Annotated in this window: 236 protein-coding genes and 1 rRNA gene; 146 read left to right on the forward strand and 91 right to left on the reverse strand. The window is 51.7% G+C overall.

The features are described 5' to 3' along the window. Window positions 1-272: 272 nt before the first annotated feature. The 3 genes from C9J01_RS14520 to C9J01_RS14530 all read right to left on the reverse strand — a co-directional run bounded on the left by C9J01_RS14520 (window position 273) and on the right by C9J01_RS14530 (window position 4353). The gene (locus C9J01_RS14520; protein ID WP_107298885.1) at window positions 273-1637 is read right to left on the reverse strand and encodes a YjiH family protein; all 1365 of its coding nucleotides are present in this window, start codon (window positions 1635-1637) and stop codon (window positions 273-275) included. A 316-nt stretch (window positions 1638-1953) separates the two neighbouring features. Further along, window positions 1954-3309, reverse strand: a complete 1356-nt coding sequence (gene gorA, locus C9J01_RS14525) for a glutathione-disulfide reductase (protein WP_107298886.1) — start codon at window positions 3307-3309, stop codon at window positions 1954-1956. Between the two features lie 204 nt (window positions 3310-3513). Then, entirely contained in the window at window positions 3514-4353 is an 840-nt protein-coding gene (locus C9J01_RS14530) for a 23S rRNA (adenine(2030)-N(6))-methyltransferase RlmJ (protein ID WP_107298887.1), read from the reverse strand. Window positions 4354-4564: 211 nt separating this feature from the next. Here C9J01_RS14530 and prlC point away from each other — a divergent pair, with 211 nt between their 5' ends. Further along, window positions 4565-6607 carry an oligopeptidase A gene (gene prlC, locus C9J01_RS14535; RefSeq protein WP_107298888.1) on the forward strand — a complete coding sequence of 681 codons (2043 nt, stop codon included), beginning with the start codon at window positions 4565-4567 and terminating at the stop codon, window positions 6605-6607. 64 nt (window positions 6608-6671) lie between these two features. On the opposite strand, the gene gppA is transcribed toward prlC, so the two are convergent. Beyond that, window positions 6672-8162 (reverse strand): guanosine-5'-triphosphate,3'-diphosphate diphosphatase, encoded by a 1491-nt coding sequence (gene gppA, locus C9J01_RS14540; protein ID WP_107298889.1) that lies wholly within the window; start codon window positions 8160-8162, stop codon window positions 6672-6674. Window positions 8163-8178: 16 nt separating this feature from the next. After that, the gene (gene rhlB / locus C9J01_RS14545) at window positions 8179-9483 is read right to left on the reverse strand and encodes an ATP-dependent RNA helicase RhlB (protein ID WP_107298890.1); all 1305 of its coding nucleotides are present in this window, start codon (window positions 9481-9483) and stop codon (window positions 8179-8181) included. A gap of 113 nt (window positions 9484-9596) precedes the next feature. Here rhlB and trxA point away from each other — a divergent pair, with 113 nt between their 5' ends. The 6 genes from trxA (at window position 9597) to fre (ending at window position 15747) form a co-directional block, all read left to right on the forward strand. Further along, window positions 9597-9923, forward strand: coding sequence for a thioredoxin TrxA (trxA, locus tag C9J01_RS14550; protein ID WP_107298891.1), 327 nt, complete (start codon window positions 9597-9599; stop codon window positions 9921-9923). A gap of 196 nt (window positions 9924-10119) precedes the next feature. Next, the gene (gene rho / locus C9J01_RS14555) at window positions 10120-11385 is read left to right on the forward strand and encodes a transcription termination factor Rho (protein WP_107298892.1); all 1266 of its coding nucleotides are present in this window, start codon (window positions 10120-10122) and stop codon (window positions 11383-11385) included. 223 nt (window positions 11386-11608) lie between these two features. Next, window positions 11609-12640, forward strand: coding sequence for a hypothetical protein (locus C9J01_RS14560; RefSeq protein ID WP_237156978.1), 1032 nt, complete (start codon window positions 11609-11611; stop codon window positions 12638-12640). 162 nt (window positions 12641-12802) lie between these two features. Then, a complete protein-coding gene (ubiD, locus tag C9J01_RS14565) occupies window positions 12803-14659 on the forward strand; it encodes a 4-hydroxy-3-polyprenylbenzoate decarboxylase (RefSeq protein WP_107298893.1) in 1857 nt (618 codons plus the stop codon). A 104-nt stretch (window positions 14660-14763) separates the two neighbouring features. Further along, on the forward strand, window positions 14764-15027 hold the full coding sequence (locus C9J01_RS14570; protein ID WP_107298894.1) for a 2Fe-2S iron-sulfur cluster-binding protein: 264 nt from the start codon (window positions 14764-14766) through the stop codon (window positions 15025-15027). Window positions 15028-15036: 9 nt separating this feature from the next. After that, window positions 15037-15747 (forward strand): NAD(P)H-flavin reductase, encoded by a 711-nt coding sequence (gene fre / locus C9J01_RS14575; protein ID WP_107298895.1) that lies wholly within the window; start codon window positions 15037-15039, stop codon window positions 15745-15747. Between the two features lie 251 nt (window positions 15748-15998). Here fre and C9J01_RS14580 read toward each other — a convergent pair whose 3' ends face one another. Both C9J01_RS14580 and C9J01_RS14585 read right to left on the reverse strand, forming a co-directional pair. Beyond that, window positions 15999-16874, reverse strand: a complete 876-nt coding sequence (locus C9J01_RS14580; protein WP_107298896.1) for a carboxylate/amino acid/amine transporter — start codon at window positions 16872-16874, stop codon at window positions 15999-16001. A 172-nt stretch (window positions 16875-17046) separates the two neighbouring features. Continuing rightward, window positions 17047-17469, reverse strand: coding sequence for a universal stress protein (locus tag C9J01_RS14585; RefSeq protein WP_107298897.1), 423 nt, complete (start codon window positions 17467-17469; stop codon window positions 17047-17049). Window positions 17470-17766: 297 nt separating this feature from the next. Between C9J01_RS14585 and ftnA the strand changes: the two genes are divergently transcribed. The 4 genes from ftnA (at window position 17767) to C9J01_RS14605 (ending at window position 20874) form a co-directional block, all read left to right on the forward strand. Continuing rightward, window positions 17767-18294, forward strand: coding sequence for a non-heme ferritin (gene ftnA / locus C9J01_RS14590; protein ID WP_107298898.1), 528 nt, complete (start codon window positions 17767-17769; stop codon window positions 18292-18294). An 81-nt stretch (window positions 18295-18375) separates the two neighbouring features. Then, window positions 18376-18711 carry a universal stress protein UspB gene (gene uspB / locus C9J01_RS14595; protein ID WP_107298899.1) on the forward strand — a complete coding sequence of 112 codons (336 nt, stop codon included), beginning with the start codon at window positions 18376-18378 and terminating at the stop codon, window positions 18709-18711. 165 nt (window positions 18712-18876) lie between these two features. Beyond that, on the forward strand, window positions 18877-20064 hold the full coding sequence (locus C9J01_RS14600; RefSeq protein ID WP_107299083.1) for a BaiN/RdsA family NAD(P)/FAD-dependent oxidoreductase: 1188 nt from the start codon (window positions 18877-18879) through the stop codon (window positions 20062-20064). A gap of 270 nt (window positions 20065-20334) precedes the next feature. Beyond that, complete coding sequence (locus tag C9J01_RS14605; protein ID WP_107298900.1) at window positions 20335-20874, forward strand: DUF3332 domain-containing protein; 540 nt, start codon at window positions 20335-20337, stop codon at window positions 20872-20874. 69 nt (window positions 20875-20943) lie between these two features. Here C9J01_RS14605 and C9J01_RS14610 read toward each other — a convergent pair whose 3' ends face one another. The 4 genes from C9J01_RS14610 to C9J01_RS14625 form a co-directional block, all read right to left on the reverse strand. Then, window positions 20944-21513 (reverse strand): TetR/AcrR family transcriptional regulator, encoded by a 570-nt coding sequence (locus tag C9J01_RS14610; protein ID WP_107298901.1) that lies wholly within the window; start codon window positions 21511-21513, stop codon window positions 20944-20946. Between the two features lie 18 nt (window positions 21514-21531). After that, window positions 21532-22962 carry a coniferyl aldehyde dehydrogenase gene (locus C9J01_RS14615; protein WP_201797831.1) on the reverse strand — a complete coding sequence of 477 codons (1431 nt, stop codon included), beginning with the start codon at window positions 22960-22962 and terminating at the stop codon, window positions 21532-21534. Window positions 22963-23056: 94 nt separating this feature from the next. Next, window positions 23057-23638, reverse strand: a complete 582-nt coding sequence (locus C9J01_RS14620; protein WP_107298903.1) for a tRNA-uridine aminocarboxypropyltransferase — start codon at window positions 23636-23638, stop codon at window positions 23057-23059. Between the two features lie 83 nt (window positions 23639-23721). Continuing rightward, entirely contained in the window at window positions 23722-24765 is a 1044-nt protein-coding gene (locus tag C9J01_RS14625; protein ID WP_107298904.1) for a COG3650 family protein, read from the reverse strand. A gap of 68 nt (window positions 24766-24833) precedes the next feature. Here C9J01_RS14625 and C9J01_RS14630 point away from each other — a divergent pair, with 68 nt between their 5' ends. Next, window positions 24834-25295 (forward strand): EVE domain-containing protein, encoded by a 462-nt coding sequence (locus C9J01_RS14630; protein ID WP_107298905.1) that lies wholly within the window; start codon window positions 24834-24836, stop codon window positions 25293-25295. Between the two features lie 58 nt (window positions 25296-25353). Here C9J01_RS14630 and C9J01_RS14635 read toward each other — a convergent pair whose 3' ends face one another. Both C9J01_RS14635 and C9J01_RS14640 read right to left on the reverse strand, forming a co-directional pair. After that, window positions 25354-26154, reverse strand: coding sequence for a Cof-type HAD-IIB family hydrolase (locus C9J01_RS14635; RefSeq protein ID WP_107298906.1), 801 nt, complete (start codon window positions 26152-26154; stop codon window positions 25354-25356). Between the two features lie 95 nt (window positions 26155-26249). After that, entirely contained in the window at window positions 26250-27251 is a 1002-nt protein-coding gene (locus tag C9J01_RS14640; protein WP_107298907.1) for an alpha/beta fold hydrolase, read from the reverse strand. Between the two features lie 147 nt (window positions 27252-27398). Here C9J01_RS14640 and rhtB point away from each other — a divergent pair, with 147 nt between their 5' ends. Next, a complete protein-coding gene (gene rhtB / locus C9J01_RS14645) occupies window positions 27399-28016 on the forward strand; it encodes a homoserine/homoserine lactone efflux protein (protein WP_107298908.1) in 618 nt (205 codons plus the stop codon). Between the two features lie 77 nt (window positions 28017-28093). Then, on the forward strand, window positions 28094-29344 hold the full coding sequence (locus C9J01_RS14650) for an EAL and HDOD domain-containing protein (protein ID WP_107298909.1): 1251 nt from the start codon (window positions 28094-28096) through the stop codon (window positions 29342-29344). Here the strand turns inward: C9J01_RS14650 and C9J01_RS14655 are convergent. Beyond that, a complete protein-coding gene (locus C9J01_RS14655) occupies window positions 29322-30161 on the reverse strand; it encodes a LysR family transcriptional regulator (protein WP_107298910.1) in 840 nt (279 codons plus the stop codon). The genes C9J01_RS14650 and C9J01_RS14655 overlap by 23 nt on opposite strands. 132 nt (window positions 30162-30293) lie before the next feature. Continuing rightward, entirely contained in the window at window positions 30294-31889 is a 1596-nt protein-coding gene (locus C9J01_RS14660; RefSeq protein WP_107298911.1) for an AbgT family transporter, read from the reverse strand. A gap of 553 nt (window positions 31890-32442) precedes the next feature. Between C9J01_RS14660 and C9J01_RS14665 the strand changes: the two genes are divergently transcribed. Further along, entirely contained in the window at window positions 32443-33165 is a 723-nt protein-coding gene (locus tag C9J01_RS14665) for an SDR family oxidoreductase (protein WP_107298912.1), read from the forward strand. Window positions 33166-33320: 155 nt separating this feature from the next. Continuing rightward, window positions 33321-34325, forward strand: coding sequence for an acyltransferase (locus tag C9J01_RS14670; protein ID WP_107298913.1), 1005 nt, complete (start codon window positions 33321-33323; stop codon window positions 34323-34325). 9 nt (window positions 34326-34334) lie between these two features. On the opposite strand, the gene C9J01_RS14675 is transcribed toward C9J01_RS14670, so the two are convergent. Next, window positions 34335-34667, reverse strand: a complete 333-nt coding sequence (locus C9J01_RS14675; RefSeq protein WP_107298914.1) for a DUF2500 domain-containing protein — start codon at window positions 34665-34667, stop codon at window positions 34335-34337. Between the two features lie 226 nt (window positions 34668-34893). On the opposite strand from C9J01_RS14675, the gene C9J01_RS14680 reads away from it, so the two are divergent. From C9J01_RS14680 to C9J01_RS14705, 5 genes are all read left to right on the forward strand, one after another. Next, entirely contained in the window at window positions 34894-35259 is a 366-nt protein-coding gene (locus C9J01_RS14680; RefSeq protein WP_107298915.1) for a DUF4145 domain-containing protein, read from the forward strand. Between the two features lie 948 nt (window positions 35260-36207). Continuing rightward, a complete protein-coding gene (locus C9J01_RS14690) occupies window positions 36208-36834 on the forward strand; it encodes a lysoplasmalogenase (protein ID WP_107298916.1) in 627 nt (208 codons plus the stop codon). Window positions 36835-36902: 68 nt separating this feature from the next. Further along, on the forward strand, window positions 36903-37235 hold the full coding sequence (locus C9J01_RS14695) for a putative signal transducing protein (protein WP_237156979.1): 333 nt from the start codon (window positions 36903-36905) through the stop codon (window positions 37233-37235). A 98-nt stretch (window positions 37236-37333) separates the two neighbouring features. Then, entirely contained in the window at window positions 37334-37579 is a 246-nt protein-coding gene (locus C9J01_RS14700; RefSeq protein ID WP_107298917.1) for a YecH family metal-binding protein, read from the forward strand. A gap of 170 nt (window positions 37580-37749) precedes the next feature. After that, window positions 37750-38340: a YhgN family NAAT transporter gene (locus C9J01_RS14705; RefSeq protein ID WP_107298918.1), complete on the forward strand. Its 591-nt coding sequence runs from the start codon at window positions 37750-37752 to the stop codon at window positions 38338-38340. Window positions 38341-38383: 43 nt separating this feature from the next. Here the strand turns inward: C9J01_RS14705 and C9J01_RS14710 are convergent, their stop codons facing one another. Next, window positions 38384-38650 carry a DUF1145 domain-containing protein gene (locus C9J01_RS14710; RefSeq protein ID WP_107298919.1) on the reverse strand — a complete coding sequence of 89 codons (267 nt, stop codon included), beginning with the start codon at window positions 38648-38650 and terminating at the stop codon, window positions 38384-38386. Continuing rightward, window positions 38647-39252, reverse strand: a complete 606-nt coding sequence (gene rsmD / locus C9J01_RS14715) for a 16S rRNA (guanine(966)-N(2))-methyltransferase RsmD (protein WP_107298920.1) — start codon at window positions 39250-39252, stop codon at window positions 38647-38649. The genes C9J01_RS14710 and rsmD overlap by 4 nt, the downstream gene beginning before the upstream one ends. Window positions 39253-39395: 143 nt before the next feature. Here rsmD and ftsY point away from each other — a divergent pair, with 143 nt between their 5' ends. The 9 genes from ftsY to glpD all read left to right on the forward strand — a co-directional run bounded on the left by ftsY (window position 39396) and on the right by glpD (window position 49210). Next, on the forward strand, window positions 39396-40610 hold the full coding sequence (gene ftsY, locus C9J01_RS14720; protein ID WP_107298921.1) for a signal recognition particle-docking protein FtsY: 1215 nt from the start codon (window positions 39396-39398) through the stop codon (window positions 40608-40610). 3 nt (window positions 40611-40613) lie between these two features. Beyond that, a complete protein-coding gene (gene ftsE / locus C9J01_RS14725) occupies window positions 40614-41285 on the forward strand; it encodes a cell division ATP-binding protein FtsE (RefSeq protein WP_107298922.1) in 672 nt (223 codons plus the stop codon). Next, on the forward strand, window positions 41272-42198 hold the full coding sequence (ftsX, locus tag C9J01_RS14730; RefSeq protein WP_107298923.1) for a permease-like cell division protein FtsX: 927 nt from the start codon (window positions 41272-41274) through the stop codon (window positions 42196-42198). Before ftsE ends, ftsX begins: the two co-directional genes overlap by 14 nt. Window positions 42199-42320: 122 nt before the next feature. Continuing rightward, entirely contained in the window at window positions 42321-43181 is an 861-nt protein-coding gene (gene rpoH / locus C9J01_RS14735) for an RNA polymerase sigma factor RpoH (protein WP_107298924.1), read from the forward strand. Window positions 43182-43653: 472 nt separating this feature from the next. Next, entirely contained in the window at window positions 43654-43983 is a 330-nt protein-coding gene (glpE, locus tag C9J01_RS14740) for a thiosulfate sulfurtransferase GlpE (RefSeq protein ID WP_107298925.1), read from the forward strand. Between the two features lie 85 nt (window positions 43984-44068). Further along, window positions 44069-44899: a rhomboid family intramembrane serine protease GlpG gene (gene glpG / locus C9J01_RS14745; protein WP_107298926.1), complete on the forward strand. Its 831-nt coding sequence runs from the start codon at window positions 44069-44071 to the stop codon at window positions 44897-44899. A 269-nt stretch (window positions 44900-45168) separates the two neighbouring features. Next, a complete protein-coding gene (glpT, locus tag C9J01_RS14750) occupies window positions 45169-46539 on the forward strand; it encodes a glycerol-3-phosphate transporter (protein WP_107298927.1) in 1371 nt (456 codons plus the stop codon). Between the two features lie 167 nt (window positions 46540-46706). Beyond that, on the forward strand, window positions 46707-47468 hold the full coding sequence (locus tag C9J01_RS14755; RefSeq protein WP_107298928.1) for a DeoR/GlpR family transcriptional regulator: 762 nt from the start codon (window positions 46707-46709) through the stop codon (window positions 47466-47468). Window positions 47469-47695: 227 nt separating this feature from the next. Continuing rightward, on the forward strand, window positions 47696-49210 hold the full coding sequence (glpD, locus tag C9J01_RS14760) for a glycerol-3-phosphate dehydrogenase (RefSeq protein ID WP_107298929.1): 1515 nt from the start codon (window positions 47696-47698) through the stop codon (window positions 49208-49210). 77 nt (window positions 49211-49287) lie between these two features. Here glpD and C9J01_RS14765 read toward each other — a convergent pair whose 3' ends face one another. Continuing rightward, on the reverse strand, window positions 49288-49701 hold the full coding sequence (locus C9J01_RS14765; protein ID WP_107298930.1) for a flagellar basal body-associated protein FliL: 414 nt from the start codon (window positions 49699-49701) through the stop codon (window positions 49288-49290). A gap of 169 nt (window positions 49702-49870) precedes the next feature. On the opposite strand from C9J01_RS14765, the gene C9J01_RS14770 reads away from it, so the two are divergent. Both C9J01_RS14770 and ubiA read left to right on the forward strand, forming a co-directional pair. Beyond that, window positions 49871-50416 (forward strand): chorismate lyase, encoded by a 546-nt coding sequence (locus tag C9J01_RS14770; protein WP_107298931.1) that lies wholly within the window; start codon window positions 49871-49873, stop codon window positions 50414-50416. Then, on the forward strand, window positions 50413-51267 hold the full coding sequence (gene ubiA / locus C9J01_RS14775) for a 4-hydroxybenzoate octaprenyltransferase (RefSeq protein WP_107298932.1): 855 nt from the start codon (window positions 50413-50415) through the stop codon (window positions 51265-51267). The genes C9J01_RS14770 and ubiA overlap by 4 nt, the downstream gene beginning before the upstream one ends. 236 nt (window positions 51268-51503) lie before the next feature. Here the strand turns inward: ubiA and plsB are convergent, their stop codons facing one another. After that, window positions 51504-53954 (reverse strand): glycerol-3-phosphate 1-O-acyltransferase PlsB, encoded by a 2451-nt coding sequence (gene plsB / locus C9J01_RS14780; protein WP_107298933.1) that lies wholly within the window; start codon window positions 53952-53954, stop codon window positions 51504-51506. Between the two features lie 279 nt (window positions 53955-54233). Between plsB and lexA the strand changes: the two genes are divergently transcribed. The 6 genes from lexA to C9J01_RS14810 all read left to right on the forward strand — a co-directional run bounded on the left by lexA (window position 54234) and on the right by C9J01_RS14810 (window position 60316). Next, window positions 54234-54851 carry a transcriptional repressor LexA gene (gene lexA, locus C9J01_RS14785; protein WP_107298934.1) on the forward strand — a complete coding sequence of 206 codons (618 nt, stop codon included), beginning with the start codon at window positions 54234-54236 and terminating at the stop codon, window positions 54849-54851. Between the two features lie 83 nt (window positions 54852-54934). Then, window positions 54935-55735 carry a class I SAM-dependent methyltransferase gene (locus tag C9J01_RS14790; protein WP_107298935.1) on the forward strand — a complete coding sequence of 267 codons (801 nt, stop codon included), beginning with the start codon at window positions 54935-54937 and terminating at the stop codon, window positions 55733-55735. A gap of 283 nt (window positions 55736-56018) precedes the next feature. Then, on the forward strand, window positions 56019-57164 hold the full coding sequence (gene coxB, locus C9J01_RS14795; RefSeq protein ID WP_107298936.1) for a cytochrome c oxidase subunit II: 1146 nt from the start codon (window positions 56019-56021) through the stop codon (window positions 57162-57164). A gap of 14 nt (window positions 57165-57178) precedes the next feature. Continuing rightward, complete coding sequence (ctaD, locus tag C9J01_RS14800) at window positions 57179-58789, forward strand: cytochrome c oxidase subunit I (protein ID WP_107298937.1); 1611 nt, start codon at window positions 57179-57181, stop codon at window positions 58787-58789. 72 nt (window positions 58790-58861) lie between these two features. After that, complete coding sequence (locus tag C9J01_RS14805) at window positions 58862-59404, forward strand: cytochrome c oxidase assembly protein (protein WP_107299085.1); 543 nt, start codon at window positions 58862-58864, stop codon at window positions 59402-59404. Between the two features lie 9 nt (window positions 59405-59413). Next, window positions 59414-60316: a cytochrome c oxidase subunit 3 gene (locus tag C9J01_RS14810; protein ID WP_107299086.1), complete on the forward strand. Its 903-nt coding sequence runs from the start codon at window positions 59414-59416 to the stop codon at window positions 60314-60316. A gap of 58 nt (window positions 60317-60374) precedes the next feature. Here the strand turns inward: C9J01_RS14810 and C9J01_RS14815 are convergent, their stop codons facing one another. Further along, window positions 60375-60581, reverse strand: coding sequence for a DUF2909 domain-containing protein (locus C9J01_RS14815; protein ID WP_039457142.1), 207 nt, complete (start codon window positions 60579-60581; stop codon window positions 60375-60377). A 29-nt stretch (window positions 60582-60610) separates the two neighbouring features. Between C9J01_RS14815 and C9J01_RS14820 the strand changes: the two genes are divergently transcribed. The 6 genes from C9J01_RS14820 (at window position 60611) to C9J01_RS14845 (ending at window position 65851) form a co-directional block, all read left to right on the forward strand. Then, complete coding sequence (locus C9J01_RS14820) at window positions 60611-61288, forward strand: SURF1 family protein (protein WP_107298938.1); 678 nt, start codon at window positions 60611-60613, stop codon at window positions 61286-61288. Then, the gene (locus tag C9J01_RS14825; protein WP_107298939.1) at window positions 61285-61833 is read left to right on the forward strand and encodes a cytochrome oxidase; all 549 of its coding nucleotides are present in this window, start codon (window positions 61285-61287) and stop codon (window positions 61831-61833) included. Before C9J01_RS14820 ends, C9J01_RS14825 begins: the two co-directional genes overlap by 4 nt. 12 nt (window positions 61834-61845) lie before the next feature. After that, a complete protein-coding gene (locus C9J01_RS14830; RefSeq protein ID WP_107298940.1) occupies window positions 61846-62874 on the forward strand; it encodes a COX15/CtaA family protein in 1029 nt (342 codons plus the stop codon). 50 nt (window positions 62875-62924) lie between these two features. Further along, window positions 62925-63845 carry a heme o synthase gene (gene cyoE / locus C9J01_RS14835; protein WP_107298941.1) on the forward strand — a complete coding sequence of 307 codons (921 nt, stop codon included), beginning with the start codon at window positions 62925-62927 and terminating at the stop codon, window positions 63843-63845. A 158-nt stretch (window positions 63846-64003) separates the two neighbouring features. Further along, a complete protein-coding gene (dinF, locus tag C9J01_RS14840) occupies window positions 64004-65353 on the forward strand; it encodes an MATE family efflux transporter DinF (protein ID WP_107298942.1) in 1350 nt (449 codons plus the stop codon). A 105-nt stretch (window positions 65354-65458) separates the two neighbouring features. Continuing rightward, complete coding sequence (locus C9J01_RS14845; protein ID WP_107298943.1) at window positions 65459-65851, forward strand: 3D domain-containing protein; 393 nt, start codon at window positions 65459-65461, stop codon at window positions 65849-65851. 178 nt (window positions 65852-66029) lie between these two features. Here C9J01_RS14845 and nfuA read toward each other — a convergent pair whose 3' ends face one another. Both nfuA and C9J01_RS14855 read right to left on the reverse strand, forming a co-directional pair. Then, window positions 66030-66608, reverse strand: a complete 579-nt coding sequence (gene nfuA / locus C9J01_RS14850; RefSeq protein WP_107298944.1) for a Fe-S biogenesis protein NfuA — start codon at window positions 66606-66608, stop codon at window positions 66030-66032. Between the two features lie 87 nt (window positions 66609-66695). Next, window positions 66696-67427 carry a ComF family protein gene (locus C9J01_RS14855; RefSeq protein ID WP_107298945.1) on the reverse strand — a complete coding sequence of 244 codons (732 nt, stop codon included), beginning with the start codon at window positions 67425-67427 and terminating at the stop codon, window positions 66696-66698. 36 nt (window positions 67428-67463) lie between these two features. Here C9J01_RS14855 and bioH point away from each other — a divergent pair, with 36 nt between their 5' ends. The 3 genes from bioH to C9J01_RS14870 all read left to right on the forward strand — a co-directional run bounded on the left by bioH (window position 67464) and on the right by C9J01_RS14870 (window position 69247). Continuing rightward, window positions 67464-68228 (forward strand): pimeloyl-ACP methyl ester esterase BioH, encoded by a 765-nt coding sequence (gene bioH / locus C9J01_RS14860; protein ID WP_107298946.1) that lies wholly within the window; start codon window positions 67464-67466, stop codon window positions 68226-68228. A gap of 151 nt (window positions 68229-68379) precedes the next feature. Continuing rightward, entirely contained in the window at window positions 68380-68757 is a 378-nt protein-coding gene (locus C9J01_RS14865; RefSeq protein WP_107298947.1) for a hypothetical protein, read from the forward strand. A gap of 31 nt (window positions 68758-68788) precedes the next feature. Then, entirely contained in the window at window positions 68789-69247 is a 459-nt protein-coding gene (locus C9J01_RS14870; protein ID WP_107298948.1) for an ATP-dependent Lon protease, read from the forward strand. A gap of 213 nt (window positions 69248-69460) precedes the next feature. Here the strand turns inward: C9J01_RS14870 and C9J01_RS14875 are convergent, their stop codons facing one another. Together C9J01_RS14875 and greB are read right to left on the reverse strand one after the other, a co-directional pair. Beyond that, window positions 69461-71797: a Tex family protein gene (locus C9J01_RS14875; protein WP_107298949.1), complete on the reverse strand. Its 2337-nt coding sequence runs from the start codon at window positions 71795-71797 to the stop codon at window positions 69461-69463. A 134-nt stretch (window positions 71798-71931) separates the two neighbouring features. Continuing rightward, on the reverse strand, window positions 71932-72402 hold the full coding sequence (gene greB, locus C9J01_RS14880) for a transcription elongation factor GreB (RefSeq protein WP_107298950.1): 471 nt from the start codon (window positions 72400-72402) through the stop codon (window positions 71932-71934). Between the two features lie 328 nt (window positions 72403-72730). Between greB and ompR the strand changes: the two genes are divergently transcribed. Together ompR and envZ are read left to right on the forward strand one after the other, a co-directional pair. After that, window positions 72731-73450, forward strand: a complete 720-nt coding sequence (gene ompR, locus C9J01_RS14885; RefSeq protein ID WP_039457175.1) for an osmolarity response regulator transcription factor OmpR — start codon at window positions 72731-72733, stop codon at window positions 73448-73450. Window positions 73451-73453: 3 nt separating this feature from the next. Beyond that, window positions 73454-74803 (forward strand): two-component system sensor histidine kinase EnvZ, encoded by a 1350-nt coding sequence (gene envZ / locus C9J01_RS14890; protein ID WP_107298951.1) that lies wholly within the window; start codon window positions 73454-73456, stop codon window positions 74801-74803. A 103-nt stretch (window positions 74804-74906) separates the two neighbouring features. On the opposite strand, the gene recG is transcribed toward envZ, so the two are convergent. From recG to C9J01_RS14920, 6 genes are all read right to left on the reverse strand, one after another. Beyond that, the gene (gene recG / locus C9J01_RS14895) at window positions 74907-76988 is read right to left on the reverse strand and encodes an ATP-dependent DNA helicase RecG (RefSeq protein ID WP_107298952.1); all 2082 of its coding nucleotides are present in this window, start codon (window positions 76986-76988) and stop codon (window positions 74907-74909) included. Window positions 76989-77029: 41 nt separating this feature from the next. Continuing rightward, the gene (gene trmH, locus C9J01_RS14900) at window positions 77030-77743 is read right to left on the reverse strand and encodes a tRNA (guanosine(18)-2'-O)-methyltransferase TrmH (RefSeq protein WP_107298953.1); all 714 of its coding nucleotides are present in this window, start codon (window positions 77741-77743) and stop codon (window positions 77030-77032) included. 76 nt (window positions 77744-77819) lie between these two features. Further along, a complete protein-coding gene (gene spoT, locus C9J01_RS14905) occupies window positions 77820-79922 on the reverse strand; it encodes a bifunctional GTP diphosphokinase/guanosine-3',5'-bis pyrophosphate 3'-pyrophosphohydrolase (RefSeq protein WP_107298954.1) in 2103 nt (700 codons plus the stop codon). A gap of 18 nt (window positions 79923-79940) precedes the next feature. Beyond that, window positions 79941-80216 (reverse strand): DNA-directed RNA polymerase subunit omega, encoded by a 276-nt coding sequence (gene rpoZ, locus C9J01_RS14910; protein ID WP_039457192.1) that lies wholly within the window; start codon window positions 80214-80216, stop codon window positions 79941-79943. Between the two features lie 51 nt (window positions 80217-80267). Continuing rightward, the gene (gene gmk / locus C9J01_RS14915; protein ID WP_107298955.1) at window positions 80268-80894 is read right to left on the reverse strand and encodes a guanylate kinase; all 627 of its coding nucleotides are present in this window, start codon (window positions 80892-80894) and stop codon (window positions 80268-80270) included. Window positions 80895-81084: 190 nt separating this feature from the next. Further along, window positions 81085-81948: a YicC/YloC family endoribonuclease gene (locus C9J01_RS14920; protein ID WP_107298956.1), complete on the reverse strand. Its 864-nt coding sequence runs from the start codon at window positions 81946-81948 to the stop codon at window positions 81085-81087. A gap of 300 nt (window positions 81949-82248) precedes the next feature. Here C9J01_RS14920 and rph point away from each other — a divergent pair, with 300 nt between their 5' ends. Continuing rightward, window positions 82249-82965 carry a ribonuclease PH gene (gene rph / locus C9J01_RS14925; RefSeq protein ID WP_107298957.1) on the forward strand — a complete coding sequence of 239 codons (717 nt, stop codon included), beginning with the start codon at window positions 82249-82251 and terminating at the stop codon, window positions 82963-82965. 123 nt (window positions 82966-83088) lie between these two features. Beyond that, window positions 83089-83730: an orotate phosphoribosyltransferase gene (gene pyrE / locus C9J01_RS14930; RefSeq protein ID WP_107298958.1), complete on the forward strand. Its 642-nt coding sequence runs from the start codon at window positions 83089-83091 to the stop codon at window positions 83728-83730. A 272-nt stretch (window positions 83731-84002) separates the two neighbouring features. Here the strand turns inward: pyrE and slmA are convergent, their stop codons facing one another. Both slmA and coaBC read right to left on the reverse strand, forming a co-directional pair. Continuing rightward, a complete protein-coding gene (gene slmA, locus C9J01_RS14935; RefSeq protein WP_044622315.1) occupies window positions 84003-84593 on the reverse strand; it encodes a nucleoid occlusion factor SlmA in 591 nt (196 codons plus the stop codon). A gap of 199 nt (window positions 84594-84792) precedes the next feature. Next, window positions 84793-86004: a bifunctional phosphopantothenoylcysteine decarboxylase/phosphopantothenate--cysteine ligase CoaBC gene (gene coaBC, locus C9J01_RS14940; protein WP_107298959.1), complete on the reverse strand. Its 1212-nt coding sequence runs from the start codon at window positions 86002-86004 to the stop codon at window positions 84793-84795. Between the two features lie 263 nt (window positions 86005-86267). Between coaBC and radC the strand changes: the two genes are divergently transcribed. From radC to C9J01_RS14975, 6 genes are all read left to right on the forward strand, one after another. Continuing rightward, window positions 86268-86942, forward strand: a complete 675-nt coding sequence (gene radC / locus C9J01_RS14950) for a RadC family protein (protein WP_107298961.1) — start codon at window positions 86268-86270, stop codon at window positions 86940-86942. Between the two features lie 174 nt (window positions 86943-87116). Continuing rightward, window positions 87117-87353, forward strand: coding sequence for a 50S ribosomal protein L28 (rpmB, locus tag C9J01_RS14955; protein ID WP_036818767.1), 237 nt, complete (start codon window positions 87117-87119; stop codon window positions 87351-87353). 13 nt (window positions 87354-87366) lie between these two features. Further along, window positions 87367-87534 carry a 50S ribosomal protein L33 gene (gene rpmG, locus C9J01_RS14960; protein WP_004405486.1) on the forward strand — a complete coding sequence of 56 codons (168 nt, stop codon included), beginning with the start codon at window positions 87367-87369 and terminating at the stop codon, window positions 87532-87534. Between the two features lie 192 nt (window positions 87535-87726). Next, window positions 87727-88212 (forward strand): hypothetical protein, encoded by a 486-nt coding sequence (locus tag C9J01_RS14965; RefSeq protein ID WP_107298962.1) that lies wholly within the window; start codon window positions 87727-87729, stop codon window positions 88210-88212. Between the two features lie 34 nt (window positions 88213-88246). Continuing rightward, complete coding sequence (mutM, locus tag C9J01_RS14970; protein ID WP_107298963.1) at window positions 88247-89056, forward strand: bifunctional DNA-formamidopyrimidine glycosylase/DNA-(apurinic or apyrimidinic site) lyase; 810 nt, start codon at window positions 88247-88249, stop codon at window positions 89054-89056. Between the two features lie 166 nt (window positions 89057-89222). Next, window positions 89223-90230: an NAD-dependent epimerase gene (locus C9J01_RS14975; protein ID WP_107298964.1), complete on the forward strand. Its 1008-nt coding sequence runs from the start codon at window positions 89223-89225 to the stop codon at window positions 90228-90230. Window positions 90231-90305: 75 nt separating this feature from the next. Here the strand turns inward: C9J01_RS14975 and coaD are convergent, their stop codons facing one another. Both coaD and C9J01_RS14985 read right to left on the reverse strand, forming a co-directional pair. Beyond that, window positions 90306-90791, reverse strand: a complete 486-nt coding sequence (coaD, locus tag C9J01_RS14980; RefSeq protein ID WP_107298965.1) for a pantetheine-phosphate adenylyltransferase — start codon at window positions 90789-90791, stop codon at window positions 90306-90308. 27 nt (window positions 90792-90818) lie between these two features. Then, window positions 90819-91856, reverse strand: coding sequence for a glycosyltransferase family 9 protein (locus C9J01_RS14985; protein ID WP_107298966.1), 1038 nt, complete (start codon window positions 91854-91856; stop codon window positions 90819-90821). 91 nt (window positions 91857-91947) lie between these two features. On the opposite strand from C9J01_RS14985, the gene C9J01_RS14990 reads away from it, so the two are divergent. Then, on the forward strand, window positions 91948-92652 hold the full coding sequence (locus tag C9J01_RS14990) for a 3-deoxy-D-manno-octulosonic acid kinase (protein ID WP_107298967.1): 705 nt from the start codon (window positions 91948-91950) through the stop codon (window positions 92650-92652). An 8-nt stretch (window positions 92653-92660) separates the two neighbouring features. Here C9J01_RS14990 and waaA read toward each other — a convergent pair whose 3' ends face one another. After that, complete coding sequence (gene waaA / locus C9J01_RS14995) at window positions 92661-93971, reverse strand: lipid IV(A) 3-deoxy-D-manno-octulosonic acid transferase (protein ID WP_107298968.1); 1311 nt, start codon at window positions 93969-93971, stop codon at window positions 92661-92663. A 140-nt stretch (window positions 93972-94111) separates the two neighbouring features. Here waaA and C9J01_RS15000 point away from each other — a divergent pair, with 140 nt between their 5' ends. The 5 genes from C9J01_RS15000 (at window position 94112) to C9J01_RS15020 (ending at window position 99118) form a co-directional block, all read left to right on the forward strand. After that, window positions 94112-95176, forward strand: a complete 1065-nt coding sequence (locus C9J01_RS15000) for a CDP-glycerol--glycerophosphate glycerophosphotransferase (protein WP_237156980.1) — start codon at window positions 94112-94114, stop codon at window positions 95174-95176. A gap of 70 nt (window positions 95177-95246) precedes the next feature. Further along, a complete protein-coding gene (locus C9J01_RS15005; RefSeq protein ID WP_107298970.1) occupies window positions 95247-96191 on the forward strand; it encodes a capsular polysaccharide synthesis protein in 945 nt (314 codons plus the stop codon). 39 nt (window positions 96192-96230) lie between these two features. After that, window positions 96231-97007: a glycosyltransferase family 2 protein gene (locus tag C9J01_RS15010; protein ID WP_107298971.1), complete on the forward strand. Its 777-nt coding sequence runs from the start codon at window positions 96231-96233 to the stop codon at window positions 97005-97007. Next, on the forward strand, window positions 97004-97915 hold the full coding sequence (locus C9J01_RS15015; RefSeq protein WP_107298972.1) for a polysaccharide pyruvyl transferase family protein: 912 nt from the start codon (window positions 97004-97006) through the stop codon (window positions 97913-97915). The genes C9J01_RS15010 and C9J01_RS15015 overlap by 4 nt, the downstream gene beginning before the upstream one ends. Window positions 97916-97963: 48 nt before the next feature. Beyond that, window positions 97964-99118, forward strand: coding sequence for a glycosyltransferase (locus C9J01_RS15020; protein ID WP_107298973.1), 1155 nt, complete (start codon window positions 97964-97966; stop codon window positions 99116-99118). 66 nt (window positions 99119-99184) lie between these two features. On the opposite strand, the gene C9J01_RS15025 is transcribed toward C9J01_RS15020, so the two are convergent. The 5 genes from C9J01_RS15025 to rfaD form a co-directional block, all read right to left on the reverse strand. Further along, a complete protein-coding gene (locus C9J01_RS15025; protein WP_107298974.1) occupies window positions 99185-100261 on the reverse strand; it encodes a glycosyltransferase family 4 protein in 1077 nt (358 codons plus the stop codon). Window positions 100262-100266: 5 nt separating this feature from the next. Then, the gene (locus tag C9J01_RS15030; RefSeq protein ID WP_107298975.1) at window positions 100267-101013 is read right to left on the reverse strand and encodes a glycosyltransferase family 25 protein; all 747 of its coding nucleotides are present in this window, start codon (window positions 101011-101013) and stop codon (window positions 100267-100269) included. Next, window positions 101006-102091: an O-antigen ligase family protein gene (locus tag C9J01_RS15035; RefSeq protein ID WP_158264551.1), complete on the reverse strand. Its 1086-nt coding sequence runs from the start codon at window positions 102089-102091 to the stop codon at window positions 101006-101008. The genes C9J01_RS15030 and C9J01_RS15035 overlap by 8 nt, the downstream gene beginning before the upstream one ends. Before the next feature lie 94 nt (window positions 102092-102185). Continuing rightward, complete coding sequence (lpxM, locus tag C9J01_RS15040; RefSeq protein WP_107298977.1) at window positions 102186-103139, reverse strand: lauroyl-Kdo(2)-lipid IV(A) myristoyltransferase; 954 nt, start codon at window positions 103137-103139, stop codon at window positions 102186-102188. 3 nt (window positions 103140-103142) lie between these two features. Then, window positions 103143-104093, reverse strand: a complete 951-nt coding sequence (gene rfaD, locus C9J01_RS15045; protein ID WP_107298978.1) for an ADP-glyceromanno-heptose 6-epimerase — start codon at window positions 104091-104093, stop codon at window positions 103143-103145. 112 nt (window positions 104094-104205) lie between these two features. Between rfaD and C9J01_RS15050 the strand changes: the two genes are divergently transcribed. After that, a complete protein-coding gene (locus tag C9J01_RS15050; protein WP_107298979.1) occupies window positions 104206-104850 on the forward strand; it encodes a TetR/AcrR family transcriptional regulator in 645 nt (214 codons plus the stop codon). A gap of 18 nt (window positions 104851-104868) precedes the next feature. Here C9J01_RS15050 and C9J01_RS15055 read toward each other — a convergent pair whose 3' ends face one another. From C9J01_RS15055 to gpmM, 3 genes are all read right to left on the reverse strand, one after another. Further along, window positions 104869-105609 (reverse strand): divergent polysaccharide deacetylase family protein, encoded by a 741-nt coding sequence (locus tag C9J01_RS15055; RefSeq protein ID WP_107298980.1) that lies wholly within the window; start codon window positions 105607-105609, stop codon window positions 104869-104871. Window positions 105610-105679: 70 nt separating this feature from the next. Beyond that, window positions 105680-106837 (reverse strand): peptidoglycan DD-metalloendopeptidase family protein, encoded by a 1158-nt coding sequence (locus C9J01_RS15060; RefSeq protein WP_107298981.1) that lies wholly within the window; start codon window positions 106835-106837, stop codon window positions 105680-105682. An 8-nt stretch (window positions 106838-106845) separates the two neighbouring features. Continuing rightward, window positions 106846-108387, reverse strand: a complete 1542-nt coding sequence (gpmM, locus tag C9J01_RS15065) for a 2,3-bisphosphoglycerate-independent phosphoglycerate mutase (protein ID WP_107298982.1) — start codon at window positions 108385-108387, stop codon at window positions 106846-106848. A 424-nt stretch (window positions 108388-108811) separates the two neighbouring features. On the opposite strand from gpmM, the gene C9J01_RS15070 reads away from it, so the two are divergent. The 4 genes from C9J01_RS15070 (at window position 108812) to cysE (ending at window position 111850) form a co-directional block, all read left to right on the forward strand. Then, entirely contained in the window at window positions 108812-109261 is a 450-nt protein-coding gene (locus tag C9J01_RS15070) for a rhodanese-like domain-containing protein (protein WP_107298983.1), read from the forward strand. A gap of 127 nt (window positions 109262-109388) precedes the next feature. After that, complete coding sequence (gene secB, locus C9J01_RS15075) at window positions 109389-109859, forward strand: protein-export chaperone SecB (RefSeq protein WP_107298984.1); 471 nt, start codon at window positions 109389-109391, stop codon at window positions 109857-109859. A gap of 17 nt (window positions 109860-109876) precedes the next feature. Next, the gene (gene gpsA / locus C9J01_RS15080; protein WP_107298985.1) at window positions 109877-110893 is read left to right on the forward strand and encodes an NAD(P)H-dependent glycerol-3-phosphate dehydrogenase; all 1017 of its coding nucleotides are present in this window, start codon (window positions 109877-109879) and stop codon (window positions 110891-110893) included. 135 nt (window positions 110894-111028) lie between these two features. Continuing rightward, a complete protein-coding gene (cysE, locus tag C9J01_RS15085; protein WP_107299087.1) occupies window positions 111029-111850 on the forward strand; it encodes a serine O-acetyltransferase in 822 nt (273 codons plus the stop codon). A gap of 273 nt (window positions 111851-112123) precedes the next feature. Here the strand turns inward: cysE and trmL are convergent, their stop codons facing one another. The 3 genes from trmL to C9J01_RS15100 all read right to left on the reverse strand — a co-directional run bounded on the left by trmL (window position 112124) and on the right by C9J01_RS15100 (window position 114773). Continuing rightward, window positions 112124-112588: a tRNA (uridine(34)/cytosine(34)/5-carboxymethylaminomethyluridine(34)-2'-O)-methyltransferase TrmL gene (gene trmL / locus C9J01_RS15090; RefSeq protein ID WP_107298986.1), complete on the reverse strand. Its 465-nt coding sequence runs from the start codon at window positions 112586-112588 to the stop codon at window positions 112124-112126. Window positions 112589-112719: 131 nt separating this feature from the next. Beyond that, window positions 112720-114081, reverse strand: a complete 1362-nt coding sequence (gene cpxA, locus C9J01_RS15095) for an envelope stress sensor histidine kinase CpxA (RefSeq protein WP_107298987.1) — start codon at window positions 114079-114081, stop codon at window positions 112720-112722. Then, a complete protein-coding gene (locus C9J01_RS15100) occupies window positions 114081-114773 on the reverse strand; it encodes a response regulator (RefSeq protein WP_107298988.1) in 693 nt (230 codons plus the stop codon). The genes cpxA and C9J01_RS15100 overlap by 1 nt, the downstream gene beginning before the upstream one ends. Window positions 114774-114963: 190 nt before the next feature. Here C9J01_RS15100 and C9J01_RS15105 point away from each other — a divergent pair, with 190 nt between their 5' ends. Both C9J01_RS15105 and pfkA read left to right on the forward strand, forming a co-directional pair. Further along, window positions 114964-115467, forward strand: coding sequence for a CpxP family protein (locus C9J01_RS15105; protein ID WP_107298989.1), 504 nt, complete (start codon window positions 114964-114966; stop codon window positions 115465-115467). Between the two features lie 550 nt (window positions 115468-116017). Then, window positions 116018-116980 carry a 6-phosphofructokinase gene (gene pfkA, locus C9J01_RS15110; protein ID WP_107298990.1) on the forward strand — a complete coding sequence of 321 codons (963 nt, stop codon included), beginning with the start codon at window positions 116018-116020 and terminating at the stop codon, window positions 116978-116980. A gap of 153 nt (window positions 116981-117133) precedes the next feature. On the opposite strand, the gene tpiA is transcribed toward pfkA, so the two are convergent. Beyond that, window positions 117134-117904, reverse strand: coding sequence for a triose-phosphate isomerase (gene tpiA / locus C9J01_RS15115; protein WP_107298991.1), 771 nt, complete (start codon window positions 117902-117904; stop codon window positions 117134-117136). Window positions 117905-118351: 447 nt separating this feature from the next. Between tpiA and C9J01_RS15120 the strand changes: the two genes are divergently transcribed. Continuing rightward, window positions 118352-118699 (forward strand): 5-carboxymethyl-2-hydroxymuconate Delta-isomerase, encoded by a 348-nt coding sequence (locus tag C9J01_RS15120; RefSeq protein WP_107298992.1) that lies wholly within the window; start codon window positions 118352-118354, stop codon window positions 118697-118699. Here the strand turns inward: C9J01_RS15120 and C9J01_RS15125 are convergent. From C9J01_RS15125 to C9J01_RS15150, 6 genes are all read right to left on the reverse strand, one after another. Beyond that, window positions 118696-119025, reverse strand: coding sequence for a DUF3135 domain-containing protein (locus tag C9J01_RS15125; protein WP_107298993.1), 330 nt, complete (start codon window positions 119023-119025; stop codon window positions 118696-118698). The genes C9J01_RS15120 and C9J01_RS15125 overlap by 4 nt on opposite strands. A 198-nt stretch (window positions 119026-119223) precedes the next feature. Next, complete coding sequence (locus C9J01_RS15130) at window positions 119224-119967, reverse strand: ferredoxin--NADP reductase (protein WP_107298994.1); 744 nt, start codon at window positions 119965-119967, stop codon at window positions 119224-119226. A 13-nt stretch (window positions 119968-119980) separates the two neighbouring features. After that, window positions 119981-120598, reverse strand: a complete 618-nt coding sequence (locus C9J01_RS15135) for a helix-turn-helix transcriptional regulator (RefSeq protein WP_107298995.1) — start codon at window positions 120596-120598, stop codon at window positions 119981-119983. Window positions 120599-120789: 191 nt separating this feature from the next. Further along, entirely contained in the window at window positions 120790-121797 is a 1008-nt protein-coding gene (gene glpX, locus C9J01_RS15140; RefSeq protein ID WP_107298996.1) for a class II fructose-bisphosphatase, read from the reverse strand. A gap of 206 nt (window positions 121798-122003) precedes the next feature. Beyond that, a complete protein-coding gene (glpK, locus tag C9J01_RS15145) occupies window positions 122004-123518 on the reverse strand; it encodes a glycerol kinase GlpK (protein WP_107298997.1) in 1515 nt (504 codons plus the stop codon). A 103-nt stretch (window positions 123519-123621) separates the two neighbouring features. After that, window positions 123622-124470, reverse strand: coding sequence for an MIP/aquaporin family protein (locus C9J01_RS15150; protein WP_107298998.1), 849 nt, complete (start codon window positions 124468-124470; stop codon window positions 123622-123624). 657 nt (window positions 124471-125127) lie between these two features. On the opposite strand from C9J01_RS15150, the gene zapB reads away from it, so the two are divergent. Further along, window positions 125128-125370 (forward strand): cell division protein ZapB, encoded by a 243-nt coding sequence (gene zapB / locus C9J01_RS15155; protein ID WP_039458641.1) that lies wholly within the window; start codon window positions 125128-125130, stop codon window positions 125368-125370. Between the two features lie 104 nt (window positions 125371-125474). Here the strand turns inward: zapB and rraA are convergent, their stop codons facing one another. The 7 genes from rraA to priA all read right to left on the reverse strand — a co-directional run bounded on the left by rraA (window position 125475) and on the right by priA (window position 133430). After that, window positions 125475-125960 (reverse strand): ribonuclease E activity regulator RraA, encoded by a 486-nt coding sequence (gene rraA, locus C9J01_RS15160; protein WP_107298999.1) that lies wholly within the window; start codon window positions 125958-125960, stop codon window positions 125475-125477. A 134-nt stretch (window positions 125961-126094) separates the two neighbouring features. Beyond that, window positions 126095-127006 carry a 1,4-dihydroxy-2-naphthoate polyprenyltransferase gene (locus C9J01_RS15165; RefSeq protein ID WP_107299000.1) on the reverse strand — a complete coding sequence of 304 codons (912 nt, stop codon included), beginning with the start codon at window positions 127004-127006 and terminating at the stop codon, window positions 126095-126097. A gap of 143 nt (window positions 127007-127149) precedes the next feature. Further along, a complete protein-coding gene (gene hslU / locus C9J01_RS15170) occupies window positions 127150-128481 on the reverse strand; it encodes an HslU--HslV peptidase ATPase subunit (RefSeq protein ID WP_107299001.1) in 1332 nt (443 codons plus the stop codon). 12 nt (window positions 128482-128493) lie between these two features. Next, the gene (gene hslV, locus C9J01_RS15175) at window positions 128494-129018 is read right to left on the reverse strand and encodes an ATP-dependent protease subunit HslV (RefSeq protein ID WP_107299002.1); all 525 of its coding nucleotides are present in this window, start codon (window positions 129016-129018) and stop codon (window positions 128494-128496) included. Window positions 129019-129297: 279 nt separating this feature from the next. After that, a complete protein-coding gene (locus C9J01_RS15180) occupies window positions 129298-129894 on the reverse strand; it encodes an SPOR domain-containing protein (RefSeq protein ID WP_107299003.1) in 597 nt (198 codons plus the stop codon). A gap of 157 nt (window positions 129895-130051) precedes the next feature. Then, entirely contained in the window at window positions 130052-131056 is a 1005-nt protein-coding gene (gene cytR, locus C9J01_RS15185; RefSeq protein ID WP_107299004.1) for a DNA-binding transcriptional regulator CytR, read from the reverse strand. Window positions 131057-131228: 172 nt separating this feature from the next. After that, window positions 131229-133430 carry a primosomal protein N' gene (gene priA, locus C9J01_RS15190; protein WP_107299005.1) on the reverse strand — a complete coding sequence of 734 codons (2202 nt, stop codon included), beginning with the start codon at window positions 133428-133430 and terminating at the stop codon, window positions 131229-131231. Between the two features lie 234 nt (window positions 133431-133664). On the opposite strand from priA, the gene rpmE reads away from it, so the two are divergent. After that, on the forward strand, window positions 133665-133877 hold the full coding sequence (gene rpmE, locus C9J01_RS15195) for a 50S ribosomal protein L31 (protein WP_008988141.1): 213 nt from the start codon (window positions 133665-133667) through the stop codon (window positions 133875-133877). A 305-nt stretch (window positions 133878-134182) separates the two neighbouring features. After that, window positions 134183-135433 (forward strand): malic enzyme-like NAD(P)-binding protein, encoded by a 1251-nt coding sequence (locus tag C9J01_RS15200; RefSeq protein WP_107299006.1) that lies wholly within the window; start codon window positions 134183-134185, stop codon window positions 135431-135433. Between the two features lie 95 nt (window positions 135434-135528). On the opposite strand, the gene metJ is transcribed toward C9J01_RS15200, so the two are convergent. After that, window positions 135529-135846: a met regulon transcriptional regulator MetJ gene (metJ, locus tag C9J01_RS15205; protein WP_068330548.1), complete on the reverse strand. Its 318-nt coding sequence runs from the start codon at window positions 135844-135846 to the stop codon at window positions 135529-135531. A 177-nt stretch (window positions 135847-136023) separates the two neighbouring features. Between metJ and C9J01_RS15210 the strand changes: the two genes are divergently transcribed. The 3 genes from C9J01_RS15210 to metF all read left to right on the forward strand — a co-directional run bounded on the left by C9J01_RS15210 (window position 136024) and on the right by metF (window position 140829). Next, window positions 136024-137190 carry an O-succinylhomoserine (thiol)-lyase gene (locus tag C9J01_RS15210; protein WP_107299007.1) on the forward strand — a complete coding sequence of 389 codons (1167 nt, stop codon included), beginning with the start codon at window positions 136024-136026 and terminating at the stop codon, window positions 137188-137190. Continuing rightward, window positions 137191-139608: a bifunctional aspartate kinase/homoserine dehydrogenase II gene (locus C9J01_RS15215; RefSeq protein WP_107299008.1), complete on the forward strand. Its 2418-nt coding sequence runs from the start codon at window positions 137191-137193 to the stop codon at window positions 139606-139608. A 330-nt stretch (window positions 139609-139938) separates the two neighbouring features. Then, window positions 139939-140829 (forward strand): methylenetetrahydrofolate reductase, encoded by an 891-nt coding sequence (gene metF, locus C9J01_RS15220; RefSeq protein WP_107299009.1) that lies wholly within the window; start codon window positions 139939-139941, stop codon window positions 140827-140829. 59 nt (window positions 140830-140888) lie between these two features. On the opposite strand, the gene C9J01_RS15225 is transcribed toward metF, so the two are convergent. Then, window positions 140889-141452: a PadR family transcriptional regulator gene (locus C9J01_RS15225; protein WP_107299010.1), complete on the reverse strand. Its 564-nt coding sequence runs from the start codon at window positions 141450-141452 to the stop codon at window positions 140889-140891. Window positions 141453-141866: 414 nt separating this feature from the next. Further along, complete coding sequence (ppc, locus tag C9J01_RS15230; RefSeq protein ID WP_107299011.1) at window positions 141867-144497, reverse strand: phosphoenolpyruvate carboxylase; 2631 nt, start codon at window positions 144495-144497, stop codon at window positions 141867-141869. Between the two features lie 619 nt (window positions 144498-145116). Between ppc and argC the strand changes: the two genes are divergently transcribed. The 4 genes from argC (at window position 145117) to argH (ending at window position 150178) form a co-directional block, all read left to right on the forward strand. Beyond that, window positions 145117-146130, forward strand: coding sequence for an N-acetyl-gamma-glutamyl-phosphate reductase (gene argC, locus C9J01_RS15235; protein WP_107299012.1), 1014 nt, complete (start codon window positions 145117-145119; stop codon window positions 146128-146130). Window positions 146131-146141: 11 nt separating this feature from the next. Continuing rightward, window positions 146142-146933, forward strand: a complete 792-nt coding sequence (gene argB / locus C9J01_RS15240) for an acetylglutamate kinase (RefSeq protein WP_272898723.1) — start codon at window positions 146142-146144, stop codon at window positions 146931-146933. A 99-nt stretch (window positions 146934-147032) separates the two neighbouring features. Next, window positions 147033-148241, forward strand: a complete 1209-nt coding sequence (locus C9J01_RS15245; RefSeq protein ID WP_107299014.1) for an argininosuccinate synthase — start codon at window positions 147033-147035, stop codon at window positions 148239-148241. A 59-nt stretch (window positions 148242-148300) separates the two neighbouring features. Next, a complete protein-coding gene (gene argH, locus C9J01_RS15250) occupies window positions 148301-150178 on the forward strand; it encodes an argininosuccinate lyase (protein WP_107299015.1) in 1878 nt (625 codons plus the stop codon). 129 nt (window positions 150179-150307) lie between these two features. Here argH and C9J01_RS15255 read toward each other — a convergent pair whose 3' ends face one another. Then, window positions 150308-150538 (reverse strand): DUF3624 domain-containing protein, encoded by a 231-nt coding sequence (locus C9J01_RS15255; protein ID WP_107299016.1) that lies wholly within the window; start codon window positions 150536-150538, stop codon window positions 150308-150310. A 128-nt stretch (window positions 150539-150666) separates the two neighbouring features. Then, complete coding sequence (locus C9J01_RS15260; protein WP_107299017.1) at window positions 150667-151368, reverse strand: glutathione peroxidase; 702 nt, start codon at window positions 151366-151368, stop codon at window positions 150667-150669. Window positions 151369-151546: 178 nt separating this feature from the next. Between C9J01_RS15260 and oxyR the strand changes: the two genes are divergently transcribed. Continuing rightward, window positions 151547-152449, forward strand: a complete 903-nt coding sequence (gene oxyR / locus C9J01_RS15265; protein ID WP_107299018.1) for a DNA-binding transcriptional regulator OxyR — start codon at window positions 151547-151549, stop codon at window positions 152447-152449. Between the two features lie 82 nt (window positions 152450-152531). Here oxyR and C9J01_RS15270 read toward each other — a convergent pair whose 3' ends face one another. Next, window positions 152532-155060 carry a penicillin-binding protein 1A gene (locus C9J01_RS15270; RefSeq protein WP_107299019.1) on the reverse strand — a complete coding sequence of 843 codons (2529 nt, stop codon included), beginning with the start codon at window positions 155058-155060 and terminating at the stop codon, window positions 152532-152534. 150 nt (window positions 155061-155210) lie between these two features. Here C9J01_RS15270 and pilM point away from each other — a divergent pair, with 150 nt between their 5' ends. The 9 genes from pilM (at window position 155211) to dam (ending at window position 164058) form a co-directional block, all read left to right on the forward strand. Beyond that, window positions 155211-156233, forward strand: a complete 1023-nt coding sequence (gene pilM / locus C9J01_RS15275; protein WP_107299020.1) for a type IV pilus biogenesis protein PilM — start codon at window positions 155211-155213, stop codon at window positions 156231-156233. Beyond that, a complete protein-coding gene (locus C9J01_RS15280) occupies window positions 156230-156799 on the forward strand; it encodes a PilN domain-containing protein (RefSeq protein WP_107299021.1) in 570 nt (189 codons plus the stop codon). Before pilM ends, C9J01_RS15280 begins: the two co-directional genes overlap by 4 nt. After that, window positions 156796-157386, forward strand: coding sequence for a type IV pilus inner membrane component PilO (locus C9J01_RS15285; RefSeq protein ID WP_107299022.1), 591 nt, complete (start codon window positions 156796-156798; stop codon window positions 157384-157386). Before C9J01_RS15280 ends, C9J01_RS15285 begins: the two co-directional genes overlap by 4 nt. Then, window positions 157383-157913: a pilus assembly protein PilP gene (locus tag C9J01_RS15290; RefSeq protein WP_107299023.1), complete on the forward strand. Its 531-nt coding sequence runs from the start codon at window positions 157383-157385 to the stop codon at window positions 157911-157913. The genes C9J01_RS15285 and C9J01_RS15290 overlap by 4 nt, the downstream gene beginning before the upstream one ends. A gap of 19 nt (window positions 157914-157932) precedes the next feature. Continuing rightward, on the forward strand, window positions 157933-159684 hold the full coding sequence (locus tag C9J01_RS15295) for a type IV pilus secretin PilQ (protein WP_107299088.1): 1752 nt from the start codon (window positions 157933-157935) through the stop codon (window positions 159682-159684). A gap of 212 nt (window positions 159685-159896) precedes the next feature. Then, window positions 159897-160415: a shikimate kinase AroK gene (gene aroK, locus C9J01_RS15300; protein ID WP_107299024.1), complete on the forward strand. Its 519-nt coding sequence runs from the start codon at window positions 159897-159899 to the stop codon at window positions 160413-160415. Between the two features lie 20 nt (window positions 160416-160435). Continuing rightward, window positions 160436-161515 (forward strand): 3-dehydroquinate synthase, encoded by a 1080-nt coding sequence (gene aroB / locus C9J01_RS15305; RefSeq protein ID WP_107299025.1) that lies wholly within the window; start codon window positions 160436-160438, stop codon window positions 161513-161515. A gap of 15 nt (window positions 161516-161530) precedes the next feature. Continuing rightward, window positions 161531-163129, forward strand: coding sequence for an SPOR domain-containing protein (locus C9J01_RS15310; protein ID WP_107299026.1), 1599 nt, complete (start codon window positions 161531-161533; stop codon window positions 163127-163129). Between the two features lie 104 nt (window positions 163130-163233). Continuing rightward, entirely contained in the window at window positions 163234-164058 is an 825-nt protein-coding gene (dam, locus tag C9J01_RS15315; RefSeq protein ID WP_107299027.1) for an adenine-specific DNA-methyltransferase, read from the forward strand. A 7-nt stretch (window positions 164059-164065) separates the two neighbouring features. Here the strand turns inward: dam and C9J01_RS29910 are convergent, their stop codons facing one another. Then, window positions 164066-164467, reverse strand: coding sequence for a DUF2970 domain-containing protein (locus C9J01_RS29910; RefSeq protein WP_237156981.1), 402 nt, complete (start codon window positions 164465-164467; stop codon window positions 164066-164068). Between C9J01_RS29910 and rpe the strand changes: the two genes are divergently transcribed. From rpe to C9J01_RS15360, 8 genes are all read left to right on the forward strand, one after another. Next, window positions 164466-165140, forward strand: a complete 675-nt coding sequence (gene rpe, locus C9J01_RS15325; protein WP_039469006.1) for a ribulose-phosphate 3-epimerase — start codon at window positions 164466-164468, stop codon at window positions 165138-165140. The genes C9J01_RS29910 and rpe overlap by 2 nt on opposite strands. Further along, window positions 165140-165829 carry a phosphoglycolate phosphatase gene (locus C9J01_RS15330; protein WP_107299028.1) on the forward strand — a complete coding sequence of 230 codons (690 nt, stop codon included), beginning with the start codon at window positions 165140-165142 and terminating at the stop codon, window positions 165827-165829. Before rpe ends, C9J01_RS15330 begins: the two co-directional genes overlap by 1 nt. Before the next feature lie 85 nt (window positions 165830-165914). Then, complete coding sequence (gene trpS, locus C9J01_RS15335) at window positions 165915-166931, forward strand: tryptophan--tRNA ligase (RefSeq protein WP_107299029.1); 1017 nt, start codon at window positions 165915-165917, stop codon at window positions 166929-166931. A gap of 121 nt (window positions 166932-167052) precedes the next feature. Continuing rightward, complete coding sequence (locus C9J01_RS15340; protein ID WP_107299030.1) at window positions 167053-167628, forward strand: aminodeoxychorismate/anthranilate synthase component II; 576 nt, start codon at window positions 167053-167055, stop codon at window positions 167626-167628. Window positions 167629-168034: 406 nt separating this feature from the next. Continuing rightward, a complete protein-coding gene (locus tag C9J01_RS15345; RefSeq protein ID WP_107299031.1) occupies window positions 168035-169249 on the forward strand; it encodes an aspartate aminotransferase family protein in 1215 nt (404 codons plus the stop codon). A 110-nt stretch (window positions 169250-169359) separates the two neighbouring features. Then, entirely contained in the window at window positions 169360-170370 is a 1011-nt protein-coding gene (astA, locus tag C9J01_RS15350; RefSeq protein WP_107299032.1) for an arginine N-succinyltransferase, read from the forward strand. 11 nt (window positions 170371-170381) lie between these two features. Then, window positions 170382-171839 carry a succinylglutamate-semialdehyde dehydrogenase gene (astD, locus tag C9J01_RS15355; RefSeq protein ID WP_107299033.1) on the forward strand — a complete coding sequence of 486 codons (1458 nt, stop codon included), beginning with the start codon at window positions 170382-170384 and terminating at the stop codon, window positions 171837-171839. Between the two features lie 41 nt (window positions 171840-171880). Then, window positions 171881-172678 (forward strand): DUF1338 domain-containing protein, encoded by a 798-nt coding sequence (locus tag C9J01_RS15360; RefSeq protein ID WP_107299090.1) that lies wholly within the window; start codon window positions 171881-171883, stop codon window positions 172676-172678. A gap of 107 nt (window positions 172679-172785) precedes the next feature. On the opposite strand, the gene C9J01_RS15365 is transcribed toward C9J01_RS15360, so the two are convergent. After that, the gene (locus tag C9J01_RS15365) at window positions 172786-172974 is read right to left on the reverse strand and encodes a hypothetical protein (protein ID WP_107299034.1); all 189 of its coding nucleotides are present in this window, start codon (window positions 172972-172974) and stop codon (window positions 172786-172788) included. Between the two features lie 191 nt (window positions 172975-173165). Next, on the reverse strand, window positions 173166-173798 hold the full coding sequence (gene crp, locus C9J01_RS15370; RefSeq protein ID WP_036801200.1) for a cAMP-activated global transcriptional regulator CRP: 633 nt from the start codon (window positions 173796-173798) through the stop codon (window positions 173166-173168). A gap of 270 nt (window positions 173799-174068) precedes the next feature. Between crp and C9J01_RS15375 the strand changes: the two genes are divergently transcribed. Continuing rightward, window positions 174069-174473: an OsmC family protein gene (locus tag C9J01_RS15375; protein ID WP_107299035.1), complete on the forward strand. Its 405-nt coding sequence runs from the start codon at window positions 174069-174071 to the stop codon at window positions 174471-174473. A 106-nt stretch (window positions 174474-174579) separates the two neighbouring features. Here C9J01_RS15375 and C9J01_RS15380 read toward each other — a convergent pair whose 3' ends face one another. The 5 genes from C9J01_RS15380 to C9J01_RS15400 form a co-directional block, all read right to left on the reverse strand. Beyond that, a complete protein-coding gene (locus C9J01_RS15380; RefSeq protein ID WP_107299036.1) occupies window positions 174580-175449 on the reverse strand; it encodes a phosphoribulokinase in 870 nt (289 codons plus the stop codon). A 106-nt stretch (window positions 175450-175555) separates the two neighbouring features. Continuing rightward, window positions 175556-175777, reverse strand: a complete 222-nt coding sequence (locus C9J01_RS15385; protein ID WP_107299037.1) for a YheU family protein — start codon at window positions 175775-175777, stop codon at window positions 175556-175558. 152 nt (window positions 175778-175929) lie between these two features. Next, complete coding sequence (locus tag C9J01_RS15390) at window positions 175930-176904, reverse strand: hydrolase (RefSeq protein WP_419687099.1); 975 nt, start codon at window positions 176902-176904, stop codon at window positions 175930-175932. A 26-nt stretch (window positions 176905-176930) separates the two neighbouring features. Then, the gene (locus C9J01_RS15395) at window positions 176931-177419 is read right to left on the reverse strand and encodes a TIGR02444 family protein (protein WP_107299039.1); all 489 of its coding nucleotides are present in this window, start codon (window positions 177417-177419) and stop codon (window positions 176931-176933) included. Further along, a complete protein-coding gene (locus C9J01_RS15400) occupies window positions 177406-179328 on the reverse strand; it encodes an ABC transporter ATP-binding protein (RefSeq protein ID WP_107299040.1) in 1923 nt (640 codons plus the stop codon). The genes C9J01_RS15395 and C9J01_RS15400 overlap by 14 nt, the downstream gene beginning before the upstream one ends. Window positions 179329-179571: 243 nt before the next feature. On the opposite strand from C9J01_RS15400, the gene kefG reads away from it, so the two are divergent. From kefG to slyD, 4 genes are all read left to right on the forward strand, one after another. After that, complete coding sequence (gene kefG, locus C9J01_RS15405) at window positions 179572-180141, forward strand: glutathione-regulated potassium-efflux system ancillary protein KefG (protein ID WP_107299041.1); 570 nt, start codon at window positions 179572-179574, stop codon at window positions 180139-180141. After that, a complete protein-coding gene (kefB, locus tag C9J01_RS15410) occupies window positions 180131-181942 on the forward strand; it encodes a glutathione-regulated potassium-efflux system protein KefB (RefSeq protein WP_107299042.1) in 1812 nt (603 codons plus the stop codon). Before kefG ends, kefB begins: the two co-directional genes overlap by 11 nt. 53 nt (window positions 181943-181995) lie before the next feature. Next, the gene (locus C9J01_RS15415) at window positions 181996-182208 is read left to right on the forward strand and encodes a YheV family putative zinc ribbon protein (protein ID WP_107299043.1); all 213 of its coding nucleotides are present in this window, start codon (window positions 181996-181998) and stop codon (window positions 182206-182208) included. 102 nt (window positions 182209-182310) lie between these two features. Continuing rightward, a complete protein-coding gene (gene slyD / locus C9J01_RS15420) occupies window positions 182311-182880 on the forward strand; it encodes a peptidylprolyl isomerase (RefSeq protein ID WP_107299044.1) in 570 nt (189 codons plus the stop codon). A gap of 268 nt (window positions 182881-183148) precedes the next feature. Here the strand turns inward: slyD and C9J01_RS15425 are convergent, their stop codons facing one another. Both C9J01_RS15425 and C9J01_RS15430 read right to left on the reverse strand, forming a co-directional pair. Beyond that, the gene (locus tag C9J01_RS15425) at window positions 183149-183370 is read right to left on the reverse strand and encodes a SlyX family protein (protein WP_039468948.1); all 222 of its coding nucleotides are present in this window, start codon (window positions 183368-183370) and stop codon (window positions 183149-183151) included. A gap of 4 nt (window positions 183371-183374) precedes the next feature. Further along, window positions 183375-184352: a WD40 repeat domain-containing protein gene (locus C9J01_RS15430; protein WP_107299091.1), complete on the reverse strand. Its 978-nt coding sequence runs from the start codon at window positions 184350-184352 to the stop codon at window positions 183375-183377. A 177-nt stretch (window positions 184353-184529) separates the two neighbouring features. Here C9J01_RS15430 and fkpA point away from each other — a divergent pair, with 177 nt between their 5' ends. The 40 genes from fkpA (at window position 184530) to C9J01_RS15635 (ending at window position 208203) form a co-directional block, all read left to right on the forward strand. Continuing rightward, window positions 184530-185336 carry an FKBP-type peptidyl-prolyl cis-trans isomerase gene (gene fkpA / locus C9J01_RS15435; protein ID WP_107299045.1) on the forward strand — a complete coding sequence of 269 codons (807 nt, stop codon included), beginning with the start codon at window positions 184530-184532 and terminating at the stop codon, window positions 185334-185336. A 262-nt stretch (window positions 185337-185598) separates the two neighbouring features. Further along, window positions 185599-186321: a helix-turn-helix transcriptional regulator gene (locus C9J01_RS15440; protein WP_107299092.1), complete on the forward strand. Its 723-nt coding sequence runs from the start codon at window positions 185599-185601 to the stop codon at window positions 186319-186321. After that, complete coding sequence (tusD, locus tag C9J01_RS15445) at window positions 186318-186710, forward strand: sulfurtransferase complex subunit TusD (protein ID WP_107299046.1); 393 nt, start codon at window positions 186318-186320, stop codon at window positions 186708-186710. The genes C9J01_RS15440 and tusD overlap by 4 nt, the downstream gene beginning before the upstream one ends. 10 nt (window positions 186711-186720) lie before the next feature. Next, a complete protein-coding gene (gene tusC, locus C9J01_RS15450; protein WP_107299047.1) occupies window positions 186721-187077 on the forward strand; it encodes a sulfurtransferase complex subunit TusC in 357 nt (118 codons plus the stop codon). Between the two features lie 23 nt (window positions 187078-187100). Further along, window positions 187101-187394: a sulfurtransferase complex subunit TusB gene (tusB, locus tag C9J01_RS15455; protein ID WP_107299048.1), complete on the forward strand. Its 294-nt coding sequence runs from the start codon at window positions 187101-187103 to the stop codon at window positions 187392-187394. 178 nt (window positions 187395-187572) lie between these two features. Beyond that, complete coding sequence (gene rpsL, locus C9J01_RS15460; RefSeq protein WP_004399892.1) at window positions 187573-187947, forward strand: 30S ribosomal protein S12; 375 nt, start codon at window positions 187573-187575, stop codon at window positions 187945-187947. 96 nt (window positions 187948-188043) lie between these two features. Further along, window positions 188044-188514, forward strand: a complete 471-nt coding sequence (gene rpsG / locus C9J01_RS15465) for a 30S ribosomal protein S7 (RefSeq protein ID WP_036818327.1) — start codon at window positions 188044-188046, stop codon at window positions 188512-188514. Between the two features lie 90 nt (window positions 188515-188604). After that, window positions 188605-190701, forward strand: a complete 2097-nt coding sequence (fusA, locus tag C9J01_RS15470) for an elongation factor G (RefSeq protein ID WP_107299049.1) — start codon at window positions 188605-188607, stop codon at window positions 190699-190701. Between the two features lie 109 nt (window positions 190702-190810). Further along, entirely contained in the window at window positions 190811-191995 is a 1185-nt protein-coding gene (tuf, locus tag C9J01_RS15475) for an elongation factor Tu (RefSeq protein WP_107299050.1), read from the forward strand. Between the two features lie 231 nt (window positions 191996-192226). Then, a complete protein-coding gene (gene bfd, locus C9J01_RS15480; protein ID WP_107299051.1) occupies window positions 192227-192415 on the forward strand; it encodes a bacterioferritin-associated ferredoxin in 189 nt (62 codons plus the stop codon). A gap of 81 nt (window positions 192416-192496) precedes the next feature. Next, complete coding sequence (gene bfr, locus C9J01_RS15485) at window positions 192497-192979, forward strand: bacterioferritin (RefSeq protein ID WP_107299052.1); 483 nt, start codon at window positions 192497-192499, stop codon at window positions 192977-192979. 524 nt (window positions 192980-193503) lie between these two features. Next, window positions 193504-193815: a 30S ribosomal protein S10 gene (gene rpsJ, locus C9J01_RS15495; RefSeq protein ID WP_107299054.1), complete on the forward strand. Its 312-nt coding sequence runs from the start codon at window positions 193504-193506 to the stop codon at window positions 193813-193815. 14 nt (window positions 193816-193829) lie between these two features. Beyond that, window positions 193830-194459 carry a 50S ribosomal protein L3 gene (gene rplC / locus C9J01_RS15500; protein ID WP_107299055.1) on the forward strand — a complete coding sequence of 210 codons (630 nt, stop codon included), beginning with the start codon at window positions 193830-193832 and terminating at the stop codon, window positions 194457-194459. Window positions 194460-194475: 16 nt separating this feature from the next. Further along, window positions 194476-195078, forward strand: a complete 603-nt coding sequence (gene rplD / locus C9J01_RS15505) for a 50S ribosomal protein L4 (RefSeq protein WP_107299056.1) — start codon at window positions 194476-194478, stop codon at window positions 195076-195078. Further along, window positions 195075-195377, forward strand: a complete 303-nt coding sequence (gene rplW, locus C9J01_RS15510) for a 50S ribosomal protein L23 (RefSeq protein WP_039465430.1) — start codon at window positions 195075-195077, stop codon at window positions 195375-195377. Before rplD ends, rplW begins: the two co-directional genes overlap by 4 nt. A gap of 18 nt (window positions 195378-195395) precedes the next feature. Then, entirely contained in the window at window positions 195396-196220 is an 825-nt protein-coding gene (gene rplB / locus C9J01_RS15515; protein ID WP_107299057.1) for a 50S ribosomal protein L2, read from the forward strand. An 18-nt stretch (window positions 196221-196238) separates the two neighbouring features. Next, window positions 196239-196517: a 30S ribosomal protein S19 gene (gene rpsS / locus C9J01_RS15520; RefSeq protein WP_005302795.1), complete on the forward strand. Its 279-nt coding sequence runs from the start codon at window positions 196239-196241 to the stop codon at window positions 196515-196517. Window positions 196518-196527: 10 nt separating this feature from the next. Beyond that, entirely contained in the window at window positions 196528-196860 is a 333-nt protein-coding gene (gene rplV / locus C9J01_RS15525) for a 50S ribosomal protein L22 (protein ID WP_007469139.1), read from the forward strand. A 19-nt stretch (window positions 196861-196879) separates the two neighbouring features. After that, the gene (rpsC, locus tag C9J01_RS15530) at window positions 196880-197569 is read left to right on the forward strand and encodes a 30S ribosomal protein S3 (protein ID WP_107299058.1); all 690 of its coding nucleotides are present in this window, start codon (window positions 196880-196882) and stop codon (window positions 197567-197569) included. Window positions 197570-197580: 11 nt separating this feature from the next. After that, the gene (gene rplP / locus C9J01_RS15535) at window positions 197581-197991 is read left to right on the forward strand and encodes a 50S ribosomal protein L16 (RefSeq protein ID WP_107299059.1); all 411 of its coding nucleotides are present in this window, start codon (window positions 197581-197583) and stop codon (window positions 197989-197991) included. Next, window positions 197991-198182 carry a 50S ribosomal protein L29 gene (gene rpmC / locus C9J01_RS15540; protein WP_007469134.1) on the forward strand — a complete coding sequence of 64 codons (192 nt, stop codon included), beginning with the start codon at window positions 197991-197993 and terminating at the stop codon, window positions 198180-198182. The genes rplP and rpmC overlap by 1 nt, the downstream gene beginning before the upstream one ends. Continuing rightward, on the forward strand, window positions 198182-198436 hold the full coding sequence (gene rpsQ / locus C9J01_RS15545; RefSeq protein ID WP_039465415.1) for a 30S ribosomal protein S17: 255 nt from the start codon (window positions 198182-198184) through the stop codon (window positions 198434-198436). The genes rpmC and rpsQ overlap by 1 nt, the downstream gene beginning before the upstream one ends. Window positions 198437-198600: 164 nt before the next feature. Then, the gene (rplN, locus tag C9J01_RS15550) at window positions 198601-198972 is read left to right on the forward strand and encodes a 50S ribosomal protein L14 (protein WP_004410450.1); all 372 of its coding nucleotides are present in this window, start codon (window positions 198601-198603) and stop codon (window positions 198970-198972) included. 12 nt (window positions 198973-198984) lie between these two features. Beyond that, window positions 198985-199296, forward strand: a complete 312-nt coding sequence (gene rplX, locus C9J01_RS15555; RefSeq protein ID WP_047876497.1) for a 50S ribosomal protein L24 — start codon at window positions 198985-198987, stop codon at window positions 199294-199296. Between the two features lie 16 nt (window positions 199297-199312). Next, a complete protein-coding gene (rplE, locus tag C9J01_RS15560) occupies window positions 199313-199852 on the forward strand; it encodes a 50S ribosomal protein L5 (RefSeq protein ID WP_107299060.1) in 540 nt (179 codons plus the stop codon). A 15-nt stretch (window positions 199853-199867) separates the two neighbouring features. Continuing rightward, window positions 199868-200173, forward strand: a complete 306-nt coding sequence (rpsN, locus tag C9J01_RS15565; protein ID WP_107299061.1) for a 30S ribosomal protein S14 — start codon at window positions 199868-199870, stop codon at window positions 200171-200173. Between the two features lie 38 nt (window positions 200174-200211). Then, window positions 200212-200604: a 30S ribosomal protein S8 gene (gene rpsH, locus C9J01_RS15570; RefSeq protein ID WP_107299062.1), complete on the forward strand. Its 393-nt coding sequence runs from the start codon at window positions 200212-200214 to the stop codon at window positions 200602-200604. Window positions 200605-200616: 12 nt separating this feature from the next. Further along, window positions 200617-201150 carry a 50S ribosomal protein L6 gene (gene rplF / locus C9J01_RS15575; RefSeq protein ID WP_107299063.1) on the forward strand — a complete coding sequence of 178 codons (534 nt, stop codon included), beginning with the start codon at window positions 200617-200619 and terminating at the stop codon, window positions 201148-201150. Window positions 201151-201159: 9 nt separating this feature from the next. Beyond that, the gene (rplR, locus tag C9J01_RS15580; protein WP_039465396.1) at window positions 201160-201513 is read left to right on the forward strand and encodes a 50S ribosomal protein L18; all 354 of its coding nucleotides are present in this window, start codon (window positions 201160-201162) and stop codon (window positions 201511-201513) included. 12 nt (window positions 201514-201525) lie between these two features. Continuing rightward, window positions 201526-202023 carry a 30S ribosomal protein S5 gene (gene rpsE, locus C9J01_RS15585; protein ID WP_036817708.1) on the forward strand — a complete coding sequence of 166 codons (498 nt, stop codon included), beginning with the start codon at window positions 201526-201528 and terminating at the stop codon, window positions 202021-202023. A gap of 5 nt (window positions 202024-202028) precedes the next feature. Continuing rightward, a complete protein-coding gene (rpmD, locus tag C9J01_RS15590; protein WP_107299064.1) occupies window positions 202029-202208 on the forward strand; it encodes a 50S ribosomal protein L30 in 180 nt (59 codons plus the stop codon). A 5-nt stretch (window positions 202209-202213) separates the two neighbouring features. Continuing rightward, a complete protein-coding gene (rplO, locus tag C9J01_RS15595; protein WP_107299065.1) occupies window positions 202214-202648 on the forward strand; it encodes a 50S ribosomal protein L15 in 435 nt (144 codons plus the stop codon). 23 nt (window positions 202649-202671) lie between these two features. Continuing rightward, on the forward strand, window positions 202672-203997 hold the full coding sequence (gene secY / locus C9J01_RS15600) for a preprotein translocase subunit SecY (protein WP_107299066.1): 1326 nt from the start codon (window positions 202672-202674) through the stop codon (window positions 203995-203997). A gap of 23 nt (window positions 203998-204020) precedes the next feature. Further along, window positions 204021-204134: a 50S ribosomal protein L36 gene (gene rpmJ / locus C9J01_RS15605; RefSeq protein ID WP_000868186.1), complete on the forward strand. Its 114-nt coding sequence runs from the start codon at window positions 204021-204023 to the stop codon at window positions 204132-204134. Window positions 204135-204279: 145 nt separating this feature from the next. Continuing rightward, window positions 204280-204636 (forward strand): 30S ribosomal protein S13, encoded by a 357-nt coding sequence (gene rpsM, locus C9J01_RS15610; protein ID WP_036817714.1) that lies wholly within the window; start codon window positions 204280-204282, stop codon window positions 204634-204636. A 17-nt stretch (window positions 204637-204653) separates the two neighbouring features. Next, window positions 204654-205043, forward strand: coding sequence for a 30S ribosomal protein S11 (gene rpsK, locus C9J01_RS15615; RefSeq protein ID WP_036817716.1), 390 nt, complete (start codon window positions 204654-204656; stop codon window positions 205041-205043). A gap of 32 nt (window positions 205044-205075) precedes the next feature. After that, window positions 205076-205696: a 30S ribosomal protein S4 gene (gene rpsD, locus C9J01_RS15620; RefSeq protein ID WP_039465382.1), complete on the forward strand. Its 621-nt coding sequence runs from the start codon at window positions 205076-205078 to the stop codon at window positions 205694-205696. 23 nt (window positions 205697-205719) lie between these two features. Continuing rightward, a complete protein-coding gene (locus tag C9J01_RS15625) occupies window positions 205720-206709 on the forward strand; it encodes a DNA-directed RNA polymerase subunit alpha (protein WP_039465380.1) in 990 nt (329 codons plus the stop codon). A gap of 33 nt (window positions 206710-206742) precedes the next feature. After that, complete coding sequence (rplQ, locus tag C9J01_RS15630) at window positions 206743-207129, forward strand: 50S ribosomal protein L17 (protein WP_007468807.1); 387 nt, start codon at window positions 206743-206745, stop codon at window positions 207127-207129. A gap of 93 nt (window positions 207130-207222) precedes the next feature. Beyond that, on the forward strand, window positions 207223-208203 hold the full coding sequence (locus C9J01_RS15635; RefSeq protein ID WP_107299067.1) for a glycosyltransferase family 4 protein: 981 nt from the start codon (window positions 207223-207225) through the stop codon (window positions 208201-208203). 22 nt (window positions 208204-208225) lie between these two features. On the opposite strand, the gene C9J01_RS15640 is transcribed toward C9J01_RS15635, so the two are convergent. From C9J01_RS15640 to C9J01_RS15705, 14 genes are all read right to left on the reverse strand, one after another. Further along, window positions 208226-209698 (reverse strand): response regulator, encoded by a 1473-nt coding sequence (locus C9J01_RS15640; protein WP_107299068.1) that lies wholly within the window; start codon window positions 209696-209698, stop codon window positions 208226-208228. Window positions 209699-209720: 22 nt separating this feature from the next. Beyond that, window positions 209721-210413: a P-loop NTPase family protein gene (locus tag C9J01_RS15645; RefSeq protein WP_107299069.1), complete on the reverse strand. Its 693-nt coding sequence runs from the start codon at window positions 210411-210413 to the stop codon at window positions 209721-209723. Then, complete coding sequence (locus C9J01_RS15650; RefSeq protein ID WP_170114913.1) at window positions 210410-213085, reverse strand: SLBB domain-containing protein; 2676 nt, start codon at window positions 213083-213085, stop codon at window positions 210410-210412. The genes C9J01_RS15645 and C9J01_RS15650 overlap by 4 nt, the downstream gene beginning before the upstream one ends. Then, complete coding sequence (locus tag C9J01_RS15655) at window positions 213082-213876, reverse strand: OmpA family protein (RefSeq protein ID WP_107299070.1); 795 nt, start codon at window positions 213874-213876, stop codon at window positions 213082-213084. The genes C9J01_RS15650 and C9J01_RS15655 overlap by 4 nt, the downstream gene beginning before the upstream one ends. A 1-nt stretch (window position 213877) precedes the next feature. Continuing rightward, window positions 213878-214192 carry an STAS domain-containing protein gene (locus tag C9J01_RS15660; protein ID WP_107299071.1) on the reverse strand — a complete coding sequence of 105 codons (315 nt, stop codon included), beginning with the start codon at window positions 214190-214192 and terminating at the stop codon, window positions 213878-213880. 58 nt (window positions 214193-214250) lie between these two features. Continuing rightward, window positions 214251-216077, reverse strand: coding sequence for a sugar transferase (locus C9J01_RS15665; protein ID WP_107299072.1), 1827 nt, complete (start codon window positions 216075-216077; stop codon window positions 214251-214253). Between the two features lie 12 nt (window positions 216078-216089). After that, on the reverse strand, window positions 216090-217166 hold the full coding sequence (locus C9J01_RS15670) for a glycosyltransferase (RefSeq protein WP_107299073.1): 1077 nt from the start codon (window positions 217164-217166) through the stop codon (window positions 216090-216092). Then, window positions 217163-218605 carry a sugar transporter gene (locus C9J01_RS15675; protein ID WP_107299074.1) on the reverse strand — a complete coding sequence of 481 codons (1443 nt, stop codon included), beginning with the start codon at window positions 218603-218605 and terminating at the stop codon, window positions 217163-217165. Before C9J01_RS15675 ends, C9J01_RS15670 begins: the two co-directional genes overlap by 4 nt. Continuing rightward, window positions 218602-218943 (reverse strand): putative periplasmic lipoprotein, encoded by a 342-nt coding sequence (locus tag C9J01_RS15680; RefSeq protein ID WP_107299075.1) that lies wholly within the window; start codon window positions 218941-218943, stop codon window positions 218602-218604. Before C9J01_RS15680 ends, C9J01_RS15675 begins: the two co-directional genes overlap by 4 nt. A 104-nt stretch (window positions 218944-219047) precedes the next feature. Beyond that, on the reverse strand, window positions 219048-220196 hold the full coding sequence (locus C9J01_RS15685) for a glycosyltransferase (protein WP_107299076.1): 1149 nt from the start codon (window positions 220194-220196) through the stop codon (window positions 219048-219050). Window position 220197: 1 nt separating this feature from the next. Further along, on the reverse strand, window positions 220198-220893 hold the full coding sequence (locus C9J01_RS15690; protein WP_107299077.1) for an acyltransferase: 696 nt from the start codon (window positions 220891-220893) through the stop codon (window positions 220198-220200). After that, a complete protein-coding gene (locus C9J01_RS15695) occupies window positions 220877-222208 on the reverse strand; it encodes an O-antigen ligase family protein (RefSeq protein ID WP_107299078.1) in 1332 nt (443 codons plus the stop codon). The genes C9J01_RS15690 and C9J01_RS15695 overlap by 17 nt, the downstream gene beginning before the upstream one ends. Continuing rightward, window positions 222205-223578: a lipopolysaccharide biosynthesis protein gene (locus tag C9J01_RS15700; protein WP_107299079.1), complete on the reverse strand. Its 1374-nt coding sequence runs from the start codon at window positions 223576-223578 to the stop codon at window positions 222205-222207. Before C9J01_RS15700 ends, C9J01_RS15695 begins: the two co-directional genes overlap by 4 nt. Then, the gene (locus C9J01_RS15705; RefSeq protein WP_107299080.1) at window positions 223575-224726 is read right to left on the reverse strand and encodes a glycosyltransferase; all 1152 of its coding nucleotides are present in this window, start codon (window positions 224724-224726) and stop codon (window positions 223575-223577) included. Before C9J01_RS15705 ends, C9J01_RS15700 begins: the two co-directional genes overlap by 4 nt. Before the next feature lie 136 nt (window positions 224727-224862). On the opposite strand from C9J01_RS15705, the gene C9J01_RS15710 reads away from it, so the two are divergent. Further along, window positions 224863-225777, forward strand: a complete 915-nt coding sequence (locus C9J01_RS15710) for a glycosyltransferase (protein WP_158264552.1) — start codon at window positions 224863-224865, stop codon at window positions 225775-225777. Between the two features lie 430 nt (window positions 225778-226207). Continuing rightward, window positions 226208-226804, forward strand: a 16S ribosomal RNA gene (locus C9J01_RS15715); the annotation flags it as partial.

Here is a 226804-nt window from a genome sequence, read left to right on the forward strand (position 1 = left end):
GGGAATCGATAGATTCTTGAACTGCAGCAAGCTTGAATTCGTCGGTAAAGCTTCGTCTAGTAACAACTTTCATATAATCACCTCTTATTCCTAATAAAGAGGTGTCTACTTTTAGGGGGTCACTTCAGAGGCTAGAGGCTAGAGGCTAGAGGCTAGAGTGATATGACCCCCGTAAAGTCCAGCCAATGCGCCGTTCTTTTGCGACGGGATTTGGGATACAAAAAAGCCAGCGACGGTGCGCTGGCTTTAGTTGTATTTGGTAGCGTTTGCTATCAGAAGAAGATGTGCGCCATCATTGCGATGACTGGCAGGGTCACCAGGGTACGCAGGATGAAGATCATGAACAGCTCCCACGGCTTGACCGGGATTTTGCTGCCGATCAGCAGGGCGCCTATTTCCGACATGTAGATCAGCTGGGTCACCGACATTGCTGCAATCACAAAGCGGGTTAGGTCGCTCTCGATACCCGATGCCAGGATAGACGGCAGGAACATATCGGCAAAGCCAACCACGATAGTCTCGGAAGCTGCTGCTGCCTCTGGGATGCGCAGCAACTCGAGGAACGGGATAAACGGTTGGCCAAGTAGGCTAAATACCGGTGTGTTCTCGGCAATCACTAGGGCAATGGTACCAATCGCCATCACGACAGGCAGTACGCCGAAAATCATATCAATCGCGTTCTTCACCCCTTCGACGACCATGCTACGCAGGCTTTTCACCTGTGAGGCTTTCTCCAGCGCTTGCTCAAGGCCAAAACCGATTACGGTCTTGCCTTCCGGTAGGGCTTCGATATCGCCCTCAAGCTGTTGGCCATCGATGTAGCGGTCTTTCTTCCACGATAGTGGTGGTAGGCGAGGGACAATCACCGCCGCTGCCAAGCCTGCAAGGCACACTGTTAGGTAGAACGGGGCAAACATATGCTCAAGGTTTACTTGGGCAATGACGACTAGGGTAAACGTAATAGATACCGCGGTGAAAGTGGTACCAATAACAGCAGCTTCACGCTCGGTATAGATTTTGCTCTCGTACTGCTTGCTGGTCATCAGCACGCCAACACTGCCGTCACCCAGCCAAGAGGCGATACAGTTTACTGCCGAACGGCCCGGAAGGTTGAATAGCGGGCGCATTACGCGGGTGAACAGGGCACCAACGAACTCCAGTAGGCCAAAGTTCAGTAGCAGTGGCAGTAGCAAACCGGCAAAAAGGAAGACAGAAAAGAGTACCGGTAATAGATCATTTAGAACCAAGCCGCCGGTATCACCATGGTGGATCATCTCAGGGCCGATGCCAAAATAGGTCATCACGACAAAAATCGCGCCCAGCTGCTGGACCACGAACCAAGGCAGTGACGGGTTGAGTAAGCCGCTCAGAAAGCCACTCTCTAGTACAGCTTTTGGTTTCAAAAGCTTGGTAGCGATCGATGCGACACCGGTTAGGGCGATCACGAAGGTCACCATGGCTGGCAGCATGCCATCAAACAATGCCTGAACCGATTTGGCCAGAATAGCGATAGGGATTGTCAGAGAATCCTGATAACTGATAGGTGCCATGAAAAGGAAGACACCGAGGAGCGACGGTAGGAGGAACATGAGCCATGGGCTCTTTTTACCGTTTTGGGAAATAACCTGATCCTGCATATTTGGCCTTTAACTGATTGATAAGCTAAGAGTAAATAAATGCTCTATTCTCTGTGGAATAAATATTCACTGATCTTCCATAATCAGGTCGGGCAAGATTACAGTTTTTCACCTTGAAATGGAATTATTTTCGCCGATATCTGCGCTTTTATTCATTATTATCCGCTATAGGACGATATTTATGGTTTAGGATCCTGTCGGTGCTTGAGAGGCCGCTGCATGTTCTGCAATCCAAGTCACAGCAAAGAGGCAATAAAAAAGGAGCGAAGATCGCTCCTTTTCTCGGTTAATTGATGTGCTCGCAGCACAACCATGATTAACGCATGGTAACAAACTCTTCAGAGCCAGTAGGGTGGATAGCCACAACAGAGTCGAAGTCTGCTTTGGTTGCGCCCATCTTCATTGCAACGCCGAAGCCCTGGATCATTTCATCCACGGTGTAGCCGATGCCGTGTAGGCCAACGACTTTCTCGTCAGGGCCTGCACAAACCAGTTTCATCTTACATGGCTGGCGGTGTGAAGTGACGGCTGTGTACATCGCGGTAAAGCCAGATTGGTAGACCTTAACGTTCTCTTCGCCGTACTGGGCAATTGCTTCAGGCTCAGTCACGCCGATAGTGCCGATTGGTGGGTGGCTGAACACCACGGTTGGAACCAGCTTGTAATCCATCTTGGCGTCTGGCTTGTTGTTGAACAGGCGCTCGGATAGCTGGCGGCCAGCTTTGACGGCTACAGGTGTTAGCTCGATACCACCTTCCATGATGTCACCGACACAGTAGATGCCGTCAACATTGGTTTGCTGGTACTCGTCAACCTTGATGTAGCCACGGTCGTTGGTTTCAACGCCCGTGGCTGCAAGGTTGATCTTGTCGGTGGTTGGCTTACGGCCAATCGCCCAGATCAGTACGTCAGTGTTGTGTGATTCACCGTTTTCGAAGTGCAGGGTGATAGTACCGTCAGCTTCCTTGACCACTTCTTTTGGTACACTATGGGTGTGCAGTGTCGGGCCTTCTTTGTCCATCACCTCAACCAAGGTGTCGATGATCATCGGGTCAAAGCTGCGCAGTGGTGATTCTTTACGGACAAACAGGTGGGTGTCGGTGCCTAGCGCGCTGAGTACGCCTGCAATCTCAACCGCAATGTAGCCTGCACCAACAACGGCGGTGCGTTTTGGCTGTTCGTTTAGTTCGAAGAAACCATTAGAGTCGATACCGTGCTCGGCACCCGGTACGTTCGGGATGGTTGGCTCGCCGCCAACAGCGATCAGGATATGGTCAGCAGTGTAGTGCTCGCCATTAACTTCGATAGTTTTGGCGTCAACAAACTTAGCAAAGCCGTTGATCACTTCGATTTTGTTGTTGCCAAGGACATTGTCGTAGGCGGTGTGGATACGGCTGATGTAGGCTTCGCGGCTCTCAACCAGTTTGCCCCAGTCAAGGCCTTTGACATCGACATCAAAACCGTAGTCTTTAGCGTACAGGTGCATTGCTTCTGCAATTTGGGCACCGTGCCACATTACCTTTTTCGGCACACAACCCACGTTGACACAGGTACCGCCCAGCGCTTTGGCTTCAACCAATGCGACTTTGGCGCCGTACATTGCCGCACGGTTGGCTGATGCAATACCGCCGCTACCACCACCGATACAGATGTAATCAAAATGCTTTGCCATGACTTTACTCCAATTCATTATCTTATTTTATGGCTGAGCCTAGTGTAATCAAGAAAAGCGGTAGTTACGAGAGGGGGTGGTCGATAAACACACAGCATTTATTGCGTGATATCAAAGGAAAGGGAAATTGGCTAGGCCATAGCAAAAAGGTGGCTGACGCCACCTTTTGTTATTTATTAATGAGTTAGCGCTGGATTGCTGTGCTTACTCCGGTACCACCCATTCCACTTTATAGTGGCCGTGGTTGGGGGCGATGGCGTCTTTTAGCCAAGGCAGGATTGCCTGCATTTGGCCTTCTAGCTTCCACGGCGGGTTGATCACTATCATGCCCGATGCTGTCATGCCGCGCTCTTCAGTATCCGGCTCGACGCCGAGTTCGATTTGCAAAATCTTACGGATGCCGAGATCTTCCAGCCCCTTGAGCATCTTGTCGATGTTCTCGCGGTAAACCACCGGGTACCAGATAGCGTAAGTGCCGGTTGCCCAGCGCTTGTAGCTTTCTTTAATGGCCTTAACCACATCCATATACTCGTGCTTTAGCTCGTACGGTGGGTCGATTAATACTACACCACGGCGCTCTTTAGGCGGCAGGCTCCCCTTGAGGCGGGCGAAGGCATCCTCTTTGTAGATCCTGACCTGGCGGTCACCACGGAACTCCTGCAGCAGAAGCGGGAAGTCACTTGGATGCAGCTCGGTCAGTACCATGCGGTCCTGCTCGCGGATCTGGGCGCGGGCAACTTTGGGAGAGCCCGGGTAATAGCGCAGCTCATCACTGTCATTGAGTACCTTGATGGCATCGATATAGCTGGCGATCTCTGCTGGGATATCGTCACGCTGCCAGATCCGGGCAATGCCTTGCTTGAACTCGCCAGTTTTTTCACTGCGCTCATCCTGAAGGTCGTAACGGCCGACACCTGAGTGGGTATCGTGGTAAACGAAGGGTTTTTCCTTTTGTTTCAGGGCATCCAGGATCAGGCTCTGGACAATGTGCTTGACCACATCGGCATGGTTGCCGGCGTGGAAACTATGGCGGTAGCTCAGCATGGCTGGGATCTCGACAGAATAGGAATAAATAAGGGCCAGTATTATCGCCAATTGGCTGCGAATAGCCAGTAGGCGTGATGACTTTCCCGCTTCGGCACTGAGATCTAGTTTACTATTAGACTGTACAATGACGATTTAGCGTAATGAAAGGATTGAAATTAGCCTCCCAAAGACGCATTTATTAATGGATAACCAATTTAAGGAATTGCGCATGACCAACCCACTACTTTCGATGACGGGCCTGCCTCCGTTCTCGCTTATCCAACCTGAGCATGTCAAACCTGCTGTTGAGCAGGCAATTGATGACTGCCGGGCTGCCGTGGAGCAAGTGCTGGCGTCTGATACACCGCCAAGCTGGGAATCAATTTGTGTTCCGTTGGCTGAAACTGACGATCGCCTGAGCCGCATCTGGTCGCCGGTAGGCCACCTCAACGCCGTGAAAAACAGCAACGAGTTGCGTGAAGCTTACGAGAGTTGCCTGCCGATGTTATCGGACTATGGTACCTGGGTGGGTCAGCACAAAGGCCTTTACGAAGCATTCAAAGCGATCAAAGCCGATGATAGCTTTGCCGGGTTGAGCCAAGCCCAGCAAAAGTCGATCACTGATGCGCTGAAAGATTTTGAGCTGTCGGGTATTGGCTTGCCAGCCAAAGAGCAGCACCGCTATGGTGAGATCAGCAAGCGCTTGTCTGAGCTGTCTTCTTCATTTAGCAATAATGTGCTTGATGCCACTATGGGCTGGAGCAAGTTGGTCACCGATGAGTCTGAGCTTGGCGGTTTGCCGGAGTCTGCCCTACAGGCTGCAAAGGCAACAGCCGAGGCCAAGGAGCAAGAAGGCTACCTGTTCACCTTAGATATCCCGTCTTACCTGCCGGTGATGACTTACTGTGAAAACCGTGAACTGCGCCAGGAGATGTATGAAGCGTTTGTGACCCGCGCTTCAGACCGCGGACCAAATGCCGGCAAGTGGGATAACAGCGAAATCATTGCCGAGAAGCTTAAGCTAACCCACGAAATCGCCCGCCTGCTGGGTTTTAATACCTACAGTGAAAAATCCCTGGCGACCAAGATGGCAGAGTCGACTGATCAGGTATTGGGCTTCTTGAACGATCTGGCTAGCCGCGCCAAGCCGCAGGGTGAGCGTGAAGTTGCCGAGTTGCGTGAATATGCCCGTGCCGAGTTTGGTGCTGAAGCGCTGGAACCATGGGATTTCGCCTTCTATGCCGAGAAGCTCAAGCAGCACCGCTACAGCATTTCTGACGAGCAGTTGCGTCCTTATTTCCCTGAGCAGAAAGTTGTTGCTGGCCTGTTCGAGGTACTAAAGCGCGTCTTCGGTATGGACGTCAAAGAGCGCACAGGCGTTGATACCTGGCACGAGTCGGTGAAGTTTTACGATATCTTCGATGCCCAAGGCGAACTGCGTGGCAGTTTCTACCTCGACCTGTATGCCCGCGAACACAAACGAGGCGGGGCATGGATGGATGAGTGTATGGTCCGCCGTAACCGCCAGGACGGTAGTCTGCAGGCGCCGGTCGCTTACCTGACCTGTAACTTCAACAAACCTGTGGGTGGCAAGCCAGCACTGTTTACCCATGACGAGGTGGTCACCCTGTTCCATGAAACCGGCCACGGTATCCATCATATGCTGACCCAGATTGAAGTTCCGGCGGTCTCGGGTATCAACGGTGTGCCTTGGGATGCGGTTGAGCTACCAAGCCAGTTCCTGGAAAACTGGTGCTGGGAAGAAGAGGCATTGGCTTTCATTTCTGGCCATTACGAGACCGGCGAACCACTGCCAAAAGAAATGCTGGATAAGATGCTGGCTGCCAAGAACTTCCAGTCGGCGATGGGGATCCTGCGCCAGTTGGAGTTCGGCCTATTCGACTTTACCCTGTACACCGAGTACGACCCTGAAGTGGGTGCCAAGGTGCTAGATACGCTGGCGGATATCAAATCCCGCGTGTCAGTGGTTCCAAGCCCAGAATTCGGTCGTTTCCCACATAGCTTCAGCCATATCTTCGCGGGTGGATATAGCGCGGGTTATTACAGCTACCTGTGGGCCGAGGTCCTGTCGTCGGATGCGTACTCGCGTTTCGAGGAAGAGGGGATCTTCAACACCCAGACCGGTGCCGATTTCCTAGACTGTATCCTCGAGCGCGGCGGCAGCGAGGAGCCGATGGACTTGTTCAAGCGCTTCCGTGGCCGTGAGCCGCAGATCGATGCATTGCTGCGCCATAGCGGTATCACCGGCTAATTGTGGTCTTTGACTGGCAATAAAAAAGCACCCCGAGGGGTGCTTTTTTTATACGTGGTGCAGGTTACTCGCTGGCGATGATGCTCAGTGGCCAGCCCATGTCGCTTTGGCGGGTGGCTTCCTGCTGCAGTTCGGCATTGGTCAACGGGTTGGCCGCCAGCCAACTGGCAGGCAGTGATAGGCTCAAGGCGTTGTCTTCGGCCTGCAGAGTGAATGGCGGCTGGTGGCTACTGTCCCGGCGGTGGCAGAGGATCACGGCCAGGCGCAACAAGCGTAGCAGTCGGGTCGCACTTTGCGCCGACAGGGCATGTTGCTCCGGCAGGCTGGTCAAGTTCTCGCGGTAGCGGCGTAGCAACTCACCGATGAGGTGCTTCTGGGCACGGGTGAAGCCGGGTAGATCGCTATGGTGGATCAGGTAGGCCGCATGTTCGCCACTCTTCTTGAACTCGATCATGGTGCCGATTTCATGCAGGGCAGTACTGGCATCAAGCAGGTAGTGTGCTTGTGGCTCTGGCTTCCATTCTGACAGGCAGCTGGCCAGCAGGGCACGGGCAGTGTCACCGACATTGCCGGCATGGATACTGTCGAGCTGGAAGCGGGTTTGCAGGCTCTGTAAGGTACGCTCACGGACATCGTTGTGGCGCATCTGGCTCATCATCTCGTACACCATGCCTTCGCGCAGGGCGCCACCGGCAAGGGTCATAGACTCGATACCCAGTGATTCGAAAATCGCGATCAGGATAGACAGGCCGCTCGGGAACACCAGGGCACGCTCTAGGGTCAACCCTTCGATATCGAGATCCTCAAGGCGCTCGTACTGCATGGCCTGGCGCTGCATCCGCTTGAGCTTTTGCAGGGTAATGATTTCATCCATCCCCTGCGCCAGCATGATTTCCTGCAAGGCCTGAACTGTGCCACTGGCACCGACACAGGTCTGCCAGCCCAATGTCTGGTATTGCTCGACAATGGGGGCAATGGCTGCCTTGGCAGCGGCGATCGCGGCATCGAAGTTGGCTTCGGTGAGGTAGCGGTCTTTGAAATAGCGCTCAAGCCAGGTGACACAACCGATTTTGAGGCTGGTCAGGGCACTGGCATCAAACCCCTCACCAATGATGACCTCGGTGCTAGCCCCGCCGATATCGACAACCAAGCGCTTGCCACAACCGCCTGAGGTATGGGCAACCCCTTGGTAGATGATCCGGGCTTCTTCTTCGCCAGGAATGATATCGACCGGGTAGCCGAGAATGGTCTCGGCTTTGGAAAGAAAGGCCTCGGCATTGACGGCGGTACGCAGTGCTGCGGTACCGACAATGCGGATATTGCTTGCCGGAATATCCTGCAGGCGTTCGGCAAATAGGCTGAGGCAGTCCCACCCCCGTTGCATTGCCTCAATACTCAGCTCGTTTTCGCTGTTGAGGCCGGCAGCCAGGCGGACTTTACGCTTGATCTTGGCCAGGGTCTGGACGGTGCCTGCGACCTCCCTGACAATCCACATGTGGAAACTGTTGGAGCCAAGGTCAATGGCGGCGTACAAGGGTGATACTGTTCTTTCCATAGGCATATCTTTCTTTTTACTGCTGTTTGTTCTGCTGCGGACGGCGACGGTTACGCTGGCGCGACTGTCCCTGGCGCTGTGAACCACCACTGCGGCGGTTGCCACCTTGGCGTGGTGAGCGTGGTACGCTGATTGGCGGCGGCAGATCATCTAGCAGGGCTTCCGGATCGTACTTCGACAGCGGAATGGCGTGCTCGATGTAGGTTTCGATAGCCGGCAGGTTGATAGCGTACTCTTCACAGGCAAAGCTGATCGAATGGCCGCTGGCACCAGCACGACCGGTACGGCCGATACGGTGGACGTAGTCTTCGGCATCGTCAGGTAGGTCGTAGTTGAATACGTGGGTTACCTGAGGGATGTGCAGGCCACGGGCTGCAACATCGGTTGCCACCAGGATATCAACTTCACCTTGGGTGAATTGCTCCAGAATGCGGACACGCTTCTTCTGCGGTACATCACCGGTTAGCAAGCCAACGCGGTGTTTGTCTGCGGCCAGGTGGGCCCAGATATCTTCACAGCGGTGCTTGGTGTTGGCAAACACGATAGCGCGGTCTGGCCATTCTTCTTCCAGCAAGCTTTGCAGCAGGCGCATCTTGTCTTGGTTCGATGGGTAGAACAGCTCTTCCTGGATACGGTGGCCAGTCTTCTGCTCAGGCTCGACGACAACGCTTTCAGGCGAGTTCATGTGCTCGAACGCCAACTCTTTCACGCGGTAAGACAGGGTTGCCGAGAACAGCATGTTCAGGCGGTCCTGCGGTGCCGGCATACGGCGGAACAAGAAACGGATATCCTTGATAAAGCCAAGGTCGAACATACGGTCGGCTTCGTCGAGTACCACAGCCTGGATAGAGCGTAGGTCAATCACGCGCTGCTTGTAGAAATCAATGATACGGCCACAGGTACCAATCAGGATATCTACGCCAGCTTCAAGCTTCTTCTGCTGTTTCTCGTAGGCTTCGCCACCGTAGGCTAGGCCCGCGGTTAGGCCGGTGCTTTCGATCAACGGCTTGGCATCGTTGTAAATCTGGATCGCTAGCTCACGAGTTGGTGCCATAATAATGGCACGAGGATGGTTTTGCTTACGCTCCTCTTTTGCCGGGGTTAGCAGCAAGTGGTTGAAAGTCGCGGTCAGGAAAGCCAGGGTTTTCCCTGTGCCTGTTTGAGCCTGACCAGCAATGTCACGGCCGGAGAGCACTACCGGCAATGCCAGCGCCTGGATCGGCGTACAATTATGGAAACCTTTGGCTTCCAATCCTTGTAAAACCCGAGGTTCTAAACCCAGGTCGGCAAATTTTTGCTCTGTGATGTGAGTCGTCTTCATTCGTATAGAATATCAGCTTAGGGTTGCAATACGAAACGGATTCCATTCAAATAGGGCATCGATTTGCTGGTTAAAATCAAATCAGCTAACAAAATCAACCATTGGAGTGGAAGATGAGCGACAAGATTGTGCAGCTGACAGACGCAAGTTTCGAAAGCGATGTAATTACTGCTGCAGGCCCGGTACTAGTCGATTTTTGGGCTGAATGGTGTGGTCCTTGCAAAATGATTGCCCCAATTCTTGATGAAATCGCGGACGAGTACGAAGGCAAGCTGACTATCGGTAAATTGAATATCGACCAGAATGCAGCGACACCACCAAAATTCGGTATCCGTGGTATCCCAACACTGTTGCTGTTCAAAGACGGCGGCGTAGCGGCAACCAAAGTGGGTGCCCTGTCAAAGAGCCAGCTTAAAGAGTTCCTAGACGCGAACCTATAAGCAACTCTGCTTCGAACCGTGCACAATTTCTCGTTGTGCATGGTTTGACTTGCGTCTATGCTAGACGGATGAGATCTTTAGTGCTAACTTATTGCACGTAAATTGTAATTCTGTTCATTCCTTGACCAGCCCCATTGGTCAGCTTTATCTCAATTAACATAGAACCCCAATTTTGACTGACAAGAAACCCACCACTATGAATCTAACTGAACTGAAGAACCAACCTATTTCTAAGTTGGTTGCGCTTGGCGAAAGCTTAGGACTGGAAAACCTGGCGCGTTTGAGAAAACAAGACATCATCTTTGCAATTCTCAAACAGCATGCGAAAAGTGGTGAGGACATTTTTGGCGATGGTGTTCTAGAAATCCTTCAAGATGGCTTCGGCTTCCTCCGCTCTGCAGACAGTTCTTACCTCGCCGGTCCAGATGATATCTACGTTTCTCCTAGCCAAATCCGCCGTTTCAACCTTCGCACTGGTGACACAATTGCCGGCAAGATCCGCCCACCGAAAGACGGTGAGCGCTACTTTGCCCTGCTGAAGGTTAACGAGGTTAACTACGACAAGCCTGATAACGCGCGTAATAAGATCTTGTTTGAAAACTTGACGCCGCTGCATGCCAACGAGCGTATGCGCATGGAGCGCGGTAACGGTTCGACTGAAGACATCACGGCCCGTGTACTGGATCTGGCTTCGCCAATCGGTAAAGGCCAGCGTGGTTTGATTGTTGCTCCGCCGAAAGCGGGTAAAACCATGTTGCTGCAGAACATTGCCCAGAGCATTGCCTACAACCACCCTGAGTGTGAGTTGATGGTATTGCTGATCGACGAACGTCCGGAAGAAGTGACCGAGATGCAGCGCCTGGTTAAGGGTGAAGTTGTTGCATCGACTTTCGATGAGCCAGCATCGCGCCACGTACAGGTTGCTGAGATGGTGATCGAGAAGGCTAAGCGCCTAGTTGAGCACAAGAAAGACGTTGTGATCCTGCTTGACTCTATCACTCGTCTGGCTCGTGCCTACAACACCGTGATCCCGTCATCAGGCAAAGTCCTGACCGGTGGTGTGGATGCTAACGCCCTGCACCGTCCGAAGCGTTTCTTCGGTGCGGCACGTAACGTAGAAGAGGGCGGCAGCCTGACTATCATCGCAACGGCACTGGTTGATACCGGCTCTAAGATGGATGAAGTTATCTACGAAGAATTCAAGGGTACAGGTAACATGGAACTGCACCTATCCCGTAAGATCGCTGAAAAGCGTGTCTTCCCGGCAATTGACTTCAACCGCTCTGGTACCCGTCGTGAAGAGCTACTGGCGAAATCTGACGAACTGCAGAAGATGTGGATCCTGCGTAAGATTGTTCACCCAATGGGTGAGACCGATAGCATGGAATTCCTGATCGACAAGCTATCGATGACCAAGACCAACGACGAGTTCTTTGACGCGATGCGTCGCCAGAAGTCGTAGTCTGTAGCAGTTATTGCTGCTTGACTCACAGTTTTGAAAAACGCCGCAACTTGTGGCGTTTTTTATTTTTGGTACACTGGCATTCTTAATTGATCGTTGTTCAATTGTGGCTTTGCTGGTAATTGACCCCGATAGATCGATATACTGTGTTTGTTATCAACATGTGATTTTGGATTGGGATGATCCTGATAACCGACATATCTTTTTTCACCAAGGAGGTGACATGCGACTAGGAAAGTGCATGCAGATAGGTTTACTGGCTGCAGGAATGATGGCCGCCCAGGCCACCGCTCAGGTAGCCATCAAGCCAACTGAAATTTCTCAACAGGATGTTGAGCAAGTCCAGTCTTCCCTACAGGTCAAAAACCGGGTGTCGGCCCTACACCAATACTATGACAGCAGTGAGTTTGCCCTGTTGGAAACCCACCTGTCCTCATTGCCCCCCTTGCAGCAAGAAGCGGTGCGTAGCCAGCTGATTGACCATGCTATCGACTATGCGGATAACCCTGATGGCCTAGATCAAGCCAAAGCCGATTGGCTCGAGGCTCAATCTGGCCGCATGCCGGTGTTCAATGTGGTCGAGCAAGGTGATGGCTACCTGGTGACCAAGTCGGCTTTTCATTATGGTGCCAAGGCCCGCAGTTTGGTGATCCGCTGGCAGCAGCAGTTGTTGGCCCAGCAGATGGTCGACCAAGCGGAGGACGGGGCACTGCAACTCTCACAGTGGCTGACCGGGGATATTCAGACACAGGCGACCCGCCGCGATATCTTCCTTGCCCAGTTGCCACAGTTGTCACAGACAGCCGTCGATGCATTGGCTGAGCAATTTACCTCGGATAACAAGTTGCTATGGTTGCCGGACAATGCGGTGATTGCGGCTGTTGCCGCGGCGTCGGATGATGAAGGTGTCTATCATTTGCTGTGGCGCCGCCGCAGCGACCAATATAGCTTGGCGGAGCTTAATCGCTTGGCTGCCTTGGCACCCCAGACGCATGCGACTAAGCAGTTGATGGCGGCGACAATAAACCCGACATTGAAACTCCAGGCCTATCGTGCGCTCATTACCCTCAAACCGTTACCAGTGGCTGCCAGGGATTTTCTCAGCGACAAGCTGAGTGAAGTCGATGATGGCGAACTGGTGGCTACCGAACTCGCCCGCAGCGGCTATCTTGACTGGCTCGAGCAACTGGCTTCGGTCAGCCGCAGCCAGGTGTTGCAGAAGAACTTCCGCTCGGCGGTTGCCAAGCTGCCTTAAGCTAGCCCTGATATTCAGGCAAGGGCTGGATCGCAGTGGCCGGATTTTCCGCTGTCCTACCGTTAACAAGTCGTTATAATGTTTTGATAATGATTATTTGTACCCGGTGACTGAAACCAGCGCCGGGTGCTGGTGTATTTAGGATAGGTAACCGCGAAACCGATGAAGTTCAAGGATCTGCGAGAATTCATAGACTATCTGGAACAACAGGGTGAGCTCAAGCGCATTACCCAGCCTGTCGACCCGGATCAGGAGATCACCGAGATTTGTGATCGTACCCTGCGTGCCGGCGGACCGGCGCTGTTGTTTGAAAACCCGGTTGGCTACGATGTGCCGGTACTGGCCAACTTGTTTGGTACCCCTGGCCGTGTTGCGATGGGAATGGGGCGTACCGAAGTGCGCGAATTGCGGGAAGTCGGCAAGTTGCTGGCCTACCTCAAAGAGCCCGAGCCGCCCAAAGGTTTCCGCGAAGCGCTGGATAAGCTGCCGGTGTTCAAGCAGGTGCTGAATATGCCTGTCAAGCGACTACGCAGCGCCCCGTGTCAAGACATAGTCTGGCAGGGCGATGACGTCGACTTGGATAAAATTCCGGTAATGAGCTGCTGGCCTGATGATGTGGCACCGCTGCTGACTTGGGGCCTGACAATCACCAAGGGGCCAAACAAAAAGCGCCAGAACCTTGGGATATACCGCCAGCAGAAAATTGCCAAGAACAAGATCATCATGCGTTGGTTGGCCCACCGCGGCGGCGCCCTTGATCTGCGTGACTGGATGGAAGCCCATCCCGGTAAGCCTTTCCCGGTCAGTGTGGCGTTTGGTGCCGATCCGGCGACAATTTTAGGTGCCGTCACACCGATCCCTGATACTTTGTCGGAGTATGCCTTCGCCGGCTTGTTGCGTGGCCGCAAGAGTGAAGTGGTCAAGAGCCTGACCAATGACCTTGAAGTGCCGGCCAGTGCCGAGATTGTACTTGAAGGTTATATTGACCCGAACGAGTTTGCCGACGAAGGGCCATATGGTGACCATACTGGTTACTATAACGAGGTCGAGCGCCACCATGTGTTCACGATTACCCATGTAACCATGCGTAAGGACCCTATCTACCACAGTACTTATACCGGCCGTCCGCCTGATGAACCGGCTGTGCTTGGGGTCGCGCTGAATGAAGTCTTCGTGCCTATTTTGCAAAAGCAGTTCCCGGAGATTGTTGATTTCTACCTGCCACCGGAGGGGTGTTCCTACCGCATGGCAGTGGTATCGATGAAGAAACAGTACCCGGGCCATGCCAAGCGGGTGATGATGGGCGTCTGGTCCTTCCTGCGCCAGTTCATGTACACCAAGTTTGTCATCGTGGTGGATGAAGATGTCGATACCCGTGATTGGGGGAGTGTGATTGCTGCGATGGGTCGCAATATGGACCCGGTACGTGACACCCTGTTTATCGACCAGACCCCGATAGACTCCTTGGACTTTGCCTCACCGGTGGTGGGTCTGGGGTCCAAGATGGGGCTCGATGCAACGGCCAAGTGGGAAGCGGAAACCGCCAATGCGGTGGCTTACCCCCGCCCACAAGCCGAGCCGGACCATCATGCTCTGGAGCAAGAAATCAAGCAGCTCCCGGCAGTCATTGATTGCTACCTACCCCCAACAGCAGAGCTTGCTGGCGTGGTGATAGTGACCATCGAGAAAGACCGAGAGGGTCAGGCCCTGCAGGTCATGGATAGTATCTGGGCAATGTTGGCTACAAAGACCGATACCAAGTTTATTATTGCTTGTGATGGTGATGTCGATGCCCGTGATTGGAATGATGTGATCTGGGCGGTAACCACCCGGATGGATCCAAGTCGCGATACCCTGATAGTCAACCAAGCTGCAGAGCATGGTGCCAGGATTGGCCTCGATGCGACCAACAAGTTGCCGGGTGAAGCAAGCCGCGAATGGGGGACGCCGATCGTCAAGTCAGCGGAGGTGGTTGCCAAAGTGGATGCTATCTGGGATGAACTGGGGATTCTGGGTTAACCTTGCTAGTAAGCTAAACCGAGACGTCGAATTTGCTAGCCAAATTCGAAAGCTAGAACCATAAACCAATGCCCGGTTTGAACACCGGGCGTGAGAACATAAGTATGTACCAAGTCCGCCTGCTGCCCCATGATGTGACGTTTGCTACCGATGGTGAACAAACGCTGCTTGAGGCTGCGCTCAACGCAGGCATTGCCTTTCCCAACCGCTGTCAGGTCGGTGCCTGTGCCATGTGCATGTGCCGTAAGCAGCAAGGGGAGATCCGCTATCAGCTCGAGCCTATGCTCACCGAGAAGGAGCAGGCCGAAGGTTGGATTTTTGCGTGTCAGGCAATGGCAAACAGTGATTTGGTACTCCAGCTAGATTAGAGGAAGAGAATGTCCATCAAATGCGAAGTAACATCCGTCGAGCCGTTGGCCTGTAATACGTTTCGTATCCTGCTGCGTCCAGAACAACACATTGAATTCAAAGCTGGCCAGTACCTACTGGCGGTGATGGGCGAGAAGGACAAGCGTCCGTTTTCTATTGCCAGCAGCCCGTGTCGCGAAGGGGAGTTGGAACTGCATATCGGGGCGGCCGAGCATAACCCGTATGCTATCGAGGTGGTCGAGCACATGAAGGCGGCACTCGAAGGCGGTACTGCAGTTGAAATCGAAGCGCCGCACGGTGAAGCCTGGGTGCGTGAAGATAGCGACAAGCCACTGCTGTTGATCGCCGGTGGCACTGGGTTCTCTTATGTCCGCAGTATTTTGGATAACTGCCTGGGCCGCGGTATCAGCCAGCCAATTTTTGTCTACTGGGGCGGCCGTGATGAATGCCAGCTCTATGCCAATGACGAACTCAAGGCGCTGGCGGATAAGCATAGCAACTTGACTTATGTCCCTGTGGTCGAGAGTGCACCAGAAGGCTGGCAAGGTAAAACGGGCAATGTGCTGGAAGCGGTAAGTGATGACTTTGTCTGCCTATCTGCCTATGACATCTACATCTGTGGCCGTTTTGAAATGGCCGGTGCGGCGCGTGAGCAGTTCTCGGCCGAGAAGGGTGCCGAGCGCGAGCGTATGTTCGCCGATGCGTTTTCGTTTATATAACGAGAAGCGGTCCGATGGTTTGAGAGCGGTACTATGGTCCTAAGGGGTAAGAGTGTGAGGTTAAAGTGAGCTATATCGGTAAATAACCGAATTATCCGGTTTGACAGTATCCTTTTGTCCATCGAGCTTTCTTACAGAACCACAGAACCACAGAACCACAGAACCACAGAACCACAGAACCACAGAACCACAGAACCAAACGTCAAAAGGCGAACCCACCGGGTTCGCCTTTGTTGTTTTTGCAGGTCGTGTTATGCCGCGTTTGCCAGTGCGACCTTGCGCTTGACCCAGGTTTCGTTGAACCACAACGAGGCGATGATTATTACCCCGCCGATGGATAACCGAACGAGATCGACATCGCGGTTCCAGATCAGGATATTGACGATAAGGCCCGCCGGTACCAGCGCATTGTTCATGATTGCCAGCGCGCCAGCATTGACTAGGGTTGCCCCCTTGTTCCAAAGGAAGTAGCCAAGGCCAGAGGCGATGGTACCTAGGTAGATCAGGATACCCCACTGAGTGCTGGTGGTCGGTAGCTGCTCGGTGTTACCGAACAGTAGGAACATGGGTAGCGCGACACACACTGCCCCGAGGTAGAACAGGCCAAATACCGTATGCTGGGGGATATCCTGCAGCTCTTGCTCCATGATTCGCTTGTAGCCGACTTGGCCGATGGCAAAGCTCAGGTTGGCCCCCTGGACGATGAGGAAGCCAGTAATGAAGTCTTCGTTGATCCCCTCGAACTTGATCACCGCCGCGCCCAAAACCGCGATAGCTGCGGTTGCTAGGTACCAAGCCGAGAAGCGGCGGTGCAGCATGTCATAGATTAAGGTGACATAGATTGGGGTGAAGATGGTGAACAGCAGGACTTCCGGTACGCTCAAATAGAGGAAAGACTGGTAGTAAAAGCAGTACATAATGCCGAGCTGGAATGCGCCAACCATCATTATCTTGAGCGCCAGCGAGCGGTGCAGGTACTGGCGGCGCAAAAATGGCAGGAAGACCAGGGCAGCTAGGCTGACGCGGGTCAGGACCGAGAACCAGGCATCGACCTGGCCGGCTAGGTAAACCCCGATCAGGCTAAAGGAAAAAGCCCAGAGCAAGGTAACAGCGGATAAATATCCCATAGTGGTTGTTCAGGGTAGTGATTTGAATGATGGGGCAAGTGTAGCGAAAAAAGAGCAGGGTAAATACAGCCAATTGGTGTGGATACCGACATCGGATCTGTGGCCGGAATAGAATCAGGCACGGTGATCGGACCGTGCCTGCCAGGCGTAACTAGGAAGGTTTACGCTTGAATTACTTGAGTGGGATCATCAGCATATCGACCGGTGAGCGGTTGATGAGCTGTTTAGCTGAGCTGAGGATCTTGCTCCAGAAGTCTTGGTGATGGCCGCAAACCACCAGTTCGATGTCCATATCATCGATAGCATGGCAGATCTCTTCGCTGAGATCGCCGCTTCCCACCAGGGTGTGGGAGACTGGGTAGTTGGCCTTGTCGGCCAGTGACTGAAGTTGTTTCTGGGCCTCGTCGGCCATTCTGTTCTGGGCATCGGATAGATTGATATCAATCAGGCCGGTATACAGTTCTGCATAATTGACGTCGATGTGGATGAGCGACAATTTGGCGTCCAATGCCTTGGCGAGCTCAGCAGCTTTGCCGACGATAACATGGCTGTCATCGGATAGGTCGATAGCAACCAGAATATGTTTGTAAGCCATAGTTTTCACTCCTTGACTTAGGGGCTTTGCTTCATGCTAACACCTAATTTTAGGAAAAAATATTACCGCGATCGCAACTTGTTCCGCTGTTTTACGAAATAATTTTAGCAGTGGAATTCGTTGAATTATTGAAACTTTTTAATGTTATTCGCTGGACATAAGAAAACATGTCATAGATTGTTTGCCGCTGGGCACGATGAGTTGCATTCTCACTTTTGCATTGTGACAATGGTAACAACAGCGTTTTCATACCACCCGATGAGATTGGTATACACTAGAATAGAAAGGAGTAGTGCGATGTTAGCTCAAGCAATGGTTGATAAACTCAACGAGCAAATCAACTTAGAGTTCTTCTCTTCCAACTTGTACCTGCAGATGAGTGCTTGGTGCGAAGACAAGGGCTTTGAAGGTGCGGCAGAGTTCCTGCGCAAACATGCCGTTGAAGAGATGGAGCATATGCAGCGACTTTTCACTTACGTTAGTGAAACCGGTGCACTGCCAATCCTTGGCGCCATTGAAGCACCAAAGCACGAGTTCGCATCACTGGGTGACGTGTTCCGCGAAACTTACGAACACGAGCAGCTGATCACCGATAAGATCAACAAGCTGGCACATGTTGCATTTACTACCCAGGACTACTCAACGTTTAACTTCTTGCAGTGGTATGTGGCAGAGCAGCACGAAGAAGAAAAACTGTTCAAAGGCATTCTTGACAAGATCGAGCTGGTTGGCGAAGACGGCAAGGCCCTGTTCTTCATCGACAAAGACCTCTCTGCGATGGCAAAAGCTGGATCGACATCAATTATGGATACACCAGCTGGCTAACTAGCCTAGGGGCATCTCGCCATGCCCCTTTTTCACCAGAGCATGGCCAGCTGATAAGTCACGTTGTTCGGGGGCTATACTATGAGTGGTGACGCAATCTTACTCGCACTTTTTTTGGTCGCTGTGGTGAATGTTTCCCGCTATGTCAGTACTTTGCGTACTTTACTAGCGGTCATGCGCGAATGCGATCCTCTTCTCTATCAACAGGTCGACGGCCGAGGGTTTTTCTCATCCCAGGGTAATGTCACCAAGCAAATCCGGCTTTTCCACTATATCCGAAGCCATCAGTACCACAATCACCATGATCCGATATTTATGGAAAAATGCTCCAAGGTCCGGCGATTGTTTATCCTTGCCAGTACCTACCTGATGGTGTTTTTTGTCGCTATTTTTGTCATTGCGTACATGGGTATTTAAGCCAAGGTGCTCACACTGTGGTATTCGGCCTGCAGGGCAGGTAGAATTGCGGCACTGTGGCGATGGTAAGCCAACTGTATAAATTAGGGATGCAGGCCAACTGGCCCCTGCGTCCCTTTTTTGTTGGGTGAGCCCTTTTTGATTTTGACCGATAGCGGTGGCGTAATGGCTGAAAAATTTGATGTAGTGGTAATTGGTGCTGGGGCGGCAGGCTTGATGTGTGCAGCTGAGGCGGGCAAGCGCGGACGCTCTGTGCTGGTGGTTGACCATGGCAAGAAACCGGGACGTAAAATCCTGATCTCCGGTGGTGGCCGTTGTAACTTTACCAACTACGACGTGGCTGCTAGTAACTATGTCTGCCGTAACCCGCATTTCGTCAAATCAGCCTTGTCGCAATACACCAACTGGGATTTCATCTCGATGATCGCCAAGCACGGCATCGCCTTCGAAGAGCGTGACCATGGCCAGTTGTTCTGTGAAGACTCAGCCAAAGAGATCGTAGCTATGCTATTGGCCGAGTGCGATCTGCCGACGGTACAGCAGCGCTACCAGATCGATGTCCATGATATTACCAAGACTGAGAGCGGTTTTAGCCTCAAGCTCAATACCGAACTGGTCGAGTGTGAGTCGCTGGTGGTGGCGACCGGTGGCTTGTCGATGCCTAAACTCGGCGCTACGCCGTTTGGATACCAAATTGCCGAGCAGTTTGGCCTGAAGATGGTACCAACGACAGCGGGTTTGGTGCCGTTCACCTTGCACAAGGAAGACAAAGAAGCCTTCGCCGAGCTGTCGGGCATCGCTATCCCTGCCGTAGTCGAAGCCGAAGATGGCACTGTTTTCCGCGAAAACCTGCTGTTTACCCACCGTGGCCTGTCTGGTCCGGTGATTTTGCAGATCTCTTCCTACTGGACGCCGGGCCAGAAGGTGACTGTTGATTTGCTGCCGGATTTGGACTTGGAAGAGACCCTCAATGCGATGCGCGACAAGCATCCGAACCAGAGCCTGAAAAACTCGCTCTCTCGCCTGTTGCCGAAGCGATTGATTGAAGTGCTTATCGAGCGGGGGGATTTGGTCGATAAGCCGCTCAAGCAGTTCAACCCGAAAGACATCACGGCTATGGCCAACTATTTCCATAAGTGGAGCATTGCGCCCAACGGCACAGAAGGCTACCGCACCGCCGAGGTAACCCTTGGCGGGGTCGATACCGATGGCCTGTCGTCGAAAACTATGGAAGCGAAGCAGGTTCCTGGGCTGTACTTTGTCGGTGAGGTGATGGATGTCAGCGGCTGGTTGGGCGGATATAACTTCCAGTGGGCATGGAGCTCTGGCTTTGTTGCCGGGCAGTACGCCTGATCTAAAGATGCCTCTATAACGGCTAAAACACAGTGGTGCATTGCACCGCTGTGTTGTTTCTGGATTGATTGCCCTATTGGTTATTTCCAGTTTTTATAATTCCGTAGCCTGCTGATGGTTAACCATTTATTTACCCAACTCTTACCCTGATTTTACGTCTGTAAATTAGCGACAAGTTTTTGCTTTTTTTGCTAGCAACTCGCCTAAAAATGCCTATAATCCGCGCACTTTTTTATGATTATCATCATCTCTTAGCGGAGTAGAGCTTAAATGAAAAAAATCGCATCAAAAGCGATCGTAATGACCCTTCTTGCGACGTCACTTTCTGGTTGTATTGGTCAAATGGGCACCTCTCAGTTGGTAACAAAAGCCAACCTGAGTGCGGTAGACAACCGTTATGGCCGTGCTGGCCTGTTTGTCCTGTTGGGCCCTGTTTACGGTATTGCGGCGACGGCGGATCTGTTCATCTTTAACACCATTGAGTTCTGGACCGGTAAGAACCCGATCACCGGCAAATCTCCGGCAGTGGCAGACACCCCTGTCGATGCGATTTTCAAAGTAAATGGTCAGCTTGACCCATCTCTGACGACGGTACCTTTGGCAAGTGTACAGAACAGCGACATCTTTGCTGCTAGCTTCCGCCAGGTTGATGAGCGTACGTTGGAGATGAACGTGGTTTACCAGAGTGGTAAGCAGGCAGTGCTGCGCGGTGAGCGTGCTGGCGATGAGGTGAACTTCTACCTTGACGGTGAGTTTGTTGCTGTCGTGGGTATTGATGAACTGAGTCAGTACGCTAATAACCAAGCGTAACAGCGTCTCAGGACGACACATAATAAAACGGGAGCCAGTTGTCTCCCGTTTTTTTGTGCTGCTTCGTACTTAGTTTGGCTTGGTTGGCTGCAGGCCCTGCCAGAGGATATGGAAGGCCCCTTGTTGGTAGTGTGGTTGTTGGGCGAGCTCCGGCTGCTCGATAAGCAACTGTGCGGTACTGAGAAAGTGCTGGCGGAAAAAACTCAGTACCAGCGGCATCGGTAGCGGGGCCAGCAGGCCTTGTTGCTGGGCTTGCTCAACCCTGTCGCCAATGAACCCCATAGTGGTCAGCATCAGATCCTGATGGCGGCTAATGGTATAGGCCGGATCGTGGTTGAGCTGTAGCATCAACTTCAGCTGGTTAGGGTGGTCCATGGCCCATGCCAATGCCTTATCCCAGAGTAACTTTAATTGCTCCTTCAAAGGGCCGGTGTCCGGCGGCGTGCCGAGGGCGTCGGCCAGATCCTGTTTGGCTTCGAGATAAAGTGTATCGACCAGATCCTGCTTGCTGGGAAAATGGTGGAACAGGGTGCCGGTCGCCACCCCGGCCTCACGGGCAATGCTGGCCGTTGATGTGGCCTGTACCCCGTTGGTTACGAACAGGGCCAGGGCGGTATCAAGTAATTGTTTTCTTTTCATGGTTTCCCTTCAACTGGCTCAGCGCATGAAGAAGCCGAGCATCAGTTTCTGCCACCAGCGGTTATATGGCGGCTTGATCAGCCCGGTGGTGGCGTATTTGTGCTGGGTCAGGACGGTTTTGGCCTTGGAGAAGGTTAGGAATCCTTCCTTGCCATGGTAGTGGCCCATCCCCGATGGACCGATACCGCCAAACGGCGCATCATCGGCCGCCACATGGAGTAGGGTCTCATTGATGGCCATGCCGCCCGAAATGGTGCTATCCCGGACTTGTTGCTGGACAGCTGGATCTTGGCTCATCAGGTATAGTGCCAGCGGGCGCGGGCGTTGCTGGATGAAGTGGATGGCATCAGCCATCTGGTCATATTCGACAACCGGTAGCAGCGGGCCAAAAATTTCCTCATTCATTACCGTAGCATGCTCAGGGACGTTGCTGAGTAGGTGGGGGATCAGGCGGTGGCGGTCATCACTACGGGCATTGTCATGGCATGGGAAGACTTCGGCACCAAGCTCTTTGGCTTCGTCCAACCACTGGCACAGGCGCTGGTACTGACGCGGGTTGATCACCGAGGCAAAGTCCGTATTGTCCACACCATTTGGGTAATGGTGGTTGAACTGCCCGATAAAGCTGTCGATAAAGGCTTTAGTCTGCCCCCGTGGCACCAGGATGTAGTCGGGTGCGACACAGATCTGGCCTGCATTCATGCATTTGCCAAACAGTGTCCGCTCAACGGCCAGGCTGATTGGCATATCGTCAGCAATAATGACCGGTGACTTGCCGCCAAGCTCAAGAGTGACTGGGGTCAGGTTATTGGCCGCTGCCCGCATAACATGGTGGCCGATAGCTGTTGAGCCGGTAAACAGCAGGTGATCGAATGGCAACTGGGTAAAATGGGCGGCGGCGTCGGCTTCACCTTCAAATACAGCGACCTGATCCGGCTTGAAGGTCCCTTCTATCAGGGTGCGTAGCACCTTGTTGGTGGCTGGGGTGAACTCGCTGAGTTTTATCATCGCCCGGTTACCTGCTGCAAGGGCTGAAACTAGCGGCCCAAGGCTGAGCATGACCGGGAAGTTCCACGGCACCACGATACCGACCACGCCGACGGGTTGGTAGTGGACAGTGACCTTCGCTGGGGTAAGCATCAAACCGGCATGGCGGCGTGAGGGCCTCATCCAGCGTTTGAGCCTTTTCAGCGTGTAGTTGATGTTATTGATACAGGGAACAATATCGGCCACGAGAGAGTCTTGGCGATGACGTTGGCCATAATCTTCGGCAAGGGCTTGGCACAGGGCCTCACGATGCTGCTTGATGGCCTGTTTCAAGGCGGTTAGCTGATGCTTGCGCTCATCAAGTGAAGGCATCGGTGCCTCCCTGAAGGCCGCCTGCTGGGTGTGAAGCGTGCGGTCCATGTTGGTGCAGTACTCCGGCTGGAGCTGGATATTTTCGGCCACGGTCATCGGTTGGTCTCCCTATCAGTAAAACCGACTAGTCAGTCGGTTTTTAGTATAGAGGACTTTAGCTGTCTGTGAGCTGGTATTTTGCGCTTTATTTCTTGTGGCCACTTTTATCGGCGTGGAACACACCGGTAAAGTGGTCGAAATACTGTTGCAATTGGCGGGCATCTTGATGGAAACCGGCGGTTTCTAGCAAGGCGATCCCGGCTTCGCAGGTACACAGGTTACCCGGTTGCTGGTTGCGCCGCAGGGCGTAAGACGAGCCCGTGCCCGGGCTGAGCTCCAGACGTGGAAGTGAAGCGAGCCAAGGACTGCGCCTGATCATCTTGCGGGCTTCTTGCCAGGTGGCATCGAGCAGGATGAATAATGGGGTTTTGTCCTGTGGGGTTTGGAAGGGCTGGGCAGGCACCTTGTCATCGCCGGGAAACAGCAGCCATGGTTGGTAGTGCGGATCGTCCAGCATCTCCAGCAGCGCCTGGGGAGGATTGACCCGATCCCAAATCTGGCGCTGGCAGTGCGGCAGGCTACGCTCCATCAATTGCCCGGTATTGGTATCTTTGCCCATTTCCTTGGGATGGGTAAGCAGAACATAAACGTGCGGGCAGCTCAGTGTCGGCTCGGCATGGCAGATACAATTGTGCTGGAAGCCGCAGCGCGGGCAGGGTGTCGTCATGGTGCTGGGTATGGGCTTGTGGGTTATGCCACGCAGTGTGGCATAACCCAGATAGGAAAGGGAATGGTTTTGTACAGTGATCCCTAATCCTGGATAGGGCTTTGCTTATCCAGTATCAGGCCACTGTCCCCTAGCTCATAGGTTTCGCCATTGATGACTTCCTGGCGGGTGGTGAGTTGGCCATCCTCACGGGTAAAGAGCCTCTCGCTGATCAGCCTCCGGCCTTGGTACTGGGCCATGGTCACTTTCACCTTGCCATCCCCGGCTTGCTGCCAGAAGCCTTTTTCTTTGAGGCCTGGTTGACCGTCGCTGTAGCTGTATTCGGTCACGGCCGAGTGATCCGGTAGCAGGTTCAGGGTCGTTGTCAGGACGGTTGCACCCAGCTCGCTATGGCCTTGGTAGCTGCCCACCCAATGCTGGGTAACATCCGTTGCCCCTAGGGTCGCACAGCCGGTGTACTCGATACCCTGCCAAGTGAGGGTCGACTGCCAGCCGAACAGGGCATCGCTCATGGTGTCGTTGCACTGGGCCTGGGTCATTGTCAGGGTGAAATCACGCCCTTTGTAGATCTGTTGGCCGGAGCGGATATCTCGGCTGGTAATGGTCTGCTGCTCGGTAGGGTAGCTGATCCGGTTGAGGGAGGCGGTATCCCCAGCCACTTCGATACTCCAGCCGGGTTCATTGCCGAAAGCGCGGGTCTTGCGTGGGGGTTGTTGGCAACCTTGGCGCATTTCGGCAGACAGCAGGTTGATCTGTTTGACGTTGAAACGGGCATCATAATCAGCGGCAAAGCCTTCTTCCGGGGCCGGCTCGAGGTAGCCGATAAACTCGCCGTACATGGGTTCGTATCCCGGTGGCGTAACCGCATTGGCCGCTGGGAGATCGCCGGCCGGCAGATGTAGCCAGTACTGCTGATTGCTGCCACAGGGTTGGATGCTGCGGCTCTCGTGGCCGAGGATCACCTGGCCACGGAGCATAAAGGCTTGCATCTTGCCGCTGCTGGTGGTCACTACGGGTGTTGTGAGAGCTTCTTCTTCGGGCGTTGGGGCTGAGGATGGGTCACTGGCGCAGCCAGCCAGCAACAGCAAGACGGCAATAGGAGCAAGAGGAAGTTGTCGGCGTATCATCGGGATCCCTCGTTGTGATAGGCTGGGGTATAAAGTCAGTTATACCAGATAAATAAAAGAGTATCAGAATGGCGTATTGGTTATTCAAGACAGAGCCGGACACCTTTTCGATAGACACGCTCAAGCAGCAAAAAGTTTCCTGCTGGGAAGGCGTCAGGAATTATCAGGCACGAAATATGATGCGTGATGACATAAAGCTAGGGGATCAGGTGTTGATTTACCACTCTTCTTGCAAGGATGTCGGTGTGGTCGGTATCGCAGAGGTGGTGCGCGAAGCGTATCCGGATCATTTCCAGTTTGATCCGGAGGGGCCTTATTTCGACCCGAAATCCGACCCGGACAACCCGCGCTGGATCATGGTCGATATCGAGTACCGTCGCCACTTGCGCCTGGTGTCATTGAAGCGGATGAAAGCGAATCCGGCCTTGGCTGAAATGCCACTGGTCAAGCGCGGCAGTCGGCTCAGTATTATGCCGGTCACTGACGGGCAGTGGCAGGAAATCCTACAGATGACCGGGCAGTTTAAATAGCCGTTGGTAACAACAAAAAAAGGAAGCGTCAGCTTCCTTTTTTGTACCGATAAATTGCTTATTTCAGCAGTTGGTCGCTCAGGTAGTGCGCCACAGCCTCATCGCTGCAATTGCCGATCACTTCGTTCTCGGGCAGAGCTGCCTTGACCTTGGCATGAGACGTGCCCATCACCAGCCCCTTGCCTGCCATCGTTAGCATTTCAACATCATTCATCCCGTCACCGAAGGCAATGCAGTCAGACAGGGCATAGCCTTTTTCTTTGGCAACCGCTTCCAGCGCATGGCCTTTGGAGACATTGGCATCCATCACTTCCAGGCACCATGGGGTTGAGAAAGCCACATTGGCTTTCTCGCCGAACTGGGCGTTAATTTTGTCTTCCCATTCAACCAACTTGTCGTGGTCGTGGTCATCGCGGGTGAAGAAGATCTTGGCAACGCCTTCGAGCGGCGGGTTGTCAACGTCAAACAGTTGGTAGCTGAAGGTATCATGGAATTCACGCAAGCTTGGGTCTTCCTGGTTCAACAGCCAGTCATCGTTGCGGTAGATATGGATTTTCAGCTCAGGATCTTGTTTGGTCATCGCAATAATGCCAGAAATCACCTCGGGGGCGACATCTTGCTTGTAGATCACTTCGTTCTTGCAGTTGTGCACCCGTGCGCCATTGGAGGTGATCATGTAAGCCGGGATCCCCAGTTGCTCGCGCAGCCCTGCCACATCAATATGGTGGCGACCGGTGGCGAAGATAAAGTCTTTGCCCTGGTGGTGGAGCTGGTTGAGGGTATCTTTAGTAAATGGGGCAATTTTATGGTCTGGGGTCAGCAGGGTGCCGTCCAGATCCGATGCAATAATTTTGTACATGAAACCTCTCGCGGTAGGAACAGAGGCCCAATACTTTTGGTATTGGGGAAACAGTGCAATTTTAAACCAGTTCCCCCAATAGAAAAGAGGCTATTTTATGCGTTGGGTATTTCCGCTTTCCGGAAATGCTCAAGTGCAGAAGCCAAAGCAGGGGTACGGAAGGTATCTGATTCGAAGAATAGCTCGTGGCGGGCCCCTTCAATGACTTTGAATTGGCAGTCGCGGTTGGCTTGCTGCATCGCCTGGTGAAACTGCTGCTGGGCAGCGTTATCTATGATGGTATCTTCGCTGGCCTGCAGCAGCAGGACTGGGGTGGTGATATTACCCGCTTCGCTGATACAGCTTTTGGCAGCCGCAAGCCCCTGCCATACCCAGCGGGCACTGGGGCCACCGATCTTAAGCTCCGGCTTATGCTCGTAGAGATCCCTGAACCACTGGTAGCGCACTTTGCTCTGGGTCAGTGGGTTGTTGCTGAAAGGCTTGGGGTAGTAAGGGACTTGTCCCGGCGCATAGCTAGGCTGGCGTTGGAGTTGCTCCATGACCCGGGCAAGGGGAGAAGCAATTGGCCGCATCCACTTGCTGATATTGATACCGTGCATTGGCGCACTGAGTACAGCCCGCTCAATGGTGCCCGGATGGCGGGCCAGGTATAGGCTAGAAATAGTGCCGCCCATGGAATGGCCGAGCATAAAGAGTTGCTGGTAGCCTTTGGGCTTGACCACCGATTCGATAAACGTATCTAAATCGCTGACATAGTCGTTGAAGTGGCCGACATGACCAAGCTCGGTATCTTCAGCGAGGCGATCAGAAATCCCCTGTCCACGGTGGTCGAGGGAGTAGACATCATAGCCTTGGCGTACCAGATCATAGAACAGCTCCTGGTATTTCCAATAGCTCTCGACCCGGCCGTTGACTACAATAATGGCCCTGTCCGGGTTGTTGCCGGTGAATGAGACCCAGCCAATATTGGTGTTGTTGACGCCCTGGAACATCCCTTCTTGGCGTTGGTGCCAAAGTGCGGCAGCAGGGCCGGCCATGGTTTCATCAAAGTGGTTTTCCTGGGACAGGTCAAAATAAGGTGGGGGCTGGACAGTCATTCATCATCTCGGTTAACAGTATCTGGGGCAAGTATAACCCAATGTAATCCTACCTGTTGCCAGAAGGTGTGAACAGCTGTTAACGTTTGGCATTTTTATGCTGCTAATGCCAAGCCTTTGGTAGAATAGCGAAAAGGAAGTAAGTCTGTGGAGCTTGAAATTTGGTTGGCTTACCTGGCGACAGCGATTGTGTTTAGCATCGCGCCGGGTTCGGGAACGGTGAATTCCATTAGCAATGGCATGACCTATGGCTGGCGCAAATCCCTAGCATCGATTGCAGGGCTGCAAATCGGCCTGGGAGTTTATATTGTGCTGGTGGGGGTGGGTCTTGGCGCTCTGATCGCCCAGTCAGCAACGGCGTTTACGGTGATCAAATGGGTCGGTGTCGGCTACCTAATTTGGCTTGGGGTACAGAAGTGGCGTGATCGGGGGCAGTTCCAGATCGCCGGTGATAGCCCGCAAGTGCCCGCCCGCCAATTGTGCCGCCAGGCCGTGCTGGTCAACCTGACTAACCCTAAAACAGTAGTTTTTCTGGTGGCGTTATTTCCTCAATTTATCGACCCTTCCCAACCGCAAATGGCCCAGCTATTGGTACTTGGGCTCACCACGATTGCGGTTGATACATTGGTAATGCTGGGATATGTGGTACTGGCCTCCCAGTTGGCGGGTTATATCCGCTCGGCAAGAATAATGGCTGCCCTAAACCGCGTGTTCGGCTCGATGTTTATCGGGTGTGGGGCACTGCTGGCGGGCGCCAAGGCCTAAGATTACGGCTGCCTGTATGGGGCAGCCACTGAGGCAATGCGGTATTTGTCCTCTGTTGTGGAGAGTCTTTCAGTTTTATGTATTCCTACGTTGCGCGTCAGCCCATCTTCAATCGCCACCAGAAAACAGCCGGCTATGAACTGCTGTTCCGTGACGGTGAGAGTAATGCCTTTCCTGCCGATATTGACGAGAACAAGGCGACTTGCCGCTTGATGGTCAACAGTTTTATGGCCGATCGTGATGGCATGGCCCAGCCAGGTAAGCGCTGCTTCATCAACTTCCCCCAAAAAAGCCTGATCCGGCTATTGCCGACCTTGCTACCCCAAAAACAGGTAGTGATTGAAGTGTTGGAGACGTGTGAGCCGAATGACGATTTGTTTTTGGCTATTCGGCACCTCAATCGGCTGGGATATATGATTGCCCTCGATGATTTCAATATGGATCCCCGCTGGGAGCGGTTCCTGCCGCTTGTCCATATCATCAAGCTTGACCTGCTCAAGATAGGTATCGAGGCGGCGTGCGAGTTTATCGCTCACAACCGTGACAAGAAGCTGATGTTTCTGGCTGAGAAAGTTGAGACCCACTCTGATTACACCCGGGCCTATGAGGCCGGATTCCATTTTTTCCAGGGGTATTATTTCAGCCGTCCCGAGTTGCTCAAAAACCGCAACCTTAAACCTGAACGGCTATCGACCTTGCGCCTGTTGCAGGAAGTGTGCCGCGAGCAAGTTGACTTCGAGCGGGTGGAGCAGATCATCGCTTCTGATTTGTCTCTCTCTTTCCTGTTGCTGCGCTACGTCAACACGGCCGTTGATAGGCTCAAGGTGCCGATCAGTGAATTCAAGCAGGCACTGGTTTACCTCGGCGAAGAAAAGCTCAAGGTGTTTGTCAGTGCGGTCGCCACGGCACAGGCTTCGTTGGATAAGCCCCATGAGTTGTATGCCTTGTCGCTTCAGCGTGGCAGGATGTGCGAAATCCTTGCCACAGCCAGTGGTAAGGGGATAGAAGGCAAGCCTGCGTTTATGGCTGGGTTACTGTCTTTGATTGATGCCTTGCTCGACCAACCCTTGGATGAACTTCTCAACCAATTGCCGTTGCAGGCAGAGATCCGTCAGGCCCTGCTGCACAGGCAAGGGCCTCTGGGGCAACTGTTAGACCTATCTGTGGCTTATGAGCAGGCGCAGTGGCGTCAGGTCAGCCTATTGGGGCAGGCGTTGGCGATTGATGCACCGCGTATCGGTCAGAGTTATCAGCTTGCCATGCAGTGGTCATCCAAATACGACCTCCAAGCCCCGCCACGTCCTCTTACTGTCGCAAAAACTGGCTAAGGGCTTTCACCGTTTCGGTTAGGGCCGGATTGAGCGTTTTGTTGGCCGGGTAGCAAAGGCCCAGCCGGCGGAACATTCTTGGCCCATCAAGCGGAACGGTCACCAATTCCTTGGCTGTTTCCAGCACACCGGTTGGCAGGAAAGAGATCCCAAGTCCAGCCTGGACCAGATGCATCACTTGGGTTTTATGCTCGGCCTTGGCCACCAGGTTAACCGCGAGTCCATCACAGGCTAACAAACCAATCGTCTGCTGGTGGGCTTCGCAGGGTGGGCACTCGATAAAATCATGCTGGTGGAGCTGCTCTGGCTTGACCTTATCCAGCTTGGCCAGCGGGTGGGAAGGTAGCATACACAGCACATAGTCCTCCTCCCAGAGCGGCAGGAATATCTCATCATCTTGCTTGAACATATCCAGGGTCAGTCGTGCATCGGCTGGCCCATCATGATCGACTAATTCCAGTAACAAGTTGGGAATATGCTCGCGTAGGCAACTAAATACCTTGGCCAGGGCAGCCTGACTCAGGTCGGGGAAGTTACCTAGCTTAAGCGGCAAGCACTCGGTACGTTGCTGGAACAGCGATGGCAGGTGGTTGACATCCCCCAGAAGGCGGACAGCCAGCGGGTAGAGGTAGTGCGCCTCGTCGGTCAGGTTGACCCCTTTCTTGTGGCGCTCGAACAAGGTGGTGTTGAGCTCATCTTCCAGCTGCTTGATGGCATTAGAGATTGAAGGCTGGGAGACAAAGCAGCGTTCAGCGGCGAGGGTGATGTTCTTTTCTTCGTAGACCGCAACAAAAAAACGCAGCAGGCGTAGATCCATGGTTTTACTCTGGCAGGCAAGTGATGTGGCTATGATAGCAAAGAAGCCTTGCCAGCATAGTGTTTAGGAAAACGATACAGTCAGAAAACACAAAGCCGGGCAAGAGCCCGGCTTTGGTGACAGAGAGTAGGATTAGCCTACGCTGTAGTATGTGGCTGCGCCAGGACCTACAGGGATACCGAATACGAATACCCATAGGTAGAACATCAGGCTCCAGCCAACGATGAATACCAGCGAGTATGGCAGCATAGTCGAAATAAGCGTACCTAGGCCTAGGTTCTTCTTATAGCGAGTTGCAACCGCCAGGATCATACCGAAGTAGCTCATCATCGGGGTGATGATATTGGTCACTGAGTCACCGATACGGTAAGCCGCCTGGATAGTTTCCGGTGCGTAGCCAACCAGCATTAGCATCGGAACGAAGATAGGTGCTGTTACTGCCCACTGCGCCGACGCCGAACCTAGCATTAGGTTGATGAAGCCACACATCAGGATGAAGGCGAAGAACAGTGCAGGGCCTGTTAGACCAATAGACTGTAGGAAGTCCGCACCAGCAACCGCAAATACCTGACCGAAGTTGGTCCAGCTAAAGAAAGCAACGAACTGTGCAGCGAAGAAAACCAGCACGATATACATACCCATTGAAGACATGGATTTTGACATCGCATCGATAACATCGCGGTCGTTCTTCATGGTGCCAACCACTTTACCGTAGACAAAGCCTGGGATAGCGAAGAATACGAAGATGAAGGCAACAATACCTTTCAGGAACGGAGAGCCTGCAACCAAGCCCGTCTCAGGGTGGCGTAGGATGCCGTTTTCCGGAACGATGGTTAGTGCCAGTAGCGCCGCAACAACTAGTGCTGCAAGGCCAGCCATTTTCAGGCCTTTCTTCTCAAGGGCAGTGATCTTGCCAAGCTTGTCTCCGCCCAGGTCTTCGCTGGCTTCTTCCGGGTTGTATTTACCCAGTTTCGGCTCAACAATCTTCTCGGTAACGAATGCACCCATGATGGTGATGGCAAACGTCGAAGCGAACATGAAGTACCAGTTAACCTCAGGGCCAACAGCGTAGTTCGGGTCGATCATTTGTGCCGCTGTCTGGGTAATGCCCGACAATAGCGGGTCAACGGTACCTAGCAGAAGGTTGGCACTGTAACCACCGGATACACCGGCAAACGCTGCAGCCAGACCGGCTAGCGGGTGACGGCCCAGTGAGTGGAATAGCATTGCCGCTAGTGGAACAAGTACCACGTAGCCAAGCTCAGATGCCGTGTTAGAAATGATACCTGCGAAGACGACAACCAGTGTCACCATGCGCTTAGAGGCACCCATAACTAGGCCACGCATTGCTGAAGACAGCATGCCTGAGTGTTCGGCAATTGCCACACCCAGCATGGCAACCAGTACGGTACCTAGAGGGGCAAAGCCGGTGAAGTTAGTCACCAAGTTGGCAACGATTTTTTGTAGGCCTTCTGCATTGAACAGGCTGACCACGTGGATCATACCGTCAGCAGCTCGGCCTGCGGCGCCTTCAGGGCGCGGGTCGACGACAGACACGCCGAAGTAGCCGGCAATACCAGAAGCGACCAGGATTGCCACACAGAAAAGGGCAAAAAGGGTGATTGGGTGTGGTAGCAGGTTACCCAGCCACTCGACGGTATCTAGAAAACGGGTAAATAACGTTTTCTTCGGTTGTTGTTGTGTTTGCGGTGAAGCAGATGAATGCATCACGACCTCCATTTATCGTTTTAATCCCATCAATGGGTACATCTCTTGTCGCGGGGAAGGTTACGTCATTGTTAACGTCACAAACAAGATATAATTGTGTCAAAATGTGTCAGTTGCTTATTTTTTGTCTGTTTGTTGTTAATTTTTAGTGGTTACATGCTGATTTCGTGATGGTTGTTCCGCTTGCTATTGTTGATCTTTATGAAATTGGTTGTTCATTTTCGGTTTGTTAACCTTTGTTCAATAACCGGATATCAATTAATTAGAAAAAGCAGCCCGAAAAAAGCGTGCTTAAACTCACAAAAAGGGCAAATTATCGCCTACCCAACGTGGCCTGATAGCATTTTATTAACGGATTTTTATCAATTGATTGGTGGATATGTCAGGTGGATCTTGTATCCATAGCTAAAATTTATGATAAACAGAGGTAATCGATATTTTTCACTAAGGGATTAGGCCGATATAGTAGCGCCCATCTGCTGGTGGCCACTGGTATGGACCTGGCGGGCAAGAGCCCGGGGTGATGTTCTCTTTCTATATATAAGGTGAAACTATGTCTAAGTCTCTCGTTGTGATCACAGGTGCAAGCTCGGGTATTGGTGAAGCGACGGCCAAAACGTTATCAGCGCAAGGCCACCCATTGCTTTTGCTGGCTCGCCGTATCGACCGATTGACCGCTTTGGGCCTACCGAATACCCTATGCCGCCAAGTGGATGTGACCGATGGCCCGGCATTTGCTGCCGCCATTGAAGAAGCGGAAGCCCAGTACGGTCCGGTTGACTGTTTGGTCAATAATGCCGGTGTCATGCTGCTTGGACTAGCCCATGAGCAAGATCCGGCAGAGTGGAAAACCATGTTCGATGTCAATGTGATGGGCCTGCTTAACGGTATCCATGCTGTACTGGCCAAGATGAAAGCCCGTCAGGGTGGTACCGTGATCAATATCAGCTCGATCGCTGGCCGCAAGACCTTCCCAAACCACGCGGCTTACTGCGGCACAAAGTTTGCCGTGCATGCGATCACTGAAAATATCCGTGAGGAAGTGGCTGACGACAATGTCCGTTTCATTACCATTGCCCCGGGAGCGGTGGAAACTGAGCTGCTGAGCCATACCACCAGTGATGATATCAAAGCGGGCTACGAAGAATGGAAAGACGGCATGGGCGGGGTGATTGCACCGCAGGATATTGCTAATGCCATCAATTATGCTTACCAGCAGCCGCAGCACCTGTGTATTCGCGAGATTGTGCTTGCAGCGACACGCCAGCAGCCTTAAGCCGTACTGGGTTGCACGCGGGACTGAATGTCAGCGGTCAGTGAATTTATCGGTAAATCTGCGCTGATTCAGTTATTTAATAAATACAGCCTGCTATATTCAAAAGGGTATCCCACGAGGATACCTTTTTTTGTTTGTGCTTTTAGGGGGCTGAAGTGAGGGAGAAGGTTCGCTTTTTTGATGTGCTGCGCTGTGTGGCAGCTGTGGCCGTAGTGGTGATCCACGTGCTCGGCCCTTACCGCGATCAGTTTGGGATTATGCCCGACAGCGGCTGGATCACCGCGACGACCTTCAATAGCTTCAGCCGCTGGGCGGTGCCGGTTTTTATCATGATCACCGGTGCCCTGATGTTGACCGATACCCGCCCGTTCGAACTGGGCTACTATGTCCGCCGCCGGCTCGGTAAGGTGTTGGTACCTTTCCTGGTGTGGTCGGTTTTCTATGCCTGGCTATCTGGTGTTTCTCCTGCCGGCTTCGATGGTGGCCTTGCCCTCGATACGTTAAAAGCCTTACCGGTTCATGAAACCTACTATCACCTTGGCTTTTTCTACTATTTCATCCCGCTTTATTTTGTTGTCCCTTTCCTGCGCTATTTTGTCCAGCATTATGATAGGCAGGCGACGCTGGCGCTGGCGCTGGTATGGTTGGCCCTGACGACATTGTTCTTGTTTAAAATCGATGGGCCATGGAGCCACGAGCTGGTTTTATATAGTGGGTACTTACTGTTTGGTTACTGTGTTTTCCAGATGCGCTGGCCGAGCCTAAAGTGGTTGCTGCCATTGGGCATTGTGGCCCTGCTGCTCACCGATGCCATGGTGCTCAGCAATAGTTTTGCCGCTGGGGAATATAAGGTTGGGCGCTGGATGTCTTACAAGACACTCAACACCGCTTTGATTGCCGCCATGATTTTTGCGCTTGGCAGGTATGTGGCAGATAAGCTGAGCGAGGGGACCCTTGATAAACTGGCCTTTATGAGCCGCTATAGCCTTGGCATCTACCTGCTGCACCCGATCTTCCTATGGCCGGTAAGGGCCTATGATTGGTACTTCCTGCCACCAGTATTGATGATCCCGTTCTGGACCGTGATCATTACAGGCCTAGCCCTGGCAGCCAGTTGGCTGTTAGCGAAGAGCCCGAAAACAGCCTGGTTGGTCCCCTAGGCGGCAGCGTTAATCCCGTTTGAGTGCAAAGTGGCGGAAAGTGGTGCCCTGATAGGTCATCACCCCTTTATCTCCCGGGTTCAGAGCGTGGTAGTAATGGATACCCACCATAAATTCCCGCTTTGGCCCGCCTTTGGTCGGTTGGACATAAATCCAATACTCTTCGTCATCTTCTCCGGGGCGCGCACCTATGACCGGGGTACTCTGTTTGTCGAGGATTTCGACTTCGATTTGCCGCTCAGGGGCGTTTTCGCCCAAAGTGTGTTTGCGGTAAATGTGGACAAAGCAATAAAGGGCAACAGCCAGTAAGGCAATAATGGTGGCTGGGATAGCAATGGGCATGGGATCTCCTTGTTGCAAACAACTGGCAATCATTATTGTGCAACTCAATGGGGCTGGATATGTCTGGCGGTGAAAAGCGTGATCGCGGCTGGGTTGTTGGGGGGGAATATGTTTCCCACAAAACAGCGATTCCCTGCAGGTATCTGCGGGTAGGGGAAACGCGGTACTTTGCTTTAGGGCAAAGTCGAGGTAAGTTAGTAAAAAGAAACAGCAAGGAAGAGAGTAGATGGCAAACATTGAGTTAGTGGTAACGCGTTCAAGGCGGATAGAAAGCCTATTGCGCGAACATTACCATGCTGAGGGCAAAGGCTTGCACCAGCTGATCACTAGCTGTGAAGAACGCCTGCCTCATGAAATTATCCCCAAGTTACGTTTTATTGCCTCGGTCCGAAATAAAACCGTTCATGAAGAAGGTTACAAGCTCGATGATAAAAAAGGGTTTATTGCGGCTTGTAATGCCTGTGAGAAAGAGCTGACCCCGCGCAGTGGACGTTTTGTCTGGACGGCTGCTGCCCTGTTGGTGGTGGGTGTTACGGCATTGGCGATCTGGTTTTACTCCATTCACTGGCACCGTATTGATTTGACCCCTTAAGCCGTGCTGGCGATAAAACCCTGAAAACAAAAAAGGTGCCTGATAGGCACCTTTTTTTGAATTTTTTTTGCTTAATAAATCACAGGCAGCGTCATTAGTCCGACAACCACTGCGATCATCATAAGGCCTTGTTTTTGAGAAGAAGTGAACATGGTAAGGCTCCTTTTTTGCTGCTGGATTGATGTTGTAAATAAGAATAGCATTAATTTTATGCATTTCTCAAGTTAAATTGTCATATTGTTGTCATAAAAATAGTTTATGGACTTTGTCTTGGCCTATTTTAGGTAAGTGAATTGTGTTTTTTGGCTTGGATAAAAAGTGTCTCAATTGCTGCATCATCTTGCTTTTTGGTTTTAAGCTATTGTTTTTATTTGTTTATTTTTGGTTGTATTGTGAGCTGTTTTGGGTTCTTTAATCTTTGTATATAAAAATAAGCCTAGGGTGGTCTAGGGATCTAAAATGGTTTCAAATGACATTTTTCCCTTTCTTGGTTAGCTTGAGCTTAAGATTACCTATGGAGGTTATGCATATTTGGCAATCATTTATGTATTGGATAACACTGTGATACTGTTGTTGAGAGTTTGATAGTAAGCAGCTGGTTTAACTGATATTAAAAGATTGATTTGTGTTTAAGTTGTTGTTTTATATATGGTGCTAGATAAGCTAAAGCAGGTTTAAATGGATGCTTTAGCGATAATACAATGCCTCATGATTTGTTCTAGGGTAAGGGGGGATACTGGCAACGATGCCAAACGTTTGCTTTTTTGTTTTTCTTTTGGGTGATAATGGTTGGCTCACAGAACAGCCGCCGATAGGCTCATTAATATGATTCTCCGCTAGTTATTGACTTTCCTTGCTAGACAATCGCCTACCAGATCCTAAACTGTGCTTGCCGCTGATAAGCCGAGTTATTGTCAGTGACATATTCAAAATAATAACGGTGAAACTATGTGGGTTTGGTTAGCCATTGCTCTTTCTGCTCTTCTACATATAACGGCGGCCTATCACGGCCCCCGTTGGCAATTCTATATTTTCAAGCCTTTTACCATGCTGCTGTTAATCAGTGTGGCTTGGCAGGCTGGTGATGGTGGCTTTTATCACATGGCTATCATGCTAGGCCTTGTGCTGTCAGTGGCTGGCGATGTTTTCTTAATGTGGCCTAAAGATCGGTTCATCATGGGGTTAAGTGCGTTTGCCCTGGCGCATGTTGCCTATTCTGTGGCTTTTTGGTCACAGCTCGGTAGCCAGATAGTCTGGTGGTTACCCGCGATGCTCGCGGCGGTAGGTGTAATAGTGTTCCTGCTGCTGTTGCCTTCATTGGGCAAGATGGTGATCCCTGTCGCTATATATATTGCCGTGATAGCCCAGATGGCTTGGGCGGCCGGTGAATTTTGGCTGACGACTTCGACAACCATGGCGCTGCTGGCTTTTGCTGGTGCGGCGGTGTTTATGTTTTCCGATCTCTGTTTAGCCATTGACCGTTTCCGTGGGCCCTTCAAGTCGGCGACCACCATGGTGATGACCAGCTATTTCCTTGCCCAATCGTTGATTGTTGCCACTTTACTGGCTGTTTAGTTACTGATTAATGAAACTTTTTCATCTAAAAGCCTGTCTTTGGATCATACTGAAGAGAGGTTATATCAATGGGGAAGGTGATGTCGGATAACTGGTGCAAAATATATGATGCCGCTAATTCGCTTGAAGCGCATAGCCTCAAAGGGATGCTAGAAGCCCAGCATATTGCCGTGCAGCTGAGCGGGGAAGGCCTTGGATCCGCAGTCGGGGAGTTGCCGGCTAATGCGGTAGAAGTGGGCCTTTGGGTGAGGGACTTCCAGCAATCGAGTGCCCAAAGGTTGCTTGCCGAATATGAGCAGGCCGATCAGACCGCTTGGGTGTGTACAGGTTGTGGCGAGCAAAATGGTAGCCAGTTTGAATTGTGCTGGCAGTGCGGACGGGACAGGGCGGCAGGATCCTAAAACATACATACAAAATGCACTAATTTGTTTCTGGTCAAACTTTCCCCAACGGCATAGCGCTACAATGCGGTTATTAATTCGTGAAGAGAATGCCTACCATGAGTGATAATCAAGTCCACGCCCATAACCTGTTGAATATGTTGTTGGCAGCGGAAACACCCTATACCTTTGCCAGCCTGAAGCAGGCTATTGTGGCGGAGTACGGTGAAGATGTACGTTTCTATACCTGTAGCCAGCAAGATCTGACTTTTGATGCCCTGATGACGTTCTTGCTAGATCGCCGCAAAGTGGTACAAGACGGTGAATATGTGGCGGCCAACCGTGAGCGTATGTGCAATCACTAATGCTGCTGTGAAGCGGTTGGCGCCAGCTGGCCGCTGAGAAATGCGGGTGGTAAAAATATCGCCACCCCGCTGATGGTTTGTTATACTCTCCCGCCTCCGGTTAGCATTCTGGCTGATCGTTCTTATTTCTTGAAACTTCTTTTATTTATTCACTATCTGAGGTCTGCTCTGTGGAAATTATTTCTGCGGCGGTCATGCTATTTCTGATCATGGATCCGCTCGGCAACTTGCCGGTTATGTTGTCTATCCTGCGGCACATTGAGCCAAAGCGCCGCCGTTTTATCATGATCCGTGAATTGTTGATTGCCTTGGTGATCTTGCTGTTGTTCTTGTTCGGCGGCCAGAAGATGCTGAACTTCCTGCATGTTTCGACCGAGACCGTGAGTATTTCCGGCGGTATTATCCTATTCCTTATCGCAATCAGGATGATCTTCCCCCAACCGGGTGGCGTGACCGGCCTTGCTGCCGGTGAAGAGCCGTTTATCGTACCGATGGCAATCCCGATGATTGCCGGGCCTTCGGTGCTGGCCTCATTACTGTTGTTGTCCAATCAGGAGCCGGGCCGTACTGGGGACTGGGTGATAGCCGTCTTGCTGGCGTGGGGCGCGTCGTTTGTGATCCTGATGTTCTACGAGGTGTTCAACCGCCTGTTGGGTGAGAAAGGGCTCAAGGCCGTCGAGCGTTTGATGGGCTTGTTGTTGATCATGATATCGACCCAGATGTTCCTGGACGGGATCCGCAAGTTCTTCATGATTGGCTAGCTGCCGGTGTGATAAAAAAACGAGGCCAACGGGCCTCGTTTTTTTACATCATATGTTTGCGCCTGATATCAAGCAGGGCAAAGATACCGAAGATAAGGATTGACCACTTTTCCCACCGGGTCATGGTGATCTTGTCGCCGAAGGCGCCGATGAAAATCAGCATTTGCAGGCCATGCATCATAAACAGGAAGGCTGTCATGATGTAGAGCGCCATGGCCGCGACGCCCGGGAACGGGTGGAAAATGTTGATGAGCAAAACTAGCCAGACAAAGCCGATGGCTGCCTTGGCAAGTAAAATTAGTGCTTTCATGCTTCCTCTCTTTCGAATAAGCGGTAACAGACTTGTCCCGCTGTTTTTTCCCTGTGGAGATGCCAGTGTGCTGGTGTCACTAGCTCCCCGAGTTCTTTCTCGGCCTCAATGTAAATAACCGCATGGGGTGATAGCCAGTTATTCTGCTCAAGCAGGGCGATCGCCTCGTCGATGAGATCTTTGCGGAACGGTGGGTCGATAAACACCACGTCATGCGGGGTACCGACTTGCTTGAGGAAAGCCAGGCTGTCGGTGTTGAGGACCTTGGCATTGTCGGCGCCGATGGTGGCGCGGTTTTTTTCTAGCTGATCAGCGGCCTTTTTGTCGAGCTCGAGCATGGTGACATGTCTGGCACCGCGCGACAGGGCTTCGAAGCTCAGGCTACCGCTGCCGGTGAACAGGTCAAGGCAGCGTGCTTCGATAATATCTTGTGCCAACCAGTTGAAAACGGTCTCTTTGACGCGGTCTGTGGTTGGGCGGAGGCCTTCAACGTCGTGGACAGGAAGTTTGCGCCCACGCCAGCGTCCGCTGATGATCCGAACGAATCCGTCACGGCGGCTGTTTGGCATATTTCGCCCTGATTGTTGTCTGCGTCTTGTCATAGATTTCTTCGACCGTTTAGAAAATGATAGTATACCTAAACCCCTTGGCTGTAGGCGAAAACATGATGCCGAAATCATGCCGCTGGGGGTATACACCTGTGTTTAGGCCGCAAATTGTACCAATCAAGCTCTAGGATTTGCCAATGGCAGAAAAAAAGAAACGCGGATTATTTTCGTGGTTGGGTTTTGGCTCTGAGGAGCAGACCGAGCAAACCGAACAAAATCAAGAACAATCAACGGTTTCAGCTGAGGCTGAAGCAGTAAAAGAACAAGCGACAGAACAACAAGAAGCCGAAGCTGCCGCCAAGGCAGCAGCGGAAGCGGAAGCTGAGGCAGCCGCCCAGGTCGTTGCGGAAGAAGAAGCCAAGGCCCAAGCGGCACAGCTGCAAGAAGAGCAGCTACAGCAAGCGGAGGCGCTGCAGGAAAAACCAAAGAGCGAAGGTTTCTTTGCCCGCCTAATGCGTGGTTTGAAGAAGACCAAGACCAACTTTGGCTCCGGGTTTGCTAGCCTATTCCGTGGCAAGAAAATCGATGACGACCTGTTCGAGGAGTTGGAAGAGCAACTGCTGGTGGCCGATGTCGGTATGGATACCACCCTCAAGATCATTGAGAACCTGACCGATAAGGCGGATCGCAAGTCCCTGAAAGACGGTGATGCCCTATACGGCCTGCTAAAAGAAGAACTGTCTGGCATGCTAGCCAAGGTTGAACAACCATTGGTGATTGATGAAGCCAAAAAGCCTTACGTCATTTTGATGGTTGGTGTTAACGGTGTCGGTAAGACCACAACCATCGGTAAGCTGGCCAAGCAGTTCCAGAGCCAGGGTAAATCTGTGATGCTGGCAGCCGGTGATACCTTCCGTGCGGCAGCTGTTGAACAGCTGCAGGTCTGGGGTGAGCGTAACAACGTGCCGGTTGTTGCCCAGCATACCGGTGCGGACAGTGCCTCGGTGATCTTCGATGCTATCGAGTCAGCCAAAGCGAAGAATGTTGATGTGGTGATTGCCGATACCGCAGGCCGCCTGCAGAACAAGGGCAACCTGATGGAAGAGCTGCGCAAGATTGTCCGTGTGATGAAGAAGGTCGATCCGCATGCGCCGCATGAAATTATGCTGACGGTCGATGCAGGTACTGGCCAGAATGCGATCAGCCAGGCCAAATTGTTCAGTGAGGTTGCCCCGGTAACCGGTATTACCCTGACCAAGTTGGATGGTACCGCCAAGGGTGGTGTGATCTTTGCCATTGCTGATCAGTTCAATATCCCAATCCGCTACATCGGTATCGGTGAAGGGATTGAAGACTTGCGCCCATTTGCGGCAGATGAGTTTATCGAAGCGCTATTTAGTGACGAGGATTAAGGTGTGATTCGGTTTCAGCAGGTAAGTAAGGCTTATCGGGGCGGACGCCAGGCCCTGCAAAAGGTCGATTTCCATCTGCAGCCTGCAGATATGGCGTTCCTGACTGGGCACTCAGGTGCAGGTAAGAGTACCCTGCTGAAACTGATATGCGCCATCGAACGGCCAAGTGACGGCAAAATCATGTTCAATGGCCATGATATTACCCGTATCGGCAGCAAGCAGATCCCGTTTTTGCGCCGCAATATCGGTATTATTTTCCAGGACCATAAGTTGCTGATGGATAGGACTATCTACGACAACGTGGCCCTGCCGTTGCGGGTTGAGCAAGCTACCGAGAACGAGATCAAGCGCCGGGTATCCGCGGCGCTTGATAAGGTGGGGCTGCTTGATAAAGCGCGTTACTTGCCCATCCAGCTATCTGGTGGTGAGCAGCAGCGGGTCGGTATTGCCCGGGCGATTGTCAACAAGCCGATGCTACTTTTGGCCGACGAGCCAACCGGTAACCTTGATGCGGCATTGTCGCAGCAGATCATGTCCCTGTTCGAGGAGTTCAACCGGGTCGGGGTCACTGTGCTGATGGCGACCCACGATACCTCGCTGTTGACCACTCACAATTACCGCCGTTTGGATCTGTACCAGGGACAATTAAGGGAGCTCGCCAGTGGCGCAAAATAAAACCGGTTTTTTTGCCTTGCACAAGCAGCAATGTAAGCAGTCACTCGCAGACATGATGCGTCGTCCGCTCGGCAATATCCTGACCTTGGCAGTGTTGGCTTTTGCCTTGACCCTACCTGCGAGTTTCTACCTGTTTGCCAAAAACGTCACCGTGGTGGCACAGGTATGGCAGAACCCGACCCAGATGACCATCTATTTGGAGCCGGGTACATCTACTGGGCAGGCAGAGCTATTGCATGACGAGTTGGCCCAGTGGCCGGAAATCGACAGCTTGGAGGCCATTTCTCCACAGCAAGGCTTGGTTGAGTTTCGTCAGCAGGCAGGCTTTGAACAAGCTCTGAGTTTACTCGATGATAATCCGTTGCCAGCCGTGTTGGTTGTTAAACCAACCGAGGCGTGGCAGCTCGATGCCAAGGCTACCGAGCTTGCGTCGCGTTTGCGGATGCAAAACCGGGTCGATGAGGTGCGCCTCGACAGTGATTGGCTCCAGCGTTTGGCTGCGATTAAGCAACTTGTCATTATTCTGGCTATGATTATGTCCGGGCTGATGCTGTTTGCGGTCTTCTTGATTGTGGGTAATACCCTACGCCTGCAGGTACTCAACCAGCGCGATGAAATCCAGGTGATGAAGCTGGTCGGGGCGACCGACAGCTTTATCCTACGTCCATATCTCTATACCGGGGTTTGGTATGGTTTGATTGGCGGGATAGCTGCCTGGGTGCTGACATTTATCGTGTCAATATTGCTCGATGGTGCGGTAGCGCATTTGGCGGATTTGTACGATAGCCCGTTCAGGATGATTGGATTAGGTTGGGATGAGTCGTTGATCTTGTTGATGATCTCGGCATTTCTTGGGCTGCTGGCAGCGCGTTTGTCCGCTGGGCGCCATTTGAAAGAAATTGAACCTATCTGACATTTTTAACTCTACAAATAGGGTAAATTACGCGGCTTGCTTGCAATGAGGCCTATTTTACAGGCATCATTGTCGGTTCATGCAATTTCGCATTGGTACAAAAAATAAACGAGGTTTGTTGAATGGCACAAGAGATGACTTCAATGGCTCTAGTCACTGCAGATAGTCTGGATAGCTATGTCCAGAGCGTCAACAGCTATCCTATGCTGTCGGCGGAGCAGGAGCGCGAGTTAGCTGAGCGTCTTCATTTTGATGGTGATCTCAATGCGGCAAAGGCATTGGTCATGTCCCATCTGCGCTTTGTTGTTCACATTGCTCGTGGCTATTCAGGCTACGGCTTGCCAATGGCTGATCTGGTTCAGGAAGGTAACATTGGCTTGATGAAAGCGGTCAAGCGCTTCAACCCTGAAGTAGGCGTCCGTTTGGTTTCTTTCGCTGTCCATTGGATCAAAGCTGAGATCCATGAGTACGTCCTGCGTAACTGGCGTATCGTCAAAGTGGCGACGACCAAGGCCCAGCGCAAACTGTTCTTCAACCTGCGTAAGGCGAAAAAACGCCTTGGCTGGTTCAATAATGACGAAGTGCAGATGGTCGCTGATCAGTTGGGTGTAGAGGCAAATGAAGTCCGCGAGATGGAATCCCGCCTAGCTGCACAGGATCCGGCATTCGAAATGCCGACAGAAGACGATGATCGCGAAGCCAGTTACAGCGCACCTGCGTATTACCTTGAGGATAAATCGTCAGACGTTGCTCTGAGCGTTGAGGAAAACAATTGGGAAACCCACGCCAACAACCGCCTGTCGAATGCCCTGTCTAGCCTCGATGACCGAAGCCAGCACATTGTGCGTTCGCGCTGGCTGGAAGACAACAAGGCGACCTTGCAAGAGCTAGCTGAGCACTATCAGGTATCTGCCGAGCGGATCCGTCAGCTAGAGAAAAATGCGATGAAAAAGCTTAAAGAAGCGGTGGGTGATTTTGCCTGAGGATCCTCGGTAAACTATCCACAAATCGCATAACGAGAAAACCAGCCAAAGGCTGGTTTTTTTGTGCTTAAAATCTGAGGGATAGATCACAAAACAAAGTAAAAGTGTGAAGTTGAAACAGATTTATCCACAGGTTTTTACATGATCCGATCTACATATAGTGGATCCAAATTTCATGAAACACATTATCAACGCAATTCACAGTTTTTTCCACAGCTGGTGGTGTTTTGATCAGAAGAGGCCTTGGGGATTTTAAAGGTAAGTTGCCAGCCCTTGCGTGACGCGGCTTAGCTTGATTTTTGGCCTTGGCGGTTAACCTTATTTTTTCGATGGGGTTGTGAGTAACTTGATCGGTTACAATGTCGAGACAAGACGGCGCGTGATGGTTTTGACCAAAACGGACGATCGTCACGTTTTATCGGGTAGGGCGATCCTGCCTGTTGATCAATCATTATAAGAGTCGGCGTAATTTATGGATCAATTTGAACATATTTCGGCTGAGCAGGCTTATACCATGCTCACCCAAGAGGACAGCGAGGCGGTACTTGTTGATATCCGCGATCCCCAGTCATATGCCTTGAGTCATCCTGAAGGCGCGTTTCACCTAACTAATGATACAATGGTGGCGTTTATGGATGAGGTTGATTTCGAGCAACCTGTGATTGTGATGTGCTATCACGGTATCAGTAGCCAAGGGGCTGCCCAATATCTTATCCACCAAGGCTTCGACTGTGTCTACAGCCTCGATGGTGGGTTTGAAGCCTGGAAGCGCAACGCATACCCTTGCGTCCAGATGGCCTGATTTAGGTCAATCCTGGCGGGGAGGGCAGGACATGCTTGGTATATCGACCTGATATTGCCGCCAAGCCCTTCATGTGGAGACCGATATGCACCGCTTAGCCGGATTGAACAACCCTCGCCAGGCGCAGGCGTTTATTGACTACATGGCCTCGCGAGGTATTTCGCTGGTGATGGCCCCTGAGCCGGAAGGCCTGTTTGCCTTATGGCTCGAAGACGGGCAGCATTTGGTGGAGGCAGAGGCTGAGCTCAACCAGTTCCTGTCCAATCCGTCTGACCTCAAGTACCAGGCAGCCTCATGGGAGGTTGCGGAGACCCGGACCGCCAAGTTTAATTACCGCAGCCCGAGCTTGCTGGGCTTGGTTCGCGCTCAGGCTGGGCCATTCACCCTGCTGGTGATGGTGGTATCTATCGTGATCTACCTGTTGTGGTTACTGGGGATGCAGCAGCCTGTCTTTAGCCTGATGCACTTCCCCCTGATGGATGGCGATGAGTGGCAACTGTGGCGTTTCTTCTCCCATGCGCTGATCCATTTCTCGACCCTGCATGTGGTGTTCAACTGCCTGTGGTGGTGGATCCTCGGCGGGCAGTTGGAAAGGCACAGTGGCAGTGCCAAGCTGTTGCAGGTGTTCCTCATCTCGGCGCTGGTTTCCGGTTTTGCCCAGTTTTGGTTCCACGGCCCGAATTTCGGCGGCTTGTCCGGTGTCGTCTATGCCTTGCTGGGGTACATCTGGTGGATGGGTTGGCTGGCACCTAACCGCGGATTGTCGATCCCCAAGCCTTATGTCGTGTTCATGCTGGTGTGGCTGGTATTGGGTTTTGCCGATGTACTGGGCATGTCGGTAGCCAATATGGCGCATCTTTTTGGCCTGCTCAGTGGCTGTGCCCTTGGTTGGGTGGACGCCAAACTGCGCCGATAGGCCGAATTTGACTCGAAAAAGAGGTGAACATCCCAATTCGGATGTTCACCTTTTTTGTTGATATATCAGTTTGGCTCGTAGTTCCGCTAAAATCCCCTGCTTTTTATTGCCCATCCAGCGATTTAATCTACCTATTTGACACTATTCACATTTTCTTACCTTCATTAGAGCAATAATTTGCATACCTTGAGCGTTATTGATTACTTTCGCTCGTCTTGTACTCGTTTGTACCCATACCATCGCAAAAACACTATAAAAAGGAACATTCTATGTTTGGTATTTTCAAACCGGCTATGCATCGGGAGCGTCTGCCCGATGGCAAGGTTGACTCCACCTACCAGCGCCTGCGTTGGCAGCTGTTTGCCGGTATTTTCATTGGCTACGCTGGCTACTACCTTGTGCGAAAAAATTTCAGCCTGGCAATGCCTTATCTTATCGAGGAATACGGCTACAGCCGCGGTGACCTGGGTGTTGCCCTTGCTGCAGTCTCTATCGCCTATGGCCTATCTAAATTCCTGATGGGCAGCGTGTCTGACCGCTCTAACCCGCGCTATTTCCTCGCGGCAGGTTTGAGTATGTCGGCCATTGTCATGCTGTGCTTTGGCTTTATGCCATGGGCAACGGGCAGTATTGCAGCCATGTTTATCCTATTGTTCCTGAACGGTTGGTTCCAGGGTATGGGCTGGCCTGCCTGTGGCCGGACCATGGTGCACTGGTGGTCGCGCAAGGAAAGGGGTGAGGTTGTATCGGTCTGGAACGTTGCCCATAACGTTGGTGGCGGCCTGATCGGCCCGATGTTCCTGCTTGGCTTGTGGGCATTCAACGATGACTGGAGGGCAGCGTTCTACGTGCCGGCATTCTTTGCCTTGCTGGTAGCGGCATTCACTTTGCTGGTAATGCGTGATACGCCTCAGTCGTGTGGCCTGCCTTCTATCGAAGAGCACAAGGATGACTATCCGGATAGCTATGATGCCTCTCATGAAAAAGAGATGACGGCGAAAGAAATCTTCTTCAAGTACGTCTTCAACAACAAACTATTGTGGTTCATCGCTGTGGCGAATGCCTTTGTTTACCTGATCCGCTACGGGGTACTGGACTGGGCACCGGTTTACCTAAGCGAAGTGAAAGACTTCACCGTTGATAAGTCGTCTTGGGCTTACTTCCTGTATGAGTGGGCCGGTATCCCGGGTACCCTGCTGTGTGGCTGGATGTCGGATAAATTCTTCAAAGGCCGCCGTGCGCCGGCAGGTATCTTGTTCATGGCGTTGGTAACGGTTGCGGTATTGGTTTACTGGTTCAACCCTGCCGGTAACCCGGCAGTTGATATGGCAGCACTGGTTGCTATCGGCTTCCTGATCTATGGCCCGGTAATGCTAATCGGCCTTTACGCGCTTGAACTGGCACCTAAGAAAGCGGCTGGTACAGCGGCTGGCCTGACTGGCCTGTTTGGTTACTTAGGTGGTGCGGTCGCGGCCAATGCTATCCTAGGCTACACCGTTGACCACTTCGGCTGGGATGGTGGCTTTATGGTGCTGACTGCATCATGTGGCCTATCAATCTTCTTCCTGACGTTGGCATTGATTGGTGAAAGCCGTCTGCACCGTGAGAAAGAAGCGGGTCAGCAAGCACAAAATGCATGATTGGGAGCGCCATCATTGGCATCTTGATTAGACCCTAGGTAATATGACAAGGCTTCGCATTGGGCGGAGCCTTGTTGTTTTACAAGCTATTCTTGCCTTAATGATATCGATTTCATAAGAGTGCTTGTTAGGGTACCAGGCCACAGCGAAAGGGAGCCGCGTCAGTCGTGAAGCAGAGTAAACGTCACCAGGAAATTATTGATCTCGTCAAAACCCAGGGCTATGTCAGCACTGATGACTTGGTTGAACGGTTCAATGTCAGCCCGCAGACAATCCGACGGGATCTCAATGAACTGGCGGAAGACAACAAAATTCGTCGTCATCACGGTGGGGCGACTATCCCATCGAGCTCGGTCAACACTTCCTACAGCACCCGTAAGGTGATGCAACTGGCCGAGAAAGATAACATTGCCCAGGCCATGGTTGCCCATATCCCGGATGGGGCAACGTTGTTCATTGATATCGGTACCACTCCTGAAGCCGTCGCCCGGGCGCTGCTTGACCATAATGACTTGCGTATCGTGACCAATAACCTCAATGTCGCGAGCATCTTGACCGGTAAAGATGACTTTCGGGTGATTTTGGCTGGCGGCGAAGTCCGTAACCGCGATGGCGGGATTGTGGGTGAAGCGACCCTGGACTTTATTTCCCAGTTCCGCCTCGATTTTGGCATCTTGGGGATCAGCGGCATTGATCTTGACGGCTCATTGCTTGATTTTGACTACCATGAAGTACGGGTCAAGCAGGCTATCATCGAGAACAGCCGTTGTGTCATGCTTGGTGTCGACCATACCAAGTTCGGCCGCAATGCCATGGTTAATCTAGGTGACATCAGCCAGATCGACATGCTATTTACTGACCAGACGCCACCGGAAGAGCTAGGCAAGCGGCTGGCTGAGCATGAAACACATATTGAAATTATTCAGTAATCCTTCAATGTCATAGGCTTACAGGCCATTTCCCCTGTTCAAACGAGCGGGCTGCTACATTAGCAGCCCGCTTTTTTTTCGCAAAAATGCCAGTTCGATCATAATTACTTAAACATTCGAGCATAATAATGATGATCTCAATCAATTTATTGTCTACTATGCGCGTAAGCGAACATTTATGCGCGAATTGGAACATTAAAACGAAAGTCGGTAGCAGAGGTGGTGATATGGCAGCAAATAACGAAGTATTGGATCTAATCGTCGTCGGAGGCGGAATCAACGGGGCAGGTATTGCTGCCGATGCGGCTGGACGAGGTTTGAAGGTGGGGTTGTATGAGGCTCAGGACTTTGCCTCGGCGACATCATCGGCCAGTTCGAAGCTGATCCACGGCGGCCTGCGCTACCTCGAGCACTATGAGTTTCGTTTGGTTGGTGAAGCGCTGGCTGAGCGGGAAGTGCTGCTGAAAAAAATCCCTCATATTGCTCGTCCAATGCGCTTTCGCCTGCCGCACCGCCCACATTTGCGCCCGGCATGGATGATCCGCGCCGGCTTGTTCTTATATGACCACCTTGGCAAGCGCACCACACTACCAGCAAGTTGCGGCCTGAAATTTGGTACTGACTCGGTATTGGTACCGGAAATTACCAAGGGTTTTGAATACTCCGATTGCTGGGTCGATGATGCACGTTTGGTGATCCTCAATGCGATGGAAGTGGCCCAGCGTGGTGGTGAAGTGCGTAACCGCTGTTCGGTCGAAGCTGCCGAGCGTGACGGTGACCTATGGCGGGTGACGGTTCGCAATACCGTGACCGGCGAGGTATTTGAGCGCCGCTGCCATGCATTGGTCAATGCGGCGGGGCCGTGGGTTAAAGCCTTCTACGATAAGAGCCTGGCGCTGCCGTCACCACGCAATATCCGCTTGATTAAAGGCTCGCACATAGTGGTACCACGGGTCCATGGTGAGGAGCAGGCGTACATCCTGCAAAATGAAGACAACCGTATTGTGTTTGTGATCCCTTACCTTGACCGTTTTTCGATTATTGGTACGACAGATGTTGAATACAATGGCGATCCGCGTGAAGTGGCGATTGATGACAATGAGATCGGCTACCTGCTGGATGTCTACAACAACCATTTCGTCAATAAGCTAAACCGTGACGATGTGGTATGGACCTACAGTGGTGTCCGCCCACTGTGTGATGATGAGTCTGACTCACCGCAAGCTATCACCCGTGATTACACGTTGGAGCTGGAGCAGGAAGGCAACCAAGCCCCGCTATTGTCTATCTTTGGCGGCAAGCTGACGACCTACCGCAAGCTGGCCGAGACAGCGATGGCCAAGCTGGCACCGTTTTTCCCACAAATGGCCCAGCCTTGGACGGCGGACGCCTACCTACCAGGTGGCGAAGCCGGTTTTGATGCCAAGGTACACGCGGCGAAATTGCAGCAGCGGTTCCCATGGTTGGAAGCGGTCGCGGCAGAGCGTATGGCGACCAACTATGGTAACCGCAGCGAAGATATTTGGGCTGGTATTAGTTGCGAGGCCGACATGGGGCAGCATTTTGGTGCTGGCTTCTATGCTAAGGAACTGGAATACCTGCTGCGCTACGAGTTTGTCCAGCAGGCTGAAGATGTACTGTGGCGCCGCAGCAAGCTGGGTTTGTACCTTAACCAGGAACAACAGCAGCAAGTGGCTGAGTACATCACCAACTGGCAAGCAGGCCATGAGAGTGCGGCTTGATTGGGAAAGTTAGTTAACACCCGTTGATGAATACAAAGGCGCCTAGGGCGCCTTTGTTGTATCTGGAAGGTAGCAGTTTATTGATAGAGGTACTTGGTAAACAATAGCTCGGTGAGCAGTCGCTTGTTGGTCTCGATCAGCAGCAATTCGTTCACTTTGTTGAGGCAGGCCTGGCGGATTTCCTCGCGCCCAGCCAGGGATTTGACCCGGGCTTCGGGCTGCTGGCCGATAATGCTGATGATGGCATCGCGGATCAGCGGGGCATGGTGTTCGACTTCCGGGATGAGGGAAGGGTCTGCCACCATGAGATCAACCTGCAGGCGGAGGTAACCGATTTTCTTGCCCTGGGTGACATAGTTGGTGGTGATATCTGGAGCCAGGGTGTAATAGGTATATTGCGGGTTGGCCGGTGCGCCGTCATTGGCTTGGGCTGACATTGGCACTAAAAAGCTCGCCAACAGGAAAAGTAATCCAGGTAAAGTCAATTTCATTATGATGCTCATAGAGTTATTGGTTTTTATGGCTGCAAATGAGTTTCTTTCGATCGTAACGATATTCGTACTGGTTACAGCTTGCTACAATAGTGTTTCTTCATGGTAATAAATTAACCTTGATCTACCAAGCCCTAGCTGGCGATTGGGTAGAGATTTTGTTGGAAAGATGTCGAAATTCAAACAGTTGTACAAGCCCTTGCTAGATAGTGCCCATTGGCTGGCACCGGAACAAACAGTCATTGAAGGGACTGAGTTTGGGCATTGGTTGTTGGAGTTGGACTCCTTGTCGCGTCGGTTCGAGCGCCATTGCCGGGCATTTACCGTGTCCCTGGAAGAGCAGGGGCAGATCAGCCGTGAGCGGTTGACTGACGATGAGCGAGCCTTGATCGGTGATGTCGACTGCCTGCTGCGCAAGGTGGTACTGAAGGGAGATGGGGTACCATGGGTATTTGCTAGGACCCTGATCCCGATGACCACCCTGACAGGCCAAGAGCAGGATTTGGCACAACTGGGGGAAATGCCACTTGGGTTCCGGGTGTTTACCGATCGCAGTGCGCGCCGTGATGCGCTGGTGGTCGCGAATGTCGGAACCGAACACCAACCGATCTGGGCTAGGCGCTCGCGGTTGTGGCTTAATGACAAACCGCTGTTAGTAGCAGAGTTGTTTTTGCAGGAAGCACCGATTTATAAGGAGACCCTAAGTTGGAAATGACCAAGATGAAAGCGTTCTGGCAACTGGCGCGCTTCGATCGCCCTATTGGTAGCCTGTTGCTGTTGTGGCCAACGCTGTGGGCGTTGTTTTTGGCCGCCGAAGGGATGCCCAACCCCCATGTGATGCTGGTATTTGTCCTCGGTGTGATTTTCATGCGGGCGGCAGGTTGTGTGATTAATGATTTTGCCGACCGTAATTTCGATGGCCATGTCAAACGTACCGCCCAACGGCCTATGCCTTCGGGGAAGGTCTCGGAGCGCGAGGCGCTGGCCTTGTTTGGGTTGTTGGTGCTGGTGTCATTTCTGCTTGTGCTGACGATGAACACCCTGACCATCATGCTGTCGGTGGTGGCGGTGATTTTGGCTGCGGCTTACCCTTTTATGAAACGTTATACCCACCTGCCGCAGTTGGTATTGGGGATGGCGTTTGGCTGGTCGATCCCGATGGCCTATGCGGCCCAGGCGGGTGAACTGCCTACGGTGGCATGGCTACTGTTTGTCGCCAATATCCTGTGGACTATCGCCTATGACACCCAGTACGCCATGGTAGACCGTGACGATGACGTCAAGGTGGGGATTAAGTCGACGGCGATTCTGTTTGGCCGTTTCGACAAGATGATCATTGGCCTACTTCAGCTCGGCACTCTGATCTTGCTGATAGCGGTCGGGGCGATTGAGGGGATGTCGCAGGTTTATTACTGGTGCCTGCTGTTGGCTTCGTCGCTGTTTGTTTACCAGCAAATGCTGATCCGAGGCCGCGAGCGTGAACCTTGCTTCAAGGCTTTCTTGAACAATAACTACGTCGGTATGTTGATCTGCGTTGGTATCGCAATCAGTACCTATCTGGCTTAGGTTGATGGCTGAAGCCATATCTATCTGGTTATCGAAAAGCGCCGCAAACGGCGCTTTTTTTGTACCTGCGGTGCAGAAAAACATGAGGAGAAAGCTTTGGGGTTACCGTAGGCCAATAGCTACAAAAGCTGCCCAGTCTTTGCCATCGCGATTGGTAAGAAAGGGTTAGCAATACACAAACAGGCAAAAAAAGGGCTGCCAAATGGCAGCCCTTTTCAGTGAGGTCACTAGTGCGATTAGGCCTCGGTTTCTGTTTCTTCGCCCCGGTCTTCGCGGTTCATTACCGCTTGGATGGTCAGCTTCACTTCTGGCGATACCAAGGCTGCAAGCTGCTCGGCAAGTTGCTCGACTGGCTGCGATACCGCGTGGCACTCCTCGTTGAGGTAGCCTTCGCTGCGCAGGGTTTTCACAAGTGTTGCAAACACCCCTTTGTCGAAGAACTCAGGTGCATTGATACCGTGTAGGCGGCTTAAGCGCTGGGCCATCATCTGGCTTTGCTGCTCGAGATCGCTCTTCATCAGCTGCGGCTCGGAGTTGAGCAGGGTCAGGGCAATGGCATAACGCTGCAGGGTTTCCGAGATGGTGCGGGCCAATAGGTGGAGCGGGCCGATACGGGCGCTGTTGAGCGTAATCGTATCGCCGTCGCGTAGTACCAAGCGCTGGCGAACAAGCTCGTCGACCTGGGCTTCAATCACCGATTCCAGCTCTTCTTTGCTAAAGCGCAGGAAGAGTTCGGCCTGTAGGAATGGGTACAGGCGGCTGACTTGCTCAACAATCTCAGCCACAGTCAGGGTCTGGTGGTGGATGACGATATTGGCGATCAGCGATGGCATCGCGAACAGGTGGATGATGTTGTTGCGGTAGTAGGTCATCAGGATCGCCTGCTGGCGGTTCAATGACACCATTTCACCTAGGCTATCACGCTCGACCACGAACTTGTCCATTTCAAGGGCATGTTTGACCATGGCCTTGGCATCTTCGTCCGGCACGGTGAACTGCTGCGAGTAAGGCACATTGCGTAGCAACTGCAGGTAGCAGTCGATCTGCTGCTCCAGATCCTCGCGGCTCAGTGCACGTTGGCGGGCTGCAAGCAGCGCCACACCACAAAGGGTCAGGGCATTGGTTGCCGCCGCGTCGTTGATGTGGGTCATCATCTTCACGGCCAGATCGTTAACAACCGGGTTCAGCCATTGTGGGCGCTGGGGCTCGATAGGGTCGATATCTTTGTGCCACTCAGGAACATGTTCGTTAAGGTAGTGGTTGAGTGGGATCGGTTCGCCGAAGTTGACGTAGCCCTGGCCGAGGTTGCGCAGTTTACGCAGGGTACGGATCACCTGGCCGACGTTCTCTTTCTCTTTGCGTTTCCCGCGTAGCTCTTTGGCGTAGGTTGCCACTTCCATAACGTGCTCGTAGCCAATATAAACCGGGACCAGGGTGACTGGGCGGTTGAGTCCGCGCAGCATGGCCTGGATGGTCATCGACAGCATACCGGTCTTGGCCGGTAACAAACGGCCAGTACGTGAGCGGCCACCTTCACTGAAGTATTCCACCGAGTAGCCTTTGGCAAACAACTCGGCCAGGTATTCACGGAATACGGTCGAGTACAGGCGGTTGCCCTTGAAGCTACGGCGGATAAAGAACGCGCCCCCACGGCGGAAGATAGGCCCGGCCGGGAAGAAGTTCAGGTTGATACCAGCAGCAATATGCGGTGGTACCAAGCCTTCCTGGTAAAGCACGTATGACAGCAGTAGGTAGTCCATGTGGCTACGGTGACATGGTACGTAGACAATCTCATGGCCATCTTGGGCCAGTTTACGTACCTGCTTGGCATTGTGGATATTCAACCCTTGGTAGAGCTTGTTCCACAGCCAGCCAAGGAAGCGGTCACCACGCTTGATCAGCGAGTAGGAGAAATCGGCAGCAATTTCTTCCATCATATCGACAGCTTCTTTGCGCACTTTCTCGATCGGTACATCACGGCTTGCTGCTTCTTCAGCCACCACTTTCTCAATCGCTTTGGAGTTTAAAAGGCGGTTGAACAGTACCTGGCGGTCCGGCAGTTTGGGGCCGGATGCAGCCAGTTGCTGGCGTGAGAAGTGGATACGCGCCACCCTTGCCAGTTTGTTGGCAATAGAGTCGTCAGTACCGTGGTGATCCGCCATGTAGCGCAGGGATACTGCCGGGCTTAGGCGCACCATACAGTCACGGCCATGGCCGAGAATGGTAAAGAACTTCTCTGGCCCATTGAGCGGACGCAGTACCGGTCTGTGGTTCTCTTCCTTGCCAGGTTTGCGACCCCACAGGATAGACGCTGGGACAACTTGGATATCCAGTTCGCTGTCTTGCTTGTGGTGTTCAAGCAGGGCGGTGAACAAATCAATCGATTCTTGCGGTAGCTTGGTCTTGTCACCGAAGACACTTGGGCCATCGGAAATGTAGACATAGCGGACAAACTGTTGCCCGTTGAGCTCTAGCGGCGACAGCGGATCTGGCAGCCCAAGTTTCTGGGTGCTGCTGCGCAGCGTCATCAAATCTGTGTTTGAGCGGAACGGCAGGATGTAAACAATCGGGCGTTCCAAATCCAGTTCCAGGTCCGCAACGGGATCGGAGGGGATAGAGTGGGTTTTAACCAGCAGAGAAAGCGGCAAATCCAGTATTTTTTGATAGATTTTCTGCCAACTTGACATATCTTTTACTAGCCTCGAATTCTTAATGCGTGGCAAGGATAGCAGAAAAAAACCAGTTATAAGCAGCGAAATAGCACAGACTTGCCGTTATATGACATTTTTATTGATTTACATACCGTCTTTGCTATCCCTTTTAGGTATTAGAAATGGGGGCTTACAGGAAAGAAGCCCGGTTGGTGAATTTACGCCAAAATTGTTGTTTTCCTAAACAATAACCTTTTCAAGCGGCAGAACACTGGATATACTCACAGTGAACTGTATAAAAAGACAGGGTGAGTTATGAAGCCGTTAACGCCGCGCCAACAAGAAGTCTTTGATTTGATCAAAGCAAAAATTGAAGATACTGGAATGCCGCCAACACGTGCTGAAATAGCCCGTGAACTCGGCTTCCGCTCAGCCAATGCTGCCGAAGAGCACCTCAAGGCACTGGCCCGTAAAGAAGTGATTGAAATTATTCCTGGCGCCTCGCGTGGGATCCGCCTTATTGCCAGCAATGATGGTGAAGAAAGCGGCTTGCCATTGATCGGTCAGGTTGCTGCCGGTGAGCCAATTCTGGCCCAGGAGCATGTTGAAACCCACTATGAAGTGGATCCGGCGCTGTTCAAGCCGCGTGCTGACTTCCTGCTGCGGGTCAACGGAATGAGTATGAAGGATATCGGGATCATGGACGGCGATTTGCTCGCTGTGCACAAAACCCAAGATGTCCGTAACGGCCAGGTGGTCGTGGCCCGGGTTGAAGACGATGTGACAGTCAAACGTCTCGAGCGTAAAGGCGCGCAAGTCCTGCTGCATGCTGAGAACGAGGAGTTTGCCCCTATCGTGGTCGACCTCAACACCCAGCACCTGTCGATTGAAGGTATCGCCGTTGGGGTGATCCGCAATACTGACTGGATGTAACCGCACCGCTTAAAATATCTTCATTACCACTTTACAAGTGGTAATGATAGTCATTATCATCCTCTTGTCAGAAGGAGATGATAATGACAGAGTCCGTCCGCCATGATATTCCCGCCGAATTGCTCCAGCCGCTGTGGCTTCGTAGCCGTGAAAGCCTGGCTGATGATCGCATAATTTATGATCCTGTCGCCGCTGCCGCCTGTACCCAGTGCAGCCTCAAACCAGAATGCCTCAAAGGCAATGTCTCCCAGCAGCAATTGCTACATGCCAGCCTCACACTCATCTGTGACCGCCAAATCCAGCATTTCCTCCGACGTCACCCCGATGGACGGATCGTCAACCTAGGGAGTGGGCTAGATACCCGTTTTTACCGGGTCGATAATGGCCGTTGCCGTTGGTTTGATATCGATGTGGGTGAGAACCTGCTGTGGCGCCAACGTCTATTCCATCGCAGCGAGCGCTACCGAATGTTGCCAGGCTCCACGTCAGATTTGTCCTGGTTGCAAGCCTTGCCTCCGATGTCGGGTGCACCGGTGATGGTGTTGTGCGATGGCGCGTTGTTGGCTTCGAATGAGGTGGAGTTGGCCCATGTTGTCCAGTCTTTGGCTTGTCACTTTGGCCGCTTTGAGCTGTGCTTGGTGGTCGCCGGTGATTTGTGCCAGTCGCCACTGGCGAGCAAAATGGGGGTCGGAAAACCCTTTGGTCATGCTTTGCGTGACCCGCAGCGAAAGTTGTTGCAATGGTTGCCTTGGGCAACGGCAGTTGGGCGTTATAGCCCGATGGACAGCGCCTGCTCGCGGTGGCAAAAATGGCAACGCTGGTTAGCCCGTATCCCCGGATTGAAATTCCGTATGTTGCCGGTACTACTGCATATTCATCTGTAAATCCCACCGCTGGCATAGGTTTGCTGCTACGCACTTCCTATTTCTACCTAGCATGCAATATGCCAGCTTGGATTTTTTCTCTACTTTTCCTTTCTATTTTTTTGCGTAATCTCACGATCCTGTCCTAAGTTAAAATGTAAACAAACTGTTAACCGTGTAACTGTGGATGACAAATCATCTACAGCGTCTGCAGGGAAGACTCTAATCATTTTGCGCTGTCCCCATGAACTACTTTGTGTTCGCGGGGGTATTTGATAGGAAAAGGATAGGAGGGAGCCGGGTGATGATTCGCCGTCTGATGTGCTGTCTGTTTGTTTTGCTGGCTGTGCCAGCACAGGCAGAAGTCCAACCCATGCCACTGAATATGACCCAGGGAGTGACCGAGGTCAGTCAGCGGGTGTTTGATCTCCACATGACGATTTTCTACATATGCGTAGTGATCGGGCTGGTAGTTTTCGGGGTGATGTTCTGGTCTATCATCCATCACCGCAAGTCTAAAGGGGCCGTTGCAGCTTCCTTCCATGAAAGTACCAAAGTGGAAATCCTCTGGACGGTGATCCCGTTCGTTATCCTCATTATCATGGCTGTCCCTGCCACCAAGACCTTGTTGGCAATGGAAGATACCTCTCAGGCCGACATGACGATTCAGGTAACCGGTTCGCAATGGAAATGGCACTACAGCTATTTCGGCGAGGATGTCGAATTCTTTTCTTTGCTGGCAACCAGCCCAGCACAAATTGCCAATGAACGTGAGAAGCGCAGTAACTACCTGCTAGAAGTGGATAGGCCGCTTGTGTTGCCTATCGGCAAAAAAGTTCGCTTCCTGATCACATCTCAGGATGTCATCCACTCTTGGTGGGTGCCGGATTTTGCCGTGAAAAAAGATGCCAACCCTGGGTTTATCAACGAAGCCTGGACCCGTATAGACGAGCCGGGTATCTACCGTGGCCAATGTGCCGAACTGTGTGGCAAGGACCACGGCTTTATGCCCGTGGTGGTGATTGCCAAACCGCAGGCGGAATATGAAGAGTGGCTGCAGGCCACCAAAGTCGCCCAGCAGCAGGCACTTGAAGAAGAGCAACGCCTGCTTTCCATGCAGATGGATATGGATGAGTTGATGACTTTGGGTGAGCAGGTCTACAACACCCGCTGTGCTATGTGTCATCAGGCCAATGGCCAGGGGATCCCGGGTGCTTTCCCTGGACTCGCCGGCCAGGGGCTGTCGGTTGACCCAAACGCCAAGCTTGAACACATCAGTATTGTTGTTCATGGCAAACAGGGAACGGCAATGCAGGCCTTTGGTCCGCAGCTGAGCCTCAAGGAGCTGGCGGCAGTGATCACTTATGAACGCAACGCTTGGGATAACAATACCGGAGACACCGTGCAGGCTGCTGAAGTGCAGGCTGTGATGGACGGTCAGGAGCTATAGGGGAGAGAGTGACGATGACGGATATGTTGCGTGAGCAGACCGAGGTCGAGGAAACCCAGACCGAGCAGCATGAGCATCACGAGCACCACCAGACCGGTCTCAAACGCTGGTTGTTCACGACCAACCACAAGGATATTGGCTCACTGTACCTGATGTTCAGCTTTGCCATGTTCTTGATTGGTGGGGCGATGGCGATGGTGATACGGGCCGAGTTGTTCCAGCCTGGCCTGCAATTGGTCGAGCCGAATTTCTTCAACCAGATGACCACGGTTCATGGGCTTATCATGGTGTTCGGGGCGGTTATGCCAGCTTTTACTGGCCTCGCCAACTGGATGGTACCTTTGATGATCGGCGCGCCGGATATGGCGCTGCCGCGGATGAACAACTGGAGTTTCTGGATCCTGCCTTTTGCCTTTGCCATGTTGTTGGCTTCATTGTTCATGGAAGGCGGTGGCCCTAACTTCGGCTGGACTTTCTATGCGCCTCTATCGACGACGTACAGCCCGGAAAGTACTGGCCTGTTTGTCTTCGCCATCCATATCATGGGGATCAGCTCGATAATGGGGGCGATTAACGTCATCGTCACCATCGTCAATATGCGTGCACCCGGTATGACCTACATGAAGATGCCGCTATTCGTCTGGACTTGGCTGATCACTGCCTTCCTACTGATCGCTGTGATGCCGGTATTGGCCGGGGCGGTGACCATGGTGTTGACTGACAAGTACTTCGGCACCAGCTTCTTCGATGCTGCCGGCGGGGGCGATCCTGTGATGTTCCAGCACATCTTCTGGTTCTTTGGCCACCCCGAAGTGTACATCATGATTTTACCGAGTTTCGGTATCATTTCGGCGATTGTCCCAGCCTTTTCGCGCAAGAAGCTGTTCGGCTACAGCTCAATGGTGTATGCCACCGCCTCGATTGCCGGCTTGAGCTTCTTGGTATGGGCCCACCATATGTTCACCACCGGGATGCCGGTCGCCGCAGAGCTGTTCTTTATGTATTGCACCATGCTGATCTCAGTGCCGACTGGGGTTAAGGTGTTTAACTGGGTGGCGACAATGTGGCGCGGCTCACTGACTTTCGAAGTGCCGATGCTGTTCGCGATTGCCTTTATCGTCTTGTTTACCATTGGTGGTTTTTCCGGGCTGATGCTGGCCATCACACCGGCGGACTTCCAATACCATGACACTTACTTTGTGGTCGCACACTTCCACTATGTCCTGGTGTCTGGGGCTATCTTCTCTATCATGGCAGCCGCCTATTACTGGTTGCCGAAATGGACCGGCCATATGTTCGACGAGAAGTTGGCTAAGTGGCATTTCTGGTGCTCGATCATTTCAGTCAATATCCTATTTTTCCCGATGCACTTCCTTGGCCTGGCGGGGATGCCACGCCGGATCCCCGATTATGCGCTGCAGTTTGCCGACATCAATGCGGTGGTGAGTATCGGTGGGTTCCTGTTTGGGTTGTCCCAGTTGATTTTCCTTGCGGTGGTAGTGAAGTGTGTTCGTGGTGGCGAGAAAGCGGCAGCCAAGCCTTGGGATGGTGCCGAAGGCTTGGAGTGGACGGTGGCCTCACCTGCGCCTCACCACACATTCTCGACCCCGCCTAAAGTGGATTAAAGTGGAGGGATGGCGATGGACAAGCCCCAGTTTGACCAAGAACCTGACAAGCGACCTGAAGTGCCGGGAACCATGGAGCCTGGCAAGAAAAAACAGCGCTCTATCTGGTCCCTGACCCTGATGGCGGTGGCGATGTTCGGCTTCGCGTTTGCTTTGGTACCTTTGTACGATGTGTTCTGCGATATCACCGGTATCAATGGTAAAACTTCCGATACCCAGGCTGCAGCCAGCGAGCGGGTGGATACCAGCCGTGAAGTGACGGTGGAGTTTGTCTCGTATATCAACCCTGGTGTGCAGTGGACGTTTGAGCCGGAGGTCAAAACCTTGGTGGTCAACCCCGGCCAGACCCACACCATTACTTATAAGGCCAAAAACCTGACCGGGAATGAGACCGTCGGCCAAGCTGTGCCTTCGGTCAGCCCGGGCCAAGGGGCCCGTTACCTCAACAAAATCGAATGCTTCTGTTTCAACCGCCAGCCATTGGCAGCGGGTGAAACAGCCAGTTTGCCTCTGATTTTCTATGTCGACCCGGAATTACCAGAGGACATCAACACCCTGACCCTAGCCTATACCCTTTACAACGCCCAGCCGGATGCGCCGGCTCAAACGCAATGAGGTTGAATGATGGCGAATCCTTACTCTGAACATGATCAGTCTGTGACACCTCCACACGAGAATTATTATGTGCCTGAAGCCAGTGCCTGGCCGATTGTAGGTGCGATTGCCTTGTTCCTCATCGCGATGGGGGCAGGGGCAACAGTCGGGGATCTTTTTGGTGGTCAGGGGCCTTGGATTTTGCTGTCCGGGGTTGGCTTGCTGCTGATCATGTTGGTGGGTTGGTTCCGTGATGTGATCAGCGAGTCGATGGCTGGGCTGTATAGCCGCCAGATGGATCGCTCGTTCCGTCAGGGGATGAGTTGGTTCATCTTCTCCGAGGTGATGTTCTTTGTGGCCTTCTTCGGCGCACTTTTCTATGCCCGGATGATTGCGGTGCCATGGCTTGGCGGGGCTGGTAACAATGCCATGACCCATGAAGTGCTGTGGCCGGATTTTGTCGCCCAGTGGCCTTTGGTCATGACGCCCGGCGGGGCAGAAACCACTGCTATGGGGCCGATTGGGTTGCCGCTTTACAACACATTGATCCTGCTGGCTTCTTCGGTCACTGTCCATATTGCCCACACGGCATTGGAGCAGGATAACCGACCTAAGCTCAAACTGTTTTTGCTATTGACGGTGCTGCTTGGTTCGCTGTTTATCTACCTACAGGGTGTCGAGTATGTCCATGCTTATGAAGATATGGGGCTGACCCTTGATGCCGGTATTTACGGCAACACCTTCTTTATGCTGACTGGGTTCCACGGCCTGCATGTCACCCTGGGAACCATCATTCTGTTCATCGTCTGGTTGCGTGTTTTGCGGGGCCATTTTACCCCCGAGAAGCATTTTGCCTTCCAGGCCGGCGCTTGGTATTGGCACTTTGTTGATGTGGTGTGGCTGGGGCTATTTGTGTTCGTGTATATCCTGTAAGGCTAGAGGCTAGAGGCTAGAGGCTAGAGGCTAGAGGCTAGGGGGCTAAACAAGGCCCCTAGTATGGCCTTGGGTTCGGTGTGATGTAGCCGCTCGCTAGCGCAATTAATAGCAGGGCGAATAGGAAGACGGAGAATAATACCCGGCGCCCAAGATGGCGTGACATAGGTTGGTCCTGCTTGCCTTTTAGCATAACGGGTAGGGCTCGGAACAGGTTCAGCACGATAAAGATCAACAGGCAAACAATCAGGGCTTTCAGCAACATAGAGGTCTCCGGTCAGGACTGGGTGAATCATGCGTCGGATAGGTTTTATTCTTTTTACTGTGGCGGTACTGGCGACATTGGTCAAGTTGGGTTTTTGGCAAATGACCCGTGCCCAGGAAAAAGAAAGCCTCGGCCATGCCCTCAAATTTCGCAGCGAGCAGATGTACTACAGCTTGGCGAGCCTACCCTCCGATCCACGCTGGTACAGCCTGACTCTGCGAGGGGAGTTTGACCACAGCAAGGCGATATTGCTGGATAACCAACTTTACCAGGGCCGGCCGGGTTACCACGTGCTGTATCCCTTTGCGGTTGATGAAGGTTGGGTCTTAGTGAATTTGGGTTGGATAGCGGCCCCAACTTACCGGGATCAAATTCCTGTTCTACCGGAGCACCATGGTGAGGTACTGGTGAGCGGTATTATTGCTCCACCCTCGGCATTGCTGGAATTGGCGCCGGAGGTGATGGGCCAAGGGTATCCTCTCAGGGTGCAGAATATCAGCATGGTGGATTTGGCCAACCACATGGATTTAACCCTGCCTTCTTGGGTATTGCAGATTGACCCAGATAGTCCGCTGGCGCTAAATCAGACTTGGATCCCGGTGGTAATGGGGCCGCAAAAACATTATGCCTACGCCCTGCAGTGGTTTTTGATGGCGCTGGCAGTATCAGGACTTGCCTTTTGGTGGTTGAGACGGAGTAAACCATGAAGAAACAGGGAACGTTAATACTACTTTTCGGTGCTTTCGCCTTGCCGGTAATTCTGGCCAAGCTGATGCTTGATCTTAACTGGTACCAAGGCGGAGTGACTAACCGAGGTGAACTGTTGGAGTCACCGCTTGCGTCGGAGTGGCTGGGTGAAAGCCGCCAGTGGCAATTGATCTATTTGCTACCAGAACAGTGTGATGAGTTGTGCCAGGGAGCCTTGTTCAATCTCCGCCAGGTACCCCAGGCAGTCGGTGCCGAGCAAGATAGGCTAGGCAGTGTTCTGCTCATCGATGGTGATACGCTCGATGAGCAACCTGGTGAAGTGAAAAAGCAGGTATCCGGTATCGAGCAGCGTCAGGTGCCAGATTATGTTGTCAGTCAGCTCAAAACCTTGGAGTACGGTGCCAAGGCTATCTACATTGCCGATCCCCTCGGCAACGTGATGATGGCCTACCCCTTGGTCAAAGGAAAGGTCGCAGTGCTGGCGCAGGGTAAGGATGTGCTAAGGGATCTCAAGCGGTTGCTGAAGATTTCGAAGATCGGCTAGGGAGAGCGTGTGATGAAAAAAGATAATTTCCGTCTCTGGGTGGCTGTGACGTTTGCCCTTTCACTGTGCGTGATTGCCCTCGGGGCCTATACCCGGCTGACCGAAGCCGGTTTAGGGTGCCCGGATTGGCCGGGGTGTTATGGTTTTGCCGGGGTGCCGAAAGGGGTAACCCAGCAGGCGCTGGCGGCCTCCCGCTTTCCTGATGCGCCGTTCGAAGCCGACAAGGCTTGGAATGAGATGCTGCACCGCTACGTTGCCGGTACGTTGGGCTTGATGATTTTGGCACTCAACATCATGGCGTGGTGTAAACCCTCCCGCCCTAAAGGGTTACCAACCTTGTTGCTCGCGACGGTTATCTTCCAGGCATTGCTTGGTATGTGGACGGTGACGATGGTGCTGATGCCCGTCGTGGTGATGGGCCATTTGCTGGGCGGGTTTACTACGGCATCGCTATTGTTTCTGCTTTGGCTGAGGTTAGGCAGGGAGCCTGCCCATCCATCTGCCATAGGTACCAGTACTGGGCTGCAGGCATTTGCGTTGTTCGGGTTGCTGGTTGTTGTTGGGCAAATCGCATTAGGCGGCTGGACCGCAGCAAATTATGCGGCGGTGGTCTGTACCCAACTGCCGTTGTGCGAAGTGGATTGGAGGCAGAGTTTCGATACCTCGGCTTTTGCCCTGATCCAGCCAGAGCACGATACCTACCAGTACGGGGTGCTGGATTACCAGCAACGGGTCACGATTCATGTTACCCATAGGATCGGGGCAGTCATCACGGCGTTGGTACTGGTTATGCTGGCCTGCCTATTGTGGCGGCAAAGGGCACTGCGGGGCGTTACGGTATTGATGGTAGCGCTGCTGGCCGGGCAGATCAGCCTCGGCATTACCAATGTCGTCGCCAGCCTGCCGTTATCTGTGGCGGTGGCGCATAACGTGACAGGGGTTCTATTGCTGTTATCGCTGGTGGCGGTGAACATGCAGGTATACCGGATGCGGCAGTCAGGTCGCTATCCCAATCGAATCGCCTCCCGGACGGGAAGTTGATAGGCAAGCGGATGAAAAGGCGTGTGGATTAGCCAAAGGAGGGCCTGGGTATGGCAAAGAGTCAGGTTGTAGCAAAAGGGGGTTACAAGCCCCTGTCATCAGGAAGGGTGTGGCAGGACTATTTGACCATGACCAAGCCCAAAGTGGTTGCGATGCTGTTGCTAACGGCATTGGTTGGGATGTGTTTGGCGGTCCCTGGGATCCCGCCGCTCAAGGCCGTTGTGTTTGGTTTGGTTGGGATCGGCTTGCAATCAGCAGCGGCAGCAGCATTCAACCATGTGTTGGACCGCCGCTTTGATGCCAAGATGGCGAGGACCTACCATCGCCCGTTGGCCAAAGGACGGGTCGAAACCCACAAGGCGGTAATTTTTGCCTGTGTGCTAATGGTTGCGGGGTTTGTGGTGCTGTGGCAACTCAATGCCCTGACCGCATGGCTGACGTTTGCCAGTCTGATTGGCTATGCCCTGGTGTACACCGTATGGCTCAAGCATGCCACACCGCAAAATATTGTGATCGGTGGCCTTGCCGGGGCGGCGCCACCCCTGCTAGGCTGGACAGCAGTGACAGGTGAACTTCACTCCCATGCCTTGTTGTTGGTGATGTTGGTCTTTACCTGGACGCCACCCCATTTCTGGGCACTGGCTATCCATCGCCGTGATGATTATGCCAAGGCGGGGATCCCAATGCTGCCTGTAACCCACGGCATTGGCTATACCAAGACCATGGTGCTGCTTTATACCCTGATGCTGGCACTGGTGGGTCTGCTCCCTTGGTTAACCGGAATGAGCGGTTGGTTGTATCTTGCCGGAAGCAGCGTGCTCAACCTTGGTTTTATCGGATACGCGGTGAAGCTCAAGTTTGCCGATGAACCGGGCCATGCTTGGGCCACCTTCAAGTATTCGATCTGGCATTTGCTGGCGCTGTTTGTGGTGTTGCTGGCCGATCACTGGTTGGCAGCCTTGCTGGTATAAGACGAAATCACTCCCCCGGGTATAGTGCCGGGCGGTGTAGAAGAATATTCCCATTCTGCAGACTGGGGATGGCCCCTGTGGATTCTGTCCACGGGGGCTTTTTATTTGCGGCTAGAGCAATGATAATCGCGGGTCGGATATTAAGGATTGAGGTTGTTGTGCTGCAAGCGTTGCGAGATAGAAACTTACACCGCCAGGTGTTTGCCCTGGCCCTACCTATGGTGCTGTCGAATATTACGGTTCCCTTGTTGGGCTTGGTGGATGCAGCTGTTATAGGGCACCTCGAACACGCTTGGTATCTAGGAGGGGTTGCGGTAGGCGGGACCATGATCAATGTGACCTTCTGGCTACTGGGCTTCTTGCGGATGGCAACAACCGGCCTTAGCGCTCAGGCCTATGGGGCATCGGATCGCGACGCGCAGGCGACCGTCTTTATCCAAGGGTTAGCATTGGCTTGGCTGATGGCCCTGGTACTGGTTGTATTCCACCAACCGGTTGCCGATCTGATCTTCCATTTCAGCTCTGCGAGCGATGAAGTAAAAACCTATGCCGAGCAGTATTTTTCTATCCGGATCTGGGGCGCACCGGCCGCCTTGGCGAACTTCGTCATCATGGGGTGGCTGCTTGGTACCCAGAATGCCAAGTTGCCGATGTGGCTGTTGATTGTCACCAATATCGTCAACATTAGCTTGGATGTATTGTTTGTCCTTGGTTTTGGCTGGAAAGTGCAGGGGGCGGCTGCGGCATCGGTGCTGGCTGAATACAGTGGCTTGGCACTCGGATTGTGGTTTGTGTCCCGCCAGTGGCGCGGCCATGCCCTGCCGGCCTTGCGCAGCAAGCTAGGCAGTGTTCGCCAGGGGATAGGCCGTCTGCTCAAGCTCAACCGGGATATCTTCCTGCGTAGCCTATGCCTGCAATTAACTTTTACATTCATGACATTCCAGGGCGCGACATTGGGCGATAATGTGGTCGCTGCCAATGCGGTGCTGATGAGCTTTCTTATGTTGGTCTCCTACGCAATGGATGGGTTTGCCTATGCCATGGAAGCGATGGTCGGCAAGGCCATTGGTGCCCGCAACCGCGACGAGCTTGGCCGTAGCCTGGTAGGTACCACGTTCTGGAGCTTGGTGATTTCCTTGATTCTGACGCTGGCGTTCGCCTTTTTCGGACGGGATATCATTGCCCTGATTTCTGATATCCCGGCTGTGCATCAAGAGGCTGCCCAGTACCTGCCATGGTTGGCAGCAGTGCCGCTGGTGGCTATGTGGTGCTTTTTGCTAGATGGTATCTTCATCGGGGCAACCCGGGGGCGCGAGATGCGCAACAGTATGTTTGTCGCAACCTGCTGTTATTTCATTATTTGGTGGTTGCTATCAGGTTTTGGTAACCATGCGCTATGGGGAGCGATGCTCGGGTTCATGGCAATGCGCGGGGTAGGGTTGGCGGTAATTTTTGCTTATCAATGGCAAAAAAATATTTTCCTGCAACCAGCTAGTACAAACAAATAGTTAGGATTAATTGACTTGATTTGTTCAGTTTTGCGGCAAAAAAAGCTATCCAGGTAAGGCATGATCTGTTTAAAATGCGAGCAATTCTGTCACCTGGAGGAATAAATGAAAAAAGCAGTACTGGCACTTTTTTTAGCGGTAATCACGATGAGCTGGGTAGCGCCGGCAACGGCCGCTATCCAGGGAAAGTCATATAAGGTAAGTGCAACGGCATATAATTCGGTTCGGGCCCAGACCAACTCCAATCCCACGATTGCAGCATGGGGAGATAGGCTCAAACCGGGAATGAAAGCCATTGCGGTTTCCCGCGATCTACTCAACCGAGGGTTCAAGCGCGGTACGATAGTGAAAATCTCCGGACTACCGGGTGAGTATGTGGTACTGGATAAGATGAACAAACGATGGCGCAACAAGATAGATATCTATATGGGCCAAGATGTTCAAGCCGCAAGGAACTGGGGTCGCCGTAACGTGACCATTACCGTTGTGAAGTCATAACACGGTATCAAAAACCTGAAAACATAACTGTTCTAGCACTTTGATAGAATCGCTATCTTTTCAGATTCGAGATAATACCAAGCGGGTTAACAGTTTATTTAACAGCACTATTTGTTTGGTATACAAAAAAGCGAGAGCCAAGGCCCTCGCTTTTTTATGTGCTTTGCAGCAGTGAGTCTTAGTAGTAAGAGTGCTCACCACGGGCGTGTTCAGTCACATCACGAACGCCAGTTAGCTCGCCGGCAAATTGAGCTAGCAGTTCTTTTTCGATACCTTCTTTCAAAGTCACATCAACCATTGAACAGCCGTTACAACCACCGCCGAACTGTAGGATAGCTACGCCATCTTCAGTGATTTCAGCCAGTGAAACATGACCACCATGGCCAGCAAGTTGAGGGTTGACCTGAGTTTGAATTACGTAATCGACACGCTCCATTAGCGGTGCGTCATCGGATACTTTGCGTACCTTTGCGTTTGGCGCTTTCAGCGTTAGCTGCGAGCCCATTTTGTCGGTAACAAAGTCAATCTCAGCATCTTCAAGGAAAGGTAGGCTTAGCTCATCAATGAAAGCAGAAAACAGTTCGAGTTTGATTTCGGTGTCGCTGGCTTCCACGGCTTCCGGTGGACAGTAGGACACGCCGCACTCTGCATTTTGCGTACCTGGGTTTACCACGAATACACGGATGTTTGTCCCTTCTGGCTGCTGGGCCAGAAGCTTGCCGAAGTGCTGTTGAGCATTCTCAGAAATAGTAATCATAGACACGACGTAATACCTGACTTATTTAGTAAGATTAATTCTATTCTACTCTTTGCTGTCCTTTCTATCACCCATTAATCGCTGCAACTATGATTTCGGCACAGATCTTGGCGATTTTTCTACAGTTTTTTCTGTCGGGGTAAAGCTAAGACAGTAGATATCTACCCGTTTTACGCCCTGTTGGCGTAAAAGCAAAGTGGCTTCAGCGACGGTACTGCCGGTGGTGACAACATCATCGACAAGGGCAACATGGCATGGCAGCGACTTCCCTTTAAGTATAAAAGCTCGGTCGAGATTATGCTGGCGCTGTGCCTTGCTGAGCTTGTGCTGAGACGGGGTATAGCGCCGGCGCTTTAGTCGCTGGGTGTCTAACTGACCTCCCGTTTGCCGGGCAACAGCTTGGGCTATAAGGCTACTTTGGTTGAAGCCCCTGTGCAGTTGGCGTAGGGGATGCAAGGGGATGGGTAGGAGTAATGGGGCGGGCTCATCGATTTGCAGTGCCAGCAATTCGCCAAGCGGTTGGGCGAGCCAGAACTTGCGCTGGAACTTGAGTTGGTGGATCAGGTGACGTAAGGGGAATTGGTGTTCTCCGATACGATAGAAGCGCTGCCAGAGCCTGGGAGTTGTCAGGCATTGGCCGCAATAGTCAGTATCAGTGGTCTTTGTATTACCACAATGATGGCAATAAGGCCGGTAGGGGAAACGGGCAAGACAATGGCTGCACCAGACTGGATGGGGGCCATCGACAGGTAGGTGGCATAATGGGCAGCGGTGGTAGCGGCGCAGAAAGTTGGTGAATTGGTCAAATAACGATACCATCCGTGTCATCCCTGGGGGCAAATATAGGAAATATAAATGACAGCTGAGCTTCATTGGCAAACCGAAGGACAAGGTTCCGATCTACTTCTCATTCATGGCTGGGGAATGAATGGTGCCGTGTGGCAGCAGATATTACCTGTCCTAGCCCAGCACTACCGGGTGCATGTGGTGGATCTGCCAGGTTATGGCCACAGTCAGCACCATCCAGCAGCTAATGTCGACGAGATGGCACAAAAGCTACTCGAGCAAGCCCCGGATCAGGCAACCTGGCTCGGCTGGTCGTTAGGCGGGTTGGTTGCGACTACCGCGGCATTGCAACAGCCTCAAAGGGTGAAGCAACTTGTTACTGTCGCGAGCTCACCGCGCTTTGCGGCTGAAAAGACGTGGCGTGGTATCAAGCCGGAGGTATTGGATGATTTTCGCAGCCAGCTTGATTCAGATTTCAGGGCGACCATCGAGCGCTTCATGGCGTTGCAGGCAATGGGAAGCAAATCTGCACGGCAGGATATCCGCCAACTCAAAGAAGCGGTGCTGTCCCGTCCCGAGCCAAATCCGCAAGCGTTGGCTAGTGGCCTAGATATGTTGGCGCAAGTCGATCTACGCTCACAACTAGCCTCCATTTCACAACCTTGGCTGCGGCTCTACGGTCGTCTGGATGGTTTGGTGCCAGCCAAAGTAGCCCGTGAGTTGGATAAGCTCGCCCCTCAGTCCCAGCACCATGTGTTTACGGGGGCGTCCCACGCACCGTTTATCTCCCATCCTGAAGAATTTATCGATACGCTAAAAGCGTTTACGGGTTAATATGAGCATATCTCAGTGATTGAATGACTAGAGATGAATAGGTCTAAACTTTTTCTTGGCTGGGCCGATAGCAAAATTAAGACGTTAAAATCACAGCTGTTTTGAGTCCGCACTGATGCAGTCGGTGCTAGGCAGGAGAGGGATGACCTAGATGACAATTGGCACTATCAATAATTCGGCAACGTATACACCGGCGAGCCTGCAGGCTGCAGCCCAATCAAATGTAGCGGCAGCAGATAAAGCCGTCGCCAAGGTGACCCAACAACCCGGTGACACGTCGGCTAGTCAGACCAAGGTATCCATTTCTGATGAGGCACGCCAGCTTCAGGCTGATGATAGTGCAGCACAGAAAGCCAAACCGGAAGCCGCAGACAAAGACATGGGTGATAAAGCCGAGTCCTTTGCCTACGGGGCGCTGGGCATGGATCATCCGGAAGATGTCAAAGCCAACAGCGATGGCTACTATAATGCTGGCCAGTGGCTGGCAGCTGCAGGAACGGTTGCGACTGTACTGCTGGCCATTGCCTAGATAACACATCCCTTAGGAGAGAGGCTCCTATATGCTAGTCACTCCCGTACAGGTGGGCGCGCCAGCCGTAGCCCCAACAATTAATCCGCCTACCGAGCAAACCGCGCGGGATAATCGTGTACGGGAGAAAATTGTCCCCACTACCGAAATGCAATCGCCTGCCCAGGAGCGCGCCCTGAGCAGTGAAGAGAAGCAGCTCAAGAAACCCTCTTGGGACCCATCTGAACATCCCGATTACCAGCAAGCACTGGAAGAGAAGCATTACGGCTATCAAGAGTCGATGGAAATGCTGGTCAAGGCATTGTCAGCCGAAAACTACATGGCTGACTCTAGCGATCTGGGCTACTCAATGCACATCAAACTACCCCGCGAGTTGCTCGAGGCACTGGAGCAGATCAGCCAGTCAGAGCGGACAAAAGGTGTCGTTGCACACAAGTATGCCCAGGCCACCGTACCCAACCCGCCAACGGAGTATTTGGTGGTGTTGTAAACGGGCTGAAAGCCCTTAGGCCCTGGGAAAAGCGGGTGCTGGGCTCTTGGAAAAACAAGAAATGGACAAATACTTGTCTCTAGAGAGCAATGACTGAAACGGTCTTGCAGAACCTAGAACCTAGAACCTAGAACCTAGAACCTAGAACCTAGAACCTAAAAAAAGAGCCGACACGAATGCCGGCTCTTTTTTGATTATTGGCCCAACGGCGTTTTACTTCTTCTTCGCGTTGGCAAATGCGGCGGCAAAGGCGCCACCCATTGCGCTGTTACCGTTGCCTGACTGGCGGTCTTGGCGCTGGCGGGGCTGTTGGTTGCGCTGGTTACCTTGAGGGCGGTTTTGCTGCGGCTTGCGGGCAGGCTTATTGTCTTGGCCCGGCTCGTCGTTAAGGCGCATTGACATGCCGATACGGTTACGCTGCAGATCCACTTCCATCACCTTGACCTTGACGATATCACCGGCCTTGACCACTTCACGCGGGTCAGACACGAACTTGTCCGATAGAGCTGAGATATGGACCAAGCCATCCTGGTGGACGCCGACATCGACGAAAGCACCGAAGTTGGTGACGTTGGTGATCACCCCTTCGAGCACCATGCCCGGGATCAGGTCTTTGACCTCATTGACCCCTTCGGCGAACGTGGCGGTCTTGAATTCCGGGCGCGGGTCGCGGCCGGGCTTATCAAGCTCGCTGATGATATCGGTGACCGTCGGCAGGCCGAATTTTTCGTCGGTATAGTCGGCAGCTTTGATACTGCGAAGGAAATCGGTGTTGCCGATGATGGCGTCGAGCGCCTTGTCATTGGCAGCGGCGATGTTCTTGACCACGGCATAGGACTCCGGGTGGACTGCCGAACTATCAAGCGGGTTCTTGCCGCCCATGATACGTAGGAAACCGGCACACTGCTCGAAAGCCTTTGGCCCGAGGCGTGCGACTTTCTTCAGGGTGGTGCGGCTGTCGAAGCGGCCGTTCTCATCGCGGTAGTTCACGATGTTCTGGGCAATCGTCCCGTTCAGGCCAGCCACGCGGGTCAGCAGGGCTGGAGAGGCAGTATTCACGTCGACACCGACGGCGTTTACACAGTCCTCAACCACGGCATCCAGACGCTTGGCGAGCATGCTCTGGCTGACATCATGCTGGTACTGGCCGACACCGATAGATTTCGGGTCGATTTTCACCAACTCAGCCAGTGGGTCCTGCAAGCGGCGGCCGATAGAAACGGCACCACGCAACGATACATCCAACTGCGGGAACTCATTAGCTGCTAGTTCGGATGCCGAGTATACCGACGCGCCAGCTTCGCTAACCATCACACTCTGGATCTTGAGGTTGTTGTCCTTGAGCAAACTAGCCACAAAGCTGTCTGTTTCACGTGAAGCAGTGCCGTTACCGATCGCAATCAGGTCAACACTGTGCTTGTTCAGCAATGCCAGCAAGGTGGCTTCGGCTTCTGCCACGCGGGCACGGGCGGTGTGCGGGTAGATTGTCGCAGTATCCAGTAATTTGCCGGTCGCATCGACAACCGCCACTTTACAGCCGGTACGCAGGCCTGGATCCAATGCCAAGGTGACACGCGGGCCGGCAGGGGCAGCCATTAGCAAGTCTTTCAGGTTGTCGGCAAACACCTGCATGGCACCCTCTTCGGCCTTTTCCTTCAGCGCGGCCATTAGCTCGGTTTCCAGATGCATGGCTATCTTGATGCGCCATGCCCAGCTGATCACCTGCTTGCGCCAGGTATCAGCGGCTTGGGTACCCAGTTTCACACCAAGGTGGTCGGCAATCATGACTTCGCAGTAGGAGCCGCGCACGCCTTCTTCTTGGTTAGGATCGGCGTTGAGGCTGATCTGCAAAAAGCCTTCGTTGCGGCCACGGAACAGGGCCAAAGCGCGGTGCGAAGGAATATTCTTGAAGACTTCGTTGTACTCGAAGTAGTCCTTGAATTTGGCGCCTTCCTGCTCTTTACCTTCAACCACACGCGAGGTCAACTCGGCCTGGGAGAGTAAATGGCGGCGGATTTTCTCCAGCAGCGCAGCATCTTCGGCAAAACGCTCCATCAAGATGGCACGGGCACCGTCGAGCACGGCCTTGGTGTCGGCAAAACCCTTGTCGGCATCGACGTAAGCGGCGGCACTGTCTTCCGGCGTTTGGCCAGGATCGCTCCACAGTGAATCGGCCAATGGCTCAATACCGGCTTCAATCGCGATTTGGCCTTTTGTTCGGCGCTTGGGCTTGTAAGGCAGGTAGAGATCTTCAAGGCGGGTTTTGCTGTCGGCATCTTTGATGGCCGCTTCGAGCTCGGCAGTTAACTTGCTCTGCTCGGTAATGGATTTGATGATCACCTGGCGGCGGTCCTCGAGCTCGCGCAGGTAGCCGAGGCGAGATTCCAGGTTGCGGAGCTGGGTATCATCCAGCCCACCAGTGACTTCCTTACGGTAACGGGCCACGAAAGGCACGGTGTTACCGTCATCGAGCAAAGTGATTGCGGCTGTGACTTGTTCCTGGCGAACATTCAGCTCATTGGCAATCATCTGGTTGATCGTATTGCTCATCCGTTCATTTCTCTTGTTGTCTGGTATAGGCCCATTCTACGGGCGATTGGATTGCAGGCAAGGCATCGCGTGTTAGCGAACTGTCAGTAACGGCGGTGCCTTCACATTTTTGCTTCTGTGATTTGGGCTTTCGTTTATTTGTAGCGGATACTATTGACGAACCACTCTTTCTTGCCCGCAGGGGTATTAACCTCGACGTCATCGTCGACTTCTTTTTTCAGCAGTGCCCGGGCCATGGGGGAGTCGATAGAGATGTAGTCGTTGCGGCCATAGATTTCATCCGGGCCGACGATACGGAAGGCTTTGGTTTCGCCGTCGTCATTTTCGATTTCGACCCAGGCGCCGAAGAACACTTTGCCATCTTGCTGCGGGGAGTAATCGACGACCTGCACCTGCTCGAGGCGTTTGCGCAGGTAGCGGACTCGGCGGTCTATCTCGCGCAGGCGTTTTTTGTTGTACTGGTAATCGGCGTTCTCGGAACGATCACCGAGGCTGGCTGCCCAGGTCACTTTTTTGGTGACTTCGGGACGCTCTTCTTTCCACAGGAAATCGAGCTCATTTTTTAGCTTGTCATAGCCCTCGCGGGTAATGAGGTTGGTTTTCATCGCAGGTACCGGTATCTATCGGGTTGCTGGAAGCTGAATCACTCTGGTGTCGCCCATAGTCGTCCGGCATGGGTTACAGATCAAGCCTCAGCCTCCCAGAATGCGTATTGTTTTGGATAGTTCCTTGAATTTAGGTTAGTTTAAAGGGTAGGTAAACAGCGTTTGTGGCTATAAAAGCAAACAGTTGTCCGCAGAAAATGGACGAATCTGACATAAACGGTAACAATTTAGTGGTTATTTTAGCGGCAAATTTCAGCTAACCGCTGGGAACGTCGAGTAAAATACGCCCAAAGCACGATAACCTCAGTCGATGCAAGTAAGGTGAGATATGCAGGAAAATTATAAGATTCTAGTTGTTGATGATGACATGCGCCTGCGTGCGCTGCTGGAGCGTTACCTGTCTGAGCAGGGTTTCCAGGTACGTAGTGTGGCTAACGGTGAGCAAATGGACCGCTTATTGTCCCGTGAAACCTTCCACCTGATGGTATTGGATTTGATGCTGCCGGGCGAAGATGGCTTGTCGATTTGCCGCCGTTTGCGTAATGCCAACAACATGCTGCCAATCCTGATGCTGACCGCCAAGGGTGATGAAGTGGATCGTATTGTCGGCTTGGAAGTCGGTGCTGACGACTACCTGCCGAAGCCATTCAACCCGCGCGAGTTGCTGGCACGAATCCGTGCCGTATTGCGTCGCCAGACTGTTGAAGCGCCGGGTGCACCGAGTGTCGATAGCAAAATCATTGAGTTCGGCGAATTCCGCCTGAACCTGGGTACCCGCGAAATGTTCCGCGGCGAAGAGTCGATGCCACTGACGTCGGGTGAATTTGCGGTATTGAAGGCACTAGTGACCAATGCCCGCGAGCCAATGTCCCGCGACAAGCTGATGAATATGGCCCGTGGCCGTGAATACTCGGCGATGGAGCGTTCGATTGATGTTCAGATCTCCCGTCTGCGCCGTATGATCGAAGAAGACCCAAGCCGCCCACGTTACATCCAGACCGTATGGGGACTGGGCTACGTATTCGTACCGGACGGCAGCGAGGCGTAAGCCATGCGACTGTCGCCACGCAGTACCTTTACCCGGACACTGATCCTTCTGGCTGGCTTGCTGATAGCCAGCCAGATTTTCTCCTATCTGGCCGTCCTCAACTATGCCTTGCTGCCGAGCCTGCAGCAGTTCAACCGGATCCTCGCCTACGAGGTGCGTTTGATGCTCAAGGAAGATGTTGAGCTTGCCGACGGTAATACTTTCCATCTCGATACCCCGCTTAGGCGCCAGTTGCTCGAACAACTCGGGGTGACCCTGCATGCCGAGGACGGGAGCGATCCTGACCATGATGAAGAGCTGCAGGAGTTCGCCAAAGCCACGGTCATTGAATACCTCAGCGAAGAGATGACCCAGGAACTGGAGTCACCGACCGAGGTGCGGTTGGTGCTGGGGGCTGACAGCTATGTGCTATGGCTCAGGAGCGAATCAATACCCGGCTTTTTGATGCGGATACCGCTGTCTGAACTGCAGGAAGATGATTTCTCGCCGCTGTTCCATTACAGCCTGATTATCGCCTTTATGGTGATAGCCGGAGGCTGGTTGTTTATCCGGATCCAGAACCGCCCGCTGGTGGCACTGGAGCAAGCTGCCTTGCAGGTGGCGAAAGGGGAAACACCACCGGTACTGCCGGAGCGGGGGGCGTCGGAAATCCGCGCTGTGACCAAGGCGTTCAACCGGATGTCGGCGGGGATCAAGCAGCTTGAAGATGACCGTGCCCTTTTGATGGCCGGTGTCAGCCATGACCTGCGTACACCGCTGACCCGTATTCGCCTGGCAACCGAGATGATGTCGCCGGAAGACAGTTACTTGGCCGAGAGTATGATCAACGATACCGAAGAGTGTAACGAGATCATCAGCCAGTTTATGGACTACCTCAAGTCGACCAAGAAGCAGGCGGAAGAAGATCTCGAGCTTAACTACCTGCTTGAAGAAGTGGCGGAAGCCGAGGCCGGCTATGATCGCCAAATCGAGTTGGAGCTAACGGATATTCCCGGGGTCATTACCGGTAACGGGGTCTCCATCAAGCGCTCTATCGCCAACTTGGTGGTCAACGCCCAGCGTTACGGTAATGGTTGGGTTAAGATCTCCAGCGGGACCGCTGCTGACCGCAAGAGTGCGTGGTTCTGTGTCGAGGACGATGGCCCGGGTATCGACCCTGATCAGGTGGCGAAGATGTTCCAGCCACTGACCAGGGGGGATTCTGCCCGTGGTACGGACAATGAGGGGACGGGTTTGGGGCTGGCAATCGTCAAACGGATTATCGACCAGCACGAAGGGGTGATTCAGGTCTCCAACCGTCGTGAAGGCGGTCTTCGAGTCCAGATCAGCTTGCCGATGCATGCCAAAAAGTAACAGCTAAACAAGTTTCTTCCATGACAAAAAAAGCGAGGGTGACCTCGCTTTTTTTATTGCCAGCTTTATGCGTTGGGCCTGTTTTTAAGCATTCGACCTGCTTTTATGCATTCGAATAGTTCTCCCGCTGGCCGAGCCAGCGGTCGATGATGGCCTTGGCGTTGTCCGGGTAGTTGTCGTGCAGGTAGCGGGCTAGCTTCTGGACCTGTGGGATCAAGTGCTGGTCGCGGACTAAGTCGGCGACCTTGAACTCGGCAATACCGGTCTGCTTGGTACCCAGCAGCTCGCCGGGGCCGCGGATTTCCAAATCGCGTTGGGCGATGACAAAGCCATCGCTGCTTTCGCGAAGGACACCAAGGCGCTTCTGCGCCGTTTTCGACAGCGGCGCATGGTAGAGCAGTACACAGTGGCTGGCGACACTGCCCCGGCCAACACGGCCACGTAACTGGTGTAGCTGGGCCAGACCGAGACGTTCCGGGTTCTCGATTACCATCAGGCTAGAGTTGGGGACGTCTACGCCGACTTCAATAACCGTGGTGGCAACCAGTAGGTGCAACTCGCCATCCTTGAAGCGCTTCATCACTTCCTGTTTCTCTGCTGGCTTCATCCGGCCATGGACCAGTCCGATATTGAGCTCCGGTAGTTGTGCGGTCAGCTCGTCGGCGGTATCGGAAGCAGCCTGGGCTTCCAAGACTTCCGATTCATCGATCAGGGTACAGACCCAGTAGGCCTGGCGGCCCTCGTTGAGGCAGGCCGAGCGGATGCGCTCGATAATTTCCTGCCGCCGTGAGTCGGGCAGGGCCACGGTTTGGATCGGGGTACGGCCCGGAGGCAACTCGTCGATGACCGATGTCTCCAAGTCGGCATAGGCGGTCATCGCCAGGGTACGCGGAATTGGGGTGGCGGTCATGATAAGCTGGTGCGGGTAGCAGCCGTCATTGGCCCCTTTCTCACGTAGCTCAAGGCGCTGGTGGACCCCGAAGCGGTGCTGCTCGTCGATAATGACCAGAGCAAGGTTGTCGAATACTACCTGCTCCTGGAATAGGGCATGGGTGCCGACGACCATTTTGGCCTCGCCGCTCTCGATACGGGCCAACTCTTTGTCGCGGGCCTTGCCCTTGAGTTTGCCGGCAAGCCAACCTACCTCAATCCCCAGCGGGTTTAGCCAGGCAGCAAAGTTGATGGCGTGCTGCTCGGCCAACAGCTCTGTCGGGGCCATCAAGGCAACCTGGTAACCATGCTCTATGGCTCGCAAGGCAGCCAGAGCAGCGACCAATGTTTTGCCTGAGCCGACATCGCCTTGTACTAAGCGCATCATCGGGTGGGGCACGGCAAGATCGCGTTCGATATCAGCGACCACCCGCTGCTGGGCACCGGTTGGGCTAAATGGCAGGCTTGCCAGTAGTTTGTCTTTGAGTGTATTGCTTTGGGCTAGCGGCCATGCGGCATGGCGCTGGCTTTTGTGGCGTACAGCTAGCATGGATAGGTTTTGTGCCAGTAATTCTTCGAGGATCAGGCGCTGCTGGGCAGGGTGCTTACCTTCCTCGAGCTGGTCGAGGGAGACATCCGGTGTAGGCCGGTGCATGACATGCAATGCTTGTGCAAGCGTCATCTGGCGGTCATACAAGCCTTCTGGTAGCAGTTCGCGCACTGCCGATTTGTCGAGCAGCCGCATGGCCTGATCGGTCAGGTTGCGCAGGGTCAACTGGCGCAAGCCATCGGTAGTCGGGTAGACCGGGGTCAGGGTTTCCTCTGTGCTGAGTTCGGTCGACTCGGAGAAAACCTTGTAGTCGGGGTGGATGATCTCAAGCCCATACTTACCGCGCTTGATCTCGCCATAGGCTTTGACCTGCTTGCCTTCACTGAGGCTGTTCTTCATTGCCGCATTGAAGTTGAAAAAGCGCAGGGTAGCACTGCCGGTCTGGTCACTGATTTTGACGGTGAGCATCCGGCGTTTGCCGAAGGTAATGTTGCTGCTCAGTACCTCACCCTGAACGGTGAGGTGCTGTCCGGCCATGGCGCTGGCAATCGGCCAGATCCGGGTACGGTCTTCGTAGCGGAGCGGAAGGTGGAAAAGGAGGTCCTGTACGGTATGCAGGCCAATTTTTTCCAGCTTTTCTGCCATTTTGGCACCGACACCTGACAGTTCGGTCAGGGCTATAGTATCGAGAAGTTGTCCGCTCATTACTACTCCATTATGGCCACATCCGTTATGGCTATATCCGTTTAAGGTAAGGTCTTTTTCTTTTTCGGCTCGGTCGCCTGCATGATGCTCCACCACTGCTCATCGGCAGCGATTTGGCCATGCTCATCCAGTGGCGGGTAAGGTAGTCCTTTGCGGCGGGCAACTTTGGCTAATACCGGATGGCCGCGCTCAAATAGGATACGGTGAACCACTTCGTCAGGCAGCAGGGTTTTTTCCCTGTTATACATACCTGCGTTCTGGCGTTGGCGCTGTGCCTCATAAAGGATCAAGGCACTGGCAACCGAGACATTCAATGACTGTACCATACCTACCATAGGGATGATGATATCCTGATCGGCCATCGACAGCGCTTCAGCAGTGATCCCATTTTTTTCGCCACCGAGAATAACGGCGGTTGGTTTGGTGTAATCCACCTCACGGAAATCAATCGCGGTATCGGACAGGTTAGTGGCCAGTACCTGCATGCCCTGTGCCTTGAGGGTGCTGACCGCATTGACCATTGAGTCGTGGGTTTCCAGTTCAACCCAGTTGCGGGCGCCAGCCGAGGTATTCCCCAGCATACGCATGCCGCTGCTTGGCCATACGGCATGGACTTTGTGGATCCCTACGGCATCGGCAGTGCGGACAATTGCCGAGACATTGTTGGGCTTGTGGACTTCTTCCATGCACACCGTCAAATCTGGTTGGCGGGTGGCAAGGACCTCATGGATACGTTGGAAGCGTTCTGGGCTCATGTTCTGTTACCTAAAGAAAACGCCCGCGAGCGGGCGTTTTTTATTCTGTTACGGACCAGCCTGCGGCTGGTGCGGTTTAGTTTTTCTGGCGTGAGACACGCACCACGTTAGGCATTACCCGGATCCGGCGCATGATATTGGCCAGGTGGATACGTCCTTTGGTGGTCAGGCGCACCGTAATGGTATACAGGCGACCGTCTTTTTCTTCCGTTGCCAGCCCCTGGATATTCGATCCGGTGGCTGCAATGGTGTTGGTCAGGTCGGCTAGCGCACCTTGGTGGTTCTGCATATCGACTTTGAGTGAGGTGACGAACTCTTGTTCGAAGTCCTCGCTCCACTCAACCGCCATGTATTTGTCCGGCTCCCGCTGGTAGCCGCGGATGTTGGCACATTCTTCGCGGTGGATAACCAGGCCTTTACCCGGGCTGACATGGGCCATGATTGGGTCACCGTGGATAGGGTGACAGCAGTTGGCGAAGGTCAGCAGAATACCGTCGGCACCGCGGATAGGCAGGCGCTGGTCGGATTCTTTCGGTGTTAGCTCATCGGAACTGCCCAGCAGGCGGCGGGCAATGACTACGCTCATCAACTCGCCAAGGCCAATCTCGGCCAGCAGATCTTCGAGGCTGGTCAGGCGCAGGTCAGTCAATACCTGGTGCAGGTTGTCTTCATCGATCTGGTCGATGTTGATCGCTCCCAACGCATGGTTGAGCAGGCGTCGGCCAAGGGTAATCGATTCTTCGCGGCGCATGGTCTTGAGCACCTGCCGGATCTTGGTGCGGGCGCGGGAAGTGACCACGTAGTTGAGCCATGCTGCGTTCGGGCGGGCACCCGGCGCACTGATGATCTCAATGGTCTGGCCGTTTTTCAGCGGCTTGCTCAGCGGGTAAGGCTGGCGCTCGACACGGGCACCGACACAGGCATTACCGACATCGGTGTGTACTGCGTAGGCAAAATCGACCGCCGTCGCCCCGACAGGGAGCTCGACAATCCGGCCTTTCGGCGTGAAGACGTAAAGCTCATCCGGGAACAGATCGGATTTAACGTTCTCGATAAACTCGAACGAGCTACCGGCGCTCTGCTGCAGTTCCAGCAGGCTCTGCATCCAGCGCTGGGCTTTGACCTGCGCGGTAGTGCCGGAGCTTTCACCATCTTTGTAGGCCCAGTGGGCCGCAACCCCTTTGTCGGCCATCTGATCCATATCTTCGGTACGGATCTGGACTTCGACAGGGACGCCGTGCGGGCCAACCAGCGAGGTATGCAGCGACTGGTAGCCATTGGCTTTCGGGATGGCGATATAGTCTTTCATCCGGCTCGGACGCGGCTTGTACAGGTTGTGGACCTGTCCCAGAACGCGGTAGCAGGTATCCAGATCCTTGACCAGTACGCGGAAGGCGTAAATGTCCATGATCGAGTGGAATCGCTGCTCCTTGTTCTTCATCTTGTTGTAGATGGAGTACAGGTTCTTCTCGCGGCCTTGAACCGTGCCTTCAATCCCCGCGTCCTTGAGGCGGCCCTCAATCTCAGCGTGGATCTTGTTAATCATTTCTTTGCGGTTACCCCTCGCAGCAGCCACCACTTCCTTCAAAACACGGTAACGGTTCGGGTACAGGGCTTCGAAACCCAGCTCTTCCAGTTCGGTCTTGATGTTGTGGATACCCAGGCGGTGCGCCAATGGAGAGAAAATCTCTAGCGTTTCGCGGGCAATACGGCGGCGTTTGTCCGGACGCAGGGCACCTAAGGTGCGCATGTTGTGCGTGCGGTCGGCCAGCTTGATGAGGATAACGCGGATGTCATGGGCCATGGCCATGATCATCTTGCGGAAGTTCTCGGCTTGCGCTTCTTTGCGGTCGCGGAACTTCAGTTTGTCCAGCTTGGAGACACCATCTACCAGCTCGGCCACGGTGGAGCCAAAGCGACTGTCGAGATCGTCTTTGGTGACATCGGTATCTTCGATGACATCGTGGAGGAGGGCAGCCATCAAGGTTTCGTAATCAAGGCGCATTTCGGCCAGGATACGGGCAACGGCTATAGGGTGGATGATATAAGGTTCGCCACTGGAGCGAGTCTGCCCTTCGTGGGCATCGCGCGCAACGAGATAGGCCTGCCTGAGTGCCTCGATTTGAGACTCAGGCAGGTATTCGATCGCGACTTCTTTCAGGCTATCAAAAAGATACAATTCGCCCGGTTCCCTGAATTAACGGTTGTCGCCGGCAATAGCGCTAACAGCTGCTAGCTCTGCTGCTTCTTGCTCTTGAAGTTCCTGACGCTCGCGAGCATCTAGGATATCTTTCGTGATCAAACCTTCTTCGATTTCGCGAAGGGCGATAACGGTGTACTTGTCGTTTTCTTCCGGAACCAGTGGATCCTTACCGCCGGTTTGCATCTGACGAGCGCGGCGAGCAGCAATTTGGATTAGATCGAAACGGTTGCCAATTTTATCAACAGCGTCTTGAACGGTTACGCGTGCCATGGAGGACTCCAGTGGTTATATAAATAAAGATGGAAAATTGTACAAAAATACTTACTGTTCTGCCAGTAGGGCATTGAGCATGCTGTTATATTTAGCAGCTTGCTTGTCTTGCTTCAATCGTTCTGCACGGATAATGGCTTTGAAATCCATTAGCGCGACATCGAAATCATCATTGACGATCACATAATCGTATTCGTTGTAATGGGAGATTTCCGAACGGGCTTCCTCCATGCGGCGGGCGATAACAGCATCGCTGTCCTGGCCACGGGCATTGAGGCGGCGCTCCAGCTCTTCTTTCGAAGGCGGCAGGATGAACAGGCTTTTTGCTTGTGGCATCTGCTTGCGGATCTGGCGGGCACCCTGCCAATCGATATCGAGGAATACATCGATACCTTTGTTCAGCTGCTGCTCGATCCACGGGCGAGATGTGCCGTAGTAGTTGCCGAAAACTTCAGCGTGCTCAAGGAATGCACCTTGCTCTACTAGTTCTTGGAACTCTTCTACGCTAACGAAATTGTAATGAACACCGTGCTCTTCGCCCGGACGCATGCCACGGGTGGTGTGAGAGACGGATACTTTCATGTCATAGACCGGGTTGGTTTCCAACAGGGCGTTAATCAGACTGGATTTGCCTGCGCCGCTCGGGGCCGACACAATGTATAGAGTACCTTTGCTCATTGCCTATTTTCACTCAGTGATAGAAGGGCGCGCAGATTATCATGATCCGCGCGCAAAAGAAATTAGCTGGTTGCTTGAAAATTCAACTTTTTGCTCGAGTTAAAGTTAAGCCTAGTTGGAATTTATGATCATTTCATGCCAGCACAATGATCATCCCGGGCTTAGGTGCTGCCCGGGGCGCAATGGGTGGTTATTCGATATTCTGGATCTGCTCGCGCATCTGCTCGATAAGCACTTTGAGTTCGACGGCAGCGGCTGTGATCTCAGTATTGATCGATTTCGAGGCCAGGGTGTTCGACTCGCGGTTGAATTCCTGCATCATGAAGTCGAGGCGGCGGCCACAGGCACCACCTTTTTTCATGATTTTTTGGGTTTCCTTGACGTGCGAGTCAAGGCGGTCAAGCTCTTCGGCAACATCGCTCTTCTGCGCCAGCATGATTAACTCTTGCTCGACACGGTTGGCATCCAATTCGACTTTAGCTTCTTCCAAACGGGTCATGATGCGCTCGCGCTGCCAGTTCAGTACTTCCGGCATCATGCTGCGAACCTTGGTTGCTTCTACAGAAATCGCTTCAAGGCGCTGTTCGATAAGCGCTTTCATGTTCTCGCCCTCGCTGGCGCGGGCGGCAATGAAGTCATCGACCGTGTTATCGAATGCAGCTAACAAATCTTTGTTGATAGCGTCAAGGTCTTGCTCCGGCGCTTCCATCACGCCAGGCCAGTTCAGTACCTGGAATGGGCCGACACTGCCTTCGCCAGCGGTTTCTTTTACCCACTTGGCAGCATTGATCACCTGCTTGGCTAGCTCCTCGTTGATTTTCAACTCGGTATTGGCCGCTGGGTTCACTTCAAAACGCAGGTTACACTCTACCTTGCCCCGGGCCAGGCGTTTGCGGAAACGCTCGCGTAGGACAGGCTCCAGGCTGCGGAATTGCTCAGGCATACGCAGGTAGGTTTCAAGGTAGCGTTGGTTTACCGAGCGGATTTCCCAAACGGCTGTGCCCCAGTCGGCTTTGACTTCGCGACGGGCGTAGGCGGTCATGCTATGGATCATTGGCTAGTGGCCTCTAATAGTGGTGGTTGATAACTGCTTAGGGTGGGGTGCATTGGCAATCCACCGTCATTGATGTGCAAGTGGTGCGCAGTTATCCGAATGTCACGATTATACTTAGCCTTAAGCATATACCCAAGTAACTTCAAATGGCTTGGCTTAACGGGGGTTACGTAACGGTGATATGGTGATTCTGCCAGCAGTCAGTACCGGAAATACCATACCGGTTGGGTTTCACGTGCACAACCGGGAGGTTGTGGCTATAATCGCCGGTTAATGTCATCCAGCCAGAGGGAGCCACCGATGCGTCCAAGCGGAAGAAGCAACAACCAAGTTCGTCCAATTACTATTACCCGTAACTTTACTGCCCATGCCGAAGGTTCGGTGCTGGTTGAGTTTGGTGATACCAAGGTAATTTGTACCGCAAGTGTGGAAGAAAATGTGCCACGCTGGCTAAAAGGTAAAGGACAAGGTTGGGTGACGGCGGAATATGGCATGCTGCCGCGTGCAACTCACTCGCGTAACCGCCGTGAAGCTGCCGGTGGCAAGCAGGGTGGCCGTACGATGGAAATCCAGCGCCTGATTGCCCGTAGCCTACGTGCTGCGGTTGACCTAGAAGCGTTGGGCGAGCAGATGATCACGGTTGACTGTGATGTTATCCAAGCGGACGGCGGTACCCGTACAGCATCTATTACCGGTGCGATGGTTGCCTTGGTCGATGCTATCAATTACATGCTGGAAAAAGGCATGCTTAAGGCCAGCCCACTGAAAGGCATGGTGGCTGCAGTGTCGGTAGGCATCTATAACGGTGAAGCTATTTGCGATCTGGAGTATGTTGAAGACTCGGCTGCAGAAACAGACATGAATGTGGTCATGACCGAAGAAGGTAAAATGATCGAAATCCAGGGCACTGCAGAAGGTGAAGCCTTTAGCCACGAAGAGTTGCTGGCGATGCTGGCCCTGGCGAAAGACGGCATTGCCGACATTGTTAGTGTTCAGAAGCAAGCGCTGGAAAGTTAGTTTTTGAAGCGGTTCCTATTGGAGCCGCTTTTTTTTGGCCTGGGCTTCGCGTTACCGGTTAATGCGGCCCAGCGTTTAGATTTGAATCGTGTAATCACAAGTTGCATCTATTAAGGAGAAAACATGAAAGCATATCAGCGTCAGTTCATCGAATTTGCCTTGGAAAAGGGCGTACTGAAGTTTGGTGAGTTCACTCTGAAATCTGGCCGTAAGAGCCCGTACTTCTTCAACGCGGGTTTGTTCAACACAGGTCGTGACCTTGCACGCCTAGGCCGTTTTTACGCTGAGGCTTTGGTAGATGCCGGTATCGAATACGATGTGTTGTTTGGCCCTGCGTACAAGGGGATCCCAATTGCCACCACAACAGCGGTTGCACTGGCAGATCACCATGATGTAGATACCCCATACTGTTTTAACCGTAAGGAAGCCAAAGCTCACGGCGAAGGCGGCAATCTGGTAGGTAGCGCGCTAGAAGGCCGCATCATGCTGGTTGACGACGTGATCACTGCCGGGACGGCGATTCGTGAGTCGATGGAAATCATCAAGGCCAATGGTGCTGACTTGGCTGGTGTGCTTGTAGCAATCGACCGCCAGGAGAAAGGCAAGGGTGAGCTGTCAGCTATCCAAGAAGTTGAGCGTGACTTTGGCTGTGCGGTAGTCTCTATCGTATCGCTAGGTGATGTAGTGAGCTACCTGGAAGAGCAGGACGGCATGGAGCAGCACCTGGAAGCGGTGAAAGCGTACCGTGCAGAGTACGGGGTATAAGGTTCAAGAACCTAGATCCTTGGAAAAACGGGAACGGGGTCCTTGGAAAGAGCAAAAAAAAGAGCTAAGTGCTTTACATCGTATCGCTATTAGAAAACGCTTTTAGGACCCAGGACCCAGGACCCAGGACCCAGGACCCAGGACCCAGGACCCAGGACCCAGGACCCAGGACCCAGGACCCAGGACCCAAATAAAAAGCGAGAGGTGAAAACCTCTCGCTTTTTTATGTGCGTTATTTTTAAGATTCAGGAACTCGCCCCTCGAACCTGCTTTTACCCTAGCTCTGCACTTAGCAGGTGCCAGTAATCGTCGAAGTTGGCGGTCGGCTTGTACTTGAAGTTCGAGCGGACAAAGCGGTTCAGGCTGCCTTCTACCTGGCCTAATAACTGGGCGGCAAGGATAGACTCGTCAACCGGGAAGCCTTTGCCTTCGCGTAACTTGCGCTCGCGTAGGATTTGGCGCAGCTGGGTTTCGATACGCTCGAATAGCTGGTTGATACGGGCTTGCAGGCGGTCTTGCTCAAACATCAGGGCGTGGCCGGTCATGATGCGGGTCAGGCCCGGGTTGCGCTCGGCGAAGCCAAGGATCAGCTGCAGCACCATGCGCAGGCGTTGCAGGGTGTCTTTTTCGTCATCGAGGATGCGGTTGATACGGGTAGTGATGGCGTCCTCGATAAACTCGATCAGGCCCTCGAACATTCTCGCCTTGCTTGGGAAATGGCGGTAGAGGGCGGCTTCCGAGACACCAACCTGGGCTGCCAGCTTAGCGGTAGTAATACGTTGGCTGCCTTGGGCAGATTCCAGCATTTGCGCCAGCGCTTGCAAAATTTCTTCGCGGCGGTTGTTTTTCTTGTTGCCAGCCATGAATAACCGTTCCTTTTCAAAATAAGACTGTCAATGGACAGGATGAAACCCGCCTATCTTAGCGGCGTAACCCTGCCGTGAAAAGCACTGCCCGCCGATACTGATCTCTTTATCGACAAAAAAAGCCCAACCTGAAGTGATGGGCTTTATATTTGATCTTATTCGGTTAATTCATCAGCAACTGCGGTGAGGAGCAGAACTATTGCCCGGCTTTGAACAGTGCGACGATTTCGCTGACCAATTGGGCACCCAGTTCGGCCTTGCTGGTCAAAGGCAAGGCCTTGTCGCCTTGTGGCCAGTATAGGTGCAGGGCATTTTGGTCGCTGTTGAAGCCTTGCCCTTCGCCTGAAACATCGTTGGCACAGATAAGGTCGAGGTTTTTGCGCGCCAGTTTGCCACGGGCGTACTGTTCGACATCCTGAGTCTCGGCAGCAAAGCCGACCGTAAATGGGCGCTGTGCAGCAAGCGCAGCGACGCTGGCGATAATATCTGGGTTTTTCACCAAGCGGATCACCATGTCATCTTCGCCGTCTTTCTTCTTCATCTTCTGCTCACTGATGTCTGCCGGTCGGAAGTCGGCTACAGCGGCGCAGCCGATGAAGATATCGCTACTCGTTGCGTGCTCTATTGCTACTTGGTGCATCTGCTCAGCACTGCTGATGTCGATGCGTTCAACACCCGCAGGAGTAGCCAGGTTGGTAGGGCCGCTGATCAAGGTGACGTTGGCACCGCGTTTGGCTGCCGCTTCGGCAATGGCGTAACCCATCTTGCCGGAACTGTGGTTGGTCAGGTAACGGACCGGGTCGATCGCTTCTCGGGTCGGCCCGGCAGTAATGGTCAGGTTGAGGCCATCAAGATCGCTCGGTTTGAAGAAGTCCTCTGCCATGTGTACGAGTTGCATCGGTTCTAGCATCCGGCCCGGGCCCACATCGCCACATGCTTGTTCACCGCTGGCCGGACCCCAGATATGGCAACCACGGCGGGCGAGGGTGGCAATATTTTCTTGAGTGGCAACATGGCGGTACATCTGCTGGTTCATCGCTGGCGCGACAGCAACCGGTGCGTCCGTTGCAAGGCAAAGGGTGGTTAGAAGGTCATTACCCATTCCCGCAGCCATACGGGCAATCAAATCGGCGGTGGCGGGTGCTAACAGGACCAAATCAGCCCACTTAGCCAATTCAATATGGCCCATCGAGGCTTCTGCTGCTGGGTCGAGCAAGCTATCGGAAACCGGCCTGCCGGATACCGCCTGCATGGTCAAAGGGGTAATGAACTCCTTGGCGGCCTTGGTCATAACGACTTGGACTTGCGCGCCGCGTTCAATCAGTCGGCGTGTTAACTCCGCACATTTGTATGCCGCGATGCCGCCGCTGATCCCAAGGAGAATTTTTTTTCCTGCCAAAGTTTGCATCTTATTGCCTGCTCTCGATATCCGGAATGTCAATGCGCCACACCTTACCACCAAAAATTGCCAGCCACCAAAAAAAGCCTGCTTCCTTGCCTGTGATCAAATTTGCGATGGGGGATTGCTGGGAAAACACTGCGAGTGAGTTGGCATTTCAATGTTGCCTGCAATGGCCTTGTCGATGGTTTTTGTGCCGTAGTTGGGATAATGAGGATCTGGCCTTGGCATAGTGGTGGCAGCCTCTTAGTTTGGCGGGAGGAGGAAAAGCTATGTCGTTAAAGCTATTACCGGCCCAGTCCCGGCCAAGGGAAAAACTGTTGGAACGCGGACCCGGTGCTTTGTCGGATGCTGAACTGCTGGCTATTTTTCTGCGGACCGGGATTGCCGGGATGAATGCGATAGAGCTGGCGACAGATCTGTTGGATCAATTTGGATCATTGCGTGCTTTACTGGCGGCAGATAGATCAACCTTCTGTCAGTATAAGGGGTTGGGGCCAGCCAAATATGCCCAGTTGCAGGCTGTGCTGGAGATGAACCAGCGTTATCTGGAGGAAAAGTTAAAGAAGGAAGGTGCGCTGACAAGTCCCGCCCATACAAGACGTTATCTCAGCCATGTACTGCGTGACCGTCACCGGGAAGCCTTTTATATTCTATTTCTCGACAACCAGCATAGGGTGCTTAGCGGTGAGGTACTTTTCGAGGGAACAATCGATGCTGCAAGCGTTTATCCACGGGAAGTTGTAAAAAGATCGCTAGAACTTAATGCAGCCGCGCTCATTTTAGCGCATAATCACCCGTCAGGCGTGGCAGAGCCGAGTCAAGCAGATCGCCGAATTACCCGCCGGATCAGTGATGCACTGTCGTTGGTGGATATTCGGGTTCTGGATCACTTTGTTGTCGGTGACGGAGACATCACTTCTTTTGCAGAGCGAGGATGGCTATAAAATAACCATTTTTTGCTTAAAAAGTTGAGAAAGGACTGCTCGGGACTTGAGCAACTGGTTTTGACTTAGTATAATGCGCGACCTTTGATAGCTGTGGTTGTATGTGAGAATGAATTTTCCGCATTGAAATAGCCACGGTAGATATCGAGCTGAAACGATTTGGAGAAGACAGTAATGTCCCGAGTATGCCAAGTAACTGGTAAGCGTCCTGTAACGGGTAACAACCGTTCACACGCACGTAATGCCACCAAGCGTCGTTTTCTGCCGAACCTGCAAACTCATCGTTTCTGGGTAGAAAGCGAAAAACGCTTCGTTAAACTACGCCTTTCTGCGAAAGGTATGCGTATCATTGATAAGAAAGGTATCGACGCCGTTCTTACTGATATGCGTGCTCGCGGCGAGAACGTTTAAGAGGATTTGAACAATGGCTAAAGGCATTCGTGAGAAGATCCGTCTAGTATCATCTGCTGGTACAGGCCACTTCTACACTACCGACAAAAACAAGCGTAACATGCCAGGCAAATTCGAGATCAAAAAATTTGATCCTGTAGTTCGCAAGCACGTTATGTACAAAGAAGCTAAAATCAAGTAATTGGTTTTTCGCTTTTTTGATAAAAACCCAGTTTTCTAACTGGGTTTTTTTATACCTGAAATCCACCCTCCCATACTCAAATTATCTCAATATCACTCTTTTTACCTTGTGACATGAACGACCTGCATTATGGGGACCTTAGCGGTATAGTTTGACTATTATCCGTTTTAAGGGCTTTCAAGGAGTACCGTTATGAGGCTATCTCGCCGCGGCTGGAACAATGTCATTATCATCGCTGTGATCTGTTTTATCGCTGTGGTCCAGTTGCCAGAACTGGTCAAACATCGGTTTGGCCATGAAGGGGAAACGCAAGTCCAACCTGATATGACGGCGTTATTGCCGACCCAAGCTGAAATCGATCAGCTTCATTTACCCCTCACAAGCGTCAATCGTGAAGATGGCAGTTGGCAGGCCAGTCCACGTGTCGCCCTACCTGCAGATCAGCTTATCAGCCACTGGCAGTCTTTGGCTGGTACTGCTGTTAGTAATGAAATGGTCGGTAAACTCAAACCAACCTTGCCGCCGCCAAGCAGTGTCGAGATCTGGCTGGCAGGTTGGGAAGAACCCGTTCGGGTGACGGTATACCAGCAGCCCCAGTTTTGGTTGCTGAAAAATTGGCAAGGTGAGTGGCTGGCGATATCGGTAGAAGAAGCCTATCTGTTCCCACCGGTGTTATAGTGGGTCTATAAATCGAAATATTAATGAGAAAGCCATGCCTGAATTACCTGAAGTTGAAGTCAGCCGGATGGGGATTTCTCCCCATGTGACCAACCAGACCGTGACCAAGATTATTGTCCGCAACCCCAAGCTGCGCTGGCCGGTACCGGAAGAAATCAGCCAGATTGAAGGGCAGGTGATCCGCCGGGTAACCCGCCGGGCGAAATACCTGATGCTCGAAACTGACGCCGGTTATGCCATTGTCCACCTTGGTATGTCCGGTAGCCTGAGGGTATTACCGTCGGATATCCCGCCGGAAAAGCATGATCATGTCGACCTGTGCCTGTCGAGTGGTGAAGTATTACGTTACAACGACCCCCGCCGCTTCGGCGCTTGGTTATGGCAGGCTGATCAAGGGGAGCACCCGGTACTTGCAAAACTCGGCCCAGAGCCGCTTAGCGAAGCGTTTACAGCCGCTTACCTACAGGAGAAAGCCAAGGGTAAACGCACTGCCGTGAAGCAGTTTATTATGGATAACCATGTAGTGGTCGGGGTAGGCAACATCTACGCCAATGAATCCCTGTTTGCTGCCGGCATCCACCCCAAGCGTGAAGCGGGTAAGATCTCAGCGCAGCGGCTGGCATTGCTGGTCGACGAAATCAAATCGGTGTTGGCCTTTGCTATCGAGCAGGGCGGGACGACACTGAAAGATTTTAAAAATGCTGATGGTAAGCCGGGCTATTTTGCCCAGGAACTCCAGGTATACGGTAAAGGCGGTGAGCCCTGCCCACGTTGCGATAAGCCGCTGAGCGAGGTGAAAATCGGCCAGCGGGCTACAGTGTATTGTAGCGATTGCCAGAAATAGGGGGCTGGCATAGCCTATTTCAGCCATGCTGAACCTTGGTGTCAGTTATATTGACTCTGCTTTTGTCCCGCGGTGCTACCGTCGTTAGCATGTGGGTGCTATGATCCCAGCACGCATCGTTATACTAAGTATGGATAACGAGTACACTTTTGTAAGGTCTATGTAGATGAAGAAGTATTTGGTTACCGGCGCTGCCGGCTTTATCGGGAGTGCCGTGGTGGAGCGGCTTTGTGCTATGGGACACGAGGTTGTTGGGATTGATAACCTCAATGACTACTATGAGGTGTCACTGAAAGAAGCACGCTTGGCGAGAGTTGCGCACCCAAACTTCACTTTCATTGCGTTAGACTTGGCAGACCGTGATGGTATTGCCAACCTGTTTGCCGAACAGAAATTTGACCGGGTGATCCACCTTGCGGCTCAGGCTGGTGTTCGTTATTCGATCGATAACCCACTGGCTTATGCTGACAGTAACCTGGTTGGCCACCTGACTATCCTTGAGGGCTGCCGCCATCATAAGATTGAGCACTTGGTGTATGCTTCTTCAAGTTCGGTTTATGGCCTTAACCAGAAGATGCCATTCGATACTGCAGACAGCGTCGATCATCCAATCTCCTTATATGCCGCGACCAAAAAGTCGAACGAGCTGATGGCGCACACTTACTCGCACCTGTACGGCGTACCGACAACCGGCCTGCGTTTCTTTACCGTGTACGGTCCTTGGGGACGTCCGGATATGGCGCTGTTCAAGTTCACCAATGCGATTATCGAGGGACGTGAAATTGATGTCTACAACAATGGCGACATGCGCCGCGACTTTACGTTTATCGATGATATCGTAGAGGGGATCATCCGTATTCAGGATGTTATTCCTACCAAGACGCCGGACTGGACAGTGGAAGCGGGTACACCAGGCACGAGCTCGGCGCCTTATAATGTTTACAACATTGGCCATGGCAGCCCGGTCAAATTGATGGATTACATCGAGGCTCTGGAAGATGCGCTGGGTATCGAGGCGAAGAAAAACTTTATGCCAATGCAGCCGGGCGATGTCTATGCTACTTACGCCGATACCAAAGATCTCTTTGAAGCAACAGGTTATAAGCCGGAAGTGAAGGTCAAGGAAGGCGTGAAAGCCTTTGTTGACTGGTACCGTGAGTACTACCAACGCTAAGGCTAAATGCTGCCAGGAGCAGCGTGAATTACTAAAAAGGAGGCGGTAGCCTCCTTTTTTATTGGTTAGCCGGTGTTATCTTTTGCTGAGCTTTTCAAGCAGCGCTTTGCAGATCACCGGATCAACGAACTGGCTAACATCGCCTTTGTGCAGGGCGACTTCCTTGACGATGGTCGAGGAGATAAAAGAGTTCTCCTCGGCTGGGGTTAGGAATACCGTTTCCAGCTCTGGCATCAGGCGGCGGTTCATGTTGGCCAGTTGGAATTCGTATTCGAAATCCGAAACCGCACGCAGGCCGCGTACCAATACATTGGCTTGGTACTCTTTGGCAAAGTCGACTAGTAGCCCGGAGAAGCCAACGATATCGACGTTAGGTAGGTGTTGGGTGATCTGCTGCGCCAAATCAACACGCTCCTTGAGGTCGAAAAGCGGTTTCTTGCTTGGGCTATAGGCAATGCCAACCACTACATGGTCAAACATGGCCGCCGCGCGCTCGATCAAGTCGAGGTGACCATTGGTAATGGGATCAAACGTGCCAGGGTAAATAACGCGGGTTGTCATATTAAATACCAGTCAGTAAATATCAAATTAGGAAATCAGTTGGTCCAAAATGGCCGTGACATCATCTAGTTGGATGTCTTGCATCAGGGTGTCGCCCTTGACCCGGGTGCCCCATGGCAGTTCGGCTACCGGTTTGCCGTGTTGTTGCTTTGCATGCTGCTCGTAGACGCTCGCGACATAGGCTAGGCTGTTGTATGGCCCGGTACGTTTCGGGTTACTGTGGGCATAAAGGCCGATAACGGGTGTACCTTGGGTCGTTGCCAGATGGGCTGGGCCAGTGTCGGGAGCCACAACGACGTCGGCTGCGCCAAGTAGGGCTGTCAGCTGCTTGAGGCTGGTTTTACCGATCAGGTTCACAGGGGCGTGCTGGCAATGCTGGCTGATAGCTTCACCTAAAGCGATTTCGCGCGGTGCCGGCGAGCCACACAGGAGTACCTGCATCCCTTTCTCCGCGGCATAGTCTGCAAGTTGGCTGTATCGCTCGGTCAGCCAGTTGCGTTCGTCTTTGCTGGCGGCTGGCGAGATAATAAGGGTCGGTTTGCCATTTATCTGCTGCTGGGCAAAGGCTTTGTTATCGTCGCCCAGCGGAATATTCCAGTGCGGGGCCTCGAAAGGGACACCAAGGTAGCGGGCGAAGTCGGCAAAGTTATCCAGTACGTGGAAACTTTCAGTGCTAGGGAGGTGGCGGTTGGTGAATAGCCACTGGCCTTCTTTAGTCCGGTTCTTGCTAAATCCGATGCGGTATCTCGCCTTTATCCCAAGGGATAGGGCACTGGCCCGCAGGGCGGCTTGCATATGAAGCAGGGCATCGAACTTTTGTCCCTTCAGTGCTTTCCATACCGCTTTCATCCCGGCCCATCCGGCCTTTTTGTCAAATACCACCACTTTTATCCCGGGCAGATCGCCAATCAGCTGGGCTTCGATTTTCCCGCTGACCCAGGTGATCTCGGTAGACGGCCAGTGGGCCTGTATCGCCTGTACGACAGAAATGGCATGGCAGACATCACCGATAGCAGATAGCCTGAGAATACAAATTGAGCGTGGCGGGGCGGTAAATAACGCCATGACAAAGTCCTGTTAATCAATCAGAGATGAAATTATGCAGTTCAGGTAAGTGATTGTAAAATACTCTGTCCCTCAAGTTTGGAGATAAAGCGTGCAAGAACTAGCAAGCGGCAACCAGCGGATTTGGTTTAACCCGGAATTATTGGCGGAAGACCCGCAACAGTGCTTCGACCCTGCCTTTTGGCAGCAACAAGGATTGGTGATTGGCTCGGCCCAAGGCCGTGGTACCACATGGTTTGTCAAAGCGACTCGCCTTGAAATGGCACTGCGCCATTACCGGCGTGGGGGATTGTTCGGCAAACTGGTCGAGGACGCCTATTGGTTCACGGGGTGGGACAAGACCCGCTCGGCCGAGGAGTTTAGGTTGCTGGACAAGTTGGCCCGTGGCGGGGTAAGGGTGCCTCGCCCGGTTGCCGCACGTGCAGTTAAACAGGGTTTGACCTACCAAGCTGATATCCTTGTGGAAAAAATCTCTGGGGCGAAAGATCTAGTCGCCCTGCTCGAGCATAACGCTTTGCCGGAGCAAAACTGGCGCTCAATTGGGGCGATGATCAGAAAGATGCATGATCTCCAGGTTTGCCATACCGATCTCAACAGTCATAACATCTTGCTAGATAGCCAACAGCAGGTCTGGCTGATTGATTTTGACAAGTGCTATGAGCAAGAAGGTGAGGGCTGGAAGGAAGATAACCTGTCCCGCCTGCACCGCTCTTTTGTCAAAGAGCAAGGCAAGCGGGGAATACACTTCGAACAACAATGCTGGGAGTGGTTATTGGCTGGCTACCAAGCGGGTTGATATAGCGTCTACTTAGTTTGCTGGCATCTTACTGGGTAGCCTTGGCGTTGCTGGTCTAGCACTGCCAGTGTTTTGGCTACTGCCCCTTGGTTTTGCTGTACGACGCCTATGGCAGCCTTACCCATATGCTGACACTGCGTAGGATCAGATAGTAGTTCGTCGAGGTGTTCTGCTATCTGTTTTGCATCATCGCATACCTTCAATGCCCCCGCGGCTTCGAGCTGTTGGGTAATGTCGGCAAAGTTATAGAAACTCGGCCCGGTCAGTACCGGTTTGGCCAAGGCGGCAGGTTCGAGCATGTTGTGGCCACCGACCTTGTCGCCAACTAAGCTGCCGCACATCACGGTGACATCTGCCGCCCCCATCAATAGCAGCATCTCCCCCATGGTATCGGCCAGATACACATCCGTTGCTTCATCAACGTCTTGTTCTGAGGTGCGGCGAACGCAGCTCAATTGCTGTGATTGGCACAGCTCGGCAACACTGTCGAAGCGTTCAGGATGGCGAGGGACCAAGATTAATAGGCTCTCGGGGTGCTGCTGTTTGACCGTATTGAAAGCCTCGAGAATTTGCTCGTCCTCGCCCTTGTGGGTGCTGGCTGCAATCCATACTGGGCGCGATTCTCCCAGTTGTTGGCGCAGTTGTTGGGACTGTTCAATCAGGGCTGGCTCTATCTGGATATCGAATTTGACCGAACCCGTCACGCTGAGGCGCTCAGGCGCTATACCCAATTGCGCAAACCGGTCGGCATCGTCCCGGTGCAGACACAGCAGGTGATCAAGGTTGGCTGCTATCATATCGAAAACGGGCTGGAACTTGGCATAACGCCTGGCCGAACGCTCCGACAAGCGGGCATTCATCACCACGACAGGTATATTTGCTTGGTGAACGGTAGCCAGCGTGTTGGGCCAGAGCTCGGTTTCCATGATCAGCATGGCTGAAGGTTTGATGGTTTTGAGGAAACCGCGAACGCACCAAGCAAAGTCTATCGGCATGTAACGGTGTTCGACCAAATCACCCAATTTGCTGATTTGCTCTGCCCCGGTGCTGGTGGTCGTAGTGACCACTATTGTTTGTTCGGGATTTTTTGCTTTGATGGCTTTGATCACAGGAATCGCGGCAATCGACTCGCCGACGGAGACCGCATGGATCCAAAGTGGTTGTCCGTTATTAGCATCAACTAACGGGGGCGTAAAACCAAAGTGCTCTTTCCAGCGCGGACCGAACTTGGGCTTGTTGGGCCGGCGGCGGTATAGGCCAAACAGGAGTAGTGGAGAGGCAGCCGTCAGCAGCAAGGTGTAAAGGGCTCGGATAAACATACGGTCGTTATAGTCTTGGGTTATCGGCTTATTATAACGGCATCTGTGTCTTATAACAGGCAGGGAAATTTCCCAATCTTTCCTATGATTGCGATAGAATGCACATTAATTTTATCAAAGTGGATGCCGAGGATAGAGTCGTGAGCCAACAGAGCAAGCGCTATTTGATGTATGTCGCCCAGAATTATTCTTATGCTATGCTGCGCCCGCTGCAGGCAGCCATTATTGAGCAAGGCGGAGAAGTTTGTTGGTTTATTGAGGGTAACGAAGCGGATCCCGGCTATATCAAAACGGAAGAAACCTTGCTCACATCAGTTGAGGCGGTAAAGCAATGGCGGCCAGATGCTGTATTTGTTCCCGGTAATGTTGTTCCCAGCTTTATACCGGGCATAAAGGTGGGTGTATTCCATGGTTTCAATGCCGGGAAGCTGAACCGCCGTGGCCGTGAGGACCATTTTGAAATTCGTGGCTGTTTTGACCTTTACTGTACCCAGGGCCCGGATACTACCGAAAGGTTTGAGCTACTGGCGAAAGAGCATGGCTTTTTCCAAGTTGTCCAAACTGGCTGGCCAGCGCTGGATCCACTTTTTTCCCCAGTGGCAGATAATCCATACCTTGCACCACAGGATAATCGGCCCACGGTACTGATGTGCTCGACTTTTTCCCGTAACCTGACTTGTGCACCTATCTTATACGATAAGATAAAGGCATTGGTGGAAAAGGGGAAATGGCGTTGGTTGATACAATTCCACCCGAAAATGGACTCGGCGGTTGTCGAGCAGTACAAGCAGCTACAAAGTGAGAATTTGGAGTTTGTCGAGACTGACAATGTCCTGCCCTTACTGCAGGCTGCTGATGTCATGTTATGCGATACCTCGTCGATATTACTGATGTTTTTGTTGCAACGAAAACCTGTGGTGACATTCCGCAATCAGTCACCAGCAGACCATCTACTCAACGTGACAGAGATTGAACAGGTTGAAGCGGCCTTGGAACAGGCGCTCATGCGCCCACCGAGTTTGATGGCGGATATCGAGCAATACTGTCAGACTATTCACCCGTATATGGATGGTCAATCAAGCCTGCGGGTATTGGATGCAACCAACCAGCTGGTGGAAGATGGGCGGGCCGGCCTCAAACCCAAACCACTAAACCTGCTGCGTCAATTTAAAATGCGCAAGAAGCTGGGTTATTGGAAATGGTAACTAAAGTTGCGTACTTTGGTTCGCTATCGCAACAAATATACATTAATTTGCTGAGTATCGAAGATTACTAATGGGTTCTATCAGCCGCAGAATTAAAGAATGTCTTAGGGTTGCAAAGTGCAAATTCAAGGCGAAAAAATTACTTTCCACACAAGAAAGAGAAAAAGCGAACTATGCTCTCAGTCAAGTATCTAAGCCTGTAGAGCGCGGATGCTTCAGTAAGACGATTTGGATGTTTTGGGACTCTGGCCTAGAACATGCTCCTGATGTGGTAAAGCTGAGCTATAGAAGCTGGGTAAAGTTCAATCCAGACTATGATGTTGTCCTCTTGGATAAGCACAATATTAGATCTATTTTTGGTTTTGATTTTTATGATGTTTTTAAGCTGTGCAGTGTCGAGTTAGGTGCTGCGGGCAAGAGCGATTTGCTCCGGTTGTTTTTATTGAACCGATTTGGTGGAGTATGGGCCGATGCGACGACGTTCTGTAAAAAACCGTTAAGTGATTGGCTGGAGCTTTCAGATACCGGTTTCTTCTCTTTCCGGGAAAAGAAGGCTGACGACAGGACCCTGGTTTCCTGGTTCCTAGCATCGACTCAAGGACACCCTATAACCCAATCACTTCTGGATGAATCACTGCGATATTTGCTCAAGGAGCGTCCAGTCGATCTCGATATAGTTGGGCTGAAAACGACGAAGTTGATTGCAGGTTCGAAAGAGTTGCTCAGCAAAAGTGGCAGTGGCTTCAATTTGCTTGATAAAATGGAACAAAAGTATAGCGCGCCTTATTTTTGGATGTTTTATCTTTTTAACGAAGTCGTTAAGCGAGAAGCCCATAAACAGGTATGGCATGACGTTCAATTAATGACAAATTGTTATGCAGAGCTTGATGATAGCTATTCTGAATTCATTGATAGTTTCGTAGCCAAACAAACATATAGAGATAAATATGTTTCACAGCCTCTTTATCATCAACGTGAAAAATACATGTTAGAGTTACTGGCTCACTTAAAGTGACGAGTTGAGTTAACTATTGATAACATCAATGGAATTTTTATGAAAAAACACACATTGTCAGTGATTTTAATAACCAAAAATGAAGCTGACCGGGTGGAGGCTTGTCTTCAATCAGTCGCCCCGATTGCTGATGAAATTATCGTTCTGGATAGTGGTTCTACTGATGAAACGGTCGATATTTGCCGCCGTTATACCGATAATGTTACTGAGACAGACTGGCCGGGGTTTGGCAAACAAAAACAACGGGCGCTTGAGAAGGCAAGTTGTGACTGGGTGTTGTCAATTGATGCTGATGAAGCGTTAGATGGCACTATGCAGCAGGCTTTGACGGCCTTGCTTGGACAAGATGTTATCGAGCACACCGCTTATCGACTACCATGGGGCGTCACCCTATATGGTAAAACTCTAAGGTATGGGCGCAGTGCTCGCTCTGTATTACGCTTGTTCAAGCGCGAAGGCTCCCAATATACCCTAGATGAAGTGCATGAAACGGTTATTCCTGCAACAGGAAGTACAGGGGTTATGAAAGGGTATCTGCTGCATTATACCCACCGTGATTACGGCCATGGCCTTGATAAGGCTGCGAAGTATGCGTGGTTAGGATCGCAAAAATATCACCGCAAAGGCAAGAAATCTCATGGCCTGTTCCTAGCGTTGCTGCGTGCTATATGGACCTTCTTTCTGATCTACATAATCCGTCGTGGCTTTTTAGATGGAAGCGTCGGGTTTATCGTTGCCATGACTTATGCTCAGGTAAACTTCAATAAGTATGTTGGCCTGTGGCTGATGGAACAAGATGATAAGGTAAAAGAATGAAATTAGAGTACTGTCACTCAGAGACGTATAACTTTGGTGATGATCTCAATCCATGGTTGTGGCCGAAGTTGCTAGGAAATACTATTAATGAAAGCTCAGAAACTTACTTTCTGGGTATCGGTACAATTTTAACTAAAAAGCGAGTTAATGAACGGCTTAAGGATGCTAAAAAGCTGATTATCTTCTCTTCTGGTGCATGGGATGAAGAACTCCCTATATTGGACGAACGTTGTCAGGTATTGGGTGTCCGTGGCCCGAGAACAGCTCATAAGCTGGGGTTATCAACAGATAAGGCGATTGGTGACGGTGCCTACTTGCTTCGGAAAGTTGAACTGCCTCAACCAGAATCAAAGCCTTCTGGTATAGGTTTTATCCCCCATCACCGAAGTGAAGACTATATCAACTGGCAGGCTGTTTGTGAGCAAGCTGGGTTGAAGTTCATCTCAGCTAAACAACCGGTGGAAGACTTTCTAGTTGCTTTGCAAGGGTGTGAAAAAGTCGTGACTGAAGCGATGCATGGTGCAATTGTCGCTGATGCACTTCGTATCCCATGGGTGGGTGCCAAATTCTCTCCTGCATTTAATGAGGAGAAGTGGTATGACTTTTCTGAGCACATGGGTATATCCCTGCAGCTAGAAACCCTACCTTTTATGAGTCAATTTAATATGAAAATAGGGAAAGCTTGCGAAAACATCTTGAAATCTGCTCTTGCGAAAATTTTTCCTACTCCAAATAAATGGCACAGGCTTCCCGCGATATTTAAGGTTGCAACTGATGATGACTTAGCGATTTTATCGAAGAAGCTCAAGGCAATTGCTGATGCTTGCCCTGGACAACTCAGCACGGATGAAAGGGTTGAAGAAGTGACAGAACGGCAGTATCAACTAATTAAAACTATTTTACTTTAACAAGAATTAATTAATTTGCTTTGCTTTTGAAATTAGAAGATAGAATTTATGGAAAAAAATATCTTATTTATCGTGCATAACCTGAAAATGGGCGGCATACAGAAAATGACAGTTGCCCTTGCCCGGTATCATCAAAAACAAGGTAATAATGTAGTTATTTTGACCCTTGAAAAAGGTGACAGCGTTGATGTTGATTTTCCATGCAAGGTTATTAGCCTAAACTTAAGTGAATATCTTATATACCGGCCGCACCTAGCAGTATATTATCTAATTTATAAGGTCTTACTACGATACCTACTTCCTCGAGGGGAGTGCTTTTTTGCGAAGTATATATTTAAACCTTTGATCGAGAGATATATAAATAAACTGGAGAATGAATCGGGAAAATTTGATGCCATTTTTGTAAGAGGTGCACGCTCTTTATATCGTACATGGTGGATGAATGCTTCAAATGTTGTGTTCAGTTTCCATTTACCTTTTGAAATCCCTGTTGGGAAAAGTTCAATCAAAGAAAGATATTGGAAATATTGGACTAAAAAGCTTTTAAACGGGAAAAAAGTTTTTTGTGTTTCAAACTTCATTCTGAAAGACTTGATGGTGTCTTTAAAAAAGAAAGAGGTGGACCTGCATAGCAGTGAGGTTATTCATAACCCGATTGATCTACAACGATTAAAGCTTCTTTCAAAAAAGGGTAGCCCTATCGAAGGTGATTATATTATTTCTGTCGGTAGGCTTACGAAACAAAAGCGTTTTGATGTGCTGATTGAGAGTTATGCAATGTCAAAGCTACCCTGCAAATTAGTTATCTTGGGAGAGGGAAATCAAAGGGATAACATTGAAAGTTTGATTAATAAATATAATTTACACGGTAAAGTTTTGCTACCGGGGTTTGATGGTAACCCTTATCGTTGGTTAGATAAGGCAAAATTCTTTGTATTAAGTTCTGATGTAGAGGGTTTTGGGAATGTGGTTCTGGAAGCGTTAGCCTGTGGCCTGCCGGTGGTGAGCACGAATAATGGCCCGGTTGGAGAAATTCTGAAAGGGCCACTCGCCAACGGAATAGTACCTTGTGGAGATGTTGAAGCCCTGAGTACAAAAATGCAGGAGTATTGGGATAGTCCTGTTTACCCAGATGAAGATGACATCAGTACTTTCACACTGCCATATATCACGTCGCAGCAGATGGAATTAGCATCAAACTAGTTCTGATATGCAGGCTCTTAGAACGATATGCTAAAAGCCTGCATCTGAAGGATAACGACTCTGCGATCATTGAATAAGCGATTCAAAGAAGCTGATGTGATTCTTTACAGTTTGCTCAGCATTAAACTCCCTTGCTAGCTTTTGCTGGGCAGCCTCACTAAAAGTAGTGATAAGGCTTCTGTCTTCGATCAGCATATTCATAGCTCCAGCAAGAGCCTTAGCATCTTTGGTTGGCACGATAAAACCAGTTTTTCCATCATCAACCAATTCTGGTGAGCCACCTGTTGTTGTAACAACGGAAGTTGTCTTATTTGCCATTGCCTCAATAATAGTACGAGGTAAGCCCTCCCCGCTGACCGAAGGCTGGACTTGAAAGTCTGCCATTGCCATGATTGACGGGACATCTTTCCTGTGACCGATCAGGTGAATCCTGTCAGCCATAGGGCTTTGCTTGATTTCCTCGATATGAGGCTCGAAACCGCTGCCGACAAGGAGTAAATGGAAGTTAGGGTTGTCGATGTGGTGGGTAGCTTCTACCAGAACGGATATCCCCTTACTTGGTCGCACATGTGCGGCAGTCACAGCGATAACGTGATCGTCATTTAAACCAAACTCTTCCCGTTTGGTCGCCGGCACTTGATACCATTCAAGTTGGTGGCCTTTGTAAATGGTTTTGATTTGCTCTGACTTTTTCCATACTCGCTTGATGACATCCTGACGCACGGCTTCTGAAACGCAGACAATACCGTCAACTCGAGGGTGGAGGTGGGTCAGGTAGGCGCTCGGGTCGTGGCGGTAAAGCCCCCCCGTTGTGCCACGGTAAGTTATTAGCTTGGCACGAGTACCTATGCAGGCAAAAGCGGCATTGGGAATGGTCTTCGAGTTAAAAGCGTAGCAAATATCATAGTCGCCGTCTTTTAGTTCGTGGTGAAGCGTTCTAATAGTATTGAAACAGATTTTACCCTTCGGGTAGCAATCTATCACCTTGACCCCATGATCGTGAAAACGGGGAACATACTCTGAATCACCCTGGGTGGCCACGGTTACTTCATGGCCTTGCTTGACCATCTCGATAAACATTTCTGCTTCCGGGCGAACACTGTTCCAGGCGTGGTGGTAGGAACTGGCAATTAGGATCTTCATGATATTCACTTCTTGTTGTTTTTTATTTTGAATCGAAGGTTGTGGATTTCGCGTTTTATCAGTTCGTTGAGATTGAACCACTCACGTTTGCAGCGGGTGTAAAAACTGCGTGGTGGCTTCTTGGCATCGTATCCAATATCGGATTCAAACTTAGGGTCATTGGTCAGACAGGCAGGTATAGTGCCGTAGCATTCTACTTGGTTGATCCAAAAGCGATCCATGTAGATATCAACAGCCATATACCATTGCTGTGAATGAGCAAGCAGTTTTTGGGCACCTTTTGGTGTGAGGTAGTACCCAGTTGCACTCATATGCCCTTTGGTAAATTTGGCAATAGTAATGTGCTCAAGAGGAAGAACAGGATTTGACCTAAATGCTTTTCGCTTGTTGTCAAATAGACGGACACACTCAATGTCACCAAGCTTCGGTAGCTGGTTGATAAATGCTTTAAATTGTAAAGGGTGGAGTAATGCATCATCTTCAATGATAAGAATCGGTTCATCTAGTTCGACGCATTTTTCCCACAGCAAATAGTGGCTGGCATAGCAGCCTAACTGTCCTTGGCTCAGGGATTTACCGCGATACAGTTGGCTCTGTCCCTCATTATATTTTGTAAATAGGGGGTGCTTGTCTTCTCGGCCATTGACTGCGGGAAAAATCTCAAAAGCAAAATCTAATTGCTTGAACTGTGCCGATATGTTGTCTCTGCGATCAACAGATGAAGGCAGGTTGATAACAAAGATTTTAGTCATAGGTGTCGTTATATCTTATTGTTTTTATACAGCTAATCAATATTGTGAACAGCAAAAGTGTTTGTCCATGATTAAAGGGAACATCTGTCAATGCTGCAATGGAATAGAGAAGCACTACAGAACCCACAGTATATCTTACTACGGGCTTTGCTTTTGTAAGTGATGAAAGTGGGGAAATAAGAAGCAACATTAGTAAAATTAAGCCGACCGCCCCATTTTTGACAAGTTGGTCAAGGTATTGGTTATGGTAGTGTGATGGCTTGTCCCTTTTTAGCGTTCTTGAGACATCTTGGGACTTGATCTGTTCCGCAAATTTTTGCTGGTGTTCAGAGCCAAGGCCGAACATGACATTGTCGACCACTAACTGAGGTGCCATCATCCACATTTCAAGGCGAAGACCAATAGATGTGTTGAAATTACCTTGCTCAATTTGTTGGATTTCATATTGAGTTTTACCAATACGAGACTCGACAACTGGAGCTAAAACAATACTGCTTGTAATTAGTAGAGCTAGGCTAATGAGTAAGTTTTTTTTATTTAGTAAACAGCGGCGGTACTTGATAAAGAAAATTAGGCTGCTGACAGTAAAATGCCCTAGCCATAAGCCTCTGCTTTCACTGACAATGACAGCTATGGAGCTGAAAGTAAAAGCCATGAACATAAAATAGCGTTCGAATTTCTTTTCTTCAATGGCAGATACGAGGGCTGCTAGGCCAATGGCTGAACTTAGCGTTGATTGTGGAATCGCGTTAATAGGCCATACACCTCTCCCGACGTTTAAGTATTCTCCGTAGTAGAACGGCATAAACATTGAGCAGAGGCTACCAATAAAGAGAAATGCATAGATTAGTTTTAACGATAGAAGTTGGCGCGGTAAAAAAATCAAAAATAACGAGCCACAAAGTAAGGCGCGAAGCCCTCTTGAGCTATACCCATGGTAGTGGTAGCTAAATATCGCATATGCGGTCATCGCCAAAATGACCCACAAAAATTTGTCCTGTTTGATATTGATTTTGGCACTATTGAACCCGTAGCAGCAAAGGGTGGCGATGATCGAGATGATCACCATCGCTACCATGGGTTTGTCCCCTCCGCTCATTAGGAGCATGCCGCTGAAAAGCCAATAGATAGGCAACAATATCAGGGTGTTATAAATACTACTTTTATTCATACTACTTAATATTATACGGATTGGCCCCACCTTTCGGTCGGGTCTTCAACAAACGTAAAATCCACATGTACTGCTCAGGGCGTTCGGTGACGTACTGCTCGATACACTGGTTCATCAAACGGGCATCTTGCTCCTCGGTCTCCAGCGGGAACGGGGAGAGCGGTGGATAGATATCTATCTCGTATTTGCCTGTCTCGCTGTTGTAAATCGAGTACAACGGGACAATCTTGGCACGGCTCAGTTTTGCCAGGCGGCCCAGCCCGGCAATCGTGGCCTTGGTAGTGGCGAAGAAATCAACGAACACACTGTGCTCTGCCCCTAGGTCTTCATCCGGCAAATAGTAGCCTAAATAGCCTTCGCGGATAGACTTGATAAAGGGTTTGATCCCGCCACTGCGTTCATAAACACGGCCGCCGTATTGTACACGCTGCTTATGCATTAACCAGTCTGAGACAATGTTTTTCTGCTTTTTTGCCATTGCGGAAACAGGCAAGCCGCGAGATGCTAGCAAAACTGCTGGAATATCAATGGCCCAGGTGTGGGGGACGAGCAATATGGCGCTGTCACCATTTTCTTTCAGTGCTGTCAGGTGTTCTTCACCCCGGACGATGGTGTTGTTTTCCAACCATTGGCGGTTGCGCACGCTGAGGGCAGCAAAGCCCATCAGGAAACTGCCAGCCGTAATGTAGTTCTCGAGCAGCATGGCTTCGCGCTCTTCTTCTGTTTTATCAGGGAAGCACATTTTCAGGTTGACCCTGGCGCGTTGGTTGGCCTTGTTGTTGAATTTCACGGCGCGCTTGGCAAACAGGCTGGCAATGGCGCGGCGAATACGGTGCGGCAGCAGGCACAGCAGGGCGGCAATCGCGACGGCCAACCAGGTTCCCCAGTATTTAGGGTGCAGGAAGGCTTTGCTGAATTCCGGGTTATAAGCTTGTTTGTCGTAATGGTCTTTCATTGATTATTTGGTCTGGTTGATAGTTGCCATGTATTCGGCCACGCCTTCGGCGACAGACTTGAATGGGTCGGTGTAACCTGCGGCACGTAATTGGGTTAAATCTGCTTCGGTAAACGCCTGGTAGCGGCCTTTGAGGTGTTCCGGGAACGGGATCTCTTCGACCTCGCCTTTGCCATGGTGCTTGATCACCGCCTTGGCGACTTCGCTGAACGGCTCCGCTTTACCTGTACCGCAGTTGTAGATCCCTGAAACGCCGTTTTGCCAGAACCACAGGTTGACCTTGCACACATCCCCGACAAACACAAAGTCGCGCTTGAGGTTATCTGAACCTTCGAACAGTTTCGGGTTGTCGCCCTGGTTGATCTGGTTATTGAGGTGGAAGGCGACTGAGGCCATGCTGCCCTTATGCTGCTCACGCGGGCCGTAGACATTGAAATAACGGAAGCCGGTGATCTGTGATAGGGTTTCGCCGTGCTCTTTGGCATCTTGCCATAGGCGGCGGACATAGTTATCGAACAACTGCTTGGAGTAGCCATAGACGTTGAGTGCGCCTTCGTACTCACGGGCTTCGATGAAATCGTGGTCACGACCACCATAGGTTGCCGCCGAGGATGCGTACAGGAAAGGAATATCGCGCTCAAGGCAGTAGTGCAGCAACTCCTTGGAATACTCATAGTTGTTGAGCATCATGTACTTGCCGTCCCACTCTGTGGTGGAAGAGCAGGCACCTTGGTGGAAGACGGCGTCAATCGGGCCGAAGTCATCTCCTGCCATGATCTGGGTGATGAAATCTTCCTTGTCCATGTAGTCGGCAATATCCAAATCGACCAAGTTGGTGAACTTGGTGCCGTCTTTGAGGTTGTCGACCACGAGAATATCGCTGCGGCCCTGCTCGTTGAGTTCTTTTACGAGGTTGCTGCCGATCATACCGGCACCACCAGTTACTATAATCATGGCTCTTCCAGTCTGTAAGGTGGATAACAAGGGTTAGACCCGCTGTTATAGAATAGGTTTATGATAGTATTAGCAGATTGCCAAATTATCTGGGCAGAGAAGTGAGAAGCAAATGAAAACCCGTGACAAAATTATCCTGGCTGCACTGGAGCTTTTCAATGAAAGCGGTGAGCCGAATATTACCACTAACCATATTGCTGCCCATCTAGGGATTAGCCCTGGTAACCTGTATTACCATTTCCGCAATAAGGAAGAGATTATACACAGTATTTTCGATCAATACGCGCATGATCTCAGTATTCACTTCCAACCCCTTGAACAGGCTCAAATAACGGCTGATAACTTACTGGTTTATCTCGATTCGGTATTTATGCTGATGTGGCGTTACCGTTTCTTCTACGCCAATTTGCCGGATATCCTACAGCGTGATCCGGAACTGCAGCAAAAATACCTTGCGGCGCAGGAAGGGCTGCACAAGGACATCATGGCGATGATGGCTAGCTTCCAAAGCGGCGGCCTATTAGATATCGAAGATGACGAACTGGAAAACCTGGCCACGACCCTCAAGCTGGTGGCATCGAGCTGGATTTTCTACCAGACCACCCAAGCTCCGGGAGCCAAGATCACCAAAGCCGTCCTCTACCAAGGCGTATTACACATTCTGGGGATTGTGAGGCCGCTGACAACGGTGGAAGGCAAAGCACAAGTACTGCAACTCAAAGCCCACTACCGTGAGCAGATTGAAAAAGATATCTAACCACTCAAAAGCCTTAGCTTAAGAGGGGGGAGCAAGCTCGGAGATCCTGACTAATTGAACGCCTTGTTGCTCTAGGGTCGGGATGACTTGGCTGAGCATTTCCAGGGTGACCGGGTAGGGGTGGCCGATGGCAATGGCATATCCCCGTTTCTTGGCCTGCTGGATTGCCCTTGAAAGTTGCTGGTTGACGAATTTCTCGGTGCTAAGGTGGTCGAGGAAAATGTGGCGGCGAAGGGCTGGGACGTTTTGTTGCTGGGCTCGTTCAAGGGCAACAGATTTGGCGCTAGTGCGGCTATCGAGGAAAAATAACCCTTGTTCGGAGAGGACTTCCATCACCCAGTCCATGGCCTGTGGGCTCTGGGTCAGGGCACTGCCCATGTGGTTGTTGACAGCAATGGCGTCAGGTACCCGCTCCAACCCCCAGCGCAAAACATGCTGTAGCGTCTGCTGGTCCATTTCCCGGGTCAGGGTAGCCATCTCCAGTGGGGCGCGGTGAAGGGGCTCCATTGGCATATGGAGTAGCACATCTCGTTGCTGCTTATGGGCCAGTTTGCTGGTGGCTCTGTCATAGGGGGTGTCAGGCAGGATGGAGATGCTGACCTGTGGTGGGAGGGCCGAAAGGGCTGCAGGCATACGCTGGTAGCCAAGATCGTCGATGACAATCGCCAACTTGGCTGCTTGGGCTAAACTTGGCGCACCAAGGCTGATAATGAGGGCTAGCCCGTAAGCCCACTCCTTTAATCTACGTCTTTTTGCCAAAGCGATCCCTTGCTAATCCGATGCAATGAAAACGTGTTGCTTAAGTGTATGGTAAAAATATGTTTATTGGTTATCTTGTGAGCCAAGCACGCGGGTTGGTCGGCGAACCTTTGCGGCGGATCTCAAAATAGAGTGAGGACTGTTCCTGCCCGCCACTATCACCAATCAGGGCGATGTTTTCATTCGCTTGTACCGTGTCGCCAACCTTCTTGAGCAAGGTCTGGTTATAGCCGTAGAAGCTCATATCGCCCTTGCCGTGATCGACGGCAAGTACTAAGCCGTAGCCTCGAAGCCAGTCTGCAAACACTACTTTGCCGGGATAAATGGCTTTAACTGGGCTACCCGCCGACTGAGCAATGACCATGCCTTTCCAGTGCAGCTCACCTTGCTGGCTGGTGCCATAGCTATGTAGGATCCTGCCTTTGACCGGCCATGGTAGTTTGCCTTTTTGCTTGGCTAAACCATCCATTGGAGCTGCTCGGCGTGCGGCTTCGGCTGCTGCCCGGGCTTTTTCGATTTCTTTGACCAGTCGCTGTTCGTTTTCTTTGAGTTCAGCGAGGTATTGGTTATCTGTTGTCAGCTGGCTACGTAGGTTTTTAACGGTTTTTTGCCGTTGGCTACGCTCTGACTCCAGCTTTTGCTTTTGCTCAATAAGCTTAGCCAGCAATGCCTGCTGCTCTTTCTGCTGCTCACCCAACTGGTGTTGCTTGAGCTGTAATTCAGTGGTGGTGGCCGCGAGTTCGTCAAGCGCATGGCTACGGGCCTGGCTGAGGCGCTCGGCATAGACGGTAAAACGGTCAAGCTGGCTGCTGTCTTCGCCGCTGAGCATCAGGGCCAGTTGGTTCTGCTTGCCTTGCTTGTAGTGGGCATTGAGCAGCTCTTTGAGCAACTCTTGTTGGCCGAGTTGTTGCTGGCGAAGTTGTTCAAGCTGCTGTCTTAGCGAGCGGATAGAGGTTTCTAATTCGCTGGAGCGTTGCTCTGCTTGGTGGATAGCCTTGGCGGTATCGGCAATACCGACTTCTTGTTGGCGTAAGCTTTTCTGCAGTAGGTCGACTTTCTTGCGGTTAGTGGCGACTTGGTCTTGCTGGCGTGAGATCTCCTGTTTGACCCCTTTCAGCTGACCTTCATCGGCTTGGGTACCGGCGCTAAATAACAGGCATAGAAAAGCGCCAGTGCAAAATGCACTGGCGCGAAGACTATGGTGTAGGTGTTTGATAACTTCCCGCATAGGGGAGATTATTTCAGATCAAACAGCACCTGACCAGTCATCTCTGCAGGGATTTCCATATCTGTTAGGGCCAGCATAGTTGGCGCTAGATCAGACAGTTTACCGTTGTCTTTCAAGGTGACTGCTTTGTTACCCACGTACACAAGTGGTACAGGCAGGCTGGTGTGTGCAGTGTGGATACCACCCGTTTCAGGGTTAACCATCATTTCTGCGTTACCGTGGTCGGCAGTGATAAGTAGCTGACCGTCCATTTCACGGATAGCTTCCACTACACGGCCGATGCAGCCGTCAACCGCTTCGGTTGCTTGTACTGCAGCGTCGTAAACGCCAGTGTGACCAACCATATCAAGGTTAGGGTAGTTACAGATGATGGTGTCGAACTCACCGCTCTTGATTGCAGCAACCAGCTTGTCAGTCAGTTCAGGCGCACTCATCTCAGGCTGAAGGTCGTAAGTCGCTACTTTTGGCGAAGCCACTAGCTGACGCTCTTCACCGTCGAACTCGTTCTCAACACCGCCGTTGAAGAAGAAGGTCACGTGCGCGTATTTTTCTGTTTCAGAGATACGTAGCTGCTTCTTACCTTTTTTCGATAGCCACTCACCTAGAGTGTTTACTAGGTCTGCTGGTGGGAAAGCGATTGGCAGGTTAATGTCTGCTGCGTACTGGGTCAGCATTACAACATCAGCAAGAGCAGGGAACTGAGCACGCTCGAAGCCTGCGAAGTCAACTTCGAAAGCACGAGTGATCTGGCGCGCACGGTCTGCACGGTAGTTCATGAAGATAACCGCATCGCCATCTTCCATTGCCGCAACGTCCTGGCCTTCAGCACGGATTTCAGTGGCTTTTACGAACTCATCGTTCTCATCACGGGCGTAAGCGGCTTCAAGACCTTCTACAGCTGAAGCTGCGCTGAACTCTGCTTTAGCTGCTGTCAGTAGGTTGTAGGCTACTTCAACGCGATCCCAGTTGTTGTCACGGTCCATGGCGTAGTAACGACCAACCAGAGAGGCAACGCGGCCTTTACCCAGTTCAGCAAACAGGGCATCAAAACGCTCAAGAGATGCCTGTGCACTACGAGGTGGTGTGTCACGGCCGTCTAGGAAGCAGTGTAGGTAGATCTTCTCAGCACCACGCTTGGCTGCCATTTCTACAGCAGCTGCGATGTGGTCTTCGTGGCTGTGAACACCGCCTGGAGACATAAGGCCCATGATGTGTACAGCTTTGCCTGCGTTAACAGCTTTATCGATAGCGCCTGTCATCGCTGGGTTTTCGAAGAAGTCGCCGTCAGCAATTGACTTGGTGATACGGGTTAGATCTTGGTAAACGATGCGGCCGGCACCAATGTTGGTGTGACCTACTTCAGAGTTACCCATCTGGCCATCAGGCAGACCAACGTCCATACCTGATGCTGAGATCAGGGTGTTTGCTTCGTTTGCCATCAGGCCGTCAAGTACTGGCGTGTTGGCGTTAGCAATAGCGTTGTTGGCGTTGTCTTGACGGTAACCCCAGCCATCTAGGATAACCAAAGCCAGTGGCTTCTTAGCAGACATATGCTGTCCCTCGTGTGTTAATACCTGAAATGAAATTTCGAACAATTACCTTAACCATCATGGGCAAAGGTTAAGGTAATTGATCGCAGCGGCCGTAATTTTACTACAGTTTAAGCCGAAAACTGTAGGCCAAGATCAAACAAAGCTGTAAATAGATTGTTATCTTCCTACAGCAATATAATGGTTTCTCCGTCTAAGTGTAAGAGCACTAGGATAGTTTTTCCCACTTATTGTAATAGGGAAAACCGGTAACGGTGATGACACCTTGTTTATACTGTTAAGGCCAAATGCAGTGAGCCACAGCGGGTAATTCTTGTATCTTGCTGTACAACTAAACTGTCGCGGGTATACTCGGGGTCTTTGAATTTTGTCGACTTGAGCCTGGGTTATAGCAGGCTGATATTAGGAATATAGAGCGAAGGTCATGCAGCAATACATTGATTTTGTAACAAGTAACCCTATTTTGTCATTGGTATGGGTTGGCTTGGTGGTGGCTATCATTTCGTCTTACGTCAAGCAAAAGACGGCAGGCTACAAGATTGTCACCCCGAATGAAGCGACCGTGATGGTCAACCGTGAAGAAGGTGTGTTTGTCGATATCCGTAGCCGTGATGAGTACCGTGGCGGCCATATTGCAGGCGCACTTCACATTTTGCCAAGCCAAATCAAAGAACAGAACCTGGCAGATCTTGAAAAATACAAGCAAGCCCCAATCATCGTAGTATGCAAGACAGGTCAAACGGCGCAAGAGAGTGCCAACCTGCTGAGCAAGGCCGGTTTCGAAAACGTAAACCTGCTTAAAGATGGCTTGATTTCATGGAACGAGGCAAACCTGCCGCTGATCCGCAGCAAATCAGGCAAGGCGAGAAAGTAATATCGCCATCCCGCTGTGTGCTTTGCCCTGCAGCGGGAGACCACTGAATTTTGTGCAGTTGTGATAGTTATCATGGTTGCGATATTGATTGGCCCACCCGTGGGCACGAGAGAAAAAGGACTCTAACATGGCTGAAGCAGCAAACAACGAAGCACAGCAGAACTTCCAAATCCAGCGTATCTTCCTGAAAGATGTGTCTTTCGAAGCGCCTAACTCACCACAGATGTTCCAGAAAGAGTGGAACCCTGATGTGAAACTGGATCTAGACACGCAGAGCCGTGAGTTGGGTGAAGGTGTTTTCGAAGTTGTTCTTCGTCTGACAGTGACTGTGAAGAATGAAGAAGAAACTGCATTCCTATGTGAAGTTCAGCAGGGCGGTATCTTCTCTGTTGCTGGTATGGAAGCACCACAGCTTGCACATTGCCTAGGCGCATTCTGCCCGAACATCCTGTTCCCATACGCTCGTGAAACGATTTCAAGCCTAGTTGTTAAGGGTACCTTCCCTCAACTGAACCTAGCGCCGGTTAACTTCGATGCATTGTTCATGAACTACCTTCAGAACCAATCACAAGCTAACCCAGAAAACACTGAAGCTTAAGCTTTAGGGTGGACACAATGAATCCAGGCTCAGAACAAGCAATTTCCATGGCGGTACTAGGTGCCGGCTCATACGGTACCTCATTGGCTATATCCTTGGCCCGTAATGGTGCCAATGTGATCCTATGGGGCCACGAGCCGGAGCATATGGCACAGCTGGAAATGGATCGTGCCAACGAGGCATTCCTGCCGGGGGTCGCTTTTCCCGATTCCCTGATTGTCACTACTGACTTAGAGCAGGCGGTTAAGGCCAGCCGCGACTTGTTGGTCGTTGTACCGAGCCATGTGTTCGGTGAGGTATTAGGCAATGTCAAAGCCCATTTACGTGATGATTCGCGTATTTGCTGGGCAACCAAAGGCTTAGAACCGGAAACCGGCCGTCTACTTAAAGACGTAGCCGTTGAAGCGCTGGGTGAACAGGTGCCGCTGGCTGTATTGTCAGGGCCAACGTTTGCCAAGGAGCTTGCCGCTGGTATGCCGACAGCCATTTCCGTGGCCTCGCCGGACGACGAGTTTGTTCGCGATCTGCAGGACAAAATTCACTGTAGCAAAACCTTCCGGGTATACAGCAACAGTGACTTTACCGGAATGCAGTTGGGTGGTGCGGTCAAGAACGTGATTGCCATTGGTGCGGGGATGTCGGATGGCATTGGCTTTGGTGCCAACGCCCGTACCGCATTGATCACCCGTGGCTTGGCTGAAATGTCACGCTTGGGAGCTGCATTGGGTGCGCAGCCGGAAACCTTTATGGGGATGGCCGGCCTTGGTGATCTGGTGCTGACTTGTACCGATAACCAATCTCGCAACCGTCGTTTTGGCTTGGCGCTAGGTCAGGGTAAAGACGTTGACCAAGCCCAGCAAGAAATCGGCCAAGTGGTCGAGGGATACCGCAACACCAAGGAAGTCTGGGTTCTTTCTCAGCGGATGGGGGTCGAAATGCCGATCACCGAGCAGATCTATCAGGTGCTGTATCAGGGCAAAGATGCCCGTGAAGCAGCCAAGGATCTGTTGGCTCGCGAGAAAAAAGACGAGTAACAGCTTGGACGCCAAGGGCATCCAAATTGTGAACTAATCATGCAACGCGGGCTGCTACAGCCTGCGTTGTTTTTTTTTCAGAGCGCGTTAAAGTTAAAGCAAGCCGATACTAACAGTAACAATACCGAGGGTAATGTGAGGGAATGTCAACAATATGCCGTTTGGCAGGCGATTAAGCAGGAAGCACGGGAGCAGTCGGAACAGGAGCCAATGCTCGCGAGCTTTTACCATGCCACCATTATCAAACACGATAACTTGGCCGCGGCGCTGAGCTATATCCTGGCCAACAAACTGGCGACGCCATCGATGCCGGCAATGGCAGTACGTGAAGTGATAGAAGAGGCTTTTGCCGCCGATTGCCTGATCACCGAGTCAGCAGCGTGTGATATTCGCGCGGTTGTCGAACGAGATCCGGCGGTAGAGATGTTTTCTATCCCTTTGCTCTACCTCAAAGGTTTCCATGCCCTGCAGGGCTACCGGGTCGCCAACTGGCTGTGGAAGCAGAACCGCGTTGCACTGGCGGTGTATTTGCAGAACCAGATTTCGGTGGCCTGTCAGGTAGATGTCCACCCAGCAGCCCGTATTGGCCAGGGGATCATGTTCGACCATGCCACCGGGATAGTGATTGGTGAAACGGCGGTTATCGATAATGATGTTTCTATTCTACAGGACGTTACCCTAGGTGGTACCGGTAAGGAAGGGGGCGATCGTCACCCGAAAATCCGCGAGGGCGTGATGATTGGTGCCGGTGCCAAGATTTTGGGCAACATCGAAGTGGGGCAGGGCGCCAAGATTGGCTCGTGCTCCGTGGTGCTCAACCCGGTACCGCCACATACCACAGTAGCCGGTGTCCCTGCCAAAATCGTCGGCCGCCCAAGCAGTGACAAGCCGTCGATGGATATGGACCAGCAGTTCAACGGTACCAGTCAGACGTTTACCGCCGGGGATGGGATATAGAAAGGCCTAAGGCCGGGCCCTTGGAAGAGCGGGGCCTAGGAGAATCGGGAAGAGCGAAAGAATAAGAGCGAAGAGCTTGACCTTGTATCGTTACCAATGAACGCTCCTACAGGACCCAGGACCCAGGACCCAGGACCCAGGACCCAGGACCCAGGACCCAGGACCCAGGACCCAGGACCCAGGACCCAGGACCCAGGACCCAGGACCCAGGACCCAAATAAAAAGCGAGAGGTGAAAACCGCTAGCTTTTTTGTATTTTGAGCCTGGTGGCCTTTACACCGCCCCTTTGAAGCCAAACTGGCGCCAGGCCTCGTAGCCGATAATTGCAGCGGCGTTGGAGAGGTTCAGGCTGCGACTGTCCGGATGCATCGGGATGCGCAGGCGCTGCTCGAGTGGCAGGCTGTCAATCAAGTCGCTAGGCAGGCCACGGGTTTCCGGGCCGAACAACAGCACATCGCCTTCTTCGAATTTTGCGTTGGTGTGGAAGTTGGTCGTCTTGGTGGTGCAGGCGAAGATCCGGCGATCCCCAATATGGGCAAGGAATGCCTCGAAGTTGGCGTGACGGTGGACGTGGGCTAGATCGTGGTAGTCGAGGCCAGCTCGGCGGAGCTTTTTCTCTTCCAAATCAAAGCCGAGTGGTTCAATCAAGTGGAGGTTAGCCCCACAGTTGGCACAGAGGCGGATGATGTTGCCGGTGTTCGGGGCGATCTCCGGCTCGTAAAGGGCGATATCAAACATAGTAGACAATCCGTGGTGACAATCGCGCTATTGTAGCGGAAAAGATGCCGCAAGAGCACAGCAGCCTGTAAGGGATCAACAAAGCGGCCCTCAATAACCATTGTTCTGGCTATTGAGGACCATACATGGATTTAGTTTGACAGGGGCAGGGTGATAGTCACTTTCAGGCCACCCAGTTGGCTGCGTGATGCCTTGATAGTACCGCTGTGCTGGCGGATAGCGCTTTCGGTGATGGCTAAGCCCAGACCGGTACCGCCGCTGCTTCGATCCCTTGCAGTTGATACCCGGTAGAAAGGGCGGAAAATATCCCCCAGTTCATTGTCAGGGACGCCTTCGCCGTTGTCCTCAACCGCGATACACAGGCGCATAGCCTGAGTCGTAAAACGGATACTGATATTATCGTCGCCATACTTGATAGCATTGCGCACGACATTTTCGAGGGCGCTGATCAGTAAGTTCGGGTTGCCATGCAGCGGCCACTCTTCCAAGGTGGTGTAGCTCAACTGCTTGCCGCACTGTTCTGCCTCGAAACGGGCATCTTCGAGCATGTCATACCATAGTGAAGCTGCGTCAGTCTGCTCGCGCTGCTCATGGCTATTAACCTGCATCCGTGACAATTCCAGCAATTCGCCAATCATCTGCTCCAGCCGCTCGGCCTCGGTATCGATGCGGGACAACTCGTTGCTTTCCCCCTGTTTGCGTTTGGCTAGCGCCGTGGCCATGCGCAAGCGGGTCAGCGGCGAGCGCAGTTCATGGCTGATGTCAGACAGCAGGCGCTGCTGGCCACCTATCATGTGGTTGATAGCCTGGACCATCTGGTTGAAACTGGCACCGGCCTGCTTGAATTCCTTGGAGCCCGATTCTAGCTTGGGATCAGCCTCGAATTCACCCTTGGCCACACGCTCGGCGGCATTTTGCAGGCGGCGCGCTGGCAGCGAGATTGCCCAGGCTAGCCAGAGCAGCAGCGGGGTACTGACCAGCATGGTCAGCAGCAGGAGCTGGAATGGCTTGTCCAGGATCTGGATGAAAAATGGTGGCGGCTCCCTAACTATCCTACCAATATACATTAGCAGGGTATCGCCCTTGTGCTTGACCTCGAATGGCCCTGCCATCATCCAGCGGCCATAGAGCTTCTGCTTTGGAGCTCGAGGGCTATCAGCCATGGTGATGAAGTTACGCAGCGACTTGCTGTTGCGGCGCGGCGAGATCACATCGCCATCGGTGGTGGTGAAATAGAGCTGGAACCCTTTGTGGCGCTTGTCGTCGGTGAAACGTCTTAGCTTCCCTTCCAGTGGCCCGACATCGTGGGATATCTGTCTGGATATACTGGCCGCGGATTCCTGGAATCGCTCCTGTTGGGCTTGGGGGATGGTATGCTGGGTACGCGGGTCCAGGTTGGGCAGTAATAGTAGTATCAACACCACCAGTAATAAGGTGAGCCAGAACACCGCGAAGATGCGGCCATATAGGCTGGAAAAGCGTGGCAGCTTCATTACACGTCCTCGACTAGCAGGTAGCCCTTACCTCGTAGGGTTTTGATCCATGGCTTGCCGTCATCCCGCTCGGGCAGCTTTTTGCGTAGGTTTGACACATGCATATCGATAGCTCGGTCAAATGGCGCTAGCCGCTTGCCGAGTACCTCCAAGCTGAGATCGTTCTTGGCGATGATTTTTCCCGGATGCTGAACGAAATAGCTCAACAAAGCGAGCTCGGTGCCCGTCATTTCGATAGGGGTACCGTGGCACAACACTTCCTGACGGCCTGGGTAAATCTCGATATCTTGATAGGTCAGGCATTCAGGGCCGGCTTTAGTCGTCGCCCCCTTGCTTTGGGTCCGGCGCAGGATGGCACGGATACGGGCCAGCAACTCACGGTCACTAAAAGGCTTTGGCATGTAATCATCGGCACCCAGTTCCAGCCCGAGTACCCGGTCAATCTCTTCGCCCTTGGCTGTTAGCATCAATACCGGGGTTTCATACTTCTCACGCAGGCGGCGCAGCATTTCGGTGCCATTCATTACCGGCATCATTACATCCAGTAAGATCAGATCAATACTGTCATCGACTTTCGCCAAACCCTGCTCGCCATTGTTGGCTTCGACCACCTCGAAGCCTTCCATATCGAGAATGTCGGAAAGCAGGGAAGTCAGTTCGGTATCATCATCAACAAGAAGGATTTTGGCCATAGTGTCTACCTTTAATAAGCAACAGCGATAAGGTAAGTATCCCTAATCGTTGCAGGGTCGCCAAGTAAAAGTAGTTTAGCTTTACGCAGTTTTACGTTTACCAGACAGCCCTTTACCTTGCAGGGGGTAAGCTATATCCGTACCTGAGATTACGGCGCTGCAACTGCAGCCTCTATTGGAGAAGAACATAATGATGACTTTCAAGAAAACATTGGCTCTAGCAATTGCCCTTCCTCTAGCTTTGGGCTCAGCCTCAGCGCTTGCTTACGGTGGCGGCAAACACCACAACGGCCACGGTGGTAAAGGTGGCTGCGGTATGGATGACAGCCGTATGTTCCGCCAGCTTGACCTGACTGATGCACAAAAGACTGAGCTTAAAGAGCTGCGTCAAGCCAACAAAGAAAACATGCGTGGCAAGATGGGTGAGCGTCATGTTGAAATGCAGGCCCAACACCAGAAAATGCAGCAACTTGTGCTGAGTGAAGACTTCAATGAAGCTGAGGTTCGTGCCCTGGCTGAAGCAATGTCCGAGCAGCAAGTGGAACGCCGCGTCGCTATGCTAAAGCAGCGCCACGAAATGATGCAGGTGTTGACTGCCGAGCAGAAAACCAAACTGCAGGAATTGCAGGCCGAACGTGCTGAAAAATGCCAGGCCAAGATGGAGCAGCGCATGGAGCGCAAGCAGTCTAACTAATTGCTGACAATCGATTTACGAAAGCCGCCGGTGTATCTGGCGGCTTTTTTATTACCTGTTGCTTGAGAAGCGGGCTGGTAAAACATCGATTTGAATGATTTTGTTATTAATTTTCGTCATAAAACAGCTATACTGCGGGGTATTGCCCAGCCCTGTGCGTTATGTCAGGTGTGATTATCATGGATGAGTTCACAACCACCCGCGGTCTTCCTCCTCACTTAGCACAACTGGAGGCTCTGGTGCCAACCGTTATACTGAATAAGTAGGTATTTGGCCAAGCGCAGTACTGCTTGTGGTACCAACCTATTGGCTAACTGTTTTGCAGATCCCGATAGCCGTTGATGTGGTGATCATTCCCGCGTCATGATGAAGTTGCAGTCTATCGTGATATGAATCAACAAAATTTTTTATCAAAATTGTAATACTCCTACATTAGTAGGAAAGTTACAGTTTCGTGAGTTTGGGTCGGCGATGGCCCATGAGCCGGGAGGGGAACCCCGGCCGCTCATGTCGGATTTGAATTTTCATTTCCCAAAGTCAGAGGGTAACCATGATTAAGAAGATTGGTGTATTGACCAGTGGTGGTGACGCACCTGGTATGAACGCGGCAGTTCGCGGTGTTGTTCGTGCAGCATTGTCTGAAGGCGTTGAAGTTTACGGTGTTTACGACGGCTATCAGGGCCTGCACCAGAACCGTATTGAAAAACTGACTCGCTCAAGCGTATCAGACGTCATCAACAAAGGTGGTACATTCCTGGGCTCTGCGCGTTTTCCTGAGTTCAAAGAAGAGAAAGTGCGCCAGCAGGCTATTGAAAACCTGAAGATCCACGGTATCGACGCACTGGTTGTTATCGGTGGTGACGGTTCGTACATGGGTGCGAAGAAGCTGACTGAAATGGGCTACCCATGTATCGGTCTGCCAGGCACGATCGATAACGACGTTGCAGGTACTGATTACACTATCGGTTACCTGACAGCGCTTAACACTGTCATCGATGCGATTGACCGTCTGCGTGATACGTCTTCTTCACACCAGCGTATCTCTATTGTTGAGGTGATGGGCCGCCACTGTGGTGACCTGACGCTGATGTCTGCGATTGCTGGTGGTTGTGAATACATCATCACTCCAGAAACTGGCTTGAACAAAGAAGAGTTGCTGGCGAAGATCAAAGAAGGGATCTACAAAGGCAAGAAGCATGCGATCATTGCCCTGACTGAACTGATGACAGACGCCAACGAACTGGCTAAGTACATCGAAGACGAAACCGGCCGTGAAACCCGTGCAACCGTACTGGGCCACATCCAGCGCGGCGGCCAACCGACAGCATTCGACCGTATCTTGGCATCTCGCATGGGTGCATATGCAGTTGAGCTTCTGATGGAAGGTCATGGCGGTCGTTGTGTGGGTATCCAGAACGAGAAGATGGTTCACCACGATATCATCGACGCTATCGAGAACATGAAGCGCCCAGTTCGTAAAGATCTTTACGCATTGGCGGACAAGTTGTTCTAAGGGATAATTCCCTTGAAGTAAAAAACCGGCGCCTTGCCGGTTTTTTTGTGCCGTTTTCCATGGCCTCATCGGAAGCAGTAGGAAAGCGGCAATAAAAAAGCTACCCGGAGGTAGCTTTTATTTCTTCCTAACTGTGTTAGTTGAAGCTGTGAATTACTTCTTCGCTTCAGCAGCAGCTTTTGCGATAGCCGCAAAGCTTTCAGCGTTAAGTGCAGCACCGCCTACTAGCGCGCCGTCGATGTCTGGCTGTGCGAAGTAAGCTGCAGCGTTTTCTGGCTTAACAGAACCACCGTACTGGATCACAACTTTCTTAGCGACTTCTTCGCTCTTCTCAGCAATGTGAGCACGGATTGCAGCGTGGATGCGCTGTGCGTCATCTGCTGTTGCTGCTTTACCAGTACCGATAGCCCAGATTGGTTCGTAAGCGATGATCGCACCTTCAAGCGCTTCAACGCCTTGAGTGTTGATCACAGCGTCGATTTGACGAGCACAAACAGCGACTGTTTCACCAGCTTCGTTCTGTGCTTCAGACTCACCGATACATAGTACAGGTGTAAGGCCGTGCTCTTTTAGGAACGCGAACTTCTTAGCAACGAACTCGTCTGATTCGTTGTGGTATTCACGACGCTCAGAGTGGCCGATGATGATGTGGCTTGCACCAAAGTCTTTCAGCATTTCTGGAGAGATGTCACCAGTGAATGCACCGCTCGCGTTAACGTCAACGTTCTGTGCACCTAGGATGATTTTGCTCTCACCTTTGCCGATCAGTTGCTCAGCCAGGTCAAGGTACATAGCTGGTGGCGCAACGGCAACGTCTACACCTTCAACGCCTTTAAGTTCAGCATCAAGGCCTTTAAGAAGGTTAGATACCATTTCTTTGCTACCGTTAAGCTTCCAGTTACCCATAACCACAGGATGGCGCATAGCTTTTCTCCATATCAAATTGACTTAAAAAATACTCAATAGCTTAGTGTACCGCTCTTGGGCATAACCCGTTAGGCGGGGCGGAACACTAGGCTATAAAGTATCTCCGGACAGTTTGGCTTGCTGCTGTATCAGTTTGTCCCGTTTACAGCGCCAACATTACCACAGCTTAGGAAATTAATTTCCTGTCCGAAATCATATCTGTGCTCGGTTGTACCCTTTTCCCCGGCAAAAGTGAACCGCTACGGGGGAATTTTTTTCATCTTGATGCTATTCACACCAGAGAGAAGAGAAAAAAGACAGTGATCCGTGATTGAAATATAGCCTGTATCTTTGGCGCTGTGGGATAAGATCCGCTAAGGTTGAGGCCCATTTTAGGATAAAGCTATGCTGAGCATGGCTTTTTCCAATAAAAATAAGTGAAGTATAAGGCCCAAGGAGGAGCGGATGCCTAACTTAGTGATGGAGTATGCCGAACCCGTCGTCGAGCGGGTCAATATCCCCGGTTTGTTGGATGATTTACATACAGTACTGCTTGAGTGCGGAATTTTCGAGCCCGATTCAGTGAAATCCCGGAGCTACCGCTGCCACAACTGGTTAGTGGGCGAAAACCGCGATCTCGATACCTTTATCCATATTGAACTGAGTATGCTTTCTGGTCGAAGCGCCGAGGTTAAGCGTGAACTATCCCGCGCCTTGATGACGGTCTTAGAGCAGCATGCCAGCACCATCAACAGCCTGACCATTGATATCCGTGATATGGACAGTGACTGTTTTCTCAAGGTTAGCTGCTAGGCTGATTTATCCTGTGACTCGGGTCGGGCAAAGGGCTTTATTTCGGCTTGGTGCTCGGTCAGGGTTTCTGGCGCATTCAGGGCCTGGGCAAACCGCTTGAGTTGCTGTTGTAACTCGGCCATCAGCATCATGTTGGTGTGGTTTGGGTTCTTTCCTTTGGCAATGACTTGATTGATATGGCTCATCTGTGCCCGCAATCGAGGTTGCATCTCGGCGCTGGCATTGCTGATGATCTCCTCGCTCATTGACAGCCGCAATGCATCGAGCTTCTCTGGCTCGTTTTCGGCCATGGCCTTTAACTCATCAAACGGTGGCAGTGTTTGCATCGTGCTTCCCCCTTATTCCAACCTCTCTCAAACTGATGGCATTAGGTAAAAACGCCATGCAATAAAGTTAGTTGTCAACAAGCCCAGAAAGCTGGCTCAGGAATGAGACAGAATGAAGTTAACTTGGGTAGAGGCAATTGAGAGCAGGGCAAATGCAAGCCCGGGATTGGGCTTGCAGAGGGTGAACAGCTAGCTAGATTACCAGTAGTGCTCCATGGTGATTTGCCCCGGTTTGCGGCGCAGGTTTTTGGTGAAGCCTTTCTGTTCCAATACGGTTTTGGTTTCCCTGACCATCTCGGGGTTACCGCACAGCATGATTTGGCTCTGCTCTGGCGACAGGGTCAGGCCAACATGGCGTTCTAGCATCCCATCTTCGATAGCATGGGGGATCCTGCCCGGTAGTGCCGGCGGTGCGGGTTCACGGCTGACAAAGGGTTGGACAATCAACTGTTCCGGGTATTGCTCTTTGAGTGCGTTGATTTCGCCCTGGTAGCTTAAATCGGCCGAATAGCGCACCGCATGGACCAGTACGATTTTGCGAAAACGCTTCCAGGCGTCTGATTCGCGTAAAATAGAAAGATAAGGCCCAATAGCTGTGCCTGTTGCCAGTAACCAGAGTTGTTCGGCATCGGGGACTTCTTCAAGGGTGAAGTAACCGTTGGCACGGGCAGAGATAAACACTTCCTGGCCCGGTTCAAGGGCATGAAGACGCGGGGACAGGAGGCCATCGGCCACCCGGGTGGCATAGACTTCGATTTGGTCACTCGAGGGAGGGTTAACGAAAGAGTAGGCACGCTGGATCATCTTGCCGTCAATTTCCAGCCCCAGCTTGGTGAACTGGCCAGCTTTGAACGGTTCGATGTTGGCTTGCAGCACCAGGCTGAACAAGTCATTGTTCCAATGTCGGTTATTGATAACTTTCGCAGGGATCCAGTCAGCCATAATAGTCTCCTCGTTATGATTTTATTATTCGATACGCGCAGCGCCTCTCTCCGGCAATGATGTGTTCTTGCCTATTAACTTGGTATTCGTTGCCCAGCAAACGTTGGAAAACCGCCAGCTCGGACTGGCAAAGGGATGGGCAGCGTTGGGCCGCGTGGCAAATAGGGCAGTGGTTTTCAATCAACACGAAATCTTCGCCATCCTGGTGAAGTTCGGCCATATAACCTTCCCGCTCCCTGAGTGTAGTCAGGATTTGCAGTTTTTCTGCGATATTTTCTACCCCGGCCAGTTGGGCTTGGTATTGTTCAAAGGTTTGATCCTCCCGCCGATCGACAACCTTGCCCAGTCCTTCCTGACCAAACAACTCCTCGACAGAATCAAGCATTTGAATAATAAGATCGCCGTGGCGGTCGGCAAAGCGGCGGTGCCCTTTTTGGGTCAGGTGCCAGTGGCGGGTTGGCCGGCCGACCTTAGCCTTGATGTCTTCAAAATCCACCAGTCCATCTTCCTCCAGCCCCTGTAGGTGCTGGCGGACTCCCATGGTCGTGAGTTGGAACTCCTCGGCCAGGATCTTGGCAGTGACCGGGCCTTCGCGTTTCATCCGGTAGAGTATTTTGTCGATGGTTTTCATAGTTACCTATGGTCACAAGTTGGCTTAGTTAATTATGTAGCCAGCTTGCTAAATAAAGCAACAACTTTACAAAGTCAAAATGTGCTTAAGGCTTGTTGAGGGGGAAATAGAGGTAGACGAAATCAGCAGGGGTTAACAGCCGGGATAAAAAAAGCGCGCCAAGTGGCGCGCTAGAGGGTATTTTCAAGGCCTTAAAGGATGTGGCCCTTGATGGAGTCGTCTTTGCGATCCAAGTAGTGGGTCGACTTGATACGACGGATTGTACGGCACTTACCACGGATCAGCAGGGTTTCTGTGGTTGCTATGTTGCCCTGGCGGCTGATACCGTCAAGCAGGTCACCTTTGGTGATACCCGTGCCAGCGAAGATCACATTGTCGCTCTGGGCCATGTCTTCCATACGCAGCACTTTGTTTGGTTCGATGCCCATTTCACGACAGCGGTCGATTTCCATCTGGCCGTGATCGCGGTTTTCTGGTGTATCGCCTTTCACTTCGTGGCGAGGTAGCAGGCGGCCGTGCATGTCACCGCCCAATGCGCGGATGGCAGCTGCTGAAACAACGCCTTCCGGAGCACCGCCGATGCAGTACATGATGTCGACTTCGCTGTCAGGCATACAAGTCAGGATAGAGGCGGCTACGTCACCATCTGGCACAGCGTAGACACGGATACCCATCGCCTGCATTTCAGCAATAACGGCGTCGTGGCGTGGTTTTGCCAGCGTGATCACTACTAGGCTGTCCAGCGTCTTGCCAAGGGCAGCAGCTGTTGCTTCCAAGTTTTCTGCTAATGGCTTGTTCAGGTCAATCGCACCCTTAGCACCAGGGCCAACAACCAGCTTTTCCATGTACATGTCAGGCGCTTTTAGGAAAGAGCCTTTCTCACCGGCTGCTAGAACCGCTAGGGCGTTGTTCTGGCCCATAGCTGTCATGCGGGTACCTTCGATTGGGTCTACCGCAATATCAACGGCATCACCGCCGGTACCGACTTTCTCACCGATGTAAAGCATAGGCGCTTCATCAATTTCGCCTTCACCGATTACGATTTCACCTTCAATCTCGGTTTGGTTAAGCAGAGAGCGCATAACCTCAACCGCAGCACCGTCTGCTGCATTCTTGTCGCCACGGCCAAGCCATTTGTAGCCAGCCAGTGCAGCGCCTTCAGTGACACGAGAAAATGCCATCGCCAAATCGCGTTTCATGATTACTCCAGAAATAGAAATCAGTGGGCTAGGGCCTGTAGGCTACAGGCCCGAATAAATCTGGCGGCGATTCTAACACAGGTTACAAGGAAACGTTTGCGTTAGCGCAAAAATGTTTATTTCTTGACGGTTCGCCACCAGTCGACGAAAAAAAGGCCTGCTTACACAGGCCTTGATGGGGAACTTGGGTAACGTTTAGCGGTATATTAGATGTCGTCTTCGACCGCCCAGCCTTTCGCACACTCGACCGCGCGCTTCCAACCGTTGTAACGGCGGTTACGCTTGCCATCATCGTTGCAGGCGATGAACTTGCGATCCAATACCGCTTTGTCTTTCAACTCATCAATGCTGCCCCAGAAGCCAACTGCCAGGCCTGCCAGGTAGGCTGAACCCAGTGCGGTGACTTCAGTCACTACTGGACGGTGTACCTCGGTATCAAGTATGTCTGACTGGAACTGCATCAGGAAGTTGTTGGCAACGGCACCACCATCGACACGCAGGGTACCTAGCTTGATGCCGGAGTCAGCCTGCATCGCATCCAAGACGTCTCGGGTCTGGTAGGCGACACTTTCCAGTGTTGCACGGATGATGTGGTTGCTGTTCACGCCACGGGTCAGGCCGACGATAGCACCACGGGCATATGGGTCCCAGTATGGCGCGCCAAGGCCGGTAAATGCAGGAACGACATAGACACCATTGGCACTACCGACTTTTTCGGCGAAGTATTCGGAGTCTTTCGCATCATCAAGTAATTTCACTTCATCGCGTAGCCACTGGATAGAGGCACCACCCATAAATACCGCACCTTCAAGCGCGTAGGCGACTTCACCGGTAGGGCCGCAAGCCAAAGTGGTCAGCAGGCCGTTGTGCGAGGTTACTTTTTCCTTGCCGGTGTTCATCAGAAGGAAACAGCCTGTCCCGTAGGTGTTTTTGGCCTGGCCGGGTTCTACACACATTTGGCCGAATAGGGCGGCTTGCTGGTCACCGGCAATACCGGCGATTGGGATACGGGTACCGCCTTTACCACCGATGTTGGTTTCACCGTAGACTTCAGACGACGATTTCACTTCCGGCATCATAGAGAGCGGAATATCGAGCGCTTTCAGAAGTTTCTCGTCCCACTCTAGTGTGTTGATATTGAACACCATGGTACGTGAGGCGTTAGTGAAGTCAGTAACGTGTACACGTCCCTGGGTCATCTTCCAAATCAACCAGGTATCAACGGTACCGAACAATAAGTTGCCGGCTTCTGCTTCTTCGCGGGCACCTTCGACATTGTCGAGGATCCACTTGATTTTAGTACCAGAGAAGTAAGGGTCGACAACCAGGCCGGTATTTTCGCGAATGTATTCTTCTAGGCCGGCTTTTTTCAGCTCTTCACAGGTATCGGCAGTACGGCGGCACTGCCACACGATGGCGTTGTAAACCGGCTTACCGGTGTTTTTGTTCCAGACAATGGTGGTTTCACGCTGGTTGGTAATACCGATACCAGCGACTTGGTCTGAGCGGATCCCTGCTTTGGCCAGTGCCTCAACCAATGTTGAGCTCTGGGTCGCATAGATTTCTAGGGGATCATGCTCGACCCATCCAGCCTTTGGATAAATTTGGGTGAATTCACGCTGTGACGAGCACACAATGTTGGCGTTGTGATCAAGCACCACGGCACGGGAGCTGGTCGTACCCTGATCGAGTGCAACAATGTACTTTTGCTCAGTAGTCATAACGGTTTCCTCTCATTGTCATTATATAAGGGTAGTAGAGTGTGGTGTTCAGATCGGCCTGTGCGGGGCAGGCCGATAATGTTCTAATTTGATAAATCGGTTACTAGGCGTTTGCGGCTTCTTCTGCAGTGTCTTCGCACTGGTTAGGCAGGGTGCAGCGGTTGCCTGGCAAGTAGGCGCCGATAGCTTTCGGGTATAACCAACCACCGAAGGCAGCACCCATAATAGGGGCCAGGATAGGTACAATCATGTACGGGATATCTTTACCGCCAGTCAGGGCCATATCACCCCAGCCCGCTAGGAAGGCGAAGAATTTAGGGCCGAAGTCACGGGCAGGGTTCATCGCAAAACCGGTCAGTGGACCTAGTGAGCCGCCGATAACTGCAATCAGGATACCGATCAGCAGTGGGCCCATTGCGCCGCGTGGCGCGCCATTCTTCTCATCACCAATCGCCAGGATAGCGAACATCAGTACTGCAGTGATCACAAACTCCACGGCGAAGGCACCGGCAAATGACAGTGCAGCATGTGGGTAGGTAGAGAAAATACCAGCAGTTGCTAGGCTGGCTTCGCTACCTCGGAGAATGCCATTGGCAGCCTCGAACTCAACAAACAGGTTGCTGTATAGGGTGTAGATCAGAGCCGCGGTACAGAATGCACCGAGCATCTGGGCCACAATGTATGGCAACACTTTGCGCTTATCGAATCCGTGGAAAAGGGCTAATGCAATGGTTACAGCAGGGTTGATATGGGCACCGGAAACACCAGCAGTGCAGTAGATGGCAATGGCAACGCCAAGGCCCCACATAATACTGATTTCCCACTGGCCGAACTCGGCGCCAGTGAGCACCAAGGCAGCGACACAGCCGACGCCGAAGAAGATCAGCAGCCCAGTACCGATAAACTCGGCCAGGCATTCGCCGAGCAGGGTATGTTGTTTTTGGGTAGTCATATTCAGTCCTTTTGTCAATGTCGTAGGGGTATAGCTTTTTTTGTATTTATGTGTGGCTAATGTACTCGAATCCACAAAGAATAAAATTGGACCGAGCGAAAAGTGTGCGTTCGAGCATAAAATGATTTTGTTTTTTGAGCGTTCGCGCAAACGGTTGCCATTTTGCGGGAAAATTTCCCATTGCTACTGGTTGCGTACAGGTTAGGGCGGGGTAAAAATGTGCTTTGGTGGTATGTGTTTGTTTCTAGAATAAAAAATCCGACCTAAAAAGGTCGGATGTGCCAGAGGGGCAAATTCTTGGAAAATTCCAAGAGAGATACGATCAAGATAAAAATTAGCATGCCGCTGGTGCATTAAAATAGAGTTTGATCGCAATTCTACGCATTTGGCGGTGAGGCCGATTGATTTTTGCACGGCTTGCACATTTCTTTCGCCAAACACATCAGCGGTGTTGCCCTAGGCGCCTGCAAAGGCAAGGAAAGCAAGGATTTGATTAAATTCGTGCAAAAATTCCCCATTTACGACAAAGCATGTTATTTCTAGATGTCAGAACACGGCTGCCTCGTTAGAATAGGTGGTAATTAATCGTAAACGTGCCTGTGGGACGTTGCCTTAAACGGTTAGGGCAAACTGATAGGCTGAATACAGGTGGACAATATGTCATTAGAAATGTTGGAAAAGCTGGAAGCCAAAGTACAAATGGCTGTTGATACAATTTCTCTGCTACAGATGGAAATTGAAGAACTAAAAGAAAAAAATGATAGCCTGGCTGGTGAAGCACAGGCACTGCGTTCTGGCCGTGAGGAGCTGGAGCAAGAGAACAACAAACTGCGCCACGACCACCAGGCTTGGCAGGAACGCGTACGCGCGCTACTGGGCAAAATGGAACACGTGGAATAAGCGTGTTTTTTTCTGGCAGCCACAGCGTCTGCCAGTAAAAATAAAAACAGAGCCGGCTGGCTCTGTTTTTTTATGTCTGTATATAGGTGCTGCTGCGATTAGGGCTAATCGATATCCAGCGGATCGGGGGAGAGGATCACACCGGTGTTGTCGGCATAGATATGATCTTCCGGCAGGAAGGTCACCCCACCAAAGTTAACGGCAACATCCACTTCACCAATGCTGTTTTCATCGGCGCCGACCGGGATAGAGGCCATGGCCTGGATGCCGATATCCAATTCGTCAAGATCATCAACATGGCGGACACAGCCATAGATGATCAACCCTTCCCATTCGTTGTCGGCGGCTAGTTGAGCTAGCTCGGCATCCACCAAAGCTCGTCTCAGCGACCCGCCACCATCGACCAGTAACACCCGGCCAGCTCCCGCTTCTTGCAGAGCGGTGCGGATCAGGCCGCAATCCTCAAAGCATTTAACGGTAGTGATTTGGCCGCCGAAGGAGCTACGACCGCCATAGGAGCTGAACATGGGTTCGACGACGTCAACTTTATCGAGGTAGATATCGCATAACTCGGACGTATTGTATTCCATAAGCGCGTTCTTCTGTGGCAATTGAAAAGGGTTGTTGTGGCCGCTAACAACAACGGCCAAACTTAACTTGTTGAAAGTATAACCAGTTATTTAACCTTCGTACAAGGATATATCCCTGTGAAAGTCAGGGCTAATTAGGCTGCAGCCAAAACGACACCAGCGGCGAACAGCAGGTTGGTCAACAATGCGCATTTGACCATGGTCGCCATCATCGGGCGCAGTGCTGCACCGTCAGTTGAGTGCAGGACTTGCTTGCCGTGCTTGAACAGCAACGGGGCACTGAGAATAAATAACCAGCCAAACGGTGAATGCAGCTCCAGCATGGCAAACAGTGCCAGGCAGAGTACGCTGCCAACCAGTAGGAATAGGTGGTATTTGCGGCCCCATTCCGGTCCCATGCGAACGGCGAGCGTCAGCTTGCCGCATTCACGGTCATTGTCGATATCGCGCAGGTTATTGATGTTGAGCACACCGACTGCCAATAGGCCACAGGCGGTTGCCGGTAGCATAATGATCGAATCAATCTGTCCGGCTTGCAGGTAATAGGTACCGGCAACGCCCAACCAACCGAAGAACATCAGTACCGAAAGATCGCCTAAGCCACGGTAACCGTAAGGCTTATTACCCACGGTATAGGCAATTGACGCTGCAATCGCCATCAGGCCGAGCAGCATAAAACCCACCATATCCTGCAGGTTGTTGGTGGCAATGAAAATCAGGCTCAGGCCACTGATTGCCGTCAGGATAATATTGAGGACCATCGCCTTGCGCATGGCGGTCGGGGTGACGAGGCCTGACTGGATCGCACGCTGGGGACCCAGGCGCTGATCGTTGTCCGTACCTTTCACTGCATCACCGTAGTCATTGGCGAGGTTAGATAGAATTTGCAATAACAGAGCGGTCAGCAGGGCCAAGCCTGCAATAACTGCGGAGAAACTTCCTTGCCATCCTGCTACTGCACTGCCGCAAACAATTGAGGCGATGGCTAGAGGCAGGGTTTTCGGTCTTGCTGCATCGAGCCAAATTGCGAGAGAAGATGATTTCATAATGTGATCTTAAACCGATAAACGAGTAGGTGCCTATTATGGCGTAACTGTAGCAGGGGGCAACTTTATCGCCACTTTGTTTGTTTAAGAACAAAAAAACGGCACCCGATTGGGTGCCGTTTGCGGAAGGTATTTGGGCCGGATTACAGGATAAAGCGGCTTAGATCTTCGTCTTCGACCAATTCACCTAGGCGAGACGTCACGTAGGCATCGTCGATCACAATCTTGTCACCGGATTTTTCAGAAGCGTCGTAAGACAACTCTTCCATCAGGCGCTCCATCACAGTGTGTAGGCGGCGGGCACCGATGTTTTCGGTACGCTCGTTGACCTGCCAGGCGGCGTCGGCCAGCTTGTTGATACCGCTTTCGGCAAACTCGATGTCCACAGACTCGGTTGCCATTAGAGCCTTGTACTGCTCGGTTAGAGACGCATTTGGCTCGGTAAGGATACGCTTGAAGTCATGGCTGGTCAGGGCTTCTAGCTCAACGCGGATTGGTAGACGCCCTTGGAGTTCAGGGATCAGATCCGATGGCTTGGCAACCTGGAAAGCACCAGATGCAACAAATAGGATGTGGTCAGTACGAACCATACCGTGTTTAGTCGAAACAGTGCTGCCTTCAACCAGTGGTAGTAGGTCGCGCTGGACACCTTCGCGAGACACATCTGGGCCTGACGTATCGCCACGCTTACAGATCTTGTCGATTTCGTCTAGGAATACGATACCGTTGTTCTCAACTGCGAAGATAGCTTGCTCTTTTAGCTCTTCCTGGTTAACCAGTTTCGCTGCTTCTTCTTCGGTCGCGGCTTTCATCGCGTCCTTGATTTTCATCTTGCGCTTCTTGGTTGTGTTGCCTGAAAGGTTCTGGAACATACCTTGAAGCTGGTTGGTCATCTCTTCCATGCCAGGAGGCGCCATGATTTCTACGCCCATCTGCGGCGCAGCCACATCAATCTCGATCTCTTTGTCGTCCAGTTTGCCTTCACGCAGTTTTTTGCGGAATGACTGGCGAGCTGACGAGTTGTTGTCGGCTTCTTCATTTTGTCCCCAAGCATCGCGTGCCGGTGGCAAAAGGATGTCTAGGATGCGGTCTTCAGCAAGCTCTTCGGCACGGAAGCGTACCTTCTCGGTTGCTTGTTGGTGGGTCATTTTCATCGCCACATCGGTTAGGTCGCGGATGATGGTTTCGACTTCTTTACCCACATAGCCCACTTCGGTGAACTTGGTCGCTTCAACCTTGATGAACGGCGCGTTGGCCAGTTTTGCCAAGCGGCGAGCGATTTCGGTTTTACCGACACCGGTTGGACCGATCATCAAAATGTTTTTCGGGGTTACTTCGACGCGCAGCTCTTCAGGCAGCTGCATACGGCGCCAGCGGTTACGCAGGGCAATGGCCACCGCACGCTTGGCTTTATCCTGACCGATAATATGGCGGTCAAGCTCATGGACGATTTCGCGAGGAGTCATTTCAGACATAGCCATTCCTTTTTATTCTTCAAGCTCTTCAATGGTGTGGAACTGGTTGGTGAATACACAGATATCACCGGCAATGGTCAGTGATTTCTCAGCGATTTCACGGGCGCTCAGGTCAGTATTCTCTAGCAGGGCGGTGGCCGCTGCTTGGGCAAAGTTGCCGCCAGAGCCGATAGCGATCAGATCGTTCTCAGGCTGAACCACATCACCGTTACCTGTGATGATCAGCGAGCCCGTTTCATCTGCAACGGCCAGTAGGGCTTCCAATTTGCGCAGCATACGGTCAGTACGCCAGTCTTTTGCCAGTTCCACTGCTGCTTTTAGCAGGTGGCCTTGATGCATTTCCAGCTTGCGCTCGAAACGTTCGAATAGGGTGAAGGCGTCCGCTGTGCCGCCGGCAAAGCCAGCCAGAACTTTGTTGTTGTACAAACGGCGCACTTTGCGGGCGTTACCTTTCATGACGGTGTTGCCTAGGGAAACCTGGCCATCACCAGCGATAACGACTTTACCGTTTCGACGAACAGATACGATAGTTGTCACGGTCTTACCTCTTTTGGTCTGCTCCGGCCAATGTGCCGGTCTCGATATAATGCAGATCTGGGGACGGGATGAAGAAGTTTCAAGGGGGAAAAGAAAAGGATGCTGCGGTGTAATAAGGGAGTGGCTGTAATACTTGCTTGAGCACAGAATTAAATTTCAAAGACGCATAAATACATCCATGTAGCTCTAACTCACCATCCATGGTGAGTAAGCTTTGAAATTTAACCCTGCGAACAAGTAGAAAAAGCTAGGAGGCTTATTAATGTTTCTATTGCTTAACTACTCCCAGAACCAGATGGCGCACGGTTCGATACCGGCACGGCGTAGCTGGTTACGGTCGCTTTCAGCCTTACGCTTTTGTGGGTAAGGACCAAGGACCACCCGGTACCAGTTGCCTTTTTCGCCTTGGCTGACCTTGATTTGGCTGGTCAGTCCCTGGAAGGCGATCATTGCCTTGCGCTCTTCGGCCTGGCTTTGGCTGCGGTAGGCCCCGCACTGCATCAGGTATGGTCGGGTAGGGGCTTGTTCTTTCTTCGCCTCAACCTGTACCTCTTTGTTTTCCAGCTCTTCGATATAGCGCCATTTCTCTTCCGGCTTTGGCGGTAGCGGTTTGGCGGCCTTCGGCGGCGTGACAGGCGTCGGTTTTACCGGTTTTACTGGCTCGGGCTTGGTTGCCGGCGTGCTCGTTGGTGGCTGTGATTGCTGCGGGGCCGGGTTTGAGGACAGGAAATACAGTCCGTAACCTAGCGCCCCAACCAAACATACGGCAATAGTGGCCCATTTGAATGGGAACCCATTGCTTGGGGCTTGATTGCGGTTGCCACGGGGTTTCTTGGCGGCGGCTCGGCCGCGTTTGACGTAATCTTTGGTAGCCACGGTGTCGATCAGTATAAGGTGAGTAGGATTAACCTATGGTACAAATTTGCGTCAGCGCTGACCAGACCTTGCGATGCATCCTGACTTTCAGGTTGCACCGTAAGGCATGGGTTTTGTGAGCTTGTGCCCAAAATAAGGGCACTGGCTTGCCGTCGGGCTAGTTAGCCGGTGGCGCAGCACTTTCCCTGATCACCAACTTGGCATCAAGCAGGCGCGAGCCAGAGGCAATGTCTTTACCCTTGAGGATATCAAGCAGCATCAGCATTGACTGACGGCCAATCTCATAGCGCGGTTGGGAAACCGTGGTGAGTGGCGGATCACAGTACTCAGCAAACTGGATATCATCGAAGCCGACAATCGACAGGTCCTGTGGAACACGGAAACCAAGCCGCTTAGCCTGTTGCATGGCACCGATAGCCATGACGTCGTTATGGCATAGCAGTGCCGTCGGAGGCTCGGGCAGTGACAGCAGTGATGTGACGGCACGTGCGCCGCCGGCAAAGCTGAAATCACTTTTGACGGTATAAGCTGGATTGAGTTCGGCACCGGCGCGGCGTAGGGCCTGCTGGTAGCCTTGTGAGCGGAATTGGCACAAGGCGGCAGTATCCGGGCCAGCAATCTGGGCGATACGTTTGTGGCCCATTTGGGTCAGGTAATTGACTGCCTCGAAAGCGGCTGTCAGGTTATCGATATGGACAGTAGGCAGCTCGAGCTCAGGGGCGAACTCACAGGCCATGACCATCGGCGGTAGGGTTTTCTGCTCGGGTTTGCTGACATCAAAGGGCAGGTCGGTGCCGAGTAGTAGCATACCGTCGGCTTGCTTAGTGAAAACCAGGTTTACAAACGAATTTTCGCGGGTTTTTTGCTGTCCGCTGTCGCCAAGCAGGACAAGGTAGCCATGTTCCATTGCCGCTTCTTCAATACCCCGGATGATTTCGGTGAAATAGGGATCACAGATATCAGGTACGATAGTGACGATGGTTTTTGATTCGTTGCGACGAAGATTCCTAGCCAGTGAATTGGGTGAATAGCCAGCATCCATGACAGCTTGTTCAACCTTTTTACGGGTTGAGGCTGACACTTTTTCCGGGTTCATCAGGGCACGGGAAACCGTGGCCGTCGAGACGCCGGCGAGCTGGGCAACATCCTTCATTGTCGCCATAGTTAAGGTTCCTCTCTATTATTTTTCTCTCTTTTGCCGCTGGGGGACCATGGCCAAAACGGCCGATACCTGAGCCAGCGAGCTTGTTATTGTAGGCTGTCTGTCGGGGATTAAACATGCTTTAAACAGCATAAATTACATCCGATATGTGACGTACGTCGCATTGTTCATTTTAAGTTAAATCTTGCGGTTCAACATCAATTGACCAGCGGATCTTCTTGGCGAGCGGAAGCAAAGCAATTGCTGGCTTGGCAACGGACAACCATTGCTGCAGGGCCTTGCGACTCGGTGCTTGCAGCAACAATTGCCAACGGTAGCGGCCTGCCCGGCGGGAGAGCGGGGCAGGGTTGGGACCCATAACCATCGTGTCCACGCTGGCTATCGGGCTGGTTTCGAATATGCCGCGTACCTGCTGGAGGAATTGTTCGACCAGTTCACTTTGGTTGGCTTCGGCACGGAGCAGGGCTAGGTAGGTGAATGGCGGAAGCCATGCCTGCTTGCGTTCACTCAGCGCGCCCTTTGCAAAGTGCTCATAGCCCTTGTACAGCAGCGCTTGTAGTAAAGCGTGTTCTGGATGGTGGGTTTGCAATACCACTTCACCGGGTTTGCTGGCGCGGCCGGCGCGGCCGGCAACCTGGATAAACAGTTGGGCCAAGCGCTCGCTGGCCCGGAAGTCGTTGCTGAAGAGTGCGCTGTCGACATCGAGCAAGGCGACTAGCGTAACATCGGGGAAATGGTGCCCCTTGGCCAGCATTTGGGTACCAATCAGTATTTGGCATTCGTTGTTGCGGATCGCCTCGAGGTAGTTTTCCAAACTGCCTTTACGGCGGGTACTGTCACGGTCAATACGCACTGTTTTGTAGCTTGGGAACAAAGTCTCGAGTTGGTGCTCGAGCTGCTCGGTACCGACTCCCACCGCATTGAGCTGGGTTGAGCCACACTGGCCGCATTGGTGCATCATCGGGCGCTGGGTCCCGCAGTGGTGGCAGCGCAGTTCGCCACTTTGCTGGTGGAAAGTGTAGTAGGCATCACAGCGCTTACACTCTGCCAACCAACCACATTCATGGCAGATCACGGCAGGGGCAAATCCCCGCCGGTTGAGAAACAGCATGACCTGGTTACCCGCATCAAGGTGCTTGCGCATCCGGGCGATCAGTGGTGCAGATAACCCCGCTTCGAGGTACAGTCCTTTGACGTCCAGCACGCCATGGCGCGCAGACTGGGCGCTACCCGCCCGGCGGGACAAAATAAGGTGGTGGTACTTTCCGCTTTTGGCGTTATGTAAGGTTTCCAGTGCCGGTGTTGCCGAACCGAGAATGATCGGGATATTCTCCTGGCTGGCACGCATCACGGCCAGATCCCTAGCATGGTAGCGTAGGCTGTCCTGCTGTTTGTAGGAGGCATCATGCTCTTCGTCGACAATGATGATGCCGAGGTTGGCAAACGGAGTGAACAACGCCGAGCGGGTACCGATGATTATCCCGGCTTGGTTATCGCGTCCAGCGAGCCAAGCCGACAGCCGCTCGGTGTCATTAAGCCCGGAGTGAATTGTCTCCAGCGGGACATTAAAGCGGCGGCGGAAGCGGTTGATGGTTTGTGGCGTTAGGCCAATTTCCGGTACCAGGATCAACGCTTGCTTACCGGCAGCTAAAACAGGCTCCAATAGGTTGAGGTAAACTTCGGTTTTGCCTGAACCTGTCACCCCTTCGAGCAGGTAGCAACCAAATTCAGGGTTGGCGTTGACACTGGCAATCGCCAGCGCCTGCTCTTCATTCAGGCGGGGCTTTTCTTCATTTATGGCAAACCCAGCCTTCCAACTGCGGTTAGTCGGCGCTTGTTCAAGTGTTTCAATCCAGCCTTTGTCTGCCAGTGTTTTCAGTGTTGCGCTGCTGACTTCTTCGGCCAGCAAGGCCTCATGGCTCAGCGTCCCCTGGCGCAGCATGGTTAGCACCTGAACCTGACGCGGAGCTCGCTTGAGGGCGGTCAAAGGCTGATTATGGCCGGCTTCGGTCAGTTGCCACATTTTCAGTGCAGAAGGCGCCGCTTCCCGCCCTTTTCGCAATAGGGTAGGCATCGCATTGGCTAGGCTGTCACCCAGGGGGTATTGGTAATATTGGCTTGCCCAGGTTAGTAACTTGAATAGGCTTGGCCCCCACAACGGTGCCGCATCCAATACCTGATGGATAGGTTTGAGCTGGTTGAGGGGAAAGTCGGAGCTATCGGTCAGTGCCATGACAATCCCAACCAGTTGCTGCCGCCCAAAAGGTACTTTGACTCTGCCACCGATCACTGGCTGCTGGTCAGCTTTGACCAAGTAATCAAATTGCTTGTCCAGGGGGACAGGAAGGGCCACTCGGGCGATGTTGGGCGTCATATTTAACCGCTAAATCCGCATGCACTAAGATAGAGAAGTGTACCTTGCCCAGCCTCGGGCGGCAAAGCGGCGAAAAAAGGCGCATATTGGTTGATCTGGGCAGAATGATTGATTACTATACGCCGCCTGAATTTGACGTATTGGCGCTCTTGCCGTTACGTTTTGATATTAACGACGTGTGGTGCCCGGCTTAGGATCGGGAGAGCGACACGGCCTTACTTTTGAGGTTATCCCATGAAACAAGGTATTCACCCAGAGTACACTGCAGTAAACGCTCGTTGTTCTTGCGGCAACACTTTCGTATTTAACTCTACTATGGGTAAAGACATCAACCTTGATGTATGCGACAAGTGTCACCCATTCTACACTGGTAAGCAGCGTCAGGTTAGCTCTGGTGGTCGTATCGACAAATTCAACAAGCGTTTCGGTGCGCTTTCTAGCAAGTAATTTGCCAGATGAATTTCGAAAAAAGGGATGCGCAAGCATCCCTTTTTTTATCCCTGTCCGGCCCCTTCTTTTATTCCATCATTTCGCTTGCCCCATTCCCTATCTGTATCCCTATTTCAGCTAAATTGGCGATTCCCTCTTAAAGTGACCCCTTGAGCCGCAATATTCCCCATTGATGTTGAACATTCGGTCCGGGAATCATTGGATCGACCAGATGTTCGGTGCTAGGATTTTGTGCTGCCATAGAATATGATCTATGTCCAAATTCCAAAATAAAGTCACCTCCAGCCAGGATTTCGAACACTATGTCTGAAGATTTTCGCCAACAGGCCCTTCATTACCACGCATACCCAGTACCAGGAAAAATTGCTGTCGAGCTCACCAAGCCAGCCAACACCGTAGAAGATCTCGCCCTTGCTTACAGCCCAGGTGTGGCTGAGCCAGTACGTGAAATCGCTCAGAACTCAGAAAATGTCTACAAGTACACCGGTAAGGGCAACATGGTTGCCGTAATTACTAACGGTACAGCTATCCTTGGCTTGGGTAACCTTGGCCCGCTGGCTTCTAAGCCGGTAATGGAAGGTAAGGCACTGCTGTTCAAACGTTTTGCTGGCCTTGACTCTATTGATATCGAAGTGAAGCACCGCACGATTGACGAGTTTGTCGATACGGTTGCCAATATTGCTGATACGTTCGGTGGTATTAACCTCGAAGATATCAAAGCCCCAGACTGTTTCGAAATCGAAAAACGCCTGATTGAGCGTTGCCACGTTCCAGTATTCCATGATGACCAGCATGGTACGGCGATTGTGACGGCTGCGGGTATGCTCAATGCCCTGGAGCTTCAGGGCAAGAACATCAACGAAGCGGTGATTGTTTGCTTGGGCGCGGGTGCAGCGGCTGTGGCTTGTATGGAACTGCTTATCAAGTGTGGTGCCCAGCGCGAGAAGATCTACATGTTGGACCGTAAGGGTGTGATCCATACCCGCCGTGACGATATCAACGAGTACAAGCAGCTGTTTGCCAATAACACCGACAAGCGTACCCTGGAAGATGTGATTGAAGGTGCGGATATCTTTGTTGGTGTCTCTGGCCCTGATCTGCTTGCACCTGAAGCGCTGAAATTGATGGCTGACAAGCCTGTGGTCTTTGCGTGTTCTAACCCTGATCCTGAAATCAAGCCAGAGCTAGCCCATGCGGTACGTGATGATTTGATTATGGGTACCGGCCGCTCGGATTACCCGAACCAGGTCAACAATGTTATCTGTTTCCCATTCATTTTCCGTGGTGCACTTGATGTGCGTGCGAGTGAAATCAATGACGAAATGAAACTGGCGGCGGTTGATGCTATCCGTGCGCTGGCCAAAGAACCGGTACCGGCCGAAGTGGTTGCTGCCGCGGGTGCAGACAAGCTTGAATTTGGCCCGGAATACATCATTCCTAAGCCAATGGACCCACGCCTGCTACCACGGGTTGCTAAGGCAGTTGCCCAGGCTGCTGTAGATTCTGGCGTTGCCCAAATTGAGATGCCGATTGGTTACATGGAAGCAAAATAAGTTTCTTATTAAGCCAAGCAAAGAAAAACCAGCCACAAGGCTGGTTTTTTTATTGTCATATTACGCTGACATCATGGTGACCCAGTCGCCGGCGATTATTCGTTGATGTCTTCGTAGGTGATCCCCATCTCTTCCATCAGCGCTTTCGCTTCGGCTGGAAGATCGTCTGGGCGGTCTTTACGGATGTCATCATCGGTTGGAAGCGGTTGGCCAGTGTAGGCGTGCAGGAAGGCTTCGCACAGCAACTCACTGTTGGTAGCATGGCGTAAGTTGTTGACCTGACGGCGGGTACGCTCATCGGTCAGGATTTTTAGAACCTTCAATGGAATCGAAACTGTAATTTTTTTTACTTGTTCGTTTTTCTTACCGTGTTCCGCGTAAGGGCTAATGTATTCGCCATTCCACTCTGCCATTTTTTACCTTCTCAGCGATATAAAAGTGATGAAATATAGTATGCCTGAATTTTAGCGGGATTTACCGCCATAAGCAAAGACATATAGACGTCTAGAAGTGTTGACGTCTTCGGTGTTTGTCGTTATGTTGTTGCATAAAAGTTATTCGCCAGGGCCACCCTGACAAGGAAAGTAAACATGAGTGACAAGAAGCTAGCTACCGTCGCTGTTCGCACCGGCATCGAATCTGATACCCAGTACAACGCTGTGGTACCCCCTCTCTATTTAACCTCGACCTACAGCTTTCCGCAATTAGGTGAGGTACCAGAATTTGATTATTCCCGCTCAGGTAACCCAACCCGTAACACACTGGCTGATGCGTTGGCAGAGCTGGAAGGGGGGGCGGGTGCTGTGGTGACCAACTGCGGGACTGCGGCAATCAACCTGCTGGCTTCAGCGTTAATTGGCCCGGACGATTTGATTATTGCCCCTCATGACTGCTACGGCGGCACTTACCGCCTGTTTAATACCCGTGCGGGTAAGGGTGATTTCAAAGTACGCTTCATTGATCAGACGGATCCAAAAGCTGTCGCCGAAGCACTGGCCCTAAAGCCTAAGCTGATTTGGGTCGAAACCCCGTCAAACCCATTGCTACGTATTGTCGATGTTGCCGAGATTTGTGCGGCGGCCAAGCAAGTGGGTGCGCTGGTGGCGGTGGATAATACTTTCCTGTCTCCGATCCTCCAGCAGCCGATTGCCCTTGGTGCTGATTTTGTTGTCCATTCCACGACTAAATACATCAATGGTCATTCAGATGTCGTCGGTGGGGTATTGATTTCCAAGCAGGCGGAGCATGCCGAGGAGATCGCCTGGTGGGCAAATTGTATTGGTGCCACCGGTGCGCCGTTTGATGCTTATATGACCTTGCGTGGCCTGCGTACCTTGGCACCAAGGATGCGGATGCATGAAGAAAACAGCCGTCAGATCCTGGCTTACCTGCAACAGCAACCGTTGGTAGGGAATATTTACCACCCAAGCCAACCAGAGCACCCTGGCCATGCGATAGCACTCAAGCAGCAAAAGGGCTTCGGTGCAATGCTGAGCTTTGAGATTGCCGGTAGTATGGCGCAGCTTGAAGTCTTTGTTAAAACGCTAAACTGTTTCTCATTGGCGGAATCACTCGGTGGCACGGAAAGCTTGATTTGTCACCCGGCAAGTATGACCCACCGTGCTATGTCGGATGAAGCCCAAGCCGAGGCTGGACTGAAACCGTCCCTGTTGAGGCTATCGGTTGGCCTTGAGGATCCTGAAGATTTGATTGCCGATCTGGAGCAGGCTTTCAACAAAGCGGCGGAGGTAGCGTAAATGAGTCATCCTGTTACGCGTCAATTGCACAAGTTTGGCGGCAGCAGCTTAGCTGATCCAGAGTGCTACCTAAGGGTGGCCGAGATCTTGCGTGAGTATTCCAGCGAAAATGATTTGGTCGTTGTATCGGCGGCAGGTAAAACCACTAACTGCCTGATCGAATGGCTTGAACTGCTGGACAAGGATGGCCGTCAGGCCCATGAGGCTTTGCAGTCTCTGCGTAGTTTTCAGCAGGGGCTGATTGAGTCGCTGCTTGACGGTGAGGTAGCGGATGAACTGTTGACCCAGTTGCACCTTGAGTTAGGTGTTCTGTCGGGTATGGCCGAAAAGCCACAGTCAGAGGCTGAACAAGCCAAGGTGCTTGGTCACGGTGAGCAGTGGTCAGCCCGTTTGTTGGCCGCTTTGCTAACTAAACAACAACTACCTGCAGCCAACCTTGATTCTCGCCGGTTCCTACGGGCCGAGCGGGCCGCCCAGCCAGAAGTTGACCGTGCGCTATCTTGGCCGTTGCTCAAAGAGCAGCTCGCTCAGTACAGTCAACAGCGTGTCGTGATCACCGGTTTCATGGCACAAAATGGCGCGGGTGAGACTGTACTACTCGGCCGTAACGGTTCGGATTATTCGGCAACCGTGATTGGTGCCCTGGCTGATGTTGATAGGGTGACAATCTGGAGTGATGTGGCTGGGGTTTACAGTGCTGACCCGCGTAAGGTTGCAGATGCTTGCCTACTGCCTTTGCTACGACTGGATGAGGCCAGTGAACTGGCCCGCTTGGCTGCGCCTGTTTTGCATAGCCGTACCTTACAGCCCGTTGCACAAAGTGCGATTGACCTGACATTGCGTTGCAGCCACCAACCGGAGCAAGGCTCGACCCGGGTGGAACGGGTACTTGCGTCAGGACGCGGGGCCAAGATCATCACGTCACTTGATGAGGTGTGCCTGATCGAACTATCGGTGACCCGCGCCCATGATTTTGCCCCTATTGCTACAGATATCGAGCGCTTCCTGCAGCGGACCCAACTACAGCCGCTTGCCAGCAGCTTTGAGCCAGATAAAGGCCGGGTGCAACTGGCCTATACTGCCGAGGTCGTTAACAGCGTTCTGGCCCAACTTCAGGATAGCGGCATTGCCGCCGAACTGCGTTTGCGCGAGGGGTTCTCTCTGGTCGCTGCGGTAGGGGCCGGCGTGGTGAATAATGCGGTGCATTGCTATGGCTTCTACCAGCAACTTAAAGGGCAGGCGCTAGAGTTTATAGCTGAGTCTGAATCGGGGTTGAGTTTGGTCGCGGTATTGCGAAAGGCCGATACCGATAGCTTGATCCAGGGGATTCACCAGAACTTGTTCCAGGCCCAGAAGCGGATTGGTCTGGTGCTTTGTGGCAAGGGCAATATCGGTAGCCGGTGGCTGGAGCTATTCGAAACCGAGAAAGCCACATTGGAAAAGCGCCACGGTATGAGCTTTACCCTGATTGGTGTGGTTGATAGCCGCCGCCATTGGATTGATTTTGACGGTATTGATGTTAGCCGTGCCCAACATGCCTTTGACGATGAGTCAGTAGAATATAGCGGTGATCAATGGTTGTCGGTGCTGGCCCACAATACCTATGACGATGTCATTGTGCTCGATGTGACTGCCAGCAGTGAGTTGGCAGCGCGTTACCCACAAGTGGCGGAGTCTGGTTTGCACCTGATCTCTGCTAATAAGGTGGCGGGTTCGGCTTCGGGAGAAGCTTATCACCAGGTGATTGATGCCTTTGCCAAGAGCAGCCGCTTCTGGCTCTACAATGCAACAGTGGGGGCTGGTTTGCCTGTTAACCACACGGTACGTGACTTACGTGAAAGCGGGGATGAAATCATCGCTTTGTCGGGGATCTTCTCCGGCACTCTGTCTTGGCTGTTCCAGCAATATGATGGCTCAGTGCCATTTTCCCAACTGGTTGAGCTGGCCTGGCAACAGGGGTTGACCGAGCCGGATCCGCGCCATGATCTGGATGGCAGTGATGTGATGCGCAAGCTGGTGATCCTAGCCCGTGAATCAGGTTTGCCGTTGGAGCCTGAGCAGGTCAAAGTGGAAACACTGGTACCAGACTCATTGGCATCACTTGGGGTCGATGATTTCTTCGAGCAATCTGTCGAGCTTGATGAGTTATTGCATGAGCGTCTGCGCAAAGCGCAGAAAGAAGAGAAGGTACTGCGCTACGTAGCCCGCTTGGATCGCCATGGCAAGGCCGTTGTTGGCATCGAGGCGTTGTCTCGTGAGCATGCCCTGGCCAATTTACTCCCTTGTGACAATATCTTTGCCATCGAGAGTCGCTGGTACCGTGATAACCCGTTGGTGATCCGCGGGCCGGGTGCAGGCCGTGACGTGACGGCAGGTGCGCTGCTCTCAGATATCAACCGTCTAGCGGCAATGCTGTAACCCTTTGCCGAGGATTACGGGCGATGAATGCAAGTGAAATTGGCTAATGGTGATGCTGATGATTAGTGTAATTCACCAGTTATGCAAAGCCACCCAGTGCAAGTTGCCATAAAAATACCGAAACACCATAAAGCCCGCTATCAGCGGGCTTTTTTATGGCCTACCAATGTTGAAGATCATGCAATTTGAAGTTGAAAAATATTCATGATCATCATGTTGACATTAAATTGGTTACAAGACATTCTGTAGACATATAGACGTCTAAACGGTTATTTCAGATGTCATCAGTTTAGGGAGCGGCCGAGCGCCAACAAGAGTAAGGAATGGATTATGGGGTATTCATACGCAAGCCACTTGGATTCACTGAACCAGAACATTGCAGACATTGACGGTAACATCAATGTGTCTTTTGAGTTCTTTCCACCAAGCAGTGAGCAGATGGAGCAGACGCTGTGGAATTCCATTCACCGCCTGAAAACGCTGCAGCCTAAATTTGTCTCAGTGACCTACGGTGCCAATTCGGGTGAGCGTGACCGTACCCACTCGATCATCAAGGACATCAAGGATCAAACCGGTTTGGTGGCTGCACCACACTTGACCTGCATCGATGCGACCCGTGACGAATTACGAAGCATTGCCCGTGATTACTGGAACAACGGCATCCGTGATATCGTTGCCCTGCGTGGCGACCTCCCTGAGCAAGGTGCCAAACCCGATATGTATGCGGCGGACTTGGTTGAGCTGCTGCGCTCGGAAGCTGATTTCGACATCTCGGTTGCGGCTTATCCTGAAGTCCACCCGGAGGCCAAGAGTGCGCAGGCTGATCTCATCAACCTTAAGCGCAAGGTTGATGCCGGTGCCAGCCGTGCTATCACCCAGTTTTTCTTTGATGTGGAAAGCTACCTACGCTTCCGTGATCGCTGTGTGGCGGCGGGTATTGATGTGGAAATCGTGCCGGGGATCCTGCCTGTCTCCAACATGAAGCAGGCCAAACGATTTGCCAATGCCAACAATGTTAAAATTCCAGGCTGGCTTGAAAAGCAGTATGAAGGACTGGACGATGATTTGCTGAGTCGCCAGATGGTGGGTGCCAGTAATGCCATCGACATGGTACGAGTGCTGAGCCGGGAAGGGGTGAAGGATTTCCACTTCTATACCCTTAACCGTGCCGAGCTGACCTATGCTATCTGCCACACGCTAGGGGTTCGTGCCAAAGCATAAGCACACAGATAAAAGAAAAGCCGCTTTAAGCGGCTTTTTTTATGTTCTTTGGTTACGGCTTACAGGGCAACTGGGCTACCTGCCGAATCCATATCCTTAAGCTCGGTCAATACTTCCTCTGCCCAGTCAATCCAAGCCTGGCGGTTGTGGATCGCGCGGCGAAGGGTTAGACGGTCAAGACGGGATTGGCGATCTAGGCTCTTGTGGTCAGCAAAATGGATTTTTTCCATTTCGTTGTAGTGGTTGATCAGCGTGTGTGACTCTTCAATCAGGCCTTCCAGTTGCTGCTGCATTGGCTCGGAGTTGTGCACACCGCAAACTACCAGCTTGGCAGAAAACTCATCGCGGATGGTTGGGTTGCGTGCAGGCTCCTGGAACCACTCAAACAGTGCCTGACGGCCCAGATCGGTAATAGAGTATACCTTGCGATCCGGTTTACCCTCTTGCGGTTCAAGTTTACAGGTTACCTGGTTGTTGCCGGCCATCTTGTTCAGCTCGCGATATACTTGCTGGTGGCTGGCTTTCCAGAAATAACCGATGCTATGGGAGAACTCTTTGGTGATATCGTAACCGGTGGCATCGCGGTTACTCAACACAGTTAAAATAACGTGTGGTAGTGACATCTCTTCTATCCGTTAAAATACTACAAAAAAATAACTCAATCGGCATGGCCTGAGACGGCCGCAACGTACCCATCGCTCATTGGCGTTTTTATAATCGTGCTGTTGCAGTGCCTGATCGAGATCACGTAGCATACACATCAATGGACTATTTTTCGACATCGGAGCGCGATATCGACGAAAACTGGTGCAACCAATTGCCCGTCTTGTGATGCTGGTCTATATATTGCCTGTTATTTCCTATTCATTCTTTGATGCAAATGGTTTTTCATCAAATGATTTCACTGCATGTGATTTAGTTTAGTTAACCGAGGGTTGGCGGGGCTGTCTCAAAAGTGAGGCAAGAGGGGAATTTTGCGGAAAAAAGAAAGGGCTAGCAGGTAAACGCTAGCCCTTTGTGGTTATTTTACGTATTTGTTAGCCAGTGTTACGCATACCGGTGGCAATACCGGCAATGGTAACCATCAAGGCTTCTTCCATCATCGGCGACGGGGTTTCCTGTCGGCGGGTACGGTAAAGCAACTCGGCTTGAAGCATGTTCAATGGCTCGACGTAGATGTTACGCAGGCGGATTGATTCGGCACCCCAAGGGTTTTGCTCCATCAGGTGAGCGCTGTTCTCTACGTTCAGTACGGCTTTGATGTCTTTTTGCAGCTGATCACGCAACTTTTGACCCATCGGCCACAGCGACTTATCAGTCAGGCGCTGGTCGTAATATTCTGCGATACCGATATTGGTCTTGGTAAATACCATCTCCAGCATACCCAAACGGGTTGAGAAGAATGGCCACTCGCGACACATTTCCTCAAGTTGGGCAGCATGACCCTTGTCAATTGAGAATTGGATCGCTTCACCGGCACCCAACCAAGCAGGTAGGATCAGGCGGTTCTGGCTCCAGGCGAAAATCCATGGGATCGCACGCAGGCTCTCTACGCCACCTTTCGGGTTACGTTTGGCCGGACGTGAGCCCAGCGGCAGTTTGCCCAGTTCTAGCTCAGGGGTTGCTGCACGGAAGTAAGGGACAAACTCCTCATTACCACGTACCACGTCACGGTAAGCGTCGCAGGACACTTCAGACAGCACATCCATCAGCTCACGCCATTCTTGCTTCGGCTGCGGTGGTGGCATTAGGTTAGCTTCCAAGATAGCGCTGGCATACAGGCTTAGGCTGTTTACCGCGACTTCTGGTAGGCCCAGCTTAAAGCGGATCATCTCACCTTGTTCTGTCACACGTAGACCGCCTTTCAGGCTGCGTGGTGGTTGAGACAATAGGGCAGCATGTGCTGGTGCACCGCCTCGACCAATTGAGCCACCACGGCCGTGGAACAAGGTCAGCTCGACGCCGGCTTCTTCACAGACTTCAACCAATGATTCCATGGCGTGGTACTGGGCCCAGCCAGCAGCCATGACACCGGCATCTTTGGCGGAGTCAGAGTAGCCGATCATGACCATCTGGTGATTCTGGATGTAGCCACGGTACCAGTCGATGTTCATCAACTGCTTGATGACGCTCTCGGCATTGTTGAGGTCTTCCAGAGTTTCGAACAGCGGGCACACATCCATACGGAATTTGCAGCCAGCTTCTTGGAGCAGCAAGTGAACGGCCAGTACATCAGAAGCCGTACGGGCCATTGAGATCACATAGGCACCCAAGGCTTCGCGCGGTTGGTCGGCAATGGCCTTGCAGGTATCGATGACTTCTTTGACTTCGTCAGAAGGTTCCCAGTCACGAGGCAGCAATGGTCGTTTGGAGGACAGTTCGCGGACTAAGAAGGCGACTTTGTCCTGCTCGCTCCACTGATCGTAGTCACCAAGGCCCAGGTAGCGGGTCAGCTCAGAGATTACGTTCGAGTGGCGGGTGCTTTCCTGGCGGATATCCAAGCGAACTAGGTGGACACCGAAACATTTGATGCGGCGCAGCACGTCTAGTAAAAGGCCGTCGGCGATGATGCCCATGTCACAGTCGTGGAGTGAGCGGTAGCAGGCGTAAAGTGGGTCCCAAAGCTGGCTGATATCATCAATGATACCGTAGCTTGGTGCATCCAACCCCTTGATTTTGGCATCAAGCACATCACGGGTATGGGTCAGCTTGGTACGCAGGTCTTTCAAGATAGCGCGGTAAGGTTCGTGTTCGTCACCGGCGAGATCACGGACCTCGTCGTTGCACTTGACCATCGACAGTTCGCTGACCAACTCTTTGACATCTTGCAGGTAAAGATCCGCAGCTTTCCAGCGAGATAGTAATAGCACCTCGCGGGTCACTTCTGATGTCACAAACGGGTTACCGTCACGGTCACCACCCATCCATGACGAGAAGGTGACGGGTGCGGCATCAATTGGCAGGCCTTCACCTAGGTGGGCTGTAAGCTTTTCGTCAAACTGGCGCAGGAACTCAGGAACGGCTTGCCATAGTGAGTTCTCAACCACCGCAAAGCCCCATTTGGCTTCATCAAGCGGGGTCGGGCGTTGTTTACGGATAACATCGGAATGCCAGGCCTGGGCGATAAGTTGCTCAAGGCGGCGCTCAACACGCTGGCGCTCGCTGTTGGACAGTTCGCTCAGTTCCAGTTTGGATAGGCATTTATTGATCTGTACCAGCTTGTGGATCATGGTACGACGGGCAATTTCCGTCGGGTGGGCAGTAAGAACCAAATCAATGTTAAGGTCGCGGACTGCCTGGATCGAATCGAATTTGCTGATGTCCTGATCGTCCAGTTTGGCAAACAGGGCATCGATGGAGTCTGGACTGAAGATATGCTCTTCACTGTGGCGCGAGACGGTATGGTACTGCTCGGCAATATTGGTCAGGTTCAGGAATTGGCTGAAGGCCCGGGCAACAGGCAACAACTGGTCATCCGGCAGGTTCTGCAGTTCGTCGATCAGTTTGGCCCGATCGTCCTGGTTGCCTGCACGGGCGGACTTGGACAGTTTGCGGATGGTTTCTACTTTACCCAGTAGTTCTTCACCGTGCGCATCCTTAATTGTCGTACCCAGCATGTGACCGAGCATACTGACGTTGCTTCTAAGCGCGCTGTACTTTTCGTTCATATCGCATCCATCTCGTAAATTTATTACATCCAATTAACTCATTAGACAACAATCTAGCCGTGTTCAGCCTTTGAGGTCAACATTGATCGTCATAACTAGTAAGAAAACGACAGTGCATTGATTTTTATCATGTTATGAAACGGAGGGTGTAACAAAGTTTCTTGAAAATGGTCTGATAAGGCACAAAAACTGTGTGCTTGCTGTGCAATATGTCGAGAAAGTTTTCATTTTTGGTGTGATTTAGTGCTTTGTGCTGCACAAGAATGGGCTCGGGCAGTGTAAAGCCGTGGGGGATTACACCTTTTATTATTTTTTGCCGCTCAGGAGTTGACACAGGTAGCAAATGTCGGTAAACATATTAATTCAAAAGATGTGAATAAAAATATTTATGTCGTAATACGGTTAGCAAATCAGGAATGTTAACCAAGTGGTATCAAGAATTGTAACGGAACTGAAATAGGTACGAAGCCCCATGAACCAAGCGAATAGCCAATCACAAAACGCCCTCCGACGACGCTGAGTTTCGCTTGGTGCCTCTGCGCACCCCATCCCGAGGCAGCCCTGCTGCTAGCTACACCCCAAATCAAAAGCACCCAAAACCTAAATACACGGATTGATTATGTTGAACACCTATATTATCGGTGCCAGCGGCTACACCGGCGCAGAACTGGCGAAAATGGTACACCTCCACCCAAAACTCAACCTAGCGGGGTTGTTTGTTTCTGCCAATAGCCTTGATGCCAACAAGCCTATCAGTGATTTGCATGGCCAGCTAAAAGGCATTGTTGATTTGCCGCTGCAACCACTTTGCTCGCCGGAAGATGTGGCCCAGGCCGGTGACATTGTTTTGCTGGCAACAGCACATGAAGTGAGCCATGACTTGGCACCGGTCTTTTTGGCTTCTGGTTGTCAGGTGTTTGATTTGTCGGGTGCGTTTAGGGTTCAGGGTGACGTGTTTTATACCCAGTTCTATGGCTTTGACCACCAATTCCCGGCGTGGTTGGAAAAGGCGGTTTATGGCCTTGCCGAATGGAACCATGATGCTATTTCCAGTGCCCAGCTGGTTGCGGTTCCAGGTTGTTACCCAACCGCTTCGCAACTGGCCTTAAAGCCCTTGATTGAAAGTGGGCTATTGGATGCCCAGCAGTGGCCGGTGATCAATGCGGTAAGCGGTGTGTCTGGTGCTGGCCGCAAGGCGTCGATGACCAACAGCTTCTGTGAAGTCAGCTTGCAGGCCTATGGCATTTTCAACCACCGCCACCAACCTGAAATCGCTACCCATCTGGGACAGGACGTTATTTTTACCCCTCATCTAGGCAACTTCAAGCGTGGGATCTTGGCGACCATCACAGCCAAACTGGCTGACGGTGTTAGCGCCGAGCAGGTTGAAGCGGCGATGCAAGCAGCTTATGTCGGCGATGGCGACAAGCATGCGGTGCGTTTGTTGGGCCAGCAGGCAGCGAAGCTACAAAGTGTGGTCGGTACGTGTTTCTGCGATATTGGCTGGCAGATACAGGGTGGACACATTATTTTAACGTCTGCGATTGATAACTTATTGAAAGGTGCCTCGTCGCAAGCGATGCAGTGCATAAATATTCGAAATGGTTTCCCTCAGCTTACAGCGTTGGTATAAAGGTTAGGAGAATAGCGATGAGTCAGGTCCCTTTGGTTATAAAGCTCGGTGGTGCCGTACTGTCTTGCGGTGAGACCCTGGAGAAATTGTTCGGCGCAATCAGTGCCTACCAGAAACAAGCGCAGCGTCCTTTGGTGCTGGTACATGGCGGCGGCTACCTGGTCGATGATCTGATGGCTAAGTTGCAACTAGAAACAGTGAAAAAAGAAGGGTTGCGGGTTACACCGGCTGATCAAATTCCTTACATCGCAGGAGCCTTGGCAGGTACAGCCAATAAATTGCTACAAGGGCAGGCGCAAAAAGCAGGTGTACCTGCTGTCGGCTTGAGTTTGGCTGACGGAGGCCTATGCAAAGTCACTGAGCTGGACCCTGAACTTGGCTCTGTGGGCAAGGCGGAACCGGGTGATAGCAGCTTGGTAAGCCAAATCATGGCATCGGGTTTCTTACCGATTGTCAGCTCGATTGGCCTTGATGCCAACGGCCAGTTGATGAATGTGAATGCCGATCAGGCGGCAGTGGCCGTTGCGGCAGCACTTGATGGCGAATTGGTACTGCTATCCGATGTCAGCGGGGTATTGGATGGTAAGGGCAAGCTGATCAGCGAACTCACTGAGCCTCAGGCTGAAGCCCTGATTGCCCAGGCGGTGATCACCGATGGCATGGTCGTCAAAGTACGCGCTGCCTTCGAAGCTGCCAATGCCCTGGGGCGCTCGATTGAAGTGGCGACTTGGCGTTACCCGGACAAGTTGGCGGCATTGTTTGATGGCCAGAGCATCGGGACTAAATTTTCTCCGCAGGCCTAGTGCCCGCGGTAAAGAACCAATTAAGACACACATTAGTACACACGGATTGAGATAAAGCCTGAGCGGGAAGACCGTCGAACAGGCAATCAGGAGAGAGTTATGAGCAAAGTAAATAAAGTGGTATTGGCTTATTCCGGCGGTCTGGACACCTCGGCAATCATTCCTTGGCTAAAGGAAAACTATGACTGTGAAGTCGTGGCATTCGTGGCCGATGTCGGTCAGGGTGAAGAAGAGCTAGAAGGCATCGAGGAGAAAGCCTTGGCTTCTGGTGCATCGGCTTGCTACATCGCCGACCTGAAAGAAGAGATGGTTAAGGATTATATCTACCCAAGCTTGAAGACTGGTGCGATTTACGAGGGCAAATACCTGCTGGGTACTTCGATGGCCCGTCCTATTATTGCCAAGGCGCAGGTTGAGTGTGCACTTGAAGTCGGTGCTGATGCCCTTTGCCATGGCTGTACCGGTAAAGGTAATGACCAGGTCCGTTTCGAAAGCGCCTACGCGGCACTCGCTCCTCAGCTAGAAGTGATTGCACCATGGCGTGAATGGGACCTGCGTAGCCGTGAAGCCCTGCTGGATTACCTGGCCGAGCGTGATATCCCTTGTACTGCTTCGCTGGAAAAAATTTACTCTCGTGATGCCAATGCCTGGCATATCTCTACTGAAGGCGGTGTGCTAGAAGAGACATGGAACCAGCCGAATGAACTGTGTTGGGTCTGGACCAAGGATCCTGAAGATGCGCCGGAAAAACCTGAGCAGGTTTCTATCCTAGTCGAAAAAGGCGAGATTGTGGCTGTAGACGGTGAAGCCATGTCACCTTACAACGCGCTGGTTTACCTCAACGAGAAAGGGGCCGAGCACGGTGTTGGCCGTATCGACATCGTCGAGAACCGCCTTGTTGGCATCAAATCCCGTGGCTGTTACGAAACCCCGGGTGGCACCATCATGAATGAAGCCCTGCGTGCGGTAGAGCAGTTGGTACTGGACAAAGATTCGTTTGAGTTCCGCGAGAGCATTGGCCTGAAAGCATCACACCTGATCTACGATGGCCGTTGGTTCACGCCGCTTTGCAAATCTTTGCTGGCTGCGGCACAAGAGCTGTCACAAGATGTGAGCGGTGAGGTTGTCGTTAAACTGTATAAAGGCCAAGCTACGGTGGTACAGAAGCGTTCGGCCAATAGCTTGTACTCCGAAGAGTTCGCGACTTTCGGTGAGGACGAGGTTTACGATCACAGCCATGCAGGTGGCTTTATCCGCCTTTACTCGTTGGCAAGCCGTATCCGTGCGCTGAACGAACAAAAGAAATAATCCGGACCACGACATTATAAATAACGAGCAAGTCGAGCAAGATACATAGGAGAAAGGCCATGGCACTATGGGGCGGACGGTTCAGTCAGGCGGCTGACACACGGTTTAAGCAGTTCAACGACTCATTGCGTTTTGATTACCGTTTGGCGGAGCAGGACATCGTCGGCTCGATCGCCTGGTCGAAGGCGCTGCGCCAGGTCAATGTGTTGACTGACGAGGAGCAGCAGCGCCTCGAGCTGGCACTCAATGAGCTTAAGTTGGCGGTGATGGAGGACCCGAAGCAGATCCTGCGCTCCGATGCTGAAGATATCCATAGCTGGGTCGAGCAGCAGCTGATTGGCAAGGTCGGGGACCTCGGCAAGAAGCTCCACACCGGTCGTTCGCGTAATGACCAGGTAGCGACAGATCTTAAACTATGGTGTCGTCAGCAGGGGCAGCAACTGCTGCTGATGCTCGACCAGCTTCAGAATCAGCTAGTGACTGTAGCTCGCCAGCACCAGGCGACAGTTTTGCCGGGTTATACCCACTTGCAGCGGGCACAGCCGGTGACTTTTGCCCATTGGTGCCTTGCATATGTTGAGATGTTCGAGCGTGACTACTCACGTTTGTCTGATGCGCTGGACAGGCTAGATACCTGTCCGCTTGGCTCCGGTGCGCTTGCAGGTACTGCTTACCCGATTGACCGTGAGGTATTGGCCCATAGCCTTGGCTTCCAGCGTGCGACACGCAACAGCTTGGACTCGGTGTCGGACCGTGACCATGTGATGGAATTGCTGTCGACGGCATCGATTTCTATGCTGCACCTGTCCCGGATGGCAGAAGATTTGATCTTCTATAACTCCGGTGAGTCTAACTTTATTGAGTTGGCCGATACGGTAACTTCTGGCTCGTCCCTGATGCCGCAAAAGAAAAACCCGGATGCACTAGAGCTGATCCGGGGTAAATGTGGTCGGGTTTACGGAGCGATGACCGGGATGATGATGACCGTCAAAGCGCTGCCGCTGGCCTATAACAAGGACATGCAGGAAGACAAGGAAGGCCTGTTCGATGCCCTCGACAGCTGGTACGAGTGTATGGAAATGGCTGCACTGTGCTTTGAAGGGATCAAGGTTAACAAGGACCGGACGCTTGAAGCGGCGATGCAGGGTTACTCCAATGCTACCGAGTTAGCGGATTACCTCGTGGCTAAAGGGATCCCGTTCCGTGAAGCCCACCATATCGTCGGTGTCGCTGTTGTCGCCGCGATAGAGAAAGGGTGTGCGCTTGAAGAGTTGTCGCTGGCCGAAATGAAGGCCTTCTCCGAAGTGATTGATGAGGATGTTTATCCGATCCTGACAATCGAGTCATGCCTTGAAAAACGTTGTGCCCTCGGTGGGGTCGCGCCAAACCAGGTTGATTTTGCCATTGACCAAGCGGAGAAACGTCTTGAGAAACGCTACTCACCGGTGGTCAAGGTACGAGGCGCTCGCCTGACCGACCTCGATGCTATCGAAGGGATGGTGGCCTATTGGTCTGGCCTGGGTGAAAACCTACCTCGGATGCGTAACGAGTTGGTGCGCGATATCGGCTCCTTTGCTGTAGCCGAGCACCACGGTACGGTCACCGGTTGTGCGTCACTGTATGTCTACGATTCTGGCCTCGCCGAAATCCGCTCGTTGGGTGTGGAAGCCGGCTGGCAGCATCAGGGGCAGGGCAAGGCGATTGTCGAGCACTTGATAGAGAAAGCCGGGCAGATGGCCATCAAGAAAGTGTTTGTGCTAACCCGTGTGCCGGAATTCTTCATGAAACAAGGCTTTGTCCCGACCTCGAAGTCACTGCTGCCTGAGAAGGTGATGAAAGATTGTGACCGTTGTCCACGCCAGCATGCTTGTGATGAAGTGGCATTGGAAGTCCGGATGGATCAGGAGCAGGTCATCCCAACAGTCAACGTGGCATAAGCCACCGAGGATGAACCTCCGGGTGAACTTCCGAAAAACAAGTGAAATCTCTTAGTCTATTGGCCCGGCTCTATGTCGGGCTCTTTTTATCCGGTTTTCGCTTCTGATGTGTCACTTGCTTCCGAGGTGTCAGTTGCTTCTGAGTTGCCAGGCGCGCAGGCCATGGGCAAGTAGCAGCAGGGTCATACTGCCTGCCGCGACAAAAAGGGTGATGGCCTCGATGGTCGTGGGTTGGTGGCGGTAGAAAATGAACCAAGCAATCCAGCTAAGCGGGCTCAGGACCGATAATTTGCGGATACAGCGTCGGCATCGGCCTAATTTCTGCCAGAAGGCAGAACGAGTACAGGCTTGGCATCCCATCGGGGTATTCTCCTTTTTCTTCCTACCGGTAGTGTATCCTCGTTGGGATTTGGCGGGAATAAAAAAAGCCCTCATTGAAGAGGGCTTGTCGGTAGTGCAAGGGAGAGGTAGTTGTTATAGGGTTGGTATTATCCGAGGTATTTGTCCAGCTCTTCGCTGCCACCAATGTGCTTACCGCCGATGAATACCTGAGGTACCGTGCTACGGCCTGTGATCGCTCGCAAGCTGACGCTCGTCGCATCTTTTCCTAGCACGACTTCTTCGTAGTCCACACCTTTGTCGATTAGGGTTTGTTTGGCCTTGGCGCAGAAAGAACAGCCCGGCTTGGTGAAGACCGTAATGGACTCCTGAACCTGGTGTTCAGGGGCAATATAGCCCAGCATAGTATCGGCATCAGACACCTTGAACGGGTCGCCCGGCTCATCGTTTTCGATGAACATTTTCTCAATGACGCCGTTTTTCACCAACATACTGTAGCGCCAAGAGCGAGCACCAAAGCCAAGCTCTTCTTTGTTGACTAGCATGCCCATGCCTTTTGAAAACTCGCCGTTGCCGTCTGGGATAAAAGTGATGTTTTCGGCTTCCTGTTCGGCTTTCCATGCATTCATGACAAACGTATCGTTGACAGAAACGCATAGGATGTCGTCAATACCATGTTCGGCAAATACCGAAGCAAGTTCGTTATAACGAGGAAGGTGGCTTGAAGAACACGTTGGGGTAAAAGCACCGGGTAGGCTGAACACAACGACAGTCTTGTTCGCAAACAGCTCTTGTGTTGTCACGTCTACCCACTGATCGCCTTGGCGAGTGTGGAAAGTCACCTGAGGGATAGCTTGGCCTTCTTAGGATTCGAACATCTTTTATCCTCGTTAAATTCGTTGTTTTAGCAACTGGAGTCTGATTTCTATTGCTCCCTGTTGGTAGGGGGATTATGCAAATTTGACATTGATAGCTCTAATCGTTTGGTGTTATGGTTTTGATAGCTAATTTCTATCGATGTGGTGAGTGATGAATATCCGGGATCTCGAATATTTGGTGGCGCTGTCCGAGCACAAGCATTTCCGCAAAGCAGCAGAAGCTTGTTTTGTCAGCCAGCCGACCTTGAGCGGCCAGATCCGCAAACTGGAAGAAGAGCTGGGCGTTGCTTTACTAGAGCGTACCAGCCGCAAGGTACTTTTTACCGATGCCGGATTGGCACTGGTGGCGCAGGCGCAGAAAGTCTTGTTGGAGGTTAAGGTACTGACCGAGCTGGCCAGCGAGCAAGGCGGCAGTATGTCCGGGCCGCTGCATATTGGCTTTATCCCGACAGTTGGGCCTTACCTGTTGCCGCACATTATTCCCAAGATCAAAACCAACTTCCCGGAACTGGAGTTGTTCCTGCATGAAGCGCAAACCCACCAGCTGGTACAGCAACTGGAAGACGGTAAGTTGGATTGTATTATTTTGGCTGCTGTCAAAGAGAGTGAGCCGTTTATTGAGCTGTCTTTGTACCATGAGCCGATGGTACTGGCGGTGCCAGAAGATCATCAATGGTCTGAACTTCAGTCATTGCCGATGGACGAGTTGCACGGCCATACGCTGTTAATGCTTGGAGACGGGCACTGCCTACGCGATCAGGCGATGGGGTTCTGCTTTGCCGCAGGAGCTCAGGAGGACGGTAGTTTCAAGGCGACCAGTTTGGAAACCCTAAGAAATATGGTGGCAGCGGGTAGCGGGATCACATTGATGCCAAAGCTGGCCACGCCAAAAGAACACCGCCGGGACGGGGTATGTTACATCTCTGCGGAAGATCCCGTGCCGAGCCGCTTAATTACCTTGGCATACCGTCCGGGGTCGCCGCTCAAAGGGCGTTATGAGAAGCTCGCGGAACTGATCCAGTCACATCTGGAAGAGCAGCTTCCTGTATCTTAAGTCCGATACACGAAAGCTAAATGGTATAGATAAAAAAACAGAGCGCAGGGCGCTCTGTTTTTGTTTGTGGCTTGGGGTTGCCCTAGAACAGCTCGTCAGAGCTATCTGATTCAAATATTCCCTCAGAGGCTGAATCACTGGCTGATTCAGTGGGTTCAGTGCCTTCTTCGAAGTACTCGAACATAGAGGTGTAATCGTTTTGGCTGCTGAGCTTACCACTATCGCGGTCGATACGGACTTGGATAATGTGCTCTGGCAGCTGCTTACGCTGGGCAGGGACATCTTCCAGTGCTTCTTTCATAAACTCGATCCATGCAGGCTGTGCTGTTTTCGCACCTGCTTCGGCGCCGGAGATCTGGTCCTTATCCTGGTTGTTATTCCATGCGGTACGGCCAAGGTTGCGGCTATGGTCATCAAAGCCAACCCAGGCTGTCGCTACGATCCCCGGAGCAAAACCAGAGTACCAAGCATCTTTTGAGTCATTGGTTGTCCCCGTTTTACCACCGACATCGCGGCGCTTGAGTACCTGGCCACGCCAGCCGGTTCCGTTCCAACCTGTGCCATGACGCCAGTCACCGCCACCCCAAATGTTGCTTTCTAGCATTTCACGTACCAAGAAAGCGTTTTGTTCTGAGATCACCTGTTGGGCGTAGTGAGGGCCCTGTTGCTGCGGCTCATCACCCAAACTCTCTTCGCTAATCGCAATATCGCTCAGGATTGGGTTTGAAGGTTGCTGCTGGGCAGTAAGACCTTGTTGCTGTTGGCACTCATCGTTGCACACTACGGTCGGATTAGACTGGTAAACCACGTTTCCATTTGGGTCTTCAACACGTTCGATGAAGTAAGGCTCCACGTAGTAGCCACCGTTGGCAAAGACGGCAAAGCCCTGTGCCACTTCCAGCGGGGTCAGGCTACCGGCACCCAGTGCCAGAGGTTCTGCACGTGGTAGGTCTTTCTTCTTGAATCCGAAGCGGGTCAGGAAGTCGATGGTCTCGTCCAGACCAACATTTTGCAGTACGCGAACCGCCATGACGTTTTTCGACTGGGCTAGACCGATACGCAAGCGGGTTGGGCCGTTATATGTAGGAGGAGAGTTCTTCGGACGCCATGCGGTACCCATACTCTGATCCCAACGGTTGATTGGTGCATCGTTGACCAAGCTAGCTAGTGTCATGCCGTTATCCAGCGCTGCCGAGTAGATAAATGGCTTAATTGCCGAGCCAACCTGGCGGATTGATTGGGTTGCACGGTTGAACTTGCTATGGACGAAGTTGAAACCACCGACCATCGCCTTCACCGCACCGTCTTGCGGCGAGACCGCGACAAATGCTGTGTTGGCGTCAGGGACTTGGCTCAGTACCCAGTGTTCGCCGCGCTGCTGAACCCAGATTTGCTGGCCTGCTGCAAGGATGTCACTGGCGGTCTTCGGTGCAGGCCCTTGGCGGTTGTCAGTAATGAACTTACGGGCCCACTTCATGCCATCCCACTCGAGGGTGTGCTGGTCGCCACCTTTTGCCTGCACTGCGGCTGACTTACCTTCCACTTTAATCACGACTGCAGGGATAAGCTGGCCGTAAGTAGGTTGCTTGGCAAGGTGGTCGTTGATCTGCTCGCTTGACCACACCGCCTGATCTGGCTTCCAGAGTGTCTCTACTGCACCGCGGAAACCATGGCGCTGGTCATAGCCCAAAAGGTTGTCGATAGCGGCTTGCTGGGCTGCATTTTGCAGCTTTGGATCAACGGTAGTGAAGACGCGCATACCTGAGGTGTAGGCATCCTCGCCGTAGCGGTTGATCATCCATGCACGGGCCTGCTCCGCGAAATATGGCGCGCTCAGCTCAATTTCGGCGGTGTGGTAACGGGCAACGACTGGCTCGGCACGCGCTTGGTCAAACTCGGCCTGGGTGATGTGGTTTTCGGCCAGCATACGGCCTAATACCACATTACGGCGCGCCGTTGCACGGCTGGCTGAGTAGAGTGGGTTCATGGTCGAAGGTGCTTTTGGCAGGCCGGCAATGACGGCAATTTCGCTCAGTGTTAGCTGGCTGACTTCCTTGCCGTAGTACACCTGTGCTGCAGCGCCGACACCGTAGGCACGGTAGCCTAAGTAAATCTTATTGAGGTAAAGCTCAAGGATTTCATCCTTGGTCAACAGCTGCTCGATATGGATGGCGATAAAAATCTCTTTGATTTTACGCATGATCTTCTTCTCGTTGGTGAGGAAGAAGTTACGCGCAAGCTGCTGGGTGATCGTACTTGCCCCTTGCTTGGCTGAGCCAGACGTTGCTACGACAAAGGCAGCACGGGCAATACCGATAGGGTCGATCCCCGGGTGGTCGTAGTAGCGACTGTCTTCAGTCGCCAGGACCGCATTGATCATTTGCGGCGGAATTTCATCAAGCGTCAGTGGGATGCGGCGTTGCTCACCAAACTGGGAGATCAATTTACCATCAGCACTGAAAACCTGCATAGGTGTCTGTAATTCAACATTTTTCAATGTGGCAACATCAGGCAACTCTGGCTTTACATAAAGGTAAAAGCCAAAAATTGTAGTGACTCCAAGAATTATGCAAACAATTGCAAGTATGAGTAATCGCTTTATGAACTTCACTTGAGATTTCCCGTTACACCAGCATTCACGCGTTTCATCAGTTTCCACTAGTAGTATAAAGGTAACTCGAGGAAATTTAACACTAAATTGCTGGTGTTTGTTTTAAATAAGTAATTTGCTTTTCTGTCTAAAAAGGGAGCATAGCACGGTATGTTTCGGAACCCACTAACTATTGGGATTGATATCGGCCATCACAGCATTAAAGCGGTAGTGCTGAGGCAGAAAAAAACAGAGCTTGAGCTAGTTGCTTTCTCCGAAGTGGGATTACGCGCCCCAGTATTAAATAAGCAGAATAGCGTAATCAGCCCTGCTTTGTTGTCAGCCGTGCGTAAATTAAAAAAAAGCCTGCCGTTCGGGGCCCGTAAAGTGGTGATGGCGCTACCTGATAACGCAATTATCAGTAAGGTGATTCAGCTTGATAGCAACCTCACTGAAGAAGAATCACTTTTTGCCGTAGAGCAGGCTATTAGTGCCTCATCACCGTTTCCTATCGAAGAACTCCGGCTGGACTTTTTTCCGATGGCAGGTGGCTTGTTCCCAGAACATTTGAGCGAGTCGAGCCAAACTCATCCTGTTCAAGTCTATGCCGCTCGCAAGGAGACCATCGACAGCCGGGTTGAAGTGATGCGCCAAGCCCGTTTCGAGCCAGAAATCATGGAGTTGCAGACCCATGCCTTGGTTTGGCTCGAGCACTATCAAGCTAAACGACAAGGCCGCGAAGGGAACTGGGGGATTGTCGATATTGGTGAGAAAGCGACCGCAATAGGGATCCAAAGCCCGGCAGGAACGGTTTATCGCCGAGAAATGTCGTTTGGCAGTGAAGTGCTGTCCGGTTCTGAGCTTGTCGCGGGTGAGGAGCCTTTCTTTACGGGAGGCATTAGCGACAAAGCTGAGCAATTTACTAAGCAATTGGCTGATCAGCTAAAGCGCCAGTTACAGCTGTACAGTACGACTTATCCGCGTACCCCCTTACAGGGCGTTTGGTTGTGTGGTGTTGGTATGGAATATGTTGCCGAGGAAATGTTGGCAAGGATGCTATCGGTTTCGGTGCAAAAGATACAGCCATTGGCTGGTTTTCGCCGCTCTGCCAAATTGGATTTGGCTTTGGAAGGGCAATCTTTTGGACAGTTTTCGATTGCTGCTGGTTTGGCGATTCGGGGTTGTAGCAAATGATAGCGAAGGTCAATTTATTACCGTGGCGGGAACAAAGCCAAAAGCGTTATAGGCAACGATTTGGATTGATGCTTGGGGGGGCGGTGCTGACAGGAGGGCTACTTTTAGGCCTAAGCTACTGGTTGTTCGATGGCCAGATAGATCTGCAGAAACAGCGTAATAACCGGATAAAGCAGGAAATTACCGTGTTGGAAACCAAGTTATCTTTGTTGCCAGAGATGGATGCCCAGCGTGATGCTTTGCTTAAACGGTTATCAGTGATTACGGACATCCAGAAAGGCCGTAACCATATCACCCGGTTGCTGAGCGTGTTACCCGGTTTGGTGCCCCAAGGCGTCTATCTTGAAGAGATTACGCTGACAGGAAGCCGGGTCAAGTTCAGTGGTCAGGGGGAGTCCAATGGTCACTTGGCAACCTTGTTGGCCAATGCTGAACAGTCCGAATGGGTGAATGATGTAACTATGCACTCGATAGTACGTGCTAACGAGAAGCAGGCGCTTATCCGTTTTAATGCATCCTTTGTGTTGGTTTCAGAACCTCTGACTGGGAGCGAGGAGGGAGAATGATTGATTGGCAAGATCTAGAACTTGACGAAATGCCAGACTGGCCGTTGCCTGCTCAGTTGCTTGTAACCTTGGTCGTTGCCTGCTTGATCATGGCTGCGGGCTATTGGTATTGGACTTCTTCTCAGCTCGATACCTTAGATCACCTTAAGTCTCAAGAGCATGAGTTGCGCCAGCAGTTGATCCGGCGAGCTAGCCAGGTTGCGGCATTGCCGAAGGTCCGTGAACAGGTGGAGATGCTTCAAGAACGCTACCATCAGGTGGTGGAGCAGCTACCTGAAGAAGATGAGCTATCTAGCTTATTAGCCAGCGTCAATGATATTGGAGTGAGTAATGGGCTTGAGTTCCATCGTATTGAGTGGGCCGCGCGGATTGAGCACCCTTTATATTTCGAGTTGCCGCTGAATATCAATGTTCAAGGCCATTATGAAGATATCGGCCGTTTTGCTGCCGATATTGCCCGATTACCTCGAATCGTATCACTGAAAGATATCGACTTGCGCTGGAGCCAACCCCAGCAAGAGTTGCTGCAGCTCAAGGTATCAGCCACAACTTATCGCTTCAAGGCGCCGGCCGGGGAGGGACGATGAAAGATAGAAGTAAATCATTTCTTGGTTTAGGGCTATGGCTGGGGTTGATGGGGTGTCACGCCAATGATAGCCCGGTCGAACAGTTTATTGAGCAAACATACCAACAGACGGTGGCCGACGTCGAGCCTTTGGATGAGCAGCCGATTTTTCAGGCGGAAGTCTTCGTTATGAGCAGTGAGCGGGTACCTTTTCAACATCCTAAGCCAGAGTCGCCTTTGCCTGAGCCGGATGGCGGTAAGTTATGTTGGCAACCTGAACTAAGAAAACGCAGCTCGTTACTAGAAAGCTTTACATTGGAGGAGCTAAGTATGCGTGGTGTCATTGGTGGTACTGGCAAGGAGTGGGCCTTGATATATACCCCCGAGGGTGCTTTAGCCAAGGTACGAGAAGGGAGCTATATCGGCCGGAACCATGGCCGGGTGACGAGTGTGAGTGCAAGTGAGATTGCGGTTGAACAAATTATGCCGGATGGGGAAGGCTGCTGGCTGAAGCTCCCAACAACATTGAAATTGGCGTCGCTAAAATAGCAGAGTAGAGATGGAACAAATGACAAGGAACAGCTTGCAAGCCCTGCTGACAATATGGGCGAAGAAAGTGCTACGAAGGGGTAGTGGGCTATTGCTGGTGGGGTATGTGCTGCTATTTAGCGATACTTTGATTGCTAGCCAATACAATCAGATCAGCAGTATTGATTTCTCCCGCAATGCCCAAGGGGGCGGGGTGCTGGTGGTGACACTGTCCGGCGGCGAGTTTGAGGTTGGGGCAAGGCGCTTGGATAAACAGTTGGTACTTGAGTTGCCACAGACTGAGCTGCCTCAAGAGTTGGTCTATATACTTGATGTCGGAGATTTTGGTACACCAGTGTTGTCGGTTGAGACGTTTAGTTATGAGCGCGGAAGCCGGTTAGTATTATCTGTACATGGGGATTACAGCTATGACTATACGACCCGAGATGAAACTGGGGCACCGAAGCTATCGGTAACGGTGCAGCCGGCTTTAGTGGCGACGGGTGGACAGCCTCATAACAAAGGGGTGAGCTATGACAGCAAGCCTATTTCAATTAACTTCCAGGATGTTCCTGTCCGTAATGTCTTGCAATTGATCGCTGAATATAATGATTTCAATTTGGTGGTATCTGATTCAGTGCAAGGGAATCTTACTTTGCGTTTGGATAAAGTGCCTTGGCAGCAGGTGCTAGATATTATTCTCCGTGCCAAAGGGTTGGATAAGCGAGAGCAAGGGGAAGTATTAATGATTGCCCCGAAGGAAGAGCTTGACCGTAGTGAGCAACAGGTTATGGAGTCCAAACGCAAAGCCGAAGAGCTTGCTTCGCTGCGCTCTGAGATTTTCAAGATTAACTATGCCAATGCGCTTGAACTTGGTGGTTTGCTGCAGGGGACGGATGACGGTATTAGCATGTTATCAGCCCGAGGCTCTTTGCATATTGACGAGCGGACCAACTCCCTAATCATCAATGATATTCCCGATAGTTTGGCGAATATTCGCGATATTGTTGCAGCCTTAGATATCCCCGTGCAGCAGGTGGAGATAGAAGCTCGCATAGTAACGGTCAATGAAGGGGATGTGGATGAGCTCGGGGTGCGCTGGGGGCTACTGAACTCCAATGGCAGTACCACGGTAGGGGGCTCAATTGAAAGTAACCTGGGGTCGGCAGGCCTGTTGGAGATAGATGATAGTAAGGCGGTCGAGAATTTCCTCAATGTTAATCTCGGGGCAACCAAACCCGGGGCGTCGAGTATTGCTTTCCAAGTGGCAAAAGTGGGCGATATCCTGCTGGATTTGGAGTTGTCGGCACTGCAATCAGAACAAAAGGCTGAAATCATCTCTAGCCCAAGGTTGATGACCACCAACAAGAAAACGGCCTATATCGAACAAGGTACCGAAATCCCCTACTTAGAAGCCGCTTCCAGCGGCGCTGTCTCAGTGAGCTTTAAAAAAGCGGTGTTAAGCCTGATGGTAACCCCGCAAATTACATCGGACGGTAATTTGGTACTGGACTTGATTGTGACTCAGGATAAAAGAGGTGATGTCGTTCAGACAGGAACCGGTGAGGCCGTGGCTATTGATACGCAGCGCATAGGCACCCAGGTGTTGGTTGCCAATGGAGAGACGGTCGTGCTTGGCGGGATCTATCAGCACTCAATTAATAATGCGGAGCGCAAAGTGCCGCTGTTAGGGGATCTACCGGTGTTGGGAGCATTGTTTCGGCACAAGTTAGAGGAGTTAGGCAAAAGGGAATTACTGATTTTTGTCACACCCAAAATCGTCTATCAATGATCTGTTTTTTCAGGGGGCTGGGACAATAATCGTCCCAGCATTGCGCCAGAACTGAATAAATCGCCACCTAGCTATTGCCAACAGCCGCCTTGTCCTGAGATAATTTTCGATCTTATCACGAATTAAATGTGAGGAAGTTGGCGCCTCGGGCTTGATTTATCGAAGCCTGCGGGCGGTGTCGTTTTATTAACCGCGCGTAAATATTGCTAAAAATGGCTGAAAAACGAAATATTTTCCTGGTCGGCCCAATGGGTGCCGGCAAAAGTACTATCGGTAGACACCTTGCACAGCAGCTGCATATGGAGTTCTTTGATTCAGATACAGAGATCGAAGATCGTACCGGTGCTGATATTAGCTGGGTATTCGATGTTGAAGGTGAAGACGGTTTCCGTATTCGTGAAGAAAACGTGATTGACGATCTCACCCAGAAGCAGGGTATTGTACTAGCGACGGGTGGCGGCTCTGTGAAGAGCAAAGAAAGCCGTAACCGTCTGTCTGCTCGTGGCATTGTGGTATACCTTGAAACCACTATCGAGAAGCAGCTGGCACGTACACAGCGCGATAAAAAGCGTCCACTACTGCAAACGGATACCCCTCGTGAAGTGTTGGAATCACTTGCAGGCGAGCGCAATCCATTGTATGAAGAAGTAGCAGACTATGTGGTTCGTACTGATGATCAGAGTGCCAAGGTCGTTGCTAACCAAATCATCAAAATGCTAGAAGAGCGCTAATCAATAAAAGAGAGCTGGCCATGGAACGGATCAACGTCAATCTTGGTGACAGAAGTTACCCAATCTCAATCGGCGCCGAGTTATTCGATAACCCGGCGTTGTTTTCCTCTGCCATCCCGGCAGGCCGACGCGTTGTTGTGGTCAGTAATGAAACGGTAGCCCCGCTGTATGCCGAGCAAATCATCGGGACTATCCGTTCGCTGCAATGCGAAGTTGCCTTGCTGTCACTGCCTGATGGCGAGCAATACAAGACACTAGATACCTTCAACCAAATCATGTCCTTCCTGCTAGAAGGCAACTATGGCCGAGATGTGGTCCTTGTTGCTTTGGGCGGAGGGGTCATTGGTGATGTTGTTGGTTTTGCTGCTGCCTGTTTCCAGCGCGGTGTGGATTTCGTGCAAGTTCCGACCACCTTGTTGGCGCAGGTCGACTCCTCAGTCGGGGGCAAGACGGCTGTCAACCACCCGATGGGCAAGAATATGGTTGGCGCGTTCTATCAGCCGAAAGCGGTTGTGATCGATAACCATTGCCTAGGAACATTGCCTGCACGTGAGTTTGCGGCCGGTATGGCTGAAGTGATCAAGTACGGTATTATTGCCGATGGCGATTTCTTTGTCTGGCTGGAGCAAAATATCGAGAAGCTGCAAGCTCTTGATAATGACGCATTGAGTTATGCGATTGGCCGCTGCTGCCAGATCAAAGCCGATGTGGTTGCTGCTGATGAGAAAGAGTCAGGGGTAAGGGCACTGCTTAATCTGGGTCACACCTTTGGCCATGCGATTGAAGCTGAAATGGGCTACGGCAATTGGCTTCATGGCGAGGCGGTTGCTGCTGGTACTGTCCAGGCGGCACGTACTGCACAACTACAGGGACTGATTGGCCCTGAAGAAGTTGATCGTATTATTCGCTTATTGGAAAAAGCCAACCTACCGGTCCACGGTCCGGAGGGGATGGATTTTGACGCTTATATGAAACATATGATGCGTGACAAGAAGGTACTTTCAGGCCAGCTTCGCTTGATTTTACCAACCGGTATTGGCAGCGCAGAAGTTGTCGCTGGTGTACCGGAAGATGTACTGCGCCAAGCGGTACAAGCCTGATTCTGTAGGTTGCCTATGAGTCGCGGCCTGCACCTGAATCCGCTGGATTTGGACTCCCAAATCCAGCTTCTTTCCCGATTACAATTCCTTACTCGCTTCAGCTCTAACCTTATCCAGGTCACGGGCAGCGAAGGGACTGGCAAGACCTGGCTCTCTCAGCGTTACCTTGAACACTGGGCCGGTGACTCCCGCCAGTCTTTGCTCCTTTGCCATCCCAACCAGCAAGACGGCCAGCACCGTTCAATTATTCTGCAGCAACTCGCTCCTAAGGCGGTATTCAATGAGCAGGATCCTCTGGGGCAAAGCCTCGAACGCTTATTCGAACAGCAGCCAGTCAACGCATTGATAGTCGTTGATGATGCGCATTTGCTAAGCCCGGAGCTGGTGGCGGAACTGTGGGGTGTGGTCCAGCAGGCCCGCCTATACCCAGGGTGGCAGGTTAACGTCCTACTCTTTAGCCATACTGGCCGGCTCGATAAATACCTTGGCCAGTTGGTACAAGGTCAGGGTAATACACCGTTGGAGGTGGAAATCGGCCCGCTGTCGGAACAAGAAGCCCAATTGATGGTCGAAATGATGTTCGATGGCGAACACCTTGATGCACAGGGAAGGCGTCGGATCCGTGAGCATGTTTCAAGTTGCGCCCCTATTCCGGGGGAGTTGCTCAAGCTCGATTTAACAGAGGATAAGGATATGGCTGAGAGTCAATCCCGCCGTGTGTCGCCAATGGCGTTGCTAGGCGGGTTAGTGGTGGTTGCGGTTGCCGTGATTGCCTGGTTGTTTATACCGGCAGCAGAAGACAATCCGGGTGTTGGCGGGGTGCCGCAGGCGCAGCTTGATAGCTTGCCAGATGAACCCGTTGTTACCTCTACTACCAACAATAGCTCGGAGAGTGGGCAGCCAAGTGTGCAAATGGCCTTCGAAGATGACGGCGATGCCTTGCCACCGGATGTGTCGGTAGAAGGCATGACTGTCGGCCGTCGTGATACCAACACCAATCCTCGCGTGGTGGTACCTTCTGATGTGGTTGATGCCATGTTGGATGAACAGCAACTGGGAGGAACTGGTGAGCAAGCGGTGGCTGATCGCCAGGAAAGCCTACAGCCAGAGTTGCCTGAAGGGCAGCCAGTACAGTTGCCTGAAACGGAGCAGGAAAAAGAGACCTCACAAGTCGAGCCGGTGAGTGAGTTGCCAGACGCAGCCTCGGCTGAGAATGTGGATAGTGATGATGCGGCTAGCGTCACCGAGACATCTACAACTGTTGCTACTGGGACTACAGCTGCCACCGATGTTGCTGGCGTGGAAACAATGGCCGAGGAGCTTGGCAGTAAACTCCGGGGCGTTGCCCCCGAGCATTACGCGCTGCAACTGGCAGCCATGCGTTCGCTGCCGACCGCTCGGCAGTTTATTCTCGATTACAACATCGAATCTTCGGCAGACGTCTATGAAACCCGCCGTAGCGGCGAAGCATGGTTCATTATTGTGACGGGTGATTATCCGGATGTGCAGTCGGCTCGTGTAGCTGAAACTCGCCTACCGTCGCGCTTGCAGTCGGTTGATCCATGGGTGAAATCCTACCGTCAGATCCATACCGAAATGGATCGGGCCAAATAACCCGTTTCTTTGCCAGTTATTTCCCTCAAGCGGTACAGACACAGATTGAAATGGTGTACAATCCGCCACCTTTCGTTACAAAGTCGGTATTGGTGGTCAGCTGAATGAAAAAGCATCGTGCATTCCTGAAATGGGCTGGAGGTAAATATTCTCTGGTCGAGGAGATCGAGCGCCACTTGCCGCCAGCGCGAAAGTTGGTTGAACCCTTTGTCGGTGCCGGTTCGGTATTTCTCAATACCGACTTCGAGCAGTACCTGTTGGCCGACATCAACCCTGACTTGATTAACCTCTACAATATCCTCAAGGACAATCCCGAGCAGTATGTTCGTGATGCCAAGGCGATGTTCACCCCTGAATTCAACCAGAAAGGGGCCTACCTTGAGGTCCGTGAGGCTTTCAATAAAACCGATGATACGTATTTACGCTCGCTGTACTTTTTGTACATGAACCGACATGGCTTCAATGGTCTGTGTCGATATAACAAGAAGGGTGGCTTCAACGTACCGTTCGGTTCATATAAAAAGCCATATTTCCCGGAAGATGAGCTGTTCTACTTTGCGGAGAAAGCGAAACGAGCCACGTTTGTCTGCGAAGGGTACCATCAGACGTTCTCACGTGCCCGCAAAGGCTGTGTGGTGTACTGTGATCCCCCGTATGCTCCGCTATCAACCACGGCTAACTTTACCTCCTATGCAGGTAATGGCTTTAGCCTTGATGATCAGGCGGCTCTGGCTGATGCTGCCGAGAGGGCTGCTACCGAGCGCGATATTCCGGTACTGATCTCTAATCATGATACGACCTTGACCCGCCGTCTTTACCACGGTGCCGAATTATCTGTGGTTAAAGTAAAGCGAACCATCAGCCGAAATGGTGGTGGCCGCAACAAGGTTGATGAGTTGCTGGCCCTGTTTAAGCCGTCAAACGATTAAGCACCGCTTACCCTCCAGCAACCAGTTGGCTGACGGCAACCAGTACCCCGACAAATAGCGCAATAGCAGCGATACCGGCCAAGATAAAGGGCAGCGGGCGCTGCTGGCTAAAATCTATCTCCCTGTTTTTTTCCGACTGCACCCCAATCAGTGCCCCCGCAATACTCTTGATCAGGTTTGGGCGGGGTGGTTTGCGCTCTGCCATGGCGTATCTCCGTATATACCCACATAAAACGATTATCTTTGTTTGCCATATCTGCCACCGGTCGTATACCGCTGCATGATGGTAAGTGTAGTTGCCCTGTGGCACACCCATCTTGAAATCCGGTAAGACATCATCTTGATGATCGGGTAGAATTGCGCCGACTTCCGATAACGTTTTCGTTTGTACCGTATAGAGGCTGAACATGAAGGACTTTTTGATCGCTCCATCTATCCTATCTGCAGATTTTGCTCGTCTTGGCGAGGATGTAGAGAAAGTATTGGCAGCTGGTGCCGATGTCGTGCACTTTGACGTGATGGACAACCACTACGTACCGAACCTGACTTTTGGTGCCCCGGTGTGTAAGGCCCTGCGTGATTACGGTATTACTGCGCCGATCGATGTGCACCTGATGGTCAAGCCGGTGGATCGCATTATCCCTGATTTTGCCAAGGCCGGTGCCACTATGATCACCATCCATGCCGAAGCAACCGAGCATTTGGACCGTTCTCTGCAGCTGATCAAAGAGCACGGCTGCCAGGCTGGTGTGGTATTCAACCCGGCTACCCCGCTGCACTACCTTGACTACATCATGGACAAGGTTGACATGATCCTGCTGATGTCGGTTAACCCAGGTTTTGGTGGCCAATCGTTCATCCCTGCGACATTGGACAAGCTGCGCGAAGTGCGTAAGCGCATTGATGCTTCAGGTCGTCAGATCCGCCTTGAAATCGATGGTGGTGTGAAGGTCGACAATATCCGCGAAATCGCCGAAGCCGGTGCCGATATGTTTGTTGCAGGCTCGGCAATTTTCAGCCAGCCGGACTACAAAGCCGTGATCGATGAAATGCGTGCAGAGTTGGCCAAGGTTGAACGCTAATGAGCCAGTTGAGCGGTATTGATTTTATTGCTTTTGACCTCGACGGCACACTGCTCGACAGCGTGCCGGATCTGGCCGATGCAGCAGACAAAACCATGCGAGCCCTGGGCCGTGCTGGGGTGACAGTTGAGCAGGTCACGACCTGGATTGGTAATGGGGCCGACATTTTGATCGGTCGTGCCCTAAGCCAGAGCGTTGATGTTGACCCTGATTTAGACCCAGCTTTGCACCGCGAAGCGAGGGCGTTGTTTGATCGCTTCTACGAAGAAGGTGGCCACGAGAAGAGCGCGCTATACCCTGGGGTAAAAGAGACACTGGCGGCGTTTCATGAAGCCGGGGTACCGATGGCTATCGTGACCAACAAGCCAGCCCAGTTCGTACCGCACCTGCTTGAAGAGCACGGCATCGCCGATTATTTTGTCGATGTCATCGGTGGCGATACCTTCCCGCTGAAAAAGCCGGATCCTTTCTCCCTGAACTGGTTGCTGGATAAGCACCAGATCACGGCAGAGAAGATGTTGATGGTCGGCGACTCCCGTAACGATATCTTGGCGGCAAAAGCGGCGTCATGTTATGTTGTGGGGCTGACTTACGGTTACAACTATGGTCAGCCGATCAGCGAAAGTAACCCAGATATTGTACTGGATCACTTCAGTCATCTGGCAGAAGTGGTTAAACTAGGCAGCTAGTACGCTCGGTGTTATTCCGGGCATGGACAGATATTGTGTCTGCGGCAGAGGCCGCAGCTTTTTTGTGACATAGGAAAATCTCATCATGACCAAACCCATTGTATTGAGTGGCGTACAGCCTTCAGGTGAATTAAGTATCGGTAATTATCTGGGTGCGCTGCGTCAGTGGGAACAGATGCAGGATGATTATGATTGTCAGTACTGTGTCGTTGACCTGCATGCCATTACCGTGCGCCAGGAGCCAAAAGCGCTGCACGAAGCCACGCTGGATGCTTTGGCAATTTGCTTGGCTGTCGGCGTTGATCCGAAGAAGAGCACTTTGTTTGTACAATCGCACGTGCCTGAACATGCCCAGCTTGGTTGGTTGCTGAACTGCTACACCCAAATGGGCGAGCTGAGCCGCATGACCCAGTTCAAGGACAAGTCACAGCGCCATGCTAACGATGTGAATGTTGGCCTGTTTGGCTACCCGGTATTGATGGCGGCCGATATCCTGCTATACGGTGCCCATCAGGTACCAGTGGGTAGCGATCAGAAGCAGCACTTGGAGCTGGCGCGTGATATCGCAACCCGTTTCAACAACATTTACGGTGATGGCGAAGCGATCTTCCAGGTACCTGAGCCATATATCCCGACGGTTAACGCACGTGTGATGAGCCTGCAGGATGCGACCAAGAAGATGTCGAAGTCGGATGATAACCGTAAGAACGTGATCACCCTGCTGGAAGAGCCGAAGTCGATCATCAAGAAGATCAACAAGGCGCAGACAGATACCGAGACACCACCACGTATCGCCCACGATATCGAGAACAAAGCCGGTATCTCTAATTTGATGGGCCTATACTCTGCAGCGACTGGCAAGACGTTTGCTGAAATTGAAGCGCAGTACCAAGGCGTTGAGATGTATGGTCCGTTCAAGAAAGATGTTGGTGAAGCGATTGTCGCGATGCTGGAGCCTATCCAGTCTGAATACCATCGCATCCGTGCTGACCGTGCTTTCCTTGATGAAGTAATGAAAGCCGGTGCCGAGAAGGCGTCAGCCCGCGCAGCAGAAACTTTGAAGAAAGCGTACGCAGCAGTAGGTTTTGTTGCACGCCCATAAGCGCAATGCAGTTGTAAACACCGAAAACCGGCCTCTGGCCGGTTTTTTTTCGTCTAAGCTTGCCTTTCTGCTGTCCTGCTGCACAATAGGCCGCTGTAATTTCCAGTGAGCAGAAGTACCCATGCTATTGATGATCGATAACTACGACTCGTTTACCTACAACCTCTACCAGTATTTCTGTGAGCTGGGCGCCGAGGTAAAGGTGGTGCGTAATGACGAAATCGACATTGCCGGCATCGAGGCTATGGCACCTTCTCATCTGGTGATTTCTCCGGGGCCCTGTACCCCGAATGAAGCGGGGATCTCGCTGGAGGCAATCCGCCATTTTGCAGGCAAACTACCCATTCTTGGGGTGTGCCTAGGCCATCAGTCCATCGCCCAAGTATACGGTGGCGATGTTGTCCGCGCCCGTCAGGTCATGCACGGCAAGACGTCTCCCGTCACTCATAGTGACAGCAGTGTGTTTGCTGGCTTGAATAACCCACTTACAGTCACCCGCTATCATTCGCTGGTGGTCAAAGCTGATACCCTGCCAGATTGTTTCGAAGTCACGGCCTGGACGGAAAAAGACGGTGAGCGTGATGAAATTATGGGGATCCGCCACAAGAGCTTGCCTATCGAAGGGGTCCAGTTTCACCCGGAAAGCATTTTGACCGAGCAGGGACATCAGCTGCTGGCGAATTTCCTCCGTCGCTGAGCCTAAAGGCATAAGGGCAGCACGAAATGCTGCCTGGCCCCAGATCCCCATCACTTTACGCCGCTCCATCTCACCTCGAATGAGTAAAAAAGCGCCTCACTCAGCGTTTTGAAGGTCTCAATCCCGCGATCTTTGTCACTTTTTTTAACATTTCTGTATCTTTGCTGTTTTTTTTTGGCACGGAAAGATTATGCAGGATGAAGGCGCGTTATCGCTTTATTTCCTTGCAGGAAAAACACCTTTTAGTGTTCGGGGCTTAATAAGTTTTCCCTAACCCCGCATAAATATGTATTTTGTAGGAGATTAACCGTTAACTGATAGGGAATAAAAAAATATTCTGCTATTGGAATTGGTTAATAAAATGTAAATACTATGCTTAGGGCAAAAACGTTAGAAGGAAACGATAATGGCAAAGGAGTATAAAGTCGATCGTCAGGTGTTCGATGAAGTGATGGTGCCGTGCTATGCACCGATGCAGATGATCCCGGTTAAGGGGCAAGGTGCACGGGTGTGGGATCAAGAAGGTCGGGAATATGTCGACTTTGCTGGCGGTATCGCCGTGAGTTGCCTGGGCCACTGCCACCCGGTGATGGTTGATGCGCTCAAGGCGCAGGCCGAGCAGATTTGGCACCTGAGTAATGTGATGACCAACGAGCCGGCACTGCGACTGGCCAAACTGCTTACCGAGCACAGCTTTGCCGATAAAGTCTTCTTTGCCAACTCCGGTGCCGAGGCCAACGAGGCAGCATTGAAACTGGCCCGTCGTTACGCGGCGGACAAGTTTGGCCCGGAGAAGTCCGAGATTATTTCTTTTAAACAAGGCTTCCACGGCCGTACGTTCTTTACCGTAACGGTCGGTGGCCAAGAAGCTTATTCTGACGGCTTTGGGCCGAAACCGGGAGCCGTCACCCATCTTGCCTACAATGATCTGTCCAGCCTGGCCGAGCATATGTCGGAGCGTACCTGTGCGGTGATGATGGAGCCGCTGCAGGGCGAGGGCGGTATCGTGTCGCCAACCCCAGAGTTTATTCAGGGTGTCCGCGAACTGTGTGACAAACACAATGCGCTGCTGATTTTCGATGAAGTACAAACCGGTAACGGCCGGACAGGTGACTTCTATGCTTACCAGGGCTTGGGTGTTACCCCGGATATCCTGAGTACGGCAAAATCACTCGGTGGCGGTTTCCCGATTGGTGCCATGTTGACGACTTCAGAGTTGGCAGCCCACCTAAAAATCGGTACCCACGGCTCAACTTACGGCGGTAACCCACTGGCTTGTGCCGTGGCCGAAGCTGTCGTGAGTGAAGTCACCAAGCCGGAAGTGCTGGCAGGCGTCAAGCAGCGCGAGCAATGGTTCCGTGAGGCGCTAGAAGCGATCAATGCCAAGTACCCAGTATTTGCTGAAATTCGCGGTAAGGGCCTGTTGCTTGGCGCGGCGCTCAATGAGGAGTGGCAGGGCCGGGCAAGGGATATCTTGCTGGCGGCGGGCGAGGAAGGCCTAATGGTACTGGTTGCCGGTACCAATGTGGTGCGCTTTACCCCGTCTTTGGTGATCGACAAAGCCGATATCGATGAAGGCATGGCCCGCCTCGAGCGCGCTATCGCCAAGATCTATTCATAATTTAATCTAACTGGGTGCGGCTGGCAGGAGCTTGGCCGCAGCCTCCGGCCCTATGCCGGTCTTATCACTAGTTGGCAGCTAAGCTGCAGCTTGCATCAGGAGGGAGTTCGATGCTGGTTATACGTCCTATTACTGCCGCGGATCTACCTGCACTACTACAGTGTGCGGAAGAGTCGGGCCATGGTTTCACCTCGCTACCGGTTAATGAGGAAATCCTCGCTAACCGTATCCAACATTCCGAAGAGAGTTTTGCCAAGGCTGTCACCCAGCCGGGCTCGGAAGGTTACCTGATGGTGGCAGAAGATACCGAAACCGGGGAAATTGCAGGGACGACGGCTATCGAGGCCGCGATTGGGTTGGATAACCCATTTTACACCTATCACCTGAGTACCGTGGTGCATTCGTCACGCCGGCTCAACGTCCACAACGTAGTGAAAGTACTGACCTTCGGTAATGACTACACCGGTGTGAGTGAGCTTTGCACCTTATTCTTGCGCCCGGAGTGGCGTCAGGGCCTGAATGGCCGCCTGTTATCCAAGTGCCGTTTCTTGATGATGGCACAGCACCCGGAGCGTTTTGACAACACAGTGATTGCAGAAATGCGTGGGGTGTCGGACGAAGACGGTAATTCACCATTCTGGGAGTGGCTCAAAGAGCACTTCTTCTCGATTGATTTTACCTTGGCCGATTACCTGACTGGTATTGGCAAAAAGGGCTTCATTGCCGATTTGATGCCGAAGCTGCCAATCTACGTTAACTTGCTCAGCCCAGAAGCGCAGGCTGTGATTGGGCAGGTGCATGAAAAAACACGCCCGGCACTTCGCTTACTGGAGAAGGAAGGTTTCACCTGCCGCGGCTATGTCGATATTTTCGATGCTGGCCCAACCGTTGAGTGTGATGTCAGAAATATCGAGTCTGTCCGCCACTCCCAGTTATGCCGAGTCGAAATCGGCCAGCCGACCGGCCAAGCCGACAATATTGTCAGCAATACCTCATTTACCCACTTCCGCGCAGTCGTCGACAAGGTAGATGTCTTGAATGGGACGGCTTTGATCAGTGCAGAAGCTGCCAAGGCACTGGACGTTAAACAAGGGGATCAGGTTCGCCTGATCGCCCAGTAAAGGAGAACACCATGACCCAATGGATTGCAGGCCGCTGGTTAGCCGGCGAAGGACAAGCGATGCAGTCGCTCAACCCTTACACCAATGACGTTGTATGGCAGGGACTGTCAGCGACTGCCGAACAGGTCGAGCAGGCGGTGTCAGCGGCGAGAGCGGCATTGGTGAGTTGGCGCAAGACACCGTTTGTCGAGCGTCAGGCGATCGTTGAGCGTTTTGCCGAGCTAGTCAAAGCACATAGCGAAGCTATTGCTGTGGTCATTGCTGAGGAAACCGGCAAGCCGTTGTGGGAAACCCGTACCGAAGCGGGCGCAATGGTTGGCAAGATTGCAATATCGCTACGTGCCTACCAGGAGCGGACAGGCGAGAAACAAAAAGAGGTTGCCGGTACCCAGGCTGTACTTCGCCACCGTCCATTGGGGGTGATGGCAGTATTTGGCCCCTATAATTTCCCAGGCCATTTGCCCAACGGCCATATCGTCCCGGCATTGCTGGCCGGTAACACCGTGGTGTTCAAGCCGTCGGATTTGACCCCTAAAGTGGCGGAAGAGACCATGAAGTTGTGGCAGCTGGCAGGTTTGCCTGATGGCGTCATCAACTTGATTCAGGGTGCACGCGCTACTGGTGAAGAGTTGGCAGGGGCCAAAGGCATTGATGGTTTGCTGTTTACCGGTAGTGCCAATACCGGTCACTTGCTCCACCGCCAGTTTGCCGGGCAACCGGGCAAGATGCTGGCGCTTGAGATGGGTGGCAATAACCCAATGGTGATCTCCCGTCACTATGGCGAGTTGGATGCCACTGTCTACACTATTATTCAGTCTGCCTTCATTAGTGCTGGCCAGCGCTGTACCTGCGCCCGCCGTCTCTACTTGCCTCATGGTGAGGAAGGGGATCGTATCTTGGCGCGTTTGCTGGAACTGACCCGCCAGATCCGAGTGGGTGGTCAGTTTGATGAACCGGCCCCATTTATGGGGGCACAAGTCTCAGTCCAGGCTGCTGATAACATTATGCAGGCCCAGTCGCAGTTGCTTGAACTAGGTGGTGAGGCACTATTGCCTGCAACCCGTGGACAAGGGGCGATTGTGACCCCGGGGATCATCGACGTCAGCCAAATTGCTGAGTTGCCGGATGAGGAATACTTTGGTCCTTTGCTGCAGGTTGCCCGTTACCACGGGTTGGATGACGCGGTGGAGAAGGCCAATGATACCCGCTATGGCTTATCTGCTGGTTTGGTCTCAACCGATGATGGTGAGTGGCAGTACTTTATTGAGCATATCCGGGCCGGGATTGTGAACCGCAACCGCCAATTAACCGGTGCCAGTGGTGATGCGCCATTTGGCGGACCGGGAGCATCTGGCAATTTACGTCCTAGCGCCTATTACGCGGCAGACTACTGTGCATACCCGATGGCATCGATGGAAGGTGAGCAGACTGAGTTACCCGCCCAGTTATCACCGGGCATCACGCTTTGATGGCCGTCAATCATTCACCAGCCAAAGAGGATAGCGAGCACATGGAAAGGGTAGAGCAACTATTTTCCGGGTTGTGGCAGGACTATATCCAGCGCCTATGCCCGTCAGCGGCCCAGGTACATGATCTGCTGACCGAAGAAGAGCCGCTGCTCAATGACCATATTGCGCTGCGGACATTCAATTTGCCAAAGATCGGCCTCGACCGTTTGGCAGCACCGTTCATCGCGATTGGCTACAAGCCTTGCGGCCGCTACAAGTTCGAGGCCAAGAAACTGTATGCCGAGCACTTCGAGCACCCCAACCCGTTAGCTCCTAAAGTGTTTATCAGTGAACTGATGGTCGGGCAGTTCAGTTCTTTGCTGCAGCAAACGGTCAGGGATCTGGTTAACCAGGTCCCCGAGCAAGCGATGCATGATCCGGCCTTCCTCTATGGTGGGCGGTTATGGGATTTGGACTACGCGACCTACGAACTGCTGGCAGCAGAGAGCGAGTATGCAGGTTGGCTAGCCGCCCATGGCTTCGGTGCCAACCACTTTACCGTGAGCATTAACCAGCTCGAGCAGTTTACCGAGGTCGCTGAGGTCAATCATCTGCTACGGCACAACGGGTTTGAAATCAACAGTTCTGGGGGAGAGGTCAAAGGCAACCCTGAGGTGATGCTTGAGCAGTCGTCGACCATGGCTGACAGAGTGGAAGTAGGCTTTACCGATGGAGTCTATACCATTCCCGGTGGCTTCTATGAGTTTGCCAAGCGCTACCCGAAAGAAGACGGTGAGCTATACACCGGCTTTGTCGAAGCATCGGCAGACAAGATCTTCGAAAGTACCGACGCCAGTTAGCCATTCTTTTACCGGTTCGGTTTTTCACTGGGAGCAAAAAGGCCGACGGCAACCATTGCCATCGGCCTTTTTAATATTTGGTCCCCATAGGCCTGAACTTAGCGGTTTTAATGCTTGAGGCTGTCGAGCGGGTAGCCCAAATGGGATTCCGGCGTGTGGCGCTTCACCTTTTCGTGCTGTTCAAGGTAATGGCGACTGTCACTGAACCCGGTCATTTCAACAGTATCGGGCAGTGGCGAAATAACGCCGCGATGTAAGTGGTGGGTGCTATGCGGTGAAAAGCGTTCGATGTCCATACCGGTATTCCATTACAGGTGATGAGGTTGATATGCACAATGTAGCATCAAGCGAGCCAGATACAAGCACAAAAACAGTGATGCGGTAGACAGTAATGCCCTGAAAGCATGAAATGGGAGCGCTGCGGGTAATAAAAAAGCCGCACAAGGCGGCTTTTAGATATTGGTGTGTATTACGGAGAGCTAACGGCTTAGCGCGTACCGTAAACAACAATTGTTTTGCCGTGGGCAGAAATCAGGTTCTGCTCTTCCAGCATCTTCAAGATACGACCTACAGTCTCACGGGAACAGCCAACGATTTGGCCGATTTCCTGACGAGTGATCTTGATTTGCATACCGTCTGGGTGGGTCATTGCATCTGGCTGCTTAGCCAGGTTCAATAGAGTCTGTGCGATACGGCCTGTTACGTCCAGGAATGCCAAGTCACCCACTTTCTGGCTTGTCACCTGTAGGCGGCTAGCCATTTGCGCAGATAGGCGCATTAGGATGTCTGGGTTTACCTGGATAAGCTGGCGGAATTTCTTGAAAGAAATTTCTGCGACTTCGCAAGGGGTCTTAGCACGAACCCAAGCGGTACGCTCTTGGCCTTCTTCGAATAGGCCTAATTCACCGATGAAGTCACCTTGGTTTAGGTAAGACAGGATCATTTCCTTACCTTCTTCATCCTTGATCAGGACCGCAACAGAACCTTTGACGATGTAGTAGAGCGTCTCTGCTTTTTCACCCGCGTGGATCAAAGTACTCTTTGAAGGGTATTTATGAATGTGGCAATGGGAAAGAAACCACTCTAGAGTTGGATCTGTTTGAGGTTTACCTGGAACCATATTACTAACTTCCTCTGCGTTTGTTGCCCAACAACGACGTCCTTCAAAATGCGGCTGGGCCTAACCATAATTAGTTCGTCGTTTAGGATATTCAGTCAACCGCTGGGCTGCAAGCTCACGTGAATAATTAGTTCAGATTTTATCTTTTTTCGGCGCGCTTTTCTTGATATTGATCTATGTGAAAAGGCCATTTTGTAGTCATAAGTGTGCACATGATCACACAGTTGCTAACAAGTGCCGAAAGCCCGTAAAAGTTGTAAGGAGAAAGCAATGCAATCACGAGTGAAATGGGTCGAAAATATGACCTTTCTTGGACAGTCAAATTCCGGTCATAGCGTGGTGATGGACGGGAATGGTGGCGAAAAAGCGCCAAGCCCAATGGAACTGGTTTTGATGGCTGCGGGTGGATGTAGCTCGGTGGATGTGGTTGACGGACTCAAGTCAGCGGGCCAGAAAATTACTGGCTGTGAAGCGCAAATCAACTCGGTGCGCCGTGAACAAGCCCCGCGTATTTTCACTACTGCTAACCTGCACTTTGTCGTCACCGGTGAAAATCTGGATGAAGCCATCGTAGCTAAGACGGTTGCCGACTCGTTGGAGAAATACTGCTCAGTATGCCTGATGCTGGGTGAAGGCGTCGAGATGACCCACTCGTATGAGGTAGTGGAAGAGTAATTCGGCGGCAAAAGATGGCGATGGGCCAGAGGCAATGGGAAAATCACGCCTATCGCCTATCGCCTATCGCCTATCGCCTATCGCCTATCGCTTATCGCCGGTGCTATTACCCTATCTTCCCCGTATCAATCAGCTGCTGGATCAGCGGCCGCATAATCAACTCCATCGCAAAGCTCATCTTGCCGCCGGGCACCACGAGGGTGTTATGGCGCGACATGAATGACCCTTGGATCATTGACAGCAGGTAGGGGAAGTCGACATTTTTGATGCCACGGAAACGGATCACCACGAAACTTTCATCCAGGCTCGGGATGGCCTTGGCACTGAATGGGTTCGAGGTATCGACCGTCGGTACCCGCTGGAAGTTGATATGGGTGCGGGAGAATTGCGGGGTAATGTAGTTGAGGTAATCGTCCATCGAGCGCACGATTGACTCCATTACGGCTTCGCGGGAGTGGCCACGATCCCGAGTATCCCTGACGATCTTCTGGATCCATTCGAGGTTGACAATCGGCACCATGCCGATGAGCAGATCGACATGCTGGGCGGCATTGACTTCGCCATCGACCACACCACCGTGTAGGCCTTCATAGAACAGTAAGTCAGTATTTTCTGGCAGAGTTTGCCAAGGGGTAAATGTCCCTGGCATCTGGTTATACGGTACGGCTTCGTCAAACGTGTGCAGGTAACGGCGGAACTGGCCGCTACCGTCTTCGCCATATTGGCGGAAGAAAGTTTCCAGTAATGGGAAATCGTTGGCTTGGGGGCCGAAATAGCTGATATGGCGGCCTTGTTCTTTGGCCTTGCGGATTTCGACGTCCATTTCCGGACGGGTGAAGCGGTGGAAGCTATCACCTTCAAGCCAGGCAGCATTGATGCTCATCATATTGAACATCTTACGGAATGCTTCGGAGGTGGTAGACGTTCCCGCCCCCGAGGACCCTGTTACTGCAATAATGGGGTGTTTTGCAGACATGACAAACCCTGTCGTTAACATTAACGGAAAGAGTTATTAACAGGGCTGGGCGGTAAGGTCAAGCCAGGATGTCAAAAATGCCGGGTCTACAGAGTTCGGGGCAAGGTTAACTTTGACCCAATTGGCGTTTGGATTTGATATCGATAGTCTCGTGCAGTTCGGAATACACAATCACCGCTTCACCGCTTTGCAGTTGCTTGCGTACCCGGTCGACCTTGGCAGCCAGAGACAACTCGCGCTCGCCATAGTCAGTCCCTTCACGCAATACGAAATGCTCGATAATGTTAGTCAGGGTATCAGGGTCAAGGTCTTGCCAGGGGATGTTCATGGTTAGGGCTTTTCTGTTGCGGATAGTTAGGGCAATTATATTGGCAAAAGCATCAGTTGTAGAGAGAAGAGCCTAGTTCCTGGTTCCTAGATCCTAGGCAGAGCAAGATCATGATATTTAAGCCCCAGAGTAGTCGCACATCTTTCCAGGATCTAGGTTCTAGGATCTAAAACCTTCCTAAACCACTCCGGTACCGTCTTCTCGAGCCAGAAATCCGGTTGGCGCCATGATCCGGTGACAAACCCGACATGGCCGCCGTATTGGCAGAGATCGTATTGGATGTGTGGTGGCAGCGGTTCTGTGGGGATCACCGCCTCGGTCATGAACGGGTCATCCTTGGCATGGATCACCCTAAGTGGAACGGCCACGTCAGCAAGGCGGGGCAGGCCACTGCAGCGCTGGTAATAATCGGCGGCATCTTTGAAGCCGTGCAGCGGCGCAGTGACGTGTTCGTCAAACTGCCACAGGGTTTGCAGTTGCCCTGCAACTTCATTTGATACCGGCATATCATCAGGAAGGGCAGCGATTTTCCGGCTCAGGTTACGCTTCATCGAGCCAAGCAGGTATTGCTGGTAGATTTTGGAGAATCCCTGCTGGATCCTTTCCGAGCAGGCAGCGAGATCCAACGGTGGGGAGATCACCTGTGCGGCGGAGAGTTCGGAGTGCTCCCCGCTTTCTGCTAGGTAGTTCACCAGCATATTGCCCCCAAGCGACACACCGACGGCGACAAAGGGCTGGGTAGGTAATTGTTGGCGCAACCACTGGATAAAGAAACGGGCGTCGCTGGTTTCCCCCGAGTGGTAGCTGCGTGGCATGCGGTTCATCTCGCCACTGCAGCCGCGAAAGTGCATCATTACCGCGAGCCAACCTTGTTGCTTGGCGGCATGAAGCAACCCATTTGCATAGGGGCTGTGGAAACTGCCTTCAAGGCCATGGAACAGGATCATCACCGGCTGCTCGGGGTGGCAATCGGCAACAGGCGCTGTCCAGGCTAAGTCGAGGAAATCACCATCAGGCGTCTCAATCCGCTGGGTGAGGGGAGTGAACAATGGCTTGCGACGCAAAAAGCGCGGCAGCAGGGTTTGCAGGTGGGGGTTTGCTAGCCCTTTGGCTGGCTGGAAAGCCATTGTCATAACGGTTCCTCGAAGTGGTTCTATTTCGCCATCAGTTTATCTATCAATGCCACAGCCCCCAGGCGATGGCAATAGCGGGCAAGGTTTGCACCGGGTACATGCTCTGCTACGTGGCGGAGCGGCATTTGGTTTAACGCTGCAATCAAGTCGTGCTGTTGTTGGCGCTCCATTTGCAATTCGAAGTTTTTGAGCTGCTCGTATCCGTCGCTATCTAGCTGGGGTTTCAATGAGCGGCGCATGTGGTGGTAGCGTTCGAGCAGGCCCTCAGTCGGTTTGAGGCTCTGCTCGAGTTGCTGCCGTTGTTCCTGTGTCAGGTCAATAGACTGCGCATCGAGCCAGATCATTAGCAGGGCCAGGTTGACGCTCCCGCTGTGGAAAGTTTGCAGGGCCAGGCAGGCGGCCTCAACGTCCGCCTTAAAGTAGTGAGTGTAGCTAAACTGCCAGAAGGCATCATGGCTCAGCGGCTCGCGCTTCGAACCATGACGGCAAGGCTCATCATTCAGGGGCATGTTGCTGCTCCATTGACTCCAGTTCTTCCTGTAGCTCCATCCACTCCATTTCTACCTCTTCCAGCGATGACTTGGCATCCGCTTGGATCTGTAGCTGCTCATTCAGCAAAGCTTTGTTCTCCGCCTCATAAATGCTGCTGTCACTGAGCTTGGCTTCGGCATCAGTGATAGCGGCATTGAGCTTGTCCATCTTGGTTTCAAGCTGGGTGATCTTCTTACGGAGCGGAGCTGTCAGCTTACGCAGTTCTGCCTCTAGGCGCTTTTGTTCTTTGCGCGAAGCGGCGCTGTTGTCTTTAGTCACTTCCGGCTTGCTGGCCTGCATTTCTCGGCGCTCGTTACGCTGCTGCTCGGTCAACCATTTGTGGTAATCGTTGAGATCACCGTTGAACGGGACGACCTGACGGTCGTGAACGAGGTAAAGGTCATCAGTTGTCGCCCGCAATAGGAAACGGTCGTGGCTGACAATGACCATTGCGCCGTCATAGGACTGCAGGGCGAGTGTCAGGGCCTGGCGCATATCGAGATCCAGGTGGTTGGTCGGTTCATCGAGTAGCAGCAGGTTAGGGCGTTGCCATACGATAAGGGCCAGTACCAGACGGGCCTTTTCCCCGCCGGAGAATGGGCCGACTTTTTCTAATGCCTTGTCACCGAGGAAGCCGAAGCTGCCGAGGTAGTCACGTAACTGCTGCTCGGTAGCCTGCGGCGCAATACGCGCCATATGTTGGACCGGGGTATCGTCCATATACAGGGTTTCAAGTTGGTGCTGGGCGAAGTAGCCAATCTTCACCCCCTGTGAGTAGGCGAGGTCCCCGGCCTTGGCAGGCAGTTCGCCAGCCAGCATCTTGATCAGGGTCGATTTACCGGCGCCGTTACGGCCAAGTAGGCCAATTCGGCTTCCCGGCACCAGGTTCAACCGGATCTTTTCAAGGATCAGGTTGTCACCGTAACCCGCTGCCACCTGATCCATCATCAGGATAGGGTTCGGCAGGGCGCTGGGTTCGCGGAACTCGAAACTGAAGGGGTTATCGAACTGGGCCGGTAACACTTTTTCCATCCGCTCCAGGGCTTTGATCCGGCTCTGGGCCTGACGGGCCTTGCTGGCCTTGTAACGGAAGCGGTCGATGTAAGATTGCATGTGGGCCATTTGCTTTTGCTGCTTCTGGTACATTGCCTGTTGCAACACCAGCTTTTCCGCCCGCTGGGTTTCAAACGATGAGTAGTTACCGGTGTAACTGTTCATGGTCTGGTTTTCAATATGGATGATCCGGTTGACGATAGGGTCAAGGAAGTCACGGTCGTGCGAGATCAATACCAGCGTGCCACGGTAGCTTTGCAGCCATTTCTCCAGCCACATGACAGCATCGAGATCCAAGTGGTTGGTTGGTTCATCGAGTAACAGTAGGTCTGAGCGGCAAAGCAGGGCCTGGGCAAGGTTGAGGCGCATACGCCAACCACCCGAGAATTGGGTTAGGTGCCATTGCATTTGTTCCTGCGAGAAACCCAAACCGTCCAGCAGTTCGGCGGCACGGGCACGGATACTGTAGCCACCAATGGCTTCTAGCTTGCCATGTAATTCTGCAACCTTGGTACCATTGTCTGCTTGCTCGGCAGCAAGTAGATCTGCTTCCAATTGGCGGTATTCACGGTCACCGTCAATGACATATTCCAGTGCCTCGCGCTCAAGGGCAGGGGTTTCCTGGGCAACCCAGGCCAACTCCCAGTTTGCTGGGTACTGGCAGTTACCGGCATCGACACTCAGCTCATGCTTGAGCAGGGCAAACAGGGTGGACTTACCACAGCCATTTTTGCCGACCAGACCGACTTTGTCGCCCGGGTGGATAGTCGCCGTGGCTTGGTCAAGCAGGATCTTGCCACCGCGTAGAAGTTGGATATCGGAAAAAGTGATCATTGACTGTGCCGGGGGTGCCCCGCTCCGCAAAAACTAAATGCAAGAAATAAGTGCGGAGTCTACCGCAAAGCGGCGGTGACCGCTAATACCTGCCATAGCGGAAGAAAAAACAAACAAGGTGGCAATGGGAGGCGATTAATCGATCCTCTTTGGCTGCAATTATGTATTATGTTGATATAGGTTAATAAAACGTTGTAACCCATGGCGAAATAGGCATATTTTGCTGTTGTAACAAGGAATGCTATGTCAGCAAAAGGACTTCCACGCATACTCGTACTTTATGCCCATCCTGATCCGGAGGCATCGGTTGCTAACCGCGCCATGCTGGCGGCGATCAGCCGGCTCCCCCATGTCACGGTCCATGACCTCTATGCGGCCTATCCCGACTTCTTTATCGATATTACTTTTGAACGCGAGCTAGTCCGGGACCACGACATCATCGTTTTCCAGCACCCGCTTTATATGTATTCCTGCCCGTCGCTGCTCAAGGAGTGGATAGACGTCGTCTTGAGCAAAGGGTTTGCCCATGGTGAAGGCACCCAAACCCAGGGTAAGTATTGGCGTTCGGTGATCACCACTGGCGGGGCGGCTGAGGCGTATACCCCAGACGGTTACAACCGTTGCAGCGTTGATGAAATCCTCCGCCCGTTCGAACTGAGTGCCATGCTGTGCCGGATGGAGTGGCTGCCGCCGTTGGTGTTGCACTGGGCCCGGCGGATACCTGCCGGGGAACGTGAACAACATGCCGAAGACTATCGTCAGTGGCTTGAAGCGCCAATGGCCCTGATGGAGGAAGCGAAGTATGGCGAGTGATGTATTGTCGGTCAGTGTTGTGTTCCTAGCCGCAGCGGTGGTGGCTGTGCCGATTGCCCAACGTTTGGGGCTGGGCTCTGTTTTAGGGTATTTGTTGGCGGGGATCGCTATTGGCCCGTGGGGGCTGAGGCTGATTTCTGATGTGGATGCTATTCTCCATTTCTCCGAATTTGGTGTGGTGCTGCTGCTGTTCCTGATTGGCCTTGAACTAAACCCCAAGAAGCTGTGGCAGATGCGCAAGCCTATTTTGGGGTTGGGCGGTAGCCAGGTGGTGGTCACCAGTTTGGTGATTGCAGCACTGGTGTTGATGCTGGCCGGCCAGTCATTGCTACCTGCGGTTTCTTGGCGTGATGCGCTAGTGGTTGGGATGGGGTTGGCGTTGTCGTCAACGGCGATTGCCTTACGTGTTATTGAAGAGCAAAACCTTGGAGGTAGTGAAACCGGTCAGTCCGGGTTTGCGGTGCTGCTGTTTCAAGATATTGCCGTGATCCCTATGTTGGCGATACTGCCGGTCTTAGCGGGTGGTGGCGGTGGCAGCTGGATTGATTTTGCCTGGATGATAGGCGGGATCCTTGCCCTGTTGGTCGGCGGTCACTTTCTGTTGCGGCCATTGTTCCGCTGGGTGGTGATGAGCGGTGTGCGTGAGTTGTTCAATGTCGCGGCCCTGCTTCTGGTGATCGGTATTGCTCTGGGAATGCAGTCGCTTGGGCTGTCGATGGCGCTCGGTACTTTCTTGGCCGGGGTCTTGCTGGCCGAGAGTGAATACCGCCATGAGCTGGAAATTGCCATTGAGCCTTTCAAAGGGTTGTTGCTGGGCCTGTTTTTCATCTCGGTGGGGATGGCGGTTAACCTCGGGCTACTGTTGCAATACCCATTGCAGATCCTGCTAGCCGTCATTGCCCTAATTAGTATCAAAGGTTTTATTTTGTATGGGCTGGCACGTATTTTTGGCACCCGAGCTAAATCACGCAGCCAGATGGCGGCGATCCTTAGCCAGGGTGGGGAGTTCGCTTTTGTCCTGTTTACCGCCGCAATGGGTGAGGGGTTATTGGGTGGAGAGTTGTCAGCGTTCCTGCTGGTGGTCGTGAGCCTGTCGATGATGACGACGCCGCTGATTTTACTGCTGCAGGACAAATGGTTTGTTTACACCTTTAAGGCGGAAGCCGAGGCTGAGCTAGAATCAGACGTGATAGACCGTGAACCGCGAGTGATTATCACTGGTTTCGGTCGCTTCGGTCAGGTTGTGGGGCGATTACTGTTTGCCAATAAAATCCGGGTGACGGTACTGGAGCGGGACCCAAGCCAGATCCAATTCCTGCGTAAATTCGGCTACAAGGTGTATTACGGTGATGCCACCCAATTGGAATTACTGCGTGCCGCTGGGGCCGATAAGGCAGAAGCTATTATCATCTGTACCGATGAACCCGACGAGGTGATGGAAGTGGTCGATTTATGCCAGCAATATTTCCCCAACCTCAAAGTACTGGCAAGGGCCCGCAGCCGGGTTGAAGCTCACCAGTTGCTTAGCCATGGCGTCGAGAATTTTTCCCGTGAAACTTTTGCCGGTGCCCTTGATTTGGGCCGCCAGGCCCTCATATCTCTGGGTATGCACCCCTATCAGGCCAAGCGGGCTGAAGCCCATTTCCGCCGCTTGGATACCACCGCGCTGAGAGATCTGTTGCCGCAACACTCGGAAGATGTCCATCTAGCAACCCGGGCACGTGAAGCGCGCAAAGAGCTTGAAGAGATCTTTGATAGGGAAATGCGGGGAGAGCGGGAGCGTCATAACGGCTGGGATTGACCAGTCCTTAAATGCTAGTGACATCAACGAACATAGTGGCAAGGAGCGAAAGCATGGCCAAGAAACGGTTTATCGCCGGTGCAGTCTGTCCAAGCTGTAGTCAGCAAGATACATTGCGCTGGTGGCAGGAAAATGAGGTCGAGCGGGTTGAATGTGTATCCTGCGGTCATACCGATACCAGAGCACCCCAGTCCGTAGAGCAGAGCGATCAACTCTCTTCGCAAACCAAACAACAGGTTATCGGGATTTTCAAACCCGAGGACTAAGTAGGCTGAACAGCCTTTAAACAGAATATTGGCATCTTGCTGCCATTATCCGGTATCATGCGGGCGAAATCCTTTGATACCCAGTTCAAAATTGGAGTAAACATGAAAGTCGCTAAAGACATCGTAGTAAGCCTGGCTTACCAAGTTAAGACCGAAGAAGGCGTTGTTGTTGACCAGTCGACAACTGAAGCACCTCTTGATTACCTACACGGCCACAACAACCTGATCGTAGGTTTGGAGAAGGCGCTTGAAGGCCGTGAAGCTGGCGACAAGTTTGAAGTGACAGTTGCTCCAGAAGAAGCTTACGGCGAGCATATCGATGCGATGGTTCAGCGTGTACCGGCTGACGTTTTCCAGGGCGTAGATGAAATCACTGTTGGCATGCGTTTCCTAGCAGACACTGATCAGGGCCCAATCCCTGTAGAAGTGACTGAAGTTGACGGTGACCACGTTGTTGTCGACGGCAACCACATGCTAGCTGGTCAAACTCTGACTTTCGGCGTAGAAGTTGTTGCTGTTCGCGCTGCGACTGAAGAAGAAATCGCTCACGGCCATATCCACCAAGGTGGCGGCTGTTGTGGTGGCGGTAGCTGCGGCGACCACGACCACGGTGAGAAAGAAGAAGGCTGCTGCGGCGGCGAAGAAAAAGGCGGCTGCGGCTGCTCGCACTAATCATTCTTAATGATTAAGTGATCAAAAACGGGAAGCATTTTGGCTTCCCGTTTTTATTTTGATGCCTTTTGGGATGGTCCTGAGGTTCTATGGCCCTATGGAAGAGCAGTAAAGCTCATACTTTTCTAGTCTGGGGTTGAACTTTAGCTCAATACATATGGAGAATATTGACTCCCTACCGGCATAGTAATTTTGCACAGCACCACAGCACCACAGCACCACAGCACCACAGCACCACAGCACCTAGGACCCAGTACCACTTGCCCAGTTAATAATGCGGCGGCGGTGTTTCTTCCGACTCGCTGGCCAGGTTGGACGGCTCCATCCCTTTGACCTTGCCGACCATGAACTTCAGTTGGGTCTGCATCTTATCAATCAGGAACTGCTGCTCGGTCAGGGCCTGGTTGAGATCCTCGATGGTTTGCTCTTGGAAAGCCTGCTTCATTTCAAGCTCGTCAATACGGGCCTGTAGCTGTTCGATTTCTTTCATTGCGTTATTCCGTCGTCCATTGCTGGGCGATACCTGCTGACGTTCCCGAGATCACATGACCGTCGGGCGTAATGGCCACATCATACACCACCGCAGCGGGTGGTCGAGTATCTTGTTTGGCTGCTGCTTCCCAGCGACCTAGGTTATCACCGCTTTGGGTGTCCCACAGTTCAACCCGGCGGGCAGGGGTACCTGTGGCAAGCAACTTGCCGTCATCGGAGAAGCGGGCACTGGATAAGATCTGCTGGCGGAGCCTAACCTCCAGGGAGGAGACTTGTTCACCACTTTGCAGATCCCAGATAGTAATGTTGTTGCTACCATCGGCTGTCATCACCAGTTTACCATCCCGTTGCAGTGCCACCCGGCTGATCCGGCTTTGGTGTTCGAACTGCTGAATGATCTGGCCGCTCTGGGTATCCCACAGGTAGGCGGAATGGTCATTGCCACCCGACAGGGCATAACGGCCATTGGCAGAAATAGCGACGGAATTGACTTTTTCTCGGTGGGCAAGGAACTCTAGTCGTCTTCCGCTGCCCAAGTCGACGTACAGGGCTTTACTATTGGACAGTGCTAATAGCACATGCTGGCCATTGTTGGCGATAGCGGCATCACGGATAAGGCCGTCGGAAATCGACCACAGGCCCTCTGATTGCCCCCAGGCTAAGTCCCATACCGCGAAGTTTTGTGCGGTTGCAGTAATGGCATAGCGGCCATTATCGGAAATCTGGCTGCTGAGCACCGTATTGTGATATGGATCTTGAGAACCAAACTCAGCTAACTTTTTGTTTTGCTGTAAGTCCCACAGCACGATACCTTGTTGGGCTGAGTGGTAGAGGGCAAACCGTCCGTCCCGGCTGAGGCTAAAACTGGTGGTACCTTCTGGAGCCAAGTTCCAGCGATTGAGCTCTGTACCGGAAAAAAAACAGCCAGTGAGGATGAAAAGTGCCAAAATGAAACATGGCACGTATCTTTTTGTTTGCATTAAGGTCTGGTTCCACTTGGTTAACACATAGTGTCATTTCCTTATGAATGCACTGCCGGGCAGTGAATTCATAAGGTGCATATTAGTATATTGATCTACAGTGCTTTTCATACCGCTTGATGAAAAGGCTGGTGACTGATTTTTGAGGCATTGCCTCAGTTTAAAATGGAGAAATACATGAAACCTGTTCTGAAGATGTCAGTTTTGGCTGCAACGATCCTGCTAGCTGTAGGCTGCCAAGATGAAAAAGCAGCAGAAACAAAACCGGCAGAGCCTGCAAAAGTAGAGCAGGTGGCAGCTGAAGCCGCACCGGCGACATTCGCAACTGAAGATGACAAAGCAGCATATGCTATTGGTGCTTCTCTGGCACAATACCTGGCTGCGAACCTAGACCAGCAGAAAGAGTTGGGCTTGGAGCTAAGCAAAGAGCAAGTACTAGCGGGTGTGACCGATGTATTTGCCGACAAGAGCCGCCTAACGCAGGAAGAGACCCAGCAGGCGCTTCAGGCTCTGGATCAGCGTGTGTCTGAAATTGCACAGCAAAAAGCACAGGAAGAAGCTGAGAAGAACATCAAGGCTGGTGAAGACTACCGTGCTGAGTTTGAGAAGAAAGACGGCGTGGTGAAAACTGACTCGGGCCTACTTTACCAGGTTGAGACTGAGGGTGAAGGCGACAAGCCAGCAGCAACGGATACCGTTAAAGTACATTACAAAGGTATGCTAACTGACGGTACTGAGTTCGACAGCTCTTACGCACGTAACCAGCCAGCAACCTTCCCACTGAACCAGGTTATTTCTGGTTGGACTGAAGGTGTCCAGCTAATGCCTGTGGGTTCTAAGTTCACCTTCGTTATTCCGCCAGAGCTAGCCTACGGTTCTCAGGCGAACCCAAGCATCCCTGCTAACTCGACGCTGGTATTCGAAGTAGAACTTCTGGATATCGTAAAAGCAGATCAGCCAGCCGAGGTTGAAGCTGCCCAGTAATCCTGCACGCAGCAATATTGCGATTTAGGAAAAGTTTAAAAACCCAGCCTCGGCTGGGTTTTTTTATCATTCTAGTTGTATATGGTGTGAAAATGTTCAGGCAACTGTCCGAAATCTGATAAACTTGCAAGCAAGATTTGAAATTTTATCAATCGCCGTGAAATTTTCTTTCCCGGTGAGGCATAGCCCATTCTATTTATTTTTTCCCATTTCTGTGGCGCAGAAGTGAAATAGAATGGGCAACAGCAAGGAAGATAGACGCGTGGTATCTACTGAAAACTTTGGCTCAGATGTGATGGTTGAGAGTGACTTGATTGAGCCGCGTGCTTTTAGCGAGCACGATTACATTATTCTTCGTTCATACGAGGCCGTTGTAGACGGCTTGGCTGCCTTGATTGGTCCATTCTGTGAAATCGTGCTGCACTCGTTGGCCGATCTCAACACCTCTGCAATCAAGATCGCCAATGGTGAAAATACCGGACGTAAAGTAGGTTCGCCAATCACCGATCTTGCCCTACGCATGCTACGTGACATCGAAGGCTCGGAGCGTAACTTCTCCCGTGCCTACTTCACCCGTGCCAAGGGCGGCGACTTGATGAAGTCGATCACCATTGCAATCCGCAACGGCGACAACGATATCATCGGCCTGCTGTGTATCAACGTAAACCTCGACGCACCGTTCTCGCAGATCCTGCAGTCCTTCATGCCAACCGATGAAGCCAAGCAGGCGGCATCGAGCGTTAACTTTGCCAGTGATGTTGACGAGTTGGTGGACCAGACCGTTGAGCGTACTATCGAAGAAATCAACGCCGACAAGAATGTATCGAACAATGCCAAGAACCGTCAGATCGTGATGGAGTTGTTCGACAAAGGTATCTTCGATATTAAAGATGCAATCAACCGGGTTGCAGACCGCCTTAATATTTCCAAGCACACGGTCTACCTCTACATCCGCCAGCGCAAAACCGAGGATGGCGAAAAATGAGCTTGAATTATGTGCTGGTGGTGGAAGGCCCGGCTTACGGGACCCAATCGGCACGTTCAGCCTATCAATTTGCCGATGCACTACTGGCTGAGGGCCACCGCCTGACCCGGGTGTTCTTCTATCAGGACGGGGTGCATAACGGCTCAGCCTTAACGGCACCGGCATCAGATGAATTTGACCTAGTGGCTGCTTGGCAGCAGTTGGCACAGGTTCATGGTACCGAGTTGCAAACCTGTGTGGCAGCAGCATTGCGCCGCGGGATCATCAGCCCCCAGGAAGCCGAACAGAACCAACTGGCAAGCAGTAATTTGGCGGAAGGTTTTGAGCAGGCAGGGTTGGGTGGTTTGGCCGAAGCCATGCTGACCGCCGATCGCGTTATTCAGTTTTAACAGGATAATCATGACAACTCTAGGTTTTGTATTCCGCCATGCCCCTCATGGTATTGCTTCGGGTCGTGAAGGCCTCGACGCGGTATTGGCGACATCCGCCTACAGCGAAGATATTTCGCTGTTCTTCCATGGCGACGGCGTTTACCAGTTACTGGATGGCCAGCAGCCAAAAGGCATTTTATCCCGCGACTATATCGCTACCTTCAAGATGCTTGAACTCTATGACATCGAACAGGTTTATGTCTGCAGCCAGTCTTTGCAGGCTCGCGGACTAACGACAGACGATCTGCTGATCGATGTTATTGCCTGCGAGGCGGATGAGTTTTCCAGCCATTTGCATGCCTGCCAGCGCGTGCTGGCATTCTAAGCCCTTTCTCGGTGAGGCTCTGTATGCTCCATATTTTTACCCGCTCCCCATTTCAGTCCCGAGCATTTGATGAATCGGCTGCGGTGATCAGCCAAAATGACTCGATTTTGCTGATCCAAGACGCAGTTATCGCTGCTACGGTTGAAAATAGCCCAATTTTTTCGTTCCAAGATGCCGGCGTAAAAATTTATTTACTGGCAGAGGATTTAGCTGCTCGCGGGCTGCAGGATAAGCTCAAGCTTGAAGTCAATGTTATTGATTATAAAGGTTTTGTTGGCTTGACTGTTGATTGCGAAACGCAAATGAAGTGGGCCTGACAGGCATTCTCAAACCTTGGAAAACCCGTGGATATCAGGTTGATTAAGAAATAATCATTTGATTGATCGCTGGTTACATCTTGACACCCTTGGGTGCGATGCCTAAAATTTCGCGTCCTCCTGTTGTTGGGAGGCAGATTTTTCACATTTACGAAAGTAATATTTCAGGAGCTATTTAATGGCAACTATTAACCAGTTGGTACGTAAGCCACGTGCTAAGCAAGTTGTAAAAAGCAACGTGCCTGCACTAGAAGCGTGCCCACAGAAGCGTGGTGTATGTACTCGTGTATACACTACTACTCCTAAAAAACCTAACTCAGCACTTCGTAAAGTTTGTCGTGTACGTCTGACAAACGGCTTCGAAGTAACATCGTACATCGGCGGTGAAGGTCACAACCTTCAGGAGCACTCAGTTGTTCTAATCCGTGGTGGTCGTGTTAAAGACCTTCCGGGTGTTCGTTACCACACTGTTCGTGGTGCACTTGACTGTGCAGGCGTTAATGACCGTAAACAAGGTCGTTCTAAGTACGGTGTGAAGCGTCCTAAGTCTTAATGGATTCCGTTAAGTAAGGCCAAACACTAAAATTATTTAATTTTTGAAGAAACTGAAAAGTTTTGGATAACCTGAAGAAGACAACGGAGAATATCCATGCCACGTCGTCGCGTAATCGGTCAGCGTAAGATCCTTCCAGATCCAAAGTTCAAATCTGAATTGCTGGCAAAATTCGTTAACATCCTAATGGTTGACGGTAAGAAATCTACTGCTGAGAAAATTGTTTACTCTGCACTAGAAACAATGGCTGAGCGTTCTGGTGAAGAACACCTAGCTATCTTTGAAAAAGCTCTTGAAAATGTACGTCCAGCGGTAGAAGTTAAGTCTCGCCGTGTGGGTGGTTCAACTTACCAGGTGCCTGTAGAAGTACGTCCAGTACGTCGTAACGCACTAGCTATGCGTTGGTTGGTTGAAGCTGCGCGTAAGCGTGGTGAAAAATCTATGGCTCAGCGTCTAGCAGGCGAAATGCTTGATGCGGCTGACAACAAAGGTTCTGCTGTTAAGAAACGTGAAGACGTTCACCGTATGGCAGACGCGAACAAAGCGTTCGCACATTACCGCTGGTAATCACCCCGGTAATACAAATAGGGCGCGGCAAGCTTGGCTTGTCGCGCCTAAACCATACTCTAAGGACTCCCTTAGTAAGAGGATACTGCCGTGGCTCGTAAAACGCCTATCGAGCGCTACCGTAACATCGGTATTTGTGCTCACGTTGACGCCGGTAAAACAACAACTACCGAGCGTATCCTGTTCTATACAGGCTTATCTCACAAAATTGGTGAGGTTCACGACGGCGCAGCTACCATGGACTGGATGGAGCAGGAGCAGGAGCGTGGTATCACAATCACATCTGCTGCAACGACTACCTTCTGGCGTGGTATGGAAGCTCAGTTCCCTGAGCACCGCGTAAACATCATCGATACCCCAGGACACGTTGACTTTACCATCGAGGTAGAGCGTTCATTGCGTGTGCTTGATGGTGCTGTTGTTGTTTTCTGTGGTTCATCAGGTGTTGAGCCTCAGTCTGAGACCGTTTGGCGCCAGGCTGACAAGTACGAAGTACCGCGTATGGTTTTCGTAAACAAGATGGACCGAGCTGGTGCAGACTTCCTTCGCGTTGTTGACCAAATCAAAAACCGTCTTGGTGCGAACCCAGTGCCAATTCAATTGAATATCGGTGCTGAAGACGAATTCAAAGGCGTTGTTGACCTTATCAAGATGAAGGCCATCAACTGGAATGAAGATGATCAGGGTATGTCATTTACCTATGAAGACATTCCAGCTGACATGGTTGAGCTTGCTGAGGAATGGCGTCAGAACCTGGTTGAATCAGCTGCGGAAGCAACTGAAGAGCTGATGGACAAGTACCTTGAAGAAGGTGAACTGTCTGAAGCGGAAATCAAGGCCGGTCTTCGCCAGCGTACGCTAGCGAATGAGATCGTGCTGGCAACCTGTGGTTCAGCATTCAAAAACAAAGGCGTTCAGGCTGTACTTGATGCAGTGATTGAATTCCTGCCTTCGCCAACGGAAGTGAAAGCTATCCGCGGTGAAGACGAAGCGGGTAACGAAGTTGAGCGCCACTCTAGTGATGATGAACCATTCTCAGCACTAGCGTTCAAAATCGCGACCGACCCATTCGTTGGAACCTTGACCTTCATGCGCGTTTACTCTGGAGTTGTAAATTCAGGCGACACCGTCTACAACTCAGTAAAAGAAAAACGCGAGCGTTTCGGTCGTATCGTACAGATGCACTCGAACAAGCGTGAAGAAGTTAAGGAAATCCGCGCGGGTGATATCGCTGCGGCGATTGGCCTGAAGAATGTCACCACCGGTGACACCCTGTGTGATCAGGACCACAAAGTGGTTCTAGAGCGCATGGAATTCCCAGAGCCAGTAATTCAAATCGCTGTAGAGCCTCGCTCTCAGGCTGACCAAGAGAAAATGGGTATTGCACTAGGTAAACTGGCTGCAGAAGATCCATCTTTCCGCGTCGAAACCGACGATGAATCTGGCCAGACTCTGATTTCAGGCATGGGTGAACTTCACCTTGATATCATCGTTGACCGTATGAAGCGCGAATTCAGCGTTGAATGTAACGTTGGTAAACCTCAGGTGGCTTACCGTGAAACTATCCGTGGCAAAACGGAAGTGGAAGGTAAATTTGTACGCCAGTCTGGTGGTCGCGGTCAATATGGTCACGTATGGCTGAAAATCGAACCATCGGAGCCTGATGAAGGTTTCGTGTTCGTGGACGAAGTCGTTGGTGGTGTGGTACCGAAAGAGTACATTGGTGCTGTTGCCAAAGGTATCGAAGAGCAGATGAACAACGGTGTGCTGGCTGGCTATCCTGTATTGGATGTCAAAGCGACCCTGTTCGACGGTTCTTACCATGACGTTGACTCCAACGAAATGGCATTTAAGATTGCCGGTTCTATGGCTTTCAAGAAGGGTGCGCTAGAAGCACAACCTGTAATTCTTGAGCCATTGATGAAGGTTGAAGTAACCACTCCGGAAGACTGGATGGGTGATGTTGTTGGTGACCTTAACCGTCGCCGCGGCATGATCGAAGGTATGGACGAAGGCCCTGCTGGCCTGAAGATTGTCCGTGCCAAAGTACCGCTTTCGGAAATGTTCGGTTACGCAACCGACTTGCGTTCAGCGACCCAGGGTCGTGCGTCATACTCAATGGAATTCAGCGAATACGCTGATGTTCCTAAGAATGTCGCCGATGCAATCATCGCTGAGCGTGGTTAATCGCAAGATCTATATTGCGCCAATGGCTGTTGGCGCATAAAATAGCAACTTCTGACGCGTCCCATAAAAATTTCGGTGGGGCGTATCATAACTAGGAAGGAACACGATCGTGTCTAAAGAAAAATTTGAACGTACGAAACCGCACGTTAACGTTGGTACTATCGGCCACGTTGACCACGGTAAAACTACTCTAACTGCTGCTATCTGTACTACTTTGTCAAAAGTATACGGTGGTGAAGCTAAAGACTTCGCATCTATCGATAACGCTCCAGAAGAGCGCGAGCGTGGTATCACAATCTCTACTTCTCACGTAGAGTACGATACTCCAACTCGTCACTACGCACACGTAGACTGCCCAGGACACGCCGATTACGTTAAAAACATGATCACTGGTGCTGCGCAGATGGACGGTGGTATCCTAGTTGTTGCTGCAACTGACGGCCCAATGCCTCAGACTCGTGAGCACATCCTACTAGGCCGTCAGGTTGGTATCCCTTACATCATCGTGTTCATGAACAAGTGTGACATGGTTGATGACGAAGAGCTTCTAGAGCTAGTTGAGATGGAAGTTCGTGAACTTCTTTCTGAGTACGACTTCCCAGGTGACGACTGCCCAGTAATCATGGGTTCTGCTCTTGGCGCTCTAAACGGCGAGAAAGAGTGGGAAGACAAGATTGTTGAGCTAGCTGAAGCACTAGACAACTACATCCCAGAGCCAGAGCGTGCGATCGACCGTCCGTTCATCCTACCTATCGAAGATGTATTCTCAATCCAGGGCCGTGGTACTGTTGTAACTGGTCGTGTTGAGCAGGGTATCATCACTGTAGGTGACGAAGTAGAAATCATCGGTATCAAAGACACTACTACAACTACTTGTACTGGTGTTGAGATGTTCCGTAAGCTTCTTGACGAAGGCCGTGCTGGTGAGAACGTTGGTGTTCTTCTACGTGGTACTAAGCGTGACGAAGTTGAGCGTGGTCAGGTTCTTGCTAAGCCAGGTTCTATCACTCCGCACACTACTTTCGAGTCAGAAGTATACGTTCTGTCTAAAGACGAAGGTGGCCGTCACACGCCATTCTTCAAAGGCTACCGTCCACAGTTCTACTTCCGTACAACTGACGTAACTGGTACTATCGAACTACCAGAAGGCGTAGAAATGGTTATGCCTGGTGACAACATCCAAATGGTTGTTACTCTAATCGCTCCTATCGCGATGGACGAAGGTCTACGCTTTGCGATCCGTGAAGGCGGTCGTACAGTAGGTGCTGGTGTTGTTGCTAAGATCGTTGCTTAATTTGCAATAGTCTAACGACACTAAGAAAAGGGAAGCTTCGGCTTCCCTTTTTGCTTTCTGGGCTTCTGTAATGGATGCCTTTTTTGTCAGATACTTATGTCGCTATATTTGATTAAAGAATAAATAGCTCGTTTCTATCCCCAAATGTTCTAACTGGGGATGTGTTTGCAACTAGTAATGAAAACAATTCTTGTTTATATTCTTTTCATCGTATTGGAGGATAGAAATAAGATGTACGTTTGTCTTTGCCACGGAATTTCCGACAAAAAAATCATGAAGCTCGCCGAGCAACACGGGATCAGTGATATCCGCGGTATCCGCCAGTTTACCCCGTTGGGTTCGCAATGCGGCAAATGTATTCGCCAAGCCAAGGAAGTCCTTGAAATGGCCCCGGTCAACCAATACAAAAAAGCCAGTTAACCCAGGCTTTTCATAGCGTGTCTTTTGACACTCTTCTAATCGGTTCTATGCTTATGGGAACTGACAGAGGAGTGTTTTGTAATGAAAGCTGATCCGAAAATCATCCAACACCTCAATAAAATCCTCGGCAACGAATTGGTTGCTATCAACCAGTATTTCCTCCACGCCCGTATGTACAAGGACTGGGGCCTCAAACACCTTGCCGACAAGGAATACCACGAGTCTATCGATGAGATGAACCATGCGGATCATTTGATTGAACGTATCTTGTTCCTCGAAGGTCTACCTAACCTCCAGGATCTCGGCAAACTCAATATTGGTGAAGATACCAAAGAGATGCTCGAGTGTGACTTGGCTTTGGAGATGGCCGCTATTCCAGACTTACGTGATGCCATCGCCTATGCCGAAGAGGTGAGGGACTATGTCTCGCGTGACCTGTTTCAGGATATCCTTGAAGATGAAGAAGAGCACGTCGACTGGCTCGAAACCCAACTCGGCCTTATCGAGAAAGTCGGTATTGCCAACTACAACCAAGCCCAGATCATCGACGAAGACGAGGGGTAGGGGAGTCGTTGTTATGGCCCTGGGAAGATAGGGACCTCGGTCCTTGGAAAAGCATTGAAGCCCACACCGAGTGTGGGTTTTTTAGTGTTGTAAGCTCCTAGTAGGGGCGAAATGAGAACTAAAAGCTTGCAGTGCTTGAACTCATCGCTAATATTGCCCAGCACCCAGCACCCAGCACCCAGCACCCAGCACCCAGCACCCAGCACCCGCTCCAACAACCACTTACCGCTAATTCTGTCTGATTTTCAAACAAGGCTTGCGTTCGAAACTGTGATCTGTATAATGCCCTCCACTGCCTGAGGATATAGCCTCGTAACTGCAGTTGTGAACCAATAAGCGTTGAGGAAGAAACTGCAGAGCAGTTTGTAAATGTATACTCTGACTTATGTTCGCAGTCATTAAATTGACTGACAATGTATCCGATTGGGATACTACGTTCACATAAATCAATCGGCATTCTCTCGTCTTTACGAGGTTGAGTGGCGATATTGTTTGTGTAATTTTTATTATTGGAGCTCTGTCTCATGCAGAACCAACGTATTCGTATCCGCCTTAAGGCTTTCGATCACCGTTTGATCGATCAGTCGACTGCGGAAATCGTTGAAACAGCTAAGCGTACTGGCGCGCAGGTTAAGGGTCCAATCCCTCTACCTACTCGCAAAGAGCGCTTCACTGTTCTTGTATCTCCTCACGTTAATAAGGACGCACGTGACCAGTACGAAATCCGTACTCACAAGCGCCTTATCGACATCGTTGAGCCAACAGACAAAACTGTTGACGCTCTTATGCGTCTAGACCTAGCTGCTGGCGTTGATGTTCAGATCAGCCTAGGTTAAGGGGAGATAAGAGAATGATTGGTCTAATCGGTCGTAAAGTGGGCATGACCCGCGTATTTACCGAAGATGGCGTTTCTATCCCAGTAACTGTGGTTGAAGTTGAAGCAAACCGCGTTTCTCAGGTTAAATCTGTTGAAACTGACGGCTACAACGCAATCCAGGTAACTACTGGTGCAAAGAAAGCTAACCGTGTTTCTAAGCCAGAAGCTGGCCACTTTGCGAAAGCAGGTGTTGAAGCGGGTCGCGGTCTTTGGGAATTCCGTCTAGAGAACAACGAAGAGTTCGCTGTTGGCGCTGAGCTAACTGTTGAGCTGTTCAACGAAATTAAAAAAGTAGACGTTACTGGTACATCTAAGGGTAAAGGTTTCCAAGGTGCTGTTAAGCGCTGGAACTTCCGCACTCAAGATATGACTCACGGTAACTCCTTGTCTCACCGTGCTCCTGGTTCTATCGGTCAATGTCAGACTCCAGGTCGCGTATTTAAAGGCAAGAAAATGGCTGGTCACATGGGTGCTGAGCGTGTAACGACTCAAAACCTAGAGATCGTACGTGTTGACGCTGAGCGCAATCTGCTTCTTATCAAAGGTGCAGTACCAGGTGCTACAGGTGGCAACGTGATCGTTAAACCAGCTGTTAAAGCGTAACGTCGAGGAGTTAGTAATGGAATTGGTAGTCAAAGGCGCTGATGCGCTAACTGTCTCCGAAACTACTTTTGGGCGTGACTTCAATGAAGCGCTTGTACACCAGGTAGTTGTTGCTTTCGCAGCAGGTGCTCGTCAAGGTACACGTGCTCAGAAGACTCGTTCTGACGTTTCTGGTGGTGGTGCTAAACCATGGCGCCAGAAAGGTACAGGCCGCGCTCGTGCAGGTACAATCCGTAGCCCACTATGGCGTACCGGTGGTGTAACTTTCGCTGCTCGTCCACAGGACCACAGCCAGAAAGTTAACAAGAAGATGTACCGTGGTGCTATGAAGAGCATTCTTTCTGAGCTTGTTCGTCAAGAGCGTCTAATCGTTGTTGATGACTTCTCTGTAGAAGCACCTAAAACTAAAGCGCTAGTAGCTAAGCTTAAAGAGCTTGAGCTTACTGATGCGCTGATCGTAACTGGCGAACTAGATGAGAATCTATTCCTAGCTGCACGTAACCTATACAAAGTAGACGTACGTGATGCTAAGGCAATCGACCCAGTTAGCTTGATCGCTTTCGATAAAGTTGTGATGACTGCAGCAGCAGTTAAAGCAGTTGAGGAGATGCTAGCATGATCACTGAAGAGCGTATTCTAAAAGTTCTACGTGCTCCGCACATCTCTGAAAAAGCAACTATGGCTGCTGAAAACGGTAACACTATCGTATTCAAAGTAGCTAAAGATGCGACTAAGAAAGAGATCAAAGCAGCAGTTGAAAAACTGTTCGAGGTTGAAGTTAAGTCTGTAAATACTCTTATCACTAAGGGTAAGACCAAGCGTCAAGGTATGCGTCAAGGCCGTCGTTCAGACGTTAAGAAAGCCTACGTTATCCTGAAAGAAGGTCAAGACATCGACTTCGCTGGTAGTGCAGAGTAAGGCTAGGAGCAAAGAAGAATGGCTATTGTAAAATGTAAGCCGACTTCCCCAGGTCGTCGCCACGTAGTTAAAGTGGTTAACTCTGACCTGCATAAGGGTAAGCCGTACGCACCTCTACTAGAGAAAAAATCTAAGTCAGGTGGTCGTAACAACAACGGTCGTATTACAGTACGTCACATCGGTGGTGGTAACAAAAATGCTTACCGTATCATCGATTTCAAACGTACTAAAGACGGTATCCCAGCGAAAGTTGAGCGTCTAGAATACGATCCAAACCGTAGCGCAAACATCGCTCTAGTTCTGTACGCAGACGGTGAGCGCCGCTACATCATCGCACCTAAAGGTCTTCAGGCTGGTGACACTATCCAGTCTGGCGCAGATGCTGCTATCAAAGTTGGTAACACTCTACCAATGCGCAACATCCCAGTAGGTTCAACAGTACACTGTGTTGAGCTTAAGCCTGGTAAAGGTGCTCAGCTGGCTCGTTCAGCTGGTGCATACGCTCAGATCATTGCACGTGCAGGCACTTACGTGACTCTACGTCTTCGTTCTGGTGAGATGCGTAAAGTTCTTGCTGAAGGTCGTGCGACTCTAGGTGAAGTTGGTAATGCAGAACACATGCTACGTGAGCTAGGTAAAGCTGGTGCTTCACGTTGGCGCGGTGTTCGTCCAACTGTACGTGGTGTTGTAATGAACCCAGTTGACCACCCACACGGTGGTGGTGAAGGCCGTACTTCTGGTGGTCGTCACCCAGTTACACCTTGGGGTGTACCAACTAAGGGTTACAAGACTCGTAAGAACAAGCGTACCGACAAGTACATCGTACGTCGTCGTAACAAGTAATTTTAAAGAGGATACGCCATGCCACGTTCTCTCAAGAAAGGTCCATTTATTGACCTACACTTGCTGAAGAAGGTAGAGAAAGCGTTGGAAAGCGGTGACAAGAAGCCTGTAAAGACTTGGTCCCGTCGCTCAATGATCATCCCTCAGATGATCGGTTTGACCATCGCTGTCCATAATGGTCGTCAGCACGTTCCTGTTTTCGTTTCTGAAGAAATGATCGGTCACAAGCTAGGCGAATTTGCACCAACACGTACTTACCGCGGTCACGCTGCGGATAAGAAAGCTAAAAAGCGCTAAGGAGTAGGTAATGGAAGCTATCGCTAAACATCGCTTTGCTCGCATTTCGCCGCAAAAAGCTCGTTTGGTTGCAGATCAACTGCGCGGTAAGCCAGTTGCTCAAGCTCTAGAAATTCTTCAGTTCAGCAACAAAAAAGCTGCTGATCTAATCAAGAAAGTTCTAGAGTCAGCTATCGCTAACGCAGAACACAACGAAGGCGCAGATATTGATGATCTATCAGTAGCTAAAATCTTCGTTGACGAAGGTCCTACCATGAAGCGTATTATGCCTCGTGCTAAAGGCCGTGCCGATCGCATCTTGAAGCGTTCTAGCCACATCACTGTTGTTGTAGCAGACCGCTAAGAGACTAGGAGAGAAAGCAATGGGTCAAAAAGTACATCCTAATGGTATTCGTCTTGGCATCGTTAAGCCATGGAATACCACTTGGTTTGCTAACAGCCAAGAGTTCGCTGACAACCTAGACGGCGACTTCAAGGTACGTCAGTTCCTTACTAAGGAACTAGCAAAAGCGTCTCTTTCACGTATCGTTATCGAGCGTCCTGCTAAGAGCATCCGTGTGACTATTCACACTGCTCGTCCAGGCGTTGTTATCGGTAAGAAAGGTGAAGACGTAGAAAAACTACGCGCTCGCGTTTCGAAGATCGCTGGTGTTCCAGCTCAGATCAACATCGCTGAAGTACGTAAGCCAGAGCTAGACGGTAAGCTAGTTGCAGACAGCATCTCGTCTCAGCTAGAGCGTCGTGTTATGTTCCGTCGCGCTATGAAGCGTGCAGTTCAGAACGCTATGCGTCTTGGCGCTAAAGGTATCAAGGTAGAAGTAAGCGGTCGTCTAGGCGGCGCTGAAATCGCACGTTCTGAGTGGTACCGTGAAGGTCGTGTACCTCTACACACTCTTCGTGCAGACATTGATTACGCAACTTCTTCGGCTCACACCCAGTACGGTGTAATTGGCGTTAAAGTTTGGATCTTCAAAGGTGAAGTTCTAGGCGGCATGCCAGTAGAAGAGCCAAAGGCTGACAAGCCTAAGAAGCAGCGCAAAGGCCGTAAATAAGGAGTTTATAGATGCTGCAACCTAAACGCACTAAATTCCGCAAGACCTTTAAAGGTCGTAACCGCGGTCTAGCGAACGGCACTGACGTAAGCTTCGGTACATTTGGTCTTAAAGCAGTTGGCCGTGGCCGTATTACTGCTCGCCAGATCGAAGCAGCTCGTCGTGCGATGACTCGTCACATCAAACGTCAGGGTCAAATCTGGATTCGTATCTTCCCAGACAAACCAATTACATCTAAGCCTCTTGAAGTTCGTCAAGGTAAAGGTAAAGGTAACGTTGAGTACTGGGTAGCTCAAATCCAACCTGGTAAAGTTCTGTACGAGATGGATGGTGTTCCTGAAGCGCTAGCACGTGAAGCATTCGAACTTGCTTCTCGTAAGCTACCAATCAAGACAACATTCGTAACTAAGGCGGTGATGTGATGAACGCACAAGATCTGCGCGCTAAAAGCGTTGAAGAACTGAATGCTGAGCTTGTGAACCTACTGCGCGAGCAGTTCAACCTGCGCATGCAGGCTGCAACTGGTCAACTACAGCAGACTCACACTCTTAAAGCAGTACGTCGCGATATCGCACGTGTTAAAACCGTTCTGACAGAGAAGGCTGGCGCATAATGAGCGATAAAATTCGTACTCAGCTTGGTCGCGTAATCAGCGACAAGATGGACAAGTCTATCGTTGTTGCTATCGAGCGTAAGGTGAAACACCCAATCTACGGTAAGTACATCACTCGCACGACTAAGCTTCATGCACACGATGAAAACAACGAGTGTGGCCTAGGCGACACTGTTGAGATTCGTGAGTGCCGTCCACTGTCTAAGACTAAGTCTTGGACACTGGTACGCGTAGTAGAAAAAGCTCGCATCTAAGCGAACTTAACTACGATATAACAGAGCGGCCCCGAAAAAATTTTGGGGCCGTTCATTTTTTGTCTACCCATCGTCCGAAAAGCGTGTTAATATTCGCCGCCTTTGAAGAAAAGGCAAATCGGCTCGTAATGGGTCAAGATGTTTAAAATTAGCGGAGCACTAACATGATCCAAATGCAAAGTATGCTTGATGCAGCCGATAACTCCGGCGCTCGTAGCGTAATGTGTATTAAGGTTCTGGGTGGTTCACACCGTCGCTATGCACATATCGGTGATGTCATCAAGGTTACTGTTAAGGAAGCAATTCCTCGTGGTAAAGTTAAGAAAGGTGACGTTCTGAAAGCGGTGGTTGTGCGCACTCGTAAAGGCGTACGTCGTCCAGATGGCTCTGTCATTCGCTTTGACCGTAATGCTTGCGTATTGTTGAACGACAACACTGAGCAACCAATCGGTACTCGTATTTTCGGCCCTGTGACTCGTGAGCTTCGTGGCGATAAGTTCATGAAGATCGTTTCACTTGCGCCTGAAGTACTGTAAGGAGTAACGCAAATGGCAGCTAAAATCCGTCGTAACGACGAAGTTATCGTTCTTACTGGTAAAGATAAAGGTAAGAAAGGTAAAGTATCTAAGGTTCTAGCAACCGGTAAAGTAATCGTTGAAGGTATCAACCTTGTTAAGAAGCACCAGAAGCCTGTACCGGCTATGGGCATCCAAGGTGGCATCGTTGAAAAAGAAGCAGCAATCGACGCTTCTAACGTTGCAATCGTTAACGGTGAAGGTAAAGCGGACCGTGTAGGCTTCCGATTCGAAGACGGCAAAAAAGTTCGTTTCTTCAAATCGACTGGCGAAACTATCAAGTAATTTTTGGAGTAGTACAATGGCGAAACTGCATGATTACTACAAAGAGACTCTAGTTAAAGAACTTGCTGAAAAGTTCGAATACAAGAGTATCATGCAAGTCCCAAGGATCGAAAAGATCACACTTAACATGGGTGTGGGCGATGCGATCAACGACAAGAAGCTTCTAGAGAATGCTGCTGCTGACATGACTGCTATTGCAGGTCAGAAGCCGCTTATCACTGTAGCTCGTAAGTCTGTTGCTGGCTTTAAGATCCGTGAGGGCTACCCTATCGGCTGTAAAGTAACTCTACGTGGCGAACGCATGTGGGATTTCTTTGAGCGTCTAATTTCAATTGCTGTACCTCGTATTCGCGATTTCCGTGGTCTAAACCCGAAATCATTCGATGGTCGTGGTAACTACAGCATGGGCGTTCGTGAGCAGATCATCTTCCCAGAAATCGATTACGATAAAGTAGATCGTGTACGTGGTCTTGATATCACTATCACTACTTCTGCTAAGTCTGATGAAGAAGCTCATGCTCTACTGTCTGCTTTTAACTTCCCATTCCGTAAGTAAAAGTAAGGGTTACTAATGGCTAAAGAATCAATGAAGGCACGCGAAGCTAAACGTGCCAAGCTTGCAGTTAAGTTCGCTGAAAAGCGTGCTGCACTTAAAGCTCTAATTAGCGACGTGAATGCGTCTGAAGAAGACCGCTGGAATGCAGTGCTTAAACTTCAGTCACTACCACGTGATTCTGCGAAGTCTCGTCAGCGTAACCGCTGTAACCAGACTGGACGTCCACACGGCTACCTACGTAAGTTTGGTCTAAGCCGTATCAAGGTTCGTGAAGCTTGCATGAAAGGCGAGATTCCGGGTCTGCGCAAGGCTAGCTGGTAATCCCAGTTATCCAATTTAGAATCACGGAGTATTGACTTATGAGCATGCAAGATCCGATTTCGGATATGCTGACCCGTCTTCGTAACGGTCAGGCAGCGAAAAAAGTTGCTGTTAAAATGCCATCTTCAAAAATGAAAGTTGCTATCGCAGCTCTTCTTAAAGAAGAAGGTTTTGTGGCTGACTACACTGTAACTGGTGAAGTTAAGCCTGAGCTAGAAGTTACTCTTAAGTACTTCGAAGCTAACCCAGTTATCGAGCAAATCCAGCGTGTTTCACGTCCTGGCCTACGCATCTACAAGAAAAAAGATGCACTTCCATCAGTGATGGGTGGCCTTGGTATTGCTGTTGTTTCCACTTCCAAGGGTCTTATGACCGACCGCGCTGCACGCAAAGCGGGTCTTGGCGGTGAGATTATCTGCTACGTAGCATAATAGGAGTAGGAAATGTCTCGTGTTGCAAAAGCACCAGTAGTTATTCCTGCCGGCGTAGAAGTTAAACTTAACGGCCAGGAAATCACTGTTAAAGGTGGTAAAGGCGAACTATCTCGCGTTATCAACGAAGCAGTAGTTCTATCCCAGGAAGAGAACGCTATCACTTTCGGTCCTCGCGAAGGTTTCGAGAAAGCTTGGGCACAGGCAGGTACTGCACGTGCACTAGTTAACAACATGGTTGTTGGTGTTACTGAAGGTTACACCAAGAAGCTTACTCTTAAGGGTGTAGGTTACCGTGCTGCTATCAAAGGCAACGCAGTAGCTCTAACTCTTGGCTTCTCTCACCCAGTTGAGCACGAACTTCCAGCAGGTATCAAAGCTGAATGTCCTTCACAAACTGAAATCGTACTAACTGGTACTGATAAGCAGGTTGTTGGTCAGGTAGCTGCTGATATTCGCGCTTACCGTAGCCCTGAGCCTTACAAAGGTAAAGGTGTTCGTTACGCCGATGAAATCGTGCGTACTAAAGAAGCTAAGAAGAAGTAAGGTAACACTATGGATAAGAAAGCATCTCGTATCCGTCGTGCGACCCGTGCACGTCGTAAGATTGCTGAACTGGGTGCAACTCGCCTAGTTGTACACCGTACTCCACGTCACGTGTACGCTCAGGTTATCGCACCAAATGGTTCTGAGGTAATCGCAGCCGCTTCTACAGTAGAAAAAGCGATCCGTGAGTCGGTTAAGAGTACTGGTAACAAAGACGCTGCTGCAGCTGTAGGTAAAGCTATTGCTGAGCGCGCGATTGAAAAAGGCATCTCTACAGTTGCATTCGATCGTTCTGGTTTCCAATACCACGGCCGTGTAGCTGCACTAGCAGAAGCTGCTCGTGAAGCTGGTCTGAAATTCTAAGGTAGGCGGAAGATGGCTAACGAAAAAACACAATCAGATTTGCATGAAAAGCTGATCGCTGTTAACCGTGTATCTAAGACGGTTAAAGGTGGTCGTATTTTCAGCTTTACTGCACTAACTGTAGTTGGTGACGGTAACGGTCGCATCGGTTTTGGTTACGGCAAGGCACGTGAAGTTCCTGCTGCAATCCAGAAAGCGATGGAAAAAGCACGTCGTAACATGGTTACAGTTGCACTAAACGACGGTACTCTACACCACGCTGTTAAAGGTCGCCACACTGGTTCTAAAGTGTACATGCAGCCTGCTTCAGAAGGTACAGGTATCATCGCCGGTGGTGCAATGCGTGCAGTACTAGAGGTTGCGGGTGTTCGCAACGTTCTAGCTAAAGCATACGGCTCTACAAACCCAATCAACATCGTTCGCGCGACTATTGACGGTTTGAGTGGCATGAACTCTCCAGAAATGATCGCTGCTAAGCGTGGTCTTTCTGTTAAAGAAATTCTGGAGTAATTGACATGGCTAAGACTATTAAAGTGACGCAGACTAAGAGCTCAATCGGTCGTCTGCCGAAGCACAAAGCTACTTTGCGTGGCCTAGGCCTTCGTCGCATCAACCACACTGTAGAACTTGAAGATACTGCTTGCGTACGCGGCATGATCAACAAAGTTATCTACATGGTTAAAGTTGAGGAGTAATCAGAATGCGTTTGAATACTCTATCTCCGGCTGCTGGTTCTAAGCCTTCTGCGAAGCGCGTAGGCCGTGGTATCGGTTCAGGTCTGGGTAAAACTTGTGGCCGTGGTCACAAAGGTCAGAAATCACGTTCAGGTGGTTCTGTACGTCCAGGCTTCGAAGGCGGTCAAATGCCTTTGAAACAGCGTCTACCAAAATTCGGTTTTACTTCTCGTAAGAGCCTTGTAACAGCTGAAGTTCGTCTAGGTGAACTAGCGAAAGTTGAAGGTGACGTAGTAAGCCTTGAAACTCTTAAAGCTGCTAACGTAATCACTAAGAACATTGAGTTCGTGAAAGTTGTACTTTCTGGTGAGATCGCTCGCACTGTAACAGTTAAAGGTCTACGCGTTACTAAAGGCGCTAAAGCTGCTATCGAAGCTGCAGGCGGTAAAATCGAGGAATAATTTACTCGAGGGATGAGGTACAGATGGCTAAACAACCAGGACAAGATTTTCGTAGTGCCCAAGGTGGCCTAGCAGAGCTTAAGGTTCGTCTATTATTCGTATTAGGTGCAATCTTAATTTTCCGAGCAGGCTCTTTTGTGCCTATTCCTGGTATTGACGCTGCTGTACTTGCCGATCTGTTCGAACAGCAAAAGGGTACCGTCATTGAACTGTTTAACATGTTCTCTGGCGGTGCACTTGAGCGTGCTTCCATCTTAGCATTGGGTATCATGCCGTATATTTCGGCATCGATCATTGTCCAACTGCTGACAGTAGTCCACCCGGCTTTGGCCGAGTTGAAGAAGGAAGGGGAGTCTGGCCGTCGTAAGATTAGCCAGTACACCCGTTACGGCACGCTTGTGTTGGCAACCTTCCAAGCAATTGGTATTGCAACGGGGTTACCGAGTATGATTCCAGGTCTGGTCATTAATCCAGGCATGGGATTCTACTTTGTTGCGGTTGTAAGTTTGGTTACCGGTACCATGTTCTTGATGTGGTTGGGTGAACAGATTACGGAGCGTGGCATAGGTAACGGTATATCTGTGATTATTTTCACTGGTATCGTTGCAGGCTTGCCGCCAGCTATTGGACAGACAGTGGAGCAAGCGCGTCAAGGTGAATTGCACGTACTTCTTCTACTATTGATTGCAGTGATATCTTTTGCTGTTATTTACTTTGTAGTGTTCATGGAACGTGGTCAGCGCCGTATCGTCGTTAACTACGCCAAGCGTCAACAAGGCCGTCGCGTTTTTGCTGCGCAGAGCACTCACTTGCCGTTGAAAATCAACATGGCAGGGGTAATTCCAGCGATTTTTGCATCAAGCATTATTCTGTTCCCGGGTACACTGGCTCAGTGGTTCGGTCAGAATGAAAACCTAGGTTGGCTAAGTGATATTTCACTGGCACTAAGCCCAGGTCAGCCACTTTATGTGATGCTTTATGCAGCAGCGATCATTTTCTTCTGTTTCTTCTATACCGCGTTGGTGTTTAACCCTCGCGAGACAGCTGACAACTTGAAGAAGTCTGGTGCGTTCGTACCTGGTATTCGCCCGGGTGAGCAGACCGCGAAATACATAGATAAAGTGATGACCCGCCTGACATTGGCTGGCGCGTTGTATATCACCTTTATCTGTCTGATCCCCGAGTTTATGATGATTGCATGGAATGTCCGCTTTTACTTTGGCGGTACTTCACTACTAATCGTAGTTGTGGTCATTATGGACTTCATGGCTCAAGTTCAGACACATCTGATGTCTCAACAATATGAGTCTGTTTTGAAAAAGGCTAATCTTAAGGGCTCAGGCCGTTAAGATCCCATTTACGGAGTTTAGCAATGAAAGTTCGTGCTTCCGTTAAGAAAATCTGCCGTAACTGTAAAGTTATCAAGCGCAACGGTGTTGTGCGTGTAATTTGCAGTGAGCCAAAGCACAAACAGCGCCAAGGCTAATTAGCAGAAATATTTCTTGCAAATTGAAGGTGGGTTGGCTAAATTAGCCAACCAATCTTTTGTGTGTGCAAAAGAATTGTTCCACCGCTGCGTATCCTAAACGGGCTTTGCAGCGGTTATTCTTGAAAAGTACTAGGAGTGAATAGTGGCCCGTATTGCAGGCATTAACATTCCTGATCAAAAACATTCTGTAATCGCTCTTACTGCGATCTACGGCATCGGTAAAACTCGCTCAAAAGCTATCCTAGCTGAAGCGGGTATCGCTGAAGATGTTAAGATCAGTGAACTAACTGAAGAGCAGATCGATCTACTGCGTGATGGTGTAGCTAAGTACACTGTAGAAGGTGATCTACGTCGTGAAGTTTCCATGAACATCAAGCGTCTAATGGACCTTGGTTGTTACCGTGGTCTTCGTCATCGTCGCAGTCTACCACTACGTGGACAGCGTACTAAAACCAACGCACGTACCCGTAAGGGTCCGCGCAAGCCGATCAAAAAATAATCGGAAGGTAGAGTACAATGGCTAAACAACCAACTCGCGCTCGTAAGCGCGTACGTAAGCAAGTTGCTGATGGCGTTGCGCACATTCATGCTTCTTTCAACAACACAATCGTAACCATTACTGACCGTCAGGGTAACGCTCTATCTTGGGCTACTGCAGGTGGTTCTGGTTTCCGCGGTTCTCGTAAGTCTACTCCGTTCGCTGCACAGGTTGCTGCTGAGCGCGCTGGCGAAATGGCCAAAGAGTATGGCGTTAAGAACCTGGAAGTTATGGTTAAGGGCCCTGGTCCTGGTCGTGAGTCTACTATCCGCGCTCTAAACGCAGCGGGTTTCCGTATCACTAACATTGTTGATGCGACTCCGATCCCTCATAACGGTTGTCGTCCACCTAAGAAACGTCGCGTATAACGTTTCGTTTCTAGGAAAACTGGAGAAAGAACATGGCAAGATATTTGGGTCCTAAGCTGAAGCTTAGCCGTCGTGAAGGCACAGACTTGTTCCTTAAGTCTGGTGTACGCGCGATTGATACCAAGTGTAAAATTGACAATGCACCTGGTGTGCATGGTGCTCGTCGCGGTCGTCTATCTGACTACGGCGTACAGCTTCGTGAGAAGCAAAAAGTTCGTCGTACTTACGGCGTACTAGAGAAGCAATTCCGTAACTACTATAAAGAAGCTGCTCGCCTTAAAGGCAACACAGGTGAAAACCTGCTTCAGCTTCTTGAAGGTCGTCTAGATAACGTAGTTTACCGCATGGGTTTTGGTGCTACTCGCGCTGAAGCACGTCAGCTGGTAAGCCACAAAGCGATCCTAGTTAACGGTCAAGTCGTAAACGTTCCTTCTTTCAAGGTAGCGGCAAACGACGTTGTTAGCATTCGTGAGAAAGCTAAGAACCAAGCACGCATCAAAGCAGCTCTAGAAGTTGCTACTCAGCGTGAACTACCGACTTGGGTCGAAGTAGACAGCAGCAAGCTAGAAGGTACTTTCAAGCGCCTTCCAGAACGTTCTGATTTGTCTGCCGACATCAACGAACACCTGATCGTCGAGCTTTACTCTAAGTAAGGCTATAGTTAAGAGAGGACACAATGCAGGGTTCTGTAACAGAATTTCTTAAGCCACGTCTTGTTGATATTGAACAAGTTAACACGACGCATGCAAAAGTAACTCTTGAGCCGCTTGAGCGTGGTTTCGGCCACACTCTTGGTAACGCTCTACGTCGTATTCTTCTATCTTCAATGCCGGGTTGTGCCGTCACTGAAGTAGAAATCGACGGTGTGTTACACGAGTACAGCACCAAAGAAGGAGTACAGGAAGACATTCTTGAGATCCTTCTAAACCTTAAAGGCCTAGCCGTTAAGGTTGAGGGTAAAGACGAAGTTATCCTTACTCTGAATAAATCTGGTGCAGGCCCTGTTGTTGCAGGTGACATCACCCACGACGGTGATGTTGAGATTGCGAACCCAGAGCACGTAATCTGCCACCTAACTGATGACAATGCTGATATCAGCATGCGCATCAAGGTAGAACGTGGTCGCGGCTATGTACCAGCGTCAGCTCGTATCCACACTGAGGAAGACGAGCGTCCAATTGGTCGTCTGCTAGTTGATGCAACTTTCAGCCCAGTTGACCGTATCGCTTACGCGGTTGAGGCAGCACGTGTAGAACAACGTACTGACCTTGACAAGCTTGTTATCGATATGGAGACAAACGGTACTCTTGATCCTGAGGAAGCTATCCGTCGCGCAGCTACTATCCTAGCTGAGCAATTGGATGCATTCGTAGATCTTCGTGATGTACGAGTTCCTGAAGAGAAAGAAGAGAAGCCGGAGTTCGATCCGATCCTACTGCGTCCTGTAGACGATCTTGAACTAACTGTTCGCTCTGCTAACTGTCTAAAAGCAGAAGCGATCCACTACATCGGTGATCTTGTTCAGCGTACTGAGGTTGAGCTTCTTAAGACTCCAAACCTTGGTAAGAAGTCTTTGACAGAAATCAAAGACGTGCTGGCATCACGTGGTCTGTCTCTAGGCATGCGCCTAGAAAACTGGCCGCCAGCATCTATTGCTGAAGATTAATAGTTACTGATATCTAGTTAGAAGGATTAGGTCATGCGCCATCGTAAGAGTGGTCGTCAACTCAACCGCAACAGCAGCCATCGCAAAGCGATGTTCAGCAACATGGCTGGCTCTCTGGTACGTCACGAACTTATCAAGACTACCCTGCCTAAGGCAAAAGAGCTGCGTCGCGTAATTGAGCCATTGATTACCCTAGCTAAGACTGACAGTGTTGCTAACCGTCGTCTTGCATTCGCACGTACTCGTGATAACGAAGTTGTTGCGAAACTATTTAACGAACTGGGTCCACGTTTTGCTCAGCGTCCAGGCGGTTACACTCGCATCATGAAATGCGGTTTCCGTGCTGGCGATAAAGCCCCTATGGCTTACATCGAGCTAGTAGATCGTCCTGAAGCTCAGGAAGAAGCTGCTGCTGAATAAGCACTAGCGCGTTAAATAAAAAGAGGCCGAGTCTTAGACTCGGCTTTTTTTTTGCATCTAATTCCCTATCACTACCAATGAGGGATCGGATGCATGATTTACCTGTTTGTCGACAGTTCAGGGTTTGGCGGAATTGAAAGCCATATCCATCAGCTCTCCTTACTGCTGCAATCCCAGCAAGTTGGGGTTGAGGTAGTTTTCCTCAACCGCTACCCAGACCATCCACTATATGCCCAACTCAGTCAGTCGAATATTCCTTTCCGCTTTCTTCGCGATACCTCAATAACGCGCTTTTTCCGTGGCTTATCAGCTGTAGATGTCGTGCATGCCCATGGCTATAAGGCATCGATTATTGCCAGGGGCTGCAGGGTTTTGTCTGGCTACCATTTGGTGACGACTTTCCATGCCGGCGAGAGTGTTTCCGGTAAACTGGCTTGTTATGAATGGTTCAACCGCTACACGGCTTGCCTGTCCTATAACCTGGCAGTCAGTCGCAAGATCCAAAAGCGACAGCCTTTTCGTTGCGAATTGCAGCGCAATTTTGTCCATTGTAAAGAAGACCTTGTGGAACGAGACCGCCATGAAGTATTGCAGGTGGGTTTTGTTGGTAGGTTGAGCCATGAAAAAGCCATTGACCGTTTTGTCAGCTTGAGCGAGAAAATGCCAAGTATCGATTTCCATGTTTACGGAGATGGCGAACAGTCAGCATTGGTTAACGGCCTCCCGCTTAACTGGCATGGCTTTGTGCCGAGTATGGCACCGCATTGGCAGTCTTTGGATGTGTTGCTTATTACCTCCCGTGCCGAAGGCATGCCGATGGCGGCACTCGAAGCGATGGCAAATGGTGTGGTGGTGATTTCGACGGATGTCGGTGAAATGCCTTCGCTCCTAGCCCCTGAATGCTTAGTGGTGGAAGCTCGGTGGCAACTGTTGGCTGATAAATTGTTGAAGATTGAAGGTCAGAGTAAGGCTTACTGGCGGATGTTATCGCAGCAACAACAGCAAGTGGTTAGGGGGAACTATAGCGACCAAGCGTGTTGGCAGCAACTAAGCCAAATTTACCAACTCTCGTAGTACACAGGGCAACTTTTCTGCCCTATTCAATGCTGGTCAGGGTGATCAGCGTCCTGTCATCTTCATGGTTATCGGGCTGTCGCTGCCACAGATAGTGGTGGCGTTGCTCGGCTGCCAGCTGTGCTAAATGATGCTGTTCTTCCTCGGCCAATTCAGATTCCAGCAATCCATCACTGAAGCAATGTAGGCTATCTCCGTGCAACATTGCCATATGTTGGGGTACAGCCTCCAGATTGTCGAACAAACCGATAAGCCCAACGCCTTCCCTGAGACGCTGGCAAGACGGGGTAAATGCCAGTGGTGCCGGCATGCCTGCATTGTAGAGCGCTATCGTGTTGTTGCTTTGAAGGTGGATACCCAGCAGGCAGATCAGATTACTGGTTTCGGTCTGGTGAAGGTGTTTATTGAGCCGGTTGAATAGTTCTTTTGGGCAAATGTGAGGATCGAGCAATATTCCCTGGATCAAGCCGTAGCAGATCCCACCATTGGCTTTGGCCACAATACCATGCCCCATTAGATCGCCGAGGATCAATAACTGCGATCCGTCTTCAAGGGTGTTCTTGATAACAAAGTCACCGCTTATTTCCGGTTCGCGGCTGATCTGAAGATTGAAGTTGCCCAAGGAGAAGTCTTGGGAAGTAGTGCCTGCCGGATTAAACGATGTACCTCTTTCCAACTGTTGGAGCAGACTGTCCTCGAAGGCATCTCGGAGGTGCTGATGGCGGTTGAGAACCCGTTCCAGTACTTGTCGCAAGTGGTGTTTGTCGACGGGTTTGGCAAGGAAATCATCGATACCTGATTGGGTGACCGCCGCCATGGTGTCAGAGACAGTATCCCCCGACAGGAATACAAACGGCAACAATCGGTGGCGGCGCAATTTTCCGACGAGGCGCCGGAACTCTAGCCCGTTGGTATCGGGCATCCATAGGTCAGTCAGCACCAGATCGCAATGGTTGCCTTGCAACCATTTGAAGGCATCCTCGGCGCGGCCGAATATCGATAGCTGGTAATCTGCCTCGAGGTAACTGGTCAGCATGGTGAGTTGGCTACGGCTGTCATCGACAATCACAAGGTGTTTGCGGGGAGGTTGCTTGGGTAATAGGAACTCGATGTGGTTACTATCAGTGCCAATTGTGTAGTTAAAATCAGGAAATGTGGTTTTAATCAGGGCAAGCCCCATACCAGACTCTGCTGGAAAATCAGGTAGCTCCGCCTCGTTGATTTGTACAGTTTGGGCAGGCCAGGGTGAGCCGTTATCACTGATGGAAAAGCAATACTGACCGTTGTGCCTGCCATAGCTGATGGTGCAGTGGGTGGCTGGCTGTTGTTGATGGTCCAGTAAGTTAGCGCAGTATTCACTGCAGACTAACTTGATATTCTGAATGGTGTCGGGAGCCAGTTGCAGTGCTTGGGCTTTGTCGTCCAGCAAACGACGCATTGCCGAGATGTTCTCATAATTTAAGACAAACCGACGCTGGAACAACACTTGGTTCATGCTTTGTCCCCCTAGCTGACATTTACTGGTATTTTCCCTGCAACAGCGCACTGGCTTGCAGGTAATCGACAACTTTTTGTTTGATGCTACTTGGTATCCACCGGGCTTTGGTTGTCAGAACCCGAATGATCTCGTCAGCCAGTGACGGGTTGACCTGATCATTGATGAGCGTTCCCAGTAAGGGAATACCATTTTGCTCCAATTTACCGATACAGGTTAACAGCTCGCTTTCCGTTGTCTTGGCAGCCGCCAGACAAAGGATGGTCGCATCGCTGGCATGGCTAAGGGCATTGATAGGCAAGTTGCGCCAGTTGGTTTGGGTCATGGTGCCAACATCACATAGGATATAGTGGTAGTCCTGCTTCCAGCGTTCGAGCGCCTGGTGAAAGCTGTGTGGCTGGCGTAAGTCCAGGATTGTCCGCTCTTCACTCGGCTGCGGGAGCAAGGTGAGTTGTTCTGTGAGCCTTACCATCGCCTCGGCTTCACCTTCTCCATTGCATTGCCAGGGCTTGGCGGTATAACCCTGTCCGCTGCCTGACAAATCCAAATCAACCAGCAAGACTTTGTGGTCTTCGGCGCAGCGTCTCGCCAGCCAGTTACAATGGGTCGAGGTGCCACATTGGCTGGAGGCCCCGGCCAGGGTGATGACCCGCGCACTGCGTTGGTGGATTTGATGGAAAAGTTGGTCGTATTCGCCGCTGAGCCAAGGTTTCATAATGCTGCTCCTAAGGCTATCAAAGTAAAGATCCCCAATACGTCCCTCAAGCCCTGGCGCCATTGTTCGCCGACCGAGTCGTTGAGGTTGGGGACATAGACAGTATCACCGGCCCTGAGCAGGGGCAGGGGATAGCGTGCCGGCTCGATGACATAGTCGCGCAAGTTGAAGGTTTGCGCTTTGTCGCCGCAACACGACGTATTCACAATCATGATCCGCTCGATGTATGCGTTGTCGGTCGGGCCGCCGGCTTCAGCGAGCAGGTCGAGAATGTTCATCTGGCTGTTGAATGGGTAACGGCCCGGTTTGTTGACCGATCCCATCAATCTTACCACCTGCTCGGAAGGCTTATCGAGCCAGTTACCTTCGAGTTTGGGCACATAAATCACATCACCGGGGACAATTTCCGGTAACAGGCTTTCATCACCGGTTTCGAAGTACATCGAAAGGTTGAGACGTGTCACCCTGGCGGTATTGTCATTACGGTGGCTGATCCGGATTTGGCGTAAGTCGGCATCGCCGTTAGGCCCGTCGGCAGCCGATAGGATATCGAGAAAACCCAACTCACGGTTGAAGGCATAGCGGCCTGGTGCGCCGACTTGGCCAAACACATAGATAGAGTCATCGGCAGACTGGCGGATCCAACTGGATTTGTTGTCTGTCGGATCGTGGGGAAGCTCATCGATTACAATCGTATCACCGGCCGTCAGACGGGGCAGTGCAGCAAAGCTTCCCCCTTCGTTGATGAAGTTATCTAGATCGAAATACAGCACGTTATCTTGCGACTGGCGGTTTTCTTTTATGATCCGGATATTGGTGATGTTGGCCTGCTGCAGCGGCCCTCCCGCGAGTGCCAGTACATCGAGGAAGGTCATGCTGACATTCCAATTGAAGCGACCGGGTGACTTCACTGCCCCCATCACCTTGATGGCTTCGGTGTCTGCGACGGTATCGACCTGCGGCACAAATATCACATCCCCGGCAACGACTTTAGGTAACAAGGCTTCATTACCGGATTTGAAGTAACGGGCCAGGTTGAAGCGGGTTACTTTGGTGGTGGTACCGTTACGGTGGGTGATCAGTACATCCTGGATATCGGCCTCGCCGGTAGGCCCGTCGGCAGCAGAGAGGATATCCAAAAAGCCTTGCTCGTTATTGAAGGCATATCGTCCGGGAGCACCGACCTGACCGAAGATGTATATTGAATCCTGTGCTGATTGGCGTAACCAGCTGGCTTTGTTGTCTGTCGGGTCGTGGGGCAGCTCGTCGAAAATAACGGTATCGCCGGCTTGTAGCTGCGGCAGCTGGTTCTGTGGCTTGCCGAGCTTGGTGAATGCCTCGAAATTGAACGTCGTCACCCGCTCTTCATCGGTACTGGCACTTTCACGCACAATGCGGATATTCGACAGGTTAGTTTGTTGTTTTGGTCCGCCGGCATGAGCGAGCAAATCCATAAAGCTCATGGTGTCGTTCCATTCGAAGCGGCCGGGGTTGTTGACAGCACCGATAATTTTTATTGCCCGGTCATTGGTCACCTTGAGCCATGATTTTTCGTTGAAATCGATTTTTTCCGGAATAAAGATAACATCGCCCGGCATCATGTCTGGAAGGGGGTAAAGAGCTGGGGCCTGGGTGTACTTGACCAGGTTGATGGTCATGGCCGCTTTGGTGCTGCTAAGCAGCTTTATCTGGGTGGTATCGGCAAAACGGGTCGGGCCACCGGCATTGGCGAGTACGTCAATAAAGCCGGTACCGGGTGAGCTTTCATACGCCCCGGGGGCTTTTACCTCGCCCATCACATACACAGTGCGTGAAGTGGTGTTGATATCCTCAACTTCTATTGGGGCAAAAATGGTCGTCCCCGGTTTGATTGGCGGTAGGTTGCTGGTATCACCGCTATCTAAATAAGCCTTGAGGTCGAACTGGTAGGGGATGTTATCGGTGATGACCCGGATCTTGGTGACGTCGGCATAGCGGGTTACCCCTTCGGCACGCATAACGGCATCGACAACGGTCATACCGGGCTTGAAGCTGAAGGTGCCGGGATTACGCAGTTCACCGAAGATGGTGATCCCTTGCTCTTCGTTGGCATCCCCGCCTTTGGTTAACGAGGCGGCGTCAAAGTCGACCTCGACGTTTCCGAGTAGCGGAGAGGCCGGGATGAAAATAGTATCTCCACCTTGCAAGCTCGGCAAACTCGCCGGATCACCGCCGTCCAGATAGGCTTTGTAGTCGAATTGCTGGCTTTGACCGTTGCGGATCAGCTTGAATTGATCGAGCTGGGCCCCGGGACGGGCACCACCTGCAGCGGTGACCGCCATTTGGATGTTGCTACCGGGCTTGAGCGAGATCATCCCCGGCTCTTCGACATAACCCAATACCCGGACTCGCAAAACCTGCTCGAGAATGCTGAGCTTGAATTCGTCGAGGTTGCGGTAGACGGTCCTCAGCTCCTCGCGGATGCGTTGCTCGGCCTGCTCAGGGGAGAGTCCGGCCACGGGGACCAAGCCTATCTCTGGCAATCTTATCTGGCCCTGATCATCAATGGTGAGGGGCTCGTTGAAATCGGCCTCGCCGGGAAGCTGGAGGAAAACCCGGTCGCCCGGCGTAAGGTTCGCCCCCCAAGCAGGGGCGATTACCAACATGCAGATGACCAAGAAAAGCCTCATCATAGCGAACCTGGACTTAGCTGCTCTTTGACAGCATGCCAGTCACTGAGTGAGTACACCCGGTGCGGAGCCCGTGTATGGTGGTCGACCAGCACCCGAGCTTCAACCTTACGATTACTCAGGCGTTCGGTTCTTGAATTGGGATCTTCATACGATTCCCGTTCACCGGCACTGAAAATGGCTATCTGGTGCGAGTCGACACCTTGTTCGATCAGGAAGCGCCTGACTGTATCTGCCCGGCGCATACCTAACTGGTAATTGCTTTGTTCGGTGCCGATGGTGTCGGTGTGTCCGGTCAGCTCTAGCTGCCAGTGGTCTTGGCGTTTTAGGATCGAAGCTGCCCGACGCAACGCATTTTGGTAATCAGGTAACAGTTTGGCACGGTTGAAAGCAAATTGGTTATCAACCCGCATTAGCAACAGGAACTGATCCCTTAGCTGGATTTCAGAATAGCGGGTATCGAGGCATTCGGTGTGGTGCTCGAGCCAATCCATCTGGCGCTGAATTTTGGCAAACTGGGTCTGGTACTCGAGCAGGGTAATATCGGCATCATCGGTAAAACCGGCTTTGTGCTCTTGGCCAGCCTTATCGTGGAGATTGGCAAGCTTCATATACTGGCCCGGCAGACAAAGCTTGGCCCCCCGGGTCGCCAGTAGTTGGAGCTCGAAGTCATGGTGTTCAAGCTCATGCCACTGATCGACGTCTGGCTCCGAATACGGGTTATCACCAGATGTCGGCCAAGTCGTACATCCACTGACGAGCATTATCAGTAGCAGGCTTGAAAGTTTTACCATATCAACATAACTCCGCTGAGGTGATCAGAGGGATCACCTTGTCAATCCTTAACATTTTCATCAGCTGGCGCGGTTGGCCGTTCACATTGAGCAGGCGTAGCTGTTTTCCTCGGCTTTTTAAGCGCTTGTATAAGAAAACAATGGCACCAATTCCGCAAGAGTCAATAAATTGTACCTGGGTCATGTCGATGATCATCTCATCATTATCGGTCAGGCTGAGTGATTCGAACTCCGGCTCCATCTGTCTGGCAAGGTGGGCATCAAATTCGTCCTGGAGCGTCAAACCGATATTGGCGTTATTTACTGCTTGATTCATAACTGGCCTTTATTGTGAGTAGTGAAGTCCTCCTTTATTAATACAAGTGCTGTGCCAACTATTGCCCGCGTTTACTAACCATGATGTAAATGGTTTTGAAAATGATGAACAAATCCATCTTGAGCCATTGCAGCGGCGAGCTCAGCGCCAGCGCGTAGGCGTGATCAAAGCCGATTTTACTTTTCACATCCTCCAAACTGCTGTCATAGCCCTGGCTGACTTGGGCTAGGCCGGTGATCCCCGGCTTCAGGCCGGCGGTTCGCTCAAGGTAAAATGGCAATGCATTTTGCAATTTGCCACAAAATTGCGGGCGCTCCGGGCGCGGGCCAATCAGCGCCATATCGCCTTTTAGGACATTGAGGAACTGGGGCAGTTCATCGAGGCGGGTGACCCGTAGGAAGTGTCCTACTTTGGTTACGCGTGGATCGTTTTGCTGGGCCCAGGTTGCCCCCGAAGCCGACTCGGCGTTGTTGGACATCGAGCGGAACTTGATGACTTCGAACAGTTCGACCTGTTGGTCGCTGATTTTGCCGACTCGCATCTGGCGGTAGAACACGGGGCCGGGTGAATCCAACTTGATCAGTAGGGCGATGACAGGCCACACAGGCAGGGTAATGATCAATCCTATGCTGGCAAGCAAGACATCGCTGGCCCTTTTCATAAACAAGGTTGATTGCGCCTGGTAGTCAGAGACCGGTGACTGGTGGCGCCAGCCTGAACGGAAATGCCCCATCAGGTAACGGGTCATCCCCAGTAAAGAGGCGGCATAACCACCGATGAAGTAATGCAGTTTGTTTGTCACCTTGTTACTAATACCGAGTAAGGGTAAGGCTGCTGCGCCATAACCGACCAACTGCAGGGCCAGCAAGGCTTGGGCAATGGCTGAGCCTTGAAAAGCCAAGATTGTTGAGACCAGTAAGTAGCCAACCAAAATAAAGGGCATCACGGTGCGCATAGCCTTGCCTGAGGTAAATAGCCAGCGGGCACCTTGATGGCTGCTGCGGAAGACAAACCGGCAACGTATCAACTGCTGCAGGTTGCCCGCCCCTATGCGCTGGCGGCGTTGGTAGGTATCCTGATCCGTTGACGGCGAGAGTTCGACGCTGTTGATATAGTGGTTGAACTGAACCTGGTAGCCCTGCTTGATAACCAGCATGGTCTGGATGAAGTCATCATTGATGGTATCTTCCGGCAATGGCGAAAACAGTTCAGCCCGCACAATGTAAAAAGCGCCGTTGCCTCCCATTACATTACCGATTTGCGATTCGGTTTGGCGTATTGCATTTTGCCATTGCCAATATTGCTGTTCACCCTCGGGGGCTTCGGCCAACAGGTAGTTACAGGTGAGGGCGCCAATTTGCTGGTCGCGAAAACTGCCGGCAGCCTGGGTGAGGGCGTCAATAGAGAGCAGGGCAGACACATCCGACATCGCAATCAAATCAACCTGACCTTTTACTGCGGCCAGCAATTGGTTGATACGTACAACCTTGCCTTTGTTGTCAGGTTCATCCATGAGCTCAAGGCGAATACCTGCCTTGGCATACCGAGTTTGCCAATCTGCGACGATATCTGCGGTGTTGTCGCTGCAGCCATCACAGCACACCCAGACCGATAGTTTCTCGGGCGGATATTCCAGCATCATCAGGTTGGCAAGTTTTGCCTCGACAAACTCAGCTTCGTTGTGGGCAGGGATGAGAATGGCAACGGAGGGCTGCTCTCCTACCTCATGATCGGCATTGGGAGTAGCAATGCTATTGTCGTTATCGTGATCTTCAGCAGCGCTAGGCGACTTACGCCCCCATACCACCATCAAACCGGTATAGATAACATGGTGATAGAAAATGATCAGGGTCAGGGCAATTAATACCATCCAGCTGATAGTCATGGTCAGCCTCTCCTATCCGTTGGCCAGGGATTCATAAGCGCTCGCCATCGTCCTGACATCGGCGAGCTGGCGAATATATTGTGTTGTCTGGGCGCAGCTATTTATTGGCCCACGGAGTTTCTCCAGTAGGCTCTGCCCCAGTACGGCGGGTTGATCCGGTGGGATAAGGTGTCCGCTGTGGGGACAAATCAAATCGGGGATACCACCGACATCGGTCGCCACCACGGGTTTGCCGCAGGCCTGTGCCTCCAGCAGTGCCAGCGGCAGTCCTTCTTGGCGCGAGGGCATACAGAACAGGTCAATGGCATGGTAGAAATTCAGCATGTTATCGCAGCGACCAAGCCAGTGGACCCGCCCTTTCAATCCCAACTGTTGTGCGAATTGTTCTAACGGCTGGCGTTCAGGTCCGTCGCCGGCGACAGCAAGCTGGTAGCATTCAGGCAGGGTTGCCAGTGCTTCGAGCATAACATCGATACCTTTTTCCTTTACCAGCCGACCGGCGCAGCCAATGATCAATGCGTCGGTTGGGAGCTGCAGCTGGTGGCGGGCTTGGGGACTTTGGCCCGGGGCATAGTGCTGGGTATCGATCCCGTTGATAATGACCTGATCCGTGTTGATCCCCAGCTCACCCAAGTGATCGGCTACCCGTGGGGCATCGGCTACCAGCTTGATCCGGCTACCTGCCAGCAAGGTGCGGGTTAGCAAGCGTTGTTTGGGGTCGTCGAGGTGCCAGCTGTCGTGCTCGGTCTGGATGTGGGTGATCCCTTTGATACCGAGGCATGCCGCTCGGCTATATAGCAACGGTCCAAGGTGGTGGGAGTGGATCACCTGAGCTTGCAAGGAGCGGATAAGGCGTCGCAATTTGAAAATAGTTTTTATATCGCGTCCCGCAGGCTTGTCGAGGAAATATAACCGCTCTGCGAGCGGGGCAAGCTCGGGCCATTGCGCAATTGCCTGATCTTTAGTGCCTTCCAATGCAACGACATGGACTTGGTTATCGTTGGAGGCAAAGCGTACAAGGTTGAGTACCAGCCTTTCGATGCCTCCAGGATTTAGGTGCTGGACAACCTGCAAGGTATGGGTAGTCATGATGCCTCCTCGCTAAAGTGTGGAATTCGGATCAACACCGGTGCCTTGGCTAGTCGGGTGATTTGGCGGCTTTGGTATAACCGCGTATCGAGTAGCTGTACGGCACAAACCAGAGATAGCCCTAGCCCGAAACCAACAAAAATACCGAGGCTGAAGTTGAGCCACCATGGCCAATTGAGTGGTTGGCCTGGGACGCTCGGGCGGGCAATGATCTGGAGTTTGTCCGGCTCTTCGAAGCGGCCCAACTGGCCGGTCACTTTGGCCATCTCGTAACGTTCGAGAAGCTGGTTGTAGATTTTGGCTTTGACGTCATAGTTGCGCTGCAGCACAGTCAGTTCTTTTTCCAGTTGGGCAAATTCGGCCCGCTTTTCTTCTAGTTGCAAGGCTTGTGCCTCAAGCAACTGCAATTCGCCTTGCAACGACTGAATTTGGTTCTCGGCCTGCTGCAGTTGTTCAAACTGGCTGATCAGGATCGGTTGGTTGGGGTTATCCAATTGCTGGGTGTTGCTGGCAATACGTTGCCACAACTGGCTGACTTGTTGCGGGTTGAGTGATTGCTGTTGGTCAACCAGGCGGGAGCGTTCCTGTTTCAGGCGATCGAGTTGGCGCAGTACTGCTTTGACCGATGAGTGGCGATCGGTATAGCTGGCTCGAAGGATCGCAAGTTCTGCTTCGGCCTTGACGATTTCGGCTTCCAGCATGCCGACGACGGGATTGGTACTGGCGAGGCGGTCATAGAAGTTATCCCGCTTGGCCTGGGCGTTAAGCAATTCGAGCTTGGTTTCCTGGATCAGGGTGTTGATCTGGGCATCATTCTGGATCCGGCTTCCCTGGAGCTGGGGGAGGTTGCTGGCATTGTCCGATTTGAATGTGGCCAATGCGCTTTCGGCGCTCTCGAGATCTGCGAGGGTCGATTCAAGCTGCTGCTGGAGAAATAGCTCAGAGCCATCAATTGAGGCCCGGCCGGGGGCTCGTAGTTTGTCGAGGAACATAGCCGCCAGTTTATTGAGGATCAGCGGCATCTCTTTGGGGGTATGCCAGTTGAGGCCAAGCTGTACCAGATCGCTGCCAACGAGATTGACACTCAGGTTACTGTTGAGCTGGCTGGTGACGGCATTGAGTTGGCTTGGGTTGTCCGGTGAGGCCAATTCAAGGTCGATAGCAACTTGTTGTAGGACGAACTGGCTATGGAGCAATACCCGTAGGGCTTTGATCCTTTTCTGCAGGTTCATCGAAATAGACAAATCCTCCAGAAATGGGTTTAGCATTGCAGCTTCCTGGACCAAGATTGTGGTTTGGGCGTAGTAGCGCTTGGCTTTAAGTGCCCCGCCTGCCGTCATCAGCAGTGGCATAACCAGTACTGGAATGATCAGCAGGTAGCGATGGTTCCACAACGCCTGCAGAAGGGGATACAGCTTGGCAAAGAGTTGGTGCCTCATGGTGCTTGCCTTTCTAATATCAAAGTATCAGCGGTTTGGGTCGGTACGTATTCCAGGTGCAGCGGGATGTTCTGGCTGTTGGAAAGGGTACTGACGGCCTGGATTCGCTTTTGTCCCTGAAGCAGGGCATCAAAGGGATTATCCAGATCGGCCGGGGCCACTTTGGCGCTTAATTGCTGGTAGGGGTTTTGTGCCAGAAAGTCACTGATCTTGCGCTGCTGTTCCGCAGTGAGTGAAATCTGTTCTGGGCTGAAGAACAGGGTCAGGCTGCTTGGCCCCGGCTGTGTGGCACAACCTACGATTAACAGGCAACCTAACGCTATCAATATCCTTTTCATATCTCCCCCTGGGTGGCTCCGTTTGCTCCTCCATTATTGGTAGCAAAAAAAGTGCCTGAAGTTGGGAGAATTGTTATCTGCCGCCTAAAAATATTGACACTTTGTCAGATGGCCAGTTTTTGCTTAATTACATCAATGGCTTGTGTGGCACGAAACGACCAGCTTTCATTGCTAACTGCCAGGTAGGCCAGTTCGGCGTGGTTGCTTCTCTGCTGGGGAGTCCATTGGCAATAGTGATCGATAGTCGCTAACCACTCGGCTTCACTACTGGCTGTGGTGATAAGGTCTCGGTAAGGGGCTGTGGCAGGGAATGGCGAGCTGATCACCGGGCAGCCTGCAGCAAGGTACTCCCTCATTTTTAAAGGGTTACAGGCGCGGATCTGTTCATTATCGACAAAAGGCAAGATCGCCATAGTCCAGTGCTGAAGATATTGGGGCAGTTGGTGGTGAGGCTTGGCAGGCAACAGCGTGATGTTGGGGTGCTGGCGGAGTGACGCAATATCACTGTCTTCTCGACCAATAAAATAGAAATTAATATTGGGGCGGGCCTTGGCAAGCCTGACGATAAGCGATTGATCGAGCCAGTTATTCAGGCTGCCGTAGAAGCCAATACTGGGTTTGTCCGGGGCGATATCCACCGGGCAGGTTGTTGCGTTTGCAAATTGCGACAAGTGCACACCATGTGGCAATAGAACGGTTTTGTCTGCGGGGAACTTAGCGTGCAAAGCGTGGCTGCAGGCAAAAATGATATCGGCCCGGGCAACTAGACGCCGTTCGGCGTCAGCAGCGAGCTGGTGGTCAACCCCGGCGAGTGCAGAAAAATCGTCCCCACAGTAGTAGATCACCAGATCACTGTCGCAGATATCCAAGTAGTCGACTGCACTGGGTAAGGCAGCCCATACTACCCGCTGAGAATGTTTGGCGCTGACTTGCCGCTTGAGTAAAAGACTATTGAGTTGCCTAGCGAGGGGATGTTGGGCCATCGGCCAGACCAGCGGCTTGATAATGGAAGTCGGCTTGGTCATTGAAGTTGCTTCGGGGCTTTCCTGTGCTGGTTGACACGAAGTATCAGCTTTCCCGGCAGCCATTAACTTCTCGCCTATTCGTAATAGATCCTTGAAATTGAGTGACGGTTGGCGCAAACCGATTGAGTTAACCCAATGCACCTCGTAGTGCTCACCAATTTCTTGGAGTAAATGCTGGCTGCTTGAGGGGTGGCGCCCCCAGTCCTCGCCGAAAACCAAAAATTCCATCTCAATACTCCAACGCTTTGATGACTTTGGCGGGGTTTCCGCCAGCCAATACCCCTGAGGGGATATCTTTGGTGACCACACTGCCAGCGGCAATCACGCTGCCTTCGCCAATGGTGACACCTGCCATGACCATGACCCCAGTTCCCAACCAAGCATTGCGGCACAGATGTATGTCACCAACTTGTTGCTCGGTGTCCGGTTTGCCTTCGGCCCTGGCTGTTGGATCCATAGGGTGGCCGGGGAAACCGGCAAGGAATACTTTACCTGCCAGGCGTACATTGTCGTCAATACGGATTGTGCGGCCAACCGCCAAGGTGTTTTGCCAGCCGATATCGACGTTGTCTCCGACAATGAGTTGTGGTGCCTGCTCTCCCCAGGCCCGGCCGCAATACGTCGCGATACCTGAAAGACGACAGTTTTCGCCAAGCGTGATATCGAGCGGCCCGATGATCTGTGGCATGCCGCAATCCAGTTGTAACTGACGGGGGCGGTTAGCCAGGCGGGAGGTAAAGACAGGGGTGAAATACCCTTTTTGCAAAATGCAATGAAGGCTTTGCTTTACTGCCAAATGCAAGTGATAGAGTCCTTTGTGCAGAAAGGGGATTGAAGGGAGTGAGCTGCCTCTTAGCTGCCGGACCATATTTTTGAGCATGGCAAAGTGGTTCGGCGCCAAGTGGGCTTTAACAAGTGCGCGCATGGTTTGCCTCCTGGTTTAGGGTGAGCCGGTCTAATGCCAGCAATAATCCGATTAAGATGTACAGTGGCCAGGTTGTTCCCTGGGTCAGGAATGTCCCGCTGACACAGAAAGATAGGGTTCCCAGCCATAGTCCCTGAGCCAGTGGCTTCATCTCATGGTGCTCGAGACGTTTGAGGAGTTGGTAACTGACACGTAGGGCACCTATTACCATAAGCAGGAATAGTACCAATCCGACGAACCCTGTCTCTGACAGGATTTGGAGCCAGGTGCTATGTACCGCATGGTTTTTACCATCCCAATGCGGCGAGTAGAAATAATAGTTGTAGTAGAAGTTATTGAGGCCGACCCCGGCAAAGGGGTTACTGACAGCCATGTTGAAGGCGGCTTGCCAGGCATAAATTCGTCCCATAGCCGACTCATCGATTCCGGCTTCGGCGGCTCCGCCGGAGCTGCGGTCGCTGATCCCTGCCAATAGCACCAGCGCCATCAGCCCGACTCCACTGATAATGCTGGGAAGAACGATTGAGCGGCTTTTTAGCAGCGCCATAGCAAAAACAACGCAGGCTATGCCGAGTAATCCTCCGCGACTCTGGGTCGCCAACACGCTCATGATCATGATGATCAGCACAACGAACGCCAATGCCCGTTGCCATTTCGGGCCATGGAAACTGTAGGCCATGGCAAATGACACGGGAAATTGCAAAACCAGCGCCAGATCGTTGGGATCACCCAGCATGGAGCCGATGTCCCGGCCAATGGTGACCCGGGTGCCTTCCACCAAGCCGATGCCATTGGTCTTGTTGAACAAGGCCAGCCCTCCAATTAGCAAACCACTAAGTAGCAGCAAATAGGGGATCACTTTTAGCTGTGGTTGGCGCTGAGGTAGCCAGCTGATAGCGAAGACCATGATGACAATCTTGATGAAGTTACCGTTAAAACTGGCAAAAGCCTCTCCACGGTTGGTGGCGAACAGGCAGGAAACCAGAACCCAGGCACTGAAAAGCAGGAAGAGGGTCTGCAAGCGGTGCCAGTTGACGGAGTCTCGCTGCAGCCAAAGTTGCCAGCCAAGCCCGGCCAGGCTGGCTAGCGCCAATAGTTGGGGGATCTTCAATGGCATTAGCAGCGGAAACGCTTCGTGGATCCGAAAATAAGAGAAAATAATGAAGCCAACACACACCAGAAAAGCCTGGCTGATGACAAAAGGCAGGACAAATAGCAAACAGGCAACCAGAATCAAATTGCCCTGGGACATCCAGGCGGTAAAAATCAGCCCGCAACATGTCAATGCCAGAAGTCCTTGGTTTTGCCGTTTCATCCGTTAGCCTCCGCTGCTTTTTTCCATCCCGTTAGCTTAGGGCGAAGCCATGGCCAGCCAACTTGTACCAATAACAGTAGGCTAAAGGCGATCTCATAGGCCACTTTGAAGTGGATATGGCTAACCAGAATTAAGGCTACGAGAGCATAGCTTACAGCTAGACGCGGCAGTGGATAGGGCAGACGTAGGTAATGCTGGCTCCAGAGATAAAACAAGCTAACCCGCAGTAGTTGTAAACCGATACCCGCCAAAATAAACGGGTAGAGCCCAAAACGGGGGAGTACAAATACCAATAGGGCGATTGCACATGCTGCACTGATCATCCCGATAGCCATGATGCTGTTGCCATCCTTCTGGTGGTAACAGCCTATGTTGAGCAGGGTGCTGGCATGTTTGAACATGACGGTGATGCCTAGAAGGGGGAGGATCTGTGCGCTTTGGTGAAATTCGGCAGGTAGCCAGAGCAATAAAAAGCGGGAGCCAACAATGATGATCCCTGCTGCAACCAAGCAACCTAACTGGCAACCCAATACACTGAGGGTTGCAGCTTGCTGGCGTTGTGCTTGAGTACCGAGCAAGCCGAAGCGCTTGGGAAACCACCACATACCAAAAGGTTCGAGTAGCAGGCTGGCAGCGATGGCCCACTGTGCAGCAATCGCATAGGGGGCTAGAGCCGCTAGGCCGAGAGTATCGGCGATGGCCCAGCGCTCAACCCCCATAACTAAAAAGCTGAGTATGCCCGAAAGGGTAATGGCACGGCCGTATTTCAATAGTAAGGCACTAAGGCCCAGCTTGGGGGCCGGGAAGTGCTTGGCGAGAGTGATGATCTGGACAATTTGTGCGACTAGACCTGCAGCCATTATTCCATCAACGCCGTACTGAGGTGCTAGAAAGATGATCCCTAGCCCTTGGACCAAAGCGAAAGCGACCTGCGCCAATACAAATTGGCTTGCAAGGTTACGTATCCTAAGGATTGCTAGCGGCACACAGCAAAGGGTGTTGAGCAACAGGGTGAGCAGCAAACAGCGCACGGCAAAAGATGAAGGGGCTCCCGGCAGGATTTGTTGCAACTCGGAGAGAAAGGCTTGCCCCAGTAGCATTATCACAGAGGCAATCAGCAAAATGAGTCCGAATGTGCAACGGAAAAAAGCGGCCTGATCGGCTTGGTCATGGGCAAAACGGTACATGGCGTCACTGATACCAAATGCCATGATCAGGGTGAGTAGACTGCCGAAGGTCACCAGTACATCAAGCTGGCCAAATTGATCTGCGCCCAGCCACTGCGTGACGAAAGGCTGGAGGCCAAGGGCAATCAGCTTGCTGCTGACCAAGCCGACAGCGTATATCGCCATAGTCATTGCCGGAGTCATAATGCTTCTACCTGTGTAGAAAGCCTTTTGGCTTGTGAAAGGGCAGTGAATTGATCCATGACCCGATCAAAGGCTCTTTGCCGGATTTGCTTGAGAGTGGAGATGGGTTGCAAGCGGTGCGTTGCCATAGCGTTAGCAAGAGCAAGGTGATCATCCATAGGTACCTGAAGACCATACTGCTGTTCGAGGATTTCATTGCATCCTGACAAGTCAGTAGTAATGACCGGAAGGCCCAATGCCATTGCTTCTTTGATGACTAGTGGGCCGGTATCTTTATCACCATTCGGGGCGATGGTGAATGGGGCGACAAGGGCTTTGTAGTCGTTGGCATGCTGGCGGTACCAAGCTGATTCCTTATGGCCGAGAAAATGAACTTGCGAGCGGGTATGAGAATTAAGCCCGAGCTGATGGGCAAGTTGGTTGAGGCTCGATCGTAGTGGGCCGTCTCCGACAATATCTAGATGGGTGTCCGGAGGGAGTTGGCCCAGTGCATGGAGTAAAGTATCAAGTCCTTTCTTCTCAACCAGTCGGCCAATAAACAAAAAGTCTTTCTTTGGTTGCCAGTTGCTATTGAGCGGCGGATATTGGGAGGCATCAATACCACAGGGTATATGCAAAACTGGACTTTTAGTTGCAGTTTGCAGTTCATTTTGCATGTCTTTGGTGACAGCGCAGATAAAGTTAGCGGCTTTCAGCTTGCTTTCAATGTCCTGTGGGGTGGCATAGATATCGGCGCCATGGCCGACAAAAGAGACGGGGATGTTGAGTAGCTTTGCAGCAACAATTGCCGTTGCCGTACTGTGCCATGCAAAGTGGGCGTGGAGGTGCTCGCATTTATCCTGCTGGGCGAGGCGCGCCAGTTGTAGCCCTTGTCGCAAAAGGGATAAGTAACAAAACCCTTGCTGTTGCCTGAGAAAATGGTGGCAGCGATGGAAGTTCCAGATATTAGCAAAAGGATACGCAGGGGCTGAAGTGAGGTAGCGGCACTGCTTTTTCAATTCACTATCGGCTGGCTGAAAGTGCTGGCCTGGGCTGAATGCATAAGGTTGAACAGCGTGTCCTAGCTTTTGCATTGCCCTGATCTCAACACCAACAAAGGTTTCAGATAATGTTGGGAAAACAGGGATCACGTATCCGATCTTCTTCATGACTTTATCCTCATTGCCCTTTGGCAGTATGTTGCTGGTGGTGTGCCTTATTGTTGTTATCCAATATTGATGCCAATACGCTTTGGCGTGTGGTTTGCATTGCGTTATCGACTATCTATATAGAGAGGCGATGATGATGAGCGTTGAAACAGAAGTAAGTGTGGTGATCCCTAATTACAATTGTCTGTCTACGCTACCTCGGGCAATCGACAGTATCCGTAGCCAAGGTGTCGCGGTTGAGATTATTGTGGTTGATGACGGCTCAACCGACGGTTCACGTGAATGGTTGGCGCAGCAGAACGATATCAAGGTGCTCTTCAGTGACCGGGCAGGAGCTTCGCAGGCGAGAAATCTAGGGATAGAACATTGCAGCAATGAGCTGATCGCATTTCTTGATGCTGACGATTACTGGCTTGGCAACAAGTTATCGCAACAGCTCGACCTCCACGACCATTACCCGGAGATGGTCATGAGTTTTACTGACTATATGCATATTACCGAAGCAGGCGAGCCTATTATCGGGTGTTTTGCATTTTGGCCACGCTTTCGCAATAAGCTCAGTGTTGAGCCTGTGACCATATTCCCTTCATTTACGCCACTCTTGTTTGCCGAAAATATGGTGGGAACCAGTACAGTGATGGTGAAAAAGTCGGCCTTGTTGAAAGTCGGTGGCTTTGACCCAAAATTGAGGTCGGCTTCTGACTGGGATTTGTGGCTCAAGGTCGCTGGAGCCGGTGAGGTTGGGGTGCTTGACTGCAACCTTTGTCATTATGTATCCGACCGGGCCGATGCTATCAGCCGGGATCATGGTAAACGACTTAATGCGATGAAGCATATCCTGGACCGCCACCGTCATGCTGTTACCAACCAGCCAATGGCATTGCTATCAGGCTATTTGCGATGGGTAACCGGCAAAGCGGAGTTCAACCGCCTGAAAAAGGCTTACCTTACTTCCGCCAGCCAAGAGCTATTCGTCCTTTGCTTGCAGCCTAATCGACGCAGGGTAAAGGCCGCAGGGCGGGATATATTGAGCCTGTTGTCATCAAAATAGACACTTATGTCATGTCTTGTCTGTTTTTTGCGCGCTTGGTGTTTTTTTTTATTTTTATGCTTGCCAATATCAATTCGCTCCCTATAATGCCGCATCACCGACACGGAGTACGGCGGCTTAGCCAGCAACGTATCGGTAAGGGAAATCACTCTTAAAAATAAATTTTCAAAAAGTGTTTGACACTGAGGATTGATTGGATAGAATGGCTGCCCTGTTCAACGAGAGATTGTTTCGATAATCGCTAATAAATCGTTGAATATATTGTTCTTTAACAATTTGACCATGCAATCTGTGTGGGCACTCGTGAAATGATAGTCAACAAAAGAATTATCAATGAAACTGAGTGACCAAATCGAATCGTAAGATTCGGCACAGTCAATTCATTCATTACTTCGGTAATGAATTAACAGTATTCATTGAGCCAAAACTTTAATTGAAGAGTTTGATCATGGCTCAGATTGAACGCTGGCGGCAGGCCTAACACATGCAAGTCGAGCGGCAGCGACATAAACAATCCTTCGGGTGCGCTTATGGGCGGCGAGCGGCGGACGGGTGAGTAATGCCTGGGAATATGCCCTGATGTGGGGGATAACCATTGGAAACGATGGCTAATACCGCATAATCTCTTCGGAGCAAAGAGGGGGACCTTCGGGCCTCTCGCGTCAGGATTAGCCCAGGTGAGATTAGCTAGTTGGTGAGGTAAGAGCTCACCAAGGCGACGATCTCTAGCTGGTCTGAGAGGATGATCAGCCACACTGGAACTGAGACACGGTCCAGACTCCTACGGGAGGCAGCAGTGGGGAATATTGCACAATGGGGGAAACCCTGATGCAGCCATGCCGCGTGTGTGAAGAAGGCCTTCGGGTTGTAAAGCACTTTCAGTTGTGAGGAAGGCATATGCGTTAATAGCGTATGTGTTTGACGTTAGCAACAGAAGAAGCACCGGCTAACTCCGTGCCAGCAGCCGCGGTAATACGGAGGGTGCGAGCGTTAATCGGAATTACTGGGCGTAAAGCGCATGCAGGCG

The sequence above is a fragment of the Photobacterium rosenbergii genome (genome assembly GCF_003026455.1).
GTDB lineage: Bacteria > Pseudomonadota > Gammaproteobacteria > Enterobacterales > Vibrionaceae > Photobacterium > Photobacterium rosenbergii.

Excerpts from the sequence above, each read along its gene's own strand:
- C9J01_RS14520 (WP_107298885.1), bottom strand. The coding sequence starts at position 1,637 with ATGCAGGATCAGGTTATTTCCCAAAACGGTAAAAAGAGCCCATGGCTC.
- gorA (WP_107298886.1), bottom strand. The coding sequence starts at position 3,309 with ATGGCAAAGCATTTTGATTACATCTGTATCGGTGGTGGTAGCGGCGGT.
- C9J01_RS14530 (WP_107298887.1), bottom strand. The coding sequence starts at position 4,353 with ATGCTGAGCTACCGCCATAGTTTCCACGCCGGCAACCATGCCGATGTG.
- prlC (WP_107298888.1), top strand. The coding sequence starts at position 4,565 with ATGACCAACCCACTACTTTCGATGACGGGCCTGCCTCCGTTCTCGCTT.
- gppA (WP_107298889.1), bottom strand. The coding sequence starts at position 8,162 with ATGGAAAGAACAGTATCACCCTTGTACGCCGCCATTGACCTTGGCTCC.
- rhlB (WP_107298890.1), bottom strand. The coding sequence starts at position 9,483 with ATGAAGACGACTCACATCACAGAGCAAAAATTTGCCGACCTGGGTTTA.
- trxA (WP_107298891.1), top strand. The coding sequence starts at position 9,597 with ATGAGCGACAAGATTGTGCAGCTGACAGACGCAAGTTTCGAAAGCGAT.
- rho (WP_107298892.1), top strand. The coding sequence starts at position 10,120 with ATGAATCTAACTGAACTGAAGAACCAACCTATTTCTAAGTTGGTTGCG.
- C9J01_RS14560 (WP_237156978.1), top strand. The coding sequence starts at position 11,609 with ATGCGACTAGGAAAGTGCATGCAGATAGGTTTACTGGCTGCAGGAATG.
- ubiD (WP_107298893.1), top strand. The coding sequence starts at position 12,803 with ATGAAGTTCAAGGATCTGCGAGAATTCATAGACTATCTGGAACAACAG.
- C9J01_RS14570 (WP_107298894.1), top strand. The coding sequence starts at position 14,764 with ATGTACCAAGTCCGCCTGCTGCCCCATGATGTGACGTTTGCTACCGAT.
- fre (WP_107298895.1), top strand. The coding sequence starts at position 15,037 with ATGTCCATCAAATGCGAAGTAACATCCGTCGAGCCGTTGGCCTGTAAT.
- C9J01_RS14580 (WP_107298896.1), bottom strand. The coding sequence starts at position 16,874 with ATGGGATATTTATCCGCTGTTACCTTGCTCTGGGCTTTTTCCTTTAGC.
- C9J01_RS14585 (WP_107298897.1), bottom strand. The coding sequence starts at position 17,469 with ATGGCTTACAAACATATTCTGGTTGCTATCGACCTATCCGATGACAGC.
- ftnA (WP_107298898.1), top strand. The coding sequence starts at position 17,767 with ATGTTAGCTCAAGCAATGGTTGATAAACTCAACGAGCAAATCAACTTA.
- uspB (WP_107298899.1), top strand. The coding sequence starts at position 18,376 with ATGAGTGGTGACGCAATCTTACTCGCACTTTTTTTGGTCGCTGTGGTG.
- C9J01_RS14600 (WP_107299083.1), top strand. The coding sequence starts at position 18,877 with ATGGCTGAAAAATTTGATGTAGTGGTAATTGGTGCTGGGGCGGCAGGC.
- C9J01_RS14605 (WP_107298900.1), top strand. The coding sequence starts at position 20,335 with ATGAAAAAAATCGCATCAAAAGCGATCGTAATGACCCTTCTTGCGACG.
- C9J01_RS14610 (WP_107298901.1), bottom strand. The coding sequence starts at position 21,513 with ATGAAAAGAAAACAATTACTTGATACCGCCCTGGCCCTGTTCGTAACC.
- C9J01_RS14620 (WP_107298903.1), bottom strand. The coding sequence starts at position 23,638 with ATGACGACACCCTGCCCGCGCTGCGGCTTCCAGCACAATTGTATCTGC.
- C9J01_RS14625 (WP_107298904.1), bottom strand. The coding sequence starts at position 24,765 with ATGATACGCCGACAACTTCCTCTTGCTCCTATTGCCGTCTTGCTGTTG.
- C9J01_RS14630 (WP_107298905.1), top strand. The coding sequence starts at position 24,834 with ATGGCGTATTGGTTATTCAAGACAGAGCCGGACACCTTTTCGATAGAC.
- C9J01_RS14635 (WP_107298906.1), bottom strand. The coding sequence starts at position 26,154 with ATGTACAAAATTATTGCATCGGATCTGGACGGCACCCTGCTGACCCCA.
- C9J01_RS14640 (WP_107298907.1), bottom strand. The coding sequence starts at position 27,251 with ATGACTGTCCAGCCCCCACCTTATTTTGACCTGTCCCAGGAAAACCAC.
- C9J01_RS14650 (WP_107298909.1), top strand. The coding sequence starts at position 28,094 with ATGTATTCCTACGTTGCGCGTCAGCCCATCTTCAATCGCCACCAGAAA.
- C9J01_RS14655 (WP_107298910.1), bottom strand. The coding sequence starts at position 30,161 with ATGGATCTACGCCTGCTGCGTTTTTTTGTTGCGGTCTACGAAGAAAAG.
- C9J01_RS14660 (WP_107298911.1), bottom strand. The coding sequence starts at position 31,889 with ATGCATTCATCTGCTTCACCGCAAACACAACAACAACCGAAGAAAACG.
- C9J01_RS14665 (WP_107298912.1), top strand. The coding sequence starts at position 32,443 with ATGTCTAAGTCTCTCGTTGTGATCACAGGTGCAAGCTCGGGTATTGGT.
- C9J01_RS14675 (WP_107298914.1), bottom strand. The coding sequence starts at position 34,667 with ATGCCCATTGCTATCCCAGCCACCATTATTGCCTTACTGGCTGTTGCC.
- C9J01_RS14680 (WP_107298915.1), top strand. The coding sequence starts at position 34,894 with ATGGCAAACATTGAGTTAGTGGTAACGCGTTCAAGGCGGATAGAAAGC.
- C9J01_RS14690 (WP_107298916.1), top strand. The coding sequence starts at position 36,208 with ATGTGGGTTTGGTTAGCCATTGCTCTTTCTGCTCTTCTACATATAACG.
- C9J01_RS14695 (WP_237156979.1), top strand. The coding sequence starts at position 36,903 with ATGGGGAAGGTGATGTCGGATAACTGGTGCAAAATATATGATGCCGCT.
- C9J01_RS14700 (WP_107298917.1), top strand. The coding sequence starts at position 37,334 with ATGAGTGATAATCAAGTCCACGCCCATAACCTGTTGAATATGTTGTTG.
- C9J01_RS14710 (WP_107298919.1), bottom strand. The coding sequence starts at position 38,650 with ATGAAAGCACTAATTTTACTTGCCAAGGCAGCCATCGGCTTTGTCTGG.
- rsmD (WP_107298920.1), bottom strand. The coding sequence starts at position 39,252 with ATGACAAGACGCAGACAACAATCAGGGCGAAATATGCCAAACAGCCGC.
- ftsY (WP_107298921.1), top strand. The coding sequence starts at position 39,396 with ATGGCAGAAAAAAAGAAACGCGGATTATTTTCGTGGTTGGGTTTTGGC.
- rpoH (WP_107298924.1), top strand. The coding sequence starts at position 42,321 with ATGGCACAAGAGATGACTTCAATGGCTCTAGTCACTGCAGATAGTCTG.
- glpE (WP_107298925.1), top strand. The coding sequence starts at position 43,654 with ATGGATCAATTTGAACATATTTCGGCTGAGCAGGCTTATACCATGCTC.
- glpG (WP_107298926.1), top strand. The coding sequence starts at position 44,069 with ATGCACCGCTTAGCCGGATTGAACAACCCTCGCCAGGCGCAGGCGTTT.
- glpT (WP_107298927.1), top strand. The coding sequence starts at position 45,169 with ATGTTTGGTATTTTCAAACCGGCTATGCATCGGGAGCGTCTGCCCGAT.
- glpD (WP_107298929.1), top strand. The coding sequence starts at position 47,696 with ATGGCAGCAAATAACGAAGTATTGGATCTAATCGTCGTCGGAGGCGGA.
- C9J01_RS14765 (WP_107298930.1), bottom strand. The coding sequence starts at position 49,701 with ATGAAATTGACTTTACCTGGATTACTTTTCCTGTTGGCGAGCTTTTTA.
- C9J01_RS14770 (WP_107298931.1), top strand. The coding sequence starts at position 49,871 with ATGTCGAAATTCAAACAGTTGTACAAGCCCTTGCTAGATAGTGCCCAT.
- ubiA (WP_107298932.1), top strand. The coding sequence starts at position 50,413 with ATGACCAAGATGAAAGCGTTCTGGCAACTGGCGCGCTTCGATCGCCCT.
- plsB (WP_107298933.1), bottom strand. The coding sequence starts at position 53,954 with ATGTCAAGTTGGCAGAAAATCTATCAAAAAATACTGGATTTGCCGCTT.
- lexA (WP_107298934.1), top strand. The coding sequence starts at position 54,234 with ATGAAGCCGTTAACGCCGCGCCAACAAGAAGTCTTTGATTTGATCAAA.
- C9J01_RS14790 (WP_107298935.1), top strand. The coding sequence starts at position 54,935 with ATGACAGAGTCCGTCCGCCATGATATTCCCGCCGAATTGCTCCAGCCG.
- coxB (WP_107298936.1), top strand. The coding sequence starts at position 56,019 with ATGATTCGCCGTCTGATGTGCTGTCTGTTTGTTTTGCTGGCTGTGCCA.
- ctaD (WP_107298937.1), top strand. The coding sequence starts at position 57,179 with ATGACGGATATGTTGCGTGAGCAGACCGAGGTCGAGGAAACCCAGACC.
- C9J01_RS14805 (WP_107299085.1), top strand. The coding sequence starts at position 58,862 with ATGGAGCCTGGCAAGAAAAAACAGCGCTCTATCTGGTCCCTGACCCTG.
- C9J01_RS14810 (WP_107299086.1), top strand. The coding sequence starts at position 59,414 with ATGGCGAATCCTTACTCTGAACATGATCAGTCTGTGACACCTCCACAC.
- C9J01_RS14815 (WP_039457142.1), bottom strand. The coding sequence starts at position 60,581 with ATGTTGCTGAAAGCCCTGATTGTTTGCCTGTTGATCTTTATCGTGCTG.
- C9J01_RS14820 (WP_107298938.1), top strand. The coding sequence starts at position 60,611 with ATGCGTCGGATAGGTTTTATTCTTTTTACTGTGGCGGTACTGGCGACA.
- C9J01_RS14825 (WP_107298939.1), top strand. The coding sequence starts at position 61,285 with ATGAAGAAACAGGGAACGTTAATACTACTTTTCGGTGCTTTCGCCTTG.
- C9J01_RS14830 (WP_107298940.1), top strand. The coding sequence starts at position 61,846 with ATGAAAAAAGATAATTTCCGTCTCTGGGTGGCTGTGACGTTTGCCCTT.
- cyoE (WP_107298941.1), top strand. The coding sequence starts at position 62,925 with ATGGCAAAGAGTCAGGTTGTAGCAAAAGGGGGTTACAAGCCCCTGTCA.
- C9J01_RS14845 (WP_107298943.1), top strand. The coding sequence starts at position 65,459 with ATGAAAAAAGCAGTACTGGCACTTTTTTTAGCGGTAATCACGATGAGC.
- nfuA (WP_107298944.1), bottom strand. The coding sequence starts at position 66,608 with ATGATTACTATTTCTGAGAATGCTCAACAGCACTTCGGCAAGCTTCTG.
- C9J01_RS14855 (WP_107298945.1), bottom strand. The coding sequence starts at position 67,427 with ATGGTATCGTTATTTGACCAATTCACCAACTTTCTGCGCCGCTACCAC.
- bioH (WP_107298946.1), top strand. The coding sequence starts at position 67,464 with ATGACAGCTGAGCTTCATTGGCAAACCGAAGGACAAGGTTCCGATCTA.
- C9J01_RS14865 (WP_107298947.1), top strand. The coding sequence starts at position 68,380 with ATGACAATTGGCACTATCAATAATTCGGCAACGTATACACCGGCGAGC.
- C9J01_RS14870 (WP_107298948.1), top strand. The coding sequence starts at position 68,789 with ATGCTAGTCACTCCCGTACAGGTGGGCGCGCCAGCCGTAGCCCCAACA.
- C9J01_RS14875 (WP_107298949.1), bottom strand. The coding sequence starts at position 71,797 with ATGAGCAATACGATCAACCAGATGATTGCCAATGAGCTGAATGTTCGC.
- greB (WP_107298950.1), bottom strand. The coding sequence starts at position 72,402 with ATGAAAACCAACCTCATTACCCGCGAGGGCTATGACAAGCTAAAAAAT.
- ompR (WP_039457175.1), top strand. The coding sequence starts at position 72,731 with ATGCAGGAAAATTATAAGATTCTAGTTGTTGATGATGACATGCGCCTG.
- envZ (WP_107298951.1), top strand. The coding sequence starts at position 73,454 with ATGCGACTGTCGCCACGCAGTACCTTTACCCGGACACTGATCCTTCTG.
- recG (WP_107298952.1), bottom strand. The coding sequence starts at position 76,988 with ATGAGCGGACAACTTCTCGATACTATAGCCCTGACCGAACTGTCAGGT.
- trmH (WP_107298953.1), bottom strand. The coding sequence starts at position 77,743 with ATGAGCCCAGAACGCTTCCAACGTATCCATGAGGTCCTTGCCACCCGC.
- rpoZ (WP_039457192.1), bottom strand. The coding sequence starts at position 80,216 with ATGGCACGCGTAACCGTTCAAGACGCTGTTGATAAAATTGGCAACCGT.
- gmk (WP_107298955.1), bottom strand. The coding sequence starts at position 80,894 with ATGAGCAAAGGTACTCTATACATTGTGTCGGCCCCGAGCGGCGCAGGC.
- C9J01_RS14920 (WP_107298956.1), bottom strand. The coding sequence starts at position 81,948 with ATGATCCATAGCATGACCGCCTACGCCCGTCGCGAAGTCAAAGCCGAC.
- rph (WP_107298957.1), top strand. The coding sequence starts at position 82,249 with ATGCGTCCAAGCGGAAGAAGCAACAACCAAGTTCGTCCAATTACTATT.
- pyrE (WP_107298958.1), top strand. The coding sequence starts at position 83,089 with ATGAAAGCATATCAGCGTCAGTTCATCGAATTTGCCTTGGAAAAGGGC.
- slmA (WP_044622315.1), bottom strand. The coding sequence starts at position 84,593 with ATGGCTGGCAACAAGAAAAACAACCGCCGCGAAGAAATTTTGCAAGCG.
- coaBC (WP_107298959.1), bottom strand. The coding sequence starts at position 86,004 with ATGCAAACTTTGGCAGGAAAAAAAATTCTCCTTGGGATCAGCGGCGGC.
- radC (WP_107298961.1), top strand. The coding sequence starts at position 86,268 with ATGTCGTTAAAGCTATTACCGGCCCAGTCCCGGCCAAGGGAAAAACTG.
- rpmB (WP_036818767.1), top strand. The coding sequence starts at position 87,117 with ATGTCCCGAGTATGCCAAGTAACTGGTAAGCGTCCTGTAACGGGTAAC.
- rpmG (WP_004405486.1), top strand. The coding sequence starts at position 87,367 with ATGGCTAAAGGCATTCGTGAGAAGATCCGTCTAGTATCATCTGCTGGT.
- C9J01_RS14965 (WP_107298962.1), top strand. The coding sequence starts at position 87,727 with ATGAGGCTATCTCGCCGCGGCTGGAACAATGTCATTATCATCGCTGTG.
- mutM (WP_107298963.1), top strand. The coding sequence starts at position 88,247 with ATGCCTGAATTACCTGAAGTTGAAGTCAGCCGGATGGGGATTTCTCCC.
- C9J01_RS14975 (WP_107298964.1), top strand. The coding sequence starts at position 89,223 with ATGAAGAAGTATTTGGTTACCGGCGCTGCCGGCTTTATCGGGAGTGCC.
- coaD (WP_107298965.1), bottom strand. The coding sequence starts at position 90,791 with ATGACAACCCGCGTTATTTACCCTGGCACGTTTGATCCCATTACCAAT.
- C9J01_RS14985 (WP_107298966.1), bottom strand. The coding sequence starts at position 91,856 with ATGGCGTTATTTACCGCCCCGCCACGCTCAATTTGTATTCTCAGGCTA.
- waaA (WP_107298968.1), bottom strand. The coding sequence starts at position 93,971 with ATGTTTATCCGAGCCCTTTACACCTTGCTGCTGACGGCTGCCTCTCCA.
- C9J01_RS15005 (WP_107298970.1), top strand. The coding sequence starts at position 95,247 with ATGGGTTCTATCAGCCGCAGAATTAAAGAATGTCTTAGGGTTGCAAAG.
- C9J01_RS15010 (WP_107298971.1), top strand. The coding sequence starts at position 96,231 with ATGAAAAAACACACATTGTCAGTGATTTTAATAACCAAAAATGAAGCT.
- C9J01_RS15015 (WP_107298972.1), top strand. The coding sequence starts at position 97,004 with ATGAAATTAGAGTACTGTCACTCAGAGACGTATAACTTTGGTGATGAT.
- C9J01_RS15020 (WP_107298973.1), top strand. The coding sequence starts at position 97,964 with ATGGAAAAAAATATCTTATTTATCGTGCATAACCTGAAAATGGGCGGC.
- C9J01_RS15025 (WP_107298974.1), bottom strand. The coding sequence starts at position 100,261 with ATGAAGATCCTAATTGCCAGTTCCTACCACCACGCCTGGAACAGTGTT.
- C9J01_RS15030 (WP_107298975.1), bottom strand. The coding sequence starts at position 101,013 with ATGACTAAAATCTTTGTTATCAACCTGCCTTCATCTGTTGATCGCAGA.
- C9J01_RS15035 (WP_158264551.1), bottom strand. The coding sequence starts at position 102,091 with ATGGTAGCGATGGTGATCATCTCGATCATCGCCACCCTTTGCTGCTAC.
- lpxM (WP_107298977.1), bottom strand. The coding sequence starts at position 103,139 with ATGAAAGACCATTACGACAAACAAGCTTATAACCCGGAATTCAGCAAA.
- rfaD (WP_107298978.1), bottom strand. The coding sequence starts at position 104,093 with ATGATTATAGTAACTGGTGGTGCCGGTATGATCGGCAGCAACCTCGTA.
- C9J01_RS15050 (WP_107298979.1), top strand. The coding sequence starts at position 104,206 with ATGAAAACCCGTGACAAAATTATCCTGGCTGCACTGGAGCTTTTCAAT.
- C9J01_RS15060 (WP_107298981.1), bottom strand. The coding sequence starts at position 106,837 with ATGCGGGAAGTTATCAAACACCTACACCATAGTCTTCGCGCCAGTGCA.
- gpmM (WP_107298982.1), bottom strand. The coding sequence starts at position 108,387 with ATGTCTGCTAAGAAGCCACTGGCTTTGGTTATCCTAGATGGCTGGGGT.
- C9J01_RS15070 (WP_107298983.1), top strand. The coding sequence starts at position 108,812 with ATGCAGCAATACATTGATTTTGTAACAAGTAACCCTATTTTGTCATTG.
- secB (WP_107298984.1), top strand. The coding sequence starts at position 109,389 with ATGGCTGAAGCAGCAAACAACGAAGCACAGCAGAACTTCCAAATCCAG.
- gpsA (WP_107298985.1), top strand. The coding sequence starts at position 109,877 with ATGAATCCAGGCTCAGAACAAGCAATTTCCATGGCGGTACTAGGTGCC.
- trmL (WP_107298986.1), bottom strand. The coding sequence starts at position 112,588 with ATGTTTGATATCGCCCTTTACGAGCCGGAGATCGCCCCGAACACCGGC.
- cpxA (WP_107298987.1), bottom strand. The coding sequence starts at position 114,081 with ATGAAGCTGCCACGCTTTTCCAGCCTATATGGCCGCATCTTCGCGGTG.
- C9J01_RS15100 (WP_107298988.1), bottom strand. The coding sequence starts at position 114,773 with ATGGCCAAAATCCTTCTTGTTGATGATGATACCGAACTGACTTCCCTG.
- C9J01_RS15105 (WP_107298989.1), top strand. The coding sequence starts at position 114,964 with ATGATGACTTTCAAGAAAACATTGGCTCTAGCAATTGCCCTTCCTCTA.
- pfkA (WP_107298990.1), top strand. The coding sequence starts at position 116,018 with ATGATTAAGAAGATTGGTGTATTGACCAGTGGTGGTGACGCACCTGGT.
- tpiA (WP_107298991.1), bottom strand. The coding sequence starts at position 117,904 with ATGCGCCATCCTGTGGTTATGGGTAACTGGAAGCTTAACGGTAGCAAA.
- C9J01_RS15120 (WP_107298992.1), top strand. The coding sequence starts at position 118,352 with ATGCCTAACTTAGTGATGGAGTATGCCGAACCCGTCGTCGAGCGGGTC.
- C9J01_RS15125 (WP_107298993.1), bottom strand. The coding sequence starts at position 119,025 with ATGCAAACACTGCCACCGTTTGATGAGTTAAAGGCCATGGCCGAAAAC.
- C9J01_RS15130 (WP_107298994.1), bottom strand. The coding sequence starts at position 119,967 with ATGGCTGACTGGATCCCTGCGAAAGTTATCAATAACCGACATTGGAAC.
- C9J01_RS15135 (WP_107298995.1), bottom strand. The coding sequence starts at position 120,598 with ATGAAAACCATCGACAAAATACTCTACCGGATGAAACGCGAAGGCCCG.
- glpX (WP_107298996.1), bottom strand. The coding sequence starts at position 121,797 with ATGAAACGCGATTTGGCGATGGCATTTTCTCGTGTCACTGAAGGCGCT.
- glpK (WP_107298997.1), bottom strand. The coding sequence starts at position 123,518 with ATGACTACTGAGCAAAAGTACATTGTTGCACTCGATCAGGGTACGACC.
- C9J01_RS15150 (WP_107298998.1), bottom strand. The coding sequence starts at position 124,470 with ATGACTACCCAAAAACAACATACCCTGCTCGGCGAATGCCTGGCCGAG.
- zapB (WP_039458641.1), top strand. The coding sequence starts at position 125,128 with ATGTCATTAGAAATGTTGGAAAAGCTGGAAGCCAAAGTACAAATGGCT.
- rraA (WP_107298999.1), bottom strand. The coding sequence starts at position 125,960 with ATGGAATACAATACGTCCGAGTTATGCGATATCTACCTCGATAAAGTT.
- C9J01_RS15165 (WP_107299000.1), bottom strand. The coding sequence starts at position 127,006 with ATGAAATCATCTTCTCTCGCAATTTGGCTCGATGCAGCAAGACCGAAA.
- hslU (WP_107299001.1), bottom strand. The coding sequence starts at position 128,481 with ATGTCTGAAATGACTCCTCGCGAAATCGTCCATGAGCTTGACCGCCAT.
- cytR (WP_107299004.1), bottom strand. The coding sequence starts at position 131,056 with ATGGCGACAATGAAGGATGTTGCCCAGCTCGCCGGCGTCTCGACGGCC.
- priA (WP_107299005.1), bottom strand. The coding sequence starts at position 133,430 with ATGACGCCCAACATCGCCCGAGTGGCCCTTCCTGTCCCCCTGGACAAG.
- rpmE (WP_008988141.1), top strand. The coding sequence starts at position 133,665 with ATGAAACAAGGTATTCACCCAGAGTACACTGCAGTAAACGCTCGTTGT.
- C9J01_RS15200 (WP_107299006.1), top strand. The coding sequence starts at position 134,183 with ATGTCTGAAGATTTTCGCCAACAGGCCCTTCATTACCACGCATACCCA.
- metJ (WP_068330548.1), bottom strand. The coding sequence starts at position 135,846 with ATGGCAGAGTGGAATGGCGAATACATTAGCCCTTACGCGGAACACGGT.
- C9J01_RS15210 (WP_107299007.1), top strand. The coding sequence starts at position 136,024 with ATGAGTGACAAGAAGCTAGCTACCGTCGCTGTTCGCACCGGCATCGAA.
- C9J01_RS15215 (WP_107299008.1), top strand. The coding sequence starts at position 137,191 with ATGAGTCATCCTGTTACGCGTCAATTGCACAAGTTTGGCGGCAGCAGC.
- metF (WP_107299009.1), top strand. The coding sequence starts at position 139,939 with ATGGGGTATTCATACGCAAGCCACTTGGATTCACTGAACCAGAACATT.
- C9J01_RS15225 (WP_107299010.1), bottom strand. The coding sequence starts at position 141,452 with ATGTCACTACCACACGTTATTTTAACTGTGTTGAGTAACCGCGATGCC.
- ppc (WP_107299011.1), bottom strand. The coding sequence starts at position 144,497 with ATGAACGAAAAGTACAGCGCGCTTAGAAGCAACGTCAGTATGCTCGGT.
- argC (WP_107299012.1), top strand. The coding sequence starts at position 145,117 with ATGTTGAACACCTATATTATCGGTGCCAGCGGCTACACCGGCGCAGAA.
- C9J01_RS15245 (WP_107299014.1), top strand. The coding sequence starts at position 147,033 with ATGAGCAAAGTAAATAAAGTGGTATTGGCTTATTCCGGCGGTCTGGAC.
- argH (WP_107299015.1), top strand. The coding sequence starts at position 148,301 with ATGGCACTATGGGGCGGACGGTTCAGTCAGGCGGCTGACACACGGTTT.
- C9J01_RS15255 (WP_107299016.1), bottom strand. The coding sequence starts at position 150,538 with ATGGGATGCCAAGCCTGTACTCGTTCTGCCTTCTGGCAGAAATTAGGC.
- oxyR (WP_107299018.1), top strand. The coding sequence starts at position 151,547 with ATGAATATCCGGGATCTCGAATATTTGGTGGCGCTGTCCGAGCACAAG.
- pilM (WP_107299020.1), top strand. The coding sequence starts at position 155,211 with ATGTTTCGGAACCCACTAACTATTGGGATTGATATCGGCCATCACAGC.
- C9J01_RS15280 (WP_107299021.1), top strand. The coding sequence starts at position 156,230 with ATGATAGCGAAGGTCAATTTATTACCGTGGCGGGAACAAAGCCAAAAG.
- C9J01_RS15285 (WP_107299022.1), top strand. The coding sequence starts at position 156,796 with ATGATTGATTGGCAAGATCTAGAACTTGACGAAATGCCAGACTGGCCG.
- C9J01_RS15290 (WP_107299023.1), top strand. The coding sequence starts at position 157,383 with ATGAAAGATAGAAGTAAATCATTTCTTGGTTTAGGGCTATGGCTGGGG.
- C9J01_RS15295 (WP_107299088.1), top strand. The coding sequence starts at position 157,933 with ATGACAAGGAACAGCTTGCAAGCCCTGCTGACAATATGGGCGAAGAAA.
- aroK (WP_107299024.1), top strand. The coding sequence starts at position 159,897 with ATGGCTGAAAAACGAAATATTTTCCTGGTCGGCCCAATGGGTGCCGGC.
- aroB (WP_107299025.1), top strand. The coding sequence starts at position 160,436 with ATGGAACGGATCAACGTCAATCTTGGTGACAGAAGTTACCCAATCTCA.
- C9J01_RS15310 (WP_107299026.1), top strand. The coding sequence starts at position 161,531 with ATGAGTCGCGGCCTGCACCTGAATCCGCTGGATTTGGACTCCCAAATC.
- dam (WP_107299027.1), top strand. The coding sequence starts at position 163,234 with ATGAAAAAGCATCGTGCATTCCTGAAATGGGCTGGAGGTAAATATTCT.
- rpe (WP_039469006.1), top strand. The coding sequence starts at position 164,466 with ATGAAGGACTTTTTGATCGCTCCATCTATCCTATCTGCAGATTTTGCT.
- C9J01_RS29910 (WP_237156981.1), bottom strand. The coding sequence starts at position 164,467 with ATGTTCAGCCTCTATACGGTACAAACGAAAACGTTATCGGAAGTCGGC.
- C9J01_RS15330 (WP_107299028.1), top strand. The coding sequence starts at position 165,140 with ATGAGCCAGTTGAGCGGTATTGATTTTATTGCTTTTGACCTCGACGGC.
- trpS (WP_107299029.1), top strand. The coding sequence starts at position 165,915 with ATGACCAAACCCATTGTATTGAGTGGCGTACAGCCTTCAGGTGAATTA.
- C9J01_RS15340 (WP_107299030.1), top strand. The coding sequence starts at position 167,053 with ATGCTATTGATGATCGATAACTACGACTCGTTTACCTACAACCTCTAC.
- C9J01_RS15345 (WP_107299031.1), top strand. The coding sequence starts at position 168,035 with ATGGCAAAGGAGTATAAAGTCGATCGTCAGGTGTTCGATGAAGTGATG.
- astA (WP_107299032.1), top strand. The coding sequence starts at position 169,360 with ATGCTGGTTATACGTCCTATTACTGCCGCGGATCTACCTGCACTACTA.
- astD (WP_107299033.1), top strand. The coding sequence starts at position 170,382 with ATGACCCAATGGATTGCAGGCCGCTGGTTAGCCGGCGAAGGACAAGCG.
- C9J01_RS15360 (WP_107299090.1), top strand. The coding sequence starts at position 171,881 with ATGGAAAGGGTAGAGCAACTATTTTCCGGGTTGTGGCAGGACTATATC.
- C9J01_RS15365 (WP_107299034.1), bottom strand. The coding sequence starts at position 172,974 with ATGGACATCGAACGCTTTTCACCGCATAGCACCCACCACTTACATCGC.
- crp (WP_036801200.1), bottom strand. The coding sequence starts at position 173,798 with ATGGTTCCAGGTAAACCTCAAACAGATCCAACTCTAGAGTGGTTTCTT.
- C9J01_RS15375 (WP_107299035.1), top strand. The coding sequence starts at position 174,069 with ATGCAATCACGAGTGAAATGGGTCGAAAATATGACCTTTCTTGGACAG.
- C9J01_RS15380 (WP_107299036.1), bottom strand. The coding sequence starts at position 175,449 with ATGTCTGCAAAACACCCCATTATTGCAGTAACAGGGTCCTCGGGGGCG.
- C9J01_RS15385 (WP_107299037.1), bottom strand. The coding sequence starts at position 175,777 with ATGAACATCCCCTGGCAAGACCTTGACCCTGATACCCTGACTAACATT.
- C9J01_RS15390 (WP_419687099.1), bottom strand. The coding sequence starts at position 176,904 with ATGGCTTTCCAGCCAGCCAAAGGGCTAGCAAACCCCCACCTGCAAACC.
- C9J01_RS15395 (WP_107299039.1), bottom strand. The coding sequence starts at position 177,419 with ATGCCCCTGAATGATGAGCCTTGCCGTCATGGTTCGAAGCGCGAGCCG.
- C9J01_RS15400 (WP_107299040.1), bottom strand. The coding sequence starts at position 179,328 with ATGATCACTTTTTCCGATATCCAACTTCTACGCGGTGGCAAGATCCTG.
- kefG (WP_107299041.1), top strand. The coding sequence starts at position 179,572 with ATGTCAGCAAAAGGACTTCCACGCATACTCGTACTTTATGCCCATCCT.
- kefB (WP_107299042.1), top strand. The coding sequence starts at position 180,131 with ATGGCGAGTGATGTATTGTCGGTCAGTGTTGTGTTCCTAGCCGCAGCG.
- C9J01_RS15415 (WP_107299043.1), top strand. The coding sequence starts at position 181,996 with ATGGCCAAGAAACGGTTTATCGCCGGTGCAGTCTGTCCAAGCTGTAGT.
- slyD (WP_107299044.1), top strand. The coding sequence starts at position 182,311 with ATGAAAGTCGCTAAAGACATCGTAGTAAGCCTGGCTTACCAAGTTAAG.
- C9J01_RS15425 (WP_039468948.1), bottom strand. The coding sequence starts at position 183,370 with ATGAAAGAAATCGAACAGCTACAGGCCCGTATTGACGAGCTTGAAATG.
- C9J01_RS15430 (WP_107299091.1), bottom strand. The coding sequence starts at position 184,352 with ATGCAAACAAAAAGATACGTGCCATGTTTCATTTTGGCACTTTTCATC.
- fkpA (WP_107299045.1), top strand. The coding sequence starts at position 184,530 with ATGAAACCTGTTCTGAAGATGTCAGTTTTGGCTGCAACGATCCTGCTA.
- tusD (WP_107299046.1), top strand. The coding sequence starts at position 186,318 with ATGAGCTTGAATTATGTGCTGGTGGTGGAAGGCCCGGCTTACGGGACC.
- tusC (WP_107299047.1), top strand. The coding sequence starts at position 186,721 with ATGACAACTCTAGGTTTTGTATTCCGCCATGCCCCTCATGGTATTGCT.
- tusB (WP_107299048.1), top strand. The coding sequence starts at position 187,101 with ATGCTCCATATTTTTACCCGCTCCCCATTTCAGTCCCGAGCATTTGAT.
- rpsL (WP_004399892.1), top strand. The coding sequence starts at position 187,573 with ATGGCAACTATTAACCAGTTGGTACGTAAGCCACGTGCTAAGCAAGTT.
- rpsG (WP_036818327.1), top strand. The coding sequence starts at position 188,044 with ATGCCACGTCGTCGCGTAATCGGTCAGCGTAAGATCCTTCCAGATCCA.
- bfd (WP_107299051.1), top strand. The coding sequence starts at position 192,227 with ATGTACGTTTGTCTTTGCCACGGAATTTCCGACAAAAAAATCATGAAG.
- bfr (WP_107299052.1), top strand. The coding sequence starts at position 192,497 with ATGAAAGCTGATCCGAAAATCATCCAACACCTCAATAAAATCCTCGGC.
- rpsJ (WP_107299054.1), top strand. The coding sequence starts at position 193,504 with ATGCAGAACCAACGTATTCGTATCCGCCTTAAGGCTTTCGATCACCGT.
- rplC (WP_107299055.1), top strand. The coding sequence starts at position 193,830 with ATGATTGGTCTAATCGGTCGTAAAGTGGGCATGACCCGCGTATTTACC.
- rplD (WP_107299056.1), top strand. The coding sequence starts at position 194,476 with ATGGAATTGGTAGTCAAAGGCGCTGATGCGCTAACTGTCTCCGAAACT.
- rplW (WP_039465430.1), top strand. The coding sequence starts at position 195,075 with ATGATCACTGAAGAGCGTATTCTAAAAGTTCTACGTGCTCCGCACATC.
- rplB (WP_107299057.1), top strand. The coding sequence starts at position 195,396 with ATGGCTATTGTAAAATGTAAGCCGACTTCCCCAGGTCGTCGCCACGTA.
- rpsS (WP_005302795.1), top strand. The coding sequence starts at position 196,239 with ATGCCACGTTCTCTCAAGAAAGGTCCATTTATTGACCTACACTTGCTG.
- rplV (WP_007469139.1), top strand. The coding sequence starts at position 196,528 with ATGGAAGCTATCGCTAAACATCGCTTTGCTCGCATTTCGCCGCAAAAA.
- rpsC (WP_107299058.1), top strand. The coding sequence starts at position 196,880 with ATGGGTCAAAAAGTACATCCTAATGGTATTCGTCTTGGCATCGTTAAG.
- rplP (WP_107299059.1), top strand. The coding sequence starts at position 197,581 with ATGCTGCAACCTAAACGCACTAAATTCCGCAAGACCTTTAAAGGTCGT.
- rpmC (WP_007469134.1), top strand. The coding sequence starts at position 197,991 with ATGAACGCACAAGATCTGCGCGCTAAAAGCGTTGAAGAACTGAATGCT.
- rpsQ (WP_039465415.1), top strand. The coding sequence starts at position 198,182 with ATGAGCGATAAAATTCGTACTCAGCTTGGTCGCGTAATCAGCGACAAG.
- rplN (WP_004410450.1), top strand. The coding sequence starts at position 198,601 with ATGATCCAAATGCAAAGTATGCTTGATGCAGCCGATAACTCCGGCGCT.
- rplX (WP_047876497.1), top strand. The coding sequence starts at position 198,985 with ATGGCAGCTAAAATCCGTCGTAACGACGAAGTTATCGTTCTTACTGGT.
- rplE (WP_107299060.1), top strand. The coding sequence starts at position 199,313 with ATGGCGAAACTGCATGATTACTACAAAGAGACTCTAGTTAAAGAACTT.
- rpsN (WP_107299061.1), top strand. The coding sequence starts at position 199,868 with ATGGCTAAAGAATCAATGAAGGCACGCGAAGCTAAACGTGCCAAGCTT.
- rpsH (WP_107299062.1), top strand. The coding sequence starts at position 200,212 with ATGAGCATGCAAGATCCGATTTCGGATATGCTGACCCGTCTTCGTAAC.
- rplF (WP_107299063.1), top strand. The coding sequence starts at position 200,617 with ATGTCTCGTGTTGCAAAAGCACCAGTAGTTATTCCTGCCGGCGTAGAA.
- rplR (WP_039465396.1), top strand. The coding sequence starts at position 201,160 with ATGGATAAGAAAGCATCTCGTATCCGTCGTGCGACCCGTGCACGTCGT.
- rpsE (WP_036817708.1), top strand. The coding sequence starts at position 201,526 with ATGGCTAACGAAAAAACACAATCAGATTTGCATGAAAAGCTGATCGCT.
- rpmD (WP_107299064.1), top strand. The coding sequence starts at position 202,029 with ATGGCTAAGACTATTAAAGTGACGCAGACTAAGAGCTCAATCGGTCGT.
- rplO (WP_107299065.1), top strand. The coding sequence starts at position 202,214 with ATGCGTTTGAATACTCTATCTCCGGCTGCTGGTTCTAAGCCTTCTGCG.
- secY (WP_107299066.1), top strand. The coding sequence starts at position 202,672 with ATGGCTAAACAACCAGGACAAGATTTTCGTAGTGCCCAAGGTGGCCTA.
- rpmJ (WP_000868186.1), top strand. The coding sequence starts at position 204,021 with ATGAAAGTTCGTGCTTCCGTTAAGAAAATCTGCCGTAACTGTAAAGTT.
- rpsK (WP_036817716.1), top strand. The coding sequence starts at position 204,654 with ATGGCTAAACAACCAACTCGCGCTCGTAAGCGCGTACGTAAGCAAGTT.
- rpsD (WP_039465382.1), top strand. The coding sequence starts at position 205,076 with ATGGCAAGATATTTGGGTCCTAAGCTGAAGCTTAGCCGTCGTGAAGGC.
- C9J01_RS15625 (WP_039465380.1), top strand. The coding sequence starts at position 205,720 with ATGCAGGGTTCTGTAACAGAATTTCTTAAGCCACGTCTTGTTGATATT.
- rplQ (WP_007468807.1), top strand. The coding sequence starts at position 206,743 with ATGCGCCATCGTAAGAGTGGTCGTCAACTCAACCGCAACAGCAGCCAT.
- C9J01_RS15635 (WP_107299067.1), top strand. The coding sequence starts at position 207,223 with ATGATTTACCTGTTTGTCGACAGTTCAGGGTTTGGCGGAATTGAAAGC.
- C9J01_RS15640 (WP_107299068.1), bottom strand. The coding sequence starts at position 209,698 with ATGAACCAAGTGTTGTTCCAGCGTCGGTTTGTCTTAAATTATGAGAAC.
- C9J01_RS15645 (WP_107299069.1), bottom strand. The coding sequence starts at position 210,413 with ATGAAACCTTGGCTCAGCGGCGAATACGACCAACTTTTCCATCAAATC.
- C9J01_RS15650 (WP_170114913.1), bottom strand. The coding sequence starts at position 213,085 with ATGATGAGGCTTTTCTTGGTCATCTGCATGTTGGTAATCGCCCCTGCT.
- C9J01_RS15655 (WP_107299070.1), bottom strand. The coding sequence starts at position 213,876 with ATGGTAAAACTTTCAAGCCTGCTACTGATAATGCTCGTCAGTGGATGT.
- C9J01_RS15660 (WP_107299071.1), bottom strand. The coding sequence starts at position 214,192 with ATGAATCAAGCAGTAAATAACGCCAATATCGGTTTGACGCTCCAGGAC.
- C9J01_RS15665 (WP_107299072.1), bottom strand. The coding sequence starts at position 216,077 with ATGACTATCAGCTGGATGGTATTAATTGCCCTGACCCTGATCATTTTC.
- C9J01_RS15670 (WP_107299073.1), bottom strand. The coding sequence starts at position 217,166 with ATGACTACCCATACCTTGCAGGTTGTCCAGCACCTAAATCCTGGAGGC.
- C9J01_RS15675 (WP_107299074.1), bottom strand. The coding sequence starts at position 218,605 with ATGAGGCACCAACTCTTTGCCAAGCTGTATCCCCTTCTGCAGGCGTTG.
- C9J01_RS15680 (WP_107299075.1), bottom strand. The coding sequence starts at position 218,943 with ATGAAAAGGATATTGATAGCGTTAGGTTGCCTGTTAATCGTAGGTTGT.
- C9J01_RS15685 (WP_107299076.1), bottom strand. The coding sequence starts at position 220,196 with ATGGAATTTTTGGTTTTCGGCGAGGACTGGGGGCGCCACCCCTCAAGC.
- C9J01_RS15690 (WP_107299077.1), bottom strand. The coding sequence starts at position 220,893 with ATGCGCGCACTTGTTAAAGCCCACTTGGCGCCGAACCACTTTGCCATG.
- C9J01_RS15695 (WP_107299078.1), bottom strand. The coding sequence starts at position 222,208 with ATGAAACGGCAAAACCAAGGACTTCTGGCATTGACATGTTGCGGGCTG.
- C9J01_RS15700 (WP_107299079.1), bottom strand. The coding sequence starts at position 223,578 with ATGACTCCGGCAATGACTATGGCGATATACGCTGTCGGCTTGGTCAGC.
- C9J01_RS15705 (WP_107299080.1), bottom strand. The coding sequence starts at position 224,726 with ATGAAGAAGATCGGATACGTGATCCCTGTTTTCCCAACATTATCTGAA.
- C9J01_RS15710 (WP_158264552.1), top strand. The coding sequence starts at position 224,863 with ATGAGCGTTGAAACAGAAGTAAGTGTGGTGATCCCTAATTACAATTGT.